Genomic DNA, 230,686 nt, shown 5'->3' on the forward strand with positions numbered 1-230,686 from the left:
TCGACGCCTTCACCGCGGGCAAACGCCTGTATGCCTTCGCGGATCCCCGCACGTGCAGGTCGGGAGGCGTTGCCAAAGGCGGGCACCAGACCGATGGCGTCGATCACCAGCACCGCCCAGAGCCAGATGTTCTGGTAGTTCGGCGTGCCGTCTGCGTCGTTGCCATCGAGGTCAACCACGTCGCGGGCGACGTCGCCGATGGCCATGACGTTACCGACCACCGGCAGCATGTAGGCGGCCTGGACGACCACGTCGAGTACCGTGACGGATCCCTCCTCCACGTCCATCATGATCACGGCTTCCGGGGTCTCGCCTTCGCTGTAGGGCTCGGCGGTGATCACCCGGCGATGGTTGAGCTGTTCCTTCAGGGGGATAAGGCCGCCTCCGTGCTCATCGGCGGTGAATTCGGTCGGCACGGCCGGGCGCTGGCCGGTGTCCGCGATGGCCTCGGTGGGGAAGGGCCGATGGCCGGGGATCATGCCGTCATCCATCCTCAGTGCCCTCCGGTCACGTTTGGCTGGTCGCCAGATGCCGATGGCAGCTCATGAGATGGTGATGAAGGAACGAGGGTAGATGGCACGGTGGATCCTCCCTGAACGACGCTGTGGTCCGACTCTGGAGGATCCTACTGGCGAGGCGAGGCCGGGACAGCAGGCGGAAGGTGCTTTCAGAGGGGGCTTACATCAGAAACATCCATGTCGTCCAAGATGTGCCGCAAAATGTCGAGTTCAGGCGTTATCGACGAGGGGCGGGTAAGGCGCGTTCTGGAGCAAACGCGAAACGACCCAGGAGACACTTGTGCAAAGAGTCTTGCTGGTGAATGGGGAGGACCGGCGACGTCGGTGTACCCGGCTCAGCTCCGATCCTCGTTCGTCAGGGCGTATCGTCAAAAGCGAGGGGCGCCTGGGCGGCGTCGGCCACGTCGATACCGGTGGTCAGGCGGTGCTCCATGGGCACCTTGGCCATGCAGGTGAGGAAGAACTCGATGAAGGTTGTCTCCGCCACGCTGGCGCGGCCTTCGCGGTGCCACATCAGGTGCAGGTCGATGTCGGCCACGCCGTCGTAGGGCGGCAGCGGCCACAGTTCGCCGTCCGCCACCTGCCGGGCCACCAGGTGCTCCGGCAGGCAGCCGATGCCCCAGCCCGCCATGACCATGCGCTGGATCTCCTGCAGACGACTGGACTGCCCCACCACCGGGCCCTTGAGGCCGTGCTGGGCGCGGAACACCGCCAGCGGCGACAGCACCCCGTCGAGCTGCTCGCTGCCAAAGGACACGTAGGCCTCCTGCTTGAGTTCTTCCATGGGCAGGCTGTCGCGGCCGAACAGGCGGTGGCTGCGCCCGCAGTACAGCCGATAGCGCTGGCGCGCCAGCACCTGGCTGTCGAGGTTGTCCGGGCAGCTCTGTGCCAGGCAGATACCCAGCGCGCTCTGGCGCTGTGACAGGGCGTGCTGCACCTCCTGGCTCGACATGTCCTCGATCTCGAAGGTGATCTGCGAATAGCGACGATGGAAGGCCGCCAGCACGCTGTCGAGAAAGCGACACTGGATACCGGTGATAAAGGCCAGCGAGACGTGGCCGGCCACCTCCGGGTCCGATTCCCCCACCGAGGCCGCCAGGCGTGCCACATTGGCGTAGATATCCACCGCCTCGCGGTACACCAGCTGACCCGCCTGGGTCACCCGAAAGCGATGGCTGTCGCGCTCGATCAGCTTCTGGCCCAGCCGTTCTTCCAGCCGTTTCAGCGACAGGCTCACCGCCGGCTGAGACAGGTACAGGCGCACCGCCGCCTTGCTCACGCTCTCTTCCTGCACGATGACGATAAAGGTTCGCAGCAGGTTCCAGTCCAGGGTGTCGTGAATCGGCCGCATCACCGGCTCCTTTCATTTCTGTCAGCAAGAGGCGCTCGTGGGGACGATCTGTCCTCGCCGAAGGCGCCCTGATGTTGGCCTGTGTATGGTTGGCCAAGCTGTTGTCAGAGAATACACCGTCGGCCGTTGCCGGGCATGGGTTACCTCCTGCCAGCTCCGGCCTGGTCGAGGGTAACCGGCCAGGCGAGTCGATCCCTTCTTGCTGGAAAGAGTTGTTCTTCTGCTGGAAGGTGGCCGATAGGGTGTCGAAATTGTCGCCTGTGGCAATAACGACGATGGAGCTGGGCGGGCGTCTATACGAAAGAGAGTGTTTTGTATAGGTCGTTGTATTATATAGTTTATCAGGCGTTATTGGGGTTTTGTCTCATCATGCTTGGCGTAAAATACTTCGAGATAATAGCCCTTTAATACGAGATTTTTCACAAGATAGTGCTCTTTATTTTTATGGTTTTTATATTTTCATTTTGTTGTATAAATTCTGTAAATTCTACATATTAAAAATCGAAAAACTCGATCGGTGCCTTTCCATTGACCCCGGTGTGTCGGCCTGACTAGATTGAAGTGGTATCGAAGATCCTTCTGCCGGACGCATCCCGCCTCGGCCACGGATGATAACAACCATAAACGCGAGGAAGACCATGAATCGCTCCCTGTCCCGACTCTCCCGCTCCATCCTGACCGTGTCCGCGCTGTCGCTGTCTGCCCTGTCACTGTCGGCGCTGTCACCCGATGCCCAGGCCACCGATCTGCGCATGCTGTCGAGCTACGACCTGACCTCGGCCTACACCCGCGAAGTCGCCCAGCGCTACATCGACAAGGTCCAGGGCGCCAGCGACGGCGAGGTCTCCATCAGCCTCAATGGCCCCGACGTGGTGCCGCCGTTCGAACAGCTGCAGCCGGTCTCGGTGGGGGTGTTCGATCTGCTCTACACCCACGGCGCCTACCACACCAACACCACCGGTGTCGGCGCGGCCATGGACGGGGTCTTCGTCGATCCTGCCAAGACCCGCGAGTCCGGCCTGTGGGACTTCATCGACAGCCACTACAACGAGCTCGGCCTGAAGCTGCTGGCGATTCCGCCGCTCGGCTCCAGCGGTTTCCAGTACGTGCTCAAGGAGCCCATCGAAGGCTCGCCGGGCCTCGAGGGACGTCGTCTGCGCGGCAGCCCCACCTACACCAACGTGACCCAGGGCCTGGGTGGCACGCCGGTGCTGATGTCCAGCGGCGACGTCTACTCCTCACTGGATCGTAACGTCATCGACGGCGCTGCCTGGGGCCTCAACGGCGTCGAGGATCTTGGCTGGCACGAGGTGGCGGGCTACTTCTCCAAGCCCACCTTCGGCCAGACCTATACCTACCTGCTGATGAACCTCGACACCTTCAATGGCCTCGACGAGCAGCAGCAGTCGGTGCTGCTGGCCCAGGGCGAGGCGCTGGAAAGCGAGATCGCCGGGGTGCTCGACGAACTGGCGGTCGAGGAATGGGCGCGCCTGCGGGAGCTCGGCATGCACGAAACCGAGTTCGCCCCGGAAGACGCCGAGCGTCTCGACGAACTGGTGACCGAAGGCATCTGGCAGCTCGGCCTCGACAAGTCGCCGGAGGCGGTGGCCAAGATGCGCGAGATCGCCGAAAGCAACGACATGACCCCCTGATCGGATCGCTCCCATGCTGGCTACCATTGCCCGTTGGCACGATGGCCTCACGCGATTCGGCTTCTACCTCGGCGGTGCCACCCTGTGTGGCATCGTCGTGTGTTTCTGGATCGAAGTGGTGGCCCGCTACTTCTTCAACGCCCCGACCCTGTGGTCGAGCTCCATCGTCGCCTACTGTCTGTGCCTGTCGGCCAGCCTGGCCATGCCGGAACTCGCCCGGACCCGTGGGCACATCGCCATCAGCGTGCTGCAGGACAGCCTGCCCGCCGCCCGTCGACAGGGCTTCGAGCGCTTCACCTCGCTGCTGACCGCGGCGGTGTGTGCGCTGGCAGCCTGGATGCTGATCAGCGAGAGCCTTCGCCAGTTGGCCAGCGGCACCACCACCGCTATGGGGCTCGATATCCCCAAGGTGTGGGTGTCGAGCTTTATTGGCTACGGCTTTTCCAATACCGCGCTGCACTTTCTGCGGCGCGCGCTGCTGCCCGCCACCGTCGAGTGGCCCAGCGACAGTCCACGGCAGGAGGCGTAGACGATGGAGTGGTATGTCACCCTGGGCCTGGCCGTCGCCCTGCTGATGGGGCTGTTCGCCCTAGGCGTGCCGGTGTTTGTGGCCTTTCTGGCGATCAACGTGGCCGGCACCTTCTGGCTGATGGGCAGCGCCGGCTTCGGCCTGTTTGCCAACAGCGTCTATGACACCGTCACCTCGGAGACGCTGACCACCATCGCGCTGTTCGTGCTGATGGGCGAGCTGCTGTTCCGATCGGGCTCCATCGACGTCATCTTCGATTCCCTCGACACCTTGATGGGGCGCATCAAGGGCCGCCTGTACTTCTTCGTGGTGGCCCTGTCGACGCTGTTCGGCGCGCTGTCCGGCTCGGCCCTGGCGGTGACCGCCATGCTCAGCCGCTCGGCGCTACCGACGATGCAGCAGCGTGGCTACGACGACCGTCTGTCGATCGGCCTGATCCTCGGCGGCGCCGGCCTTGCACCGATCATCCCGCCGAGCCTTCTGGTGATCATCATCGGCTCCATGGTCGACGTTTCCATCGCTCGCCTTTTGATCGCCGGCATCATTCCGGGCATGCTGCTGGCCGGGTTGTTCGTGACCTACGTGGTGGTGCGCATGATGCTGGACCCGTCGCGGGCACCGGCGGTGGACGACTCGGGCGGCGGCAACTGGCGCCAGCGCGGTCGAGCGCTGGCCAACATGGCGCCGTTCTCGATCATCATCTTCTCGGTGCTGGGGCTGATGATGCTGGGGGTGGCGACGCCGTCTGAGTCCGCCGCCACCGGTGTGCTCGGGGCCATTCTGGTGGCCTTCTACTACCGCAAGTTCAGCCTCAAGATGGCCGGACAGGCGCTGCTGTCGTCGCTGTCGATCAGCGCCATGATCATCACCATCCTGGCCTGCTCCAAGCTGTTCAGTCAGCTTCTGTCCTTTACCGGGGCCACCTCCGGGCTGGTGGCCGCCGCCACCGCCATGGACCTGGACACCGGCCTGATGCTGCTGCTGTTGATGCTGATCCCGCTTATCGCCTGCATGTTCATCGACCAGATCGCCTTCATGATGGTGGTCATCCCGATCTACGCCCCGCTGGTCAAGGCCTACGGGTTCGACCCGGTGTGGTTCTGGACGCTGTTTCTGATCAACCTGGCGGTGGGCAGTCTGACCCCGCCGTTCGGCTACAACCTGTTCGCGGTCAAGGGCGGGGCACCCTCGGTGTCGATGCCGACCATCTACGCCGCCGCCTGGCCGATCGTGCTGTGCTTCCTGTTCGGCATGCTGATGCTGTACTGGGTGCCGGGACTGATCACCTGGCTGCCGAGCCTGATATAAGGAAAAACGCTGTGTACACCATCGCCGACCTGCCCGCCCCGCTGGACCCCGCCCGCCATCAGCGCCTGCTCGAGTGCGAGACCGCCACCATCGGCCACTTCCGCGAAGAGGGCTTTATCGACCCCGAGATCCGCTGCCAGCTCGACGCGGTGCGGGTAGCCGGGGTCGCCGTGACCCTGTCGCTGCCGCCGGGAGACGGCACCCTGCTCAACCACGCCATGCGCCTTCTGCGTCCCGGCGATGTGCTGGTGATCGATCGCCAGGGCGATCGTCGTCACGCCTGCTGGGGCGGGGTGCTGACCGAGGTCGGCTCGCACCTGGGACTGGCCGGGGTGATCATCGACGGCACCGCCACCGACCTTGCGACCCTGCGCGCAAAGCGCTTCCCGGTGTGGAGCCGCGGCGTCTCGTCGCTGACCACCAAGCTCGACGACCAGGGCGGCGCCATGAACCTGCCGGTCAGCGTCGGTGGGGTGGTGGTGTCCGCCGGCGACGTGGTGCTGGCCGACGAGAACGGCGTGGTGGTGCTGCCACCGTCGGAGGTCGACGCGGTGATCGACCACACCCTGGAACTGCAGCGCCAGGAAGAACGCATCCTCGAGCGACTGGCCCAGGGGGAGTGCCTTCCGGACATCAGCGGAGCAAGTTCAATGGTGGAACGTCGACTGACGCCGTCGAACTGACATTGGTCTCTCCTGCACGACCAACAGGCCAAAAAAAACTGCCCCGAAGGGGGCGGCATGTGTCCTGTGTCGGGGATGCGCTGAAGTGATGTCGACCGTCGTCAAGCAGGGTGCCGTGACACACCATCGTGATGCTACGGCGTACTGGTGGACGGCGATCAATAACCAAAAAAAACCGCCCCGAAGGGCGGCAGGCTAGTCACGACCTTCCTGGTCGTGGACACCGCGGCCAGGGAAGCCAGACGGTGTCTTCAGGGAACACGGCTTTGTCGTGGTCGGGGGCTCGACCTTACTGACGAATCAAGTAGTCGAAGGCGCCGAGGGCGGCGGTGGCACCTGCCCCCACGGCGATGACGATCTGCTTGTAGGGCACGGTGGTGACGTCGCCGGCGGCGAAGATACCGGGGACCGAGGTCATGCCGTGGGCGTCGGTGATGATCTCGCCGCGTTCGGACAGCTCGATCGGCGAGTCCTTGAGCCATTCGGTGTTGGGCACCAGGCCGATCTGCACGAACACACCTTCCAGCTCGACCTGCTTGAGCTCGCCGCTGGCGCGCTCTTCATAGCTCAGGCCGGTGACGCGGTTGCCGTCGCCGTTGATCTCGGTGGTGCGGGCGCCGGAGATGATCTCGACGTTGGGCAGACTGCGCAGCTTCTTCTGCAGCACGGCGTCGGCACGCAGCTCGTCCATGAACTCGAACAGGGTCACGTGGGCGACGATGCCGGCCAGGTCGATGGCCGCCTCGACGCCGGAGTTGCCGCCGCCGATGACCGCGACGCGCTTGCCCTTGAACAGCGGGCCGTCGCAGTGCGGGCAGTAGGCCACGCCGCGGTTGCGGTATTCGGCCTCGCCGGGCACGTTCATCTCGCGCCAGCGGGCTCCGGTGGCCAGGATCAGCGTCTTGGCGCGCAGGCTGGCGCCGGAGGCGAAGCGCACCTCGTGCTCGCCGCCCGGCTCGCTTGACGGCACCAGAGCTTCTGCACGCTGCAGGTTCATGATGTCGACGTCGTACTGCTTGACGTGCTCTTCAAGCGCGGTGGCAAGCTTGGGCCCTTCGGTCTCCTGCACCGAGATGAAGTTCTCGATGGCCATGGTGTCGAGCACCTGGCCGCCGAAGCGCTCGGCGGCGACGCCGGTGCGGATACCCTTGCGCGCGGCATAGATGGAAGCGGCTGCGCCGGCGGGGCCGCCGCCGATGGTCAGCACCTCGAAGGACTCCTTGGCGCTGATCTTCTCGGCTTCACGCTTTTCGGCGCCGGTGTCGACCTTGGCCAGGATCTGCTCGAGGGTCATGCGGCCCTGGTCGAAGGGTTCGCCGTTGAGGTAGACACTCGGCACCGACATGATCTCGCGGGCCTCGACCTCGTCCTGGAACAGGGCGCCGTCGATGGCGTCGTGGGAGATCCGCGGATTGAGGATGGCCATCAGGTTCAGCGCCTGGACCACGTCCGGGCAGTTCTGGCAGGACAGCGAGAAGTAGGTCTCGAAGTGCATGTCCGCGTCCAGCGCCTGGATCTGTTCGATCACCTCGTCGCTGGCCTTGGGCGGATGCCCGCCGACCTGCAGAAGTGCCAGCACCAGCGAGGTGAACTCGTGGCCCATGGGGATGCCGGCGAACACCACCCCGGTGGGGGCGCCATCACGATAAAGGGCGAACGACGGTGTGCGTGCGTCCGTGCCTTCGGTGGACAGGCTGATGTGGTCGCTGAGCGCGGCGATGTCGCTGAGCAGACCGTGGAGTTCCCTGGACTTGTCGCCGTCATCGAGGGTGGCGACAAGCTCGAAGGGGCGAGTGACACGTTCGAGATAGGCTTTCAGCTGTTGCTTGAGAGAGTCGTCCAACATGACAGCGGCAATCCTGATAAAAATCGGAAAATGGTGGTCTGCGGCTGGGGGCGTAGTGCCGGTATCGGCGACTGGCCGATCATTGGGCCGCAGAATCCCCACCGGGCCCCTCAATCACTGAAGAGGGCCCGATCTCGCATAAGCGACTGGTAGGACGACCGAGACGAACGACCCGGTGGGGAAAAGGGTGTCACCTCAGGGGTGACGGGCGCCTCTGGCGAGGCGCCGTGACTGCGACAAGGGAAATTTAGGCTGAGTCAGCCAGCCTTGGCGCAGTCACATCTTGCTCAAGACACTTTCGGTCAAGTGTCAGATCTGGCGGACAAGTGTCAGATCTTGCGGACAAGGCTTAGATCTTGCCGACGAGGTCCAGTGACGGCGCCAGGGTCTCTTCGCCTTCCTTCCACTTGGCCGGGCACACCTCGTTGGGGTGGGCGGCGACGTACTGGGCAGCCTTGACCTTGCGCAGCAGCTCTTCGGCGTTGCGGCCGATGTTGCCGGCGTTGATCTCGACGATCTGGATCTTGCCCTCGGGGTCGATGACGAAGGTGCCACGCTCGGCCAGGCCGTCTTCCTCGATCAGCACCTCGAAGTTACGCGAGATGGTCAGGGTCGGGTCGGCGATCATCGGGAACTGCAGCTTGCCGATGGTCTCGGAGCTGTCGTGCCAGGCCTTGTGGGTGAAGTGGGTGTCGGTGGAGACGCTGTAGATCTCGACGCCCAGCTTCTTGAACTCTTCGTAGTTGTCCGCCAGGTCACCAAGCTCGGTCGGGCAGACGAAGGTGAAGTCGGCCGGGTAGAAGAAGACGATGCTCCACTGGCCTTTCATGTCGTCGCTAGAGACGTCGACGAACTCGCCGTTGTGGTAAGCGGTGGCCTTGAACGGCTTGACTTCGGTGTTGATCAGGGACATTCCCGTCTCCTTTGAGCGATGGGTGTGTTGTCTGAAGACAGGGCTCACCTTACGCAGAAACGAGCAATTGGATAAATTGAATGGTCCGATAATCCTGATAAGAGATGGCTATGGGGTGGCTGTTCCCTCTAGTCGGCCGCTCTTTCTAACCTGCCGTTTTGCCGGTGGTTTTCTTCTTTCGCTTTCTTCTTTCGCTTTCTTCGCTGAGTTGTCGGAGCGGCTCAGTGCTCGCTTAATCGCGCGCGCAGTCGGCTCACCGCCTGGCTATGGATCTGGCACACCCGGGACTCGCTGACTCCCAGCACGGCGCCGATCTCCTTGAGGTTGAGCTCCTCCTGGTAGTAGAGCGCCATCAGCAGTTTTTCCCGCTCGGGCAGCTCGGCGATGGCGGCGACCAGCGCCTCGCGGCGTTCGCCGTCGAGCAGTTCGGCCAGCGGCGCCATGCCGATCTGGTCGCTGAAGCGATGCTCGTTGCCTTCGGCGAGCAATTCCTCGAAGGGCATCAGCTGGCCATTGTTGACGTCGCTCAACAGGCGTCGGTAGCTGACCAGGTCCATGTCCAGCGCCTCGGCGATCTCGTGTTCCTCCGGGGGGCGGCCGAGGCGCTGCTGCAGCTCGCGGGTGGCCTCGTCCAGTGCCCGGGCCTGGCGGCGTACGCTGCGCGGTAGCCAGTCGCGGCTGCGCAGTTCGTCGAGCATGGCGCCGCGCACCCGCTGGCTGGCGAAGGTCGTGAACTGGGCGCCCTGGCTTGCATCGAAGCGCCCCAGCGCCTCCAGCAGGCCGACGATGCCGGCCTGGATCAGGTCGTCCAGGTCGACCCCGGCGGGCAGCTTGACCTGCAGCGCCAGGGCCTGGCGACGCACCATGGGGAGGTAGGCTTCGAGCTGGGACTGATGCTCCATTCTGCCTTGTGCGGTGTACATGGCACTTTCCTCTGGGACAGCCTCAACGGTGGTTGACGATCACGCTCATGCCGTCGACAACGAGCGGCGACTCACCATCCAGGAGACGAAAACGAAAGACGAAGTGGCCGGCGGCGTCGAGGCCGGCGAAGTGTTCGGTGCTGCCGTGGGCGGCCTTCAGGCGCAGGCAGCGCTGTCCATGGCACAGGCGACCCTGCAGGCGGGCGCCAGGCGCTGTGCGATAGCGCCACACCACCCGCTCGATCACGCCCTCGACGCTGGCGGAGGGCGGCGTCAGCGGTCGCGACGACTGGTCGAGCTGGCTCGAGGCGACGGTCATGCGCGGGGCGTTGGCGGTCCAGGCACCGGGGAAGCCCTGGGCGCCGCTGGCGATCAGCCACAGCGCCAGCAGGGAGAGTGCCGCCAGGCGTCTCGGCGCACACTGGGTTCTCCGGGCAAGGATCAAGGCTGGGAGCATGGTCACATCCCCCCGACCTGATGGGTGACGCGCAGCATGCGGTCGTCGGGGATCTCGGCCTGGGACATCACCACCAGGTGGCGCAGACGGCGGCGCAGGAAGCGTGCCAGTACCGGGCGCAGGCTCGGGGTGACCACCAGCACCGGCGGCTCGCCGGTGGCCTCGTGGCGGCCCAGCGCCGCCTCGGTCTGGTCCATCAGGGTCTGGGCCAGGCCCGGCTCCAGGGCGCCGTTGCCGTTCATGGCCTGGTGCAGCACCTGTTCGAGCTGGGGCTCGAGGCCGATGACGTTGAGCGATTCCTGGCCGGCGAACCACTGCTGGGTGATGGCGCGGCCGAGCGCGATGCGCACCAGCGCGGTCAGCTCGCTGGGGTCCTGCTGATGGGGCGCGTGCTCGGCCAGGGTATCGAGGATGGTGCGCAGATCGCGGATCGACACGTCCTCGTCCAGCAACTGCTGCAGCACCCGGGTGAAGGCGGTCAGCGACAGCGCCTTGGGCACCACCTCCTCGACCAGCGACTTCTGCTCTGCGCTGAGCTTGTCGAGCAGCTTCTGGACCTCCTGGCGCCCCAGCATCTCGGAGGCGTGGCGGTGCAGCAGGTGGTTCAGGTGGGTGGCGACCACGGTGCTGGCGTCGACCACGGTGTAGCCGTAGACCTGGGCGCGTTCGCGCTGGCTGGCGTCGATCCATACCGCCGGCAGGCCGAAGGCCGGGTCCTGGGTCGGGGTGCCGTCCAGCTCGCCGGACACCTGGCCGGGATCGATGGCCAGCCAGCGCCCGGGCCAGGCCTCGGCGCGGCCGATCTCGGCGCCCTTCAGGGTGACCCGGTAGGTGGAGGCGTCCAGCTCCAGGTTGTCGCGGATATGCACCACCGGTGGCAGGAAGCCGACCTCCTGGGCGAACTTCTTGCGCACGCTCTTGATCCGACCAAGCAGCTCGCCCTGCTGGCGTGCGTCGACCAGCGGAATCAGCCGGTGGCCGACCTCCAGGCCCAGGGTATCGACCAGCTGGACGTCGTCCCAGCTCGCCTCCGGGGCTTCCGGGGGTGGCGCCGGGGCGGCGCTTTCCTGCTCTTCGACCAGGCGCTTCTCGGACTGGCGGGTCAGCCACCAGGCCAGGGTCCCCAGCAGCACGGTAAACAGCAGGAACACCAGATTGGGCATGCCCGGCACCAGGCCCAGCAGGCCCATCACCCCGGCCGCCAGGATCAGCACCTTGGGATTGACGAACAGCTGGCTGATCATCTGCTGGCCGACGTCCTGATCGGTGTTGACCCGGGACACCGTGACGCCGGCGGCGGTGGAGATCACCAGCGCCGGGATCTGGGCCACCAGTCCGTCGCCGATGGTCAGCAGGATGTAGGTGCGGGCGGCGTCGGAGAAGGCCATGTCGTACTGCATCAGGCCGATCATCAGCCCGCCCAGCACGTTGACCACCATGATGATCAGGCCGGCCATGGCGTCGCCACGAACGAACTTGCTGGCGCCGTCCATGGAACCGTAGAAGTCGGCCTCCTGGGCCACCTCGGCGCGCCGTCGCTTGGCGTCTTCCTCGCCGATAAGACCGGCGTTGAGGTCGGCGTCGATGGCCATCTGCTTGCCCGGCATGGCGTCGAGCATGAAGCGTGCGCCCACTTCGGCGATACGCCCGGCGCCCTTGGTGATGACCATGAAGTTGATGATCACCAGGATCAAGAACACCACCAGACCCACCGCGAAGTTGCCGCCGACCAGAAACTGGCCGAAGGCCTCGATGACCTTGCCGGCGGCGTCGCCGCCTTCGTGGCCATTCATCAGCACCACCCGGGTGGAGGCCACGTTGAGCGATAGCCGCAGAAGGGTGGTGAACAGCAGCACCGCAGGGAAGGCGGCGAAGTCCAGCGGCTTTTCGGTGAACATGCTGACCAGCAGCACCATCACCGCCAGGGCGATGTTGAAGGTAAACAGCACATCCAGGGCGAAGGGCGGCAGCGGCAGGATCATCATCGCCAGGATCATGATGATCAACAGCGGGCCGGCCAGCACCTTCATCGGGATCTCGGCCATCCAGTCGCGGCGGGTCAGGTACTGGGACAACGGCTTCATCCGTGGTCTCCCCCTGAGCCAGGATAGCGGCAAGCGCCGAGGCCTGAGTTGGCGATGGCGCTGTGGTCAGGCGCTGGGGTCATGGTTGTCTCTCGTCTGCTGTCACATTGCGCTCTGGCGTGGAGGCGGCCACGGCCAGTTCGGCGGGCACCTGGATGGATTCTGGGGCGGGCGGCGGTGTCTCGCCTTCGCTGGCGGCGCGTTTGATGCCGAAGGCCCAGGCCAGCACCTCGGCCACCGCGGTGTAGAGCTCCATGGGAATCTCGCGATCCAGGTCCACGTGGCGGTACAGGGTGCGCGCCAGGGGCGGCGCCTCGAGCAGTGGCACGCCGGCCTCACCGGCCAGCTCGCGGATGCGCGCGGCCACCGCGTCGGCGCCCTTGGCGACGACCCGTGGTGCGCCCATGCTGCCTTCGCGGTAGCTCAGCGCCACCGCGTAGTGGGTGGGGTTGGTGACCACCACGTCGGCGTCGGGCACCTGGCTCATCATGCGGCCTCGGGCCATGGCCTGCTGCTGCTGGCGGATGCGGCCCTTGACCTGGGGGTCGCCCTCGGACTCCTTGTGCTCCTGCTTGATCTCTTCCTTGCTCATGCGCAGCTTCTTGGCGTGGCTCCATAGCTGGTAGGGCACGTCGATCAGGATCACCACCACCAGGGTCAGCACCATCAGCGCGCTGGCCTCGGCGGCCAGCTTCATCGATGCCGCCAGCGCCGCGGCGATGGGCAATTCCATCAGGCTCAGCGCCTCGCCCCGATGCAGGTAGACGAAGCCCAGGCCGACCCCGCCCACCAGCACCGACTTGGCGATGGCCTTGCCCAGCTCCGCCAGGGCGTGGGTGGAGAACATGCGCTTGAGGCCCTTGATCGGGTTCAGCTTCGACGCCTGGGGCTTGAGTGCCTTGGCCGATACCAGCCAGCCGCCGAGCAGCGCCGGCGCCACCAGCGCGATCAGGGTCAGCAGCAGAAACAGCGGAATCAGGCTAAGCAGGGTGCGACTGCCCAGGTCCAGCGCCTGGGACAGCATCGGCATGGTCTCCATGGCCTCGCGGCGCTCGAACAGGAAGGCCTGCTCCATCACGCTGCCCAGCTGGCCGTAGAGCATGGCACCCATTGACCACAGCCCGACCACGCCGCCGAGCAGCAGCATGAAGGTGGCGAGTTCCCGCGAACGCGCTACCTGGCCTTCCTCGCGCGCCTTCTCAAGGCGTCGCGGGGTGGCCTCTTCGGTCTTTTCCTGATCGCTGGAGCTGTCGGCCATGGGGGATCAACGGGCACAAGTTCTGGTATGGCCCATTGTCCCTTGGGCAGGCCAGTTCAAAGGCCCGAAAAGGTGACGAGAAAGAGGGCTTACCCCCTGATGGGGGAAGCCCTGTCTGATCCCGGGAAGGGATGGTAGGCGCGCGGCCCTCTGCGAGGCGGCTAGAAACCCAGTTCGTCGAGCAGGTCGTCGACCTGATCCTGGCTCGCCACCACGTCGCTGCTCTCAGGCTTGACCTGGGGGCCGTTGAGCAACGAATCCTCGTTGCGCCGGCGCAGGCTGTCACGGGCTTCGCTCTCGGGCACGCTGTCGATCAGCACCTGCACCAGCTGGTCCTCGATCTCGCGGATGACGTCCATCATGCGCTTGATCACCTGGCCGGTCAGGTCCTGGAAGTCCTGGGCCATCAGGATCTCCAGCAACTCCTTCTGGGTGGCCTGGGTGTTCTCCGGCACCATCGTCAGGTAGGCACGGGTGTCGCTGACCAGGTCGCGGGCCTCGTCGAGCTCCTTGGGGGCGTCGAACCACTGCTGCCAGCGATCGTCCAGCGCCTTGGCGTGTTCGCTCAGACTATCCTGCAGCGGCTGGGCGCGGTCGATGGCGTTGAGCGAGCGTTCTGCCGCCTGTTCGGTCATGGTGGCAACGTAGCTAAGGCGGTCACGGGCGTCGGGGATGGCCTCTGCGGCCTTTTCGATCTCCTTGTCCAGGCCCAGCTCGCGCATGCTTTCACGCAGCATGCGGGTCAGTTGGCCGATGCGCTGGACCAGGTCGTCGCCCTGGACGTTGGGCCCGGGGGCGGCGCTGGCGATCTGCTGTTGTGTCATCGTTGTCTCCTCGTGGCGCCAGGGCGTCACATACCGAGCTTTTCGAAGATCTTGTTGAGTTTTTCTTCGAGGGTGGCGGCGGTGAACGGCTTGACCACGTAACCGTTGGCGCCGGCTTGCGCCGCGGCGATGATGTTTTCCTTCTTGGCCTCGGCGGTCACCATCAGGACCGGCAGTGACTTCAGGGCATCGTCGCCACGGATGGCCTTGAGCATCTCCAGGCCGTCCAGGTTGGGCATGTTCCAGTCGGAGACCACGAAGTCGAAACCGCCTTCACGCAGTTTTGCCAGGCCGTCCTGGCCGTCCTCGGCCTCTTCCACATTGGTGAAGCCCAGCTCCTTGAGCAGGCTGCGCACGATGCGGCGCATGGTGGGAAAGTCGTCCACCACCAGGATGCGCATGTTCTTGTCGGCCATTGATACGGGTCCTCGTCGTCGTTATCGCTTGGGGTGGAGGCCTAGAAGGCCTCCCATTCGGTTTCGTCGTGTCGCTGGCTCGCGCGGGCCTCGGGCTCGCGGCGACCATCGCTGCTGTCTGTGCTGCGGCCATCGTCATCGAGGTCGTCAGGGACGCTGCCGGTGCTCGCGGTCAGCGACTGCCCCGGCGCGCTTGCCAGCGCCACGGGGCTATCTGTCTCGAGCCCTGCTGGCAGGCGGAACACCTCCACCTCGGCGGCCAGCTGGCGCGCCTGCAGTGCCAGGTCTTCGGCGGCGCGTGACACCTGCTGCACCAGCGAGGCGTTCTGCTGGGTGGTCTGGTCCATCTGTACTACCGCCTGGCCGATCTGTCCGATGCCGTCGCTCTGCTCGCGGGAGGCCACGGCGATCTCGTCGACGATGTCGAGCACCCGGCGCACCGAGCTGACCACCTCTGCCATGGTCTCGCCGGCCTGGCGGGCGAGTCGGGTACCACCGTCGACGCGGCTGGTGGAGGTCTCGATCAACGACTTGATGCGACCGGCGGCCTCGGCGCTGCGACTGGCCAGGCTGCGGACCTCGCCGGCGACCACCGCGAAGCCGCGGCCCTGTTCGCCGGCCCGTGCCGCCTCCACCGAGGCGTTGAGCGCCAGGATGTTGGTCTGAAAGGCGATGGCGTCGATCATCCCGGTGATCTCGCTGATCTGGCGCGAGTCCTGGCTGATGGTTTCCATGGTCTCCACCACCTGGCTGACCACCTGGCCGCCCTGCTCGGCGGTGGTTGAAGCCTGGCTTGCCAAATGGCGTGCCTGGCCGGCGTTGTCGGCGTTCTGGGACACCGTGGTGGTGAGCTGCTCCATGCTGGCGGCGGTCTGTTCGATGGAGGCCGCCTGCTGTTCGGTGCGGGTCGCCAGATCGACATTGCCCGAGGCGATCTCGTGGCTGCCGCTGGCCATGCGGGTGCCGCCCCGGCGAACCTCGCTGACGGTCTGGCCAAGCTTGTGCTGCATTTCCTGCATGGCGCGAAATAGCTGGCTGATCTCGTTGTCGCCCCGCACCTGGATCGGTCGCGACAGGTCGGCGTGGGCGATGGCGTCCAGGCTCTCCACCGCCCGTGCCAGCGGCTTGATCACCAGGCTTTTCAACAGCAGGTAGGCGCCGGCGATGGCCAGCAGGATCATCGCCAGGGCCGCCAGCTCCAGCCCGCGGTCAAGGCGTGACTGACGTTCGAAGTCGCTGACGATGGTGTTGCCGCGGGCGTCGGCGTAGCTGCTGAACGCATCGAGTGCCTGGTTGAGCTCGGCAAGTTCGGGGGCAAGCGCCAGGCTACCGGCCTCGAAGCCTTCGCTGTCGCCATCGCGCAGTGCCTCGATCAGCTTGACGGCGCCGTCCATGACCACCGGGTAGCGGTCCTCGATGCGCCCGCCGACGGCCTCGCCCTGGGGGGTGCGGGGGACGGCGGCGAAACGGTCGAAGTGGGACTCGGCACTGACGATCAGCTCCTGGGCCTTGTCCAGTCGATCCAGTTGCTGGCTGGTGGCGGCGACCTCGATCTCCAGCAGTGCCTCGTTGAGCAGGGCGTCACCGCGATTGACCGCGTTGAGCTGCTCGACGTTGATGCGGTTGAGCAGCGACAGGGTGTCGGCAGCCTTGTGACTGCTCAGCATGCCGATCCCCAGGCCGATGACCGAGGCGACCAGCAGGCTGGCCAGCATCACGATCATCAGGGTGTGCAGGCGAATATTGCGTAGTAGTGACACGGTGAACTCCTTGAGCGAATACGCCCTTCCCTGGGCGACCATCAGACGCGCTGGGCACGGCCAGCGGCGGCGACCAGCGCGAGAATCCTCGGCGCCACTTCAGGCAAGGCGACGGTTTCGTCCGCCCCTCCCAGGGCGATGGCTTCCCGCGGCATGCCGAACACCACGCAGCTGGCTTCGTCCTGGGCCAGGGTGGAAGCGCCGGCCTGGCGCATCTTCACAAGGCCGGCGGCGCCGTCCTTGCCCATGCCGGTGAGCAGTACGCCCACCGCGTTGGCGCCCGCCAGGCGTGCCACCGAGTCGAACATCACGTCCACCGAGGGGCGGTGGCGATTGACCGGCGGCCCGTCGTGCAGTCGGGCGATGTAGTTGGCGCCACTGCGGGCCAGCTCCAGGTGCATGTCACCCGGGGCGATGTAGGCGTGGCCGGGCAGCAGGCGCTCACCGTCGCTGGCCTCCTTGACCGAGATCTGGCACAGCCGGTCCAGGCGCTCGGCGAAGGAGCGGGTAAAGCCGCCGGGCATATGCTGGGTGATGATGATGGCGGGGCTCGCCGCCGGCAGCGGCTCGAGCACCTGGCGGATGGCCTCGGTACCGCCGGTGGAGGCGCCGATGGCGACCAGCTTCTCGCTGCCGATGATGGGTGCCGACAGGCGCCTGGGCGGCTCCTGGTTCGGGCGCGTCTGGCGGGGGCGCGAGCGTGCCGCGGCGCGGATCTTGGCGGCGATGTCATTGGCGTAGTCGAGCATGCCGTCGCGGATGCCCAGGGTCGGCTTGGCGACAAAGTCCACCGCACCCAGCTCCAGTGCGCGCAGGGTGATGTCGGAGCCGGCCTGGGTCAGCGACGACACCATCAGTACCGGCATCGGGCGCAGCCGCATCAACCGCTCGAGAAAGTCGAGGCCATCCATGCGCGGCATTTCCACGTCCAGGGTCAGCACGTCCGGGTTGTGGCGCTTGATCAGATCCCGCGCCACCAGCGGATCGGGCGCCACCGCCACGACCTCCATGTCCGCCTGGGACTGGATGATTTCCTTCAACAGGTTGCGAATCAGGGCCGAGTCATCGACGCACAACACCTTGATCTTGGGGGCGCTCAAGCAGCTCTCCTAGGGGGATGGGCCAGTATCTGTGTTATCGGCTGCCGGGGAGGGATCTTTAGGCGTCGTTCAGCGTCCGGCCAGTCGATAGACGGTCTGGCCACGCAGACGGAAGGCGTCGCTGATCTGGGAGAAGTTCTCCGAATGGCCGGCGAACAGCAGGCCGTCGGGCTTGAGCAGCGGTGCGAAGCGTTCGAGGATCCGCGTCTGGGTCGGCTTGTCGAAGTAGATCATCACGTTTCGACAGAAGATCGCGTCAAACTTGCCTTCCATGCCCCAGCTCGGGGCGAGCAGGTTGAGCGACTGGAACGCAACACGTTGGCTGACGTCGGGATGAATCCGCGCCATGCCCTCGTGGCGGCCCTTGCCACGCAGGAAGTGGCGCCGCTTGAGGCCCTCATCCAGCCGCGAGAGCTGCTCGATGCTGTAGACCCCGGCGCGGGCCCGGGCCAGGGCGTCGGTATCGATATCGGTGGCGATGATCTCGAACTTGCTGGTATTGCCGCTGAAGACATCGCTCAACGTCATGGCGATGGAGTAGGGCTCCTCGCCGGTGGAGGCGGCGGCACACCACACTCGGTAACCGCCGGTACGACCACTGGCGTGCTCGGCCAGCAGCGGAAAATGGTGGGCCTCACGGAAGAAGGCCGTCAGATTGGTGGTCAAGGCATTGGTGAACGCCTCCCATTCCCTGGCATCCGGACGTCGTTCGAGTCTTTCCAGATAGTCGCTGAAGCGGGTCAGACCATGATGGCGCAGGCGCTTGGCCAGACGGCTGTAGACCATCTCGCGCTTGTGCTCGGCCAGCACGATGCCGGCCCGCTCATGGATCAGCTGACGAATGCGGCTGAAGTCGCGCTCGGTCAGCAGCAGGTCACGCTCGAGCGAGGGGATCCCCTCGCTCGTGCTCCAGCTGCCTGGTGGTGCCAGGGGCTCGTTCAAAAGGCTTCCCACTCCTCATGGTGTGTCTGGGCGGCGGGCGCCGGCTCGCGTCGCGGCGCACTGTCGTCGGTGCGTGGTTCCTGACGCTCGCGCTTCTCGCTCACCGTTTCCTGGGCCGAGCCCTTCAGGCGGAAGGCGCGAATGGCGAAGGCCAGTGCCTCGCTGTGGGCACGCAGCTGGTAGGCGGCGGCGGCGGAGGTCTGGACACGGGCGGCATTCTGCTGTGTCACCTGGTCCATCTCGGTCACCGCCTGGTTGATCTGGACGATGCCGTTGCTCTGCTCGTTGGAGGCGGCGGTAATTTCCGCCATGATGTCATTGACCCGGGTGGTGGCTTCCATGACCTCGGTCATGGATGCCTCGGCCTGGCGCACCAGTTCGGCCCCGCCGTCGACCCGCTGGTTGGCGTCGTCGATCAGCCCACGGATCTCGCTGGCGGCGTCGGCGCTGCGGCCGGCCAGCTTGCGTACCTCGCCGGCCACCACCGCAAAGCCACGACCCTGCTCGCCGGCCCGGGCGGCTTCCACCGAGGCATTCAGCGCCAGGATATTGGTCTGGAAGGCGATGGCATCGATGGTGGAGATGATCTCCGCCATCTTGCGCGAGCCCTCAGTGATCTCGCCCATATTGCCCACCAGGCGCTGCATCAGCTCGCTGGTGGCCTGGGTGCGCTCGGCGTTGTCCGAGGCCAAGCCGCTGGCCTGACGCGCGTTGTCGCTGTTGTGGGCGACGGTGGTGGTCATCTCTTCCATGCTGGCGGCGGTCTGCTGCAGCGACGACGCCTGCTGCTCGGTACGCGCCGACAGGTCCTCGTTGCCCCTGGCGATGTCGGCCACCGCCGGGGTGACCTGGCCGATGGCCCTGTTGACGTCGCCGATGATGCTGCCGAGGCTCTTGCGCATTACGTCGAGGCCGGCGATCACGCGGCCCATCTCGTCGCGCCGGGCGCTGGGCACTTCGGCGCCCAGGTTGCCCGAGGCGATCTGCAGGCTGAAACGCTCCACTTCGCGCAGCGGCTTGAGCATGGCACGCAGGGTCAGGCCACCGATCAGCACCAGCAGCAAAAGGCCTGCACCGAGCACCCCGGCCAGTACCATCAGCATGGTCTGCTGCATCCGGCTGGCTTTTGCCGCCAGAGCGTTGGCGGCGGCCTGCTTGTCCTGGATCAAGGTGGTGACCCGATCGGACAGCGCCTTGCCCTCGGCCTCTACCACGCCGATGTGGTTGGGCAGGGCGACGAACACCTCATAGCTGTCTTCACCCGTGAGGATCTCGATCGACTTGCCCAGGGAGTTCTCCAGGTACTCATTGAGCTGGCGCTCGAAGATGTCGGCCAGGGCGGTCTGGTTGACCTCGCGCTCGCGATAGCGCTCCCACAGTCCGCCGAGGCTCTGCTGGATCACCGAAAGCTCGGCGGCGTGCTCATCACGCTTGTCCATCAGCGCCATGCGCTCCTTGCCCACCAGCGACGAATACCCCTGGGTGATCAGCTGGTCCATGCGCTGCAGGCTGGCCACGTCCTGCAGGCCGTCCTGGTGGATGGACGCCAGATAGCCCTCCGACTGACGCTCGGCGTAGAGCCCGATCGCACCGCTGGCCGCCAGCAGCACCGCCGCCACCCCGATCAGCCCGATCAGACGCGCCTTCATGCTCTTGAGGTTCAGCCGTCCCAGGGCGCCGAAAAGCCCGCGCCGGCGCAGCTGGCCCTGGCGCAGGGCGTAGCGGGGGCGGCGCTTGCCGGCGCGGTACTCGGCGTAGGCGCGCTCGGCCAGGGCGATCTCGTCACTCGATGCCTTGACCCGCACAGAGGCATAGCCGACCACCTCGCCGCCCTCTTCCAGCGGCGAGACGCTGGCCCTGACCCAGTAGTAGTCGCCGTTCTTGCGGCGGTTCTTGACCAGTCCCTGCCAGGTTCTGCCGGCCTGAAGGCACTTCCACAGGTCGGCGAAGGCGGCCGGCGGCATCTCGGGGTGGCGCACCACGTTATGGTGTTCGCCGATCAGTTCGTCGCGGGCAAAGCCGCTGACCTCGACGAAGGCCGGGTTGGCGTAGGTGATCCGGCCCTGGAGGTCGGTGCGGGAGATCAGGAAATGATCGTCGTCGAGCACGAATTCCCGCTGGGTGGTCGGTTGATTGTTTCGCATCTTGCCCCCTGCATGGTCGTTTTCTTGTGTGGTTGTCGCGGGCGCTGCCCGGGGTCGTTAGGGGCGACCCCGGGCAGCCCGGAGTGAGGTCGTCAGAACGACTCCCACTCGTCGTCGCTGCTGCTGTCGTGCTGGCTGGTGCTGGTGCTGGTGTTGCTGTTGCTGTTGGTCTGGCCGGCTCCGGGTCTTTGCCCGGCGTGGCGGCTGGCCTCGGCGTCGCGCTGGTTCGATCGCAGTGCCGGCATCCAGCGGGCCAGTTCGTCCTGGCTGTTGTCGGCATCGGCCCCGCTGTCGGCCAGCTGGAAGCGGCTCATGGTGGCGGTCAGACGGCTGGCCTCGGCCTCGAGCTGGTTGGAGGCCGAGGCGGCCTGCTGCACCATCTGGGCGTTCTGCTGGGTCACCTGTTCCATCTGGTTGATGGCGTCGTTGACCTGGCCGATGCCGTGGCTCTGCTCGCTGGTGGCCGAGGCGATCTCGTCCATGATGTCGCTGACGCGAGTGACCGAGGTGACCAGTTCCTGCATCACCTGGCCGGCCTCATCCACCAGCTCCGTGCCCGAGCCGACCTGATTCAGCGAGGCGTCGATCAGCTCGCGAATCTCGCGGGCCGCCTCCGACGAGCGGCTGGCCAGCTTGCGCACCTCCTCGGCGACCACTGCAAAGCCGCGGCCGTGCTCGCCGGCACGCGCCGCCTCCACCGAGGCGTTCAGCGCCAGGATGTTGGTCTGGAAGGCGATGGCGTCGATGGTGCCGACGATGTCGGCGACGCGATGAGAGCCCGAGCGGATGTCGTGCATGGTGGTGACCACGCTTTGCATCACCTCACCGCCGCGGCCTGCGGCGCTGCTCGCTTCGTTGGCCAGTTGGCTGGCCTGGCGGGCGTTGTCGGCGTTCTGGCTGACGGTGGAGGACAGCTCCTCCATGCTCGAGGCGGTCTCCTCCAGCGAGGCGGCCTGCTGTTCGGTGCGGGCGGACAGGTCGTTGTTGCCGCCGGCGATATGCTGGGCACCCTGGTAGATCAGGTTGCCGCTGTCGCGTACCGCGCCCACGGTGCCGGCCAGCCCCGCCTGCATCTTGGCCAGCGAGGCGTAGAGACGGCCGATCTCGTTGTTGCCGCGCTCGGGAATCTGCAGGTCCAGGCGGCCGGATTCCACCTCTTCGAAGTAGCCGACCAGCCGCCCCAGCGGACGAATCACGTTGACCGTGACACCCCACAGCACGCCGCCGATGGTCAGGGCGGCGACGATCAGCACGGCGACGATGGCCCACTGCAGCAGACCCATGTGCTCGAGGAAGGTGTCGTAGAGCGCGGCGCCGTTGCTCTCGGCGGCGACGAAGAAGTCCACGGCTGCCTGGTAGAAGGCGTCGCTGAGCGCGATCAGGCCTTCACGATTCTGGGTGAAGGCGTCGGTGTTGCCCTCTGCCAGCGCCGCCCGCTGCGGGACAAGCCCCTGGTCGACCAGGGCGCGGAAGGCCGCTTCCACCCCGGCGATGCGCTCGGCCTGCTCGGGGCGGCTCGGCAGCGCCATGAACTCGGCGAAGGTGGCCTCCAGGGTGGCCAGGTCGTCGTCGAGGGCATCCGCCGCCTCGATCAGCGGTTCACGCTCTTCGGGCCACACCGCGTCGAGCAGTCCGGCCTGGATGTCGCGTAGCTCGAGCTGCAGGAAGAGTTGCTGGGAGTTGGCCCGGTTGAGGGCGGATTGCTGGTCGACGTTGACCTCGTTCAGGCGCTGGATCGAGTCTTCGCTGAGCGAGGTGATATAGAGGCCGAGGGCGCTGAGTAGCGCCACCAGCAGGGCGAAGGTGCCCAGTACCAGCGTCCAGCTCAGCCTTACCGTCATGTCATTGAGTCGCTTCACGTGCCTTTCCTGTACGGGCGTCGTTTCAAGGGTCCAGGGACCGGATAGATCGGGAGCAGAGGTCGTCAGGCGCCGTCACCGGCGTGTTCGACCAGGGCCATTTCGTCGCTGGTCAACAGCTTGTCGATGTCCACCAGCACCAGCATGCGGTCCTCGAGGCTGCCCAGGCCGCTCAGGTAGTCCGACGACAGGGTCACGCCGAACTCCGGGGCCGGTTTGATCTGTTCCGGGGCCAGGGTCATCACGTCGGATACCGCATCGACCACGATGCCCACCACGCGGGTGCCCACGTTGACCACGATCACCACGGTCTGGCCGCCGTACTCGACCCGCTCCAGGCGGAACTTGATGCGCAGATCGACGATGGGAACGATGACCCCGCGCAGGTTGGTCACGCCCTTGATGAAGGCCGGGGCATTGGCGATGCGGGTGACGTTCTCGTAGCCGCGGATCTCCTGGACCTTGAGGATGTCGATGGCGTATTCCTCGTCGCCCAGGGAGAACACGAGGAATTCACGATGGCTCAGGTCGGTGGCCGCCTGTGCTGCCAGATCGGTGTGCTGGTTCATGCTGAAAGGTCCTCCGTCAGGGGCTGGGATTCAGGCAAAAGGTGGGCGCCGCGAGTATCGTGGTGGCGTCGCTGTTTCTTCTCGCGGTCGAGGCGGTGCAGATCGGCGATGTCCAGGATCAGCGCCACGCTGCCGTCACCCAGGATGGTGGCGGCGGACACACCCGGCACCCGCCGGTAGTTGGTTTCCAGGTTCTTGACCACCACCTGCTGCTGGCCGATCAGGTCGTCCACCAGCAGGGCGTAGCGGCGCCCTTCGCCCTGGACGATGACGGCGATGGTCTCGGTGATCTCGGTGCGGGCGTTGGCCACGTCCAGCGCCGAATGGACCGCCACCACCGGCAGGTACTCGTCACGCACCTGCAGCACCTGGTCGTCGCCGGCCATGGCGTAGAGGTTGTCGCGGGAGGGCTGCAGCGACTCCAGCACCGCCGACAGCGGCAGAATGAAGGTCTCCTCGCCGACCCGAATCGACATACCGTCGAGGATCGCCAGGGTCAGTGGCAGCACGATGCGGGTGGTGGTGCCCTGGCCCTGGCGCGACAGGATCTCGACGTGACCGCCCATGGCCTGGATGTTGCGCTTGACCACGTCCATGCCGACCCCGCGGCCGGACACGTCGCTGACCTGGGCGGCGGTGGAGAAGCCGGGGGCGAAGATCAGTTGCCACACCTCGTCATCGCTCATCGCGTCGGAGACGTTCAGGCCGCTTTCGCGGGCCTTGGCCAGGATGCGCTCGCGGTCCAGGCCGGCGCCGTCGTCGATCACCTCTATCAGGATGTTGCCGCCCTGGTGCTGGGCCGACAGGGTCAGCCGCCCGGTCGCCGGCTTGCCGGCGGCAAGGCGCGCCTCGGGCGACTCGATGCCGTGGTCCAGGCTGTTGCGCACCAGGTGGGTCAGGGGGTCGATGATGCGTTCGGTCAGGCTCTTGTCGAGCTCGGTGGACTCGCCCTCGGTGGTCAGCTCCACGTCCTTGTCGAGCTTGGAGGCCAGGTCGCGGACCAGCCTTGGGTAACGGCTGAAGACGTAGTCCATCGGCACCATGCGGACCGACATCACCGCCTCCTGCAGATCCCGCGCATTGCGCTGCAACAGACTCATGCCGTTGAGCAGGCGCGGATCGGCGGCGGCGTCGAGCTCGCTGACGGTCTGGTCGAGCATCGACTGGGTGATGATCAGCTCACCGACCAGGTTGATGATCTGGTCGACCTTGTCCACCGAGACGCGGATGGAGCTGGCCTCCTTGACCGGCTTGGTGCTGGTCTTGCGCTGTTGGCGCGGCGGGGGCGAGCCGGCATCCGCGGTCGTGGCAGCCGTGGCGGCGGGGCCGGCATCAGTGGCGGGCGTCGCTGGGGCTGGCTCGGCCGCAGGCGCTGGGGCGGCGGGGGCTTTTTCTGCGGTATCGCCGGCGCTTTCCGGGGCGCTGTCAGTGTCGGTAGCAGGGGCTGTGCCAGCGACACTCCGGCAGGGACCTATCTCGACCTGGTCGGCCTCGGCGATAAAGCACATCACCGCCTCGATATCCTCGGCGCTGACGCTGGTGGACAGCACCACCTCATGGCGCTGGGCGTCGCCGCGTCGCTCCAGCACCTCGCCGAGCTGGGCCAGCTCTTCCACCAGAAGCTCGCGGTCCTTGTCGGCCACGCCGATCAGCGCCACCACCAGGGCCGTGCCGTCGTCCTGTGCCGGCGCTTCACTGGTGGCGGCCTGATCCGCGGGCGAGTCGGCGGGCGGAGCCGTCGCCGCCGGGGCGGGGGCCGGATCAGCCGCTGCCGCCGCCGCAGGTGCCGCAGGCTCGGCGCCACCGTCCAACGCCTGGCCAATCTCCTCCAGTGCCAGGGTCTTCAGGGTCTGACAGATGCGCTCGTAGGCCTCCTGGTCCGGCGCCTGTTCGTTGCGGTAGGCGTCGAGCTGGTCGTTGAGCATGTCCTTGGTTTCCAGAAAGGTGTCGACGATGTCGGGGCGAAGGCGCAGCTCGCCGCGCCGGGTATGGTCGAGCAGGTTCTCGAACAGGTGGGTGGTGCGCTGCAGGATCTCGAAGCCGAACGTACCGGCGCCGCCCTTGATCGAGTGGGCGGCGCGGAAGATGGCGTTGAGCTGCTCGGTGTCCGGCGCTGCTGGATCCAGCTCCAGCAGATGGCGTTCCATGTCCGCCAGCAGTTCTTCGGCTTCCTCGAAGAAGGTGTCGTAGAAGTCGGTGATATCCATGCCTGTGTCACCCTTGTTCTGGTTCAGTGCGGCTCGTCTGGCGGCGACGCTGGGGAATTGGCCAGGGCGGTGTGAAAGCGTGCCTCGATGTCCTCGAGGGGACCGGCGAGCTGGGCCTCACCGCCGCCCCTGGCGGGCCTGGGGGCTCGCGGATCGAGGGTGCCGGGGTGGCGAATCAGCTCGGCGACGCTGGGAAACAGCACCACCAGTTCGATACGTCGATTGATCGGATCGGCGGCGTCGGTGCCTGGCATCACCACCTGGTCGGCGAGGCCTGCCACCCGCAGCAGCTTGTCGCCCTCGAGGCCGCCATCGAGCAGCTCCCGGCGCGAGGCGTTGGCGCGGTCCGAGGAAAGCTCCCAGTTGCTGTAGCCGCCCCGGCCGTTCAGGTAGGCCAGGCTGTCGGTATGGCCACTGATGCTCAGGTCGTTGGGCAGGTCGTTGAGCAGCGGCGCCATGGTGCGCAGCAGATTGCGCAGGTAGGGCGCCACGCGGTCGCTGCCGAGGGCAAACATCGGCCGCTGCTCGTCGTCCAGCAACTGGATGCGCAGCCCCTCCTGGGTCATGTCGAAGCGCAGCTGGTCACGCAGTCCGCGCAGGCTGGGGTCCTGCTGGATGGCCAGCTCGATGCGCTGCTGCAGGTCACGGAAGGCGCGCCGTTGCTGCTCGCTGGGGCGGGTCTGGCGCTTGAGGTCGATGCGCATGCGCTCGCCCTGCTGGCTGGTCACGTCGGGCCCACCGCCGGGGATGACCTGGGGGCTCATGGCCACGCTGTCGCCATTGGTCATGGCGGCCAGCAGCGGCATGCTGAAGTAGTCGGCCACTCCCTCGCGGGTCTCGCGGCTTGCTGAAGACAGGATCCACATCACCAGAAACAGCGCCATCAGCGCCGTCATGAAGTCAGCCAGGGCGATCTTCCAGCTACCGCCATGGTGGCGATGCACCACCTTCTTGCGGCGGATGATGATCGGTCGGCGCTGGTTGGAGCTGCTCATGCGGCCCCCGCGCTGGCCTTGGCGTCACGCACATGGTCCTCGAGCTCCTTGAAGCTCGGGCGTTCGCTGGTGTGCAGCGCCTTGCGGCCGAACTCCACCGCCAGCTGCGGCGGATAGCCGTGCAGGCTGGCCAGCAGGGTGACCCTCAGGCACTGCAGCATCTTGATCGACTCGCCGGTCTGGCGTTCGATGCGGTAGGCCAGCGGGCTGATGAAGCCATAGCCGAGCAGGATGCCGAGGAAGGTGCCGACCAGCGCGTGGGCGATCATCACCCCCATCTCGGCGGGATCGGCGGCGGTGACGCTCAGCGCCTTCACCACCCCCATCACCGCGGCGACGATGCCGAAGGCCGGCATGGAATCGCCGACCTTGGCGATGGCGTCGGCAGGAATATGCGCCTCCTGCTCGAACATCTCGATCTCGTGGAGCATCAGCTCGTCGATTTCCATCGGGTCCATGCTGCCGGCCACCATCAGGCGCAGGTAGTCGGTCAGGAAGTTCATGATCATCGGGTCGGCAACGACCTTGGGGTACTCGCTGAACAGCGCACTTTCGGCGGGGTTGTCGATGTCGCGCTCGATGCCCAGCATGCCGTCGCGGCGCACCTTGGCCAGCAGCCGGTAAAGCAGCGCCATCAGCTCCATGTACATGGCCTTGTCGTAGCGCTTGGAGCGCCTCAGACGAGGAAAGATGCGGAAGGTGGCCTTGAGCGCCTTGCCGTGGTTGGAGGCGATGAAGGCGCCAACGCCGGCGCCACCGATCATCAGCAGTTCGGTCGGCTGGAACAGCGGGCCGAGGCTGCCGCCGGAGAGCACGAAGCCCCCGAATACCGACAGCAGCACGACCGCGAATCCAATAGGTATCAGCACGACGACTATCCTTTGCAGAGACGTGGAAGACGTTCTGCTTCAGTTATCGGCGTGCCGGCGACAGACTTGAGCCGTGAAATCACCGTTCAACGAAAAAATATGCAGGATCGGTGGGCCCAAGGAAGAAGGGGAGAGAGTGAAGACAGAGTGAAGGTAGAGAGGTAGAGAGGTAGAGAGGGTAAGAGAGTGAGAGGGCGAGGGGGTGGGGCCTAGCGAGAAGGGAGTAGGGAGAGTGAAACAGGGCGGATAATCGCGGACTGTATTGCCGCAGGGCGCTCCGACAAGGAGTCACCCTGCAGCCTGCGATGCTAAAGAGGGGTCAAGCCAGATGCTTGACCGGCCCTGCAATCGCTGGCTTCTCTGCCGCCTTGGCGGCTTCATCCTTCTGCGCCTGGCGACGGCGGGTCTTGCCGGCGCGGGACGGCGGCTGGCAGATACCGCAGACGTAGTCGTGGCTCGGCGAGTGAGCGTGGGCCACGAAGTTGCCATGACAGCGGGTGCAGGGGGTCAACTGCAGCAGGTCGCTTTCAAAAAAGCGGATCAGCGTCCAGGCCCGGGTCAGCCCCAGCACTGGCTCGGCGGCGTCGATGTCGATCTGCTCGGTGTACAGCCGGTAGGCCTTGACGAAGGCCTCCATGCGCTCGCATCCCTGGTCCTGCAGGCGCTGATAGAAGGCGTAGAACAGCGACGAGTGGATGTTCGGCAGCCAGGTGATGAACCAGTCGGTGGAAAACGGCAGCATGCCCTTGGGCGGTGACATGCCGCGGACCTCCTTGAACAGCCGGATCAGGCGGGCCCGACTGAGGTCGGTCTCGGTTTCCAGGACCTGCAGACGCGCACCGAGTTCGATCAGGTCGATGGCGAGCTGCACCTGATGCATCTCCTGGACCAGGCTCTTGGTGCTCATGTCAGCGCGCCTCCGGTAGAGGCCGCGCTGCAGGCCATCAACAGCGAGGAGTGGAGGTGAGCCAGGCCCTGTTCCCGCGGGTTGTCCACCACCTGACGCAGTTGCTCGGTGGAGCCGAGCCCCAGTTGGCAGAGCAGCTGGTTGGTGCGTGACAGCCGGGTCAGTTGGCGTGCATTGAAGCTTTCCAGCAGCTCGGCCTGTTCTTCGCTGATGTTCAGACGTAGACGGGCAGTGGTGCGGTCTTCGGCCAACAGACGTTGGGCCAGTAGAAGATAGGCAAGATTCAACTCCTGAATCTCGTCGATCAGTGACTGATTGCTCATGGGTTCCCTGCCTTGATCGTTTTTTTTTGCTGATCATCGCCAGCTTTAGGTATTGCCGATATACCTGTTGAGGTGCGGACGGACACTATCGGAACTTTTTGACGTTTAAGTGTCAGGTCCAAGTCCACCATTCGAGGTATTGTCGATTGCTATCAGTGTGGCGCAAGCCAGGAGGGAGGAAAAAGCTTCAACGGTGTCCGTGTGATGTGTATCAAGAAAAGTGAATATTCAAAGAAAACCGACATTTACGACGCCATAAAAACCCAAGTTTACTTAAGTATGTACATTTTGTTACGCGCTGTTTCGCGAGTCGCTCGCATTTAGCTCGCCTACCCACACCAGCAGTTCGGCGATCACCTGGTAGAGACGAGGCGGAATCTGCTCGTCCAGATCGAGCTGCATCAACAGGCCCACCAGCGCCGGTTCGTCGTGGACGTGGATGCCCTGGCGGCGGGCTTCGTCGATGATGCGCTCGGCAATATCGCCGTAGCCCTTGGCGATCACCCTCGGTGCCTGATCATTTTCACCATAGCTCAGCGCCACCGCATGGCGGCGCGAGGGGGTGGGTTGGTCATCGCTCACTTCGGAAGCTCCTCAGCAGACTTGCTGTCGCCCTCGGCGATGGTCAGCTCCACCCGGGCGAAGCCATGACCCTCGAGGCGCTGTATCAGCGTTTCGCGCCCCTGCTCGAGTCGATCCCTCAGCGCCTCGGCGGACGTCGCCAGGCGCAGGCTCAGGTGCTCTTCACCGAGCATCGCGGACACCCTGAGCGAGCCATGTTCGGCCAGCTCGAGTTCCAGCTCGGTGCGCCAGGCGTGTTCCTCGTCCTTGTTGTCGTCGCGGCCCTTGCCGCCGCCCTGATGATCCGGCTCCCGTTGCGGGGGATGAATGGCGAGCGCCATGAACAGTCCGCTCCAGACGTCGCCTTCCCAGCGCAGCACCGGGGTGGCCAGCATCTCGAGCTGGTGGCGTACCAAGGGGGCGAGGCTCTCGTGGACGCCGCTTGGGGATGCGCCCTCGCGACGGGCGGCGGCGGCATCGTCCGGCGTGCTCGAGACGCCCTGGGCGGCCTGGGCATCGGCGGCGATCGTCGTCGCCAGGCTGGGCAGATAGCCGGCCGGCTGGGAGCTGCGCCAGGGCGCCAGCGGGAAGGCGGGCGCCATGTTTGATTGAGAGCTCGGTTGAGTGTTCTGTTGAGAGCCCGGTTGAGAGCTCGGTTGAGAGCTCGGTTGCCCGGCCATTGCGCCTGCTTTGGCAGAAATCTGACCAGAGCCTGAAGCGGGGGAGTGCCCAGAGGTCTGAGCATTCGCCTCGCTGGCTATTGGCCGAAACACCAGGGCGCGCCACATCTGGGGCTCCCGTGCCAGCTGGGCGCGGTCCAGGTTGCCGTGAAACCAGCGATTGAGGTGGGACTCGTAGAACAGGCCGCTGTCGCGCACTCGCTCGCCCAGGCGCTCGGCGAGCATCGTGACGGCGGGCCCCGACGGGCCAGTGGCCAGCCCGGCCGTTGCGCTGGTCGCCGTGGTTGTCGTGGTTGCCGGGGCGCCGTGTGTGGCGCCTGGCGTCGACGGCACCCCGCTCGGGGCCGCTTGTTGGGCGGGGCTCGCCGGCAGCAGGGGGCCCGTCGATGTCAGCGCCGACGGCGGCGCCGGAAAACGCGCCAGCAGCTCGGCGATGCGAGCGCCCGGTGCGCTCAAGCGGGTGATGGTGGAGGCGGGACGATCGCTGTCGGTGGGGACCTCGGCGTTCGGCGTTGCCGGGCGCTGGCTGTTGGTGGCGGTGGCTTGCTGGGGCCGCCGCGCGTCCAGGCGCGAATCGCTATGGACCGCGCCTGGCCCCCGCCCCGGGTCCACCGGCTGGACCGGGGCGTTGGGGTCCTTGGTCGGGGGCACGTCGACACGCTTGCCCAGCACCTGGTGGAGCAGGGTATCGATCAGCGGTGTGATGCCGCTCACGGCGTCTCGCGTCGAAAGCGGGTGCCGGCGTTGACCACCCGGCCACCGGCGTAGGCGCGGTGCAGGTCCTGCTGGTTGCGCGACACCTTGAGCAGTTCGCCGAGTTCGTCACGGCGGTGAACCAGCCTTTCTCGCAGCGCCAGATCATTGACCAGAATGGCCTCCAGCAGGCTGCCCAGGCGCTGGCGCTCGTCGGCGTCGAGGCTTGCCATCGGTGCCGCGCCATCGAGTGTCGCTCCATCACGTGCAGCGCTGTCGAGAGCGGCAACCTGGCTGACATAGTCGCCCTCAATAGCAATCAGCTCGTCCCAGGCGTGGTCGGCGGCCAGCGACAGCATCTGCTCGGTCAGCGCCAGCAGCGCCTCGTAGCGAGACAGCATGGGGTCTTGGGTATCTGGGCCTTGGGTATCTGGGCCGTGGTACTCGGCAAGCGGTGGCATCTAGGACCTCAAGCGCTCAGGAGTGGGTGGTGGTGCCGATCTCGCGCCAGGCCGAGGCGATATCCTCGATCAGGCGTTCGGCTTCGTCGAGGCCACTGGCGTCGTTGCGCAGGTTGGCGTCGAGCAGGCGGCGCGCAATGTAGTCATAGAGGCTGTCGAGCTGCAGTGCCACCTCGCCGCCCTGTTCGCCGTCCAGCACCGCGCGCAGACCGCTGTTGACGATATCCAGCGCCTTGGAGATAGCGGCGCCCTTGGCCGGAATATTGCCGTCTTCCAGGTGCAGGCGGGCGGCGCGGATCGACGCCTGGGCGCCGTCGAACAGCATCACGATCAACTGGTGGGGGCTGGCCGACATCACGCCGCTCTCCACCCCCATGCGGGCGTAGGCGCCGGCGCCGCGGCCATAGGTGGCCTGTGCTTGTGTCATTGGTTGTCTCCTCGGCTGGGTCTGGCGGGCTCAGGGCTACTGGTTCAGCTGGGCGTTCAGCGCATCGAACTGCTGGGTCAGGTAGCTGCTGGTCTGGTTCATGCTGGCGATCATGCTGTCGAGCTGTCCGAATTGGCTGCGGTAGCGCTCCACGGTGGCGTCGATGCTCTGCTCGGTACGCTCGTACTGGCGGTCGAGACTTTCCATGCGGGTCTCGAGCCCGCTGGTGGCGTTGTCGAGCAGGCCGCCGTCATCGAGGATGGCGCCCAGGGTGTCGTCGAGGCTGTCGGCAAGACCTACCCCGTCCTCGCCACCGGTAAAGAAGTCGGCCAGGTCGCCGCGCTCGCTGGAGATGACCTCGTCCAGGCGCTCGTCATCGAGTTCAAGGGTGCCGTCGAGCTGCAGGGTGATGCCGATATCGCTGAGGGTGCGGAAGTCGCCCTGGGCCACGCCGCCGGACAGGGTGCCGCGCAGCCGCGATTCGATGCTGCGCAGGGTGGCATCGCCGAGCAGCTCGCCCGAGGCACCGCTCTCGGCGTCGAAGCTGGTCAGCGTGCCCATGGTGTCCTTGAGCTCGTTGTAGCTGTCGACGAAGCCGCTGACCGCCTCACGCAGGGCCAGGTTGTTGTACTCCACCTTGACCGTGGTCTCGCCGACGTCGGTCAGGGTCAGGTCGACGCCCTCGATGGCCCCCTCGACGCTGTTGGAGGCACTGGTGATGGTGATGCCGTTGACCGTAAGCTCCGCGTCTTCACCGGCCACCGACTGGTGCATACCGGGGGCGCTGTCGTCCGCGCCGAGGCTATCCTTGTCGAAGGCCAGCTTGGTCTGCAGCTCGGTGTCGGCAGCGTCATCCGGCGCGAAGCTCACGGCGCTGATCGACGCCTCGGAGCCGGTCTTGTCGCTCGACAGCACCAGACGGTAGGGGTTGTCGGCGTCGCCGGTATTGATGATCGAAGCGCTGACGCCGGCCTCGGCGTCATTGATGGCGTCGCGCAGTCCCTCCAGGGTGCTGTCTTCCTGGCTCAGGCTGATCTCGACGGGCTCGCTGTCACCCACCGTCAGACTCAGGGTGCCGGCGCCCAGCTCGCTGTCCCTGGCGTCGAAGCCGTCGCTGGCCAGGCTCTGGGCTCGGGCCAGCCGGGTCACCTCGACGTCGTAGCGGCCGGGGGTCGCCAGTTCGCTGGCGCTGGCACTGATACCCTCGCCCTCGACGCTGCTGGACAGGCTCTGGTAAAGCGCCGGGTCGCCGAGCTTGTCGACCGCCTCCTGGAAGCTATTCAGCGCGCCTTCCAGGGTGCCGTAGGCGGAGATCTTGGCCTCATAGCTCGCCTGCTGGGCCACGATGGGCTCCAGCTGCTTTTGCTCCGCCGCCTCGAGCTGATCGAGCAGCCCGTTGAGGTCGAGACCGGAACCGATGCCGAGCGATGAGATCGAGGCCATGTCGTCCTTCCTGTGTGATGGGGGCAGTGTGACAGAACGCCGGCAGGCCAGTGGCTCGAACAGGCGTCCTTGTGCTTGGTATATCGGGTTATCGGCGGTTGTTCATCGGACTTGAGGGTCAGGCGCCGATGATCACCTCGGCCTGGATCTCGCCTAGCGCGGCCAGCGTCTCGCCTTCCACCACGGGGCCGATCAGTGGCTCCCGCGGGACCTGGCTGGGCGGCTTGCCGGCCATGCGCTGTACTCGCGAGGGCCGGCCCTGGTCGTCCAGCGCCAGTACCCAGCCGAGCGAGGCGTCGTCAAAGCGCACCAGCGAGCCGATCGGGTACAGACCGAAGCGCCGGATAAAGCGCTTGACCCAGCTGGTGTCGAACTTGTCGGGGTGGTCGAGCAGGTAGCGGTAGATCGCCGCGAGACGCCAGGGCGGACGGTCGGGGCGCTGGGCACGCATGGCATCGATGGCGTCGACCACGGCGCTGGCCCGGGCCAGCTCACGTAGCTCGTCGTCGCGGATGCCGGCGGGATAGCCGCTGCCGTCGAGGCGCTCGTTGATCTGGCAGGCGGTGGCCTCGAACACCGAGGCGTTGATCCAGGCGCAGTGGCTGAGGCGCTCGCGCAGCCAGCCCACGTGCTGGATCAGACGATTGCGTTCGGCGTCGCCGAAGGTCGGCGTCAGGCGCAGGGGCTCGGGCAGCAGCACCTTTCCCAGGTCATGAATCATGGCGCTGGCGACGATGGACTTGCGCAACTCGCCGGGCAGGCTGTCTTCCAGCAGATCGATCAACAGGATCGCCACCGACAGGCCGTGGCGTACCGGCCAGGACTCGCGGGTCAGGAACCTCAGCGCGAACAGCACGCCGTCGCGGTCCTCGTCGTACAGGGCCAGCAGGTGGTCGGCCTGGCGCGACAGGCGCGGGCCGTGGATGCAGCCGCCCTGAATCAGCTCCATCGCCTGGGCGTGCAGGTAGCCGGCTACGCGGGACAGCCGCTGGGTCATGACGGTGGGGTAGGCTTCCGCCTCGCGACGGCCAAGGCGCGGGCCGCGGCGCCCTGCCGGTGGCTGAAACAGCGGCGATGGCGGACGCCTGGAATCCACCCCTTCGGCGATGCGCGCGGCCTCGCGTTCGACCTCGCGTACCAGCTTCCACAGGGTGCGATCCTGGTGGGCACCGACGCCGATGAAGCGAAAGCCGGCCTCGACCAGCCGCCGTTCGGGGTCGAAGCGATGATGTTGCACGACGGCCTGGAGCGCCAGACGGGTACCATCGGGAAAGCCCAGCTCCAGCGGCACCGGCAGCTCCCTGTTGGTCAGCACCGGAGCCGCGGTGCGCGGGAGGTCGAGGCGACAGCCGTCTACCGACAGATCGATCAGGTCCCCGTGCAAGTCCTGGCTATCGCCGTCTCTGAGCACCGCCTCGGCGGACATGCCCAGGCGCAGGCGCGCGCGAAAGCTCTGACGGCGCTGCAGCCGCTCCAGCTGGTCCGGGTAGGGGCAGCGCCATAGCCGGCGCAGCGGCACGCCCTGCCCAGGTGCGCGGCTGACTTCCCGCGACAGCTCCGCCTCACTCGGCGCCGTGGTCACCTCTCCGTCCGCGGCCGTGATCGCCGGAGTGCGGGTGATCATTCCCTCGCAGTAGCCGACCAGACGAAAGGGCTTGCCCTGCTTAAGCTGGCAGTGAAGCCCTTCCACCGCGGTGATGTCCAGGGTGATGGACTCCCCCGGGTCAATCTCCATCAGCAGCACCGGTGTCGGCGTTCCACTGCCTTCTTCCCACGCCAGTGCGGCCCCCTGGGGGCCGCTCAAGCAGTCCAGCAGCCTGGCGATTTCCTGAGGGGCGCGTACTTCTTCGAATTCTTGTTGGTCCGGCACCAGCGGGACTCCTCGACGACATCTGGCATACGTTGTCTCGGAGTATCGGCCGAAGGTGCCGGATCTTTAGGCGGGCAACCTTGCTCGGACTAAACAGTCGGCGGGGATGCTGACACAGGTCAAGCGTTGTCAGGCCTGAGAGTGACGCTTGCGCCGCGAGCGGTCGATGGCGTCGCGCTGGCTGGCCAGGCGATGCTCGCCGAGAAAGCGGGTCAAGCGCTCGAAGGGCATGGGGTGGGCCAGGTGGAAGCCCTGGAAGGCGTCGCAGTGATGCCGCAGCAGGAACTCGTGCTGGGCCTCGTGCTCGATGCCTTCGGCCACCACCATCAACTCCAGGTGGTGGGCCATGGCGATGATCCCCTGGAGGATGGCGCCATCCTCCTGGTTGTCCGGCAGTCCCTGGACGAAGGTGCGATCGATCTTCACCGTGCTGACCGGCAGGTGCTTGAGGTAGCCCAGGCTCGAGAAGCCGGTGCCGAAGTCGTCGATGGCCACCTCGACACCCATGTCGCGCAGCGACTGCAGCGTCTCGATGGCGTTCGGGGTGTCGTGCATCAGGATGCCCTCGGTCAGCTCGAGGGTAAGCTGGTGGGCCTCGATGCCGGTCTGGTTCAGGGTGTCGCGCACGGTCTCGAGGAAGTTGGCCCGGCGGAACTGCAGCGGCGACAGGTTGACCGCCACCGCCAGGCCCTCGAGGCCGGCCTCGTTGAGGAGCTGCAGGTCGCTGCAGGCGCGGGTCAGCACCCAGTGGTTGATGGCGATGACCTGGCCGGTTTCCTCGGCCAGGGCGATAAAGTCCTGGGGCGGCACCTGGCCGCGTACCGGATGTTCCCAGCGCAACAGCGCCTCGACCCCGATGATCGCCCGGTGGTTGTCGAACACCGGCTGGTAGTGCAGGCGTAGCTGCTCACCGTCGATGGCGGCCTGCAGATCATGGCGCATCGCGACCCGCTCGTTTACCCCCCAGGTGATGTCCTGGCTAAAGTGCTGCAGCGCATTGCGTCCCTGGTGCTTGGCCTGGTACATGGCCATGTCGGACTGCTGCAGCAACTGCATCGGTTCGATGGTGACGTCGCTGGACACTGCCACCCCGATGCTGGCGGTGACGTGCAGCTCATGCTCGTCGACCCGGTAGGCCTGGGCCACCCTCGGCAGCAGGCGTTCGGCCAGGGTCACCGCCTGTTCGGGCTCGTCGAGGTCCGGCAGCAGCACCACGAACTCGTCGCCTCCGAAGCGGGCCACGGTATCCCCGGGCCTGAGCGCCTCGGTGAGCCGCTGGGCGACCTGGATCAACACCTTGTCGCCGACGTCGTGGCCGAGGCTGTCATTGATCGGCTTGAACTCGTCCAGGTCGATGAACAGCACGCCAAGGTGGTGGGACTGGCGCTTGGCCAGGGCGAAATCGTGGCGCAGGCGATCCTCGAACAGGGCGCGATTGGCCAGGCCTGTCAGGGCATCGTGGCTGGCATGGTAGGCCAGGCTCTCCTCGTAGGCCTTGTGCTCGGAGATGTCGTGCTGGACGCCGACGAAGTGAGAGACCTCGCCTTCGCTGTCCATCACCGGCGAGATGTAGAGGTCGTTCCAAAAGGCCTCGCCGTTCTTGCGATAGTTGAGCAGGGTGGCGCGGACTTCGCTGTGGTTTGCCAGCTGGCGGCGAATGCGTCCGACCACCTGGGGGTCGCTTTCCTCGCCCTGCAGGAAGCGACAGTTGCGCCCCAGCACTTCTTCCTCGGGATAGCCGGTCATGCGCATGAAGGCCGGGTTGGCGTAGATGATCGGCAGCTCCGGCGAGCGCGCATCGGCGATCACGATGCCATTGATGCTGGCCTCGACGCTGCGCTGCAGGATGCGCAGCTGGGTCTCCTGGGCGTGGCGTTCGGTCACATCCTTGGCGATGCCGAAGGTGCCGCTGATGTCGCCGTCGATGATGATCGGCAGGTTGGTGATGTCCATCACCCGCCTGCCCAGGGGGGTGATGATGGGCAGGGTGTAGCGGGTGACCTCGCCCTTGAGCGTCTTGCGCACCGCGTCGCGCACCCAGGAGCGATCCGTTTCCTTGACGAAGAGTTCGTAGTGGCGCCCCAGGATGTCGCCCAGTGGTACCCCGGTAAGGGTCGAGCAGGTGGTGTTGGCAGCGACGAAGATGCCTTCGTGGTCGAGGGAATAGATGGCGTCGGGGTTGTAGGTGAACAGTGAACGGTAGCGCTGTTCGCTCTGGAACAGCGCCTGGCGGTCCTGGTCGCGTTCCACCGCCAGGGCAACCAGCTCCAGGCAGCGCTCGATACGCCGGCTGGGCTCGGCCTGCCGGGTCGGCTCGTGACGAAAGAACAGGCTGACCACCCCCAGCAGACGTTCATCGCTGGCGATGACCGGGTAGGCCCAGCAGGCCTTCAGCTCGCCGTCGCGCAGGCGCGGGTGCACGCCGGCGCAGGCCGGGTCCTCGGTGATGTCGTCGCTGGCCCGTGGGGCCCTCGCCTCGGCGGCGCTGGCCCAGGTGCCGAAGGTGCCGCCCACCGGGGTCCTGGCGAGCAGCGGTGCCATCTCAGACGGCAGGCTGCGACCCGCCGCCAGGCTCAGGGTCTCGCCGCCGGGGTCCAGCGTCAGGACCGTGGCGATGGCGTCGGGCAGGTGACCCTCGAACAGCCTGCAGCAGGCCTCCAGGGTCTCGGTCAGTGGCGCCTCCCGGGCGATCATCGACTGGATCCCCTGGTAGCTCTCGAGCTGGTCCTGGGCGGCCACCAGGCTCTGGGTCTGCCACAGCAGGGTGCGCATCAGCGACAGGCTGATGGCCAGGCTGTAGGACATGATCAACCCGATCAGGGTGATCAGCGCCGGCAGGCTGCCGGCCAGCCACCATGCGCTGTCCGGGCCTGGCAGTGCGCGCAGGGACAGGGTGCGGCCGTCCAGCTCCAGAGTGTTCTCGGCCAGCCGGGGAAGGGTCGGGTCCTTGACCTCCCAGGTGTCGTCGCCGAAACCGCACCACCAGACGCCCTGGCTGTCGGTGATGGCCAGCAGGGTGCGGTCGGCAACGCTGCGGTGACTGGGGGCCAGGGTGCCGGGCAGGTCGATGCAGGCGACCAGGCGGAGGTCGTCATCGGCCAGGGTCCTGACCATGCGTGCCGACGTCGCCAGCGGGTTGTCGGGCAACTCCAGCCGTAGTTCGCCACGGGCCGGCCTGGGCAGTGCCTCGCTCAAGTGGCAGACGCTGTCCTGAGCACGCCGTGAGCGCAGCCATAGCCGCTCGTCGCCGCGATACAGCGCCAGGCTCTCGAGGCTCTGCACGTCGCGCAGGTAAAAGGTGATGACGTCGGCCAGGGCATTGGCGTCGGTCGTCTGCTCGCCGGTGCGGTTGGCCAGGCGGTCGAGCCAGCGTTGGTGCAGCGCCATCTGGCCGCGTGCGCGCTCTTCGATGTTGGTCAGGGTGTTGGCGGCGTCCTGCTGGACGTGGCTCTGGCGCACATGATTGAGCGACAGCCAGGCCAGACTGCTGAGCAGCACCCCGGCACAGGCTACGGCGATGCTGGCGCGCTGCAGGCGCAGCGGGCGGTGGGGTGGGCGTGAGGCCGCCACCAGCGAGGCCGGGCCAGCGATCAGGTAGAGCAGGCACACCGCCATGGGCGAGGTGCTGCGGGTCACCTCCCAGACTCTGGGTGCCTGGCCAGGAATCACCAGCCAGACGGTAAAGATCGCGCCGATCAGCAGCAGCAGCCCCCCCGACAACCGCCACCAGAAGGGGCCCTGGCGATGCTCCACCCCGATCATCAGGGCCACGCAGCCCGGCAGCATTGCTAGCCCCGCCCAACTGGTCATGCGCGGGCCGCCGGTCAGCAGCGACTGCACGTCGGCAGGGCCGCTGGCGACCAGGTCATGGACGATGGCGTACAGCGCCAGCAGCATCATCATCAGACCGCAGACGCTGCGGCCACGCGGTCTGCGCAGCACCTGCAGCAGAACGCCGCCGCCGCCAGCGAGGCTTGCCAGCGCCACATCGGGCACCAGCAGCGGCTGTTCCACCGGGTGGATCAACCAGGCGGCGAGACCCGCAGCGCCGACCATCAGCATTCCGCTGGAGGCCATCAGCAGCCAGGCATCTTCCGCCACATCGCGCAGTCTAAACGGCATCCTACCCACGACCCCCTTGGCGACCCTACTTCCGGGCGCTCATTTCCTTGTCCTTCCGACGCTATGACGAAGACTCGCCATCCTCACAGCATGGCAGGCGACAGCGTTGATAGCGGCCACCGTGGTGCGTCTACCGCCCGAGGCAAAGGCGCCTTTGGACGGGCGGTCCGGTATCCCTGGACGCGTTTGCTCGAAATGGCACCAAAACAGTCTTCAACATACCTCAATCAACCGCGAGTGCTAGCCCCTGATGTCAGCGTCCACCACCAGAGTCAGCGTCCAGCAAGGGCGAGAGGGGGACAACCGTAGAGAAGATGCGTCAGCGAATAGGCACAGGATTGTGTGGAGGGGGACACGAAACAGGACGATACCGCGGATCGATATCGTCCTGAGGGTTGAGATGATCGTAAGTGGGCAGCGGGTTCTATGCAGGGACGTGCTTGAAATTCTCCCACTCCTGCTGAAGATGCTCGGTGGAAAGGCCTTCCTTAATTATGAAAATCCCAGCAGTATCAACCCTTTCTACGATTTCGAGATACTTGAGCACGCTGTGATAATGAGGGCGATCCCAGAAGTCATGGATAAAGATCCGCGTGTTATTCAAATTTTCAGCGTGCTCCATGGTGTGAAGTATGGTGGTGAGCGTACAAGCGACGCGAAAGCGCCCATCGATAAGAACCAGGTCGAAAGCGCGTGGCATGTCGTAGATGGCCTTGCTGTAGGCTTCAAACCGGTTGTCGGGCTGAGTATTTACCGGAAAGCCCCATTCCTTGGTGGGGCCAATATCGACGCTGCGCAGTTGGCATTTTTCTCCGCAGGTGTCCGCCAAGGCCGTTACCCACGTCGCATCGCTTTCCACCCCTTGCACCACTAGCCCTTCGCGTACGGCCCAGATGGTAGAGCCCCCCGCCCCGAATTCGAAATAGTGCTTGGCTTTGCGCAGGGCTTTTAGAAAGAGCTGCCGCTCCGGTGGCGTCATGAAGGGAGCGTCAGGCAGGTTGATAGCTTGTTCGACCTCCTTGTCGTTGGGTGCTCCCTGAGGCAACCCAAGTTTAGCGTTGCATTCTTCCTCCAAGTAACGTTCTGCCAAGCCAGCCCGTTTCAGCAATTTCCATGCGAGGTCCTTAGCTTGGAATACCGTATGCATGACGAAAGCCAAACGAGAGAGACGATTTGGTTCGAGAGCCGCTTGTCGAGCGGGGCTGGGAACAAACAGCGCGTCCGCGTACAACCATTCGCTGGCGCCCAGAGAGCTGGCCTCTTCCTCTACCGGGACTGGCGTTACCGCATTGAAGCGATAGAACTGGAAGCCGTGGCGATGGGCCCAGTGGCTGACCTGGGCAAAGTCGGCCTGCCTCTGGTAGAGCGGCTGGAAGGGCACTTGGATCTGCAGCAGTAAGGCATTTTCTAGCACCTTTTCGCCATTCTCGAGAATGGCCATGGTGTCGCCGGAAAGATCCAGTGACAGCCAGTCGATGGTAGGTAGCCCCTCGATGCTGTCCAGGGCAATGGTACTGATCGGCAGGCGGGTCAGGCTGCGCATCGGCTGGGCCAGGGTGTAGGGCAGACACTCGGCGGCTTCAGGTTCGAGCAGCGAGCTGTACTGGCCGTTCAGGGTGGCGTGCAGTTCGCCTGGGTTGCCGTCACCGAGGCAGGCGTGGGCGAACAGGTCGACGTCGTCACGGGTCTTCAGAAACTCGGGTTTCTTCACCTGGCTGGCGGGGTCGAAGGCGACCACGCCGAAGGCGTCGAGGTCTAGCAGGGCTCGAGGGTTGCCGGTCTTGAGCAGGCGTGCGCCACTGTCAACGACGATTACGCGGCCCTCGAAGTTCCAGCGAAAACCGTCGTCTGCTGCTGTCTCGGCATGCGGCTCGACGGGGAGGATCGCAACAGGAGCGCTGTCGCCCTCGAAGGTGGCCTGGCCTTCCTTGTCGAAGGTCAGCGCTGCCGGTGGCTTGCCCTCGCAGTGGCGCTGCCAGATGGCCCTGACGGCGGTGGTGAAGTGGCGGGCAAATCGCTTGGCGTCGCACACGGGGGAGCCCAGCAGCACCTCGCGCAGATGTCGGCGAATGGTGGCCAGGCTGTCTAGATCGGCGGCTAGCTCGAGGACGCGCTCGCGGTACTCATCCCAGCTTGAGACGACCAGTTCCGGCATGCCGGCGTTGATCAGGTGGGTGGCGCTGTGGCGACCGGCGAAGGTCGGCCCGGGCAGGCTAACCACCGGCACCCCCATGGTGAAGGCCTCGCAGGTGGTCAGGCCGCCGGAGTAAGGCCAGGGGTCGAGTGCGATATCCACCCGGTGATAGGTCCGGAGTAGCTCTCCATGGGGGGAGGGTCCCTCGATCATGATGCGCTCGGCGGTGATACCCCGAGCCTCCATGAAGGCGGTGATACTGGCCGCCCGTTCGCTGCCCTTGAACTGCTGGCTCTTGAGCAGCAGGCGCGAATCGGGCAACTGGTGCATCAGAGTCGCCCACTCGCCCAGCACCACCTCGTTGAGCTTGGTGCCGTTATTGAAACAGCCCAGGGTGATGTAGCCGTTGGTCTTCGCAGGCAGGGCGTTGACCTCAGGCGTGTAGGGCGGTGCCTCGTAGCAGATGTAGTCGTCCGGCAGGCGGATCAGCTTCTCGACGTAGTCGTCGTCACAGCCCGGTGGCGTCTCGATGGCGTCGCTCAGCAGATAGTCGATGGCCTCGACGCCGGTCGTATTGATCAGCCCCCCCACCCACTTGACGATCAGTGGGGCCGGTTGTAGCGCCATCGCGCTCATTCGGGTCCCTGCCATATGACCACACAGGTCGAACAGAATATCGATACCATCGTCGCGAACCTGGGTCACGAGAGCCTTGTCATCGAGGTGGTCTACATGTGTCCAACGATACGCCAGCTTCTTCAAACGTCGGGTTAACTGGTCGACTTTGCGACTTGTGGAATAGAAGTAAAGGCTGAACGGTTGATTCGAGACCCTTTCGAGGGCGCTAGTGATCATCTTTGCTACCGGGTGGCTGTGAAAGCCATCGGACAGAAAACCAAGACGCAGAGGCTTGTTCCCAAGTCGAGCGGTCGACGCCCGTTTAGCGGCTGTGCCACCGCAGTAGATGACGTTGGCTTGCTGACATAGCGCTCGAATCCTGGCTGGATCGGCGCCGGGTTGATAGTGGAGGGTGGTGATCAGATTGGCTAGCGGAGTCGGGTGACTCGGCGCCACCTCCCTGGCGCGTTGGTAGCAGGTGAGGGCCTGGTCCAGATTCCCCAGTTGGCGCTCGACTCCGCCCAGGTTGTTCCATGGGATATAGGCGTCAGGATCCAGTTTGCTGGCGCGGCGATAGAGCTCCCGTGCCTGTTCCAGGTCGTAGAGGGCGCTGGCAACCTCAGCCAGGGTACATAGTATTGCCGGATCGTCAGGACTAAGGCTGAGGCCCTGCTCAGCATGGTGCAGGGCTCCATCGAGTTGGCCGGCACTGAGCATGATATGACATAGCGTCATGTGCACCTTGGGTTGGTCTGGGGCTAGCGACAACGTGTGCTCAAGCTCCTGTCTGGCCTCCAGATAGTGTCCTTGGCGAAATAGTAACTGGCCTAGCTGCGCAAAGGCAGGAGCATCATCTTTGGACAGCTCGATGACTCTCCGCACAGCGTCGATAGCCTTTTCCAATTCGCCTCGGCTAATCGATACGGCAGCGAGTTGCCGCCAGCTCTCGGCATCATCCGGTGCTTGTTGCGTACGCCTTCTTGCCTGTTGAAGCGCATCCTGGGCGGATTTCTGGCGGGCAGGGCGAGGCCGGTGTAAACGCATGGCAGAGGCTTCCATCGAGGGGGTGGCTTCCGATGCTAGTCGAGCAGTGCCCGCAGCAAAGCCAGGAAAAGGCACAAGATGGAGGGCTTCTCCGAGCGAATGAAGGAGGCTGGCGTTGGCGTCGCGGGGCCGACAACTTTTTTCGGGCTAACCCTAAAGCTTTTGGGCTGGATTCCGATATAGAGGGTAACGGCCAACGGCGCCGTTGCGGCAGACCCCCGATGGTCCGCCAATGGAGCCCAACCCTTTAAGGAAGGATGACACCATGTCCGTGATCAATACCAATATCACTTCCATGATTGGTCAGCAGAACCTCAACGCGTCCCAGAGTGCCCTGACCACCTCCATGGAGCGTCTATCCTCCGGCCTGCGTATCAACAGCGCCAAGGACGACGCCGCCGGTCAGGCCATCGCCAACCGCATGTCCTCACAGATCACCGGTCTGTCCCAGGCCCAGCGTAACGCCAACGACGGTATCTCCGTCGCCCAGACCGCCGAAGGCGCGTTGAACCAGGTCAACGACAACCTGCAGCGTGTGCGTGAGTTGACCGTTCAGGCGCAGAACGATACCAACTCGGCTGATGACCTGACTTCCATCCAGAAAGAAATCGACCAGCGGCTACAAGAGATCAATCGTATCTCGGACGAGACCAGCTTCAACGGGGTTAAGGTACTCAAGGAAGAACAGACTCTGTCGATCCAGGTCGGTGCCAACGACGATGAAACTATCGAGATAGACCTTCAGTCGATTAATGCTGATACCTTGGAAATGAAAGGCTTTAGCGTCGAGAAAGGCATTGACGAAAGCAAGGTGGCCAGTGCGGCAACGAGTGCGACAGTTGCAACAGCTATCGACCATAGTGGTACAGATGTATCGAGCATCGCATCCGATGCTGTCATTGGCTCAATCTCCGCGGGGGATAATGGCAAGTATTATGCCAATGTGACCAGCTCTACCAGTTCAGGCAAGGACGGCAAGTATGAGGTCGATGTCGCCGAGGACGGCTCTGTGAGTCTGGTGGATGCAACTGCCGACTCTACTACTGGTGTAACGCTGTCAGCTGCGACGGATCTTGGTGATGGTGGCGTCGCTTTTACTGGCGAGGATAAGGATAAGGTACATGCCTATACCGGTAGTGAAACAGGCGCACCGGCGTATGTGATCAAGGATCAGGACGACGACGGCAATGACGTCTACTATGAGGCCAAGGTGGCAGACGACGGCGCGGTGACCCGCGGCAACAAGCTTGCTACCTCTCTACCCACTGAGGATCCCCTGGCCACCATCGACAATGCCTTGAATCAGGTCGATACCCTGCGCTCGGACCTTGGTGCCATCCAGAACCGCTTCGAGTCGGCGATCACCAACCTGTCTACCACTACCACCAACCTGTCCGCTGCTCGTTCGCGTATCGAAGACGCCGACTACGCGGTGGAAGTGGCCAACATGACCCGTGCTCAGATCCTGCAGCAGGCCGGTACCTCGGTGCTGGCTCAGGCCAACCAGGTGCCGCAGGGCGTGCTGTCCCTGCTGGGCTAAGACGACCTTCCAGCCAAAGGCGACTCTGAGCCTGGAGGAGGGTGGTTGCTCCTCTCTGGCTCAGTCAAGATGCCCCCTTACAGAACCGGCCCCTTTGAGGGCCGGTTTTTTTCTGCCATTTATGCATCTAAAAGTTAGCATACAAAATTTTACGCAAATAACTTAAAGCCTTCTTCGATGGTGGCCGATACCTAGGGTAATACGCCCACGTCAAGGAAGATGCTGGCATGACCGTCATCAATACCAACCTGTTGTCGCTCAAGGCTCAGCAGCAGAGCACTCGCTCTCATTCTCAGTTGAGTACGACGCTGGATCGGCTGTCGTCGGGACTAAGGGTGAACAGCGCAAAGGATGACGCAGCGGCTCAGGCGATCGCCAATCGGTTCGAAGCGCAAAAGGTGGGTATTGGCCAAGGCGCCAGGAACGCCAACGATGGCATCTCCATGTCGCAGACCGCCCAAGGGGTACTGAGCAGCATCAATGACAAGCTCCAGCGCATTCGTGACCTGACCGTGCAGGGCTTGAATGGAACGAATCAGAACACGGATAGCGATGCGATCCAGGCGGAGATCAATCAGAACCTCATGGAGATCGATCGACTGGCTGCGTCTGCCGAGTACAATGGCATTCCCTTGCTCGACGGCAGCGCTGGTGACGTCCAGTTGCAGGTGGGCGCCAACGACGGGGAGGTGCTGAACCTCGATTTGAATCCGCCAGGCTTCAGCGTCGCGGCCCTTGGCCTGGAAGATTTCAATGTGGCGGGCGATCCTGGCAGTGTCACCCCTCGCGACACCCTGGTGGGTCAGGCGAAGGACATCCTGGTCGACCACCCCTCGACCAGCGTGACCTATCCCGACGGCGCCGAGGCAGGGTTCTACCAGCTTCCCGACAGCTCCGAAAAAAATGGCTACTACGTCAGTATGGGAGGTGGAGACTTTGCCTTTGTCGACTGGCAAGCCACCCATGAGACGGCGACCGATCATAGCGACCTGACCATCTCCAACCCCCGGGAGATGTATCAGCCAGGTGCATTCGCGGCTCAGCCGATATCGGGATTGGCCGATAACCAGAGGCTGGTGAGCATTGAGCCCGATGGTGAATCCAGGACGTACTACATCGAAGACAATATTGATGGAGCGCTTTTTTACCGGAAAGCGGGTTTTAGCGTCGACTTTGACCAGGCTGGAGGCGTTGTCACCACGGTAGTGCCGGAAGGTGACTATCTCGATGGCGGTGACTATTATACGTCGAGTGACAAGGTACTGGACTATACCCTGGCGGATTACGATTCGCTGAGTTTTCCGGATGCTCCCGGCGGCGGATCGTCTCAGGTGGTCAAGGGTATTGATGACGCAGGCAACACCCATTATTACGTCAAGAGCAATGTGTCCGGCGATGTATCCTATTTTGCCGTGGACGATGCCAATACCCGTCTATCGTTGTCGGTGGACGAACTCGTTGGTCCGCCGGGCGGTACCGGGCATAGCGTGACCGAAGCTATTGAAGTTGATGGCGAGACGTATGCCGTCAGTGACTTCGATAGCCTGACGTTTTCAGGTATGGGACCGGGTGAGCGTGACTCCGCCGAAATATTCAGCTTCGCGGATGAAGACGGGGCAGACGGCTACTATGTGAGGACGGGAGAAGCAGGGTCGTACAAGTACTATGACATCACCCGTGCCTCTTCCGAATTGTCTATCAGTAGCGATAGCCAGGCCTACGCCGGAGTCGACCTCTTCCAGCAGGCCGGTAGCGGCGCTGTCATTGACACGGATATCGATAGGGCACCAGGGCTAGGCAGTATTGCTTCGGGGGCCGGTGACTTCCCCAGTGGGTTGGGCGTAGACGACGCGGAACTGGTGCAGAGAACCGACGATGGTTCCTGGGTCATTCGTGGCAAGATGGACAGCGGCGAGGGTTTTGGCTTCTACGACGCCGGTGTCGAATTCAAGCTGGATTCGAGCGGTGCCCTGACAGGTTATCGCGCGACCACCACGCAGAATGATCCCACCGTCCTGGGTGCTGCGGATCAAGTGGTGGAGAAGGTCTATGGCACCTCGACCGTCACCATCGATCCGCGCAATGTTTCTGTCGAATATACCGATGCCGAAGGGCGCGTCTACGAGGAGGTCCTTCGGGAAGGCGAAGACGGCAACTATTATTTCGAGTTGCCGGGAGAAAGCTCACTGCTTGGCGGATACAAGACCGCGACCCTGGTCGACTTCGATCAAAATGGCGAGATCATTCTCCGTACCGAGAACGGCAACAGTGAGGTGGTGGTCTACTATCCGACCGACCTTGAAGGTGGGGTCAACCGGTCATTCTTCGTCGAGACAGATGGGGACGGCGAAAGCGACGATGGCGTGCCCCATACGACCTTGAGAATCCAGGAGGCGGGCGAAGATTTCCGTATCCAGATGCCTCGCAATCCCCTGGCCGCCGTCGACCGGGCGATCGGCATGGTCGATGCCAAGCGCAGCCACCTGGGCGCGGTGGACAATCGGCTATCTTCCGTCATCGAAGGCAATGACATGATGGAGACCAACCTGGCTAGCGCTCAGTCCCGATTGATTGACGCGGACTACGCACAAGAGACGGCCAAGATGGTAAAGCTGCAGATCATTCAGCAGGCGGGGCAAAGCATTCTGGCCCAGGCCAACGTTGTGCCCGAGGTCGCGCTGGCGCTGCTTGGTGATGGGTGATCTGTCCATATGGATAACGACAACTGGCTGCTCAAGCTGATGGCTATAGGGGTGTTGCATGAAAGAGGGCGAGCAAAAGGTCGTCATCGACGAGCTGCAGCGTCTGATCGACGAGGTCAAGTGCACCATCGCACGCTTCGAAGCCAGCGGCATGGACACCAGGATGCCTGATGACTATGACAGGCTGTTGTCTATTCTGGGGGATGCCGTGAAACAACAGCGCCAGCATGTGTTGGCGATGCTTGCCTAGTGCAGGAGCCGAGGCGGTGAGGTTGTCGCCATCTCTGCGACTCGACCGGTTCCCTGACACCCTGCGTTATTCCCCTGCATTTCTGGTAATTTGCCTCTTCCGCCTCTCGCGTCTTCCCCACCTCCGTCATAACTCCCCTCCGCCATAACTCCCCAGCTCTCCAGCGCCCCTCTCTTGCCGACCTGTCTACTCCACCCCTGCTCTGTACGCCTGCTGGCATGCGCGCGTGATGTCTTCTTTGTGGATCGGCGAGCTATTCATCGTATCTATCTCTCGCGAAGGTCAGTAGGCGAACCTAAGCCATTCGCCTGGCGCCCCTGATGCTGCTTCTGTCTTGAGTTTTTTCTGCTCCACGTCGCAGCGACAAAAATCAACTAAAACAGTTTATTGCAATAATTTCTTCCGCGCCTCCTAAGACGTTTGTCTTGCTTCTCATTCCTTGTATTCACGTGGCACCTCGACTAGCTTCTCCCTCACTAGCAAAATTCATCTGATCAATTGTCTCGATAACCGCATACAAATACATTCAAGGAGTCACTTGTGGATGCATCCTCTACCGCGGCGGCTGAGCAACAGTCGGCGCCGGAAAAGTTCTCTTTTCTGCACAGGGGCATGACCTTGCCCTTTGTGCTTATCGTCACCTGCTTTGCCGCCTGGGGGCTCGCCGGCAATCTGACCGACCCCCTGGTGTCGGTGTTCGGCTCGGTGTTCTCGATGAGCGCGCTGCAGGCGTCGCTGGTGCAGTTCGCCTACTACGGCGCCTATTTTGCCCTGGCGATCCCGGCGGCCTGGATCAATTCGCGCCTGGGCTACAAGGGTGGCGTGCTGATCGGCCTCCTGCTGGCGGCCACCGGCGGGCTTCTGTTCATGCCGGCCTCCCAGATGATGACCTACTCGATGTTCCTGGTGGCGCTGTTCACTCTGGCGGCGGGGCTGTCGATCCTCGAAACGTCTGCCAATCCCTACGTGATGGCGATGGGCCCGCGTGAGAACGCCACACGGCGGCTGAATTTCGCCCAGTCCTTCAACCCGGTGGGGTCGAACCTGGGGGTGCTGCTGGCCGCGGTGTTTATCCTGCCCCACGTCAATCCGGCCACCGCCGAGCAGCGCGCCTCGCTGACTCAGGAGGCGCTGACCGAGATGCAGTCGGCGGAATTGCAGGCGGTGATGGGCCCCTATATCACTCTGGCGCTGGTCTATGTGGTGATCGCGATTGCCATCGCCATGGTGCGGGTGCCGCGCCACGAGGCGCTGATGGCGGACCGCAAGAGCGAGACGGTGGCGTTGTCGGGGAGTCGTCTCGGGCGGCTGGTGCGCAACCGTCGCTACGCCTTCGGGGTGGTGGCGCAGTTCTTCAACGTGGCCGCCCAGACCTGCACCTGGACCTTCACCATCCACTACGTGACCGAGGCGCTGGGCGTCGGCAGTGAAGAGGCCGGCTACTGGCTGCAGGCCTCCTTGCTGGTCTTCCTGGTGTCGCGCTTCGTCATGGTCGGGGTCATGGGTCGGGTGGACCCGCGCAAGCTGATGACCGGGATGTGCGTGCTCGGCGTCGCGCTATCGCTGGTGGCGGTGTTCAGCGGCAACCTGCTCGGCGCGGTGGCCCTGGTGCTGCTGAGCGCCTGTATCTCGCTGCTGTTCCCCACCATCTACGGCATCTCGCTGGAAGGGCTGGGGCAGGACACCAAGTACGGCGCCGCCGGCCTGGTGATGGCGATCGTCGGTGGTGCCCTGGTGCCGCTGGCCCAGGGCTGGCTGATCGATATCACCTCGGCCCAGACCAGCTACCTGGTGGTGGCGGTGTGCTTCGCGGTGATCGTGGCCTTCGGTCTCTATGTGCAGCGTCATCCGCGGCCCGAGACCAGCAACGAGGGTGATCTGGCCTGAGCTGGCGTCTCTTGAACTGGCAGCGCCTTAACGCGAATCGGGGGTGTCCCGCAGCACCACGGCGACCTGAGCGAGGTGAGTCTGCATGGCGGCATGGGCGCCCCTGGGGTCGCCGGCGACGACGGCATTGAGGATGGCCAGGTGTTCCTGGTGGGTGATGGCGATACGACCGCCGAGGTGGATCGATTGCCACAACCGCATCCGCAGGGTCGGCCGCGACAGTGCCTCGAGCAGGGCGACCAGCACGGGGTTGCGGGAAATCCTCGCCAGGCTGAGGTGGAACTCCAGGTCGGCGGCCATGGCACCTTCGTGGTCCAGCGCCTGGATGGCGGGCTCGGCCTCGGCCAGTACGGCCTTCAGGCGCTCGATGTCCTCGTCGGTTCGGCGCAGCGCCGCCACCGCCGCGGCCTCCACCTCCAGCGCCTGGCGCACATTGTGCAGGTCGCGGGACGAGGTCCCGGCCTGGATGCCCGCCCAGAACTCCAGGGGCTTCAGCAGCAGCCCCGGGTCCAGCGAGGTAACTGTGGTGCCGGAGCCCTGGCGGGTCTCGAGGATGCCCATGGCGACCAGCGCCCTGACCCCTTCACGCAGCGAGCTGCGCGAGACAGCGAAGCGGGTGGCGAGGATCGACTCGACGGGCAGGCGATCGCCGGAGGCGATTTCACCGGAGACGATCATCTCCTGGATGCCTTGCACCACCACCTCGTACTGGGAGGGGCGGCGTTGGTCGCTGTCGGACGGGGGCGGCGGCGTCATGGCAGGGGCTCCGGCTCGGAAGGGGTGATCGAATCCCGCCATTCTATCGAAAACTTCGGCAGCACTTTAATACATCTGATGAATCTGGAGGACGATACGTGTCCGTCATCACCTCAATCGAACTGGTGGATCTGCGTTTTCCCACCTCGGACAGCAGCGACGGCTCCGACGCGGTCAACAAGGACGCCGACTACTCGGCGGCCTATCTCAGGCTGGTCACCGATGACAGCGCGCTCTATGGGTGCGGCTTCACCTTCACCATCGGTCGCGGCAACGAGATCTGCCTGCAGGCCATGGAGGCCCTCGCCCAGCCGCTGGTCGGGCGGGACGTGGCCGAGGTCTGCCGGTCTCCGGGGGCGGTCTATCGTGAACTCGCGGCGGATTCGCAGCTTCGCTGGCTGGGCCCGGACAAGGGGGTGGTGCACCTGGCGCGGGCGGCGGTGATGAACGCCGTCTGGGACCTGGCGGCCCGGCATGCGGGAGTGCCGCTGTGGCGTCTGGTCTGCGAGATGGAGCCGGAGGTGCTCGTCGAGCAGTTGGATCTCAGCTACCTGGGTGACGTGCTGAGCGCCGAGGAGGCGGTGGCGATGCTCAAGGAACAGCGGCCCTTCCAGCAGGAGCGCATCGCCGAGCTGAGTGTGCAGGGCTTTCCCTGCTACACCACCTCGGCGGGGTGGCTCGGCTATTCGGACGAGAAGCTGGCCCGCCTGTGCCGGGAAGCGATGGACGAGGGCTACCGCCATATCAAGCTCAAGGTCGGCGCCAATCCCGAGGACGACGAGCGTCGCCTGGGGATCGCCCGCTCGGTGATCGGCCCCGACGTGGCGCTGATGATCGACGCCAACCAGATCTGGGAGGTGCCCGAGGCCATCGAGCGGGTCGAGGCGCTTTCCCATCACGACCTTCTGTGGATCGAGGAACCCACCAGCCCGGATGACGTACTGGGGCATCGCAGCATCGGCGATGGCGTGCGTCCGCTCGGCATCGGCGTCGCCACCGGCGAGCACGGCATGAACCGGGTGCTGTTCAAGCAGTTGCTGCAGGCCAACGCGGTCGACTACGTGCAGATCGACTCCTGCCGTCTTGCCAGCGTCAACGAGATCATCCCGGTGCTGCTGATGGCCAGGAAGTTCGGCAAGCCCGTCTGCCCCCACGCCGGCGGGGTGGGGCTGTGCGAGCTGGTCAATCATCTGGTGATGATCGACCATATCGCGGTGTCGGGGCCTGTGGACGGGCGGGTGGCCGAGTTCGTCGATCACCTGCACGAACACTTCGTCGACCCCTGCGTCGTGCGAGATGGCGCCTATACATTGCCGCGTGAGCCGGGGTATTCCGCCGAGATCAAGGCCGAGACGCTGGCGGCCTGGGCCTGGCCGAACGGCACCGAGTGGACCCGTCGGCGCCAGGCGGTGCCGGCATGATCCGCGGCCCGCTGCTCAATCCGCCATTGCTCGAGGGCCTGGCCGCCGCCGGACACGGCGCCAGGGTGCTGGTGGCCGACGCGCTCTATCCGCATGCGACCGGTGCGCCGCCAGCGGCGAGCCGGGTCTACCTCAACCTGTGCGAGGGCATGGTGCCGGTGTTGTCGGTGATGGAGACGCTGGCCCAGGCGGTGTTCGTGGAAGAGGTCACCTTCATGGCCGACGCCGAGGGCGGCGCCTCGGAATCGGTGGTCGAGTGCCGCCAGCGGCTGGCCGACCACCGCCATGGGGGAGGCCAGCAGATCGCCTGGTCGAGCCTGGATCGCTGGGCCTTCTATGACGCCTGCCGCGGACCTGAGGTGTGCCTGGTGGTGGCCACCGGCGAGTGCCGCCCCTACTCCAACTTTCTGCTGACCATAGGCGTTCCGTGATGATCGATACCCACCTTCACGTCTGGGACACCGGTGCGGTGCGGATTCCCTGGCTTGCCGATGCGGGCCTGCCCGCCAGGGCGCCGATTCCCGATGGCCAGGACCGCCGCTACGTGCTGGTCGAGGCAGACGCCCCGGACCCCGCCGAGGAAGCCGCCTGGCTGATCTCGCTGGCCGAGCGGGACCTGCGGGTCCACGGCGTGGTGGCGAGTGTCGCGCTGGAGCTTCCCCAGGCCGAGCGGGCGCTGGCGAGTCTGGCCGAGGTGCCCCAGGTGGTCGGCGTCAGACGCCTGCTGCAGGACCGCGAGCTGTTTGACTCGACCGCCCTGGTCGAGGGCCTGAAGCGTCTGGCCGACTGGGGCCTGCCCTTCGATGCCTGCGTCAGGGACCGGGAGCTGCCGCGCCTGCTGGCGTTGCTTGAACAAGTGCCGGAGCTGACGGTGGTGCTCGACCATATGGGCAAGCCGAACCCGCGTGATGGCGTCGCGTTAGAGGCCTGGCAGCGCAATCTGGCGCGCCTGGCCGAACTCGACAGGGTCCACTGCAAGCTGTCCGGGCTGCCGGCGGAGTGCCGCGACGCCGATGAGCTCGAGCGCCACGCCCCAGACATCGTCGACGTGGCGCTTGAGGCCTTCGGTGCCGAGCGCTGCCTGCTCGGCAGCGACAGCCCGATCAGCCAGGACCCGAAGGACTGGTGCGAGCGGGTGCTGGCGCGGGTGCCCGCAGAAAAGCGCCAGGCCGTTGCCGAGGACAACGCCTTGAACATCTATCACAGGAGGGATGCCCGATGACGACATCGCCGATCGCCAGCCGTCTGCCACCCAAGCTGCGCCGTGCCTTCGAAGGCCTCGGCGTCGGCGCGGCGCAGTTCGGCAACATGGGCAAGGTCACCCCCGAACAGGACGGCCTGGCCGCCGTGGATACCGCCTGGGAGCTGGGGCTGCGGTTTTACGACACGGCCCCGCACTACGGGCTCGGGCTGTCCGAGCAGCGCCTGGGCAAGGCGCTCAAGGGACGCTCGCCGGACGACTACGTCATCTCCACCAAGGTGGGGCGCCTGCTGGAGCCCAATCCTGCTCCGCAGGGCAGCGACGAGGCCAACGGCTTCCACGTGGCCGATGACCTGACCCGACGGCGTGACTACACCGCCGAGGGCGTCAGGCAGAGCCTGGAGGCCTCGCTTGCGCGCCTCGACATGGCGTCGGTGGACATCCTCTGGATCCATGACCCGGAAGAGCCCACGGACCGCTTCGAGGAAGCCCTGGCGGGGGCGGTCCCCGAGCTCGAACGCCTGCGCGAGCAGGGCCGGATCGCGGCCTGGGGCGTGGGCTCCAAGGACGCCGGCATGCTCAAGCGCTTCGTCGATCAGGCCAGGCCTGACCTGATCATGCTGGCCGGTCGCTACACCCTGCTGGAGCAGGAGCAGACAGGACTGATGAGCGCCTGCCTGGAACGCAAGGTCGGTGTGGTCGCCGTCGGCGCCTTCAATTCGGGCCTGCTGGCGCGTGACGAGCCTCCCGCCGATGCCTGTTACGAGTACGGCCAGGCACCGCAGGCGGTGCTCGAACGTGCCCGCGAACTCGCCGCAGTGGCGCGAGCCCACGGCGTCAGCCTGCCGGCGGCGGCGCTGGCCTTCCCGTGGCGCCACCCCGCCGTGGTCAACGTCATGGCCGGAATGCGCTCGCCTGAGCAGGTGAAGCGAAATCATGCACTGGCCTCGTGCGATATCCCCGAGGCCTTCTGGAACGAACTGCAGGCGCGAGGCCTGCTGAAGGAGAACACATGAAGCTGTTGCGCCGTGGAACGATGGGTAACGAGATGCCGCTGGTCGAGGTCGAAGGCGTGCTCTACGACGCCTCGCCGGTGGGCGACTTCGGGCCAGGCTTCTGGAAGGACAACGGCGTGGCGCGTCTTCGCCGGCTGCTGGACGCCGGACGGCTGACCGCCGTCGAGCTTGCCGACGAGGTGCGCCACGGCTCGCCGGTGGCGGCGGTGGGCTCGGTGATCTGTATCGGTCAGAACTACGCCGCCCACGCCGCCGAGTCCGGCGCCGAGCCGCCGAAGCAACCCATCGTCTTCTTCAAGACGCCCAACACCGTCGCCGGCCCCGACGATACCGTCACCATCGCGCGCGGTTCGGAAAAGACCGATTGGGAGGTCGAGCTCGCCATCGTGATCTGCAGCACCGCCAGCTACTGCGACTCGCTGGAGGAAGCGGCCAGTCATATCGGTGGCTATGTGCTCGCCAACGACCTGTCGGAGCGCAAGTTCCAGCTCGAGGTCTCCGGCGGCCAGTGGAGCAAGGGCAAGTGCAGCCCGGGCTATATGCCGCTGGGCCCCTGGATCGTGACCGCCGACGCCTTCGATCCCGCCAATGTGGGCCTGCGCTCCTGGGTCAACGGCGAGCCGCGCCAGGACTCCCGCACCTCGGACATGATCTTCGGCTGCGCCGAGATCGTACGTGATCTGTCGCAGTACATGCAGCTCGAGCCCGGCGACGTCATCTCTACCGGAACCCCCGAAGGGGTAGCGGTCTCGGGGCGCTTCGACTACCTCAAGCCGGGCGACGTGGTCGAGGTGGAGATCGACGGCCTGGGCCGCCAGCGTCAGACCTTTCGTGCCTGGGAGGGCTAATCCATGACAGCTCGATTCGAAGGACGGGTGGCCATCGTCACCGGCGGCGCCTCTGGCATCGGCGCGGCGATCGCCGACTGCCTGGCCGCTGAAGGCGCCCGCGTCGCCGTGCTGGATCGCGAAGATCCCGCCAATCAACACCACTGGGAAGCGTGCGATGTCGCCAGCAGCGAGCAGGTAGAGCGTGCGGTGGCGGCGGTCGCCAGTGCGTTGGGGCGTATCGATATCTTGGTCAACAACGCAGGCATCGGCGCCCAGGGCGATGTCGCGGGCAACCCGGATGAGGAGTGGGCGCGTGCCTGGGAGGTCAACGTCGCCGGCATGGCGCGGGTGTCTCGGGCGGCGCTGCCTCATCTGCGCGAGTCGGACGCCGCCGCCATCGTCAATATGGCGTCCATCGCCGCCACCGTGGGGATTCAGCAAAGGGCCCTGTACTCGGCGACCAAGGGCGCCGTGCTGGCCTTGACCAGAGCCATGGCGGCCGATCACCTGCAACAGGGCATTCGGGTCAACTGTGTCTCGCCCGGCACCGCGGATACCCCCTGGATCGGCCGCTTGCTTGCGCAGGCGCCTGACCCCGAGGCCGAGCGTGCGGCGCTGGAGGCCCGCCAGCCCCACGGACGGCTGGTCGCCGCCGCCGAGGTGGCCCAGGCGGTGGCCTATCTGGCCGATCCCGCCAATCGCTCGACGGTGGGGGTCTGCCTGCCGGTGGACGGTGGCATGGACGCCCTGCGCCTGCGTCCGCGCTAGCCCTGTTCATGTAAAAACCGCTCATCTCGGCCCTCAAGAGTACGCCGGCCTAGCCGATAGTGGTTATATTAGGTAATGCGCACCGCTTACCTCTATCTGGGCAGGGCTCATGGCTAAGGATCGATCAGCGGGCTTGGGCCCGACGACGCTGTTGCAGGCGGCCTCCGCCGGCAAGGTCGCCCATCACCCCTCGGTGGTGGCGGGGCTGGTGCTTGACCGCGCCCCGGTGGGGCTGGCGCTGATCGATGCCAACGACCGCCTGGTATGGGCCAACGCCGCGCTGACGGAGCTGGCCTGTCCCACCGGCGGCGAGCTGCAGGGCCGCAACCTCAACGAGCTGTTTCGCCCCTTCGTCAATCTGCTGGGGGAGCGGGGCAGCTACCATACCCTGTCACCCGGCGAGGACTGGCAGCAGGCCTGGCTTGCGGTGGATGACAGCGCCAGCGCCCGGCTGGGGCTGATGTCCTGCGTGGCCTTCGACCGAGGCGCCGATGCGGCTCTGGACAGCAGCACCGATCCGCTGATGTGGCTGGTCACCTTCGTCGATCTCGACGCCGACGCCGACGCGGTACTGGATCGCCGCCATGCCGATATCGGCAACGTGGCCAGTACCTGGATCTTCGAGGACCGCCTGTCCCACGCCTTCGATCGCGCCGACCGTCTGGGCCAGCGCCTGGGCGTGATGCTGATCGAACTGCATGGCCTGTCGCGCATCCTGGTGGACCATGGCGGCGAAATGGCGTCGCGGGTGTCGCGCCGGGCCGGACGCCGACTGGTCAACGTGCTGCGCCGGGAAGACAGCGTGGTGCAAGTCGATCGCGAACGCTGGGGGGTGCTACTCGAGCATCCCGTCACGCCGGAGACCCTGCAACTGGTGGCCGACCGCTGCCTCGAGGCGCTGGAACCGCCCTTTACCCTGTCCGGCTATCGGCCCGCCCTGATCGAGCCGCGTATCGGCATCGTCCTGTGCCCGGAAGACGGTGAGGAAGCCGGTGAGTTGCTGGCCCACGCCGAAAAGGCGCTGGAAGAGGCCGTGCCTGGTGGTTTCGCCTTTTACGACGGCAGCCTGCAGCGTCTGATGGAGCGCCAGCAGCGCTTCCGTCACGAGCTGCAGGAAGCGCTGATGTTCCCCGATCAGCAGTTTTACCTGGTGTATCAGCCCCAGTTCGATCTGATCACTCGGCGCTGCTGCGGGCTCGAGGCGCTGGTGCGCTGGCGCCATCCCCAGCGTGGCGAGGTGGCGCCGGCAGAATTTGTCGGGCTCGCCGCCGAGATGCAGCTGGTCGACCGGCTAGATCGCTGGGTGCTCAAGGAGGTAGTGGCCCAGCGCAGGCGCTGGCGCGAGTCCGGCTCCGAGCTGGGCGACTGGGATATCTCGGTGAACATTCACCACCACCTGCTGGATCAGGCCGGCTACGATGGCCGCGCCCTGGATCTCTACCTGCGTCAGCTATGCGAGTCTGGCGCGAAGGGGGAGGCGGCAGCACAGCACTCCCTCCACGAGTGCCTCGACTGGCTGTGCCTGGAGGTGGATGGGGCGGGGTTGTTCGAGGTGGGCCACCGCCAGTCCCACCTGTTAAGGCGAATCGTCGCCCTGGGCGTGCGACTCGGTATCGATGGGCTGGGCCGCTCCCCGGTGGATCTGTTCGGCATGGCCTCGCTGCCGGTGACCCAGGGCAAGCTGGGGCCGGAGACCCTCAAGACCCTGGCCGATCCCTCCACCAGCATGCGCCAGAGCGTGGCGGCTCTGATGCGCTGCCTCGAGACGCTGGAGTTCGTCGTGGTGGCGGTGGGGGTCGAGACCGCCGAACAGCTCGATACCATCAAGGCGCTGGGACTGGTCCGGATTCAGGGGCGTCTTGTCGGTGCGCCGCTGGAAAGCGAGGCCCTGGTGGACTGGGCGGCCTCCGGCGCGCATCCCGCGATAGCGATCTGAGCCAGGCATTGATGCCGGCAAGGTGGCGGTGCCGGCAAGGTGGCAGAGCCGGGCAGACGTTTCCGAGAGGAGGCGTCAGGCCGAGATATTAAGAGCCCAAGCTGCGAGCCAAGACCTCGAACCAGGAAATCAGGCCGAGACGTTGAGCCGAGAAGGTTGCAGCCGGGTGCGGCCGTCGGGCTGGTAGACGCTGGCGTTGGCGATGCGGTGGATCTGGTCGAGCATGCGCTGGTTGTGCTCCATGCGCAGGGCCAGCAGTTCGCCACAGCGCAGATTGGCGCGGGAGACTTCCCTGGCGAGTGCCATGGTGGCCTGCCAGGCGGCTTCGCAGCCGGCGTCACGGGCGGCTTGCAGGGTGCCCTCGCGGTCATCGGGGTAGCCCAGTCGGCACTGCACCTGATGGCGGCGCGCTTCCGTCTCGGCAAGCCTTTGCTGGATCTCGGACTTCTGGCCGGCGAGCGCCACCAGCGCCTCGCTGTCGACCTGGCCCTGAACCAGGCACTCCTGTTCCTCGCCCAGCAGGGTCAGCAGCTCGGCGAGTCGCTCACGCTGCTGGTTGAGCAGTCGGGCCAGACTCACGACCGCGAGTCCTCTGAAGTATCGCCGAGCATGTCGCGGACGCTGTCGATCAGGCCGTCGGCGATACGCTCCGGATGGATTTCCAGGCGTCCCTCGCGGATGGCGTCACGAATCTGTTCGACCCGGGCGCTGTCGATGTCCTGGCTGGTGTCCGCCGCCGGGCGGCTCAGGTGGGCCTGGGCACCGGCTTCGACACCGGCGCCAGCGGCTTTTTGCGTCTCGCTTTGCTGGAGCTTGTCGCTCTGCTGCGGCCCCTCGCTGTGGGCGGGGCGGGTCAGAGGATGTTGCGAATCGATCTTCACGGGCAAGGCCTCACGAGAATGGCGATGGGACCAGGCGCTGGCTGTCGCCGTTGATCCGAATGTCTGCGTCTATGTACATCATCGGCCGCAAGAACAAGAACTTTAGGTCTGGCCGGCAACAAGAACTTTAGGTCTGGCCGGCAGACGCGGATGATTTTCGTGCCCGTCTAGCTGTGGAAACCCACCTGGCCGCCACCCGAAAAGTCGCCGAGCGCAGGCACTTTTCATCAACGTCCTAGTAGGTTACCGCCAGCCGGCCGTGTTCCACCACCCGGGCGTCGAGGATCTGGCGCCGATCCACCCTTACCCGCACGATATCGCCGAGGCCGCCGGCCTCCAGCGCCTCGCCCTGGCGGCTGATGCGAAAGCCCCGCCCACTGGCTTCCACCGCGACCTGCTCGCCGCGTCTCACCAGCTTGGGTGACGTCAGCTGATGAGCCGACAGCGCCTGGCCCTGGCGAATCCCGCGTCGGGCGATCTGACCGATGGCCGCCTGTGGGTCAGTCAGCGCCTGGGACGGCAGTCGGCTTACGTCGAAGCGCTCGCTGGTCAGCATGTCCGCGCTCAGGCGCTCGCCGGGGGCGATGTCCCGCGCCGCCACCAGGCGCTCGCCCAGCCGGGTGATTTCGGCCTGCAGATAGCGGCTGCGATGGCGCTCACCCTCGCAGCGAAGACCCACCGAGACGCGTCCGGCCAGCCGACTCCCCGCTCGGGGCAGGAAGGGCTCCGGCTGTCGGCAGTCGGCCAGGCTCGCCGCCGGCGGGAATACCTGGATATCCAGATCGCCCGGCCGGGCGCCGTCGGCCAGGGCCTGCTCGAACAGAAAGCTCTCCACCCGTGTCAGCGCTTCTCCGGTGCCCGCATCGACACCGCCGTCATCGACCGCCTGGCCGCTGGCCTGGGCGGCGGCGTAACCGGTACTGGCGGCAAAGCCTGTGCTGACACACAGCACCAGCGCCGCCCGGGCGATGACCCAGGACAGGGAAGCAGTGGCTTGTACAACAGATGAGGATCGAGACATCGGGTTACCGGTGGTCGGTGCGATCTTTAGCGCCCGGGGCCGTTTGAAGGGCGTTTTCCTGGCCTTTCAAGGGCGCTTGCCTGGCCATTCAAGGGCCATGGCACACCAGTGTAGAGAAGCCGGCATCGACGCATGGTCTGAAATGGGCGTGGTAATGGGGGCTGTTCACGGCTTTGTGCAGACAGGGGCCTGGGTATTCTTCATCGTCGAACCCCTTGTCTCTTTGTTCCCTTGCTTACGGAGCGCACCGGGATGATCGATCAGCTCGAGGCCTCGCTCGCTTTTCACCAGCAGGCCCTGTCGCTTAGACAGGAACGCCAGAAGGTCCTGGCCAGCAATATCGCCAATGCCGATACCCCCGGCTACAAGGCACGCGACATGGACTTTTCCCAGGCCCTGGAAGCCGCGACCAAGGGGGCGAATCAGCCTGGTCTGGCCCTGGCGCGGACGTCCAGTCACCACCTGTCGGGTCATGGCCAGGCGATGTCGCTTGGCGGCAGCGAGCTCAAGTACCGCGTACCGGAGCAGGCCAGCCTCGACGGCAACACCGTGGACATGGACCGCGAGCGGGCCGCCTTCACCGACAACTCGGTGCGATACCAGGCCGCGCTGACGATCCTCAACAGTCGCATTCAGGGCCTCAAGCAGGCCATGCAGCCCGAGCAGTAAGCCCGGTCCATCTCAGTTTCCAAGCAGGGAGAGCGCCCCATGTCGATGTTTTCGATCTTCGATATCTCCGCCTCGGCGATGTCAGCCCAGGCCCAGCGCATGAACGTCACCGCCAGCAACATGGCCAACGCCGACAGCGTGGCCGGCCCCGACGGCGAGGCCTACCGCGCCCGCCAGGCGGTGTTCGAGTCCCGTGCCGCCAGCGACGGCATCGGCGGTGTCGGTGTGCGCGAGGTGGTCGAGGACCCCTCGCCGCTGCGCCAGGAGTATCGTCCCGAGCACCCGCTGGCCGATGACGCCGGCTACGTGGCGATGCCCAACGTCGACCCGGTGGGCGAGATGGTCAACATGATCTCCGCCTCCCGCTCCTATCAAGCCAACGTCGAGGTCATGAACACCAGCAAGCAGCTGATGCTCAAGACCCTGACCCTGGGCGAGGGCTAAACCCATGGCCAACACCATCGATGCAAGCGTTTACCAATCGGTCAACGCCGCCACCGCTCAGGCCAGCTCCAAGCAGGCGTCCGACGAGCTCGGCGACAACTTCATGACCATGCTGGTGACCCAGCTTCAGAACCAGGATCCGCTCAACCCCATGGACAACAGCGAGATGACCTCGCAGTTGGCCCAGATCAACACCGTGTCCGGCATCGAGTCTCTCAACGAGACCATGTCGTCGATCACCGGCCAGATCAACGCCGGCCAGGCGTTGCAGGCCACCGGGCTGATCGGCAAGGGCGTGCTGGTGCCGGGGGATCGCATCGTCATGGCCCACAACGACGAAGGCGCGCCAGTCTCCACGCCCTTCGGCGTCGAGCTGGAAAGCCCCGCCGCTGAGGTCAAGGTGACCATCACCAACGAGTCCGGCGAGGTCATCAACAGCTACAACCTGGGCCCGGCCTCCGCCGGGACCGAGTCGTTCCAGTGGGACGGCATGACCGGTGAAGGCGTGGCGGCCCCCGAAGGTGCCTATCACGTCAGCATCGAGGCCACCGGCGTCGAGGGCGAGGAGCTTGCGGTGACCGCGCTCAACTACGCCCAGGTCGGCGGGGTGTCCCCGGCGGATGACAGCGGCCAGGTGCAACTCGATCTGGGTGCCGTCTACGGGCAGGTGGCGCTGAGCGATATCCGCCAGATTCTGTAGCGAACGCAGGATGACCGTCGCGTCATCGACGCAGGGAAACGTATAAGGAGATTGACATGGGTTTTTCACAAGCGCTGAGTGGTCTGAACGCCGCCGCCGACAGCCTGGACGTGCTGGGCAACAATATCGCCAACTCCCAGACCGTGGGCTACAAGAGCGGTAGTGCGCAGTTCGCCGACGTCTTCGCCAACTCCCAGATCGGCCTGGGTACCAAGGTCTCCACCGTGCTGCAGGACTTCAGCGGCGGCAACCTGGAGTCCACCAACCGACCGCTGGATCTGGGCATCAGCGGCGACGGCTTCTTCCGCATGGAGCAGAACGGCCAGGTGGTGTATAGCCGCAACGGCCAGCTGACCATGACCCCGGACGGCTACCTGCAGAACGCCCAGGGCGCGCGCATCATGGGTTACGGCGTCAACGCCGCCGGTGCGGTCCAGGTGGGCGGCCAGCCTGAGGTGCTGCAGATCGAGGCCGACGAGATGCCGGCCAGCGCCACCACCGAGGTGTCCACCACCTTCAACCTCGACTCGCGCAAGGTTGCCGGCGAAGACCTCAACAGCGTCACCCTGGCGGGCTCGGTCGGCACCGACAAAGTGGAATTGAACTACCACTATTCCAACAACTTCACCGCCTACGACTCGCTGGGTAACCCGCGCAATGTCACCGTCTACTACCAAAAGACGGGAGACAACAAGTGGACCGCCACCACCGCGATGGACGGCATGGTGCTGATGGACGGTGCGGCTCCCAAGGAAATGCCGATGGAGTTTGACGCCAATGGCCAGCTGAAGCTGCCGGAAAGCGGTCAGTTCGACCTGACCTTCGCCGCCAATCCATTTCTGGGAGGTGCCAACAACATGGCGCTGACCTTCGATATCTCCGGTTCCACCCAGTTCGGCAACAATGCCAGCACCACCTCGCTCAACCAGAACGGTTATACCTCCGGCGCCCTGGTCGGCATCAGCATCGACAGTGACGGCACCGTAGTGCGCAGCTACTCCAACGAGCAGACCCGCCCGGCCGGCCAGATCGCCCTGGCCAGCTTCCGCAACCCCGAGGGCCTGTCACCCGCCGGTGACAACACCTGGGCCGCCACCGACGCCTCCGGCCAGGAGCTGGTCGGTGCCCCGGGTACCGGCCTGCTGGGCGGCATCCAGTCCGGCGCCATCGAGACCTCCAACGTCGACATGGCCAAGGAGCTGGTGAGCATGATCGTCACCCAGCGCGCCTACCAGGCCAATTCGCAGACCATCAAGACCCAGGACGAAGTGCTGCAGACCGCCATCAACCTGCGCTGATGACCACGCCGGCCGCTGCCTCGGGCGGCGGCCTCTCATACCTTCCAGGGGAGTCGTAGATGGATCGCATGCTCTACACCGCCATGAGCGGCGCACGCCAGACCATGGAGCAGCAGTCGGTGGTCAGCCACAACCTGGCCAACGCCTCGACCACGGGCTTCCGGGCCCAGCTTCACGCCATGCGTGCGGTGCCGGTCGAGGGCGAGGCGCGTCTCGACACCCGGGTGTCCACCGCCGCCTCGACCCCGGGGGCGGACTTTTCCCCCGGAGCCATCACCCGTACCGGCCGCACCCTGGACGTGGCCATCGACGGTGACGGCTTCTTCGCGGTGGAAAGCGACGACGGCAGCGAGGCCTATACCCGTCGCGGCGACCTGCAGGTGGACGGCAACGGCCTGCTGACCTCGGTGGGGCGCCCGGTGATCGGCGAGGGTGGGCCGATCCAGGTGCCGCTGGAGGCCGAGCTGTTCCTCGGTGCCGACGGCACCATCAGTGCGATCGGCATGGGCCAGGACCCCGACGCCCTGGCCGAGATCGGCCGGCTCAAGCTGGTCGAGCCGCAGCCCGGCGAGCTGACCCGGGGCGGCGACGGCCTGTTTCGCTCCATCGGAGAGAATGGCGAGCCTGCCGCCCTGGCGGCCTCCGACCAGGTACGGGTGGTCAGCGGGGCGCTGGAGGGCAGCAACGTCAATCCGGTGGAGTCCATGGTGGCGATGATCGATGTGGCGCGGCGCTACGAGCTGCAGACCAAGATGATCAGCACCGCCGACGAGAACGCCCAGAAGGCCAACAGCCTGCTGTCGTTGAACGGCTGAGCCCTTCAACCGACGGCCAGGGCCGAATTATTGAGCGGTCAGGGGAGCCTCCTGACCGAGGGAGAGAAGAACCATGATCAAGTCGCTGTGGACGGCCAAGACCGGACTCGAATCCCAGCAGGTCCAGCTGGACGTGATTTCCAACAATCTGGCCAACGTCTCGACCAACGGCTTCAAACAGTCCCGGGCGGTGTTCGAGGACCTTCTGTACCAGAACATGCGCCAGCCCGGCGCCCAGAACAACGTCCAGGACCGCCTGCCCTCGGGCATGCAGATCGGTTCCGGTGTGCGTCCGGTGGCCACCGAGCGCCTGCACACCCAGGGCGGGCTCGAGGCCACCGAGAACTCGCGTGATCTGGCGATCAACGGCAAAGGCTTCTTCCAGGTGCTGATGCCCGACGGCACCACCGCCTTCACCCGTGACGGCAGCTTCCAGCTCGACGAGAACGGCCAGATGGTCACCGCCAACGGCTACCCGCTGGAGCCTGCCATCATCATCCCCGACAACGCCCTGTCGGTGGACATCGGCGAGGACGGCGTGGTCTCGGTGACCCAGCCCGGCACCAGCGAGTCCGACGAGGTGGGCCAGATCACCATCTCCACCTTCGTCAACGCCACCGGCCTTCAGTCCATCGGCGGCAACCTGTACCTCGAGACCAGCTCATCAGGACCGCGCAATGAACTGATGCCGGGCATGAACGGTGCCGGCCGACTGTTGCAGGGCTATGTGGAGACCTCCAACGTCAACGTGGTGGAAGAGATGGTCAGCATGATCCAGACCCAGCGCGCCTACGAGATCAACTCCAAGGCGGTGCAGACCAGTGATGAGATGCTGGCACGCCTGGCACAACTCTAGGGCTTGTCTGAAAAGTGCCTTCGCTCGTCGACACTTTTCGAGTAGCGCCTAGTCACGACGCTGACAATAAATTCCGCGGTGGCACTGGAGATGGCCATGCACCCTGACACGACCTCATCATCTGGCGCGCCACACGGTGGGGCTCATGCTGTTCTGCGCCTGGCGACGCTGGCGCTGGCCCTGGTGCTGCTGACGCTTGCCGGCTGCGCCCAGATTCCCCACGCCTCGGTGGTGGGCGAGCAGGAGCAGATCGAGATCCCCGATCGGCCGCTGCCGGTGGCCAACGGCTCGATCTTCCAGAAGGCCCGGGGCTACCAGCCGCTGTTCGAGGATCGTCGTCCGCGCAGCGTCGGTGACATCCTGACCATCGTGCTGGACGAAGAGGTGAGCGCCAGCAAGAACTCCCGCTCCAACGCCGATCGTGACGGCAGCTCCAGCCTGACCTTCACCCAGGTGCCGGATGGCCTGGAAGACCTGCTGGACTACGGCTTCGAGATCGACGGCGACTCGGACTTCGAGGGCGGCGGCGGCTCCCAGGCCAACAACTCCTTTACCGGCACCATCACCGTCTCGGTGATCGAGGTGATGAACAACGGCAACCTCAGGGTGCGCGGCGAGAAGCAGATCGCGATCAATCAGGGCACCGAGTTCATCCGCTTCGGCGGGGTGGTCAATCCGCGCTTCATCACCACCCAGAACACCGTGCCGTCCACGGCGGTGGCCGATGCGCGCATCGAGTACGTGGGCAACGGCTACATCAACGAGGCGCAGCACATGGGCTGGATGCAGCGGTTCTTCCTGAACGTTTCCCCCTTCTAGGCCGAGCATGATGAAAAACCCTGTCTCCCGCCGCCCCACCCTGACCCTCGGCAGCCTGATGCTGGTGCTGCTGATCGCGCTCTCGGCCTTCTCCCACCTGGCCCGCGCCGAGAAGGTTCGCGACCTGGCCAGCTTCGCCGGGGTGCGCGACAACCAGCTGGTGGGCTACGGCCTGGTGGTGGGCCTGGATGGCTCCGGTGACCAGACCATGCAGGCGCCGTTCACCGGCCAGAGCCTCAACAACATGCTGTCCCAGCTCGGCATCACCGTGCCGCCGGGCACCAACATGCAGTTGCGCAACGTGGCGGCGGTGATGGTCACCGCGGACCTGCCGCCCTTCGCCCAGCCCGGCCAGCGCCTCGACGTGGTGGTGTCTTCCATCGGTAATGCCCGCAGCCTGCGTGGCGGCACCCTGTTGATGACGCCATTGAAGGGCGCCGACGGCGACGTCTACGCCCTGGCCCAGGGCAACCTGTTGATCAACGGTGCCGGCGCCGAGTCCGCCGGCTCCAGCGTGCAGATCAGCCACCAGGCCGCCGGGCGTATCGCCGGCGGCGCCATGGTCGAGCAGACGGTGCCGCTGGCGCTGGGCAGCCGTGACGGCGTGCTGGAACTGCAGCTCAACCAGGCCGACTTCGGTACCGCCGAGCGCGTGGTTCGTGCGATCAACGACACCTTCGACTACCCGGTGGCCTCGGCCAGAAACGGCGGCGTCATCGCCCTGAACGGGCCGACCAACGCCAACTCCCGGGTCAACTTCATGGCCCGTGTCGAGAACGTCGACGTCACCCCGATGCCGGCCCGGGCCAAGGTGGTGCTGAATTCTCGCACCGGCTCCATCGTGCTCAACGGCAGCGTGACGCTCAAGCGCGCCGCCGTGGCTCACGGCAACCTGTCCATCGTCATCGACACCGCCTTCGGCGTCAGCCAGCCGGCGCCCTTCAGCCGTGGCGGCGAGACCACGGTGGTACCGGACTCCGATATCACCATCGACGAGGGTCAGGGCACCCTGCAGGTGGTCGAAGGCGCCAATCTGCTCGACGTGGTGGACGCCCTCAACGCCCTCGGCGCGACCCCCAACGACCTGATGTCGATCCTCGAGGCGCTCAAGGCCGCGGGATCGCTCAGAGCCGAGCTGGAGATCATCTGATGGCTATCTCTGATCTTTCATCTGGGCCCATGACAGGGCTGGCTTCGGGGCCCACAACAGGGCTGGCTTCGGGGCCCATGACCGGACTCTCGGGTTCTGCCCTGTCTGGCGCCAGCCGGGCCACCGGCAGCGTCGGCCAGGCCGGCTTCGCCTTGGACATGCAGGGGCTGGCGCGACTCAAGACCAGCGCCCGCCAGCAGGATCCGGCGGCGGCGGCGGAGGCGGCGCGCCAGTTCGAGGCGATGTTCATCAACATGATGATGAAGAGCATGCGCGACGCCGTGCCGTCTTCTGGCCTGACCGACTCGAAGCAGACCCAGTTCTACCAGACGCTGCTCGACCAGCAGTGGTCCCAGACCATGGCCAGCCGAGGCATCGGCCTGGCCGACCAGCTCATGGCCCAGCTACGTGGCCCAGAGGCCAGCCAGGCCAAGGATGTCGAGGCACTGATCGCGGGGATTCCCCGTGGTACGCCGCGTCCGCTGTCCAACGCCCTGAGAGCGGACGCCCCGGCAGACAGCGAGGTCGAGGCGCCGACCAACTTCCTCGACGAGCTGGGCGCCGTCAGCCAGGGCATGACCACCGCCCAGGCCGAGGAGCGCATCAGCGGGCGCGAGGCCCGCGATACCCCGGCCCACGTCCAGGCCTTCCTCGACAAGCTGGCCGCCCCGGCCCAGGCCGCCAGCCGCGCCTCCGGCGTGCCGGCGGAATTGATCCTAGCCCAGGCGGCGCTGGAGACCGGCTGGGGCCGCCACGAGATCGCCACCGCCGACGGCAACAACAGCCACAACCTGTTCGGCATCAAGGCCGGCAGTAGCTGGGACGGCCCCACCACCCGTATTACCACCCACGAGGTGGAAGACGGCCAGCGCCAGCGTATTCGCGATGACTTCCGGGTCTACGGCTCCTTCGAGGAAGCCTTCACCGACTACGCCAGGCTGATCAGCAACAACGCCCGCTACGCCGAGGTCACCACCGCGCCGGACGCCGAGGCCGCCGCCCACGCGCTGCAGCGCGGCGGCTACGCCACCGACCCGGCCTACGCCGCCAAGCTGATCGCGGTGATGCACACCTTCGGCCCGATCGATGACGGCGCAGGCGCCACCCGCGTGGTGGCCGGCGAGGCTCGACCCGCTAGTGTCAGCGCATCGCCAGCAGGCACCGCCGAGCAGGTCGATGCCGCTTCCACCGCGGACAAGCGTGGCAGCGACTGGCTGGCCAGGGCGCAGATCGATAGCAACCCTACCCGAGTGTTTTAGCAACAGACGCGCTGCTCGGGACATCGACCAATCGCTCGGAAAATTAATGGTTTTTGCGGCACCGAGGCTCTCAAGCCAGCGGCCATTCGGCCGATAAACAGGCTATCGGCGAAAGGAATTCCACCATGAGCATGTTCTCCATCGGCTTGAGCGGCCTGAATGCCGCCCAGAACGCCCTGACCACCACCAGCAACAACATCAGCAACGTCTATACACCGGGCTACAACCGCGAGATCACGGTGCTGGGCGAGGGCAGCGGCGGGACCCAGGGCGTCCAGGTCAACGACATCGAGCGTCAGTTCAACCAGTACGTGGCCGACCAGCTCAATGGTGCGGTGAGCTCAAGCTCGGCGCTGGACGCTTACCAGACCCAGGTCAACCAGATCGACAGCCTGCTGGCCGATCAGGACGCGGGCCTGGCGCCGCTGATGCAGAACTTCTTCTCGTCGCTGGAAGACCTGGCCTCGGCTCCCTCGGACCCTGCCGCCCGCCAGGGCGTGCTGGGCGCGGCGGACACCCTGAGCGCCCAGTTCCGCGCCTTCGACAGCTACCTGCAGGACATGCAGGACGGCATCAACAGCCAGATCCGCGACGAGATCACCCAGATCAACAACCAGAGCGAAGAGCTGGCCTCGCTCAACCGCGAGATTTCCCTGGCCAAGGCCAAGACCGGCGAGGCCCCCAACGCGCTGCTCAACCAGCGTGACCAGCTGGTCACCGAGATGAGCGAGCGCATCGGGGTGGAACTGACGGTGCAGGACGGTTCCTCCTATCGGGTCAGCCTGCCCGGCGGACAGCCGCTGGTGGCCGGCACCGAGTCCTACCAGTTGAAGGCGGTGGCCTCGGCCAATGATCCCCAGCGGGTGGTGGTGGGCTACCAGGACCCCGGCGGCGGCCTGCAGCGACTCGACGAGGACAGCCTGCAGGGCGGCTCGCTCGGTGGGCTGATCCAGTTCCGTTCCGAGACCCTGGATCGCACCCAGAACCAGATCGGCCAGCTGGCGGTGTCCATGGCGGTCGCCTTCAATACCCAGCACGCCGAGGGCTACGATCTGGATGGCAAGAGCGGTGGCGACATGTTCGACATCGGCAAACCGCGGGTCTTTGCCAACGACGCCAACAGCGGCGGCGCCACGGTCACCGCGAGCTTCAACATCGACAAGATCGAAAACCTCGAGGCGGCCGACTACGAGGTCAAGGTCAGCGACGCTTCGGCATCGCCGCCGACCTTCGAGGTCACCCGCAAGGACACCGGCGAGGCGGTGGACGCGAGCTTCGACGCCACCGAGAACACCCTGACCTTCGGCGGCGTGACGCTCGCCATCGATGACCCCAGCGCCCTGGCCGACGGCGATCGCTTCGAGGTGCAGCCGGTACGCCGCGCCGCGGGCGGCTTCGAAACCGCCATCAGCGATCCCGACAAGATCGCCGCCGCCGGGGAAACCGGCGCCAGCGGCGACAACGAGAACGCCCTGGACCTGCTGAAGCTGCAGGACGAGATGAGCGTGGGCGGCAGTGCCACCCTGAGCCAGGCCTACGCCTCGATGGTCAGCGACGTGGGTAACCGTACCAACGTGGTGCAGGTCAACCTGGCAGCCCAGCAGGGGCTGACCGAGCAGTTGAGCGCGGTGAAGCTGTCCGAGTCCGGGGTCAACCTGGATGAAGAGGCGGCCAACCTGATCCGCTATCAGCAGTACTACCAGGCCAACGCCAAGGTCATCGACACCGCCACCTCGGTGGTCGACACCATCCTCGGACTGCGCGGCTAAGGAGAGCAGAGCATGCGTATCAGCACCGTCACCATGTACGACCAGAGCGTCAGCTCGCTCAACCGTCAGCAGTCCGAGTTTCTTCACCTGAGCCAGCAGCTCGCCAGCGGCAAGCGGGTGGTCAATCCCTCCGACGACCCCCAGGCGGCGTCCCGGGCGGTGGCGGTCAGCCAGGCCCAGGCGGTGACCCAGCAGTACACCGATGCCCGGGTCAGCGCGCGCAACGCCCTGTCCCAGGAAGAAAGCGTGCTCAACAGCGCAAGCGACGCCCTGGCCAGCGCCACGGCGCTGGTGATCCAGGCCTCCAACGACACCCTGAGCGACGCCGACCGTCAGTCCATCGCCAGTGAGCTGCGCGGCGTCTACGAGACGCTGATCGGTCAGGCCAACGCCACCGACGGCAACGGTCGCTACTTGTTTGGTGGCTACGCCGATGGCGCCGAGCCTTTCTTCGACAGCGGCAGCGGTATCGAGTACGTCGGCAGCGACAAGGTGCGCGAGCAGCAGGTGGACGCCTCGCGACTGATGGCGGTGGGGGATACCGGCGCCGACATCTTCACCAGCGTGCCCAGCGGTGCGGGCTACGTGGCCGAGCAGGGGGACAACAGCGGCAGCGTGACCTTTGCCGGCCCCGATGTGGTCGACAACAGCGACACCGGCTACGGCAAGCGCTACCTGGTGGAGTTCGGCGGCACCGACGACGCTCCGACCTACAGCGTCAAGGTCGAGGTCGAGAACAATAGCGGCAATTGGGTCAGCGCCGGTGCAGCCCTGGAAGATCAGCCCTACGACCCCGAAGGCACCAGCGTCGAGGTCGGGGGCCTGCGCCTGGAGCTTGAAGGCGCGCCTGCGACCGATGACAGCGTGACCTTCGGCCCCGCCGACACCATGAACACCAACGTCTTCACCACCTTCGAGAAGGTGCTGGCGGTGCTGGAAGCCCCCGCCGACACCCCCGCCAAGCAGGCGACGCTGCATAACACCCTGAACGGCGCCATGCGCGAACTGGACGCCAGCCTCGACAACGTGTTGACCAAGCGGGCCTCGGTCGGCGCGCGGCTCAACGAGCTGGACGTGATCGACTCGGTCAGCGGCAACCGCGAACTCAACTACGCCCAGACCATGTCGGACCTGGTCGATCTGGACTACAACCAGGCGATCTCCGAGTACAGCATGCGTCAGGTGGGCATGCAGGCCGCCCAGCAGGCCTTTATCGGCATTCGCGACCTGTCGCTGTTCAACTATATGTAGGGTCGATGTAGCGCTGGTATAGCGCGCAGGTAGCACGACTCTATCGTCGTCGTGTGACAGCCCCCTCAACCAAAAAGCGGCGCGTCTTGCTGGACGTCGCCGCTTTGTCGTTCTTGGCCAGGGTGACGGCAAGCGAGATGCCCTGGATCAAGAAGTACTTGACCCGCACATCAATATGTCCATAATTCCGGACATATGGACAAAGACGATCTGCAACCGACCCTCGACACCTTCGCTGCGCTGTCTCAGCCCACCCGGCTCGCTGCCTTTCGCCTGCTGGTGCGCCATGAGCCCGAAGGCCTGCCTGCCGGCGAGCTGGCCCGCCGCCTGGAGGTGCCCCACAACACCCTGTCGGCCCACCTTGGTGTGCTCAGCCGGGCGGGGCTGGTCAGCCAGCGCCGGGAAAGCCGCTCCATCGTCTATCGGGCGGACCTGGCGCACATGGTGGCCACCCTCGACTTTCTGGTGCGCGACTGCTGCGCCAGCCGGCCGGAGGTGTGCAACCCCCTGGCCGACCTGCTGGGCCCCGGCACCGGTGACGACACCAGGACCTGCTGAGCCACGACAGCCTCGATAGCCAAGATCGCCTCCCGGAGCCCCCATGACGCTGATCTACCACAACCCGGCCTGCTGCGGCACCTCGCGCAACGTGCTGGCCATGCTCGAGGCCTCCGGCGAATCGCCCGAGGTCATCGAATACCTGAAGACACCGCCCAGCCGTGAGCGCCTGGTCGAGCTGATCGAGGCCATGGGCATCACGCCCAGGGAACTGCTGCGCCAGAAGGGCACGCCCTACGACGAGCTGGGCCTCGGTGATGACCGCCTCGACGACGAGGCCTTGATCGACGCCATGATGGCCCACCCGATTCTGATCAACCGACCCATCGTGGTGACCGCCAGGGGCGCGGCGCTGTGCCGTCCCTCCGAACGGGTACTGGCGCTGGTCGAGGCGCCGCTGTCGGCCATCGAGGGCGACAGCTTCACCAAAGAAGACGGCGAAACCGTCACGCTGGAGGCAAACCGCACATGACCCCCGATACCCTGCTCAAGGACCTGCCCAACATCGACCCGGAGCTGTGGCGGCCCATCGCCGTGGACGAGCTGGCCCCGCCCAGCGCGCCACGCCATGCGCCTCGCATCCTGGTGCTGTACGGCTCGCTGCGCGAGCGCTCCTACTCGCGGCTCTTGGCCGAGGAGGCCGGGCGTTTGCTCGCGGCCTTCGGTGCCGAGGTGCGTACCTTCTCCCCCCAGGGGCTGCCGCTGCCCGATGGCGCCGAGGCCGACCACCCCAAGGTCGCCGAGCTGCGCGATCTGGCGAGCTGGGCCGAGGGCATGCTGTGGGTCAGCCCCGAGCGCCACGGTGCGATGACGGCGGTGATGAAGGCCCAGATCGACTGGATTCCGCTGTCACTCGGCGGGGTTCGCCCGACCCAGGGCAAGACCCTGGCGCTGATGCAGGTGTGTGGCGGCAGCCAGAGCTTCAACACGGTGAACCAGATGCGCCAGCTGGGGCGCTGGATGCGCATGCTGACCATCCCCAATCAATCGTCGGTACCCAAGGCCTTCAACGAGTTCAACGAGGCGGGGCGGATGCGCTTGTCGCCGCTGTACCTGCGCGTGGTCGACGTGTGCGAGGAGCTGATGAAGTTCACCTGGCTCAACCGTGGCCGTGACGGCTACCTGACCCAGCGTTATTCCGAGCGGGTCGAAAGCGCCGAGCAGGTGTCTTCGCGGGTCAATCAGGACAGTCTCTGACAGGGAGTTTTCCATGCTGGCATTCGCCATCTTCGTCGTGACCCTGGTGCTGGTGATCTGGCAGCCAAAGGGCCTCGGTATCGGTACCAGCGCCCTCGGGGGCGCCGCGGTGGCCCTGGCCGTCGGGGTGGTGCAATTGCCCGATGTGCTGGTGGTGTGGGACATCGTGTGGGATGCGACCTTCACCTTCGTCGCCCTGATCCTGATCTCCTTGATCCTCGACGAGGCCGGATTCTTCTCCTGGGCGGCGCTGCACGTGGCGCGCTGGGGCGGTGGCAACGGACGCCGCCTGTTTCCGCTGATCGTGCTGCTGGGGGCGGTGATCGCGGCCTTTTTCGCCAATGACGGTGCCGCGCTGCTGCTGACCCCCATCGTCATGGCGATTCTGCTGCGCCTGAAGTTCTCGCCTCAGTCGTCGCTGGCCTTCATCATCGCCACCGGCTTCGTCGCCGACTCCACCAGCCTGCCGCTGATCATCTCCAACCTGGTCAATATCGTCAGCGCGAACTTCTTCGATATCTCGTTCAACCACTACGCCATGGTGATGGTGCCGGTGGACCTGGTCTCGCTGGCAGCGACCCTGCTGGTGCTGACCTGGATGTTCCGCAGCGATATACCGGAGCAGTACGACGTCGAACGCCTCGAGGCGCCGAGCCATGCCATCCGCGACCCGCTGGTGTTCCGCGCCGCCTTCCCGGTGCTGGCGACGCTGCTGGTGGCGTTCTTCGTCACCGCGCCGCTGGGCGTGCCGGTGGCGCTGGTGACCGGCAGCGCGGCGCTGGTGCTGGTCGCCCTGGCCGGTCGCTGGCACCAGGCAGGGGGCAGCACGGTGATCTCGCTGTCGCGGGTGTTCAAGGGCGCGCCCTGGCAGATCGTGCTGTTCTCGGTAGGCATGTACCTGGTGGTCTACGGGCTCGGCAACGCCTGGCTGACCGAGGATGCCAGCGCTCTGCTGACCTGGCTCGGCCAGCAGGGCACCCTGGTGGCGACGCTGGGTACCGGTGTGGCCTCGGCGCTGCTGGCCTCGATCATGAACAACATGCCCTCCACCCTGGTGGGGGCACTCGCCATCGACCAGGCCCAGGTCGGCGACCTGACCCGGGAGCTGATGATCTATGCCAACGTCATCGGCAACGACCTGGGGCCCAAGTTCACCCCCATCGGTAGCCTGGCCACCCTGCTGTGGTTGCACGTGCTGGCGGAAAAGGGCACCCACATCAGCTGGAGCCAGTACATGAAGGTCGGGCTCAAGTTGACCCCGCCGGTACTGCTGGCCGCGCTGCTGGCGCTATGGTTGTGGCTGCCGCTGATCTCGTCTTGAGGGAGTCGTCACTCTGAAGGCACTGGCGCCACTGAGCGCCGGTGTCCCTTGAGTCCAATCCGATCTTCAGCGTGTTTTACTGACGCCTCTGATGCCGTTAGATCCGGCCGGCAGGCGTCGTCGTCGTGGCTTTTCAGACAGAGCGATCTCCCTGACAACCGAGACTCCTCACCATTAAAGCCTTTGTGCAGAGGGTGTTTTTTGGTGAAGCACAAGTAAGACGGTGAATAGTGAAGTTGTAATCAATACATCTTTTGTCGAAGAGCGAGGGAAGTCCATAAAGCCGTATGTTTCACAGTTTTGATTGTTTATAACCAGGCGGACACCGTGCCGACTTTCTTTTTGTGACATTTTTAATCAATTTAGATACATAATGAGAGCAAAATAAAAACTTTAAATTTCCTTTCATATCAACAAGATAATTTTTATTTTTGTTGGCGCGCGAACATTCTTATTTCCACAATGATCTGTTTTGTCTGTCGTTTTTTCTTTAATCGTTTTTTTAACGATATTTCTCGCCATTAATATCGATGTTTTCCCCCTTGCCTATCTAAATGCCTTTGTCTTACATGGTTAAGCACAAGTCCTCTCTAAGAAGACGTTGGGCTTGCTGTAGCGTTGGAGCGAGAAGCGCAGGAAGCCAGAAGAACCGACAAGGGGTGTCGCATGGGAATGACTGTCAAGGTTAGCCGTCTGGAAGAGGAACTTTCCAAGGCTGTCGCGTGGGAGGTCGAGGGTGATCTCGTTCTCGAAACATCAAGCAAGGTATTGCTGGACATTAGTCCAGAGGATATTGCCTCCCTTGTCAGAGACGGTGACGACCTGATCGTCGAGATGGCCAACGGCCAGACCCTGAAGATCGTCGGGTTCTATACCGACGCTGGCGCAGGACCGAGCGAGCTTTACCTGGTTAATGATGAAGGTGGCGTCGTCTGGGCTGACCTGGCGCCGGCCGCTGACAACGGCGTCGTTGCCGCGCAGTACGTTCCCCAGCCCGACATGGCAGGCTTCGAGATGGTGGCCGCGGCTGAAGAGGGTGGCAGCGGCTGGACCGGCGCTGCGATTCTTGGTGGCGCCGCCGCTGCGGGTCTGGCTGCTGCGGCCGCCGGTGGCGGCAGCGACGACGACGGTGACGCCCCTGCCGGTGACGGCAGCGATAGTGACGACGATAGCGGTGACGACAGCGACGGCGGCGACGATCAAGATAGCGACGACAGCACCGATGACACCGCTCCGTCGGCCCCACAGATCGGCGCCATCCGCGATGATCAGGGCGATGTCACCGGGCCACTTTCCAGCGGCGACAGCACCGACGATACCACCCCGACGCTGTCCGGCAGCGCAGAGGCGGGCAGCACCATTACCATTCGTGACGGCGACGCGGTGCTGGGGACCGTCATCGCGGACGACAGCGGCAACTGGAGCTTTACCCCCAGCGAGCCGCTGGCCGAAGGCAGCCATAGCCTGACGGTCACCGCCACCGATGCCGCCGGCAACACCTCGGATGCGAGCGATGCCGTTGAGCTGACGGTCGATACCGCCGCGCCCGACGTGCCGACCCTGAACCCGAGTGATGGCACCGTCATCAGCGGCAGTGCCGAACCCGGAAGCACGATCGAAGTCGACCTTGATGGTGATGGTACGGCGGATCTGACGGTCACCGCGGATGAGACAACCGGCGAGTGGTCAGTGGAACCCTCTTCGCCACTGGCTGACGCTTCTGTCGTCACGGTGACGGCGACCGACTCGGCGGGAAACGCGAGCCCGGAAGCGTCGTTGACGGTGGACGCTGCTGCCCCGGCGACTCCGATCATCGCACAGGTCGTGGATGACGAAGGCGATGACACCGGGCCACTTTCCAGTGGTGACAGCACAGACGACGCCACCCCGACGCTTTCCGGTGTCGCCGAGGCGGGTAGCACGGTGACCATCAAGGATGGCGACACGGTGCTCGACGCCATCACCGTCGATGACAGCGGAAGCTGGAGCTTTACCCCCTCGGAGCTTCTCGCCGACGGTAGCCATAGCCTTACCGTCACCTCGACCGACGCTGCCGGCAACACCTCGGAGTCGAGCGGCGCCTTCGAGTTGAACGTGGATACCAGCGCGCCAACCGCGCCGCTCATCAATCCGACCGATGGCACCGTGATCAGCGGGAAAGCCGAGCCGGGCTGCATGGTTGAGGTCGACGTTGGCGGCGATGGCACCACGATGATGCAAGTCGAGGCGGACCCGACGACCGGTGACTGGTCGGTGGCGCCGCCTACTCCGCTGGCCGACGACACCATGGTGGTAGCGTTGGCGATCGACGAGGCGGGTAACGTCAGTCCGGAAGTCACGGTAGAGGTGGATACCGCCCTGGTGGACACCCAGGCGCCGGCCGCACCGACCATCTCCGCGGTGGTGGACGATGAAGGCGACATCACCGGGCAGTTGGCCAGCGGCGACAGCACCGACGACGCCACCCCGACGCTTTCCGGTAGTGCAGAGGCGGGCAGCACGGTCACCATCAAGGATGGCGACGATCTTCTGGATACGGTGACCGCAGACGAGAGCGGTCACTGGAGTTTCACGCCTGAACAACCGCTGGCCGAAGGCAGCCATAGCCTGACGGTCACCGCGACCGATGCCTCCAACAACACGTCCGAACCGAGCGCTGCCTTCGAACTGAGCGTGGATACCGCCGCGCCGGTAGTGCCGACCATCGGTGAGGTGCAGGACGATGCGGGTGACGTTGCCGCGCCTCTGACCAGCGGAGACAGCACCGACGACACCACCCCGACGCTGTCCGGTAGCGCAGAGGCGGGCAGCACCGTGACCATCCTCGACGGTGACACCGTACTGGGCAGTGTCGAAGCCGACGGCAGCGGCAACTGGAGCTATACGCCGACGGACCCGCTGGCCGAAGGCAGCCATAGCCTGACGGTCACCGCCACCGATGCCGCCGGCAATACTTCCGGTCCGAGCGATGCCTTTGAACTGAGCGTAGATACCGAAGCGCCGGGAGTGCCGGACATCGGTGCGGTAGAGGACGATGCCGGTGACGTCACCGGGCCGCTTGCCAGCGGTGAGAGCACCGACGACACCACCCCGACGCTGTCCGGTAGCGCAGAGGCGGGCAGCACGGTCACTGTCCTGGATGGCGACACCGTGCTGGGCAGTGTCGAAGCCGACGGCAGTGGCAACTGGAGCTTTACCCCCGAGCAACCGCTGGCCGAAGGCAGTCATAGTCTGACGGTCACCGCCACCGACCCCGCCGGCAATACCTCGGCGCCGAGTGATGCCTTTGAGCTGGGCGTCGACACCACCAGCCCTGGTGGTGACGCCGGCACAGACGCCCCGACCCTGGCGATTGCCGAGGCCGCGGACGACACCGTCAACGCCGATGAGCTGTCCGATGGCGTTGAGGCCAGCGTCGGCCTGACGGACGGTACCCAGGCCGGTGACACCATCACGCTGAGCGTCACAGATGCCGATGACGTGACCTCCGAGGTTTCCTATACGGTCACCGCGGACGACGTCACCAATGGCAGCGCCACGGTGGTGATTCCGAGCGGTGCTCTGGCAGATGGCAGCTACAGCGTCGCGGCGGTGATTTCTGATGCCGCCGGCAACAGCTCTGCGGCGTCCCCCAGTGTCGACTTCGGCGTGGACGCCGCCGCCCCTGAGGTGCCGAGCATTGGTCAGGTTCAGGACGATGCGGGTGCCCTCACCGGCGCACTGACCAGCGGTGACAGCACCGACGACACCACCCCGACGCTGTCCGGCACCGCCGAGGCGGGTAGCACGGTCACCATCCTGGATGGTGACACCGTGCTGGGCAGTGTCGAAGCCGACGATAGCGGCAACTGGAGCTTTACACCGACGGACCCGCTGGGCGAAGGCAGTCACAGCCTGACGGTCACCGCGACCGATCCCGCCGGCAACACCTCGGAGCCGAGCGACGCCTTCGAGTTGAACGTGGATATCAGCGCGCCAGACGCGCCTGTCATCAATCCTACCGACGGCTCCGTGATCAGCGGGACCGCCGAGCCCGGGAGCACGATTGAGCTCGACGTCGATGGTGATGGCACCTCTGACCTGACGACCACTGCTGACGAGACGACCGGTGACTGGTCGGTGGCGCCGGATGCTCCGCTGGCAGACGATACCGTGGTCACGGTGACCGCGACGGATCCGGCGGGCAATACCAGCCCGCAGGCAACCACCACGGTCGACACCTCCCTTGACGACACCCAGCCGCCGGTCGCACCGACCATTGCAGAGGTCGCGGACGATGAAGGTGACGTCACCGGGTTGCTTGCCAGCGGCGACAGCACCGATGACGCCACCCCGACGCTATCCGGTACCGCCGAGGCGCACAGCACGGTGACCATCCTCGATGGTGACAGCGAACTGGGTACCGCCGTTGCGGATGACAGCGGCCATTGGAGCTACACCCCGGCCTCGGAGCTCGGCGAGGGTAGCCACAGCCTCACCGCTACCGCCACCGATGACGCTGGCCAAACCTCGGAGCCGAGCGACGCCTTTGAACTGGTCGTCGACACCACCAGCCCCGGTGGCGACGCCGGCACCGACGCCCCGACCCTGGCAATCGCAGAAGCCGAGGACGACAGCATCGACGCCGATGAGCTGGCCGATGGTGTTCAGGCCAGTGTCGACCTGACCACCGGTACCCAGGCCGGTGACACCATTACGCTGAGCGTCACCGATGCCGATGATGTGACCTCCGAGGTTGCCTATACGGTCACGGCGGACGATGTCACCAATGGCAATGCCACGGTGGTGATTCCGAGCGATGCCCTGGCAGACGGCAACTACAGCGTGACGGCGGTGATTGCTGATGCCGCTGGCAATAGCTCAGCGGCCTCTTCCCCCGCTGTCGAATTCCGCGTGGACACGGCCGCGCCTGAGGTGCCGAGCATCACGACGGCATCTGACAACGTGGGCGATGTGACCGATCCGCTTGCCAGCGGTGACAGCACCGACGACACCACCCCGACGCTGACCGGTACCGCCGAAGCGGACAGCACGGTGACCATCCTCGACGGCGACACCGTACTGGGTACCACCGAAGCCGACGGCAGCGGCAACTGGACGTTCACCCCGACGGGGCCGCTGGCCGAAGGCAGCCATAGCCTGACGGTCACCGCCACCGATGCCGCCGGTAATACTTCCGATCCGAGCGACGCCTTCGAGCTGAGCGTCGACACCACCAGCCCTGGTGGTGTCGACGGCACCGACGCCCCGACGCTGGCGATTGCCGAGGCCGCGGATGGCGCCATCAATTCCAGTGAACTGGCCGATGGCGTTGAGGCCAGTGTCGGCCTGACCGCCGGCACCCAGGCCGGTGACACCATTACGCTGAGCGTCACCGATGCCGATGACGTGACCTCCGAGGTTACCTACACGGTCACGGCGGACGATGTCACAGACGGTAGCGCCACGGTGGAGATCCCGAGCGATGCCCTGGCAGACGGCGACTACAGCGTCGAGGCGGTGATATCTGATATCGCGGGCAACAATTCTGCACCGTCCAACAGCGTCGGCTTCAATGTCGATGCGACCAGCCCTGGCGGCGACGCCGGCACGGACGCCCCGACCCTGGCGATTGCCGAGGCCGCGGATGGCATCAATGCCAGTGAACTGGCCGATGGCGTTCAGGCAAGCGTCGGCCTGACCGCCGGCACCCAGGCCGGTGACACCATCACGCTGAGCGTCACCGATGCCGATGATGTGACCTCCGAGGTTCCCTATACGGTCACGGCGGACGATGTTACCAATGGCAGCGCCACGGTGGTGATTCCGAGCGATGCCCTGGCAGACGGCAACTACAGCGTTACGGCGGTGATTGCTGATGCCGCGGGCAATAGCTCAGCGGCCTCTTCCCCCGCTGTCGAATTCCGCGTGGACACTGCCGCGCCTGCGGTACCGAGCATCACGACGGCATCTGACAACGTGGGCGATGTGACCGATCCGCTTGCCAGCGGCGACAGCACCGACGACACCACCCCGACGCTGTCCGGTACCGCAGTGGCGGGCAGCACGGTGACCATCCTCGATGGTGACACGGTGCTGGGCACCGCCGTTGCGGATGACAGCGGTCATTGGAGCTATACCCCGGCCTCAGACCTCGGCGAAGGTAGCCACAGCTTCACCGCTACCGCCACCGATGCTGCCGGTAATACTTCCGATCCGAGCGACGCCTTTGAACTGAGCGTCGACACCACCAGCCCCGGCGGCGACGCCGGCACCGACGCCCCCACCCTGGCAATCGCAGAGGCCGCAGACGACACCATCGACGCCGATGAGCTGGCCGATGGCGTTCAAGCGATCGTCGATCTGACGGACGGCACCCAGGCCGGTGACACCATCACGCTGAGCGTCACCGATGCCGACGACGTGACCTCTGAGGTTTCCTATACGGTCACGGCGGACGATGTCACCAATGGCAGCGCCACGGTGGAGATCCCGAGCGATGCCCTGGCAGACGGCAACTACAGCGTCGAGGCGGTGATTTCTGATGCCGCGGGCAACAATTCTGCACCGTCCAACAGCGTCGGCTTCACTGTGGATGCGACCAGCCCTGGTGGTGACGACGGTACAGACGCCCCGACCCTGGCAATCGCAGAGGCCGCAGACGACACCATCAACGCCGCAGAGCTGTCTGATGGTGTTCAGGCAAGCGTCGGTCTGACCGCCGGCACCCAGGCCGGTGACACCATCACGCTGAGCGTCACCGATGCCGATGACGTGACCTCCGAGGTTCCCTATACGGTCACGGCGGACGATGTCACCAATGGCAGCGCCACGGTGGTGATTCCGAGCGATGCCCTGGCAGACGGCGACTACAGCGTCGAGGCGGTCATTTCTGATGCCGCCGGCAATAGCTCAGCGGCCTCTTCCCCCGCTGTCGAATTCCGCGTGGACACGGCCGCGCCTGCGGTACCGAGCATCACGACGGCATCTGACAACGTGGGCGATGTGACCGATCCGCTTGCCAGCGGCGACAGCACCGACGATGCCACCCCGACGCTGTCCGGTACCGCAGTGGCGGGCAGCACGGTGACCATCCTCGATGGTGACACGGTGCTGGGTACCGCCGTTGCGGATGACAGCGGCGATTGGAGCTATACCCCGGCCACAGACCTCGGCGAAGGTAGCCACAGCTTCACCGCTACCGCCACCGATGCTGCCGGTAATACTTCCGATCCGAGCACGGCCTTCGACCTGAGCGTCGACACCAGCGCCCCGGTGGTGCCGGCCATCACCACGGCCTCGGACAACGTGGGTAATGTATCCGGGCCGCTTTCCAGCGGTGACAGCACCGATGACGCTACCCCGACGCTGACCGGCACCGCCGAGGCGGACAGCACGGTGACCATCTACGACGGTGACACCGTACTGGGTACCGCCGAAGCCGACGGCAGCGGCAACTGGACGTTCACCCCGACGGACCCGCTGGCCGAAGGTGATTACAGCCTGACGGTGACTGCCACCGATGCCGCTGGCAATACCTCGGAGCCGAGCGACGCCTTCGAGCTGAACGTCGACACCACCAGCCCCGGTGGTTCTGGTGGAACAGACGCCCCGAGCCTGGCGATCGCCGAGGCTGCGGATGGCATCAATGCCGACGAGCTGGCCGATGGCGTGCAGGTTGCTGTCAGTCTGACCATCGGTACCCAGACCGGTGACACCGTTACGCTTAGTGTCACCGATGCCGATGATGTGACCTCCGAGGTTGTCTACACGGTCACCGCGGATGACGTTGCGACGGGCAGTGCGACGGTGGTGATTCCGAGCGATGCCCTGGAAGACGGCAGCTACAGCGTCGATGCGGTGATTGCCGACGCCGCCGGCAATAGCTCCGAGCCGTCTGCTGCTCTCGACTTCAACGTGGATACGACCGCGCCTGGCGGTCCGAACAACGCGATTGCCTTCGATGATGAGCTGATCGGCGATGCGGAAGCGACGGATATTTCCCTTAGCGGGCAGATCGATGCCGACAGCACCCTGTCCAGCATCGTGATCAGTGACGGAGATAGTGATACCGCCGATATCACCGTCGACCCCAGCGCTATTACCGTGGCTGGCGATGGCACGGTGAGCGTCACGGGTCTCGACCTCAGCGCGCTTGCCGATGGCGAATTGACGGTCACCATGACGCTTGAGGATGCCGCCGGTAATAGCGGGACCGTGACAGATACCACGACCCTGGACACCACTGGTGCCTTGATCGCCGACAGCAGCGAGGCGCTGAACGAAGCGGTGGATGCCACGGTTTCGGGCAACCTGGCCGGTAATGACTGGGGAGACCTGGCGCAGATTGAGGTCACCCCACCGGAGGGGCTTACCGCCGGTGGCAGCGATGTCACCTGGGCGGGCAGTTACGATGCCCAGCAACAGAGCTACACCATGACGGCGACGGCGGCAGGCAGTGACGTCGCGACGCTGGTCATCAACGGGGCAACGGGTGCTTACACCTTTACCCAGTTGGCGGCGCTGGATCACCCGGCCCTTGGTGCGGACATTCAGGAGCTCGGCTTCCAGGTCTCGACCGTGGACGCCGCCGGCAACAGCGCCGAGGGCAGCCTGGAGATCCAGCTCACCGACGCCGTGCCCGACGCCGCGGCGCCTGTGCTTATCGATACCAGCGGGATGACGCAGCCGGTGGAGGGCACGCTGGTCGATGACTTTGGTGCCGATGGTGGTGTGGTCAGTTCCATCGTGATCGATGGGGTGACCTTCTACTACAACCAGGACAGCGGTAGCGTGGAGCAGCAGGGACAGTCCGACCTGATCGCCGGCTACCAATACGACGATACGTCCAGCCAGTTGACGGTCACCACCGTGAAAGGTGAGACGTTTGACGTCAATCTTGCCGACGGGACCTACCGCTTTACGCAAGGTGCTGCTGATGGTCGCGACTTTTCTGCCAATGAGGCTCCACAGGCTTGGCTGGGAGATGACGGGAGTCTACTCGGGCTTGTCGGGGTCGAGGCGCTTACCTTATTAAGCTTTGGTGGAGACCAGAGTTACGGTGTCCTGGATGCTGATAATGACATAAACAAAGTCACGATATCCTTTAATTCTTCCTTAAATCTAGGGGTTTCCGGGTTCCAATATTCGGAGGAAATGGCCCGTGCGTTTGGGTTGAAGGTGAATAATGACAATAAGACAGGGCAAGATCCGCTGGGACTTTTTGATGGAGAGGCTGTCATCACCATAGAAGCCATTGATGGTGAGTTTAGTCTTAGTACTCAGCAGTGGAACGAGTTCCTCGGTTCGATCTATTTTGATAAGTCTCTAATAGATCTCTCTGTGACACCAACGGTCGGAGTCCAGGTTGAGGATGCAGCTGGAAACACCACTGGACCGGTGTCTTTGACGAATCTCTTAGATGTCAGTCTGCTCAATGGCGGCGACGCGCCCGGCTACCTTGTAGAAGATGGACCGGCCGATCCCGGTGCGGGCAATACCCTCACCGGCACCGCCAACAGCGATCGCCTCTATGGCTACGGCGGCAACGATACCCTGAACGCCGGCGCCGGCAATGACATCCTGCGGGGTGGGGCCGGCGACGACAGTTTGTCCGGTGGAGACGGCGATGACCTGCTGATCGGCGGCACCGGTGCCGATACCCTGACGGGTGGGACCGGCCGCGATGTATTCCGCTTTGAAGCCGGAAATGCAGGGGTCGCCGGTAGCCCTGTCGTCGACACCATCACCGACTTCTCCCTCGGCGATGGCGATATTCTGGACCTTCAGGGTCTTCTGCAAAACGAGGTCAGGATCGGTACCGACCCCGGCAACCTGACCAGCTTCCTGCACTTCGTGCGCACCACGGATGGCGATACCCGCCTCGAGATCAGTTCCAGCGGTGGCTACCTGGGTGGCTACGACGCTGGCGAAACGGACCAGGTCATCCTGCTCGAAGGTGTCGATCTGGTCGGCCAGGGGGCAGATGCGGCGTCCGACTGGCAGATCATTCAGCAACTTCTCGAGGGTGGCCATCTCTCCGTGGACACCACCGTTCAGGCGGGAGAGACGGCGGTCGGCGGCTTCAAGTCGTCCACCGAGATCGACGCGACCCTGACCGACGGGGATGGCGACAGCACGTCCACCAGTGTGGCGGTCGATGAGACCGGAACACTGGACGAACCGACGGTTCCCAGCGCCCCGGATCCAGACAATACCGCGCCGATCGTGCAGGCCGACAGCGGCCTGCTGGGGCTGCTGGATGTCTCGGCGCTGGGCATCCTCGATCTCAACAGCCAGGCGTTGGTGGCTGCCGATGCCGAGAACAATCTTGCGTCGGTCACGATCGACTTCCGTCCCTTGCTCGATATCAATCTGACCGACTCGGTCGAACTGACGGCATCTCAGGCCATGGCTCAGGAGCTCGGTCTGAGCATCTCGACCGAGAGTTCCAGCGGCGTCCTTGGGCTCGTGGCGCCGCGGGCCTCGCTGACCATCACCGCGCTGGATGGCGGTCCCATCGACAATCTGGCGGTCAATGAGTTGCTTGGCAGCGTGAAGTTTACCGATGGCGACGGCGGTCTGCTCGGTCTTGGCACTGACCTGCAGCTCAGTGTGTTGAACGCGCTTCGCATCAGCGCCACGGACACCGAAGGACTCGAGGACAGCGAGCTGGTCGTCAACCTGGCGCAGACCGAAGTCCTGGACCAGCTCTTCGGTGGCAGCACCTACATCGAAGAAGGCGATGGAGGCAATAACGACCTGGATGGTGGTCTCAGCAACGAACGCTTTTACGGCTACGCCGGCAACGACACCATCGACGCCGGGGGCGGCAATGATCTGCTGAGAGGCGGATCAGGCGACGACGTCCTCGACGGTGGCGGTGGCGACGACCTGCTGATCGATGGTCAGGGCAGCGATACCTTCAATGGTGGCGCCGGCAACGATGAGATTCGTCTTTCCGGGACGGGCTTCGATGCCATCGACGGCGGTACCGGCGAGGATGTGCTGCTGCTCGATGGCGGCATCGATCTCGATCTGACCGATGCTGACGTCGGCACGGTCGGCAATATTGAGCGTATCGACCTGGGAGACGACGACGGCGCAACCCGCCTGTCCCTCGACGAGGACGAGGCCATCGCCCTGACCGATGATGACAACATCCTGAAGGTGGAGGGTGATGACGGCGATACGCTCAGTGCTAGCGGCGCCGTGGCCACGGGCAACGAGCAGACCAGCGGCGACACCACCTATGTCGAGTACAGCCTGGGCAGCACCACGCTGCTGGTGGAAGACACCGTCAACGTGGAGGTCAATTGAGGGTGGGGGTAGCGCCTGGCGCAGTGCAAGCAAGGTCAGGTCGACCACGCAGGCCAAGGCGCCGTTCGTGGCTTGCTGGCGGGGCGCTGATGGTCTGCGCCCTTCAGGCCCAGGCGCTGAGCCTGTCGGAAGCGGTGGTCCAGGGGCTGGCCGTCAATCCCGAGGTACGGGCGGCGGAATCCGACGTCCGGGTGGCCGCCACCGAGGTGGATATCGCGCGCGATAGCTACTGGCCCTCGGTGGAGGTGTCGGCGGGTCCCGAGAACTCGCTGATGGGAGAGCTCGGCTACGACGTCACGGCGACCCAGGTGCTGTATGACTGGGGTCGCATCGCATCACAGGTGGCGTCCGCATCGGCTGAGTACCGGCATCGGCTGGCCTCGCTCAAGGTAACCAGCGACGAAGTGGCACTGGATATCATCGAGCTTTACCTCGACGTGGTGGCGGCTCAACGCCGTGTCGTCGAGGTGGAGGGCTACCTGGACCGGCTCGAGACGCTGGCGGCGATGACCGACCAGCGTGATCTTGGTGGCTACAGCGATCGCAGCGAAAGCGAGCGCAGCCGTCTGGACATCGCCCGTGCCCGTGAGCAACTGGCGATGGAGCGGGGTGGCCTACGTGAGGCCCAGCAGGAACTGCGGGTGTTGCTGCAACGGGACATCCTGGCCACCCAGATGCCCGACCCCGAGGACTATCTGGCAAGCCTGGCCGCACCGGCGCAGGTGGACCTTGCGATCGAGGACGCCCCGGTGCTCGAACAGAGCGAGGCCGACGTGTCTGTGGCGAAGGCTGAGCTGGAGGAGTCCGAGGCGGCCTTGATGCCGCAGCTCAACCTCGAGGGCTCGCTGCTCAGGCGTGAGGTCGGCGGGGTGATGGAAGAGGATCAGGTGATCGCCCTGCGTGTGCGCATGGAGCCCATTCAGGGGCTGTCCAACTGGCGCAGGACCGACGCTGCCGCCCAGCGGGTGGAGTCCTCGCAATTCTCGCGGCGGGCCGCACGGCGTGACCTTCAGCGCACCATCGCCGGCTTGAAGGAGCAGTACCAGGTGACCCAGTGGCGTCTGGAAGGGCTCGAGGAACAGATCAATCGGGCCGGCGAGGTCCTGACGACCTACGAAGACCAGTTCAGCGTCGGTCTCAGGGATATCGCCGATCTGCTCAGTATCGAGAGCGAGCGGTTCGAGGCGGCCAGACAGCGTATCGACGTGGAGATCCAGCAACTGCGCCTGCAGTACCGGGCCGCTTCGCAGTTGGGAACGCTGGCCGCCGTCGTGCCGAGGCTCGAGGAACAGGATATCGCGCAGGGAGGCTGAGCGATGGAGTCGTCACAAGGCGTGACTGGAGACGCATTGCGAGAGGGGCTGGTCGTGCTGTGCGAGCAGTGGGACCGGCATTGCACCACCGCCGAACTCGGCGATGGCCTGCCGCTGGAGCAGGGGCGGCTACCCGTGTCCGAGGTGCCACGCGCGCTGAGGCGGGTACAGATGAAGGCACGCTGCCTCGACGTTCCGCTGGACAAGCTGGCCGATGACCTGCTGCCGGTGCTGATCGAGCTGGACGACGAGCGCTGGGTGACGGTGGTGGCCCGTGAAGAGGGCGCGATCAAGGTACTGCTGAGTGAAAGCGGTGGTGGCACCCAAACCTGGAGCCCCCGAGAGCTTTGCGCCAGGCACACCGGCGTGACGATCGTCGCCAGGCCGGATCTTCAGCCGGATGATCGGGCCGGAGGCTTCGCCGAGGAGCCGCAGGAGCACTGGCTGAAAGGCCCTCTGAGTCGCTGCTGGGGAACCTGGGTGGAGGTCGGCGTGGCGGCCTTGATGGCCAACCTGCTGGCCATCGGTACGGCGCTGTTTGCCATGCAGGTGTATGACCGGGTGGTGCCCAATGAGGCGTTCTCCACCCTGTGGATCCTGGCCAGCGGTGTCGGTCTGGCGATCCTGCTCGAATTTGGCCTGCGGGTACTGCGGGCGAGCCTGCTCGACAATACCGGCAAGCAGCTCGATCAACAGCTGTCGTCGCGGCTCTTTTCGCAGGTGATGAACCTGCGCCTGGTGGCCAAGCCCGGGTCGGTGGGGGCCTTTTCCAGCCAGGTTCGAGAGTTCGAGAGCGTTCGCGAGTTCCTGACGTCTTCCACCATCGGTGCGATCAGCGACCTGCCCTTCGTCGTGCTGTTTCTCGGTGTCATCTACTTTATCGGTGGCGACATGGTGTGGGTGCCGGTGGCAGGCATCGTGATGATGGTGCTGCCCGGCCTGCTGGCCCAGCGCAAGCTGGCGCGGCTGTCGCGCCAGAACCTGCGTGAAGGGGCGGTGCGCCAGGGGGTACTGCTAGAGACCATCGACCATCTGGAATCGGTCAAGGCCAGTCGTGCCGAGGGCCGCCACCTGCGGCTGTGGGACAGCCTGTCAGAAGAGCTCGCCGATGCCTCCACCCGCCATCGGCGGCTGTCATCCAAGCTGACCTACGGCGCTTCCATGGTTCAGCAGCTGGTGTATGTCGGTGTGGTCATCGCCGGTGTCTATGTCATCTCCGCCGGCGAGCTGACCGTGGGTGGCCTGATCGCCTGTACCATCCTGACCTCACGGGTGGTGGCGCCGATGGCCCAGGTGGCCGGTATTCTGGCGCGCTGGCAGCACGTCAAGGTCGCCATGGAGGGGCTGGATGGCCTGATGGACGCCCCGACAGAACGCCCGGCTGGACGCCAGTTTGTGCGCAAGGAACGGGTCCAGGGGCGTTACGAACTGCGCGAGGTCGGGCTCGCCTATCAACAGGATGCGCCGCCGGCCCTGGCGCTCGACTCGCTGTCTATTGCCGCGGGCGAGCGCATCGCCCTGCTGGGAGGCAATGGCGCGGGCAAGTCGACCCTGCTGCGGCTGCTGGCGGGATTGATCGATCCGGCGAGCGGGACGGTCCAGCTCGACGAGGTGAACCTGAGCCAGATCGAGCCAGGGGATCGTCGCCGGGCCATCGGCTATGTGCCCCAGGACATCGCGCTGTTTCACGGCACCCTGCGTGACAACCTGATGCTGGACGGCGGCGCCTATCACGACGAGGAGCTGATGGAGGCGCTCGACCATGTCGGCCTCGGTCGCTTCGTCCGCCGACACGCCCTGGGGCTGGATATGCCCCTTCAGGGCAATGCCAGCCTTTCCGGTGGTCAGCGCCAGGCGGTCGGCCTGGCCCGACTGATCCTGCAGGACCCGCGTATCGTGCTGATGGATGAGCCTACGGCTGCCTACGACCAGTCCAACGAACAGCAGGTCATCGCCTTCCTTTCACGCTGGCTGGAGGGACGGACGGTGGTGATTTCGACCCACAAGAAGTCGCTGTTGTCGTTGGTGCGCCGGGCGGTGGTGCTCAAGGATGGCCGGCGGGTCATGGATGGCCCCGTCGACAAGGTGGTCTCGGGCAATCAGGTCAGGACCACCGCCGCCCGCGCCGCAGGAGGACAATGACATGGCCAGCGCGACATCACGCCAGCGACGGGTGCTGGAACAGCTGCAGGGAGGAAGCTCGCTGCCCCAGGGAACCCACGCCATCCTGTGGGCCTGCGTCGCCACCATCGCGATCTTTATCGCCTGGGCGTCCTGGGCCACCATCGACGAGGTCACGCGCGGCGACGGCAAAGTGGTGCCCTTGTCACGCATGCAGACGATACAGAGCCTGGAGGGCGGCATCCTCGAGCGCCTGCTGGTGCAGCGGGGCGAGCGGGTCGCCGCAGGGCAGCCCCTGCTGCGGCTGGACGATACGCGTTTTCGCAGCGCCTACCTGGAAACGATGAGTCAGGTCGAGGTCCTCAGAGCGTCTATCGCGCGCCTGGAAGCGGAGGTGCTGGAGCAGGAGAGCATCCGTTTTCCCGACGATATCGATGAACGGGGCGAGCTGGCGCGCTCCGAACGCGCGCTGTTCGAGGCCCGGCGCAATCGCCTGCTGCAGGCGGAGGCCTCCATCGAGGACGAGATGGCCATCGCCAGGCGCCAGTTGAGGCTGCTGGAACCGCTGGTCGAGCGACGCTCCGTCAGCGAGATGGAGGTCCTGAAGCTGCAGCAGACGGTGGCCTCGCTGGCCGGCAAGCTGGCCGAGATGCGCAACACCTATGTCCAGGACGCCTATGCCGAGCTTTCCACCAAGCAGGCGGAGCTGTCGACGCTGGAGCAGACCCTGCTGCAGCGTCGCGACCAGCTCGAGCGCACCGAGATCGTGTCGCCGGTGCACGGGCGGGTGAACGACATCATGGTCACCACCACCGGTGGGGTCATCCAGCCTGGCGAGCCGATCCTGGAAATCACGCCGCTGGAAGACCAGCTATTGATCGAAGCGCGGATTCGGCCGGAGGACGTTGCCTTTGTGGCGCCGGGCATGCCGGCCAGCGTCAAGATCACGGCCTACGACTACACCATCTACGGCGACCTGGAAGGCACGGTGGAGCAGATCAGCGAGGACACGATCGAAGAGGAAACGCCGCGCGGCAAGGTGTCCTACTACGAGGTGCTGGTGCGCACCGATGAAGCCCACCTGGAGCGCCACGGCGAGCGTCTCGCCATTCGGCCCGGCATGGTGGCCGAGGTCGACATCCAGACCGGTGAGCGATCGCTGCTGAGCTATCTGCTCAAGCCGATCATCAAGGCAAGGCTCTATTGAGAAGCCATCGCCGCCGAGGGCGTCGTTCCTCACCGGTCATCGGGTTGGCTGGAGCGTTGTAGAAGGGGGGGAAGTGGCTGCCGCTGATCTCGTCCTGAGCGCGCGGCGTCGGACCCGTGCCGATCCGCTTGCAGCGCTGCGCTCGATACGCCACTCACGCTAAGCTTGGCACCATCGATTTCCGGGAAGGCCTGGCCTTCCCGGTACTGTGTATCGGCCCGTCGTGTCGACTCCGATCGGGCCTTTTATCAAGGAGTCTGGCGTGCCCGTTTCTCTGAGCAGTGAACACAAGGATGCCCTGGTCGCCGGCGTGGAAGAGGCCGGTCGACTGGTGCTCGAGATCTATCAGCGCGACTTCGAGGTCGAGCACAAGGACGACAATAGCCCATTGACCGAGGCCGATCTGGCCGCCCACCACGCCCTGGTGGCGCTGCTTGGACGACTGACGCCGGAGGTACCGGTGCTGTCCGAGGAATCCGGGGAGATCGCCACCGAGACACGTCTCGGCTGGTCGTGCTATTGGCTGGTGGACCCGCTGGATGGCACCAAGGAGTTCGTCAATCGCAACGGTGAATTCACCCTCAATGTGGCGCTGATCGAGCATGGCGTCCCGGTGCTCGGGGTGGTCCACGCGCCGGTGCTGGGGGTGACCTGGTTCGGTGAACAGGACAATGGCGCCTGGCGATCCGAGGGCGAGTCGCGCCAGCCGATCCATGCGCGTGAACTGCCGGACCCCGCCGAGGCCCCTTGGGTGGTGGTGGGTAGCCGCCGCCACGGTGCCGAGGCCTTCGAGGCTTTCTGTTCACGCTTGCCGGCCACCGAGTGCACCTCGATGGGTAGCTCGCTGAAGCTGTGCCTGGTGGCGGAGGGAAAGGCCGATCTCTACCCGCGCCTGGCACCGACCTGCGAGTGGGACACCGCCGCTGCCCAGGCGGTGGTCACCGCCGCCGGTGGACAGGTGCTGGACGCAGGGACCCTGGAGCCGCTGCGCTGCAATCGCGGTGAGTCGCTGCTCAATCCGTTCTTTGTCGTGTGTGGCCAGCGCGACGCGCGCTGGGAGCAGGCATTGGCTGCCGCCCTGGCACAGTAGCGCTTGAATTCTAGAAATTTATGCCGATTCGGGCGTTGGCTCGGATTGGCTTTTTCTTTGCGACATCGAGTGTTTTCTTTCTGCGGTTTCAGGTGTCCCGAGGGCTGCGGCCCTTGGCGGACCCTTATCCTGGCTGTCCTGATCCCGAAGGTTTCTCACTCATTTTCCTGAGTTTTTGTTTGCTTGCTGCGCGGCCGCTGGTCCGTCTGCAGGCAGGCTGTGGTGTGGCTGGACTTGGGAAGTGTCGAGGAATCAGGCAATTGTCGCAGGCTGCGTTGTGAGATCGCTTGCTGCTGGCGCGCCTCGCCCAGTGCGAGTCCGCCCCTGGACCGGACTAGGGCTTGTCTGAAAAGTGCCTGCGCTCGTCGACTTTTCAGACAGCGCCTAGTCTTCGTTGCGGGACCAATGCTCGAGCACAAGCCTGTTTCCTCAGGCGGTCCTGGAAGGCCTAGAAGTCGTAGGACAGCGAGGCGCTGATCACGTCGTATTCGGTAGCGCTGCTGCCCAGTGTCGTCTGGCCCGCGAGGGTAACGTCCACGCCGCGGCCGAGCCGCTGGGTGGCACCGAGCTCCAGCACGGTACGATCGTCATCGCTCCCTTCGAGAAAGTCGGCGTCGTCGTCCACGTCGCTGGACACGTCGTAGTGGTAGAGCAGGCCACCGAACAGGCGGCCGGTGAAGACGTCGGCACCCAGTCGAACGCCGGCAAAGACTTCGCCGGTTTCTTCGCCGTAGTCGGTTTCCCCCTGCAGGTAGTCGCCATCCACATCGTCATCCAGATAGGTCCCGCCCAGGGTCAGGCTTGAGTCGATCCGGTGCTGGCTCGTCAGCTGATAGCTCGGCAGGTGGTAGGTGGCGGCGCCGCGCGCTCCCCAGCGATCGCCGTCGAGATCGATGCCCTCGACCAGATAGTCGCGTCGTGCGCTGCCGTCCAGGTCCTGAAACAGCAAGGTAGCGTCCAGCACCAGGCGGTCGTTCAGCAGGGCGATGGCGGCGTAGGGCGCGACCATCTCGCCGCCCAGGTCAGTGTGGCCACCACTTTTTCCATCCAGGTACATCTCGCTCTTGCCGGCGGCCACGCCGACCAGCAGGTTGCGGTAGCGGTAGTCGATGCCCAGCAGGGCGACCTTGCCATCGCCGGAGTAGTCCGAACTTCGGGTATCGCCGTCGAGATCACCGATCTCGGCGGTGCTCCAGACACTTATCCCCGGCGGACGCTGATAGGGACCGTCGCCGAGTGGGGCCATGGTGGCGTCGATGCGCTGGGTGACCGGCCGAAAGTTCTGGGCCATAGCCTGTTTCTGGGCGCCGTACAGGGTCTGGTCGAGTTCCAGCAGGCCCAGTGCATCGGCCAGGGCGAGGGTGCGATCGCGGCCGAGCGCATCGAGGCGCCCGGCGAGCAGCACCTTGCCTTCGCCGTCGGTGAGCACCACCGGGGTCTGACCATCGATCTCTGCCAGGGTGATGCCCGCAGGTAGCCTCAGGGTGACGGGTCTGTCATTGATGCGCACGAACACACGGCTTCCTCCTGTCACCGCCTGCTGGCCGAGCAACTCCAGGGTCAGGGGGCGATCTCCCAGGGTGCCGACGAAGGTGGTGGCGCTCTGGTCGAGTGGCGCGAGGTCGACGTCAAGTGCAAGGGCACTCGACGAGGCGCTGCCAAGGATCAGGGCGAGGGGAAGGTATCTCCAGGCACACAAGGGGGAGGAGCAGTGGCGTGAGGCACGGGGCATCGGGAAGAACTCTGGCTCGTTCATGGGACCTGCCTTGATGGGTGAAGTCGGCTTCCTGCCAGGATGTCTGGCGTAGCGCCTGACACCGGCGGGGCGATCGTGATGATCAGTGGTCGATGAGGCCGGCTTCAGGAGTTGGCATGAGTGACGGCCATTGTTAAGCATCAAGGGGCGTGGGGTGCGAAATCCTGTGCAGATAATGCCTGTGCGAGGGAGAGTTGGCGTTTTATCGGCAAAGATGGTGTCAAAACCGACGTGATTGATGAAATTCGGGCGTCATCAGCAGGGGCTTATGTGGCCACTGCTTCCCTGGTGTCTTGCGCCGACGACATCAGGGCACGCCGTAGCCGAACCATCGCATCAAGGCCTGTGCCAGCCTCGGCGGCAACAGGGTCAGTCCCTGGGTGGCGAGGCACAGTGGCAGTGGGAAGCTGACCTTGGGACGATTGGCATCGATGGCCCTGGCAATGCGCCGGGCCGCCCTTTCGGGGGAACACATGAATGGCTTGGGGCCTGGCATCGCCCGGGCCATGGCCGAATCCACGTAGCCTGGCATCACCAGGGTGACGCCGACGCCATCGCTGGCGAGTCCTCCGCGCAGAGCCTCGGCGTAGGCCTTGATGCCAGCCTTGCTGGCGCTGTAGCTGGGGGTGACCGGCAGCCCATGCCAGGCGGCCAGTGAGCTGATGAAGACAAGCTGGCCACGGCCTCGACGCTGCATGGCAGGGGCAAGCTGGCGCGCCATTTCCATCGGCACGCGTAGATTGATTTCCATCAGCTGACGTCCTGCCTGAAGCGATTCGCCGTCGCGGCGATCGACCACGCCGGTGTTGATGCCGGCGCACATGATCACGATATCCGGCGTCCGTGACAGCCCCGCAAGCCAGGCCTGTCGGGCGTCGTTGTCTTCCAGGGGGCCGCTCGCCAGGCTGACCTCGGCGCCTTGGTCGCGACAGCGCTGCCCTATCTCTGCCAGCGTGTCCTGGCGACGCCCATGAAGCACCAGATGATGCCCTGGCCTGGCGTAGTGGCGCGCCAAGGCGCCGCCGATGGCGCCGGTGGCACCGGTAATCAGGATCAGGCGCTGGGGGGCCGTCATCTGTCGAGTCCTCCTGTGGTGGAAAAGGGGCAAGGGGCAAGGACTGGCGCGCCGTCTCAATAGCGCCCGTACAGATAGCGCCGGACGTGTCGGTAGAGGCGTTGCCACAGCCTCAGCCTTGGCCCTTGCTGGCGTTGGCGTTCGAGCAAGGTGATCGCGGTCTCGACGTTGATTGGCTGGCGGGTAACGGGGTCCACGTAGCCGGGGTAGTGGATCAGTGCCGCTGCGACCAGTTCTTCCAGGGTGGCGCGCCGACATCGCCGAGGGGGCGTCGCTGCCTCATCCCGGGTCAGTCCCCAGCCGGCGTAGAACGGCAGGCCATAGGTAATCACCGGGCGATTGCGGAGTAGCGCCTCGAAGCCCGCCAGGGAGGTCAGGGTGTGAACCTCGTCGACCTGATCGATCAGGGCAGTGATGTTGCCCTCTGCTGCCAGCACATCGTAGGCCTCGGCGGGAACCTGCTCGCCCTGGCGTACGCCGGCGACCACGTCCGGATGGGGACGATAGAGCAGGAAGGCGTTGGGGTGGCGGCGGCGCACCTCTGCAAGCAGGGCGCGATTGGTGCGGGTCTCGCAGGCACCGTGACGTACCGAAGCGTCACTTTCCACCTGGCCGATCACCAGCAGCCGGGGACGATCGCTGGGCAGCGCTGGCAAACCGGGCTTGGGCGAGGCGTCGTGGCCGTCGTTGTACTTGGACAGACCCCGTTGTACCAGCCGCGAGATCAGCCTGCGTGCGCGCAGATGGTCCCGCGGGCTGAACTCGCCATTCTCGATCAGTCGCTCGAGCTCGCTGGGACGGGTGGGGTCGTAGTGGATGCCGGCCCCGTCGATGACCAGCGACAGCGGCCGAGTGAGATCGATGCCGAGCCCCACCGAGCGCAGGAAACCGTCTTCCATGCGATGGACATCGTCTCTTCGGGGATATTGGCTGCCCCACACCAGATGATTCACTGGCGTGGGTGCTGGGTCGGATGACGTTTCAGACGATGAATCGGTCGATTTCAGCGAGCTCAGTGGCAGCTGATCGACTCGCGACAGGGGGCCGAGGAAGTCCGTCACGAAGCCGCGCTTCCATCGCGACAGACCGTAGCATCGCCAGTGCCCGGCGCCGCGCTGTATCTGACGGCGCTGATCCTCCAGCAGGTCCAGGGTGTCGTCCAGCATCGCTGGCTCGCCGGTATAGGGGTTGGCGTAGCGTGTGTAGCGCACGTAGGCGGCGGCGAATACCCGGGCCAGGGAGGCTCGTCGCTGGCGCCGCGCGCAGCCTTGTCGGTCCTGGGTGAGGCCCCAGCCGGCATAGAACGGCAGGCCGTGACAGGTGACCGGCAGGCCCGCCAGCAGCGCCTCGAAGCCGAGTTGACTGGTGACCACATGGACCGCCTCGACCACGTCGAACAGGGCCCAGGGATTGATGTCGTCGGTGATCAGGCGGCAGCGGGGACGGCCGGCGGCCCCCAGCAGGTGGCCCTGGCGTCGCCCGGCGATCACCTCCGGATGGATCTTGATCAGGATTTCGGCCTCGGGATGGCTTTCCAGGGCCTGTTCAAGCATACGAACAAAGGTGGCCTCCGAGGCCCCGCCGCCGACAATGGAGGCGTCGTCTCGGGTCTGGTCCACCACCAGCACCCTGGGCCGGGATGATTCGGCCAGGCGGATGTCAGGGGCGTGGTTGTACTTGGACAGTCGGGCGAGCCGCAGGCGCGCCATCAAGGCGTTGGCCCGTGCTTCCTCGGTGGCGTCGATGTCGGCGTGGTTGATCAGGGTCTCGAGATCGGAGGGCCGGGAGGCGTCGTAGTGGATGCCGCTATGATCCACCACCAGGGAGAGGCTGGCGAAGCCTTCGTCGGCGGGCCCCCAGGAGCGCACGAAACCGTCTTCCAGGGCGACGAAGGGCAGGCCCTTGTCCGTCGCCAGGCGCCTGGCGCGACGGGTGGTCCCCCGGTTGCCCCAGCCGAGCACGGCGGCGGGGCGGCAACGGTGGCGCTGGCGCCAGGGCCGAATGCGGGAAAATTCCGGCAGGCAGGGGGCGAGTATCGGTAGCCGGGCCAGGGCATCGGTCGCCGTCAGGGCCTGGTTGTCTGTCGGGGCCTGGTTGTCTGTCGAGGCCTGGTTGTCTGTCGGAGCATTCGCCGTCAGGGCGGGGGGCTGCCTGTCCTGCTCGTCCGTGTGTGGTGAAGCGCCCATGCGTGCCTGCATCTCGCCGATGATCGGGTATCTATCGTATCAGCGTGGCGCTAGCCGCCCTGGTCTCGGGTGTGCCGCTGCCTGCAGCCCGGTGAGTCTCGGCTTGATCGGGGTCGTTCGCGAGTCTGATATCGCGCCTGGCTTCCAGTCGCTTCCAGTCGCTTCCAGTCGCTTCCAGTCGCTTCCAGTCGCTTCCAATCGCTTCCGGCACCGTCAGCTTGCCAGGGGCGCCAGGGTGTCGAGCAGCGACTGCAGGAAATCCAGACCCTGGTGGAAGTGGCGCTGCAGAAAGCGACCGAGGTCGGTCATCAGGACCATCAGCAGTGCCAGGCCGACGCTGAGAGAGGTGGGGAAGCCGATATTGAATACGGTCAGCTGGGGTGCTGCGCGATTGAGGATGCCGAGTGCCAGGTTGATGGTCAGCAGCGGGGCGACCAGTGGCAGCGCCAGCAGCAGGCCGGTGGCAAAGATGGTGCCGCCGTAGCGGGCCAGCAGGATGAAGGCTTCAGGGTTGAAGCGCTGGATGCCGATGGGCAGGGTCTCGAAGCTGGTGATCAACAGTTCCAGCACGATCAGGTGGCCATTCACCGCCAGGAACATCAGTAGCGTGATCATGTACAGAAAACGCGAGATCACGACCATGTTGGTGCCGCTGGAAGGGTCGAAGAAGGTGGCGAAGGCCAGGCCCATCTGCAGCCCGATAAATTCACCGGTTGCCTGTACCACCACCAGGATGATCCGCACGCACAGGCCCATGGCCACGCCGATGATCAGCTGTTCGACCACCAGCCCCAGGCCAGCCCAGGAGGCCACCGGGACATCGGGCAGCGGTGGCAGCATCGGCGAGATGACCACGCTGATGGCACCGGCCAACCCGATCTTGGCCTGGGTAGGCACCGCGCTGTGGCCCCACAGGGGGGCGCTCAACATCAGCGCGGTGATGCGCATGAACGGCCACAGGAACAGGCTGAGCCAGGCATGCAGCTGGGTGAAGGTGATCTCGACCATCAGGACGCGGGCGCCTCGGGGATAGGGCCGGTGGCTTCAGCGCAGGTGGCCCGGCTCAGGACACCAGCGCCGGGATACTGGTAAACAGCTCCCGGGTGAAGGTGATGATCAGCTGCAGCAGCCAGGGACCGGCCAGCACCAGCACGGCAAACACGGCCAGGATCTTGGGAATGAACGACAGCGTCATCTCGTTGATCTGGGTAGCGGCCTGGAACAGGCTGACCAGCAGGCCGGTGAACAGCGCGGTAAGCAGCAGCGGCGCCCCCAGCAGCAGGGTCACGCGCATGCCCTGGTAGGCCAAACTCATGACGGTTTCGGGATGCATGACGAGTCTCCTTGCTGGCGCCGCCTTGTCTGGGCCCGTAGGCCTGTGCCGGGGCCCTGTCGTCGGGGGCCTATAAATAGAAGCTTTCCGCCATCGAGCCGATGATCAGCTGCCAGCCGTCCACCAGCACGAACAGCATCAGCTTGAACGGCATCGAAATGGTCACCGGCGGGACCATCATCATGCCCAGTGACATCAGCACGCTGGCGACCACCAGGTCGATGATCAGAAAGGGGATGAAGATGGTGAAGCCGATCTGGAAGGCGGTCTTCAGTTCGCTGGTGACGAAGGCCGGTACCAGCACCTGCAACGGCACGTCCTCGGGACCGGCCAGGGGGCCGACCTCGGACAGGCGGGCAAACATGGCGAGGTCCGGCTCTCGGGTCTGGCCCAGCATGAACTCGCGAAAGGGCTGCTGGGCGAGCTCGATGAACTGGCCAAAATCGATGGCGTCGGTGGACAGTGGCAGCCAGGCGTCCTGGTAAACGTCGCTGAGCACCGGCGACATGATGAAGGCGGTCAGAAACAGCGCCAGGCCCAGCAGCACCTGGTTGGGTGGCGTCGAGGCGGTGCCCATGGCGGTACGCAGCAGGCTCAGCACGATGATGATGCGGGTAAAGCTGGTCATCATCAGCAGCGCCGTGGGCAGAAAGGCCATGGCGCTGAGCAGCAGCAGGGTCTGCAGCGACAGCGACCATTTCTGCCCGCCGTCGGCCATGGGTTCACTGATCAGGCCCGGGATCTGCTGGGCCTGGGCCGGGCCGGCAGCCAGCAGACAGACAACCAGGACCAGTCCGAGGCTGGCCACAAGTGGCGTCCAGGGACGGGAGGAGAGACAGCGCTGAAGAAGCATCAACTGTTGCATCACCGCTCTCGCCGACCAAGGTTGGCCTTGAGAGCCTGGCCCAGGCGCTCGCCAAAGCTGTCACCCTGTGGCGCGTCCGGCTGGGCGGGCGTCGCCTCGTCGGTCGGAGCGGGCAGGCTGTCCAGCCGATTGACCTGACCGCCGCCGACGCCGAGCACCAGCCAGCGATCCTGGACCTGGACCACCACCACGCGCTCGCGCTGACCGACGGCGGTGGAGCCGACCACCTTGAGCCGGGACTGCTGGCCGTGAAAGCCGCCGCCCCGCCGCTTCAGCCAGGCGGAAAGGCCCAGCAAGATGGCGATGATCAGTGCCAGGGCGGCGGCGGTCTTGCCCAGCATGGCCAGTCCCAGCAGGCTGTCGCCTCCCTGGGCCAGTCCGTCGACGGCGGCGCTGGAGGTGGTTTCGTTCATCGGTTGAGCTTCTGCACCCGCTCGGAGGGGGTGATGATCTCGGTGATACGGATGCCGTAGCGGTCTTCGACCACCACGACTTCGCCCTGGGCGATCAGGTAGCCGTTGATCAGGATGTCCATCGGCTCGCCGGCCAGCCCCTCCAGTTCCACCACCGAGCCCTGGGCCAGTTCCAGCAACTGCTTGATGGTCAGGCGGGTGCGACCAAGCTCCACGGTCAGCTTGACCGGGATATCCATGATCATGTCGAGCTCGCGGGCAGCGCTGGAGGAGGTGCTTTCACCGAGCGGGCGGAACACGCTGTCTCCTGCGGCGCGCGCTGCGGCAGGGGTATCTTCTGGGGCCTGCTCGCCCGGGTTTTCCTCGGCGGCCTGCTGTTCGGCCATGGCATCGGCCCAGGGGTCGTCCTCGCCAGCGCCATCGCTGGTGGCATCGTCCTTTTGTTCGGACATGGCGGCGGCCCAGTCGTCGTCGCCGACAGGGGAGTCGGGTTTATTGGGGTCAGTCATGGTGCGATTCCTTGGAAGGAGGCCGAGAGCCTTTGACGAAGGCGTTGCTGGGCTGGTGACCGGCGGCGTGGTCGAACATCCGCAGGACTCGGAGGGCGCGCTGGTCGCGCTGGCTGCCGTATTCGCATTCCATCACCGGCACTTCGTCGACCTGGGCGGTGACGGTATCGGGCAGTTCGAGCGGCAGGATGTCACCGACCTTCAGCGCCATCACCTCGGCGATGCGCGAGTCGATGGTGGCGAAGTTGGCCACCAGCTCTACCTCTGGATGACGCAGCTCGCCGGCCATACGCCGGTGGAAGGCGCCGTCCTTGTCGCGACTGTTCTCGCTCAACGGGTTGGTCAGCAGGTCCTTGAGCGGTTCGATCATGCTGTAGGGCATGCAGATCTGGAAGCTGGACGAGAGGTTGCCGACCTCCAGATGGAAGCTGGTACTGACCACGATCTCGTTGGGCGAGTTGGTGATGTTGGCGAACTTGGACTGCATCTCCGAGCGCAGGTAACTGATGTCCAGCGGGTAGACGGACTTCCAGGCCTCGCTGTAGCCATCGATGGCCATGTTCAGCACGCGCTGGATGATGCGCTGTTCGGTATTGGTGAACTCGCGCCCTTCGGACTTGGTGACGAAGCGGCCGTCACCGCCGAACAGGTTGTCCACCACCATGAACACCAGGCTCGGGGGAAACACGATCAGGGCCGAGCCCTTGAGCGGTTTCATGGCGATGATGTTGATGTTGGTGGGCACCGGCACGTTGCGCGAGAACTCGCTGTAGCTGAGGTAGCGCACGGCGTCGACGCTGATGTCGGCGCTGCGCCGCAGCAGGTTGAACATGCCGGTGCGGAAGTGGCGGGCGAAGCGCTCGTTGATGATGTCCAGAGCCTGCAGACGCTCGCGGATGATGCGCTGCTGATTGGCCGGATCGAAGGGGCGCAAGCGCCCTCGAGCTGCGTTGTCTTCGCCCTCGGCATCGTCGTCGCCGCTGACGCCCTTGAGCAGTGCGTCGATTTCTTCCTGGGACAGGAGATCGTCTTGAGACATGGGGGCGACCTATTGGACGATGAACTCGGTGAACAGCACATCATCGATATGGATGCGCGGACGCTCGGGGCCGAGCACGTCTTCCAGGGTGGCGACGATATCCTCGGCCAGGGCCTTCTTGCCCGATGCGCTGACCAGTGTCTCGGCCTCGCGGTCCGACAGCAGCAACAACAGCTGGTTACGCACCTGGGGACGGTGCTGTTCCAGCGTCTCGAGGCTAGCGTCATCGCTGAGCTTGAGGGTCAGGCCGGCGTACAACAGGCGCGGTCCGGCGTTGTCTTCGGCCAGGTTGACGGTGAAGGGCTCCAGCTTCAGGTAGATGGGCGCCGTATCTTCGACCGCGCCGGTGCTGGCCTGGGCCATATGCTCGCCGAAGGTGTCTGCTGATTCTGCGTGCGCCTTTTCCTGGTACAGCAGGTAGAACCCGGCCGCGGCACCGAAGGATGCGAGGATGACCAGGATCACCAGACACCAGATGAGCCGTCGAGATTTCGCCATGTCCTGAAGTCCTGAGCCTGTGGCCCCTCGAGGGGCGGTAATGTACTAGCGTGCGGGCGTGCCACATCTTTAGTATGCCGTCAGGCATCGGCGATCGATGGCGAGAACAGGCACCGAGTTCGTGCCTATCTTGGGTATTTGTGAGGGAGAGCCCCGCCGCTCACGCTGTGTAGCGGCAGGGGGTGCCTGGAAGGGCGTGGGTCAGGCGCAGGCCAGGCGCGTACCCAGCCCTATGCGTCAGGCGTAGATGTCCACGCGGCCATCGTCTGAGTCGTGGCGCTGGTCAGGGGCAGAGCTTGCCGTGGTGGCCGGCTCCATCGACTCGCCCTTGCCCTGGCCGGAGGCTGCCAGCGATGTCTGGCCGCGAGAGTCCGAGGGTTGCTGGCCGCCAAACTGTGCGCCCTGGTCGCTCACCGAGGCGTCACCGAGCTGGATGCCCTGTTCGGCCAGGGCTTCGCGAAGCTGGGGAATGGCCTGCTCAAGGGCCTGGCGCACCTGGGCGTGGGCCGAGAAGAACTGGGCCTGGGCACCGTGCTCGCCCAGCTTGAGGGTCACCCCCAGCGAGCCGAGTTCGGCAGGGTGCAGGCGTAACTCGACCTGCTGTTCGCCCGCACCGCCCTGGCTGGACAGTCTTGCCAGGGTCTGGCCGAGCTGCTGCGGCCAGGCGGCCTGGTTGAATGACAGTGAGGCATTGGTACCCGGGGGCATGGCGGCGGCCAGGGAGGAGCCAAAGGGCGACGCGCCCCGTGCCTGTGAGGCGGTGGGCGAGAGCACGGCATCCAGCGAGGCATCGGCCTCGCCCCGGGCAGCGCCAGCAAGGATCTCGCCGGGACGCAGTTCCGCAGCGCCTGACCCTGTGCCCTGGGCCATCCAGCCGGCCGTGTCTGGAGCCAGGGCGCCGGGTGCGAGGCCCGCCGGGGCAACGGGTGCCTGTCCTTGTAAATTACCCTGCGCATTGCTGCCGGCGGCCATGGCTGCCTGCTGCGCCGCCGAGGGAGCGCGATCCACCGGATGCTCGGCCCTGGGGAGTCGATGCAGCGCCGGGAGCGCGTCCTGTGCCAGGCGTGACTGGGCGGGCGCATTTTCCGTGGCGGCGGTGGCGTCGAGGGCGGCGCTCTGCAGTGCTGGGGCCTGATTCTGGACCTGGACCTGGGCCCGAACCTGGGGCGAAAGCTGAGACTGCGCCGACGGCCCTGATAGCGGAGACGTCGAGAGCGCCGGTGTGGCCTGGGCTGCGACGTCCAGCGGCAGTGCCTGCTGACTTGCGGCGCCGCCTTGTGTCAGCAGTGCATGCGCCCCGCCGGGCAGCTGCCCGGCAAGCGCTGCGCCTGTAGCGTCCCGCGGTGCGCCGTTCAAGCCTGGTGCGCCGAGTCCTGATGACGCCAGCTGGTCTGCGCCAGCAGCGGGCTGCCCGTGGGGGCCCGGGGCCGATGAGGCAACGGCCAGCAGTGCCAGTGTCCAGTCCTGGGGCTCGCTATGGTCCTGATCACTGAACGCCTTGTCGCTGGCCTGGCCATTGGCGGGACGCCCGGTATTGTCGAGGGGGGCCGCCTGGCCGCCGAGTGCGGCCAGGCGCTGGGCGAAGTCGCCACCGACCGGTGCGGCGGCGCCCTTGCTGCCACTGGCCTGGGAAGAAACGGGGCCTGCCAGGCCCAACAGGGTGAGGTCCATGGTGAGTTCCTTTAAGGTCAGTAGCCGCCGGGCATGGCGCTGCCGCGCTGCAGTCGGCTGTTGATCAGGTCGTCGCTGGAGCGCTGTTCCTGGCGGGCCTGCAGGCGCAGGCCTTCCTGGGCACGGCGTTCGGCCAGGGTGTCGTAGGCGCTGAGGCGCTGCTGTTCGTGTTGCCACTCGCGCTGGCTGTCGCTGACCTTCTGGCGCTGTTGCTGGAGCGCTCGTCGTGCGGTGGCCAGGGCATCGTCAAGCGACAGCAGGAAGCGCTGAGTATTGTGCAGGGTGGCCGGATCGATGCCACTGCGCATGTTCTGGTGCAGACGCTCGGCGTATTCCTGTCGGTAGTGTTCCAGCGACGACAGCTGATCGGCGACCTGACGCTCGTCTCGGCGGGCGCTGGCAAGGTGCTGCATCGCCTGGTCGCGGGCGTCCCGGGCCAGCTCTGTCAAGGTGTCCAGAGGGGTTCTCATGGGGTTCCTCCCAGGGTGGACGAGAGCGCCTGACGCGAGGCCTCGAGGGTGGCGCATTCGTCGATTCGCTGTTGCAGAAAGGCTTCCAGATCCGGATAGCGGCGCACGGCTTCGTCCAGGCGAGGGTCGTGGCCGGGCTGGTAGGCGCCCACGCTGATCAGGTCACGGTTGCGCTGGTAGCGCGAGAACATGGCCTTGAATCCCTGGGCCTGGCGGCGCTGGCCGTCGTCGACGATGGCGTTCATGGCCCGGCTGATCGAGGCTTCGATGTCGATGGCGGGGTAGTGGCCGGATTCCGCCAGGCTGCGCGACAGCACCACGTGGCCATCGAGGATGGCGCGGGCGGAGTCAGCGATGGGGTCCTGCTGGTCGTCGCCTTCGGTCAGCACGGTATAGAAGGCGGTAATCGATCCCCCACCGGGCTCGGCGTTGCCGGCGCGCTCCACCAGCCCCGGCAGTTTGGCGAACACCGAGGGCGGATAGCCCTTGGTCGCCGGAGGTTCGCCGATGGCCAGGGCGATCTCGCGCTGGGCCATGGCGTAGCGGGTCAGCGAGTCCATGATCAGCAGCACGTTCTTGCCGTCGTCGCGAAAGCCTTCGGCCAGGCGGGTGGCATAGGCGGCGCCCTTGAGTCGTTGCAGTGGCGAGGTGTCGGCGGGGGCCGCCACTACCACGGCACGTCGCCGGCCCTCGGGCCCGAGGATGTTGTCGATGAAGTCCTGGACCTCGCGGCCACGTTCGCCGATCAGTCCGACCACGATGACGTCGGCTCGGGTGTAGCGCGCCATCATGCCGAGCAGCACCGACTTGCCGACGCCGGAGCCGGCGAACAGGCCCATGCGCTGGCCGCGGCCGACGCTGAGCAGGGCGTTGATGGCGCGGATGCCGACGTCGATCTGTTCCTCGATGGGAGCACGAGACAGGGGGTTGAGCGGCGGTGTGGCCAATGGCGCCCGGGGGGCGTCATCCAGCTCACCGAGACCGTCCAGCGGAGCCCCGGTGCCGTCAACGACCCTGCCCAGCAGGCTCTCGCCCAGCGGAAAGCGCCGCGAGGCATTGACGCTACCGTCGCCCAGGGGCAGCACCCGGGCGCCGGGCATCAGTCCACTGATCTCGCCAAGCGGCATCAGGAACAGGCGATCGCCGGCGAAGCCGACGACCTCGGCCTCGGCGTAGTCGTGCGCTGAGCCGGCAGCGGTATGATCTGCCGTGCCGGGGAGCTCGATGCGACAGCTGTCACCCAGCGCCACCTGCAGGCCGACGGCTTCGATGACCATGCCGGTGGCGCGCACGACGCGGCCTGTGGCCCTGGTCATGGGCAGGGGCTCGACGCGATGGGCGACGGCCTTGAGGGCGTGCTGCCAGCGCTGCTGGTGGATCTGGGGGCCGTTCATGGCGCATCGTCCTCGTGGGCGACGCCATGATCCTCTGGTTCGGGGGTGTGGCGCGGGGCCCTTCTGCGCACCTGGCGATTCACCGCCTGCCAGCGACGCTCCCAGGTGGCGTCGATATCGCCCTGTTCGCCGCTGACCCGGCAGCCTCCACGGTGCAGACGCTCGTCGGCGCGCAGGGTCCAGCCGGCGGCCTCGAGCTGCTCGCCCAGGTGGCGCTCCACCAGGCGCAGATCGAGCGGGTGCAGCCACAGGCGCTGGCGTCCCACCAGTGGCGGATCGGTGTGCAAAAGCCGTTGGACCAGCTCCACCACCTGGCGTGGCCGGGCCTTGAGGGCGTCATCCGCCAGCTGCCGGCCGGTGGCCAGGGCCAGATCGGTCAGATCCTCGGCCACCGCATCGTCCAGCTCGGACAGTGCCGTGCGGAACTCGTCGACGAGTCGGCCAAGCGGTGCCAGGGCCTCTTCACAGCGTCTGTTCAGGGCGTCGGCGATCTCCTGCTCGGCGCGGGCGCGGCCCTCGGCCAGGCCCTGCTCGAGGCCCTGGGCCAGTCCTTTCTGGTAGCCCTCGTCGTAGCCCTTCTGGTGGCCCTGGGCATGGCCCTCGCGGTGGCCCGTCTCGCGGGCCCGGCGGCGCTCGTCGTCGAGTTCCTGGCGAGTGGGCGGGCGCGGGGTCGCTGCGGCCTCGGTGGTGCCGTCGTCGCCTTCCTCGGGCAGCTCGCCCATGTTCCAGCGGCGCCATTGGCTCATGCCGAGACCCTCCTCGCCGGCGTGCCAGGTTCACTGAATCGAGGTGTCCTAGACATAGGCTTCGTCGCCTCCGCTGAGCACGATTTCGCCGTTGTCGGCCAGGCGACGCACCACCTGCAGGATGGCCTTCTGCTCGGTCTCCACCTGGGAGATACGAATGGGCCCTCTGGCGTCCATGTCTTCCTGCAGCAGGTCGGCGGCGCGCTGGGACATGTTGACCAGGAACTTGGCCTTGAGCGTTTCCGGGGCTCCCTTGAGCGCAATGACCAGGCTGTTGGTCTCGATCTCCTTGAGCAACAGCTGGATGCTGCGGTCGTCCAGGTCGCCGATGTTCTCGAACAGGAACATCTCGTCGATGATCTTCTGAGCCAGGTCCTCGCTGTGGGCGCGCACGGTGTCGATGGCGGCCTCTTCCTGGGTGGTGTTCATCAGGTTGAGGATCTCCGCCGCGGTACGTACACCGCCCATCTTGCTGCGCTTGAGGTTTTGGCCGTCGAGCATGCTGGTGAGCACTTCGGTGAGTTCCTGCAGTGCCGCCGGCTGGACGCCGCTGAAGGTGGCGATGCGCAGTACCACGTCGTTGCGCTGCTTGTCGTCGAACAACTCGAGCACGTCGGCCGCCTGGTGGCGCTCGAGGTGCACAAGCACGGTGGCGATGATCTGTGGATGCTCGTCACGGATCAGCTCCGCCACCATGGACGGCTCCATCAGGTTGAGGGCATCGATGCCGCTGCTGGTGCCGGCGGTTTCGAGGACGTCCTCGATCAGGCTGGAGGCACGTTCGGTGCCGAGCGCCTTGGTCAACACCGAGCGGATGTGCTCGCTGGAGTTCATGTTGAGACCGATGAATTCCTCGGTCTCGGTGTGGAAGTCTTGCAGCACGCGGCGCATCTCTTCGTGGGAGATCTGCCCGAGCTGGGTCATCTCCCTCGATAGCTGCTGGATTTCCTTGGCGTTGAGAAACTTGAACACTTCCGCCGCGCTGTCCTCGTCCAGGGCCAGCAGCAGTACGGCGCTGCGGCGGATGCCGCTCGAGGCTTCGATGTTAGTCATTGGCGTTCATCCAGCTGCGTACGATCATGGCGACCATGCGGGGATCTTCCTGGGCCAGCTCGCGCAGGTCGTTGAGGTTCTGTTCGTAGGCGCTGGCCTTGCGCCGGCGGCGGTTGTCGCGGCCGTAGGTGGCGTCCTCACCGTCGGTCGTCTCGCTGTCACCCTCGGACGCCTCTTCGTCGTCGCTCTCGTCGTCGCCGACCCGTGCCGAGAAGGCGCTGGGCATGGGGGCCGGGGCCACCGGAGCCTCGGTATAACGACGGATCAGCGGACGCAGCACGAGCAGGTAGAGCAGAGCGACGGCCAGGATGATCAGCAGATAGCGACCGAGTTCCTTGGCCAGTTGATGGACCATCGGGTCCTGCCACCAGGTGGGGGCTGCGACCTCGGGTGCCTGGGCGAATGCACTGTTGACCACCGACAGGGCGTCGCCGCGGCTTTCCGAGAAGCCCATGGCCTGACGCACCAGTGCCTCGATCTCGGCGAGTTGTTCCGCTGACAGGGGGGTGAGAGTGGCTTCGCCTTCCTCATCGACGCCGTCCTGGTAGTTCACCACCACCGCGGCGGACAGGCGTTCGATGCCTCCCTTCTGGTACTGCACATGCGATACCTGTCGATCCAGCTCGTAGTTGGTGACGTCATCGCGCCGCAGGCGTTGCGGTGACGCCTCTTCCTGTTCGGCGGTATCGGCGGCGGCCTCGTCGTTCTCCTGCTGCGCGTCATCACCGTTGTCGATGGGTGACGCGGAGGTACCTGGCGCGGTGTTACTCAGGGCGCCGGGAATGCCGCTGGCCAGGTCACCCTGGCCATTGATGTCCAGGCTGGTCTGGCGACTGCGGACCGCCGCCTGTGCGGGCGGCTGGTTCGGGGTGTAGCGCTCCTGGGTCTCTTCACGCTGGGAGAAGTCGATCTGGGCGGTGACCTGGGCACGCACGTTGGCATGGCCGACCAGCGGCGCCAGGATGTCCTCGATGCGCCGCTGGTAGGAACGCTCGATTTCGGCGACGTAGTCCAGCTGCGAGCCGTCCAGCCCCAGGCCGCCAGCGTCGGCAGATGACAGCAGGCGCCCGTTCTGGTCGATCACGGTGACGTCTTCACCGGCCAGGTCGGGCACGCTGGAAGAGACCAGGTGGACCATGGCGGCCACCTGACCCTCGCCGACACGTCGGCCAGGCTCGAGTGTCAGCACCACCGAAGCCTTGGCCGGCTGACGCTCGCGTACAAACACCGAGTCCTTGGCCAGGGCCAGATGGACACGGGCGTTGGCCACCGGGCCCAACGAGGCGATGGATCTGGCCAGCTCGCCTTCCAGGCCGCGCTGGTAGTTGATCTGCTCGGCGAACTGACTGATACCGAAGGCCTGATCCTGCATCAGTTCAAGGCCGACGTTGCCACCGTGGGGCAGGCCCTGTTCGGCAAGCTGCAGGCGCAGGGTGTGCAGCTGGTCGTCCGGCACCATCAAGGCGTGGCCGCCGGCGGAAAAGCGATAAGGCACCCCGCGGCTATCGAGTTCGGTGATGATGGCGCCACCGTCGGCTTCACTGAGATTGCTGAACAGGACTCGGTACTGTGGGCGCGAGGCCCACATCACCAGGGCGATGATCAGAGCAATCGCGGCGGCGCCCCCGATCATCAAGGGAATCAGGGGTTTGCCGCGTAAGCGGGACGTCAGCCCGGACAGGGGGCCGGAGCTTGAGGCGGAGGCCGCTGAGCTCATGGACGACTCCCGTCGGGGGACGGCAAATGGGGGCTGTTCATTGGCATGACCGGTGGTCCGTGGGTCGGGTGGCCGCGGGCGGTGCCCGGTTCTGTGTTGATGCCCATTATCCCGGGGCTGTGGCCAGCCAATGATCGAAATAGCCCATGTTTTGACGGCCATTTGCTTCGATGACGGTGCGCTCGCTCTTGTTAGGCTTGCTGTCGTGGAGGCGATGCGCCTCCGTCACTGGCCAACGAGACACAGGACCCGTCATGTCGACTCCCGCGATGCAATCGGCCCTTGCCCAGATGACCACCATGGCCCGCGAGGCCAGCCAGGTGTCGTCCCCGACACTGGGGGGCAACACCGAGGCGGCCCAGGCCGACGCCGGCTTCGCCGACGCCTTGAAGTCGTCGATCCAGCGCATCAACGAGCTCAAGGCCACCGCCGATTCGCAGGCCAAGGCCTTCCAGGCCGGGGTGCCGGGGGTCGAGCTCAACGACGTCATGGTCGACATGCAGAAGGCCAGCGTGGCCTTTCAGATGGGCCAGCAGGTGCGCAATCGCCTGGTATCGGCCTACAGGGATGTGATGAACATGCAGGTGTAGGTGCCGCGCTCGGCTACCCCCTCGGCGATCCCTTCATCGTCTGCCGACATCTTTATGTAATGTTTTGCTGATATTCCTTCGGCACCCGCTCGCCCGAGAAGCGGGGCAACCAGGGATATTTGCTCCATGACGTCTTTTCGAACGCTCTCCATACGTGCCAGCGGGCTGCTGGCGTTGTCTCTCTTTCTGATATTGATGGTCGGACTGGGTGGACTGGGCCTTTATGCCAACCAGCAGGGACGAGAGGCTTTCGATGTAATGCGCGACGAGCACGTCGGTCAGTTCCGTCTGCTCAATCTTGCCCAGACCAGGGTCTTTCGTTCACGCGTCGAGATGGATCGAGCGGCCAGGCTGACGCGGGTGCCGTCCTTCGATCGACCGGGTCCGGTGATCGCCTCTGCCGAGACGCTGCTGAGCGAGGCCAGGGAGGCCTTCGAGGCCTTCATGGCAATCGATGTCGGCGAGGCCCAGGCAGACAACAAGGCGACGCTCGAGCGCCACTTCCGCTCGCTGGTATCCACCGGCCTGGAACTGCAGCTGATGTTGCTCAAGGAGGGAGATCTTGGCGCCTATGATTCGGGCCAGGCTCGACTGACCAGCATGAGCCAGGCCTTTGTCGATAGCGTGGAGGCCTTTTCCACCCTGGCGCTGGAGCAGGAAGAGGGGCTGGCTGCCGGCTTCAGGCACCTGGCAGACAGCATGAACCTCGCCCTGGCGGCGGCGCTCACCCTGGCTCTGGTGCTGGCCATGGCAATGGCTCTGACGGTTCGACGCTACCTGCTGGTCCCGTTGAAGCAGCTGCTGGAACACTTCGAGGCGATGGCCCAGGGCCGACTCGAGCGTCGCCTGCCCGATATGGGCAGCAGCGAAGTGGGCCAGCTGTATCGGGGCGTGGAGTCACTGCGACGGGCGTTGGTGAAGAACATTCGCGGGATTCGCGAGACCAGCGATGACCTGCGTCACAATGCCGAACGCATGCTCGATGATGGTCGCGAACTGGCCACCCGTACCCAGCGCCAGGCATCGGCCCTGGAGCAGACGGTCGCCAGCCTCGAGCAATTGACGGCGACGGTGGCCCAGACGGTGCAGCATCTGGGGGACGCCAACCGCCTGGCGGGCGATGTGGGCAAGCGTGCCAGCAAGGGCAGCGAGGGCGTCGCAGCGGTGGCGGCGGCCATGGACGAGATCCAGCGCCACGCCGACCAGGTGCAGGCGATGGTCAAGCTGATCGACGATATTGCCTTTCAGACCAACCTGCTGGCCCTCAATGCCTCGGTGGAGGCTGCCCGTGCCGGCGAGCACGGCAGAGGCTTCGCGGTGGTGGCGGCGGAGGTGCGCGGCCTGGCGGCGCGCAGCGCCGAAGCGGCCGGCGAGATTCGCAGCCTGACCGGTGCTTCCAGCAAGAGCGTGGCCGATGGCGCGAGGCAGTCCCGCGCCGCCGATCTGTCGATCCAGGGGATAGCGGCGGCAGTCGGGCAGTTGGGGGGCCGAATCGCAGAACTGGAACAGGCCGCCGGAGAGCAGCATCAGGGCCTCGATCAGATTCATCGGGCGATGGCCGAGATCGATGGTGTTACCCAGCGCAACGCCCAGATGGTCGAGCGCTCACGGGAGGAAGCCGAACGTCTGACCGGCACCGCCCTGGCGCTGGGGCAATCCAGCGCGCACATGCAGCTGTCCGACGAAGACGACGACACCTGCATCGGCGAGATGACGCCAACAACGCAGCGCTCGTGGTGGCGGGGGCTGCAGGCCTGGCGCGAGCGCCGGCAGGCCAGACGATTCGCGCAGGGTGTCAGCGCCTGACGGGCGCGGCCCGTTTCCCTATCGTCGATGAGCCGTTCGGGAGCCATTCGGGAGGCGAAAGGGGGTAATCGTCAAACTTGGGCTAAAGAGGCATTCTCGATGGCCGATAGTCGCTTGTGTCGACCTTGCAGCCGCAAGGCGTAACCCTTGACAGAGAGCGACATGATTCATTCCTTGAGATTTCGGCTCCTGCTGACCACCGTGGCCGTCATAGTGGTGGCCCTGGCCATCAATGGAGCGGTCAACCTCAGCATTCTGCATCACCATCAGGAGCGCCAGGATGCGCAGCAGCTGGCCTCGGTCGCCGAAGGCAATCGGGTGGCCATCGATGAGTGGGTGTCGAGCCACGCACGCCAGCTCGAGGCACTGGCGCCGGCAGTGTCCGATGCCGAACCCCTGGCGGCGCTGCTGCAGTTGCAGGCCGGGGGCGGCTTTCTCACCACCTATCTGGCCGAGGCCGCGAGTGGAGATGTGATCTTCTCCGACGGCTGGGATGCCCCCGCAGAGTATGATCCGCGTCAGCGCCCCTGGTATCAGCAGGCCGTTGAGGCTGAAGCGACCGTGGTGACCCCTCCCTACAAGGATGCCAACACGGGGGGGCTGGTGGTGACCTTCGCCACTCCCTTCTTTGATGAGGGCAGGCTCAAGGCGGTGGTGGGTGGCGATATCACCATCGACGGTGTGATCGATGTGGTGGCCGACATCGCGCCGACGCCGAGCAGTTTTGCCTTCCTCGTCGATGGTGAGGGAGCCCTGGTGGCGCATCCTGATGCCACGCTGAGCCTGGCGCCGGCGACCGAGCTGTCGGCGCGTCTGACGCCGGATTTCCTGACGCAGCTGGGTGACCAGGCACGCCCTGTCACCGTAGACATCGGCGGACGGCAGCGCGAGCTTCTCGCCACGCCCATCAGCGGTACCGACTGGCGACTGGTGATTGCCCTGGACAGTCGGGAGGCCGGTGCCAGCCTTCAGCAGGTGACACAGGCAGCGCTCTGGACTCTGGTGATCGTCGGCCTGGTGGCACTGCTGCTGCTGAGCGTGCTGTTGACCCTCGCGCTCAAGCGACTGTCGATTGCGCGGGATGCCATGGCCGACGTCGCCAGTGGCAACGGAGACCTGACCCGCCGCCTGCCGGAGGACGGCAAGGATGAGGTGGCCCAGATCGCGAGTGCGTTCAATCGCTTCGTGTCGCGCATGGAGGCGGTGATGATCACCATCCGGGACAGCAGCGAGTCGGTGCGGGTTGCCGCCGGCGAGATCGCACTGGGAGGGCAGGACCTGTCGCGACGCAGCGAAACGACCGCATCGAGCCTGCAGCAGACCTCGGCATCGATCGAGGAGATCACCAGCACCGTGGCGCATACGGCGGCGGCCTCGCGCGATGCCAGGCGGCAGTCGGGGGAGGCCACCGACGTCGCCGAGCGAGGCGGTGAGGTGGTGGACCAGGTGGTGGACACCATGGAGTCGATCACCGAGTCCTCTGTGCAGATCGGCGCCATCGTCAAGGTGATGGATGGTATCGCCTTTCAGACCAACCTGCTGGCGCTCAATGCTTCGGTGGAGGCGGCCCGGGCCGGGGAGCATGGCCGTGGCTTCGCCGTGGTGGCCAGTGAGGTACGCCAACTGGCCACCCGGTCCGCCGAGGCTTCCCGTGAAATTCGTAGCTTGATCGAGACCTCCGGCGAGCGCGTGGCCAGCGGTACCGAGCTGGTGCGCCGGGCGGGCGAGACCATGGGCGAGATCGTTCAACAGGTCGGGCGCGTCACGTTGAGCCTGGACGAGATCAGCGTGGCGGCGGAAGAGCAGAGCGAAGGTATCGCACAGGTCAATATCGCGGTGGCGGAGCTGGACCGCATGTCGCAGCAGAACGCGAGTCTGGTCGAAGAGTCCTCTGCTGCCACCGAGCACCTGCTGGAACAGGCCGACCGACTGGGGCGGATGGTGGCAGGATTTACCCTGAGTGAGGCTGCCAGCTCTGCCTCAGCGCCGGCCAATCACCCCGAGCGGGTTGCCGCGCCAACCCCCGCTTGATGTCCTGATAGTGAGCCGGGGGCCGGGTCTTTCAGGCCCCCGCTTCAACCTTCCACTTCAACCTTCCCGTTCAAGCTCAGGCTCAGGCTCTGCCCCCTGGCGGCGCAGAGCCTGAGCTGTTCCCTGCTCTGCTTGTCACCCCACGCCAGCACGCCTCTTCATCTTGGGACTTCTCGACGTGGGATGCCTGGGCGCGCGGTGTGCCGTGGTGCTCCCTCTCCCATGACCGGCCCCACGCTATCTACTTTCTACCTCTCTCTGCCTCTACCTTTCTCTGTCCCTCTGTCCCTCTGTCCCTCTGTCCCTCTGTCCCTCTGTCCCTCTGTCCCTCTGTCCCTCTGCCCCTCTGTCCCTCTCTGCCTCTCTGCCTCTCTGCCTCCTGATTCTTGTGTTCCTCCGCGCCCTGCAGGGCGCCTGTCATCACGTGCCCGGTGACGGCGGACCGTCGACCGACATGGTGGCCCTGGGGGACCAGGAGGACCTCCTTGAGACGGATCAGACTGGAGGAAGCACGCGCCTGGAGCGGCCTGGGAGCTAAAGTTCGGCACAGTTAGTTGCCCTGCTCAATGGCGATTTCCTCACGAAAGCGGCTCTCTGGGCGCCCCCTCATGGCCTTGGCTACGAGGGGAGACGCTAGAAGCTTACATTTATCGGATGTTGGCACTTCTGACGATCCAGAAATGTTTTTCGCCAAGATGGTGAACTTTAATTGAAAAACAATACCGTCGAAGTTGATTGATAAAATTCTGTGCAGTTATCTGCCTATATCTAACCTAAATTCGCCAAGGCATATTCCTTTTATTGTACCTAAGGATTAGGCGCGAAGATTGTTTTTGTGCTGTAACGAAAAATACGCAGTTAGAATGCCTTTTTTTATCCACTATAATTACATATGTTGTTGCTTTTTGTAGAGTTTTTGGATTTTTATGTGAAGCGGCGTGCTTGTTGCTTTTTATATGTTTTTTGTATTGCAGCATAGTTAAAGGGAGGCGGATTACTCTCTATGCAGTAACCGTTTATTGCCCGCCAATAACCTCGCCCGTGTCTGGATGGAGAAGTACAAAAACATTAGTATCGATGATTGTGATCAAGTGTTAATGAACCGTTATCAATGTTACTCGTCTGTTTGCTACCACGGTCGAGGGCAAAATTCGTTGAAGCAGGGCAGGGGAAGGCGTCCGTGACATCCCGGGGCGGTAGCGTGCTTCATCGCCACCAGTCCCAGTGACCCTCTTCTGCACCAACTCGCGGATCACATGCCGCGCCCACTCACCGGCGCTTGAAGCCTTGGTGCTGCTGTGGGCTATTCGGGCCAACGGCTGCGGCTACGTCACGCGGGTCGAGTCGGCCGAGCTCCACACATCCCGCCGGCGAGTGTTTCCCTTTCCGAGGACTTCGATCCGTCATGGAACTACTACCCGATCGCCAGACACACCTCCGACAGCTGGAGGCCGAATCGATCCATATCATCAGAGAAGTCGCAGCCGAGTTCCGTTCTCCGGTCATGATGTACTCGATCGGCAAAGATTCATCGGTAATGCTGCATCTGGCGCGCAAGGCATTCTTTCCCGGCACGCCCCCCTTTCCGTTGATGCACGTGAACACCACCTGGAAGTTCCGCGAGATGATCGCCTTTCGCGATCTCATGGCGAAGCAGTCCGGCATGGAGCTGATCGAGCATATCAATCAGGAGGGTGTCGCGGCCGATATCAATCCCTTTGATCACGGTAGCGCCAAGTATACCGACGTGATGAAGACCGCCGCTCTCAAGCAGGCACTTGACCACCACGGATTCGACGCAGCCTTTGGGGGTGCCCGCAGGGATGAGGAGGCGAGTCGTGCCAAGGAGCGCATCTTCTCCTTCCGTGACAGGCATCATCGGTGGGAGCCGAAGAGCCAGCGCCCCGAGTTGTGGAGCCTGTATAACGCCAAGGTGAACAAGGGGGAGTCGATTCGCGTCTTTCCTCTCTCCAACTGGACGGAACTGGATATCTGGCAATACATCTATCTCGAGGGAATCCCCATTGTGCCGTTGTACTACGCCGCACCACGGCCCGTGGTGGAGCGAGATGGCATGACGATCATGGTCGACGACGACCGGCTACCGCTGCGGGAGGGCGAGACGCCCCAGGAGCGTTGGGTAAGATTCCGTACCCTCGGCTGCTATCCCCTGACCGGTGCGGTGGAATCTCGAGCCGCGACCCTCCCCGAAATCATCCAGGAAATGCTGCTGACGCGGACCAGCGAGCGCAGCGGTCGAGCCATCGATCACGATCAGGCGGGGTCGATGGAAAAGAAGAAGCGCGAGGGTTATTTCTAGACTAGCCGGAACAGCTGTTCTCCTGCCGTCTTGTACTGAACTCGCGAATTGACGGTGGGGGTGCTCCCCTGAAGGTGGCGACACCCATCATTCCACCAGACGGCAAAGACCGCGACTACGTGCTCGCCGCATTTCTCCACGCTCCGCTCTTCCAATCTCCAGATTGCACTTCGGTTCAGCCCTAGTCTCCTCGGCATCCTTGTCCGGGTGCTGTGGCTTGCGCCTCTACCAGGAATTCGTCATGTCCCATCAATCCGAGCTGATCGCCAGCGACATCGAACGCTACCTGAAGGAACACGAGAACAAGGACCTGCTGCGCTTCATTACCTGCGGCAGTGTCGATGATGGCAAGTCCACTCTGATCGGGCGCCTGCTGCATGATTCCAAGATGATCTACGAGGATCAGCTGGCCGCCATCACCCAGGCGTCTCGCACTAGCGGCACCACCGGTGACGAGGTGGATCTCGCGCTGCTGGTGGATGGCCTGCAATCAGAGCGTGAGCAGGGAATCACCATCGATGTGGCCTATCGATTCTTCTCCACCGAGAGACGCAAGTTCATCATTGCCGACACGCCGGGGCATGAGCAGTACACCCGCAACATGGCGACCGGCGCTTCCACGGCCAGTCTTGCGATCATCCTGATTGATGCTCGACACGGTGTGCAGACCCAGACGCGTCGTCATAGCTTCATCTGCGACCTGCTGGGCATAGAGCACCTTGTGGTAGCGGTCAACAAGATGGATCTCGTGGCGTATGACGAAGATCGTTATCTGCAGATCGTCGACGAGTATCGGCACGTCATGGATCGACTCGAGGCCCGGGATATACATTTTGTCCCGCTGTCTGCGCTGAAAGGCGACAACGTGGTCGAGCCCAGCAGCGAGATGCCTTGGTACGACGGTCCCAGCCTGCTCACGCTGCTGGAAGAGGTCGAGATCAGGCACGACCAGAATTTGCGAGATGTGCGCTTGCCGGTTCAGTTCGTCAACCGGCCCAATCTGGATTTCCGGGGATACGCGGGCACCCTCAGCTCCGGTGTCTTGACTCCCGGACTGGCGGTCAAGGTGTTGCCGAGCGGTACCACCAGTCAGGTGAAGCGCATCGTTACCATGGATGGCGATCTCGATGCGGCGTTTCCCGGACAAGCGGTGACCATCACCTTGAGCGACGAGATCGATGCATCGCGCGGAGACTGGATCGTCGGGGTCGATGATCAGGTGCCGCTTCGGTCGGAATTCGAGGCCGATATTGTGTGGATGCACGAGTCCCCGTTGGAACCCGGAAAATTGTATGACATCAAGCTGGCCACTCGGGACCTTGCGGGAAAGGTTGTCGCCATCGACTACCTGGTGGACGTCAACACCCTGGAGCAACGGCACGGGGAGCAGCTGGATCTCAATGCTATCGCGCGTTGCCGTGTCGAGCTCACCACCGCGATACCTGTCGACGACTATCGTACCCACCCTGGCACGGGCTGCTTCATTCTGATCGATCGATTGACCAATCTTACCGTCGGTGCCGGGATGATCCACAGTCCGTCGGATGCGGAGCTGCCCTACGAATTCCGCAAACACGACAGCAAGGCCAGCGTGGTGTGGAACCGCACCACAGTAACCCAGACCATGCGAGAGAGGATCAATGGCCACCGTGGCTGCTGCGTCTGGTTTACCGGGTTATCGGGCTCCGGCAAGTCGACCCTGGCCAATGCTCTGGAGGTGGAGCTCAATCGACGCGGGTATCACACCATGCTGCTGGATGGCGACAATGTCCGGCATGGGCTCTGCAAGGACCTTGGCATGGGGGAGCAGGACAGGGCGGAAAATATTCGACGAGTCGGTGAGGTTGCTCGGCTGTTCGCAGAGGCTGGGGTGATCGTTATTACCGCATTTATTTCGCCGTTCCGAGCAGATAGAGAGGCGGCCAGGGCGCTGTTTCTTAGCGATGATTTTATCGAGGTGTTTGTCGATACGCCCCTGGATGTCTGTGAAGAGAGAGACCCTAAGGGGCTGTATCAGAAGGCAAGAGAAGGCAAGATCCTTGATTTTACTGGCATCAATAGCCCTTATGAGGCGCCTGTGAACCCAGAGGTTTCTGTCAATACCGAGATAATGAGCGAGCAAGATATTATTGCGAAATTGCTAAAAAATCTGTAACAGTTATTCGTCGTTTTTCGCATGACGACGTTGGGAATTTCGCTATGATTATGCTTCGATATTGCACGTTTTCAGAGCCGGTTGTCGTCGAGAGGCGGACGTCTGTAAGGGCCTCGGGTGTTCCGAGGAAAAGCGTCTTTCTCCGGGGTGCCACGGTTACGCTTCTCCTTGCTACGGTGCTGATCACTGGCTGTGTTCAGCGTCCGCTTACCCAGCCGAACAGCGCCCAGGGGATCATGAGCGAGCCTGCCGGCATCCCTGCCTCCGGTGACTTGTCGCAGTTTCTTGCCCAAACCCCCGCCGGGAGTGCCACCACACTATCGAGTAGCCCCTGGGGAGCGAATGTGGAGGTGGTGGCTGACTCCCCCTACTTCTCCGCCAGCAGGCGCATATGCCGTCACTTGACAGTGACTCGCCGGAGCAACGGGGATCGACTGGCGGCCGTCGCCTGCAAGTCGGGAGAAGGCGCCTGGTTTACCAGTCGCCTGGTAACGGCGCTGTACAACGGAGCGGAGACCTGGTGATGACAATCATGGACGAACGGCTCGGCAGGGCGGTGCTGCGTCTGGCAAGAAGGCTGTCGTTGCCGGTGTTGTTGCTGATGCTGAGCTGGTCGATGGCGAACTCGGTCGCTGCGCAGGGTATTGCCCTGCCGGACGATATCTTGCCTCAGGCTCGGGAGCAGACGGATGAGGGGACGATCAATGACTCGCCTCGCGCCAACTGGAACAACGATCGCTATGGGCCGCCCTCGATACCGTCACCGATCGATGTGGAACTGCTTCCTCCCTTTGGCGCAAACCTCTTTACCGGTGGGTTTCGAGGCACCATGGCAGACGGGCTCAACCGTGACTATCGCATCAAACCTGGCGATCAGGTCACCCTGAGAGCATGGGGGGCGGTGGAGTTCGATCGAGTGGTGCCCGTGGATGCCCAGGGCAATATCTTTCTTCCGTCGATCGGCCCCCTCGCCGTGCAGGGAATGAGCCATGGCCAGTTGGACGCTCGTGTTCGAGAAGCGATCCAGAGCATCTATCCCGAGAACGTGCAGGTGTACACGAACCTGCAGGGCGTACAGCCCGTCGGTATCTATGTCACCGGCTATGTCCACAGCCCTGGTCGTTACGCGGGCACCCCCTCGGATTCGATTCTGTACTTTCTCGATCAGGCCGGGGGGATCGACAACGCCCTTGGCAGCTATCGCAGCATCAGCTTGATGCGTCAGGGGCAACGCCTGGCCAGCTTCGATCTCTACGACTTTTTGCTGGACGGCAGTATCGCTCGGCCTCAGTTGCGTGATGGCGATACTATCGTGGTGGGAGAACGAGGCCCCTCCATTGCGGTGACCGGTGATGTGGAACGCGCCTACCGATACGAACTGCAGTCTGGCCAGTTGAGTGGCAGCGATCTGGTGAGCCTGGCCCGCCTGAAGAGTGGCGTGTCTCACGTATTGCTGCGTGGAGAGCGGGCAACCGGCCCGGTTGCCACCTACCTGACGCTCGACGAATTTCTCGCGCGACAGGTCCAGCCTGGTGATGAGGTGATCTTCAATGCAGATCATCAGGAAGGCACCATCGTGGTTGCCCTGGAGGGGAGTTTTCTGGGGCCGTCGAGGTTTGCCCTGCCGCGGGATGCCCGGCTCGGAGAGTTGCTGGACGCCGTCGCCATCTTGTCCGACATGTCGGCCAGCCACAATGTGTCGATTCGCCGAGAAAGCGTAGCACGGCAGCAGAAAGAGGCGCTCGAGGATAGTCTCCGCCGTCTGGAGACGACCTATCTGGGAACATCGTCATCCACCGATGAGGAGGCGAGAATCAGGATTCGCGAGGCCGAGCTGATTCAGATGTTTGTGGCGCGGGCGCGACAGCTCGAACCCAGCGGTCGGCTGGTGGTCGCCAGTGATCAAGGGGTTGCCGACATTCGGTTGCAGGACGGTGACGTCATCACATTGCCGGAGGCCATGGATTCGGTGCTCATCAGCGGAGAGGTGGTCGTGCCACAGGCGGTGGTTTATCAGCCGGGTTCAGGTCTCGACCACTATCTTGATGCCGCTGGTGGTCTTACCCAGCGTGGCGATGAGGACAACATCCTGGTGGTTCGCCAGAACGGCGCGGTGCGTAGTGCCGACGATGTCGACCTGCGTGCTGGAGACGAGATCCTGGTAATGCCGGCTGTTCCCACCAAGAATCTTCAGTTGGCAACCAGCCTGACCCAGATCCTTTATCAGATTGCGGTGGCCACCAAGGTGGCGATCGATCTCTAGAGGGGGCCAGCATGTCGATGATTGGCAACTCCGTGCAACGCCACCCCTGGGCGGTGACGCGTAGCGTCTGGTACGCCATGTTTCTGCGTGAGGCTGTGGCACGCACCATGTCGGATCGCCTGGGCTGGTTCTGGATGGTCGCCGAACCTGTGTTCTTCACACTGATCATGGTGGCCATCCGCAGCTTCATCCGAGGAGACGCCCTTATCGTCGGGGCACCTTTCATCCCATGGATGGTGGTCGGACTGATGGGCTTTTTCCTGGTTCGCGAAGGGATGATGAGAGGGCTGGGAGCCGTCAAGGCCAACCAGGCGTTGTTCGCCTATCGGCAGGTCAGGCCCGTGGATCCGGTGTTGGTGCGCAACGCCCTGGAGGGGCTTCTGCGATCACTGGTGTTTCTCTTGTTCATCTTCGGCGGCTTGCTGCTCAAGGTCGAGGCGCTGGCACCTGACGACGCCCTGTTGGCACTGGCGTGGTGGCTCTCGCTCTGGCTGCTGGGCCTGGCGCTCGGGCTGATCGTCTCCGTGCTCGCCACGCTCATCGCCGAGGTGGCGATCGTGCTGCGGATGATGATCATGCCATTGTTGATCCTTTCTGGTGTCATCTTCCCGATTCATCACATGCCCCACTGGATGCGTGAGTACCTGTTGCTCAACCCGGTTGTTCATGGTCTGGAGCGGCTACGTGGCGGCTTCTTCGAAGGGTATTGGCAGGTCCCTGGTACTAGTGCCGCCTATTACTGGATGGTGACGCTGGCGCTGCTGTCACTAGGATTGATGCTGCACCTTCGGTTTCGACATCGGCTGATGGCGCAATGATCCAGATAGAACACCTCTACAAGCGCTATCACCATCACAAGGTCAGGGACTGGGTGCTGAAGGATATCAACCTGACTATCCCTCACGGCGTGAGCGTTGGAGTGTTGGGGAGAAATGGCGCGGGAAAGTCGACTCTGCTGCGATTGATTGCCGGCATGGACACGGCGGAAAGGGGCTCTATCCGGCGCGATGCTCGGGTCTCCTGGCCGATGGGACTGGCCGGAGGTTTTCAGGGGGCCTTGAGTGGCCGTCAGAACGTCAAGTTTGTTGCCCGTGTCCATGGTGGTGGTCGTGACGTCGGAGCCATCATCGACAAGGTTCAGGAATTTGCAGAGCTTGGTCCGGCCTTCGACGACCCGATTCGTACTTACTCCTCCGGAATGCGTGCGCGACTCAATTTTGGTCTGTCGCTGGCGTTTGATTTTGATGTCTATCTGTCTGACGAGGCGACCTCGGTGGGTGACCGGGTATTCAAGGCCAAGGCGACCCGTGCGTTCAAGGAGAGGGTCAACCGCGCAAGCCTGGTCATGGTCTCCCACAGCGAAGGGATTTTGCGCGAACTATGCCAGGCAGGTATCTACCTGAAGCACGGTGAGGCGTACTGGTTTGACGATATCAAGGACGCCATTCGCGCTTACCATCAGGACAGTGACAGCAAGGCCAAGGCCACCATCGGTCCCGGCACTGGGTCGCGTCACGATAGCGAGCCGCAACCCCCCCGGTATCAATCACCTGCGCCGACACCGGGCATCGATACGATGACGCTGGATACGCTCAAGGCATTGCTGGGCAAGCGAAGACAGCAGTTGGAGCGTATCCAGAAGCGCCTCGATGCTCTGGAGATGGGGCGTGAGAACGCCGACGAACTGGTCGACCCAAGGGGCCGCCAGGAGCTCATCGCTCGCCTTCATCTGGCGAAGCAGCGTTTGCATGAGGTTCGTCGCGCGGTACAGACGAAAAAGCGGGCCACACCCGCCAGTGGCAAGGACGATTCTGGGAAGGATTCGGAGAAGGGTTCCGAGAAGAAAGACCGGTAGCCACCAGGTGATGGCTAGGCGTCGCTCCCTGAGCACTAGGCGCTGTCCGAAAAGTCGACGAGCGAAGGTTAGACAAGGCAAAAATCGGTGAGAAAGCGCAGTTTACGGGGTGTAAATGAGCATTTTGATCCGATTTTTAACGCCGTATTACCGAGCGCAGGCACTTTTCAGACAAGCCCTAGATCCTGCCGTCGGTGCTCGCATTCAGAGGCGTCCGGATGCCCCGCGACGTCGCTCCAGCAAGGAAGCCAAGATAATGTTGCGATGGATTGCTCGGCAGCCCCATTGGGCATTGGCCTGCCTGTCGATATTGGCCATGTCCTTCTACTGGCTAGTCTGGGCTGAGGATCGATACGTATCCGAGGCCGTCGTGGTGCTGGAAAGCCCACAGATCGCTGCCCCAACCTTCGACTTCTCGAGCCTGCTGTCCGGTGCCAGCGTCGACAGCGATATGTTGCTTCTGCGGGAGTATCTGCTTTCTGTGGATATGCTCAAGAAGGCTGATGAACGGCTCGACCTGAGGTCTCACTACAGTGAGAACGGTGACTTTCCTGCTCGTCTGTGGGACGCCGAGGCTCCCATCGAGGACCTTCACGAGTATTACCTTAGCCGTGTACAGGTGACGCTTGATGACTATGCAGGGGTGCTGAAGCTGGAGGTCCAGGGCTTCTCTCCCGAGTTTGCTCAGCAATTGACCTCGCTGTTGCTGGCGGAAGGTGAAGCTCACATGAATGCCATGGGACAGCGTCTGGCTCAGGATCAGGTACGATTCCTCGAGGTTCAGGTAGAGCGCCTGTCCGATCGGTTGGATCAGACACGCACGGATCTGCTGGACTATCAGAACGAGCATGGCCTGGTGTCTCCTACCTCGACGGTGGACAGCCTCAACCAGGTTGTGGCGAGTCTTGAAGGTGAACTGGCAAGACTGGAAGCCCGGCGTAGTGCCTTGGCCAGCTTTTCCAGCCAGCGTTCATCGGACATGGTGAGAGTCGAGAGTGAGATCGCTGCGTTGCGCCGTCAGATCGATCAGGAACGTGAGCGACTGGCAAAGGCCACAGGGGACTCTCTCAACCGCCTGTCCTCCGAGTATCAGCGCCTTGAGCTGCGGGCTCGCTTTGCCCAGGAGACCTATGCCAGCGCTCTCGGGGCGTTGGAGGGCACGCGCATCGAGGCGGCTCGCAAGCTTAAGCAGATCAGTATCTTGCAGAGCCCTTTACTACCCGAGTATGCCACGCGCCCAGAGCGTCTCTATAACCTGACCATCTTTGTGATCGTCACTCTGTTCCTTGCCTTCATTGCCAGCATGCTGTGGCTGATCGTCCAGGACCACCGAGACTAGAGTTTGTCCGAAAAGTGCTTGCGCTCGTCGATCTTCGGACAAGGCCTGACGCTCTTCCTGATAGCACTACCGGCAGCTGTCGTCGAGACGGCGGCCTCAATAAAGCCCTTCATGTTGAAGAGCTCAAGGCTCTCGCTTCCTGTCATCTTTTCCTCCTTCCCGTCCGTATGCCATTTCTAGCGTCCCCCCTGGCGGGGCGGGCAGAATTTCCAGTCCTCTCGGGGTTCTTTCATGATCAAGACGTTTCTCGTGACCGGTGGCGCCGGTTTTATCGGTTCGGCCGTGGTGAGGGAGTTGATTACCCACACCCCTCATCGCGTCGTCAATGTGGACAAGCTGACCTATGCAGGCAATCTGGCATCGGTAGCGTCTGTCGCCTCCGACCCTCGTTATGTCTTCGAGAGAGCGGACATCTGTGACGGCGCGGCAATGACCAGAATCCTGGAAAAGTACCGTCCCGATGTAGTGATGCATCTGGCCGCAGAAAGCCACGTTGATCGCTCCATCGACGGGCCTCGCGCCTTTATCCAGACCAATGTGGTGGGCACTCTGGTATTGCTCGAGGCGGTACGCGGGTACTGGGAAGGAATAAGGCAACAGGACAGCGACAAGGCCGATGGCTTTCGGTTCCACCACATCTCCACCGACGAAGTCTACGGAGACCTCGAGAACGATGGCAGCCTGTTCACCGAACAGACACCCTACGCGCCTAGTTCGCCCTACTCTGCCAGCAAGGCAGGGTCGGATCACCTGGTACGGGCGTGGACGCGCACCTATGGCTTGCCTTGCCTGGTGACCAATTGTTCAAACAACTATGGTCCGTTTCACTTTCCTGAAAAACTGATTCCTCTGATGATCCTCAATGCGCTGCATGGAGAGGCTCTTCCTGTCTACGGTGATGGTGGGCAGGTACGAGACTGGCTCTATGTCGAGGACCATGCGCGCGCCCTTGTGCTGGTTGCCAGCGAGGGAAAGGTTGGAGATACCTACAACATTGGTGGCCATAACGAGAAAACCAACCTCGAAGTGGTACACACCATCTGTGACCTGTTGACGGAAATGGCTCCGGACAAGAGTGAATATCGTGATTTGATCACCTACGTCACCGACAGGCCAGGCCACGACCGTCGCTATGCCATCGATGCATCCTACATTCAGCACACGTTGGCCTGGGAACCACGAGAGACCTTCGAGTCAGGCCTTCGCAAGACAGTGGCCTGGTATCTGGCCAACGAGTCATGGTGGAAAGCGGTGCAGGACGGTAGCTACCGGGCCGAGCGCCTGGGGGTATTGTCATGAGTGGTCTCTTGTTGGGAGCCTCGGGCCAGGTGGGCCATGAGCTTCGCAAGGCGCTAGCCATTCATCTGGATCTTCATGCACCAGACCGCGGGATCTTGGATCTGACTGACCTTGATGCAGTGAAACGCTGTCTGGACCACTATCGTCCCCAATGGGTGATCAATGCCGCTGCCTACACCGCGGTGGACCAGGCAGAGACCGATACGGCGACAGCATTTCGACTCAATGCGGAGCTGCCCGGCTGCCTCGCACGCTATTGTGCCGATCACGGTGCACTGTTGACCCACTACTCCAGCGACTACGTCTATCCGGGTGATGGCATTCGGCCCTGGACGGAAGATAGCCCAACCGATCCCCTGTCTTGCTACGGCCAGTCCAAGCTTGCAGGCGACGAGGCGGTGCTTGAGAGCAGATGCGCGGCACAAATCTTCCGGACCAGTTGGGTCTATAGCGCCAGAGGCGGCAACTTCATGAAGACCATGCTGCGTCTGGGACGGGAGCGGTCGTCCCTGGCAATCGTCGACGACCAGGTGGGGGCACCGACACCCGCACGCCTGATTGCTGACGTCACCTTGCATGCGTGGCAAGTCTACCGCTCTCGTCCCGAACTGACCGGGCTCTACCATCTGGCGCCCCGGGGCTTCGTCTCCTGGTATGACTTTGCTCGAGAGATTTTTCGCCTCGCTCGTCTGCACGGACTTCCTCTCATGCTCTGCGACGACCAGCTGTCTCGCCTGGCGACGAAGGACTATCCCACACCAGCAAAGCGTCCATCCAACTCCCGGCTGTCGGTCTCTCGTCTTGAGAACGCCTTCGACATCTCGCTCCCTGACTGGAGGGGACAGTTGTCTCTCACCATGAAGGACTACCTAAGGTAGGCCTGCCGCCGCAAGGCGTTGTCCGAAAACTAGAGGTTACCGCCATGAATCGGAAAGGAATCATCCTTGCCGGAGGCTCCGGTACGAGACTTCACCCCATAACCCATGGGGTCTCAAAACAGCTTCTCCCTGTCTATGACAAGCCAATGATCTACTATCCGCTCTCGGTACTGATGTTGGCGGGAATAAGAGAAATATTGGTGATATCTACACCGGATGATCTACCTGTCTACCGCCAGTTGCTAGGTACCGGTGACCAATTTGGTGTTTCCTTGTCCTACGCGGTACAGCCCAGGCCCGAAGGTCTGGCACAGGCCTTTATTATCGGGGAGAAGTTTATTGGTGATTCTCCTGTCTGTCTCGTTCTTGGCGACAATATCTTCCACGGCCAACACTTTTCCGAGCAACTTCTGAGAGCGTCCGACCAGGCTCGAGGTGCCACGGTATTCGGCTACTTTGTCAAAGACCCGGAACGCTTTGGTGTTGTCGAGTTTGATGAGAAAGGACGTGCAGTATCTATCGAGGAAAAGCCCAAGAAACCAAAGTCATCCTATGCGGTGACGGGGTTGTATTTTTATGATAACTCGGTGGTAGACGTCGCCAAGAACGTCAAGCCATCGGATCGGGGGGAGTTGGAAATCACCTCGATCAACAATGAATATCTACGCCGCGGTGATCTCCATGTGGAGCGGCTTGGACGAGGATTCGCCTGGCTGGACACAGGCACCCATGACAGCTTGCTTGAGGCAGCGCAGTACGTGCAGACAGTCGAGCACCGCCAGGGCTTGAAAATTGCCTGTCTGGAAGAGATTGCCTGGACTCAAGGCTGGATCAGCGACGAGTTTCTGCTTTCCCAGGCAAATGGCCTTTCCAAGACGGGGTACGGGGCATACCTGCTACAGCTTCTGGCCGCGAAGGCTGTCGGTCAGTAACAAGGCTACCTGATGGTGGAGGGGACGTACATGAAAGTTGAAAGGCTGGCTATTCCTGATGTCGTGCTGTTTACGCCGAAAGTATTCGGTGACGAAAGAGGTTTCTTTATGGAAACGTTTCGTCAGGAAACATTTGATGAGGTTTGTGGCGAACACAAGTTTGTTCAGGATAACCACAGTAGGTCAAGTCGATCGATACTCAGGGGGCTGCATTATCAGCTGAAGAATCCCCAGGGAAAGCTGGTGAGAGTGGTCAGAGGAGAGGTGTTCGACGTGGCCGTCGATATGCGTACTTCCAGCGCTACCTATGGCAAGTGGGTAGGCGTCTTCCTCAACGAGGACAACCGGCAGATGCTCTGGGTTCCACCCGGTTTTGCACATGGTTTCTATGTCACCAGTGATGACGCTGAGTTTGTATACAAGTGTACTGACTATTACGCACCTTCAGACGAAATGTCGGTGCATTGGGCAGATACTATCCTGTCGATCGACTGGCCATTGGACAATATGGAGCCCCGAGTTTCCGATAAGGATGCTCGGGGGATGTCGTTTGTGGAGGCTCCTGGCTACTAGTAATTGCCTGAGGAAGTAGACGTGGTAGAACATGAACCAAGAAGCGGCCCTCCCTCTTCGCAATCTCCACAGTTGGCTACGCTGGCGTTGTCGGCACGCCTGAGGCGAATGCAGACTTCCTTCAGTTGGCGAGCGACCAAACCACTGCGTGATCTGGGTGGGTTATATCACAAGTACATAAAGAAGTGCTCGCGCCTCGACTTGCTGCCGATCCATGAACTGGAACTGATGACCCGCAACAACAAGGTGGTCTGGGTGTCTCGCGGTGGTGATCCACAATTTCTGCTCACCCCGATCAACCCCGCCGTGCTTCGCCAAGGTGGATGGTTCAGTCTCGAATACGACTTTTCGGCGAATCAGCCAGTAGATCAGTGTCTCTATATTGATTATGGCGACGGTTTCCAGGCAGATGTCGTGTGGACACGACATGTGGAAAAGAGCGGCCACCAGAGCCTGGTCATCTACTTGCCGATGGGAACACAGGCGTTGCGACTAGATCCGATGACTCGACCTGGAGAGTTCCGGTTGGAGGATCCGGTGCTGAAGAAGATCGAGACGCCACAGATTCCTCACCCTTGGTCGGGGCTGGACGGGTATCTGAAGTGCTGTGAAGGCTGTGAATTTACGCTTTCCGCTGCCCAGCAGCTCGAGCGCCGTCTGGAAGGAGAGTTCCATTGGCGATCCCATGGTACCGATCCTGCCTTCGTCGTTCGCCATCGCCGTGGTCGCGTCATCGAGCCTGGCTGGTGTCGTATCGAGTTTGTTCTGAGTGGCGAGTATCAGCATCAGGTTGCCAAGCTCTACATCGATCACGGTGAAGGATTCAGTGAAACTCACGCCTACCCCATACCCTTCCAATCAGGGAAATTGGCGACAAGGGTGATTCAGCTCGATCGAAGTATTGTCAACATACGTTTTGACCCATGGGAGCGGGAAGGAAGCTTCCGTCTGGAGCGACTATGCATCGACAATGTCGATGCCGAAGAGGCCTGGAATACGATCGCCGGCCGTCTTGTTGAGGCTACTCCTGAGTACACGGACTTGAAAAAGGCCGAGGTTCTTGCAGGTGTGGGTCGGTCTGCTCCAGAAAAAGATGACGGCGACGGGGCAACAAAGGGTACCGAATACGAAAATGTGGAGGACGAATCCGCACGCGAAACCCGTCTCCTCGAAGAGTACGCTGAAACCTTCATCGTCAACGAGGCCGAACTCTCTTACCAGAAATGGATAGATGAAGTTGAGGTCAATGGCCTGCCGAGCTCTGAAACCATTCGAAGCTACCTTGAGGGTCTTGAGAATCCAGTAGTAATATCGGTGTTGGTGCCGGTTTACAATACCGATGAAACGCTTTTGAAAGCTTGTATCGACTCGGTTATCGCACAGTCTTACCCCCACTGGGAGCTTTGCCTTGTGGATGATGCCTCTCCATCACCACATGTCGAAAAAGTCCTCAGGCACTATGCCAGCAAGGATAAACGCGTAAAGATACATTTTCGGCCGGATAATGGGCATATCTCCAAGACAACTAATGACGCCCTGTCGATGGCCACTGGTGACTATCTGGCATTGCTCGATCACGATGATGAATTGGCCAGAGATGCGTTGTACTTTATTGCGAAAGAGCTGGAAAAGAATCCCGATGCCCAGTTGATCTACAGTGATGAAGACAAGATCGATGTTCAGGGAATGCGCTGCGAGCCTCACTTCAAGCCGGACTGGAACATTGATCTCCTCTATTCGCAAAATTATGTTTCTCATCTGGGCGTATATCGACGCTCGTTGATCGAGAAAATTGGTGGTTTTCGTGTCGGGGTAGAGGGATCGCAAGACTATGATCTGGTGCTGCGTTGCATACCACATTTGACCGCTGGTTCAATTTCCCACGTTCCCAGAATTCTCTATCACTGGCGCGCTATCGAGGGTTCGACAGCACTGGCTGAAGAGGGCAAGGATTACACGACCTCTGCTGGTGTAAAGGCGCTGAAAGACCATATTGAAGGAATAGCAGATGGGCGTGCGATTGTAGAGCAGGGTATTGTGGGAAATACCTATCGTGTGCGTTGGCCTATTCCCGAGCCAGCACCGTTGGTGAGCATGTTGATTCCTACGAGAGACAAGAAGGATGTCACGGAGTTGGCGGTGCGCAGCATCCTGGAGAAGTCAAGTTATACCAATTACGAAATCATTCTCCTTGATAATGGCAGTGTCGAGCCTGAGACACATGAATTTTTTGAGCAGATTCAGGCTGAAGATTCCAGGGTCAGCGTTCTTCGATACGACCACCCTTTCAACTACTCAGCTATCAATAATTTTGGCGCCGAGCACGCGAAGGGAAGCATTATTGGTCTGGTTAATAATGACGTTGAAGTGATCAATGAAGACTGGCTTGTGGAGATGGTGTCCCATGTTTGTCGTGAAGACGTTGGCTGTGTGGGCGCCAAATTATACTATGGGAATGACACCATCCAGCACGCTGGCGTCATCGTGGGCCTTGGCGGAGTTGCAGGTCATTCTCACAAGCACTTTCCTCGAGAGTCCGGTGGTTATTTCAACCGTTTGAAGGTGGTCCAGTCTGTATCTGCTGTGACGGCTGCTTGTCTGCTCGTGAGGAAGTCCGTCTATGACGAAGTCCAGGGACTAAACGAGCAGGACCTCAAGGTCGCTTTCAACGACGTCGACTTCTGCCTCAAGGTGCTCAATGCCGGTTATCGTAATATCTGGACGCCCTACGCTGAATTGTATCACCACGAATCCATCAGTCGTGGAGCAGAAGATAATCCAGAGAAAGTGTCCAGATTCAATGCCGAGATAGATTACATGCAGAAGGCATGGGGCAAAATTATCGAACACGACCCAAGCTATAGCCCTTGCCTCACAAGAAGTCGAGAGGACTTCTCCATCGGAGGCCGTTGATGGCTTTCTTGATGCGTTGTCGTATTCGGAGTAACTACGTATCCCAGGAGGGGACATGCCCAAGAATGATGCCTTGATCAACAAGGGAGTCGTGGTCATAGGAGACCAGAATGACAAGACTCCATCTCCTATCATCGTCATTGGAACCGCTCGGGGCGGAACCTCCATGGTCGCAGGAGTGCTGGCCAAGCTTGGTGTCTTCATGGGAGACCGTGCCTCACATCCTGTATATGAAGACGTCCGACTTTCCGAGGCCTTCGAACAGCAGGACATGGCTCAGGCAGCCGTGATTGTGAAGGAGTACCAGGCCAGGTACGACCGTTGGGGTTGGAAGCGACCTTCCATCATTGACCATCTGGATGAAGTCGACGCTCTATTGCCGAATGCCAGGTATGTGTTTATCTACAAGGATATTCTTTCAATAGCGCAGCGGAATTCGATTTCCATGTTGGCCGAAATTACCGAGGGCATGGACAGAGCGCTGTCTCAATATCGAAAGACACTCCGTTTCGTGAGACAGAAGTCTCCTCGTGCCATGCTTGTTTCCTATGAGAAGGCCAGTGCTTACCCCGAGGCCTTTCTTTCCACTCTCGAGTCCTTTTGCGGTATTTCTCCCTCGCAAGAGGAGCACCAGATGGCACTAGCCTTTATTGATCCTGAACCAGAAGACTATATAGAGGCAACCCGGATCACCAAGTCACAGGGAAAGCTTCTTTCATTTGATGGACGACGTGTCAGCGGTTGGGCGCGCTACGTACACAAGAAACAGCATGCTGACGTAGAAATATTTGTTGATGACAGGTCGGTGGGCGTGGTGGTGGCGAACGAACCAAACCCCGGCGGCGGCGCTCCCGCTAACGAGCCATGTGGCTTCACCTTCACCCTTCCTGCCGGTGAAAACTTGAGGGAGGACGCCAGTGTCAGGGCCAGGGTGGTGAACGACGTGGTCGATCTTGGCAACTCTCCGGTCAGGGTGGGCTAGAGATGGCGAAGTTCTGTGTTGCCGGTATCGTCCGCAATGAGGTGGATTACCTTGTCGAGTGGGTAGCTTGGCATCGGCTTGCCGGATTTGGGCACGTCATTCTGGCCGACAATGGTTCCGACGATGGCACCCGCTCTCTACTTGAAGCGCTGGCGGATCTGGGAGTGGTCAGCCTGCTGTACCAGCCGGTGCTTGAGCGCAGGTCGCAGCAGCAGGCCTATCGACGAATTCTTGGGCAGGCGCTGGGAAAGCATGAGTATGTCATGTTTCTCGATGCCGATGAGTTCCTGGTGCACGAAAGCCAGCGCCACGGTGAGGAATGTCGCGAGTTGTCGCGGTTGGTGGCGTCGGGAGATGTAGGCAGCGTCAGCGTGAACTGGAAATGCTTCGGCTCCGCAGGGCTTGAGGAAGCGGGGTCTGAGCCGGTACTGCAACGTTTCACCCGTTGTGGCGCTGCACCAGGCGCCAGCGCAGATTGTCATATCAAGAGCCTGGTACGCGTCGACCATGTCAAGGCGCCCTATTGTCATTCCTCAACCTTGGTATCGGCCTGGAAATACGTCGATGCCGCAGGAGACGTGATCGAGGACTTCGTGGGCTCGCCGGACAGCAGCGGTGAGTCGGACCCACGTGGTGGGCGCACGCGGTCGATCCACCAGGGACCGCTTCGTGTTCATCATTATGCGGTGAAGTCGCGAGAGGAGTTCTCGCGCAAGCGATTGAGGGGGAGTGCTACGCGTGGCGCCAACTTCGACAAGGGCGAGGCCTATTTCGGACGCTATGACATCAACGACGTCTCTCATGAGTTCCAGGCCGGCAAGCTTGCCCGTCTGGCTCGGGAGATGTCGGCGCTGAAACAGCGGCTGACAAAGCACACTGCGCTTGATCGCTCCTTGGTGGGAGCCATCGATCATTTTGACGCCAACGCAGTCTGTGGTTGGGTGACGGATCGTAGCGGCAAGGCCGATGATCTGGCGGTGAATATCTTCATCAATGGTGTGCACGCAGGGCGTACAGAGGTGGGCTTTTATCGACCCGATCTACGACGTTCCGGCAAATCCGTGGATGGCTATTGCGGGTTTCGCTGGCTGCATCCTGCGCCCTTGAAAGAAGGCGATCAGGTGACCGTTTCTCTCCATGCCAATGATTCGGCGCTGGTGGGGGGGAATGATCGTGTTGTCGGCACATCGTGACGCCTCTGGAGTGTGGAGTTGGCTTCGCCACCGGATCCCGTGTCGTCTTCCCCTATTCCTTTTGTCACGCCGCGCCGCAGGAGTCAGTCCTGCGGCGCTTTTGTCAGGAGACTCCACCATGAAACCCTTGTTTTTTGTTCATATACCCAAGACTGCGGGTACCAGTTTTCGTCACGGTGCTGAGCGTGCCTTCGGCTTCGACAAGATCGTCTATGACTACGGCCAGGATGCATCACAGACCAGCGCCCTGACACGTGAGTGCATGTATGGCGAGTCCCCCGACCCTTGGCGTCTGTATCGCAGGAGCCTGGACAACCAGGCGATGATGCTGGCAGGACACGTCACCGCGGCCAAGTATGTCCCGCTGTGCGGCGTCGGTCGTGCGGTGACCTTTGTTCGTGAGCCGTTGCAGCGGGCGGCTTCCGAGTATTCGCACTTTCAGCGGATTCATCAGTACAAGGGCAGCTTCCGCGACTTCATGAAGATTCCCCTAATGCTTGATCGCCAGTCGAGCATCTTCAAGGGGGTCGATGTCGAGGCGATCGGGATGGTCGGCTTGACCGAACGTTACTCTGAGAGTCTGGAGTTGATCAATGCTCGCTTTGGCATCGATATCGCCCAGCGCGAGGACAATCGGGGGAAGCCGCAGGTAGGCGAATTGCATGATATCGCGCCAGAAGATGAAGAGGAGTTCCGCAAACTCAACCCGCTTGATCAGGCGCTCTACGAGCGTTGTCGCAAGTTATTCGAATCGCGCATCCAGCTCTATCGCGACAATCTCCCCTTTGCACACGCTCGACTAACGCAGTTCGATACCGAGCGGGTAGGGGGGTGGGCCTGGTGGGAAGTCGGCGCTGATACTCCGGTGGACGTCGAAGTCTGGATCAACGATGAACATCGCGACACGGTGCCGGCCACCCAGCTCCGTCCGTCCATGGCTCGATTGAAGCTTCCCCGTGGCGGCTATGTCGGCTTCCAGCTGAAGATGAATCTGTCTGCGGGAGACAGGGTCCAGTGCCGTGTTGCCGAGACCGGGCAATGGTTCCCGCCTGGGCCGCGTCGAGTCGCTGCGGCCAGCAACTGAGCGGCGGATATGGAAGGCGTCAACCGAGGTGGCGGAACACGATCGTGGATGAAAGGTCTTCTCGATGTGTGCCATCTGGTCGTCCAGCCTCATCGATACTGGCAGCCTCATCATGGTCTGAGACAGCAGGCGAGTGGAGGGGATTGGGAGTGGGAGTCGCTTGATGAAGACCCCCAGTTCCTGCTGTGTCGGCACCTACCGTTGCCTGGCTGGCATATGGTGGAGCTGGATCTGGAGCACGATCAGCACAGTGTTGCTGTCAGGCTTTACTTCGATACCGGAGATGGTTTCAGCGAGGACCAGTCACTGGCTCTGGAGCACAGGAGCGGTGGTGTCACCAGACGTTTGATTCATGTGGATGGCCGGCTCAAGCGACTTCGGTTTGACCCCATGGAGTCGCCAGGACACTTTGCGATTCGCCACTTTCGCATTGTCTGGCTGACCCCCTGGTTTGCCCGTGACCTCCTGAGCCAACAGCTGGTCAGATGGCATCCTCGGTGGCGCGAAGTGGACCCGCATCACGTGGTCAAGTTGCTCAAACGTCGAGGGCGACGCGATGGGTGCCATTGGCGTGTGCTCGCTGTTGCCGAGTACGCTGAGATCATCCGTCAGGAAGACGAGCAGGTACCGCGCCTGGTGGTGTCTTCCTCCAGCGGCGACAGACCCGGGAGTATCCCGCCGGTAGGGAATCCGCGGGTAGAAGGCTCGGTGGTCGAAGAGGGAGCATGGGCGCAGCGACTACTCGAGAGTGTCCGCCTCGTCGTGCAGCCCCAGCGCCATTGGAGTCCTTTGCGTGGTGTTGCCAAACTGTATGACGAGGTCGATTGGGAGTGGGAGTCGCTGGATGAAGACCCCCAGTTCCTGCTGTGTCGGCACCTACCGTTGCCTGGCTGGCATATGGTGGAGCTGGACCTGGACCACGACCAGCATAGCGTTGCTGTCAGGCTTTACTTCGATACGGGGGAAGGATTCAGTGAAAGCGAGTCTCTGACCCTGCCGCTCAAGGGTGGCCGTATCACCAAGCGGTTGATCTACGTGAAGCGGCGACTGCGCCGGTTGAGATTCGACCCGATGGAGTCGCCGGGATACTTTGCGATTCGCCACTTTCGCGTCGTGTGGCTCTCCCCCTGGTTCGCGCATGATCGCCTGAGCCAGCGTCTGGTCAATATGCATCATCGCTGGCGTGATGTGTCGAAGCAGGAAGTGCTGGGAGTGCTTCGCCACCGCGCCCTCCAGGATGGCACCTGTTGGCGCAACCTTGCCCTGTCGGACTACGAGGAAACGTTCGAACGATTCTGCTCGGGACGTAGCTATGTGCAATGGCTACGTGAGCGTGGGTGGGATGATAGTTCGAATGGTGGTGATAAGAACTCACGGGTCTCGACGCTCGAAGGTGGGTGGCGTTCGAGGGATAGAAGAGCTGAGCTGGACGAGATTCGTGGTGGGCTGGATGGATGGCGAGGCAAGGATGAACGTCGTCGACGCCTGGCGCTTCAACGACGAAGTGCTGCTGTCAATGACGGCATCGAGTCAGCCGAGGCAGGAGTTATCGCCGAGGTTGGCGCTCCCAGGATGGACTTTAAACCTGTCGTATCGATCCTGTTGCCGGTCCATGACCCCGCACCGGAACACCTTCAGGAATGTCTCGAGTCGGTACTGTGCCAGGAATATGATCGTTGGCAGCTGTGCATCGTCGATGATGCCTCCCGAGACCCCGAGATCATCGATATGCTGGAGCGATTCGAGGCGTGTGACCCTAGGGTTCAGCGACGTCGCCACGAACGCAACGGGCACATCTGTGAGGCCAGCAACACTGCCCTTGGAATGGCTTCTGGCGCCTATATTGCCTTGCTCGACCATGATGACCTCTTGTCACCCTGCGCCCTGAGCTATGTGGTTGAAGCCTTGAACCGGTCACCACGACCGGTTCTGGTGTACAGCGATGAAGACAAGGTGGATCAGCGTGGTGTGCGCTGCGAACCTCACTTCAAGCCCTGCTTCAATCCTGATCTGCTGCTCGCCCAGAACTACATGGCGCACTTGAGTGTCTTCGACACCGCGCTGGTAAGGCAACTGGGAGGCTTCCGCAAGGGGCTGGAGGGGAGCCAGGACCACGATCTGGCCCTGAGAGTCTGTGCCCACACAGAGCCTGATCGCATCGTCCATATTCCCAGGATTCTCTATCATTGGCGTGTCAGTCCCGGCTCCACGGCGATGACCAGCAACGCCAAGGATTATACGTCCCGTGCAGGACTGCGAGCGGTCGCCGACCATCTGGCACGAAGCAGCCCCGGCGCCACCGTCGAGCTTGGGCGCCTGCCCAATACCTATCGTGTCCGCTGGCCACTGCCGGATCCGCTCCCGCTGGTCAGTCTGATGATCCCTACGCGTGATCGTGTCGATCTGTTGGCACCATGCGTCGATGCAATCCTGTCCCGTACCCGCTATTCCAGGCTTGAGGTGCTGATCCTGGACAACGGTACGCGATGCGAGGAGACATTGGCTTATCTGGCCGAGATCGGCAAGGGAGACTCCCGAGTCAGGATTCTGGCCTGGAACCATCGCTTCAACTATTCCGGCATCAATAATTTTGGAGCGTATCACGCACGTGGGGATGTGCTCGGGCTTGTCAATAACGATATTGAACCCATCAACGAAGAGTGGCTCGAGGAAATGGTGCGGCACGTCGTACGGCCGGATATCGGTTGTGTCGGCGCCAAGCTCTATTATCCCAACGATACCATCCAGCACGCCGGTGTCGTGTTGGGTATCGGGGGCGTTGCGGGCCACGCTCACAAGTACTTCAGCCGCCATGCCAACGGGTATTTTTCTCGCCTGGCGCTAGCGCAGAATTACTCTGCGGTGACCGGTGCATGCCTGTTGATACGCAAGGCGCTCTATCGGCAGGTGGGCGGCCTCAACGCGCGAGATTTGCCGATCGCTTTCAATGATGTGGACCTGTGCCTGAAGGTTCGGGAGGCGGGTTATCGAAATGTATGGACGCCCGACGCCGAACTCTATCACCACGAATCCGAGTCGCGTGGTGCCGATGACAATGCCAGCAAGCGAGCCAGGGCCATCGGAGAGGTACTCTACATGCGCCACACCTGGGGTGAGCAGCTTGATCGGGACCCGGCCTACAACCCCAATCTGACGCTGGTTCACGAGGATTTTTCTCTGCGTTGAGAGGCGATCATCATGGCCAGGGGTTCTGGCATTTGCGGTTCTCGCTGGCTGTTGCTGAGTGATGGGGCTCTGCCCACCGAGGACATCTACTTCATGGCGACGGCTGCGCCCTGGCTTCGCTATGCAGGTGCGACAGTGACTCGCCTTGATACCCGTCGGTGGGCGTCTCCTCTGCTGTGCTGGCCCTGGCTGGATCGCACCTTGGCCGGGGCACAGATCATCGTTTGTCGAAGCCTGTCCGAAGCCTGGATCGATCTGCTCGAGACGCGACGAGCTCAGGTCGCCAGCGTGCATTACCTGCTGGATGATGATCTTGATGCTGCCGCCAGGGATCCTGGCTTACCGATGGACTATCGTGAGCGTATGGGGTGGGTGTCGCGCCGGATTATGCCCAGGCTGCTGGCCCTGGCCGACGAAGTCGTCGTACCAAACGAGGAGCTGGCGGCACGAATCAGGCCGCGCCACTCCCGGGTGGTGACGCTGGCACCTGCGCTGCTTTTTTCCCCGGAGATGGCCACCCCCGAGGCAACATCGACGGGATGGCGATTGGGTTACCACGGTACGCGGGCCCACCGGCGGGATCTGGAGCAAATCAGCTCGGCACTGATCAGCGTTCTCGAGGCCCACTCTGGACTGATGCTGGAAGTGGCAATGGGGCGCTACACTCCGCAATCCTTGCGTCAGCATGATCGTGTGGGCGCGCTCGCCCCCATGGCCTGGCATACCTATCTGAGGCACTTGAAAGGATCGCGGTTGCATCTGGGGCTGGCTCCCTTGTGGCCGACAACGTTCAACACTGCCAAGTCCCATATCAAGTTTCTGGAGATTGCCGCCATGGGTGGTGTGGGTCTCTTCAGCAGGCGTGCCCCCTACAGCAATATCGTGTGCGACGGGGAGGATGGACTGCTGGTCGATGATGATCCCGCGGATTGGCAGCGCTGCCTCGTCCGGTTGCTGGAGTCTCCACAGGAAACCCATCGCATGGCCCAACGGGCGCTGGAAAAGGCCCGGGATATCGGCAGTGCGGCCCACCACCATGCCTTCTGGAGTGAGCGTCAGTGCTGAAACAGACAACAGTTTCCAAGGGAGCAGATGCTGTATAGACAACAGTGATTGGTGCTTTCTTCTCTCCATCTCTCCTTCCTCCCCCCTTCCTTTCTAACCTCCTTCCTTCCTTACTTCCTCTCTCTTCCTCTCTCTTCCTCTCTCTTCCTCTCTCTTCCTTATCTTGCCCTGCTTCCTGTTCTTTCATTGAAGTATCCCTATCCCTATCCCTATCCCTATCCCTATCCCTATCCCTATCCCTATTCCCTCTCCGCATCCTTGGCCGCCGCTCGCTATCCGCCTTGGAGGTTGGACTGCCTGCAAGGGAGTCTAGGCTCTGTCCGAAAAGTCGACGAGCGAAGGTTAGACAAGGCAAAAATCGGTGAGAAAGCACAGTTTACGGGGTGTAAATGAGCATTTTGATCCGATTTTTAACGCCGTATTACCGAGCGCAGGCACTTTTCAGACGAGCCGTAGCGTTAATCTGAGTTGATCAGCCTTTCCAGGGCCGACAGGGTCTGATCGATCTGGTCCGGCTGGTGCTCGCAGCTGACAAAGAAGCGCAGCCGAGCGCTACGTTCTGGCACTGCAGGGTGCAGGATGGGTTGCACATTGATACCCGCCGCCAGCAACGTATGGGACAGCTTGGCTGCCCTGGCGGAGCTGCCGAGAATAAGTGGCACGATGGCATGTCCCTCGCTGCTGCCGGTATTCAGCCCCAGGGACTGGATACCGTCCAGCAGACGTCGAGCGTTCTGCGTCAGTCTGGCGGTTCGCCAGGGCTCTTCCTGCAGCACTTGCAGAGCGCGGCGTGCTGGTGCGGCCAGTTGCGGTGCCAGCCCGACGCTGTAGAGAAACCCTGGCGCAAGGTAGCGCAGCGTATCCACCAGTGCTTGGCACCCGGCGATATAGCCTCCGCAGGAGGCAAGGGATTTGCTCAGGGTGCCCATCCAGATGTCTACATCTCCCGGAGCCACTCGGCAATGCTGGTGAAGACCTAACCCGGTTGCCCCCAACACGCCAAGCGAGTGGGCTTCATCCACCATCAGCCAGCAGTGGTGCCTGCGCTTCACCTCAACGAAACGTGCCAGGTCCGGGGTGTCACCGTCCATGCTGTAGTGGCCTTCGATTACCACCAGTACGCGCTCGAAGCGATCGCGATGGTCGAACAGCAGACGATCCAGGGCTTGGGCATCGTTGTGGGGGAAACTCATGCGAGTGGCGCCGGATACGCTGGCGCCCACCACCACACTGTTGTGGATCAGGCTGTCGTGGATGATCAGGTCCCTGGTGCCCACCAGCATGGCGATGGTGGAGACATTGGTAGCGTGGCCGCTGACGAAGGCGAGCGCATCATCACTTTGGTAGCAGTGCGCCAGCTCACGCTCCAGGGCCCCGTGGAAGGGGCGTTCGCCGGCGACAATGCGACTGGCCGATACCGAGGTGCCGTAGTACTCGATCGCCTGATGGGTGGCGTCCAGGACACGTCGATCGCCGGCCAGGCCGAGATAGTCGTAGTTTGCAAAGTTGATGACGTCCTGATCGCCGAGTCGGCTGGTAGCCCCCGCCCTACGCTGATGACAGCGAAAGAAGGGGCTGGTGATACCCAGGGAGTCCCCTAGCGTCCTCATCATGGCGATGCGGCGATAGCCTTCGAGGCTGCGGAAGTCGGTGGTTGTGACGAGTGTTTCGGTCAGCGGGTAGTGCTCTGAGGTTGAAATAGCGCAGTCGATGGGCGTTGCCTGGGCATGACGAGCGCTGTCGATCGCCCTGGCCTGATTGAGCAGGCGGTCTTTCAATGCCTTCCGGTCGTCGGGATTCATGTCACCTCCCGTGCAGGAGCAGGAGGGGAGACTGCGTGGCGGTAGGCCAGCGCAGCATGGTCGTCGGTTGCATCGAGCTCGGGGCTTTCCAGCAGGTCGCAGATCAACTGGGTAGTGCGATGCAGGGTCGCGGCGTCGGCGAGGGCCAATGCGGACACCTTCACGCCAAGCCGGGTCTCGATGGCCGATACCAGCTCGACGGCCATCAGCGAATCGAAGCCGAACTCGGAGAGCCTGCGCCCACTGTCGATGCGTTCCGGGTCCAGCATCAGGATGCTCGCCAACTGTCGACGCAGGATGGCTTCGACGGCCTTGCGGCGGGACGATTCATCGAGCGCCGATAGATCGAGGTCGTCGTTGCTACTTGCCTGGCGGTCCGCTTCATTGGAGTTCTGGCGCAACTCGATAAAGCGCCGCTGGATGAAGCCATGGTCGATGGCACCGATGACGGCGGCGTTGCTGATGCCTGCCGCGAGTGCTCGTTCCAGCGCGTCCAGCACCTGCTCTGCGCTCAGCTGCCCGCCTCCCATACGCTGGGACAGGGCCTGACGCTTGGTCTGGTGACGAGCCAGAAAGCCGGTGTCCTCGATGATGCCCAGGCTCAGGCAGGTGGCGGGTTTCCCCGCCTGACGGCGCCGCACGGCCAGCGCTTCCAAGCCCAGGTTGGCCGCCACATAGGCGGACTGCCCGGGGCTTCCGAACAGGGTGGTGGCCGAGGAGTAGAGCACAAAGTGCTGCAGGTCGTGATGGCGGGTCAGGCGGTCCAGCAGGATGGCGCCCAACAGCTTGGGGCCCAGTACCGCGTCCAGCTGCTCGCGAGTCAGCTGTCGCGCGAGGCCGTCTTCGATGACGGCGGCGGCGTGAATGACGCCACGCAGCGGTGGGCGCCGGGAACCGCATTCCTCGATCAGTCCAGCCAGCGCCTGCTCATCGGTGACGTCCAGCGCTGGCGCTTCTACCGTGACGCCCTGTCTTTGCATGGCGGCGATAGCGGCACTGGCCTCCGGGCTGCTGACGCCCGAGCGACTCAGCAGCAGCAGATGGCGAGCGCCGCGCCTCACCAGTCGCTCTGCGCTGGCCAGGCCCAGGCCGGACAACCCACCGCTCACCAGGTAACAGCCTTCGGTATCCAGTGCCATGCAAGTCGGATTGGTAGAGCTATTGATGGTGTTTCTCGGACCGCCATGCGGGTGCATAGTGGTCTTGGAGGCTGAGCCTGTGCGGGGTGTGTCAGGAGAAGGACTGGCAGCGGCTGAAGGGTGCGTCACGATGATCTTGCCGATATGCCGCGCCTGCTGCATATGGCGGAAGGCCTCGACCACTCTGGTGGTCGTGAAGGTGGTATAGGGCAGGGCGCTGAAGGCGCCCTCGGCAAAACGGTCCATGACCTGTCGGAACAGTTGGCGGGCGAGCGCGGGACGATGTGACAGCAGTTGATCGGAGTCGATGCCGAAGTAGCTCAGGTTGTGACGGAAGGGGCGCAGCCCCATCGGGGTATCCTGGTAGAAGTCTCGCTTGCCAAGCTCGAGAAAGCGCCCGAAAGGCGCCAGCACACGCAGGTTCTGGTGGATGGCGTCGCCGGACAGGGAGTTGAGCACCACATCGACACCCTGGCCATCGGTGTCTGCGAGGATCTGTTCGGCGAAGGCCAGGCTGCGTGAGTCGTAGCAGCGCTCGGCACCCAGCAGTGTCAGCAGATCACGCTTGTGCGGGCTGCCGGCGGTGGCCAGCACTTCAGCCCCTCGCCACCGGGCCAACTGTGCGGCAGCCAGACCGACACCGCCGGCAGCGCCGTGTATCAGCACCCGTTCCCCGGGCGATAGCCGAGCCAGATGCTCGAGGCTGTACCAGGCGGTGAGAAACGCCGTGGGCAACCCGGCAGCGGCCACCGGGTCGAGACCTGACGGCACCCTGGCCAGCGAGTCGGCCTCGACCACCAGGTGGTTAGAGAAACAGGCCGACCCCAGCCCGACCACCGGGTCACCAAGATCGAACTGGGTGACCCCTTCGCCCAGCGCCTCGACGATACCGGAGAACTCGAGCCCCAGGGTGGCGCCGGAAAAGCCCTGCTCGAGCGCCTCATCGGTGAGCACGCCGAGAGCATACATGACGTCACGGAAGTTCAGACCCGTGCCCAGGACCCTTACTCGGACCTGGTCCTTGGCGAGCGTCGACCGTGCCGGGTGGGCTCGCCACTGCAGGCGCGAGAGCTGACCGGGATGAGCGATTTCCAGGGTCACCCTGGACGCTACTCGGTCTGGCGTGGGGGGGGGTGTGAGCGCTGGCGGTGTGTCGGCGACAGGACGCACGCGCAGTGCCCGGCGATGTCCGTGGTGGTCGATGACCACCTCATCCTCGCCATCGTCGTGATGCAGATCCTGCGCCAAGGCCACCAACGCCGCTTCTCCCGAGGCCAGGTCGACCAGCCGCACACGGGTATTCGGCAGTTCGTTGTCGAGGGAGCGACAGCCCCCCCACAAGCCAGCCTGGTACAGGTCGATATCGGGGGTATCAGCGCCGAACAGCGCGGCGACATCGCGAGTCACCACGACCAGCGTCCCGTGGCGATCCGCCAATGTCCTTGCCCAGTCACCCAGTCGCTCAAGGGCATCCAGGCCCGCCTGGTGGGTCTCGAGGTCACCGCCTGTCTGCCGAGAGGGTACGGCGGCTCGCAGGTCGACAACTTGCGGGGCGACGACTTTCCGGGCACTCGGCGCTTGCTGCGCGTTCGAGGCGCGCGCTGAGGTGACCTCCGCAAACGAGGACGGGGCGGCAAGCGTCAACTCGAGATCATCGTATGTTACGCAGCGGGCAGCACCCGAGGACATGTGTTGCACAAGCCGCTCACCCAGAGCACGACTGGCAGCATCCACCACCAGCAAGGTGGCTGCGTCGCGCTGTGCAAGAGGCTCGGCCGAACCGGTCTCGGTGGTGGGGCGAGCGCTTGCCGAGGGCACGGCACTCAGCAGAGACGGAAGATGGGAGGCCTCTGTCGGGGGGCGCGCCTCGACGCTGAACCCGGCCTGGCTCAGGTGGCGGGAGATCGCCTCGACAGTGGCCGGTCTGGCGTCAGGACGCAGGGAGCCCAGCGCTCGCCACCAGCCTGTAGGGGGCAGGACCAGTATCAGCAGTTGCCCGTGCGGAGCCAGGCGCGCCGTGGCCTTGTCGATTGCCTCGATGCTGACTTCGAGATCCGTCGGTGTGCTCACCACCCAGGCCAGCTGGGCGCCGGGGGCGGTATGGAAGGGGGGCAGCGATGCGGCACCGTTGGACGCTTCGATCAGCGGTTGGGTGCGTTGGCGGGAGCCATCATCTGGGGGCAGGATGTCCACCATGAGGCGATCGGGGTCCAGTGTCTGGCTCAACGCCTCGCCCAACCGAGGCGCCGCGCATCCTGCCTCGACCAGGTGCAGCCGTTGTGCCGAGGGTAGCGTCGACAGGATCCGGGAAACGCTGGCGAGAACCTCGTCGTGCAGGGCCTGCCACAACGCTTCCGGGATCAGCGAAGCGGCGTCGAGGGTTAGTCCTTCGATGTGCTCGACCGAGCCCTCCAGCAGGCCGGGAAGATGCAGGCCAAAACGCCCGAGTGAGCCAAGTAGAGGGAACTGCCGAGGGTACTCCGCCAGCAGCAGGCGCCAGATATCGACCGCCGCAGGAGACGCTAGCACCTCCGAGGAGGTCTCTGTCGCGCCTGTCGGGTACTGAGCCAGAAGTCGACGGTAGAGTTCATTGTTGCCCCGGCCTTCGCCTTCGATATCGGGCCGAGCGGCGACGAAGGCCTCCTCGAGCCAGGCAACGTTGAGACGCTCGAACAGCAGGCTGAACTCCTCGAGGTCGCGCCCCACTGGGCCTGACATGATGCCGGCAAGGGCATTGGCCAGTCGCCTGCCTTCTTCGGCCAAGGGGGTAGGTACCAGTGGCGCCGGGGTCAGGCGGGTGGTCAGCCACTCGGTGGACGAGGAGGTTGGCAGGGCCAGTGGCGTTGTCGCGAAGCGGACTTCCTCGAGGGCAGCAACGCAACGATGGTTGCGGTACAGCCAAAGGTCCGCGGTGAAGGAGTGTGGCGAGCGTCGCGTAATGACGGCGCGGGCGTGGGTCGGTCGACCGGCGTCCTTGTCGAACTGCATGCGCGACAGGCGCACGGGCAGGTAGCCCTGCGTCGGCGGCGTCTGATCGTTGTTCATCAGTGGCAGGCACAGTTGCAGGGCGCCATCCAGCAGACCGGGTGGCAACCACCAGCAAGGAGTGTCTTCACTGACGGTGAACTCGCCGATGGCTTCATCGTCCTGGCACCAGATCCGGCCCAGGCTACGGTACTCGCCGCGGTAGTCGAGCCCCATCGACCTGGCGAGCGCCAGGTGGGCGTCGCTGTTTATGCAGGCCTTGTTATCCAGCCAGGTCTCGCCATCCAGGTGCTCCTCACTGGCCGGCACAAGCGGAGGGGCCGAACGCAGCAGACTGCCCTGGCAGGCAGGGGCCAGGCGGGCGCTGAGGTGTAACTGCCAGGCGGCTGCCGGGTCGAGGTCGCGTACCGTCAACTGGACACGCCCTTGGTCGGCCAGGGTGAGCCGCGCCAGCTTGCCCACAGAGGCGTCCAGCACCAACGGCGCCAGGATCTCCAGGTCGTTGATTTCGAAGATGGTGTCTGGCGACGAAGTGATGGCGGCGGCCAGTACCATCTCGACCTGCGCCGCTGCAGCCAGCACCGGGGTCTCCCCGACCCGGTGGTCCGCGAGAGCGGGCTGCGTGGCAACACTCAGGCGCTGGACCCACGTCGACTCGCCCGGGGCCTGGCGAGCCCCCAGCAGGGGATGTTCGTCACGCTGCTCAAGCGGGTTGTGACCCAGGCCACTTGGGCGGGTCCAGTGGTGGCGACGTTGCCAGGGGTAGGCGGGGAGTTCGATGGGGGCAAGGGGCCGCTCGAACCAGGGGGAAAAGCCATCCAGGGCTCCACTGAGCCACAGGCGTGCCCGAGCTTCGGAGAGTTCGTCCTGGCCCTGGCCCTGGCGTGTCAGGGTAGCGATATGCAGGACCTGATGCCCCCGCAGGCGACACTGCTCCTCGATGTATCGCTTCAACAGCGGATGGGCGCCGATTTCCACCAGCACCGAGTCGCCGCGATCGATCAGCGACTCGATGGCCTGGCGAAAGCGCACCGGCGCCCGCAGGTTTTGCCACCAGTAGTCAGCGCCGAGGGGGCGGTGGGTCTCGCCACCCTCGACGGTGGAGATCATCGGCAAGCGCGGAGATGATCCGTCCAGATCGGCAAGCGCCTCGAGTAGCGGGGTCTTCAAGCCATCCAGCAGTGGGCTGTGGAATGGGTAGTCCAACGCCAGGCGAAGGTATCGATGGCCCGTGGCCCGCAAGGCGTCTTCCAGTTCGGCCAGCGCCGGCAGCGGTCCCGCCAGCGTGACATTCCCGTCGCTGTTGTCCCCGGCCAGGGAAATCTCGGCGAAGCGTGGCTGTGCGAGCCAGGTAGCGATGGTGTCAGCGGAGCAGGACACCGCGGTCATGCCTCCCTGATGACGGATCTTGCCCTGCAGACGGCTGCGGTGGGCAATCACGGTCACCGCCTCAGCCAGTGATAGTGCGCCGCAGGCCCAGCCCGCCGCGACCTCACCGACGCTGTGACCGACCACCGCGGTGGGGGTGACCCCTGCCTCGTCAAGCCAGGCGGTGATCCCTACCTGAATCGCAAACAGTGCCGGTTGGGCCACCACGGTGTCTTCGAGCAGGGCCGGATCATCGCTGCGGGCCAGTACGTCGAGCAACGAGAAGCCGGCGATGGGCAGGAAGTGCTCATCCACCCGCGCGACGGTATCGGCGAAGGTGGGACTGGTCGAGAGCAGGTCACGCCCCATGCCAAACCATTGGCATCCATTGCCGGTGTAGACGAATACCGGCCCCCGGGGCGCATCCAGGCGTCGCTGGCGCCACACCCAGGGGGCGCTGCTGTGGGGAGCGGTCGTCGCGTCCTTCAGCGAGTCCAGGGCCGCCTTGGCCTCGTCATGGTCCCGCACCAGGGTCAGCGCCTGTTCGTTTAGGCGCTCGCGGTGGTGAACCAGGGTCCAGGTCAGGGCATCGAGGGCTGGCTGGTGCGTCTCGAGGTGGTCGCTTAGCCGACTTGCCAGTGCTGCCAGCGCTTCCTCGTCGTGGGCCGAGACAAGCAGCGGTAGCGGCTGCTCGAAAGAGACTCGTGGCGTCGGTCGCGATCGCACCAGTGACGGTGGCGGCGGCGTGGTCAGCACTACGTGGGCGTTGGCCCCCCCGAAACCGAAGCTGTTGATACCGACGGTCAAGGGGCCGCTTTCGGGGAGCGTCCGCGGTGTCAGCACCACGTCCACATTGGCCTCGTCGAGGTGCAGCTCAGGGTTGAGGCGGTCGACACCTATGGTGGCGGGGACGAAGCGCTGGGTCAGGCAACCCAGCGCCTTGTAGAGTCCGGCGATGCCGGCCGCTGTCTCCAGGTGGCCGATGTTGCTCTTGACCGAGCCGATCGGCAATGGGTGGTGACGATGTCGCCCAAGGGCCTGGCCGATGGCGGTGACTTCGATGGGATCTCCGACGGCGGTGCCGGTCCCATGGGCTTCCAGGTAGTCCAGTCCGTCGGGATCGATCCCCGCCCGGGCGTAGACCTCGGTCAACAGTTGGGCCTGAACCTGAGCGCTGGGTACCGTGAGTCCTGACTTGTGCCCGTCGGTATTGGTGCCGCTGGCGGCGACTTCGGCGAGGATGGGATCGCCGTCCGCGAGCGCCTGGTCGAGCGCCTTGAGCACGAAAATGCCGGCCCCTTCCGAGCGCACGTAGCCGTCCGCGTCTTCGCTGAACACGCGACAACGGCCTCGCGGCGACAGCATGCCGGCCTTGGAGAAGGCGACGAAGCCGAAGGGATGCAGGTGCAGGCTGACGCCGCCGGTCAGGGCGGTGTCGCATTCACCGGCGCGAATGGCCTGACAGGCCTGATGAAAGGCTACCAGGGAAGACGAGCAGGCCGTGTCGATGGCCATGCTGGGTCCCTTGAGATCGAACACGTAAGACAACCGATTGGCGGCGATGCTGAAGGTGTTGCCGGTGGCGAACAGATTGCCCAGAGAGGCCAGGTCGGCGGTATGCCGATAGGCGAAGTCAGGACTGGAGATGCCGATATAGACCCCGCAGCGGCTGCCGCGCAGGCGCGAGGGGGGGACGCCCGCGTGCTCGAGCGCTTCCCAGGTCAGCTCCAGCAGCAGGCGCTGCTGGGGATCCATGGTCGCCGCTTCCCTGGGAGAAATTCCGAAGAAGTCGGCGTCGAAGCCGCCGATGTCGCCGAGTGACCCGGCGGCGAAGGTCACGCTGGTACCGGGCGAACGACGGTCTGGATGATAGAACCGGCGCCAGTCCCAGCGCGATGCATGCACCTCTGTGACCAGATCCCGCCCCGCCAGCAGGCTCTGCCACAGGGTTTCTCCGGGGACTCCAGGAAAGCGGGTAGCGTTTCCGATGATGGCGACGCGCCTGGTCATAGCGGTTCCTTGCAATGGCGGTGGAGGGAGCGCCCGAGGGAGCCTGTGGCGACGGTCGTGGTCTGGCACCCGATGGTGTGGAGCAGTGCTTCGGCCAGTTGCGACAGGTCGGACGGTGGCTCCGGCCGTCGTGTGGTCTGGGGGCGGTTGCTCCAGATCATGAAAGGCGTTGTTCCATCGGGCTCTCCGTGCCAGCGATAGCTGGGAGACAGGATAGGGACGTGGTCGCCATAGGCGCACAACAGGCCCGGGCGCGATTGCCTGGTGAGGGTCGCCGCCAGGGCGCCGAGCATGGCGTCGGTATTGGCCAGGTGATGGAGATAGATATCGAGTTCGTGGGTCACGGCCATGGGGCGCGAGGCGTCGGCAGCGAGCCAGCGCAGTGGATCGGGCGCTGGCTCCAGCAGAAAGGGGCCATGGCTTTCCATGGTGATCACGAACACCATCAGTGGGCGCGGGTCTGGATCATCCAGGGCTTGTGTGACGCGCCTGGCGAGCTCGACGTCGGCGATGAAGGGGCCATCTCGACGGCAATGCCTGAAGCTTTCGATGTCCTCGAATGCCTGAAATCCCAGCCGAGGCATGACCTGGTCGCGCTGGTAGAAGTCAGCGGGGTAGGGGTGCAGCACCAGTGTGCGGTAACCCATGTGGGCGCAGGCACTGGCCAGACTGGGAACCGGCTGGCGGGACAGCTGACGATAGGGATTGAAGCGATGCATGCCCAGAGCATCCTCGTCCAGCCCGCACAGAAAGGCCGTTTCGCTGCGTATGGTGTTGGCGCCCCAGGCCGGCACCTTGAGGTAGCCGTGGGTGATGGACTGTTCGTTCAGGCGATCCCAGTGGGCGAGCACATCCCGGGGTATCTGGTCGTACCAGGGGCGTGGATCGAAGAACGACTCGCCCTGGACAATCACCAGGTGTGGCAGCGACTCCTGGGCGACCGGTAATAGCGGTTGGCGCAGGAGCGCTGGAGCCTGTGCGGTATCGATGGGGGTATCGGGGAAGCGAGCGTAGGCCCAGAAGCAGCTCCACAGTCCCAGGTGGTGGTGGTCTCGGCACGGAACTAGGGAGGCCGCCGGGAGGCGCCGCAGGCCAAGCCCCAGAGCAATGGCTGGCCCCAGTGCCAGGCCGCCCAGCAGCAGCGCCATGGAGGATAGGGAGAGCTGATCCAGCAGCCAGGGTTCGAGGAAGACGAAGGCCGACACCGCCATCAGGGCGGCGAGGCTGGCACCCAGGGCCAGGCCGATACCGAAGAACGGCAGGTAGAGCCTTGGATGTCGGATGGCATCGAGGAAGTACTCGAAGTCCTGCACCAGGAAGGGCTCCTTCAGGCTCTGCCACTTCGCTTGATGGCTGCGCTGCACCACCCATTGCAGGGTAAGCACCGTGGCCAGGGCCAGCGCACCTCGTTGCAGCACCGCTACGGCTAGTAAGTAGCACAGCCCCCAGGTGCCCGCATGGACCAGCCAGGGGGCCAGAGGGCGGTCGCGCCAGTTGCCCAGGCCTCGACAGCCTACAGCGTCCATGGCGAAGCTGAGTCCCGTGCCGAGGGGGAGTCCCAGTACGCACAGGATGAACGCCAGGTCTCGGGACGCGATCCACGTCAGCATCGGCGGTCAGAAAGAAGCGGGCCAGCGAGCCGAGCAGCTACGACGTGCCGCGAGTCGGCCCCTGAATCCGCCAAAGCCGTATCTGGCACGGGAAAAACAAGGGTCAGGCGGCGGCGGGCAGGCATGACAGTAACTCCTCCAGGGGCGAGCGTTCGGCGACGAGTCGCCTGGCGCTGTGGTGCACACCGAGGCGAATACCGAGGCGGCAGTAGAAGCTGCCGTTGAGCTGAACGGTTCGCAGCAGGGTGGTCCTGAGCGCCTGATACAGGGCGGCGTTCGGTGCCGGTGGATCGTGCCAGAAGCCCGCGGGGACCCGTTGCCGGCCTGTCGCCAGTCCGGGCATGGTGTAAATGGCTTCGCCCAGGGTCAGCAACGGACAGCCGTGCTCCAGGGCCACGAAACCGGAAGTACTGTTGACGGTGATGGCGCCAGTGGCGCTCGGCAGGAGGTGATTGAGGTCACCGCCCTCGATGAACAGTACCCGCCGGTCGATACCCAATTCCCGAGCCAGTCGGCGAGCGCGACGATGGTGTGCGCTGAGGCCGGGGTCGAGAGGGTGGTTCTTGATCAACAGACGTGTCCGGGCCGGTGCGTCACGAGCAAAGGACGCCATGGTCTCTTCGAGTACCCGGGCCATGTCGGGAAAGGGCGAGTGGCAGCGGATCTGGGCGTCGCTGTCCAGTTGCAGCAACAACACGAAGTAGGGCGCTGGCGCCGAAAGAAATTCCTTGATGCGGTTAGCTTCAAGGCCAGCCAGCAGGCGTTTTCGCGTCAGTTGCTGCGCATAGGCGGCGTACTCCCGGGGAGCGCTGACCGGGGCGTGGCCGCGATAGCCCGGGAACAGCAGAGGGTTGAGGACGCCTGCCAAATGGTAGATCACGTCGTGGGTGGCACGGGTCAAGAAGGGACTGATGCAAGGAACGGGAGGCTCTGCCGGCCCAAGACAATGGGCGGCCTCGAAGACCCAGGCCGGGTCCCTGGGAAAACGGGAACATCCGTTGACACCCTGGGGCTCCAGGGTGATCCAGTGGGGACGCAGGTAGCCTTCCTCGAATACATGGACCCGCAGCCGTTGACGCTCTGCGGCCTGAACAGCGAGCCGATGCAGAGGGCGCTGGTCGCCGAAGACCACCAGGTCGGAAATACCCCGTTGACCGAGAAAGTCATCGATCAGCTCGCCAAAGCCTGCGGCGTCGCCACGGTAGCGTTGACTCCCGAGGCGCCAACGATAGAGCAGGTCTCCACCACACAGGTCGAGCACATGAACACCGTGTCCCTGGTCAGCAAGGGTGCGAGCCAGTTGCGTGAAGAAGGGAGAGCATGGCCCCTGAAGCAGCAGAAACTGACGCGCCTTGAGCGGGGCCATGTTCAGACCTCGCGCCCATGCACAAGAGACGCCGGGCGTCGACTCAGGAAAAGAAATGAAGAAGCCATCATGCGGACGGGTGGGTTCCTGTGGCAATGAAGAGCATGGGAAATGATCGTTCTCAAGCACCGCTCAAGATCATTTTCCAGGCATTAGTTGAATGGGTCTTTCAGGGGTTACGAGGAACATAGCACGTGCCCCGCCGAGTCCGGCTGACGAACTTCGCAGCGTCGAGCCGGGAAAATGGAAAACTTGCCCACAGTCATTACCGGTGGCATGTAGCGGCACAGCGCCACGGTTCATGGGGGGAGCGGCGGCTTGTCAAGAGCCTATCCACAGCGGGTGGAGAACTTTTCCACCGAGTTGTTCACAGTGCAGCCAGGGGCGGCTGCAAGAGAGGGGCTGCGAGCGGTGATCAGCGAGCGAAGATCAGCGGCCGGACATCTGCCGGTGCCAGCGGTGGTTGGCTTCGATGCTCGCTCAAGGGTTCACCGCAGGCTGCGGTCAGCAGGATCTGCAGGGGGTCACCATGGCCGACCAGCAGGATGGTGGCGTCGTCGAAGCGCTGTTCCAGCGAGATGATCAGGTCGATGAGTCGGCGGGAGACGTCGCCGACGCTTTCGACGCCGTGGGTGCGGTGTTCGGCATTCTCGCTATCCATTGCCCAGACGTCCGCGTAGGCCGGGTCCGGCCCCTGGTCGTAGTCACCGAAATAGCGTTCTCGCAGGCGCGGTTCAGGGTGTGGGGTGACGTTGAAGTGTTGCCCGACCAGTGCTGCGGTTTCGGTGGTGCGCAGAAAGTCCGAATGGAAGACCTGGTCAGGCGCGGCCAGGTGCCAGCCGGCCAGCCGTTCGTGCAGCTGTTCCTGCCCCTTGGGCGAAAGACCGTAGCCCTCGAGTCCCTGCTCGGGGGAGGAAACGATCAGGCCCATGGCGTTGGCCTGGCTATGGCCGTGGCGCATCAGCAGGTAGTGATTGCGGCAGCGTGGAAAGTCGTTGGCCTCAACGTTTGACATAAAAGTGTCACCTCCTAGATTGAACTCAACGATGTTTGTTTTCGAACATCGCTGCGTCGCTGGCGCTCGTCTTCGCACTTGGCAGAGCCTTCAGCCCTTGTGGCAGAGCCTTCAGCGTAACGAGTGAAGCCTTCTGCCCATCTGACAGAGCCATCCCCGGGTCGCCAGTAGTCGACCGCCAGGCTGTCCGCTGCCGCCGGAACCCGCGATGTCGGCGCGAGAGGCCGGGGTCGATTCCCACCCTATAACAAGACTCAGCATAGGTGAGCCACGCCATGACACAACGCTCAAGCCGGGGACGCCAGGTCCTCAACGCAGGTCTCCTGCTCACTTTCGGCGCTGTTGCATCCGTCGCTGTCGCGGAGGATTGCCCCCGAGGTGATCTGGATGCGCTCTACTGCGACCGCAATGGCGATCTGGTGGCCGACCCGCCCGCCAATCAGGACGAACTGGTCGACCCCGACACCCTCATCTTCGCCTACACCCCGGTGGAAGACCCCGCCATCTATGCCGATATCTGGGAGCCCTTCATCGATCACCTCCGGGAGGTGACCGGCAAGGACGTTCGTTTCTTCGCGGTCCAGTCGAACTCGGCCCAGGTCGAGGCCATGCGCAGCGGGCGTTTGCATATTGCAGGTTTTTCCACCGGACCCACGCCCTTCGCCGTCAACCTGGCCGGCGCCGTTCCCTTTGCCTTGATGGGCTCCGACGATGGACGCTTCGGCTATACCCTGCAGGTCTACACCCAGGCCGATTCGGATATCCAGTCGCTGTCCGACCTGGCCGGCAAGCGGGTCGCCCACACCTCACCCACCTCGAACTCGGGCAATCAGGCGCCGCGTGCGCTGTTCCCCGAGGAAGGCGTGGTGCCGGACGAGGACTACGAGGTGGTGTATTCCGGCAGTCACGACCAGTCGATGCTGGGCGTGGTAGCGGGTGACTACGACGCTGCACCGGTGGCGTCCGAGGTAGTGGAGCGCATGGCCGCACGGGGGCTGTATGACGAAGACAGCGTGCGCATGATCTTCGAGTCCCAGCCCTTCCCCACCACCTCCTACACCTACGCCCATGACCTGGCGCCGGATCTGGTCGAGCGCATCGAGGAAGCCTTCTTCAGCTTCGATTTCGCCGGTACCGCGCTGGGTGAGGAATTCGAAGGCGTCGAGAAGTTCATCCCGATCACCTACCAGGACCAGTGGGAGGTCATTCGCACCATCCAGGCCTCGAACGGCGTCAGCTACACCGCCGACAATCTGGAGTGACGACAGGGTATCCCAGGGACAGGAGGGCCGGCGCACGGCGCTCGGCCTTCCCGGGGAACGAGGACGTGCAATGCTCGAGATTAGCCAGCTGGTCAAGCGATATGGCCACGATGACCCCGTGCTCAAGGGGCTGGATCTGCGCGTGGAAGGCAACTCCGTGGTGTCCATCGTGGGGGCGTCCGGGGCGGGCAAGAGCACCTTGCTTCGCTGCATCAATCGGCTGATCGAACCCACCTCGGGGTCGATCAGGCTCAACGGCCAGGAGCTGTCCAGCCTCAAGGGCGCACCACTGCGCCAGGCCAGGCGGCGCATCGGCATGGTCTTCCAGGGCTTCAACCTGATCGACCGCTTGACGGTGATGGAGAACGTGCTGGCCGGTCGGCTTGGCTACGTCGGCTTCTTTCAGGCATGGCGGCGCCGCTTCCCGCCGGAGGATATCGAACGCGCCTTCCACCTGATGGAGCGAGTGGGTATCGCCCAGTACGCCAACAAGCGCGCGGACGAACTGTCCGGCGGCGAACGCCAGCGCGTCGGGGTCGTCCGAGCCTTGATGCAGGAGCCGGACATTCTGCTGGCCGACGAGCCGACCGCCTCGCTGGACCCCGTCACCAGCGAGCAGATCATGAAGCTGATGAGAGCCCTCGCCAGCGAGCTGTCATTGCCGGTGCTGATCAACATTCACAATGTGGCCCAGGCCAGGGCCTACACCGAGCGTATCGTCGGCTTGCGCCACGGTCGCATGATCTTCGATGGCACGCCGGAGCGCTTTGATGCCGCAGCGCTGGAGGAGATCTACGGTGGCATCGAGTCCCCGGACGAGACCTCCGTATCGACTGTCGCGGAAGGGGAGCGCTGATGGTCAACGACAAGGCTCGGACCTGGCGCAAGCCGCCCTTTATCGCCAGTCCTGTGGTGCGCCTGCTGCTGGCGCTGGGCGTGCTGGGTTACCTGGGCTGGGCGCTGGCCACCCTGCCGTTCGACTGGGAGCGGATCAGCGATGGGCTGCCGCGGGCCGCGCGCATCTTCGGCGGCGGCTTTCCGCCCAGCTTCGAGCGCTTCGAACTGCTGCTGACCGGCTTCAAGGAAAGCTTCCAGATTGCCCTGCTGGCGACCCTGCTGGGGGTGGCACTGTCGATCCCCTTTGCGGTGATGGCGGCGCGCAATATCGCCCCGCGTCCGGTCTATCTGGTGGGGCGAGCGGTGATCATCGTGTCGCGCAGTTTTCACCCGGTCATCGTGGCGATCCTGTTCGTCAAGGCGGTGGGGTTCGGACCCCTGGCCGGGATCCTGACCCTGACGCTTTATTCCATCGGCTTTGTCGGAAAACTGCTGGCCGAAGAGATCGAGGAGATCGACTGGGGACAGGTGGAGGCCATGCGGTCGGTCGGTGCAGGGTTCATGTCCACGTTGCTGTACGCCGTCTTCCCCCAGATCCTGCCACGCCAGCTGGGGCTTTCCATGTACCAGCTGGACAGCAATCTGCGCGCCTCGGCGGTGGTCGGTATCGTCGGCGCCGGTGGTATCGGTGGCACCCTGATGAACGCCTTCGGGCGCTACGACTATGACTTTGCCTTCGCGATCCTGCTGGTGATCATCGCGGTGATTCTGGTCAGTGAGGGCATCAGTGGCTGGGTCAGGAGACGACTATGGTAGCGACGCCGACAGAACAACGGGTATGGCAGCGCTACAGCCGACGGGAGCGCTGGACGCGCTTCGTGCTGCTGTTGCTGGTCGTGGCGGTGTTGAGCTGGGCGGCCAGGGATGTCGATATCTTCTGGCCCTGGGTGTGGGATGCGCCTGCGCAGATCTACAGCCTGGCCGACCGCATGTGGCCACCTGACCCGCGGCGCCTCGGCGAGATCGTCGAGGCATTGGTCGAGACCGTCCATATCGCCACCCTGGCCACGTTCTCGACGATCTTTGTGGCCCTGCCCGTCGCCTACCTGGCGGCCCAGAACACCACGCCCAATCGTGCCTGCCTGTGGTTTGCCCGTTTCGTGCTGGTGGCCAGTCGTTCGGTCAATACCATCATCTGGGCGCTGCTGTTCGTGGCGATCTTCGGCCCCGGCGTGCTGGCGGGCATCCTCGCGATCATGTGTCGCTCCATCGGTTTCGTCGGCAAGCTGATGGGCGAGGCCATCGAGGAAATCGACCGACGGCCGGTCGAAGCGATGGAAGCGGTGGGCGCCAGCCGGCCCAAGGTCATCCTCTACGCGGTGGTGCCTCAGGTCGTTCCGGCTTTCTTTGCCGTGATCATCCTGCGCTGGGACATCAATATTCGCGAGTCCACCGTGCTGGGGCTGGTCGGGGCCGGCGGTATCGGCGTCATCCTCCAGGGGGCCATCGATACCTTTGCCTGGCCGACGGTGGCCACCATTCTCTGTGGCATCGTCATTCTGGTGTTGCTGGGAGAGGTGTTGACCGGATGGTTGAGAAGCCGGGTGCTTTAGGGCTTGTCTGAAAAGTGCCTGCGCTCGGTAATACGGCGTTAAAAATCGGATCAAAATGCTCATTTACACCCCGTAAACTGCGCTTTCTCACCGATTTTTGCCTTGTCTAACCTTCGCTCGTCGACTTTTCGGACAGCGCCTAGGCTCGTACGACGGAAGGATGTACGAATCTGTGCGATTACCGGCATGAACCGTTGATGCTTGCGACTTAGTACTAACGTTCTGTTTTCTGGGACAGTTGTCTCGGAGATGTCGCCGTTTGCTGGTGCAAGATGATGTCTGGCTCTGGGAGAAACGGCACAGAATGCCAGGACGAGGCGGCGGGGTGCCCCGAAGTTAAGCTATCCTCGATACCATTGATTACCTTATTCAGTGGATCGTCGCCCGGCCTATGAAGATGGATGCCCGCAGAGCCTTTCAAAGCCTAGCCGACAGCCTGTCGCGGGATATCGGTGATGACTTCTTCATGCACCTGGTCGATCGGCTGGCGGTAATCCTCAACGCTGACGCCATGATGATAGCGACCCCTGTCACGGACGGCTCACGCCTGCGGTCCATGGTGCTGATGGCAGATGGCAAGCATCAGCCAGACATCGAGTACGAGACTGCCGGCACCCCCTGTCGCGATGCCCTGGACGGCGGAGCCTGCATCTATCCGGAGAACGTCTGCAGTGCCTTTCCGGACGATGTCCTGCTGCGAGATTTTGGTGCAGAAGCCTATGCCGGAGTGGCGATGCGAGGGCCCGAAGGTGAGTTGCATGGTGTTCTGGTTGCCTTGCACCGCCATCGACTGCACCAGCGTCGCCTGGTCGAGGAGGTGCTGAGAATTGCCGCGGCGCGCTGCGGGGCCGAACTGTCCAATCGGCGCACCGAGCAGGCGCTGGAGAAGACCGCCACTCAGCTGGACACGACCAACCGACAGCTCAAGCGCGCCCACCGCGCCTTGACTCTGCTACGACTGGTCAACCGTGCGGTGATTCGGCTCTCCGACGAGATGGCAATCTTCCAGGAGGCCTGTCGGCTCGCGGTGGAGCAGGGCGGCTACCGCTACGCCTGGGCGGGGCTGGCCCAGGACGACCCCGAGCGCAGCATCCTGCCGCTGGTCAGCGCCGGTGGCGCCGATGAATTGTTGCGTCACGCGCGTTTCAGTTGGGATGTGACCACGCCTGAGGGCCAGGGCCCCAGCGGGCAAGCGGTGCATGAAGGCAAGGAGCAACGGGTAGCCGACTACACGACAGGTACGGTAGCGCCTCCGCCCTGGGCCGAGCGATTCGGGGTCGTGGCGGAGGTGGCCTTGCCGCTGAGTCTAGGAAGCGAGCGACGGGGCGTGCTGGTGCTGTTGATGGATCAGCCCTACCACGCTGGCGCCGACGAACTGGCGCTGCTGAGGGAGCTTGCGGACAACCTGTCGTTTGGCTTGCAGGCCATGCGCGCCCACCAGCATCAGCAGAACACCCAGCAGGCGGTGCTGGACATGGCCGAACTGGTGACGGCGCGCAGCGACGACGCTTTCTTTACCCTGCTGGTGCGACGTCTGACCGACGCCCTAGGCGCGGACGCCGTGTTCGTGTCACGCGTCGAGGAAAGCGTCCCGTTGCAGGCGACGCTGATCGCCGGCCTGGTATCGGGCCAGCCGGTGGAGCCCTTTCACTACAGTTTCGAAGGGCTACCCTGCGAGAGGTCCTTTCGCGACAGCGAGCATGTGATTGCTCGAGGCATGAGCCAACGCTATCCCCGCGCCGAGGAGATGGTCGGCTTCGCCGTGGAAGCCTACGTCGGCCGACGCCTGGAAGACGCCAACGGCGACGCCGTCGGTATCCTGTTTGCGCTGTATCGCCAGCCGCTGCATGATCCTGAACCCATCTGTCATCTGTTGCGGATCTTTGCCGCAGGCGCCTCGGCGGAGCTCGAACGGCGCCGCAGCGACGCCCATATACGGCATCTGGCCTTCTTCGATCCCGGGACCGGTCTACCCAACCGGGTCCACTTCATGGAGCGTCTGCAGGCGGCCATTGTCCGGGCTCGCACCGAGCAATATCGGGTGGCACTGATGTTCCTCGACCTCAACCGCTTCAAGGAGATTAACGACGGTCAGGGCCACGACGTCGGTGATCAAGTGCTCAAGGAGGTGGCCGCTCGCTTCAGCGGTTGCCTTGGCAGGCTCGAAAGCCTGGCGCGGATGGGGGGCGATGAGTTCGTCGTCATGGTGGAGCAGACCGACGAGATCGGAGCCGCCCAGGTCGTGGGGCGTCTGCTCAGCGCCTTGAATGACCCGGTGGTGCATGAGGGGCATCGATTCAACGTCGACGTCAGCATCGGCGTCGCCTTCTTCCCCGACGATGGCGATAGTTCCCGGGAACTGCTCAAGCACACCGACATCGCCATGTACCATGCCAAGGAAAGCCGCAGCGGCTATCGCTTCTACGCACCTGAGATGGGACGTGATCTGCGGCGCCGACTGGTGCTTGCCTCTCGTCTGGGTGAGGCGCTGGACACGAAATGTCTCGAGCTCCGCTTTCAACCTTGCGTCGACCTCAAGAGCGGGGACCTGATTGGCGCCGAGGTTCTGTGTCGTTGGCACGACACAGAACTGGGATGGATAAGCCCGATGGAATTTGTCGCCGTGGCCGAGGAACAGGGGATGATAGAGGCCCTCGGCAGTTGGGTCATGGAGCAGACCTGTCGCCAGCTGAAGCAGTGGCAGCAGGCATCGCTGGACCGGCTCCCCGAGCGACTCTACGTCAATCTGGCGGCGGCCCAGTTCGAGGATCCCGAGCTGGCAATCAAGCTTTGCGAGATCGCCGCCCGGGCTGGCGTTTCCCCCTCGCTGCTGGGGCTGGAAATCACCGAAAGCGGCTTCATGAAAGACCCAGAGCAGGCGATACGCATCACCGACACCCTGCGCCAGCAGGGATTCGCCCTGGCCATCGACGATTTCGGGACCGGCTATTCCTCGCTGGCCTACCTCAAGCGCTTTTCCGTACAGGCGGTCAAGATCGATATGTCCTTCGTCAGCGACATGCTGACCGACAGCAACGATCACGCCATCGTCGCCACCATCATCGCCATGGCCGATCGTCTGGGACTGACGGTGGTGGCGGAGGGCATCGAGACACCGGCGCAGTTCGAGGCACTACGTGCCCTGGGTTGCGATCTTGGCCAGGGGTATCTGCTGTCACGGCCCTTGAGCGGTGATGACTTCGCGCGGCGCTGGTTGAGTCGCGATGGGCAGCGGCAAGATGGTCTGGGAGATACCTTGCAGGCGATGGAGCGGCCCGCCTGAGCGGCTTCAGGGGACCTATTCGGGGAAGGTCCCCGAATAGGTCCCCGAAGCAGGCGCGCCGCTAGCCCTCGCAGGGATCATGACGCCCGCACCTCTATATGGCCTCTGGAATTGCTGCCGGATCAGGAAGCCCTGCACAGGGTCTGCATCCGCTGCCATGCCGTAAAGGCGCCATTCAGTGAAAAGCTCATGAACCAGTAGTCGCTGGTATCGGGCGTCATGCGCAGGCGCAGATGCAGCTGCTCACCGGTGGCGAGACGCGAGGCCAGCAGGTCCATATCGATGCCATTCACGCGCACGTAGAGGCCGTCGTCACCGCGTTGGGTGGACAGCACCGCCGTGCCGGTCTGGGCACGTTGCTCGTCTACCAGCAGGTCGATGGGAACGCGATTGACCACTTCGCTCACGGCCTGGCGCTGGCCAAGGTCACTTCTGACCTCGATCCAGGGCGTGCGGCAATGCCCTGGCGTGGCGTTGACGCTGAGCATGGCGTCGCTGTAGCTGGTCCTTTGGACCGCTCGCACATGGGACTCGTCGCCGAGGGTCGCGATCAAGGTCTGCCAGTCCTGGTGGGTCTGGTGGGCCGAGGTGTCGAAATCCACCGCCATGGCTTGGCTGCTGACGCCTGTCAGGCCGAGTACGGAGACCAGTGCGGCGGCGACACTCAGGCGAAGAAGGCGGGCGCGGCGAGGTGAAAACAATGGCGCAATCGGCATGCTGGCTCCTGACGACCGAGAGAACTCAGAGGTCAGGAGGCTAGCATTCTCGGAGTACGCTGTCGTGGCGTTACCCTGTCTTGCCTCGTCGCGTCAGGCGGGCTCGGCTTCAGGCTCCGGCTCGAGCTCGATCAGCTTGAGGGTGTGCAGGCGCTGGCGGCACTGAGGGGTCATCAGGTCATCCAGGGTGTAGCGATCCAGGACCTCCAGAAATGCGGTCAACCCTTCGTTGGCGATCTGCTTGAAGCGGCAGATGGGCGCGATGTAGCAGGCGCTGTCGTCCCCTTCGCACTCCACCAGGGCGAGGCTATGTTCGGTATCCCTGACCAGGGCGCCGAGGTGGATGCTGCCCGGCGCCTGCTTGAGCGACAGTCCCCCGTGCTTGCCACGGACGGCGGAGACATAGCCAAGGCGACTGAGCTCCTGAACCACCTTCATCAGATGGTTGCGTGAGACCTCGAAGCGTGAGGCGATCTCGGCGATCGTGGTGCGTTCGTTGCCGGATTCGGCAAGGTACATCAGAACGCGCAATGAGTAGTCGGTAAATCGTGTCAGATGCATTGGTCGTGCCCCGGCGCCCCTTGGGCGACTTGGTAAAGAGAAGGGAGGCTTTCGCTCATGCTTTCGACTCTAGCAAGGGACGAGAAATCTCACGCAGGCTTGGCGCATTAAAGCGTAGTGATGTGCGATTATTCCTACGCCAGATGACCTATATCAATGAGATAACATGCGCGGTTTAACTCCTTGTCATGGATGTTCCATCCATCTTATTGTCTCTTGAATGTAGCATGGTAAATCCATAAATTTAGCAATTTTTTTGGTCGGCTTTTGTCGCTGCATATTTGCGGGATTTTCTATACCTATTCAAGGGTGGTTTGCTCGGCTCATATGGGTTAACTGGTCGATTTCAAGCTCATCAAAGCGCTCGATGATGCCGCCATGTTCGCGCTGAAAAGCCTCCGCATCGCTTCTTGTGGCAAAGGTCGCCAGCGGATGTCCCATGCCGCCGGGCCGCGAATGACCAGATACGTACCAGGCCTCCTGTGCACTGATAAAGGCATCGTTTCCGGGGTGGTCCCAGTCGGTGCGAGCCATGTCATGAACCCAGGCATGGGCAAGCCGTTCGACGTTTTCGGGTTGAAGAAGAAAGACCAGCATTTCCGCCGCCGAGCAGAACTTGGTGACCTCGCTGTCACCATCGAGCACCAGCTCTCCCTTGGGACCTGGCATGGCCTCGATCAACATCCCGCATACATGGCAGATGTCGTCATCACCGATGGGGGCGGGTCCGATAGTCGTGTCAGAGGTGCCGTCGTTGCAGCCGATCAACAACAGCATCAGGCCACCGATGGCAAAGCGTTGCAGCATAGAAGGAAGGGACATGGGAGTTCTCCAGGCGAGCGTCCTGGCGGACGGAGTGGGGGGGCCGCTGGCAGCAAAAGCCAGCAGCAATAACCCGCAGTAATGGTTGGCAGGCAGCGCCGGCTTTCCGATGAGCTAGGCGCGCGGGTTACAGCGCTCGATGCTCGAATCGCTTGATCGCCAGACACAGAGGTAGCAGCACCCAGACGACCTGCAGCAGCGCCAGCAGCAAGGGCGACCTGGGGGTGGCGCTGGCCAGGGCGGTGATCGCGGAGGCCTGATGAGGCTCGACCGCCGAGAGCACCAGCAGTCGGAAGCACTCGGCCGGGTTGGCCAGCATCAGCCAGGGCAGCCAGGCCCCTCCCTGGCGCACGCCTACCAGCAGGGCGAGCAGCGCCAGGTCCAGTACCAGCACGAACACGAACCAGGTGATCAGGGCCTGGCTGGCAGCAGCCTGCTTGCTGCCTGCACGGGCGCTGATCCAGTACGCCAGGGCCAGAAACGACCAGCCCAGCAGCACACTGGAGACGATCAGGGTAGTGAGCCCTGCGGCGACCTCGGCCAGCGCGGCTTCAGGTGTGGCGAAAGCGATGACCACGCCAGCGACCGCAAAGCCGCACAGGGTGGCCAGGCCCAGCACCCAGGCGTGGCCCATGAACTTGCCGAGCAGCCAGGTACGTCGCGACATGGGGTAGGTGGCCAGCAGCAGCAGGGTGCCGCCCTCGTCTTCGCCGACGATGGCGTCGTAGGCCAGCATCAGGGCGATCAGCGGGATCAGCAGCATGGACAGCGTCGACAGGCTGATCAGGGTGGTGGACAGGCCGGTAAAGCCGGTACCACCACTGGCGGCAGCACCGAAGGCGGCGATACCCAGCGCCAGTACCCCCAGCAGCACGGCGATCCCGAGCACCCAGCGGTGGCGCAGGCCGTCACGGAATTCCTTGTGGGCGATGGTCAGCAAAAGGCGCATCAGGGCGTGTCCTCGGCGGATGGTGAGACGGTGGTGTGGTCGGACTCGTCGATCACCTGGTAGCGGTCGCTAGCGTCGCTCTCGCTGCTCCCTTGACTGCCATTGCCTGGATCGCGGCCGCTGGGGTCCTGGACACGTCGGTACAGTGCCTCGAGGCTGGGGGGGCGAATTTCCAGGTCCTTGAGCCCCTGAAAGGCAGTGCACAGCCTCAAGGCATTCATGCGGTGCTCCGGGGCCACTTCCAGTCGCAGTCGACCACCGTCCGCCAACGAAGAGCGGGCGGGGATGCCCTCGCGAATCAGCCTTAGTGCCAGATCCTGGGGAGCACCCCGCATCTCGATCACGTAGGGCAGCGCAAAGCGTTCGCGCAGGCTGGCCAGGTCGCCCAGCGCCAGGCACTTGCCCTCGCCGAGGATCAGCGCACGATCGATCACCGGCTCGACCCCCGGCAACAGGTGGGAAGACAGCACCACCGTCACGCCACGCGCCTTCAGCATTCCGATGGTGGCGTAGACCGCCTCGGTGGCGGCGGGGTCGAGCCCGCTGGTGGGCTCGTCGAGCAGCAGCAGCCGAGGCTCGCCAAGCAACGCCTGGGCCAGCCCCAGGCGCTGGCGCATGCCCTTGGACCAGGTCGCCAGGCGTCGGTCGGCGGCCTCACCCAGCCCCACCTGCACCAGCAGCTCGTCCACCTCTGCCGTGGGCCGCCCCTTGAGTCGGGCCAGGTAGTTGAGGGTCTCTCGCCCGCTCAGGTTGGGGTAGAAGCGGACATTTTCGGGCAGGTAGCCCAGGTGCTGGCGAAAGGCACGGTCGCCGGCTCGGTCCGGCCGTTGCCCAAGCACGCTGAGACTTCCCTGGGTGGGCGACAGCAGTCCCAGCATCAGTTTCATGCTGGTGGTCTTGCCGGCGCCGTTGTGGCCGAGCAGGCCGAGCACCTCGCCCCTGTTCACCTCGAGGCTGAGGTGCGACAGGCGGGTCACGCCGCCGTGTTCCAGGCTGACGTCGTCAAAGGCGATAGCGCAGGTCGTGGCGCAGGTCGTGGCGCGGGTCATGGATAGGATGTCCGTGTGGCGGAACGAGGTCTCGAAGGCGTCATCAGGGGTGCGCTGTCGCTGACGCCGGCGGGACGAAATACCGGAAAGGCGCGCTGTACCCAACGCAGCGCCAGCACCGCCGGGCTGGCCATCAGCACCTTGGCCTCCGGGTGTCGCCACAGCAGCTGGTCCATGGCGTCATTGGGCTGGTAGCGAGTGTCGCCGATGCCGTCCTCGTCCAGGTCCCAGCCCAGGTAGTCGCTCCAGTAGTTGCCGCGACCGTGCTCGGACCACTCCTGCTGTCGAGTGGCCACGTACTTCACCTGGCGGCGATTGTGGATCAGGGCGTTGCCGCTGATGCGGTTGTCCTCGGAGCCTGCGGTCAGGTGAAGCCCGATGTCGCTGTCCTCGAGGCGGTTGCCACGAATCACGTTGAACTGGGCGTTGTAGACGAAGATGGCCTTGCCATCGCCACCGCTGACCAGGCCCTGGTCATGGGCGTCGCGTGCCTGACGCACGCCGATGATGTCGTTGTCGATGATCCGGCTATCGGTGATGTTGTTCATCAGGATGCCGTAGTTGCGATCCTCGATGGAGCGATTGGCCCTCACCGTCAGCCCACGGGACTGCATCAGGGCGTAGCCGGTGCGGGTGTGACGGGTCAGGTTGTTGGTCACGCTGTTGTCGTGGGCGTACATGTAGTGGACGCCGTAGCGAAGGTCTTCGAGCAGGTTGCCGTCGATCACGCTGTCGCTGCTGGTGTCGATATAGACGCCGTCGCGCACCTGGCGGATATCGTTGCCGGAGACCAGCGCCCGACGCGCGTTGAACAGCTGCACGCCGTTACCGCGATCCTGGGAGCGTACCCGGGTATCGCCGCGAATCTGATTGTCGAGGACCCGGGCGTCGTCGACGCCATCGAGCCAGATACCGAAGCCAGGGCCGGACAGCCGGCAGCGCTCGATGCTGGCGCCATGGGCGGTCCTTTCCACGTGAACGCCCGCATCCATGGCGGTCAGGTCGCCCCCCCAGTGCTGAAGGGTCAGCCCGGACAGGGAAATACCCGGTGAGCGCAAGGTCAGCAGGGTCCCGCTGCCGCCGCCATCGATCACCACACCGGCACCGTCGGCGACCAGGCTAAGCGGTTTGTCGATGATCACCGGGCCTGTCGTGTAGTGGCCCGGTGCGAGCCGCAGGATATCGTTGGGCTCGGCCTGCTCGACCCAGCGCTTGAGCGGTGTGCCCGCGGTCACCTTCAGCTCAGCGCCCAGCACCTCGCTGGGACTCAGTATCGCCAGTAGCGCCAACCCTGCGGTCAGGGCCAGCGCCATCGGTGTTGCTCGGCCGGATGCCGAGCAACCTGCAGGAAAGGAGAGAGCTCGAAACATGGTGATGTCGCCTGGGCCGGGCCGAGCGCCATCGGCGCCCGGCCCGGCCGCTCCTCAGGCTTTCTCCACCAGCATGCGACCGAACATTTCCATGTGCATCGCGTGGCAGAACCAGTTGCAGTAGTACCAGTGCACCCCGGCGCGGTCGGCGGTGAAGGTGACGCTGGACGTCTGCTGCGGGCCGATCTCCATGGAAACGCCGTGGTTGACCATGCAGAAGCCGTGGGTCAGGTCTTCGACGGTGTCCAGGTTGGTGATCACCACCGTGACCTCGTCGCCCTGCTTCACCTTGAATTCGGTGATGCCGTACTGGGGCGCGACAGAGGTCATGTAGACGCGCACCTTGTTGCCGTCGCGGATGACCTTGTTGTCGCTCTCCAGGGTGATGCCGTCGGCCTCGGCCATAGCGCGGGTGGGCGCGAAGAACGGATCCTGGCGGTCCCACACCTGGATCGGGTTGAGCTGGTCGGCGCGCATCATGATGGCGTCATGGGGCTCGGCGTAGGTCGGGCCGTCATGCACCAGCTTCATGGTGTCGCCGGAGATGTCGATCAGCTGATCGTTTTCCGGGTGCAGCGGTCCCACCGGCAGGAAGCGGTCCTTGGAGAACTTGCACAGCACCACCAGCCACTTGCCGTCGGCATCGCGTGTCTCGCACAGGCTGGCGTGGTTGTGGCCCGGCTGATAGTGCACGTCGAGCTTCTGGTGGATGTAGTTGACGTCCTCGCCGTTGTAGGCGCGGATCGCCTCCACGATGTTCCACTTGGCCACCTGGCTGTCGATGAACAGGGTGGTGTAGGCGAAGCCGCGACCGTCGAAGGTGGTGTGCAGCGGCCCCAGGCCCAGCTCCGGCTCGGCGACCACGCTGTCGCGGGGCTCGATCTCGTCGGCGAACAGCGCCGGCAGCTTGTCGATGGCGATGATCGACACCGTCGGCGACAGCTTGCCGTTGGCGATGAAGTACTTGCCGTCGGGTGAGGTATTCAGGCCGTGGGGATTCTTGGGCACCGGAATGTAGCGCGTCAGCGGTGAGCCCTTGCGTCCGTCCAGCACCGGCACCGGGGAGTCGCCCAGGGTCTCGAACTGGCCTTTCTCGACGGCGGCCTCGATGGCTTCGACGTCGTACACCACCACCCAGTCACGCTCGGCACGCATGCTGTCGGCCAGGGTCATGCCCTTCTCGGAGTTGTAGCAGGTCGAGGCAACGAAGCGGCCGGTGTAGTCGGCGTCGGTGTTGTCCAGGTTGCCATCGACGATCACCTGCCAGGCCACCTCCATGGTCTCGGCGTCGATGGCGTTGAACATGGTGTAGTAATTCTCGGGATGCTCCAGGTCGCGACCGTCGTTGACCTGGGGGATCGGGAACTCGGCGTTGGCGAAGACGTACTTGGTATAGGGCACCTTCTGCAGACGCAGGCCGTGGATGGCCTGGACGTTGGGAATAGTGGTGACCTTGTCGGTCTTCATGATGTCGAGGCGGATCCGCGCCACCCGGGTATTGGCCTTGTCGTTGATGAACAGGTACTTGCCGTCATAACGACCGTCGGTGAGCGAGGCGTGGGGGTGGTGGGCGTCGCCGTTGTGGAAACGCGCGGACTCGCCGAGGATGTGCTTGGACTCGTTGGTGATGCCCCAGCCGGTGGCGCTCTCGGTGTTGAACACCGGAATGCGCATCAACTCGCGCATGGAGGGGATGCCCAGCACCCTCACTTCGCCGGAGTGGCCGCCGCTCCAGAAGCCGTAGTATTCGTCGAGTTCACCGGGGGCCACCATGGCATCGCCTTCACTGGCGCGGGCGCTGCGGCTGCCGAGCAGGGCGCTGGTGCCAACACCGCCGACCACTCCGCTGGCAAGGCCGGCGCCGGCGACGCCGGTCACCGCACTGTTGCGTAGAAAGTGGCGTCGGGCCAGATTCTGGATACTGCGGGAATCGTCACTCACTTCAGTTCTCCTCAAGGCAGGGTATACGCCGCGGGTCGCCGTCCTGGCTTGATCCGCGGGGTTCTGCGTCACCCACGTCGCCGTGCGTCCTCGCCGCATTCCGTTCCAGGCGCTTTCTGCGCTTGACCCGGGGCGGACAGCGACGGTCGTCGTCGTAGGTGATCTGGCAGTCCAGGCAGTAGTGGCACTCCGAGGCCTCGATACGGCCGTCGGGATGGATGGCCACCAGCTCGCAGTCGTTGGCGCAGATCTGGCAGGGCGTGCCGCACTGGCCACGGTGCCGCCTGAGCCAGTCGAAAAGGCGCAGGCGACCGGCGATGGCCAGGCTCGCACCCAGCGGGCAGACGTAGCGGCAGTAGGCCTTGTGCATGAAGGCCGAGCTTGCGATCAGTGCCACGGCGTAGAGCACATAGCCCCAGTCGCGCAGGAAGTGCAGGGTGATGGCGGTCTTGAACGGCTCGACCTCGGCCAGCCGCTCCGCCTGACCCAGGTCGTAAAAGGACACCCCGACTAGGCCAAACAGGATCAGATACTTCACCACCCACAGCCGCCGGTGCACGGCGAAGGGCAGCGTCAGTTGCGGAACCTTCAGGTGACGGGCGAGCTGGTTGACCAGGTCCTGCAGCGCGCCGAAGGGACATAGCCAGCCGCAGAAGATGCTGCGGCCCCACAGCACCAGGGTGACCGCCACGAAGACCCACAGCACGAACATCAGCGGGTCGATCAGGAAGGCCGACCAGCTGAAGCCATGGCTGGCGGAATTGGCGACGGCAGGGATGACGGCATGGATCAGCGCCAGCACATTGACCACCGAGAACTGGGCCAGCGACACCCAGCCGATATAGACCAGGGTGTAGAGCAGGAAGGCCTTGCGCAGCGGGCGCAGCAGGCGCGGGCGACGCGCCAGGGCGTCCTGGAACGCCAGGATCAGTGACAGCGTTACCAGCCCGGCGCCAAGCCCGATCAGCTCTAGCCGACTCTGCTGCCACATCTCGAGCCACAGCGGGGCGGGCTCCACCGGCTCGGGACGCTCGATAAAGGCCTCGGGCAGCGTCTGATCGAGATGAAAGCGGGTGAACTCCTGGGTCAGCGGCCCCGAGGCCCGACGCACCAGCAGGTTCAGCCGCCAGGGCGTGCCCGGGTCGAAGTGGGCGTCCTCGTGGATCACGAAGATGTCGCGTTCGCTGAGTGCGGGGGCTCCGTCGATGGCCAGACGCGGCAGGCGGCGCTGGTCGCTGTCATGGAAGCTGATCGAGGCGTTGCCCTGGACCAGCTCGATACGATCGAAGATGCCGCCGCGCACGTAGCCCGACCCCTTGTAGGAAAAGCTGCCATCGGCGAGCAGGGCAACGGCGTGTTCTCCGGGGGCGAGGCTCGCCATCAACTGGTCGTAGCCTCGCTCGCCGAGCAGATTGCGGCCCACGCTCGGGGCATTGAGGTAGCCCAGGTAAAGATCGATGAAGGTGGCGTCGCGGGGCGGACGCTGGCCGCTCAGGTAGTGCTCCGCCGGGGTGCCGACGAAGGCGTCGTCGACCTCTCCCTGGCTCAGAGTCAGGTGACCCAGTGCCCCCTGGTCGAGCAGGCCCTGCCAGTCGGCGGGCGCGAACACCTCGTCGCGCACACGGGCGATTGGCGCTGCCGCGGGGTCTTCGATCAGCCCAAGGGCGGCGGCGACCAGGCGTCCTGCCCGCATGATGGTGTCGTTGACCACGATGACGGTCACGGTGGCGCCGGAGATGGCATCGACGTCCTCTCCCACCTCCAGGCGCGACGTCACCGAGGTACCCAGGTGCTGGCCGGCGAAGTCGTCCAGGCGCTCTGACGGGATGCCGACCAGCATGATCGGCTCGGAATGATTGAGCACCTTGGCCAGGCGCAGGCTGGCGGAAGGATCGATGGCGATCAGCAGGTTGACCGGCTTGCCCGAGTAGGCGGGGATTGGCGCGACCTCGGCGCTCTCGAAGGCGTAGCCGACCAGTTCGTCGCCTCGGTAGAGCGCATTGACCGGCCACGGCAGGTCAGCCACCGGCTCTATTCTGTCGGTACCGGGAAAGGCCTGCTGAAACAGCGCGATGTCACCCTTGGCGCTGCCAAGGTCTCCGGGATACTGATCGAATTCCAGCGCCAGGGCGGGCAGGCTCAACCACATCGCCAACAGCACGACAAGCAGGCGCAGGAGAGAAGACCAGTGGCGGGGAAATTGGCGGGGGGCTTGGGTCATGGCATGACCTCGAGGCGCAAAGCGCCCCGAGGACGCTTCGCGCACCAGGGTGGGATCAGGGCGTCAGCGACGAGAAGTAGGCGGCGATGTCGGCGATATCCTGATCCGACAGGGCCGCCGCCTGGGGCGCCATGATGGCGGACATGCCACCACCGCGCTGACCCTCGCGATAGGCCTTGAGCGCGCTTTCCAGGTACGGAGCGTTCTGACCCGCCAGGTTGGGATAGATCGGTCCGGTGGCCTTGCCGTCGGTGCCATGGCAGGCGGCGCAGGCGCCGATCTTGGTTTCACCGGCGGCGGCGTCGCCGGCGGCCTGGGCGTTGAGACTGAACAGACAGGCGGCGCCAAGCGCGGCCAGGGGGATCCATTTCATGATGAGCGCTCCTCGGTCTTGGGGCGTGATGCCTGACGCAAGCGGCGTGCTGCTTGGGTCAGGCATCACGGTCTGTGCGGGATGTCCCTTGGGACTCTCGAGTATTGGAGCGCTCAGCGACAATACCCTATGACGTTGGTCAACTTTAGGCGGGGAGAGGTACGTCTTCCGTACTATGCTTGATCGGGATCACTGGAATGGTAGGGGCATCATTGTGGTCGGCTCGCGTTTGCACTACCTCGGGCGAGAACACGCCACAGGGGCAAGCGCCGTGATGCCGCTGCCGTGATTTGATGCAGGTCATGTCTGGCTTCGTCTTGCCGGGACGTGCTGATTCGACGTGCGACAATGCCGACAGATGCCGCCGTCGGGCGGTCGTGTCACGAGGGGCCTTGTCGATGTCATCCGATGTTTTGCCGTTTCAGCGTGCGCTGGTCGAGAAGTACGACCGTCCAGGGCCGCGCTACACCTCCTATCCCACCGCGCCGCACTTCCACGACGGCTTCGGTGTCGCCGACTATCGCCAGGCGGTCGAGCGCAGCCAGCAGGGGGAGCCGAAGCCGCTGTCGGTCTACGTCCATGTGCCCTTCTGCGAAAGCCTCTGCTACTACTGTGCCTGCTCCAAGATCATTACCCACAATCGCGAGCGTGCCGCCGACTACCTGGCGCTGCTCAAGCGCGAGATCGCCCTGCAGGCGGCGCTGTTCGACGAGTCCCGGGAGCTCAACCAGCTGCACCTGGGGGGGGGCACCCCGACCTTTCTGTCCAACGACCAGCTAAAGGGGCTGATCGACGCCCTGGCGCGCCACTTCCGCTTCGCCCCTGAGCAGCGCCGGGAATTCTCGCTGGAGGTGGATCCGCGTACGGTGACGCCTGCCCAGATCCATGAACTGCGTGAGATGGGCTTCAACCGTCTGAGCTTCGGCGTCCAGGACTTCGATCCGCTGGTGCAGAAGGCGGTCAACCGCGTGCAGAGCGAGGCCCAGGTGGCGGCCCTGGTGGACGCCGCCCGGGACGCCGGCTTCGCCTCGGTGTCGGTGGACCTGATCTATGGGCTGCCGCTGCAGACCCGCGACAGCTTCGACGCCACCCTGGCCAAGGTGGTGGCGCTGAGACCCGACCGCATCGCCGCCTACAGCTACGCCCACCTGCCGTCGCTGTTCAAGGCCCAGCGTCTGATCCGCGACGAGGACATGCCGCCGCCCGGGCGCAAGCTCGAGTTGCTCGAGCTGACCATCGAGCGGCTGACCCAGGCGGGCTACGTCTATATCGGCATGGACCACTTCGCCCTGCCCGAGGACGAGCTCAGCCGAGCCCGTCACGACGGTACCCTGCAGCGCAATTTCCAGGGCTACTCGACCCACGCCCAGTGCGACATGATCGGGCTCGGGGTCACCTCCATCGGCAAGGTCGGCGACGCCTACAGCCAGAACGTCAAGACCACCGCCGAGTACGCCGAGCACCTCGAGGCCGGGCGGCTGCCGGTGTTGCGGGGCTATCGGTTGAGCGACGAGGACCAGCTGCGTGCCGAGCTGATCACCTCGCTGATGTGTCACGGCGAGGTGCGCTTCGCCGAGTTCGAGGCCCGTCACGCTATCGACTTCCGCACGCATTTCGCCAGCGCCCTCGACCAGCTCGACGAGATGCAGGTCGACGGCTTGATCGAGATCAAGCAGCAAGCGCTCAGGGTACTGCCGGCAGGACGCCTGATGATGCGCAACGTGGCCATGGCCTTCGATGCCTACCTGGTCCCCGGCAGCGGGCGCTTCTCGCGCACCGTCTAGCCGGCTCTATCGCGGCTGCCCCGGGGCGAGACGCCCGGGGTAGCCCGCGCTACCTTTCATGCGCCAAAGCCGAATTAACGATCGGGTCTTCCATGGCCCGATTTTTCGTTTATATTGTGCCGCCGGTCGAAAGTTTTACTATATCTGGTAGGGTGCCCGAGCTTATCCGGAGCGCGCATCCGCCCCTTTACGACCCCGTTTATTTGCCGGTAACTTCATCGGAGACAAGCTTTCATGACCACATCCGCCAAGGCCGCCGCCCTGTCGCAGGAGGTTCCCATGCAGGGCCCCTCGTATGACATCTGGGACGCCAAGTATCGCTTGAAGGACCGCCACGGCCAGCCCGTCGACGCCGACCTTCAGGCCACCTGGGACCGCGTGGCCAAGGCGCTGGCCGCCGTCGAGGGCGACGCCGCCGACAAGTGGCTGCCGAAGTTTCGCTGGGCGCTGGAAAACGGCGCCGTGCCGGCAGGCCGGATCACCTCCAACGCCGGAGCCGAGGGCTACAAGCCCGCGGTCAGCCTGATCAACTGCACGGTATCGCGGACCATTCGCGACTCCATGCACGACATCCTCGACAGCGTGGTGGATGCGGGCATGACCCTCAAGGCCGGCTGCGGCATCGGCTACGAGTTCTCGACCCTGCGCCACAAGGGCGCCTTCGTGTTCGGCGCCGGTGCCGGCACCAACGGCCCCCTGGCGTTCATGGATATCTACGACAAGATGTGCTTTACGGTGGCCTCCGCCGGCGGCCGTCGTGGCGCCCAGATGGGCACCTTCGACGTCGGCCATCCCGACGTGCGCGACTTTATCGAGGCCAAGCGCGAGGCCGGTCGCCTGCGCCAGTTCAACCTGAGCCTGCTGATCACCGACGAGTTCATGGAAGCGGTGAAGCAGGACGCCGACTGGCCGCTGGCCTTCCCGCTGCACGAGGGCGAGAAGGGCGACGTCGATGACAGCGAGCTGATCTACCGCGACTGGCCGGTGATCGAGGACGGCTACACCCAGGACGCTGAAGGTCGCGTGGCCTGCCGCGTGGTCGAGGTGATCAAGGCCCGCGAGCTGTGGGACACCATCATGCGCTCCACCTATGACTACGCCGAGCCCGGGTTCATCCTGATCGACCAGGTCAATCGCATGAACAACAACTGGTTCTGCGAAGAGATCCGTGCCACCAACCCCTGCGGCGAGCAGCCGCTGCCGCCGGAGGGCGCCTGCCTGCTGGGGTCGGTCAACCTGACCCGCTTCGTGATCGATCCGTTCGGCGACAAGCCGCGCTTCGACTGGGACAAGTACCGCGAAGTAGTGGCGATCTTCACCCGCATGCTCGACAACGTGGTCGAGATCAGCGGCCTGCCGCTGTCCGGCCAGCGCCGCGAGATCGAGGCCAAGCGCCGCCACGGCATGGGTTTCCTGGGCCTCGGCTCGACCATGACCATGCTCAAGATGCCCTATGGCTCGGCCGAGTCGCTGGGCTTCACCGAGGAAGTCAGCCGAGTGCTGGCCGTGGAGGGCTGGAAGCAGGCGCTGGAGCTGTCCCGCGAGAAGGGCATGGCCCCGATCCTCGAGCAGGAGTTCGAGCTGACGCCGAAGATGCTGCGCGAGCGTCCCGAGCTCGGCCGCGACGGCTACGAGGTCGGCGACAAGGTGCCTGGGCGTATCCTGCACGCGCGCTACAGCCGCTATATGCAGAAGATCGCCGAGGTCGAGCCGCAACTGGTGGCGGAGCTGGCCGAGCACGGCGCGCGCTTCACCCACCACTCGTCGATCGCCCCCACCGGCACGATCAGCCTGTCGCTGGGCAACAACGCCTCCAACGGGATCGAGCCGTCGTTCTCCCATCGCTACTTCCGCAACGTGATCCAGGCCGGCAAGAAGACCAAGGAGCAGGTCGAGGTGGTGTCCTTCGAGCTTGCCGCTTACCGTCACTTCATGCACGCCGACGCGGTGGAAAGCGACCTGCCCGAGTACTTCATCACCGCCGACGCCGTGACCCCCAAGCAGCATGTGGCGGTGCAGGCCGCGGCCCAGGCCTGGGTCGATTCGGCGATCTCCAAGACCGTCAACGTGCCCACCGACTTTGCCTTCGAGGCGTTCAAGGACCTGTACCTGGACGCCTACCAGAGCCGTCTAAAGGGCTGCACCACCTTCCGCTTCAACCCGGAGGCCTTCCAGGGCGTGCTGGTGCGCGAGGATGACCTCAAGAACACCACCTATATCTTCGAGCTGGAGAACGGCGAGACCCTCGAACTCAAGGGCGACGAGACGGTGATCTACGACGGCGAGGAACACAACGCCGCCAACCTCTACGACGGCTTGAAGGAGGGGACCTATGGCAAGTGGTAATCGGACCAGCGGCGAGCCAGCCGGCCAGCCAGTCGGCGAGCCGCAACATCATGCCTGGGTCGTGAGCGTGTCACGCCCGCATCATCTTTCTGGAGGAGCCCGCTGATGGCTGTCGAAATCAATTCCAAGATCGTGGGCTACCGCGTCAAGAGCGAAGAGGCCGCCCCCGCGCCGGCCCCGCTGCCCGAGGAAAACCCGCTGACCATGCGCATCCCCTCGCGCCCCGAGGGAACGCTGGAGGCGGTGTCCGAGAAGATCTCCTACGTCGGCGCCGAAGGCCGCAAGAAGGTCTACCTGCTGGTGTCCTTCATGCCGGTGGAAGGCGTGCTCAACGGCCAGCGGGTGATCATCGAGCGCCCGGTGGAGTTCTTCTTCCCCTCCGGTCAGCTGTCCAGTGAGCACCAGTGGATCACCGCCACCATGCGCAGCCTGTCGCTGGCCGCCCGCGGCGGCTACGTCACCCAGGCGGTGGCGGATCTGCGCAAGGTGGCCTGGGACAAGGGCCTGGTGCGCTGCGGCATGAACCGCTGGAACAAGCCGATGTTCCACGACTCCGAGGTCGCCGCCATCGCCTGGTCGATCCAGCAGATCCTCTACCGTCGCGGCTTCCTCGACATCGACGGTAACCAGGTGCCGGTGGAGGACCTGGTCAGCCGTTACGCCCGACGCCAGGCCTCCGGCCACGGCTGGTACCCCGCCGAGGTCGAGGACGAGACCCCGAGCGGCGCGGTCGAGCCGCTGGACGGCAAGCCCGCCGAGTCCGCCGCCGAAGGCGCCGGCCCCGCCGTGGTCGGCAACTGCCCCGAGTGTCGCGGCGAGCTGATCATGATGGACGGCTGCCCCACCTGCTACGCCGGCTGCGGCTGGTCGAAGTGTGGCTAGTCGACGTTTGGTTGGAAAGCACGACTAGAATGCGTGGCTAGAAAGCACGGCTGGCGCGCGAATAAGCCAGCGTCACAACGATGGGCCCTTCGGGGCCCATCGTTGTGTCTGGAGAGGGCTCGCTCCGGGTGTCTGGGTTGGCGTAAGGAGAAGCGGAGGGGGCAGAGAAAGCGTGCAGGAGGTGAAGCACAGCGAAGACCGGGAGGGCGGCCCCAAAGCCGGCGATGGCGCTGCGCAAGGTCAGCTGTTGTCCGTTGGCACGAATGACGTAGCGTCGCCAGGAAGGGATCGAATGGCATAGCAGAAAGCCGGCCACCAGCAGGACGAAAGGTGGCAGCAGCTTGATGCCGCTCATTCCGGCTTGCTGTCCCTGCGATCGAGGCTGCGGCGAAGGGCTCTGACGTTGCTCTTGACCTTGCGCGACCGCACCAGCTCGGCGCTGTCCACGGAGATGGCGCCGCGATGCGATATCTTCATGCTACGCAGGTGGCCACCCTCTTTGGCCTTGAGGTAGCCTTCGAAGCTGGTTTCGATGGACATCGTTGCTCCTTTTCCGCTTGTGAACTCGATGCTCTGCGGAACCTGGGTGAAGCCAAGGGGCCGAACCCCATGATGTCCGCAGTGTAGCAGAGTTCCCGTTTCGACCCCGGCGACCGGCTGTGTCAGAGCGTTCAACGAGCGCTTTACCAGAGGGTTTGATGGGCGTCATGAACCGAGGGCGACGGGATCGCTAGCATGACCCGGCGGCGTCGTGCCGCTTGACCAGGAACCCGTCATGTCGCTGTCGCCGCTCGGCTCGCTGTCGTTGCCTTCTCTTGCCCTTCCTGCCTTGCCCACCCTTCCTTCGCTGTCGTCGTCTTTGACGTCTGGCGCCTTGACCCGGGTGCCCCATCGTCTGCATCTGTCACTGATGCGCCGTCTCGGCCCGCTGCCCCTGCCGCTGTTGCGCACGAGTCTCGAGCCCTGGCTCAACCGCACCCTGGCCGAGCCACTGGCCGACGGCGAGTTCGACGTGCTCGAAGGGCGCCGGGTGTGTCTGTTCATTGACGATCTGGCGCTGGCGGTCACCCTGACGCTTACCCACGGGCGCCTGCAGGTCACCGACGCGCCCTGGGAGGTGAAGGTGGCGGGGGGCTGGCGCGAGTTCGCCTGCCTGGCCAGCCGCGAGGAAGACCCGGACAGCCTGTTCTTCCAGCGCCGACTGTGCCTGGAAGGCGATACCGAACTGGGGCTGACGGTGAAGAACCTGCTGGATGGCCAGGAAATGGAACTGCTGCATCCCTACCTGCTCGAGGCGCTGGGCCAGCTGCAGCGCTGGCTGCCTCGCGAGGCCTAGCCTCCTTGCTGACAAGTTGAACCATCTAGCGCAGGAGGCCGGCGAACCGGCCTCCTGAGTGAGGTGGCGGGGGCTCCTAGTCTTCCAGCACCGGTGCCAGATCCATCCCTGCCTGGCCGTGCCAGTAGCCGTTGCACAGCTCGGCGTCGACCAGCGCCAGCGGCGAGGGTGCCGGGTAGCGTCCCTGGCGGGCCAGGTCGAAGTCCGCCACCACTTTATCCATCCCCTCTGAACGCGGACTCAGCCGGGCCGTGGTGACGCCCATTGTGGCCATCTCGGCAAGCTCGTGGCGCAGGTCCTGACAGGCCCCGGACAGGGTCTGGATACCGTTCAGGGTGAACAGTCGACGGCTGTCGTCCTGGGTGGTCAGCGTCAGCCCTTCCGGATAGTCCTGGCAGACGAACTGGCAGCGATCCTTGGGGTGCTGGTGGTGGCGCGCGGTAAAGCAGCGTGACGACCAGGCCAGCGGCAGGTGGCCGTAGGCCAGTACCTCGCAGTCCAGCGCCAGCCCCGCCTCGCGGGCGTCAGACAGCAGCCGGGCCAGGTCGGCGCCGGGCAACTCCACCGGGGCGACGAAGCGGAACATGCCGGCGCGCTTGAGGATCTCCAGGGTCGGCACATTGTAGAGGTTGAGCGCCGGGCCGCCGACGAAGGGCAGGCCCGCCTCGGACAGCCGGTGCACCGCGCTCATGTCGTTGGCCTCGACCAGGAAGTCGCCGTTGTCGCACAGCCTGGTCAGGTCGCGCAGGTCGGCGTTGGACTCGATCAGGGTCTGCGAACCGAGGATCACCTGCTTGCCGGCGGCGGCCAGCTGGTGGCCGATCTCCAGCCAGTCGGCGAGCTTCATGTCGCGCCGCCGCGAGCACACGGTCTCGCCCAGGGTGACGCTGGTCAACGGCCAGTGGCAGGCCTGTTCATAGAAGGCGAAGTAGCGCTCGCGGGTCCAGTAGAAGGATACCGGGCCAAGGCTCAATTCCAGTGAAGCAGCGGTCATCTCGCCTCCTGTCATTTCCAGTCGCGCTCGTAGGCGCCGAGGGTGTGGGTGGAGCCTTCGGCCAGCGGCGCCAGGGCGGCGCTCCAGTCGGCCTGGGGGCGATAGTCGTCGCCGGCCCGGTCCAGATGGTCCAGTGCCTGGCGCCACACTCGGGTGACGCTGGCCACATAGGCCGGACTGCGCTGGCGACCCTCGATCTTGATCGCCTTGATGCCCAGTGACGCCAGCTGGGGCAGCAGATCCAGGGTGTTGAGGCTGGTCGGCGCCTCGATGGCGTGGCCGATATCGCCCTCGACGTTGAAGCGTCCCTTGCACAGGGTCGGGTAGCCGGCCTGTTCGTCGGCGCGGTAGCGATCGATCAACACGCCGTTCAGGCGCGATTCGCGTCCGCTGGCGGTCTCCTCCCAGCGCACGTGGGCCGCCGGCGAGCACACGCCGTGGGTGTTGGGCGACTCGCCGGTCAGGTAGGACGACAGATAGCAGCGGCCCTCGGCCATGATGCACAGGCTGCCGAAGGCGAACACCTCGAGCTCCACCGGGCTGTGGCGGGCCAGGTCGCGCACCTGGTGGATCGACAGCACCCTGGGCAGCACCGCACGGCGGATGCCGAACTCGCGGTGGTAGAAGGCCAGCGCCTCGTGGCTGGTGGCGGAGCCTTGCACCGACAGGTGGCGGGGGATGTCCGGGTGGCGTTCGGCGGCGTAGGCCAGGAGGCCCGGGTCGGCCAGGATCAGGGCGTCGACCTGAAGCGAAGCCGCCTGGTCCACCGCCGCGCGCCACTGAGCCAGGCTCGACTGCTGCGGGTAGGTATTGATCGCGCAGAACACCCGGCAGCCCCGGGCGTGGGCGTAGTCGATACCCTCGCGGGCGCGCTTGTCGGTGAAGTTCAGCCCGGCGAACTGGCGGGCGTTGGTGGCATTCTGAAAGCCGAAGTAGACCGCGTTGGCGCCCTCGTCCACGGCGCGCTTCAAAGCGGGCAGGCTACCCGCGGGACAGACCAGTTCCATGTCGATCTCCGAGCGAAGAGAGGCGCCATGCTAGCCCCGCCCGGACACCGCCGGCTTGATGCGTATCAGTGTCCGCCAATGAAGTGGGGGATGGAGCGAAGGGATGACGCGCCGCACCGGGGCCGGGTGTGGACAACCTGGCGATGGTGGGAATCCGACTTGCGGGTCAGGCGTGCAGATAAAGGTGGCGATGAGCTTGTGAGTCGTTCTGTGGATAACCCTGTGTGGCACCTTGTGAAAAGTGGTGGGCAGGCGGTGCAGGGGCTGTGGACTGCGGTGTAAAAGTCGCCTGTCAGTGGTGGATCAGCGGCTCGCTCGCTGTCGTAAACGAAAACGGGCCCCGCAGGGCCCGTGGTCTTCTTGCCTGTGCCTATTGACCGCCGGAGGGAAAGTGGAACTCCGCCTGGGTGGTCTCGAAGGGCGAGGGCCAGCGCTGTGACACCGCCTTGCGGCGGGTGTAGAAGCGCACCGCGTCAGGGCCGTAGGCGTGCAGGTCGCCGAACAGCGAACGCTTCCAGCCGCCGAAGCTGTGGCTGGCCACCGGCACTGGCAGCGGCACGTTGATTCCCACCATGCCGACCTCGATGGCGTCGGTGAAGCGACGCGCCGCCTCGCCGTCGCGGGTGAACAGGCAGGTGCCGTTGCCGTACTCGTGGGCGTTGGTCAGGGCGATGGCCTCATCGAGGCTGTCGACACGCACCACGCACAGCACCGGACCGAAGATCTCCTCGCGGTAGATGGTCATCTCCGGGGTGACCCGGTCGAACAGGCAGCCGCCGACGAAGAAGCCGTTCTCGTGGCCCGGGACCACCAGGTCGCGGCCGTCGGCCACCAGGGTGGCCCCTTCCTGCACGCCCTTCTCGATATAGCCGAGCACCTTGTCGCGATGCTGGGCGGTGACCAGGGCGCCCATGTCCAGGCCCTTGTCGGTGCCGGGGCCGATCTTCAACGCGGCGATCTTGGGGTCCATGGCCTCGATCAGGCGGTCGGCGGTGTCATCGCCGACGCACACCGCCACCGAGATCGCCATGCAGCGCTCGCCGGCGCTGCCGTAGGCGGCCCCCATCAGGGTGTTGGCGGCGTTGTCGATATCGGCGTCGGCCAGCACCACGGCGTGGTTCTTGGCGCCACCGAGGGCCTGCACCCGCTTGCCGCTCTCGGCGCCACGTCGGTAGATGGTCTCGGCGATGGGGGTCGAGCCGACGAAGGACACGGCCTTGACCTCGGGGGCATCGAGCAGCGCCTCGACGGTCTCGCGGCCGCCCTGGACCACGTTCATGATGCCCTGGGGCAGGCCGGCTTCCTCGAGCAGGCGGGCGACCGCCAGGGCGGCGGACGGGTCCTTCTCGGAGGGCTTGAGCACGAAGGCGTTGCCGCAGGCGATGGCCATCGGGTACATCCACAGCGGCACCATCGCCGGGAAGTTGAACGGGGTGATGCCGGCCACCACGCCCAGCGGCTGGAAGTTGGAGAAGGCGTCGATGGACGGCCCCACATTGTGGGAGTACTCGCCCTTGAGCAGCTCCGGCACGCCACAGGCGTACTCGACGTTCTCGATGCCGCGCTTGAGCTCGCCCATGGCGTCCTCGAGAGTCTTGCCGTGCTCCTCGCTGATCAGCTGCACCAGGCGATCGGCGTCACGCTCCAGCAGCGCCTTGAAGCGGTACATCACCTGGGCGCGTTTGGCCGGCGGGGTGTCGCGCCAGGCCGGGAAGGCCGCCTGGGCGGCGTCGATGGCGGCCTTGACGGTGTCGGCATTGCCGTCGGCGACCTGGCGAATGGTCTCGCCGGTGGCCGGGTTGGTGACCGGCAGATGGCGGCTGGCCTCGAGATCCTGACCATTGATCCAGTGATTGACGTTGTCCATCGAGGGTCCTCAAATGTCGAAAGGGCGGACGGGCATGGCCCGTCCGCGCTGTGGATAATGCTGTGAATAGCGGGTGCAAAGGTTGTCCACAGGCTGTCGGTTTCAGGTGGATAAGCCGGGCGTCGGCACCGGCGAGCGGCCTCAGTCGAGCCGGTCGAGGGTCTCGGCGACGGCGTCGAACAGTCGCTCAAGTTCAGCTTCGGTGGTGGCGAAGGGAGGGCCGAACTGCAGGGTATCGCCGCCGAAGCGCACATAGAAGCCGGCCTCCCACAGCGCCAGGTGGGCGTCGCGTGGGCGGATGGCCGGGTCGCCGTCGCGCGGGGCCAGCTGGATCGCCCCGGCCAGGCCGAAGTTGCGGATATCGACCACATGGGGGCGGCCTTTCAAGGCGTGCAGGCGATCCTCGAAGGCTGGGGCGATGGCCCTGACCTGGGCCGGGAAGTCCTCGCGCTCGAGCAGGTCCAGCGCGGCCAGGGCGGCGGCGCAGGCCACCGGATGGCCGCTGTAGGTGTAGCCGTGGGGGAATTCGATGGCGTGCCCCGGGCCACCGGCGTGCATGAAGGTGTCATGGATCTCGCCAGAGGCGATCACCGCCCCCATCGGCACGCAGCCGTTGGTGATCTGCTTGGCCACCGTCATCAGGTCCGGGGTGACGCCGAAGGCCTCGGCGCCGGTGCGCGCGCCGCTGCGGCCGAAGGCGGTGATCACCTCATCGAAGATCAACAGGATGTCGTGGGCCGAGCAGATCTCGCGCAGCCGCTCAAGGTAGCCTTTGGGCGGCACGATGACCCCGGCGGAGCCGGACATCGGCTCGACGATCACCGCGGCGATGTTGGAGGCGTCGTGCAGCGCGATCTGTTCGAGCAGCGCATCGGCAAGCTCGGCCCCGGTCTCGGCCTGGCCCCGGGTGAAGGCCTGGTTCGGCTGCAGGGTGTGGGGCAGGTGGCTCGAGTCCAGCAACTGGCCGAAGTGCTTGCGGTTGCCGCCGATGCCGCCAAGGCTGGTGCCGCCGATGTTGACCCCGTGGTAGCCCTTGGCGCGGCCGATCATGCGGGTCTTTTCCGGACGGCCCTTGAGCCGCCAGTAGGCCTTGGCCATCTTCAGCGCGGTATCGGCGGACTCCGAACCTGAGTCGGTAAAGAACACATGGTCGAGCCCCGCCGGGGTCAGGCTTGCGACCTTCTCGGCCAGCTTGAAGGCCAGCGGATGGGACACCTGAAAGCTCGGCGCGAAGTCGAGGCTGCCGAGCTGGCGGGCCACCGCCTCGCGGATCTCTTCACGGTTGTGGCCGGCGCCGCTGGTCCACAGACCCGACAGCGAATCGAATACCCGGCGGCCGCGGTCGTCGATGAAGTAGCGGCCCTCGGCGCCCTGAATCATCCGCGGATGCTGGTGGAAGTCCTGGTGGGCGGTGAACGGCATCCAGTAGTGATGGTTGAGCCCGGCCCCCGCAGCGCGCTCGGCGTGGGCGTCGGGACGGGTATCGAGGGTGTCGAAGGTCAGCATGGCGAGTCTCCAGTCAGGGGCCGCAGGGCGGGCATGGACTCAGCATGGACAGGGCTTCAGGTTTGTAAAATCACTCTTTGTTGTCGTTCACGTGAGTAAAGATAAACGTTTAGTGACGGTGATTTCTTTTCTTGACCAATTCACGCAACGGGTCTAATCCTTATATTTATTCGAATAAATGACCGAGGCGATCCGTGCCGACTTCCTTTCCCCAGCGCCGACAGAAGCTCGCGGACCTGATCTGCGAGGACATCAAGCAGAAGATCGTGATGGAGAACCTGTCGCCGGGTGACCGCCTGCCCAACGAGAAGGCCCTGATGGAGCGCTATGAATGCGCCAAGGGCACCATTCGCGAGGCGCTGCGGGTGCTCGAGGTGGAAGGCCTGGTCGCGCTCAAGACCGGCCCCGGTGGCGGCGCCATCATCCGCGAGGTGACCGTCGATCCGGCCTGCCGCGCGCTGCGCAATTTTCTGCACTTCCAGCACGTGGACGGTAGCCAGGTCTATCAGCTGCGGCGGATGGTGGAGGTCGAGGTGGCGGTCTCGGCCATGGACCGGCTCGATGCGGCGGGGCTGACCCGGCTGCGGGACAACATCGATCAGTGCCAGCGGCCCCATGAGGACGAACTCAGCCAGCGCCAGCACCGCATGCTGGAACTCGAGTTTCACAACATCCTGGCCGAGTACTGCCCCAATCCGCTGCTGCGCTTCATGAGCACCTTCCTCAACGACCTGCTGCGCGACCTGGTCGTCATCAAGAAGGCCTACAAGCCAGAGCGCCACGCCTTCGACGAATCGAACATCCGCTATCACATCGCCCTGCTGGAGGCCTTCGAGGCCAGCGACCGCGAGGCGGTGCGCCGCCTGATGTACGAGCACATGTGTGACGCCGAGCACCATATGTCGGCACTGGAGGGCGAGATGGCCAAGCAGTTCCTGGTCTCACCTGACGCCCTCGGCGAGGCGGGCGGCTAGCCTCCTGGCCCCCGACCTGCGGCAAACCAACCAACAATGACAACAACTGCCACCCCACGCCAGCGACCCCTCATCCACTCCGATGATGTCGAAAAAAGAGGAACAACAATGACTGTGCGCAAGACCTCCCTGATGCTTTCCGCCCTGGCCCTTGGCCTGGCGACCCAGCCGCTGCTGGCCCAGGATCAACAGCCGCTCACCTTCTATGGGGTGAAGTCCCTCTCCGGTGCCTTCGCCAGCTACGGCAAGTACGCCGAGATGGGCTCCCGGCTGGCGGTGGAAGAGGCCCGAGAAACCCTCGGCCGCGATATCGAGTACGTCAGCCTGGACACCGAGGGCAACGCCGGCCGCGCTATCCGCAAGGTGCAGGAAGCGATCAACCAGGACGGCGGGCGACTGTTCAACGGTGCCACCCTGTCATCCACGGCGCTGGCGGTGGGCAAGGAAGTCGCCGGCGTCGAGGGCGTGTTCATGACCCCCGCCGGCGCCGACGAGCTGACCGGCAGCGAGTGCAACGCCTCCACCTTCCGCTGGTCGGTGCCGACCTACGGGGCCATCCGCGAGACCCTGGTGCCGCTGATCGAGGCGCTACCCGAGGCCAAGCGCTTCTACACCATCACCCCCGAGTACGTGTTCGGCGAGGCGCTGCTGGACAACGCCAAGGCGGTGTTCGAGGAGTACGGCGTCGAGCACGTCGGCAACAGCTATCACTCGCTGCAGGAGCAGGAGTTTTCCGGCTACCTGACCAACGCCATGTCGGCGGCGCCGGACGTGCTGGTGCTGTTGAACTTCGGCTCCCAGTCCTCCAACGCCCTGCGCCAGGCGCGCAACTTCGGCCTCAACGAGCAGATGGACATCCTGATGGTGTGGTCGGCGGGCCTCGACCAGTTCGAGGAACTCGGCGCTGCCAACGTCGACGGCATCTACTTCGGCGCCCAGTACTGGCACGAGGTTGACACCCCCTTCAACCAGCAGCTGGTGGCCTCGGTACGCGAGGCCTACGACATCACTCCGACCTATCCCCTGGCTGCCGACTACACCATGACCCGCGTGATGCTTGAAGTGGCCGACGCCAGCGGGGCCAGCGAAGGTCCGACGCTGATCGAGGCGCTGGAAGGCTACACCTACCAGGGCCCCACCGGTGAGGAGACCATCCGCGCCTCCGACCATCAGGTGATCAAGGACTACTACCTGCTCAAGGGCAAGGCCGAGGGCGAAATGGAAGACCCCGACGACTACGCCGACGTTATCAGCGCCGGGCGCTCCTTCGTCACCCCTGAGGACTCGCCCTGCCAGCTGTAAGGCTGTCAGCTTGCCAATCTGCCGGGGACGGCGTCCCCGGCACGACAGGAGTCGGGACCATGCTTAACGTCTATCTGTTCCAGATCCTCAACGGTCTGGGGCTCGGGATGATCTATTTCCTGATTTCGGTGGGATTGACGCTGATCTTCGGACTGTTGAACTTCGTCAACTTCGCCCACGGGGCCTTCTTTCTGGTGGGCTCCTACCTCTGCTACACCCTGGTCAGCCTTACCGGCAACTTCTGGCTGGCGCTGATCGCAGGCCCCTTGCTGGTGGCGCTGCTGGCCTGGGCGCTGGAGCGCAGCCTGATCCAGCGCATCTACCACCTGCCGCATACCTTCCAGATTCTGGTCACCCTGGGCATCGCGCTGATCATCCAGGAGCTGTCGATCATGATCTGGGGCCCGGTGGGCAAGAGCATCCCCACCCCGGAGGCACTGCAGGGCGTGGTACGCATCGGCAACTTCGCCTACCCCTACTACCGGCTGTTTCTGATCGGCTTCAGCGCCCTGGTGGCGGTGGTGCTGTGGCTGCTGCTCGAACGCACCCGCTTCGGCGCGCTGGTGCGCGCCGGCAGCGAGTCCACCGAGATGGTATCGCTGCTGGGTTCCAACATCTTTCGCCTGTTCTCCATCACCTTTGCCCTCGGGGTGGGCCTGGCGGGGCTTGCCGGGGTGCTGTCGGCGCCGCTGCGCGGGGCGCACCCCTTCATCGGGCCGGAGGTCCTGGGCCTGGCCTTCGTGGTGGTGGTGATCGGTGGCATGGGGTCCTTCACCGGCGCCCTGGTGGCGGGGCTGATCGTCGGCGTAGTGCAGAGCCTGATGACCTCGCTGTGGCCCCAGGGCGCCAGCCTGATGATCTACGCCGCCATGGCGGTGGTGATCCTGCTGCGTCCCCACGGACTGTTCGGGAGAGCATGAGATGATGACCAAGACACTCGATACCGCCGCTGCCAACCCAGGCCGGCGCCGCTTCAAGGGGCGTCTCGGCGCCGGCACCACCCTGGCGATGCTGGCGGTGATGGTGCTGCTGCCGCTGGTGCTGCCCTCCGCTACCCTGGCCACCGAGATCCTGATCTTCGCCATGGCCGCACTGGCCTGCAATCTGCTGCTGGGCTTCACCGGACTCTTGTCCTTCGGCCAGGCGATCTTCTTCGGCGCCGGTGCCTACATCAGCGCCCTGGCGATGATCCATCTCGACGCGGGACTGATCGGTGCGCTGCTGATCGCCGTGGTGTCAGGCTGTGTGCTGGCACTCGGCGTGGGCATGCTGTGCATCCGGCGCAAGGGCATCTACTTCGTGATGCTGACCCTGGCGCTGACCCAGATGGCCTACTTCCTGGCCTACACCCTGAGCGACTGGACCGGTGGCGACAATGGCCTGCTCGACGTGCCGCGCCCGCCGCTGGCGGTGGGCGAGACGACCTTGATCAGCTTCGCCTCGCCGCTGGCCTTCTATGCCCTGGTGGCCACCCTGTTCGCACTGATCTACGTGGTGGCCCGGCGCATCACCGACTCGCCGTTCGGCAGCACCCTGCTGGCGATCCGCGAAAACGAGCAGCGCGCCTCGGCGCTGGGCTACGACACCCGCCTGTTCAAGATCATGGTGTTCGTGCTGTCCGGCGGCATCACCGCCCTGGCCGGGGCGCTCTACGGCATGCTGCTGAACTTTGTGCCGCTGTCGAATATCGAGCTGTTGATGTCCGAGCAGATCCTGATCATGACCATCATCGGCGGGACCGGCTCGCTGTTCGGTTCGCTGCTGGGCGCCGGCGCCATCGTGCTGCTGGGCGACCTGCTGTCGTCGATCTGGCCGCGCTGGATGCTGCTGCTGGGCGTGGCGCTGATCGCGGTGGTGATCTTCATGCGCGGCGGTCTGTGGGGCGGGCTGTCGAGCCTGCTGGAGCGACGCCGTGGCAACCACGCCGAACCGCACAAGGAGGCCAGCCATGACTGACGTACTGCTGGAAACCCGCGACCTGGCCCTGGCCTACGGTGCCTTTCGGGCGGTGGACGGAGTCAGCCTGCGCATCGCCCGCGGCAGCATTCATACCGTGATCGGACCCAACGGCGCCGGCAAGACCAGCTTGTTCCATTGCCTCACCGGTGAGCGTCGGCCCACCGCCGGGCGCATCCTGCTCGATGGCCGCGAGATCACCAGGGAGCCGCCCCACGGCCGGGTCGGCCTGGGCATGTCTCGCTCCTTCCAGGTCACCAGCCTGTTCCAGGAGCTCAGCGTCCACGAAAATCTGCGCCTGGCCGCCCAGGGCATCGACGGCTGGCGTGCGCTCAACTTCTGGCAACGCCTGAACAAGCGCCGCGAGCACCTGGCTCGGGCCGACGAGATCCTCGAGCGCATCGGTCTTGCCGAGCGCGCCGGGGTGGCGGCAGGGGAGCTGTCCCACGGCCAGCAGCGCATCCTCGAGGTGGGCATGGCGATCTGCCCGCGGCCCAAGCTGCTGCTGCTGGACGAGCCCACCTCGGGCATGGGCATCGACGATATCCCCAGCATGACCTCGCTGATTGGCGAGCTGGGCAAGGACCACAGCATCCTGCTGATCGAGCACAACATGAGCATCGTGATGTCGATCAGCGACACCATCACCGTGATGAACCGCGGGCAGGTGCTGGTCGAGGGCGACCCCGAGACCGTGCGCAGTGATGCCCGCGTGCGTGACGCCTATCTGGGGGAGGCCGCCTGATGCTCGAGATCAAGGATATCCACAGCTACTACGGCAAGAGCCATGTGCTCGAAGGCGTCTCTTTGACGGTGGGCGAGGGCGAGCTGGTGACCCTGCTGGGGCGTAACGGTGCCGGCAAGACCACCACCCTGAAGAGCATCATGGGGCTGGTCGACACCCCCGCCGGCAGCATCGAACTCAACGGTCAGTCACTGCTTGGCCAGCCGCCATTTCGCATCGCCCGCCAGGGCGTGGCGCTGGTGCCGGAGCACCGCGGCATCTTCAGCATCCTCAGCGTGGAGGAAAACCTGCAGATCGCGGTACGCGCCGGCAGTCGCTGGCAGATGGCCGACATCTATCGCTGGTTTCCGCGCCTCGAGGAGCGCCGCCGCAACCGCGGCAACGCCCTGTCCGGGGGCGAGCAGCAGATGCTGGCGATCGCCCGGGCGCTGCTCAACGACCCGCGGATCCTGCTGCTCGACGAGCCCACCGAGGGCCTGGCCCCGGTCATCGTCGACGAGATCGTCAAGATCCTGAAGGCGATCCGCGAGGAGGGCCTGTCGGTGCTGCTGGTCGAGCAGAACCTGCGGGTCTGCGAGGCGGTGGCCGACCGCCACTACATCCTCGAGCAGGGCCAGATCGTCTACACCGGCAGCGCCGACGACTTCCGCGACGATCCCGGCGTGCGTGATCGCTACCTGGCCCTGAGCGCCTGAGACCACTCTTTTGCAAGGACGATACCCATGACCGTTTCCGTGACCCCATCCGAGGCTGCCGACGCCGTGCTCAAGAGCGACGGCGAGCGCCTGTGGCAATCCTTGATGACCCTGGCCGAGCTGGGCGCGACCCCCAAGGGTGGCGTCAATCGCCAGGCGCTGACCGAACTCGACCGTCAGGCCCGTGACCTGTTCATCGACTGGTGCCGGGCCGAGGGTTGCCAGATCCGCATCGACGCCATCGGCAACATCTTCGCCCGACGGGCGGGCAGCGAGCCCGGCATGCCGGCGGTGATGACCGGCAGTCATATCGACACTCAGCCCACCGGCGGCAAGTACGACGGTTGCTTCGGCGTGCTGGCCGGGCTCGAGGTCATCCGCACCCTCAACCAGCACGCCATCACCACCCGGGCTCCGGTCGAAGTGGTGGCCTGGACCAACGAGGAAGGCTGCCGTTTTCCGCCCTGCATGATGGGCTCCGGGGTGTTCACCGGCGAGCTTGGCCTCGATGAGATGCTGGCCCGCTGCGACGACGAAGGGGTCAGTGTCGGTGAGGCGCTGGACGCCATCGGCTATCGCGGCAGCGACCGTGTGGACCTCGACGAGGTGAAGGCCTACTTCGAGGCCCATATCGAGCAGGGGCCGCTGCTCGAGGATACCGCCACCACCCTGGGCGTGGTGATCGGCGCGCTGGGGCAGAAGTGGTTCGATGTCACCCTGACCGGCGTCGAGGCCCACGCAGGCCCCACTCCCATGCACCTGCGCAAGGACGCCCTGGTCGGCGCCGCCGAGATCACCCTGGCGGTCAACCGCATGGCCAACGAGGCGGCGCCCCACGGGCGCGGCACCGTCGGCGTGCTGACGCCCCACCCGGGCTCGCGCAATGTGATTCCCGGCCAGGTGCGGATGACCGTCGACCTGCGGCATCTGGAATCGGACGCCCTCGAGGACATGGCCGCCCGGCTCGCCGAGGTGGTGGCCGAGGTCAGCCAGCGTCACGGTCTGCGGGCGGAACTCACGCCCACCGCGGACTTCCCGCCGGAGGCCTTCGACGAGACCTGCGTCAAGGCGGTGCGTGCCGGCGCCGAGGCCCATGGCCTGTCGCACATGGACATCGTCAGTGGTGCCGGTCACGACGCCATCTTCCTTGGCCGGGTGGCGCCCACCGCCATGATCTTCGTGCCCTGTGAAGGCGGCATCAGTCACAACGAGATCGAGTACGCCACGCCGGAGGACCTGCACGCCGGCTGCAACGTGCTGCTCCACGCGGTGCTGGACAGCGCCGGCGTCGCCGCTCGGGCAGAGGGAGGGCAGCGATGAGTCAGGCAACGCTCTCCCCTGGGCGCCAGGCCAGCGACGAGCCGGCCCTGGCCGAGCTGGGCGCCTGCCAGGCGCTCGAGGCCTTTCGCAAGCGACGATTGACCCCGAGCCAGGTGATCGAGGACTGCCTTGCGCGGATCGCGCGGGACAACCCAAGGGTCAACGCCTTCGCCCATGTCGCCGGCGACGAGGCGCTGCGTGCCGCCGAGGCCTCCACCCGGCGCTGGCGCGAGGGCACGCCATGCGGCCCGCTGGATGGCATCCCGGTCACCATCAAGGATTTGACGCTGACCCGTGGCATGCCGACCCGCATGGGCTCGCGCACCAGCGACCCGGACGCCGCGATGGAGGTGGACGCCCCGGTCAGCGGCTTTCTGCGCCAGGCCGGAGCGATCATCGTCGGCAAGACCCTGTCGCCGGAGTTTGGCTGGAAGGGGGTGACCGACAATCCGCTCCACGGCATCGCCCGCAATCCCTGGAATCCTGCGCTGACCCCGGGGGGCTCCTCCGGGGGCGCCGGGGCGGCGGCGGCGCTCAACCTCGGCATGCTGCACCAGGGCAGCGACGCCGGCGGTTCCATCCGCATCCCCTGCAGCTTCACCGGCACCTTCGGCATCAAGCCGACCTTCGGCTGGGTGCCCCAGTGGCCGGCCAGCGCCATGAGCACCCTGTCGCATCTGGGACCGATGACCCGCAGTGTCGAGGACAGCGCCCTGATGATGAGCCTGCTGGCGCAGCCGGACGCTCGCGATGGCTACCTTGCCGGCCCCTGTCCCATCGACTGGCGCGCGCCGCCGCCGCAGGACCTGCGTGGCTGGCGCGTCGCGCTGAGCCTGGATCTGGGCTACGTCCAGGTGGCGCCGGATATCCGCGCCCGGGTGGAGCAGGCCGCCAGTGAACTCGAGGCGCTGGGAGCAGAGGTCGAGCGCCTCGACCCGGGCTTCACGGATCCCATCGACACCTTCAATACGCTGTGGTTCTCCGGCGCCTCCCAGGCCCTTTCGAGGCTGTCGCCACAGCAGCAGGCGCTGCTGGATCCCGGCTTTCTCGAGATCGCCCGTCGCGGCGCCGATATTCCCCTGGCCGAGTATCTTGACGCCCGCCGCCGGCGCGCCGAGCTGACCGCTTGCATGGCCGACTTTCATCGGCGCTTCGATCTGCTGGTGACCCCGACGATGCCGATCTCGCCCTTCAAGGCCGGGCATAATGTACCGCCGGGCGGCCCCTACCGGGAATGGATGGACTGGACCCCCTTCACCTATCCGTTCAACCTGACCCAGCAGCCGGCGGCGTCGCTGCCCTGTGGGCTGGACGACCAGGGGCTGCCGGTGGGGCTGCATCTGGTGGGGCCAAAATTCCGCGATGACAGGGTCATGCAGGCGGCCGCGCTGCTGCAGTCGCGCCTGCCTCGGCTGAGCCCGCCGGGGCTGGGCTAAGGCGCTGAGTCCTTCGGGGAGGATAGAGCAGACGATGCGGCGAGGGTGATAGAGAGTCGACCGCAAACGACAGCGGGGCCGATCGGCCCCGCTGTCGTTTTTCATGGCGCCCGATCAATGCCGCCTTCTTATGGCGCCCAGTTGATGAAGCGCCTTCTTGTGGCGCCCAGTTGATGAAGCGCCTTCTTGTGGCGCCCAGTTGATGAAGCGCCTTCTTGTGGCGCCCAGTTGATGAAGCGCCTTCTTATGGCGCCCGGGGCTGCGCCTTCTTATGGCGCCCGGTGCCGCGCCTGCTTATGGCGCCCGATTCCGCGCCGACAGACGGATATCCCTCACTAAAGTCGCATTTCGCAGTCGTCATGCTCTGGCTATCTTGGGTACACGAATACTTTGTATGATGTAATACCTTAAGTGCAAAAGCCGAAGTAGTCGTCATAAGAGCAGCAACCACAAGAGCAGCAACCACAAGAGCAGCAGTCCCCACAGGAACGGCCACACCGCCTTGCGTCGGCCGTCCCCGCAAGCCAACAACAAGCACTGCCCTGACGGTGGCAAGGAGTGGAAGAGATGCGCAAGTCGATGAGCATGACCCTGGGTGGCCTGGCGCTGGTCGTCAGTGCCTCGGTCGCGGCGGACTATCCGGAGCGCGACGTTCGCATGATCGTGCCCTGGGGCGCCGGCGGCGGTACCGACGGTATCGTGCGCAAGATCTCCAACCTGGCCGAGGAGCCGCTGGGGGGTACCGTCTACGTCGAGAACATCGAAGGCGGCATGAGCGCCAACGGCCTGGTGCAGGCGCTGGGCGCGCGCCCCGATGGCTACACCCTGATCGCGCTGACCTACGACAGCGTCGTCACTATCCCGTGGCAGGGGATGCTGGCCGGCTACGATATCGACAAGCTGGATCTGATCGCGCGGATCACCAGCGAGCCGGACGCCGTCGTGGTGCCGGAGGATTCGCGCTTCGATAGCCTCGAGGCATTGATCGAGGCGGCCAAGGCCGCGCCCGGGGAGATCCGCGCCGGTATCCAGAACATGGGCTCGCGGACCCACCTGACGCTGCTGCAGTTGCAGGATCAGGCCGAGGTGGAGTTCAAGATCGTCTCCTATCCCGGTGGCGCGGCGCCCCAGAAGGAGGCCCTGCTCAACGGCGAGGTGGACCTGGCGCTGACCAGCCTCGGTGATTTCGAATCGTTGATCTCGGCGGGTGACGCCCGGGGCCTGGTGGAGTTCACCGACGTCCAGAGCGAGAGCTTCCCCGATGTGCCCCCGGCAACCGAGCTGGGCTACGACATCCAGGCGGGCAGTTTCGTGATCCTGGCGGCGCCTGCCAATACGCCGGACGACGCCGTGACGGCCCTCGAGGCGGCCTATCAGCAGGCCTACGACAGCGAGGAATTCCAGAACTGGCTGGTCGACGTCGGTGTCACCCCCAACTGGCTGGGCACCGATGAGGTCGGGGATTGGGCCGAACAGACCCAGGGTGAGCTGTTCGCGCGCATGGACGAGCTGAAGGAAGCCGGCCTGATCGGCCAGTAAGCCCGCGCCGCCACCGCGGTGGCGGCTCTTTTCCGGAGGACTCCCGATGAAATCGCTCTCCCGCCTGGGGACCTGGCTGACGGGGCCGACAGGTGTCGTCGTCTGCCTGTTGGCCCTGACCCTGATCTATCTGCTCGAGGCGTTCAAGATCGCGCCGCCCATCAAGAACGGGGCCCTGACCGCCTCCTTCTTCCCGGTAGCGCTCGCCGTGGTCATGCTGCTGGCGCTGGGTGGCGTGATCCTCGCCGATCGACGCGAGGCGGCCAGTGGCGAGGCAGGTGATGAGGCCGGCGCCGGGGAAAGCGACGAGGGCGGCGACAACCGTGGCGATGCAAAGGTGGCGGCGTGGCGGGGGCCGGTGGCGGTCACCCTGCTCACCGCCGTCTATATCGCCCTGTTTGCCCACCTTGGCTACTTCATCGCCACCTTCCTCTACGCCTTCAGCATGACGCTGGCCTTCGCCACCGGGCGGCCCTCGCCGCAGGCGCTGGCGTTCAAGGCGCTGGTGGCCGGCGTGATCACCCTGCTGGGATACGGGCTCTTCGAGCTGGTGTTCCAGGTTCGCCTGCCGACGCCCTGGATCTGACCCATGGACTATCTGATCGAACTCTCCAAGGGCCTTGCCGTGCTGATGCAGCCCGACATCCTGCCCTACCTGATCGGCGGCTACCTGATCGGCACCTTCTTTGGCGCCGTGCCGGGGCTTACCTCGATGCTGGCCATCGCCCTGCTGTTGCCGTTGACCTACAGCCTCGACATCACCGCGGCGCTGGTCGCCTGCGCCGCCATCTTCATGGCCGGCATGTGCAGTGGCAGCATCACCGCCACCACCATCAATATTCCCGGTGCCCCGGCCTCGATGATGACCGCCATCGAGGGCTACCCCATGCAGCAGCGGGGCGAGGGCGCCAAGGCGCTTGGCCACGCAGCCCTGGCGTCGATGATCGGCGGTGCCCTGGGCGCCATCATGCTGATGGTGATGGCGCCGCTGGCCACCGAGGCGGCGCTGCTGATTCGCACGCCGGGCAAGTTCTCGCTGATCGCCTTCGCCCTGATCGTGATCGTCATCTCCCAGCGTGGGGCCATCTCCAAGGGCCTGGTCGCCACCACCCTGGGGGTGATGGTGGCCACCGTCGGTATCGACGTGATGCAGCCGGTCACCCGCTTCACCTTCGGCACCGGCGTGCTGATGCAGGGCATCGACATCATGCCGCTGGTCATCGGCGCCTTCGCCGTCAGTGAGCTGCTGGTGCAGTCACAGAACCGCGCCTCGCGCACCGTCGAGGTCGACGCCATCAAGGCCAGCGTCATTCGCCGTCGGGACTTTATTCCGCCCTGGCACGAGGTGCGTGAAATCGGCGTCTATCGCTACGTCAAGACCGCCATCATCGGCTACAGCGTCGGCGTGCTGCCGGGCGCCGGAGGCTCCATGGCGGCCTTTGTCGCCTACGCCGAGTCCATGCGCAGCTCACGCCACCCGGAGAAGTACGGCAAGGGGTCGGTGGAGGGCATCGCGGCGGCGGAGGGCGCCAACAACGCCATGTGCAGCGGCGCCTTCGTGCCGATGCTGTCCTTCGGCATTCCCGGCGATCCCACCACCGCCATCGTGCTGGGCGTGCTGGTGATCAACGGCCTGCAGCCCGGGCCGCAGTTCCTCGACAGCCAGCTTGCGCTGGTGGCACCGATGTTCATGGCACTGCTGGTGGCGGCCCTGGTGATGGTGCCGCTGACGCTCTACGTGCTGGGGCCCTGGTTCGTGCGCATCGTCTCGATCCGCCGCGATGTGCTCTACGCCAGCATCGCGGTGATCGCGCTGGTCGGCTGCTACGTGGCTACCTACTCGATCTTCCAGATGGGACTGGCGCTGGTGTTCGGGGTGCTCGCCTTCCTGCTGCGGCGTCAGGGCTATCCGGTGGCCTGCCTGCTGCTCGGCTTCGTGCTCGGCCCGAGCCTGGAGGAATACTGCCGACGCTCGCTGTCGCTGTCCGACGGCAACCCGCTGATCTTCCTCACCAGTCCCGACAGCCTGTTCTTCCTGGCGCTGACCGGGGTGTTCTACTACTTCATGGTGGTGAGAAAGCCCGAGGCGCGACAGCACGCCTGATGTCCTGGCCAGTGAGCGACCGCCGCAAGACACGACAAGGCCGCGCCCTCGGGCGCGGCCTTGTCGTGGTGGGTTGAGTGGAACGCGACGGTCAGACGCGCTTGTCAGGCGACGCTCTTGCTATGGTCGAGCGGACGCGAGGGGCCGAAGTGCTCGTAGTGACGGCGCTGCTCGGGGATACCCAGTTCTGCCAGATGGCTGTCGATGGCGCTCATGAAGGGCGGCGGGCCGACGAAGTAGCACTGGGCGTCGCCGCCGGGCAGCAGGCGGGCCAGCAGCTCACGCTCGAGGCGGCCCTTGATGTCGCCGCCGTCGCCTTCCTCGTAGGCGCAGACCCGGGTCAGCAGTTGCGGATAGTCTCGGGCAAGGGCCTCGACCTCGCCACGGAAGGCGTGGTGGTCGATGTTCCGGGCAGCGTGGACGTAGCAGACCCGGCGTCCCTGGGCCAGGGCCTGGCGCGCCAGCGGCAGCATCGGTGTCTGGCCGACACCGCCGCTGATCAGCATCACCGGCGCGTTGCCATCGTCCAGGGTCAGCTCACCGGCGGGGGGCAGCAGTTCCAGGGTGTCGCCGACGCGCATCTGCTGGTGCAGGAAGTTGCTGACCAGACCGCCCGGCTCCTGTTTCACCGAGATGCGATAGCTACGGCCGTTGGGGCTGCCGGACAGGCTGTAGTGGCGATGCACGATTGCCTCGTCCACCGCCAGACGCAGGCCGATGTACTGGCCGGGCTCGGCGTCGGCCACCGGCTGGCCGTCGACCGGCTCCAGGGTGAAGGAGCGAATCACCTCGCACTCGCGCTGGATCTGGGCGACACGGAACTCGCGCAGTCCACGCCAGCCGCCGGGGCGATCGGCGAAGGCCTGGTAGCGCTCGGCTTCGGCAGCGATCAACAGCGCGGCCAGGTCGTTGTACAGGGCCGCCCAGGCGTCGGCGATCTCCGGCGTCACCACCTCGCCCAGCACCTCGCCGATGGCGGCCATCAGGCATTCGCCGACGATGGGGTACTGCTCGGGCTGGATGCCCAGCGAGACGTGCTTGCTGATCACCGTCTGCATCGAGTCGATGACCTCCTGGGGCTGGCGGCGCAGGCCGACATAGGCCAGCACCCCTCGCGCCAGCGCCTTCGGCTGGCCACCGTCGGCCTGGTGGGCCTGGTTGAACACCGCCTTGACCTCCGGGTAGCGCTCGAACATCAGCGGATAGAAACGGGCGGTGATGGCGTCCAGATGTTCGGCGACCAGAGGGGCGGTGGCATCGATGATGGCGTCTTGGGCAGCGGTGGTCATGGCGTCTCCTGTCAGGGATATGGCGCAGCGCGCTCCCACTGTGGCAAAAAACCTTCACCGCGTCGGAGGCCTGGCTCGTTTGGGCCTACTTTTTCTCTACAGCTTGTGAACAGAGCATCGGTTGATATGCCTCGACACCTTCGGTGCTTCCACGGGGTCGGGGCGTATCGCTCGTCGACTTTCTTTACCCTGTATGGAGCAAGCGATATGCCGCTTCGCTTGAGGTGCGCCAACTTGCCACAGTGCGGGTGACCCAGAGTGGGTAATGAGCGGGCAGTGTGGATCCACAGGGCGCGTGTCGAGAGCGCTGGTCACGCTACCCGGCTCCCTTTTTCTGGCCCGGTTCCCGGCCACGTTTCCGACCCGATTCTGTCCCGGTATTCGCCCAGGACAGCGGTACCTCTTGTGAACGAGATCGAGGTTGCATGTCGATCTGACACTACAAGTGCTATCGTTTTGACACTATTGATAGTCAAAAGGACATTCGAGGTGGTCAGCTTTCTACGACGCCTGCGTGCCCTGCTGCAGCGCCTGGGCGATGAGCAGGGCCCCGAGCTCGCCGAGGCCTGGCAGGGCGTGCTCGAATCACTGGTGGCCCCCACCGCGGCGGATGCCAGCGCGCTGCTGGTGGCGCAGGGCTCCGGTCTCAGGCCGGTGGCCACCATCGGCCTGCCCGAGGGCTTGGCCGGCAGGACCTTCGCCTTGAGCGAGCATCCTCGCCTCGCCGCCATCGCCGAGGCGCCGGGGGTCTGCCGCTTTGCCGCGGACTCGCCCCTTCCAGATCCCTACGACGGGCTGCTGGATGACGGTCTTAGCCCTGTCCATGACTGTCTGGGGGTGGCGTTGCGCGACGGCGATGAGCTGATCGGCATGGTCACCCTTGACGCCCTGACCCCGGGGGCGCTGGCCGAGCTGGACGATCAGGGCCTGCTGGCGGCGGCCGAGTTGCTGGGCACCTGCCTGCGGCTGTCCCGGCGTCTGGACGGCGCCCGCCTGCAGCTCGCCCTGCAGCGCGATGACCACGGCCAGTTGCCGCGTCGGCTGACCGGCTGGCGCAGTGGCGCCATGCGCAAGCTGATGGCCTCGGTGGAACTGGTCGCCGCCACCGACATGAGCGTGCTGGTGCTGGGCGAGACCGGCGTCGGCAAGGAGCGCATCGCCCATGCCCTCCATCACGGCTCGCGACGTGCCGATGGGCCACTGGTGGTGGTGAACTGCGCCGCGCTGCCAGCCTCGTTGATCGAGAGCGCCCTGTTCGGCCATCGGCGCGGGGCGTTTTCCGGGGCAACCAGCGACCATCGCGGGCACTTCCAGATGGCCGACGGCGGCACCCTGGTGCTGGACGAGGTGGGGGAGCTGCCGCTGGAGCTGCAGCCGAAGCTGCTGCGGGTGCTGCAGGAAGGCGAGGTCCAGCCGCTGGGCAGCGATCGGCTTCAGCATGTCGACGTTCGGGTGGTCGCGGTGACCAACCGGGATCTTGCCCTGGAGGTCGCCCAGGGGCGCTTTCGCGAGGATCTCTATCATCGGCTCAGCGCCTTTCCGCTGGAGGTACCCCCGCTGCGCCAGCGTCCCGAGGACCTGGCGCTGCTGGTCGGACACTTCCTGGAGCAGAACCGGGTGCGTCTCGGCGTCGGCAACCTGCGCCTGAGCGAGGCCGCGCGGGTGTCGCTGGCGGCCTGGCACTGGCCCGGCAACGTACGTGAGCTGGAGTCACTGCTGGCACGTGCCTCGCTGTTGGCATTGGCCTCGGTGGACGTGCTCGGGACGCCCGATGCTCGCCGCCGTAGCGTACGCATCGAGGTCGACCACCTGGGGCTGGCGCCGGCGACAGCCCGGGTAACTGGCGCGCCCGCTGCGCAAGGCGACACGTCTCGAAGCGCCGTGTCGCCGGCCGATCGGCCAGCGGGCGAGGCGCTGGATCGAGAGCCCTCGCTGCGGGAGGCCACCGAGGCCTTTCAGCGCGAGCGCATCCGGCAGGCCCTGGACACTGAAGGCAACTGGGCTGGGGCGGCTCGCCGGCTGGGGCTGGACCCCGGCAATCTGCATCGCCTGGCGCGGCGGCTAGGACTAAAGGCCTGATTCTGGCCTGGTCATCGCCAAGGGCGTGCGAGGCTGTCGCGGGGTTGGGGCTGGGGTGGGAGATGGAGGGCTTGCCAGCGTGAGTCAGGTTTGCGGCATCGGCAGTGCCTTTGATGTGCATCATGGTGATGTTGTCCAAAGCGGGCCAGACTTCACAAGACCAAGTGAATTACTCAGGTACTCGCCATGTCATCCGTCGCCGCTCGTCTGCCTCTTGCGCGCCTCGCCTTTCGTCCCTTCTTCCTGCTGGCGGCGGCCTTCAGCGTGGTGGCCCTGCTGGTGTGGCTCGCTTTCTGGCACGGCATCTTCGTGCTGTCGCCCCGGGCGGGCATGTTGTGGTGGCACCAGCACGAGATGCTGTTCGGCGTGGTGGGCGCGGTGGTGTCAGGGTTTCTGCTGACCGCAGTGCAGACCTGGACCGGCCTCAGGGGGCTGCATGGCGCCCCGCTGCTGGGGCTCGTCGCACTGTGGCTGGGGGCTCGGCTGGGGCTGGCCTTTCCCGTCTTGCCACAGGCGCTGGTGATGGCCCTGGACGTCGGCTTTCTGCTGATCGTCTGCGCCGTGATGGCGGTGATGGTGATCCGGGCGAAGCGCTGGCGCAACCTGATCTTCGTGCCGGTGCTGGCGATCCTCGCCGGTGCCAACCTGGGCAGCCATCTGGGCGTGCTCCAGGGTGACCCTGAGCTGGTGCGCCAGTCGTCCTACCTGGCGGTGCTGCTGGTAACGCTGATCATGGGGGTGCTGGGCGGTCGGGTGATCCCGATGTTCACCGCCAACCGGCTGGGCCTGAAGCGCCGCCCGGCGCTGCCCTGGCTCGAGGGGCTGGCGCTCGGCAGCCTGGCGCTGGCGGTGGTGCTGCAGCTTGCACGCACCCTGGGTGGCGGTCTGCCCGACAGCGTACTGGCGCTGGCGCTGCTGGTGGCGGCGCTGGCCCACCCGCTGCGCCTGATACGCTGGCAAGGCCGCGCCACCGGACGTGAACCCCTGCTGTGGAGCCTTCACCTGAGCTACGCCTTCGTGCCGCTGGGGCTTTTGCTGTGGGCCCTGGGGCTGTGGGGCGTCGGCCGGGCAGAGCTGGGTGTCCACGCCATCACCGTGGGTGCCATGGGCACCATGATGCTGTCGATGATGTCGCGGGTGTCGCTGGGCCATACCGGCCGCCCCATGTGCTGCCTGCCGGGCATCGGCGTGGCTCTGGGCCTGCTGGTGGCGGCGGGACTGTCGCGCTCGCTGGTGCTGGCGCTGTGGCCCTCGGTCACCCACTGGGTCTACAGCCTGAGCATCCTCCTGTGGTGTCTCGGCTACGCCATCTTTCTGGCCCACTACGTGCCGATTCTCGGCAGTCCGCGTGTCGACGGTCAGGACGGCTAGGCTCAGATGTTACCGCTCTACCTCACCCTCAAGTCCCTGCATGTGTCGCTGGCGCTGGTCAGCGGTGCCCTCTTCGCCCTGCGCGCCCTGTGGTCGGTGACTGAGTCGCCCTGGCTCGAACGCTCCTGGGTGCGTGTCCTTCCCCATCTGCTCGACACCCTGCTGCTGGCGGCGGGGCTGTCGCTGATGGTGCTCACCGCCCAGTGGCCTCACCAGACGCCATGGCTTGCCGCCAAGCTGACCGCCCTGCTGGCCTACATCGGCTTCGGCAGTCTGGCGCTTCGACGAGGTGCCAGCGTCCGAACGCGGGCGCTGTCGGCCTGCCTGGCGCTGCTGATCTTCGTCTATATGCTTGGCGCCGCACACCGACACAGCGTCCTGTCCTGGCTGGGATAGCCTCTTTATTGCAATGCATTGATTTACCTCAATGGCGTTGATTTTTTCTCCTGACAGCGGCGACATTGTCGTCATCTTGTCTCGTCAATTTCATCGTTTATCGCCGACAGTCCCGGCGAATGTTTAAGTGGTTGATGGGGCGAATCAATCAAGAATTTTGGTGATGCATGTCATATTCCGAGTGTTTAACTCAGGTATAGAAGAGCGCTCCTCAATACAATGGTCAATGGGGCCAGGGAGGTCTGACTCTCCGGCACCATGGGCCAAACAATGAGGAGACGTGGTCATGGCCGAGGGTCTGACAAAATCCGCAGCACGCAACATCTTCTACGGGGGCTCACTGTTCTTTTTCCTGATCTTTGTAGCGCTGACTGCTCACAGTCACTGGTACATCGTGACGGAGTCCACCAGCGCACTTCCGCTGACCGATTCGGTACGCGAAGGCAAGCATGTGTGGGAAAAGAACATGTGTATCAACTGTCACAGCATCATGGGTGAGGGGGCCTATTTTGCGCCTGAACTGTCCAATGTCTGGACCCGCTATCACGGGCGCGAAAATCCCGAGGCGGCAAGGGCGGGACTGGCGGCCTGGATGCGCGCTCAGCCGCTGGCCGTACCAGGGCGGCGCAAGATGCCGCAGTTCGATCTGAGCGACGAGGAAATGACCTCGCTGATCGATTTCCTCGAGTGGACCGACGCTATCGATGATCAGAACTGGCCGCCCCACGTATCGGGATAGGTCGGTGGGTTCGCGTGACATATCGACAAGATCGCAATGGCGTACCCGTCGCGTGAGGGGAAACCGTGGAGGAACATGAAAAATGAAATATGAAACACAGAAGGTGGCCTACGCCTTCTTCCTGGTGGCGATGGGGCTTTTTGCCCTTCAGCTGGTGTTTGGCATCATGGCTGCGCTGGTCTACGTCTTTCCAGACTTCCTGGCCCAGTTGATGCCTTTCAACATTATCCGCGTCAGCCATACCAATCTGCTGATCGTGTGGCTATTGATCGGCTTCATGGGCTGCACCTACTACCTGATGCCGGAAGAGGCCGAACGGGAGATTCATAGCCCGATGCTGGCCTACCTGCAGCTGGGCATCTTTGTGGTGGCCGGGGTCGCCGCCTTGGTGTGCTATCAGCTTGGCATCCACGAGGGACGTGAATTCCTCGAGCAGCCCTTCTTCGTCAAGGTGCTGATCACGGTGTCCTTCCTGATCTTCCTCTACAACACCAGCATGACCCTGCTCAAGGGCCGCAAGACCACCATCAACCTGGTGCTGATGCTGGGCCTGTGGCTGGCGGCGGTATTCTGGCTGTTCGCCTTCTACAACCCCGGCAACCTGGCGGTAGACAAGGTCTACTGGTGGTGGGTCGTTCACCTCTGGGTGGAAGGCGTGTGGGAGCTGATCATGGCGTCGCTGCTCGGCTATCTGCTGATCAAGATGTCCGGCGTCGACCGCGAAGTGATCGAGAAGTGGCTCTACGTCATCGTCGGCCTGTCGCTGTTCTCCGGGCTGCTGGGCACCGGCCACCACTACTACTGGATCGGTACGCCGGGCTACTGGCAGGCCATCGGCAGCATCTTCTCTACCCTTGAGGTGATTCCGTTCTTCGCCATGGTGGTGTTCGCCTTCGTGATGTTCTGGAAGGGGTCGCGCAACCACCCCAACAAGGCCGCGATGCTGTGGACCATGGGCTGCCCGACGGTCGCCTTCTTCGGCGCCGGCGTGTGGGGCTTCATGCACACCCTGTCGTTCATCAACTACTACTCCCACGGCACCCAGGTCACCGCCGCCCATGGCCACCTGGCGTTCTACGGCGCCTACGTGATGCTGATCCTCGGCGTGATCACCTACGCCATGCCGCAGCTGCGTCGGAGCCAGCCGTTCAACCAGGTGCTCAACATGTGGGGCTTCTGGATCCTGACCTCGGCCATGTGCTTCATGACCTTCACCCTGACCTTCGCCGGTGCGGTGCAGACCCATCTGCAGCGGGTGCTGGGGATGAACTACATGGAGGTGCAGGACCAGCTCGGCCTGTTCTACACCATGCGTCTGGGCACCGGCATCGCGGTGACGGTGGGCGCGGTGCTGCTGCTCTACGCGCTGTTCGGTCCGGCCCGTCGGTCGGCCTCTGGCCAGCCGGCGATGTCCGCCAGCTGAACCCGATCGAGGCCGCCGTCAGGCGGCCTCGATGGTCTCGAGGACCCTGTTCATGACCCAAGCAACCCTGTCTCGGTGCGCCTTGCACCAGGACCCTGTGCGTGACGACATCCCCTTCTACCAGCCGACCGGCCAGGAGGTCGCGCTGTTCGAGCACGCCTACCGCCAGCGTCTGCCGCTGCTGCTGAAGGGGCCGACGGGCTGCGGCAAGACCCGTTTCGTGCGCCATATGGCGGCACGTCTCGGGCTGCCGTTGCACACCGTGGCCTGCCACGACGACCTGACCGCCTCCGATCTGACCGGACGCTATCTGTTGAAGGGCGGTGATACCGCCTGGTCCGACGGCCCCCTGACCCGGGCCGTGCGCGAAGGCGGCATCTGCTACCTCGACGAAGTGGTGGAGGCGCGCAAGGACGTGACCGTGGTGCTGCACCCGCTGACCGACGATCGCCGTCTGCTGCCGCTGGAACGTACCGGCGAGCGACTCGAAGCGCCGGACGACTTCATGCTGGTGGTGTCCTACAACCCTGGCTATCAGCACATTCTCAAGACCTTGAAACCGAGCACCCGCCAGCGCTTCGTGGCGATCTCGCTGGACTTCCCCGATGCCGACACAGAGGTCGACATCGTCGCCCATGAAAGCGGCCTTTCGCGTGGGCGCTGCGAGGCCCTGGTCAACCTGGCGGCACGCCTGCGGGCGATGAAGGGCCAGGACCTGGAAGAGGGGGTGTCCACTCGCCTGCTGATCTACTGCGCCAGCCTGATCCAGGCCGGCATGCCGGTGCTCGACGCCGCCCGGGCGGCCCTGCTCGAGCCTCTCAGTGACGATCCCGACGTGCTCAAGGGCATCGAGGACGTCGTTACCGCCACCTTCGGATAGCCACCACCATGCTGGAGTTTCTCGAGGTCGAGGAGTTCGTCGGGCGTCACTGGCACCGCTGGGCGTCACGTGCCGCCAGTTATCCTGAATATCCCGAGGCGGCGGTGACCCTCGAGGAGGTGTCGCGCTCGCTGGGGGTGCTGTTTCGCGCCAGCGGCGGAGACCCCGGCGTCACCCTGGATGCGATCGGCAAGCGCGCCTCGCGCCATCGCCTGTCACTGCGTCAGCGCCTGGGCTTCGACGAGGAGGCGCTGGAGGTCTCGCGGCGTGACGACGAGCACCTGCTGCTGCCGCAGCGACTGGCGCTGCTGCCTGAGGTTGAGCTCAATCGCGATCTATATCGCTGGCTGGCCATGTCGCTGGCTGAGCGCCGTCCCGTGGCGCGCTGCGACGATCCGCTCGAACAGGATCTGGTGCGCCTGGCCGAGGCCCGGCGCTCAACCGAGGTGACGCTTGCGCGCTATCCCGGCTTCGTTCGGCGCCATGCCCGGCTGTGCCAGGCGCTGCTCGCCGTGCGTCCTCGGCGCCGCGGCCTGCCTCCGCAAGAAGCTGCGGTCGAGACACTGGTCCGGCGCCTGCTGGGCGACGACCGATCCTTCGATAGCGAGGCCCAGACGCAAGACAGTCCCGAAGGCGACGCGCGCCAGTGGTGGTCCTGGCTGCAGGCGGCGGATGGCCAAGGGCGCCCGACGGTGCGCGCGCCACGGGGGTATCGGCCCTTTCTGCCGGTGCCGCTATGGGGCGAGGCGTCGACGCTCGAGTGCGTCTCGAGGTCGACCGACGAGGAAGACGAGGACGAAGAGAAGGCTCCGCCCCAGGCCGCCGAGGTGGAAGGTGCCCGGCGCAAGGCCGAGCGCCGCTATCAGGATCAGGCCGAGCGAGACGACCCGCTGATGCTCAATGCCTCGGAAAAGATGCTGTCCTGGGCGGAGATGGTCAACGTCAACCGCCATCTGGATGACGAGGAGGAAGACGCCGCGCGTGAGGCGGCCGACCAGATCGACGAGATCACCTTGAGCCGTAACCGGCGACGGGCCGCCTCACGCCTGAAGATGTCGCTGGACCTGGCGCCCGACGCCGCCTGTGGCGAGTCGCTGGCCGCTGGTTCCAGCGTCGAGCACCTCTATCCTGAGTGGAACTACCGCAAGGGCCGGCTGTCGCCGGCCCACTGCCGGGTGATCGCCGAACCTGCCATCGAGGAGGGCGAGCCCTGGCAGGGCGACGAGGCGGCCACACGGCGGGTACGCCGGGTACGCCGCCAGTTCGAGGCCCTGCGGCCTCGGCGAGAGTGGTTGCGGGGCCAGGCGGACGGTGACGAGCTGGACCTGGATGCCCTGGTCCGCAGTCGCTGCGACCTGGCCGCCGGCGGTCAGGCCAGCGACCGCCTGTTCGTCGACGCCAGGCCCCAGGGGCGTGATCTGGCGGTGTCCATCCTGATCGACGTGTCGCTGTCCACCGATGCCTGGCTGGAAAGTCGCCGCGTGCTCGACGTGGCCCAGGAAGCGTTGATGGTACTGGGCCACGGCATCGCCGGCTGCGGTGACGACGTCAGCATCCACAGCTTTACCTCCCAGCGTCGGCATCGGGTCTGGGTCAGGCAGTTGAAGGCCTTTGACGAGGCCATGGGCGAGCGGGTGGAACGACGCATTTCGGCGCTGACGCCGGGGCATTACACCCGCATGGGACCGGCCATTCGCCACCTGGCCAGGGAGCTGGTCCAACACCCCAGAAGACATCGGCTGCTACTGGTGCTGACCGACGGCAAACCCAACGACACCGACTACTACGAGGGGCGCTACGCCATCGAGGACACCCGCCACGCGGTGCGCGAGGCGGCGCGAGAAGACGTGCGGGTATTCGGGGTGACCATCGATCGCGAGGCCAGTCGCTATCTTGGCCGCATCTTCGGTCGAGGGGGCTACGCTATCGTGCCGCGCCCGGAGCATCTCGCCCTGGCGCTGCCGGGCATCTACCGACAGCTGGTGGCCCAATGAAGGTCATGTCTTCGTCACAGACTCGCTGGCGCCAGCGGCTGGCGCTGGCCACCGCCGGTCTGGCGGCGCTGATACTGTTCACGCCGCTGGCCTGGCTGATCCATCACCGTGACTGGGGCATCGTGCTGATGGCGCTGGTGCCCCTTGCGGTCTGGCTTACCCTGCGGCTCTGGCGCCGGCTCGAACGCTGGGCGCTGCGGGGCTGAGTGGTCGGTTGCTCGCCGTTGGCCGTCAGTCGCTAGTAGCTCAGCGCACCAGGTCGTTGATGCCGGTGATCTCGTAGCAGAAACGGGCGCTGCCGGTGCGGTAGGTGTCAGTGCGATACACGCGCTGGCCAAGCGCCACGGCGGGGGATGAGAAGTTCAGCGCACTCTCGGTGCAGTCACCGTAGCCCCAGCGAATCTGGTAGTGGTCGCCGCTCGCTCGATCCAGCACGAAGGGGTAGGTCACCAGTTCCTCTTCCGCGCGGTCGCGGGCGAAGCCGTAGACCTGAGTCGAGGTCAGGTCGCCTCGGTCGTTGACCACCGCCACCAGGCGAATGGTCTCGCCGGGGTCTTCCTCGAAGGTCATGTCGATTTCCACGGCCTTGTTCATCTGGGCTCCTGTGCCTGTCGTTCGTTGTGTCGTTCGTTGTGTCGTTCGAAGTGTCGTTCAGTGTGTCTATCGCTGCGTCGATCAGTGGTGTTATTCGTTGTCGTGCTGTGGATCGAGACCGGGATGGCGGTCGCATCGGAGGTCGCACCAGGAGCCTCGATCCAGCGAGGCAGCAGTCCAGCAGCCGCCAGCCCAAGCCCCATCGCCCCGACCAGTACCAAGAGTCCCCCTCGCCAGGAGGCAGGGGCAATACGCAGGTTGAGGTAGATGGAGAGAATCTGTTGCGCCTTGACCAGGCTGGCAACGAGCACCAGCGCCAGGGCCCAGAGCGCCAGCGGGCCGCGATGCAGTGCGCCGCTGGCCATGGCGATGAGGGTCATGCCCATCAACAGGGCCCAGGTGCGCCACAGGCGTCTGCGCTGAGTATCCGTGTCATGCATTGTCGTCACCGCACCAGATAGAGCAGGGGATACAGCAGTACCCAGATCAGATCGACCATGTGCCAGAAAGCGCAGACGGTCTCCACGGTGTCCGCTCGCGGGCGCCATATCGCGACGCCCAGCAGGCACAGGCCAAAGATGACGTGGGCGGCGTGAAAGCCGGTCAGGCCGATGTAGAAAGTGAAGAAGTTGCCGCTGTCCGGCAGTGGGCCGGTGAAGAACTCGAGGTGATACTCGACGGCCTTGATCAGACAGAAGGCCATGCCCAGCACCGCGGCCAGCGCCAGCCACTGGCGTATCCGGCGCTCGCGCAGGGCGTGGGGTGGACACTGGGACTGCGTGACCGCCATCGCCGCGGCAAGGCCACTGGTCAGCAGCACCAGGGTATTGAGGCCGCCAATCAGCGGCTCGAGATGGCGCTGCCCGGCGAGAAAACCCTCGGGGTCGAGTACCCGCTGCCAGGCAAAGACGCCAAAGAAGGCGGCAAACACCAGCAGTTCACTGATGATCAGCACCCAGATCAGCGGGTTGCCCGGCAGGCCCGACAGCGGCCCCCAGCCAGGATTGGGCAAGCCAGAGCCCGGAACGCCAGAACCCTGAAAACCAGAGCCCTGAGAACCAGAGCCCGGCAGCTCGCAAGCGCCGCGATCGAGGTTCACCGGTCGCTGTCCGTAAAGCGCACACGGCAGCCACCCAGCAGCGGGGACAGGGGGCGCGGGACGGGCAAGTGGTGCAACAGCCGGCGGATACCCAGGGCGCAGCGTCCCACCATCCAGATGAGCGCCAGGGTGAAGCCCAGATAGCCGTAGGCCCAGCCGGTAAGGCCCGGCAGGTTGATGTGGCCGATCAGCCCCCACAGGCCAAGGCCGATCGCCCCGGCCAGCACGCCGTACCAGAAGGTCGCAAGTTGAAAGCGCAGGTGGCTTACCAGCACCGCATCGGAGGGTCTTCTGATGGCCAGCCAAAGGTGAGCGACGAGTGCGCTGACGGGGGCGGTCACCACCGCCATGACGCTGCCCAGCATCAGGGCGTAGAGCAGCAGCACCTTGCGCTGCCCGGAAGGCGTCGTGACGACGGTGGTCTGTTGTGATTGCGACTGGCGAGTTTCCAGCGAAGCAGGGTGCATGGCGTTCTCCCGCGGCCTACAGGCCGATGCGATGGGCTCGATCGGTGAAGAAGATGCCACTGGGCGACTCGGCCTCCAGGGTCGCCAGGCGCTCGAAGGTGGCGGTGTCATAGACCACCACCTGGTCGGAGTCCCGCGCCGAGATCCAGACCTCCTCGCCGCGCGGGCTGAACTCCATGTGCAGTACCGCCTGGCCTGGGGTCAGGGTGCGGATGATCTCGCCGCTTTCACTGTCGATGACCTGGACCACATCGTTGTCGGGGTGGGCGAAGTTGACCCACAGCTGGCGCTGGTCCGGCCGGCTCATCACGAACACCGGCTGCCCGTGCATCGCAATCCGTCGCCCCAGGCGCCAGTCGTCGAGGTTCGCCATCAGCACCTCGTGGCGACCCACCGCCGGCCACCAGGCGTGGTCGTTGGCGATGGTCCAGCCCTCCAGGTGGGGCATCTTGTACACCGGCAGCTTGTCGTCGCCCTGGCGATAGCCGGACAGGACCGGCTCGACGCCTTTCTCCGGGTGCCACAGATCCAGGCGCGCCAGGTGGTCCTCGCCGAACAGGCCGGCCACGTAGAAGCGCCCGATGGGATCGATCAGGGCGTCATAGGGCTTCTCGCCGATATCGGAGAAGCGGGTGATGGCGGGAAGCTTGCTGGCACCTTGTTCGTCCGCGATGAGCGTCGAGGCGTCGAGCACCTGGATCTCATCGGCGTCCCACAGGCTGTAGACGAAGCGGTTGCCCGGGGCGTCGACCAGGCCGACCACCTTGGACAGCGCCTGACTGCCGTCATCCCGGGTGTAGCGCGCCGGTACCTCGGCCAACAGCTCAAGGCTATCGGCGTCGAACAGCTTCACGCCGCCCGGCTCGTAGTTGGCCACCGCGATGATGCGGCCGTCCTGGGAGATGGCCCCGCCGATGCTGTTGCCGGACTGCAGCACCCTGGCGTCGATGGTGGCGCAGACCAGATCCACCTTGGTCAGACCGCCGTCGCGGCCGAACACATAGGCGAAGCGCTCGTCGCTGGAGAACTTCACCGAAGCGTGGGACAGATCACCCAGCCCCTCGACACGAGTGATCACGCGATGCTGGCGGCGGTCGACCAGAGCCAGGCGGCCATCGGCGCGTTCGACCACGACCCCGAGTCCGCCGGTGGCGAGGTTGGCGCAGCTGGCCTCCGGCGTGCCGGCGTCGGTGCTGTGGGCAACGGCGGCTGAGCCGTGCGGGCTCTGGCCCCAGGCGATCAGGCCGCAGGCCAGTGCCAGGCCAAGCACGAAGCCAGGGGCGTGAAAGCGCCGAAGACCCTTGGCGGCGGGGGGATGGGGCAATGCAGGACGGTGCCTCATGGGAGCTCCTGAGCGTCGGTGTGCTTGAGCGTCTCGGCGATCCAGCGGGCCTCTTCGGCGCTCAGCAGATCGCGCCAGGGCGGCATGGCGGTGCCGGGCAGGCCTTCGAGGATGATGGTGGTCAGGGTGTCGACGTCGTAGACCGCCAGTTGCTCCTGGGTGAGTGCCGGTCCCAGGCCACCCTTGAGGGTCATGCCGTGACAGGAACCGCAGTCCTGAAGGAGCAGGTTGCCGAGCGCCTCCGGGTCCACTGCTGCGCCGTTCGAACCTGTCGCTGAAGCGCTGGTCGTTTGCGTCGCCGAGGCGCTGGTCTTGTGTGTCGCCGAGGCGCTGGTCTTGTGTGTCGCCGAGGCGCTGGGCGCGGGCGCCGCCGATGTATCGACAGCCCATGCTCCCATCAGCAGAAGGCAGGCGAGGGCGGCACGCCATCGTGGCGCAAGCACTGAGCACGCATGGCACCTGAAAGGGTGCTGGGAAATAGGTGTTGCCATCGACAAGTGTCCCCCGGCGAAGGTCCCTGTAGGACCCGACAGTGTCCTTGATTCATCGGAAATATTTATTGATATGGGTCGTCGTTTTATCCCGAAGGTATTGGTGTTTCTTGAAGTGGCAAGCAGTAGTCGAGTTTCGCCTCGCTGTCGATAGCGGCTGGAGCCATTGGATGATGCGCGTCAACGTCTTGATCAAAAAGTACTGAAATGCTTCTTTCGAGGTAGCTCCGAAAGTCTTATTTGGTCATTAAGATTAAGAAATTAAAGGGGAAAAATTTCTGCTGGTGTGCGGAGGAGTGATTGTTGATAGGGGTCAAGAGTCGGCAAGAGACCCAGTGAAATCGTCGGGAATGCGCGCTTCCATGGTAGGCAGGGCAAACGCGAAGAGAGCGGGCGTCTTCGCGGCCTTCATCTGGAAGGAAGATGTGTCGCTTATCCAGGGAAGGGATTGCCGTACCAAGGGAAATAACTCGCTCAAGAGAAAGCGGAAAACCTGGCGACATTTTCATCTTGTAGCACGACATTGGCGACAGGATGAAAGACACGTGGATCATGACTCGAGGTGAAAAGATGACCAGAAGCGTCACGACTCTCAAGCCCCTTGCCGCAGCGATAGCCATCGTGATTGCAGGCCTGGGAAGCGCCCATGGCGCCGAGAAGAACCTGTCTCCGGAAGAGGCGGCCTACCAGAGCAATCCGTCCGGCGTCGACCCGGCGGCGGTGATGATGCCCGATGAAGAGGGCGCCCCTGCGATGACGCGGGAAGAGTTCGATCACGCCAAGGAGATCTACTTCGAACGCTGTGCCGGCTGTCATGGCGTGCTGCGCAAGGGGGCCACCGGCAAGCCGCTGACCACCGACATCACCCGTGAACGCGGCGTGGACTATCTCAAGACCTTCATCACCTACGGCTCACCGGCGGGCATGCCCAACTGGGGTACCTCCGGCCAGCTGACCGATGACGAGATCGAGATGATGGCGAACTACGTCATGCATGAGCCACCGGTACCCCCGGAGTTCGGCCTTGCCGACATGAAGGACAGCTGGACCGTGTTCGTGGCGCCGGAAGATCGCCCCACCGAGCAGATGAACGACCTGAACCTGGAGAACCTGTTCTCGGTGACCCTGCGTGACGCCGGCCAGATCGCTCTGATCGACGGCGACAGCAAGGAGATCGTCAAGGTCATCGATACCGGTTACGCGGTGCACATCTCGCGGATGTCCGCTTCCGGACGTTATCTGTTCGTCATCGGTCGCGACGCCAAGGTCGACATGATCGACCTGTGGATGGAAGAGCCGACCACCGTGGCCGAGATCAAGGTGGGTCTCGAGGCGCGTTCGGTGGAGACCTCCAAGTTCGAGGGCTACGAGGACACCTACGCGGTCGCCGGCACCTACTGGCCGCCGCAGTTCGTGATCATGGACGGCGAGACCCTGGAGCCGAAGAAGATCGTCAGCACCCGCGGCATGACGGTGGGCACCCAGGAGTACCATCCGGAGCCCCGCGTGGCGGCTATCGTGGCGTCCCATCAGCACCCGGAGTTCATCGTCAACGTCAAGGAAACCGGCAAGGTCCGTCTGGTCAACTACGAGAACCTGGACGCCCTGTCCAGCGTCGAGATCGACACCTCCCGCTTCCTGCACGACGGTGGCTGGGACAGCAGCGGTCGCTACTTCATGACCGCCGCCAACCAGTCCAACCAGATCGTCGTCATCGATGCCAAGGAGCGTGAGCTCGAGGCGATCATCGACGTGGGCAAGACCCCGCACCCGGGACGTGGCGCCAACTTCGTCGACCCCGAGTTCGGGCCGGTGTGGGCCACCAGCCATCTGGGCGACAACACCATCTCGCTGATCGGTACCGACCCGGAAGGTCATCCGGACCAGGCCTGGACGGTGGTACGCACCCTGGAAGGTCAGGGCGGCGGCTCGCTGTTCATCAAGACCCACCCCGAGTCCGAGCACCTCTACGTGGACACCGCGCTGAACCCCGACGAGGCCATCAGCCAGAGCGTTGCCGTGTATGACGTCAACGACCTGGAAGAGGGCTTCCAGGTGCTGCCGATCGCCGACTGGGCGGATCTCGGCGAAGGACCCAAGCGGGTGGTGCAGCCGGAGTACAACCGTGCCGGCGACGAGGTCTGGTTCTCGGTGTGGAACACCGCCGATCAGTCTTCCGCGCTGGTGGTGGTCGACGACGAGACGCTGCAGCTGGAAGCGGTGATCAAGGACGAGCGACTGGTCACGCCGACCGGCAAGTTCAACGTCTACAACACCCAGCACGACGTCTACTGACGTCCTCGCGGGCCGCTCGCACGGGCGGCCCGCCCCAATTTTTCGCTTTTCGGGAGATGGCCATGGCAACCGACAAGGTGGTCGACGACCTGGACCGCATCGACCGGCGTCTGATCGATCGCTATCAGCGATCGCTGCCGTTGGTGGAGCGTCCCTTTGCGGCCATGGCCGAAGAGCTCGGACTGGATGAACAGGCGTTGATCGAGCGCCTGCAGCGTCTGTGTGACCTGGGCGTGGTGGGCCGTGTCGGCGCGGTGTTCGATCACCGCCAGGCCGGCGCCAGCGAGCTGGTGGCGGTGGCCGTGCCGGACCATCGCCGGGAGGCGGTGGCACAGATCATCAACGCCTGTCCCGGGGTCAACCACAACTACTGGCGCGAGCACCGCTACAACCTGTGGTTCGTGGTGACGGCGCCGGACAGCACCAGCCTGGAACTGCGCCTGACGCGGCTGGAGGCCGAACTGGCCACCCCGTTGCTGCGTCTGCCCATGGTCCAGAGCTATCACATCGACCTGGCCTTCGCCCTGCCCTGGGCGGAGCTGGAGGAAGCATGATCGAGGCCGTCACGTCCACCGCTGAGCGCCGTCCGGCGAGCCCGCTGCAGGCTCAGGATCGCCGTCTGATCAGACTCAGGGCCTGTCTGGAAGAAGGGCTGCCGCTGGTGCCTGAGCCGTTCAAGGTGCTGGCCGAGCAGACCGGCCTGAGCGTCGAGGAGGTCCGTACCTGGATCGGGCACTGGCAGCACAGCGGTTTCATCAAACGCTTCGGCCTGGTGGTCCGCCATCGCCGCCTGGGCCTCGCCGCCAACGCCATGGTGGTGTGGAACCTGCCCGATGATCGCGTCGACGAGGTAGGCCGGCGTCTGGCCGCTGAGCCCGAGGTCACCCTGTGCTACCAGCGGGTGCGTCGCCTCGGCTGGCCCTACAACCTGTTCTGCATGATCCACGGCGTCCGGCGAGTGCGTGTCGAGGCCCAGATCCGTGCGCTGATCCAGCGCCATGGCCTCGAAGACGTCGACCACCAGGTGCTGTTCAGCCGCCAGGCCTATCGCCAGCGCGGCGGACGCTATACGCCCGAGGAACCATGACACCCCCGGAGGAGCCATGAGCTCAGAAACACCGTCCCGGGGTTTTCCCGGCGACCCCGACCGCCACCCACACGACGCTGCCACCGCTCGCCATGACGCGGTGGCTGCGCTGTCTGAGGTAGAGCGTCGGATCATCAACCGCCTGCAGTTGGGTGTGCCCTTGACCCCGGACCCCTACGGCGACCTGGCCTTGGAGCTGGGGCTCGGGGTGCGCGAGTTGCTCGACGCCCTGTCGTCGCTGCTCGAGCGAGGAATCCTCAGTCGCTTTGGCCCGATGTTCCAGGCCGAGCGTCTCGGCGGTGCCCTGACGCTGGCTGCCCTGGCGGTGCCGGAAGCCGACTTCGAGCGCGTCGCCGAGGTCGTCAACGCCTTCCCCGAGGTGGCCCACAACTATCGCCGCGAGCACCACTACAACATGTGGTTCGTCATCGCCTGTGATCGCCCCGGCCGTGTCGCCTCGGTGATCGAGGCCATCACCGAGGCCACCGGGCTCGAGGTGATCAACCTGCCCAAGGAGGAGGAGTTCCATGTCCATCTCCACCTGCCCGTCTAGGGGCCGCGACGACGTCTCTGTGCTGGACGACGGCGACCGCGCCCTGATCCAAGCCACCCAGGCGGGCCTGCCGCTGGTGGCCGACCCCTGGGCCGCAGTGGGCGCGGCCATCGGCATGAGCGGTGAGGAGGTGCTGGCGCGCTTTCAGCGCCTGCGCCTGAGCGGCGTCGTGCGCCGTATCGCCGCGGTACCCAACCACTATCGCCTGGGCTACCTGGCCAATGGCATGACGGTGTGGGACGTCGATGATGAGCGCATCGATGAACTCGGCCGGCAGCTGGCCGACTGGCCGGGTGTCAGTCACTGCTACCGGCGGCCCCGTCGCTTGCCGGACTGGCCCTATAACCTGTTCGTGATGTTGCACGGCCACCAGCGTGACGAGGTCGAGGCGCAGGCCGCACGGCTGCGTGAATGGCTGGGCGACGCCTGTCGCGATCACCGTATTCTCTACAGCAGCCGCATCCTCAAGAAGACCGGGCTGCGGCTCGCCAGCGTGAAGGGAGCCTCGCCATGTTCCGAGTGACCCGCTACATCGACAGCCTGCTCGAACCGACGCCACTGACGCCTGCCCGCACCCCGCCGGGCCCGGTGGTGATCTGGAACCTGATTCGCCGCTGCAACCTGACCTGTCGGCACTGCTACACGGTGTCGGCCAACGTCGATTTCGCCGGTGAGCTGTCCACCGAGGAGGCGCTGAGGGTGCTCGAGGACCTCAAGGCCTTCCGGGTGCCGGCGCTGATCCTGTCCGGTGGCGAGCCGCTGATGCGCCCCGACATCTTCGAACTGTCGCACCGGGCCAAGGAGCTCGGGCTGTACACCGGGCTTTCCACCAACGGCACCCTGATCACCGAGGACAACATCGACGCCATCGCCGATGCCGGTTACGACTACGTCGGCATCAGCATCGACGGCCTGGAGGAGACCCATGACCAGATCCGCCAGCGTCGTGGCGCCTTTCGCGAGTCCATGGCTGCAGTCCGGCTGTGCAAGGAACGGGGCATCAAGGTAGGGCTGCGCTTCACCCTGACCCGGGACAACTACGCCCAGTTCGACGACATCCTGGCGCTGACCGCCGAGCACGACGTCGACAAGTTCTACCTGTCGCACCTCAACTACGGCGGACGCGGCCATCGCCACCGCAAGCACGACGCCTGGCACGCGATGACCCGCGACGCCATGACCCGACTGTTCGATCGCTGTCGCGCCGATCTCGAGGCGGGAATCCGGCGCGAGTACGTCACCGGCAACAATGACGCCGACGGGCCCTTCCTGCTGCACTGGGCCAGGCGTCACTTCCCCGATCGGGTCGAGGAGCTGAAGGCGCGTCTGGTCGCCTGGGGTGGCAATGCCAGCGGAGAGTACATCGCCAATATCGACAACCTGGGCAATGTCCACCCGGACTCCTTCTGGTGGGACCACCACCTTGGCAATGTGCGAGAGCGGCCGTTCTCGGAGATCTGGTGCGAGGCCGACGACGCGCTGATGCAGGGCTTTCGCAGTCGGCCACGGCCGCTCAAGGGACGCTGCGGCGCCTGTCGCTACCTGCCGATCTGCAACGGCAATACCCGGGTGCGCGCCTTCAAGACCCAGGGTGATCCCTGGGCCGAGGACCCGGGCTGCTACCTCGACGATGACGAGATCGGCCTGACCGACGCCGTCTCGCCCAAGATGATTCTGACGACCGGTTGAACGGGAGATCACCATGTCCTTGCAAGCCCTCTACGACCAGCTCGGCGAAGCGCCGCTCGCCTCCGGCGAGGTGGCCATCGTCGGCGCCGGCCCCGGTGACCCAGGCCTTTTGACCCTGCGCGCGCTCTACCTGCTCAGCCAGGCGGACTGCCTGGTCTATGATCGTCTGGTGTCGCCGGAGGTGCTCGCGCTGGCGCCCAAGGCGGCCCAGCGTTTCTACGTGGGCAAGGCGGCGCGTTGCCACGCCCTGACCCAGGAGGAAACCAACCAGTTGCTGGTGCGCCTGGCGGTCACCGGCAAACGGGTGGTGCGCCTCAAGGGAGGCGACCCCTTCATCTTCGGGCGCGGCGGCGAAGAGGCCGAGATGCTGGTGGACAACCAGATCCCTTTTCGCGTGGTGCCGGGAATCACCTCGGCCCAGGGTTGCAGCGCCTACGCCGGCTTCCCGCTGACCCATCGTGACCACGCCCAGGGGGTGACCTTTGTCACCGGCCACGCCCGCGCCGATGGCAGTCTCGATCTCGACTGGCGCTCGCTGGCCAGTCGCCACCACACCCTGGTGTTCTACATGGGGCTGACCAACGCCGAGCTGATCCAAGGCGAATTGCTCGCCAACGGTCTGCCCGCCGACCACCCGGTGGCGCTGATCGAACGCGGCACCACCCGGGAACAGCGCCGGGTGATCACTCGCCTGGACCAGTTACCGGAGACCATTCAGGCCGAGGGGCTAAGGCCGCCGACCCTGATCGTGGTGGGCGAGGTGGTGTCCCTGGCCGGGCGGCTCGATATGGACGCGGTGGCGGAGGCGGTGGCATGAACACGGCAAGACTGCTGGGCGCGGCCCTGATTGGGCTGATGCCGGGGCTGGTGCCGGGTTTTATGCTGGGTTTGATGCCAGTATCGGCCGAGGCGCAGGCGACAGATTCGGCTCCGCCGCAGCTCTATCAGGATCACTGCGCCAGCTGCCACGGCGCCGATCGTCTGGGCGCCATGGGGCCGGCGCTGCTGCCCCAGAACCTGGGGCGCATCAAGCCCGAAGAGGTTCGTCGGGTGATCGCCGATGGCCGCCCCGCGACCCAGATGCCCGGCTTTACCGACACGCTTGCCGAGGCCCAGGTCGATGCGCTGAGCGACTGGGTGCTGAGTGACCCGCCGGTGACCCCCGACTGGACGCTAGACGATATCCGCGCAAGCCAGGTGGTGTCGCATCCTCCTGGCAGCCTGGATGACACGCCTGAGTTCGACGCCGATCCGCAGAATCTGTTCGTGGTGGTAGAGACCGGCGATCACCACGCCAGCGTGCTCGACGGCGACACCTTCGAGCGCCTGGCGCGCTTCCCCACCCGCTTTGCCCTGCATGGCGGGCCCAAGTACAGCCCGGACGGCCGCTACGTCTATTTCGGCTCCCGCGATGGCTGGATCACCAAGTTTGATCTTTACCACTTCACCGTGGTGGCCGAAGTTCGCGCCGGCATCAATATGCGCAATATCGCGGTGTCCGCCGATGGCCGCTACGTGATGGCCGCCAACACCCTGCCGGGCAACCTGGTGCTGTTCGACGCCCACCAGCTCGATCCCATGCGGGTCTATCCTGCTGCCGACGCCGAAGGCAACGGTTCCCGGGTCAGCGCCGTCTACGCCGCGCCACCGCGCTCGAGCTTTATCGCCGCGCTCAAGGACGTCAAGGAGCTGTGGGAGATCCCCTGGCCGGTGGCGCCTGAAGCGGTGGTGGCCACGGGGCATATGGACGAGCCGCTGGATCCCGCGCGCAAGGCTCTGGAGGCCAGGGGCGAGAGCTTCGAGGTCCGGCGTCTGCCGGTGCCGGACTACCTCGACGACTTCTTCTTTGACCCCGAGTACCGCCGCGTCATCGGCGCCTCCCGCGGTGGCGATGGGGCCATGGTCATCGACCTGGACAGCGGCGACAAGCTGGCCGACCTGCCGTTGTCGGGCATGCCCCATCTGGGTTCCGGCATCACCTGGGAGACCGGCGGACGTCGGGTGATGGCGATTCCCCACCTGGCCAAGCCGGAAGTCTCGATCATCGACATGGACGACTATTCGCTGATCAAGACGCTGCATACCGACGGACCGGGCTTCTTCATGCGCAGCCACGAAAACTCCCGCTACGCCTGGACCGACGTGTTCTTCGGGCCCAACCGTGATCGTGTCCACGTGATCGACAAGGACAGCCTCGAGATCGTGCGCACCCTGATCCCGGAGCCGGGCAAGACGTCTGCCCACGTGGAGTTCGACCGCGACGGCGAGACCCTGCTGCTGAGCCTGTGGGAGCGCGACGGCGCGGTGATCGCCTACGACGCCGATAGCCTCGAGGAGATCACCCGGGTGCCGATGGACAAGCCGTCAGGCAAGTACAACGTGTGGAACAAGACCCACTATGAAGAAGGCACCTCGCACTAGGGCTTGTCTGAAAAGTGCCTGCGCTCGGTAATACGGCGTTAAAAATCGGATCAAATTGCTCATTTACACCCCGTAAACTGCGCTTTCTCACCGATTTTTGCCTTGTCTAACCTTCGCTCGTCGACTTTTCGGACAGCGCCTAGAGGCCTATGTGAAAAGTGCCTGCGATCGGCGGCTTTTCGGACAACGCCCAAGGACGTGGCGCTGTCCTGATACAAGGCGTGCTCGTGGTGGAGGTCAGTGCGTCTTGCCCGGAGGGGGCGTGCCAGCGGGCACGCTCCTCCTGGGCCTCTTTTCGATGGGACCCTGGTATCAACCTTCAATCCATCGTTTAAAACAAACGTCGACACCAGCATTGACCACGCCGGCCGAGGCTCGGATAGTGAATGGGCGTACAACGCTCATCCATTACTGGAGTTGAATCCATGCGACACAATAACAAGACGTTGCTGACCCTCTCCCTCGCCGCGCTATCCACAGCGGCGCTGGGCGTGACGAGCAGTGCTTCGGCCGCCACCCTGGACGAAGTCACCTCCCGCGGCGAACTCCAATGCGGTGTCAACGTCGGCCTGTCCGGTTTCTCCTCGCCGGACGAGAACGGCAACTGGCAGGGACTCGATGTGGAAACCTGTCGCGCCATCTCGGCGGCGATCTTCGGCGACGCCGACAAGGTGGTGTTCACCCCGCTGACCGCCAAGGAGCGCTTCACCGCGCTGCAGTCCGGCGAGATCGACGTGCTCTCGCGCAACACCACCTGGACCGCCACCCGGGACAACTCCCTGGGCCTCAATTTCACGACGACCACCTTCTACGATGGTCAGGGCTTCATGGTGGCCAAGGATCTCGGCATCGAAAGCCTCGAGGATCTGAACGGCGCCTCCATCTGTATCCAGTCCGGCACCACCCACGAGCTCAACCTGGCGGACTACTTCCCGGCCAAGGGCATCGACATCAACACCGTGACCTTCGATACCCCGGACCAGACCGCCTCGGGCTTCGCCAGCGGGCGCTGTGACGTGCTCACCTCGGACACCTCCCAGCTCAGCGCCCTGCGCCTGCAGCTGCCGGAACCGGACAGCGTCGAGATCCTCACCGAGCTGATTTCCAAGGAGCCGCTGGGCCCGGTGGTCGCCCAGGGTGACGACCAGTGGTTCGACATCGTCAAGTGGACGGTCTTCGCCATGGTCAATGCCGAGGAACTGGGCATCACCAGCGACAACGCCGAGCAGATGAAGAATGATCCGCCCAATCCCCAGGTGGCGCGCCTTTTGGGTGTCGACGGCACCTACGGAGAGCAGCTCGGTCTGACCAACGACTGGGCCTACAACATCGTCTCCCAAGTGGGCAACTACGGTGAGGTGTTCGCCGATACCGTGGGCGAGAACTCACCGCTGGGCATCAGCCGTGGCATGAACGCCCTGTGGAACGAAGGCGGCATCCTCTACGCCCCGCCGATCCGCTGATACTGTCCGCTGCGACCCCGGCCATGGCCGGGGTCGTCCGACCCATGACGGATAGAGCGACGACGTCGCGCGCCGGCCCACTTGCCGTTCGCGGGTGAATGCCCACGGCCGCGAGACGGGCCGGAGGCAAGCGTCGTCCAGCAAGAGGCTCGCCCATGTCCACGCCCCCTATCGAACGGACGCCGCTATGGCGGCGTCCTGCCTTTCGTGCGCTGATCATCCAGGCGCTGCTGCTGGCAGGCCTCGCCGCGCTGATCGCGATGATGATCGGCAATGCCCTGACCAATCTTGAGGCCAGGGGCATCACCACCGGTTTCGACTTCCTCGGTGAGCGCGCCGGGTTCTCGATCCCCCAGACCCTGATCGACTACTCTGGCGACAGCAGCTACGCCCGCACCTTCGTGGTGGGGCTGCTCAATACCCTGCTGGTGTCCGGGCTCGGCATTCTGGCCGCCACCCTGATCGGCTTCGCCGTGGGTATCGCGCGGCTGTCGCCCAACTGGCTGCTGGCTCGCCTGGCGGCGGCCTTCGTCGAGACCTTCCGTAATATCCCGCTGCTGGTGCAGATCCTGTTCTGGTACTTCGCCGTGCTCCAGGCCCTGCCCAGTCCGCGCCAGAGCATGTCGCTGCTCGAGGCGTTCTTTCTCAACGTGCGCGGGCTGATGGTGCCGGCGCCGGTGCCCGAGCCAGGCTTCGGCCTGACCCAGCTGGCGCTGGTAGTAGCGATCCTGGCGGTGGTGGCCCTTGGTATCTACGCCAGACGGCTGCAGCAGCGTACCGGCAAGGCGCTGCCGGTGTACTGGCTCGGCAGCGCCCTGATCATTGGCTTGCCGCTGCTGGTGTTCGTGGCCAGCGGCAGCCCGCTTGCCTGGGACGTGCCGTCGCTCAAGGGCTTCAACTTCTCCGGCGGTATCACCGTGATCCCGGAGCTGATGGCACTGTGGCTGGCGCTGTCGATCTACACCGCCTCCTTTATCGCCGAGATCGTGCGTTCAGGGATCCAGTCGGTGCCCAAGGGGCAGATCGAGGCGTCCCGGGCGATCGGCCTGCCGGGCAACATCACTTTGCGCAAGGTGGTCATCCCCCAGGCGATGCGAGTGATCGTGCCGCAGCTCACCAGTCAGTACCTGAACCTGATCAAGAACTCGTCGCTGGCGACCGCCATCGGCTATCCCGACCTGGTGGCGGTGTTCGCCGGTACCAGCCTCAACCAGACCGGCCAGGCGATAGAGATCATCGCCATGACCATGGCGGTCTATCTGACCATCAGTCTGGTGGTGTCGGCGTTGATGAACGTCTACAACGCCCGGACCCTGCTCAAGGAGCGCTGAGATGAATACGCCAACCATGCGCTCTGCCATGAGCCGCTTGTCTGTCTTCGTTGGAGGACTGCTGCCATGACCGAGCGTCCCACACCTCCTTCCCAGTCCCCGGTGCACCCCCCGAGTGAGCCCGAGGTGGCGCCGGCGGCCGCGTCCACCGAGCATTCGATGATCGCCGCCCGCCCGGCGCCGGTGGCACGCCATGGCGTCACCGGCTGGCTGCGCAGTCGGCTGTTCTCGACCCCGCTCAATTCGGTGGTCTCGCTGATCACCCTGGCGGTGCTGGTATGGGCGCTGTCCCCGCTGGTGCAGTGGGCGCTGATCGACGCCGACTGGATCGGCACCACCCGCGAAGCCTGTACCGGCGAGGGCGCCTGCTGGGTGTTCATCAGCGCCCGCTTCGAGACCATCGTCTACGGCTTCTACCCCGAGACCGAGCGCTACCGCGTCGATATCACCCTGGCGCTGCTGGTGGCCACCATCGCCTGGCTGATGATTCCCCGACTGCCGGCCAAGCGCTGGGTGGTGATCTTCGCCCTGGTCGGCTTTCCGGTGATCGCCTGGCTGTTGCTGCTGGGAGGCCACTTCGGCCTGCCGGCGGTGCCCACCCGTGAGTGGGGCGGGCTGATGCTGACCCTGACCGTGGCCATCGTCGGCATCGTCGGCTCACTGCCGCTGGGGGTGATCCTGGCGCTGGGCCGGCGCTCGCAGATGCCGCTGGTGCGCAGCCTGTCGGTGGTGTTCATCGAGTTCTGGCGCGGCGTGCCCTTGATCACGGTGCTGTTCATGGCCTCGGTGATGCTGCCGCTGTTCGTGCCCAGCGAGGTCGAGTTCGACAAGCTGTTGCGCGCACTGATCGGCATCATGTTCTTCTGGAGCGCCTATATGGCCGAGGTGGTGCGTGGCGGCCTGCAGGCGATCCCCAGAGGCCAGGAAGAGGCCGCCAAGGCGCTGGGCCTGGGCTACTGGCGGCGGATGGGCCTGATCATCCTGCCCCAGGCGCTCAAGCTGGTGATCCCGGGCATCGTCAACACCTTCATCGCGCTGTTCAAGGACACCTCACTGGTGCTGATCATCGGCCTGTTTGACCTGCTGGCGATCATCCGTGCCGGGCTCACCGACACCAACTGGCTGGGCTTCGCCACCGAGGGCTACGTGTTCGCCGCGCTGATGTTCTGGATCTTCTGCTTCGGCATGTCACGTTACAGCCAATATATCGAACGGCGTCTACATACCGGCCATTGACGGCCCACAACAACAAATTTGATCGGGAGGCAGCCATGTCTGCTCAAGCGGCGACCACGGCGGATTCGAACACGCCGATGATCGAGATCGACGGCCTCAACAAGTGGTACGGGGACTTCCACGTGCTGCGCGACATCGACCTGACCGTGCAGCCAGGGGAACGCATCGTGGTGTGCGGGCCCTCGGGGTCCGGCAAATCCACCCTGATCCGCTGCATCAATCACCTGGAGGAACACCAGCAGGGCCGCATCACCGTGGGCGGGGTGCACATGACCCAGGACGTCAAGCGCATCGAACAGATCCGTCGGCACGTCGGCATGGTGTTCCAGCACTTCAATCTGTTCCCTCACCTGTCGGTGCTCGACAACTGCTGCATCGCCCAGACCTGGGTGCAGAAGAAGCCCCGGCGCGAGGCCGAGGCCACCGCCATGGAGTTTCTCGAGCGGGTGCAGATCGCCGACCAGGCCCACAAGTACCCGGGCCAGCTGTCCGGCGGCCAGCAGCAGCGCGTGGCCATCGCGCGCGCGCTGTGTCTGCGCCCAGAGGTGATGCTATTCGACGAGCCCACCTCGGCGCTGGACCCGGAGATGATCAAGGAGGTGCTGGACGTGATGATCGAGCTGGCCCGGGAAGGCATGACCATGCTCTGCGTGACCCACGAGATGGGCTTCGCCAAGACCGTGGCCGACCGGGTGATCTTCATGGATCAGGGCCAGATCATCGAGCAGGCGCCGCCCCAGGAGTTCTTCAACAACCCGCGCTCGGAGCGTACCCAGCTGTTCCTGAGTCAGATCCTGGGGCACTGAGGCGCCCTGGCCGCGCGCTTGCTCGCGCAGAGCGCGGCAAGGCGGACGGGGGCGACAGCAGCGGGGCACATAAGCTGGAGGACTGGTAGCGCGGGGTGGCTCCCATGGCGTCGCTGCGAGAAAGACTGCGCCGATAAAGGCGCGGAGTGTCGAGAGCGATGGCGGCGACCACCGCCGTGGCATTCCTTGAAGGAATACAACCAGCGATAATTTTCGTTTGTCGCCGCCTCCCCGCTCTGGTCTTATCGGTGGCATCACCGCCTGCCAACCGATAGGAGCCCGGATGTCTTCCGACTTTGTGACCGCCGACGAGATTCGTGACCGCTTTGCCTCTGCCATGTCGGCCATGTACCAGGCCGAGGTGCCCCAGTACGGCACCCTGCTGTCACTGGTCGAGCAGGTGAATCGGCAGACCCTCGAGGCTGATCCGGCGCTGGCCGAGCGGCTCGAGGCCAGCGGCGAGCACGCTCGCCTGGGCGTCGAGCGTCACGGTGCGATCCGGGTGGGCACGGCCGAGGAACTCGCCACCCTGAGGCGCCTGTTTGCGGTGATGGGGATGTTCCCTGTGGGCTACTACGACCTGTCCGAGGCCGGGGTGCCGGTGCACTCCACCGCCTTTCGCCCGGTCACCGACGAGGCCCTGGCGCGCAATCCCTTCCGCCTGTTTACCTCGCTGCTGCGCCTCGAGCTGATCGAGGACGTCGAGCTGCGCACCCTGGCCAGCGAGATCCTGGCCAAGCGCGACATCTTCACCCCGGGGGTGCGTGAACAGATCGCTACCTTCGAGCAGCAGGGTGGCCTCACCGAGGAACAGGCCAAGCGCTTCGTCGCCGAAGCCCTGGAGACCTTCCGCTGGCACCAGGACGCCACCGTGGACCGCGCCACCTACGAGCGGCTGCACTCGGCCCACCGTCTGATCGCCGACGTGGTGTGCTTCCGTGGCCCGCACATCAATCACCTGACGCCGCGGACCCTGGATATCGACGAAGCCCAGCGCCGGATGCCCGAGCATGGCATGACGCCCAAGGCGGTGATCGAGGGCCCGCCCCGGCGCGCCTGTCCGATCCTTCTGCGTCAGACCAGCTTCAAGGCGCTGGAAGAGACCACCCGCTTTGTCGGTGACGCCGAGGGCAGCCACACCGCCCGCTTTGGCGAGATCGAGCAGCGTGGCGTGGCGCTGACACCCAAGGGCCGCGCCCTGTATGACCGCTTGCTGGGCGAGGCCCGCAAGGCGACCCAGGGGCTGGACAACGCCGCCCATCAGGCTCGCCTGGCCGAGGTCTTCGCCGACTTCCCCGATGACGAGACCACCCTGCGCCGCGAGGGTCTGGCCTACTTCGTCTACCGTGCGGTAGACGAGTTCGACGGTGACGCCTCTGTGGAGGCACAGATCGCCGCCGGCAAGGTGGTGGCCGAGCCGCTGACCTACGAGGACTTCCTGCCGGTGTCGGCGGCGGGCATCTTCCAGTCCAACCTGGGCGGTGAGGAGAGTGCGGTGGGGCAGGGCAACGCCAACCGCGACGCCTTCGAGGCGGCGCTGGGGGCCTCGGTGCGCGATGAACTCGAGCTCTACGCCCGCCGCGAGCGCGAATCCCTGGTGGCGCTTGGCCTGAAACGCTGATCCTGATGATTGGCCTGAGCCTCTCTGTATCAGCCGCTGAATGTGCCCATCGCTGATCCTGTCGTCACGGCTCTTGCCTTTACGGAAAGTACCCGCGCCGATCGATCTTCCGCCCGGAAGATCGATCGGCGTTGGCGTTGGCGTTGGCATTGCGGGTAGCGAGGCGATGTTGGCGGGCGGGTCCTCAGCGAGTGCGAGCCGTGGCACACAAAGGTAAGCTTCTGGCTTTTCTTGTCTCAGGAGTTTGTCGCCATGGAGTGGCTCGCCGCCATCTCGCCGCTGTCCCCCCTCGTCAGTCTCGGCCTGATCCTGCTGTCCGGTGTCACCTCGATGATCAGCGCGTCGCTGGGCGTGGGCGGCGGCACCCTGTTGATCATGACCATGGCCCAAGTGATGCCTGCGGCGGCACTGATCCCGGTGCATGGCATGGTCCAGCTTGGCTCCAATGGCGGACGCCTGGCCATGAGCTGGCGATACGTTCACTGGCCGCTGCTGGCGACCTTTGTCCCCGGAGCCCTGGTCGGCGCCCTGGTGGCCGGCTGGCTGCTGATTCGCCTGCCCAGCGGGGTGCTGGAGCTGTCGATCGCCGCCTTTGTGCTCTATACCCTGTGGGGGCCGGGGCTGCCCAAGCGCGCCCTGGGTCGCCTGGGCACCCTGATCGCCGGCGCCGTCACTACCCTGTTGTCCAGCTTTGTCGGCGCCAGTGGGCCCATGGTGGCGGCCTTCGTCAAGCAGACCGGAAACTCCCGCCAGGGTACGGTGGCCACCTTCGCCGCCTGCATGACCTTCCAGCACCTGACCAAGGCCTTCGTCTTCGGCGTCGCCGGTTTCCTGTTCGCCGACTGGCTGTGGTTGATCCTGCTGATGATCGGCGTCGGGGTGCTGGGCACCTGGCTTGGACTGCGCCTGTTGCATCACGTGTCGGAGCGGCGTTTCGACACCGGATTCCGGGTGGTGTTGACCGCGCTGTCGCTGCGTCTGGTGTGGCTGGGCATGACGCGGCTGCTGACCTGAACGTCTGGGCAGGCACGGCCGCCATGGGCGAGGGTCAAGACGAAAGATGTGGGCGAAGTAGTGCATATGGGGTAGTTGCCCCCCGCTCCAGAGCGGCTGAATTGGCATAGAGTGATAGGTAGTCGTCACTGCTGGTCGACTGCCACCCTCGAGTCCTTCAATGCCTCTATTTGCCCGCCGTGAACTCCCGATCCAATGGCTTATCGCTGCCTCCATCGTCGGCATGACGCTGATGATGGCCGGTCTGCTGCTGTGGCAGTCGTGGGATCAGGCTCGGGACTCGCTGGTCGAGGCGCTGCAGCGATCCAGCCAGCAGCTGTCGGCGACGGTGGAGGTCAAGACCCGCTCGCTGATCGAACCTTCCAGGGCGATGCTCGGTGTGCTGAGCAGAGAAACGAGCATCGAGAACTTCGACAGTGCCCGAAGCGATCATCTACTGCCCATGCTGGCGGCGGTGGTCGACGCCCAGGAGGTGCTGGGAGGCGCCTACATCGGCTCCGACAACGGCGACTTTCTGATGGTTCGCGCCATCGAGCGACTGTCGCCCGGGGCAGTATCCGACTCATTGAATCTGGCCGGTGGCACTTACCTGGCGCTGATCCTGCACGGCGACAGGCGGCAAGGCATGGCTGGCTACTGGCAGGTACTCGACGATGAGGCGAGGGAGCTACGTCGCATCGCCATCGAGAGCCACGGCCTGGACCCGCGCGATCGACCCTGGTTTCGTCAGGCGCTGGACGAGTACGGCCCGCAGCTATCGGCTCCCTATACCTTCTTCACCAACGGTGAGCAGGGCGTCACCCTGTCCCAGCGATCCCGTGACGGACGCGCCGTGCTTGGCATCGACATGACCTCCGCGGATCTCGGCAAGGAAATCCATGCGTTTGCCACCACCCAGGGGTCACTGCTGGCCATCACTACCCCCGAGGGCGATGTGCTCGCCCACAACGCGGACAAGGATGCGGCGCTGTTGCCGGGGACCTCGCTGGAGGATCTGGGCGAGGCGCCGTTGATCGAGCTCAAGGATCAGGGGGTGCTGGCGACGCCGGTCCGCTACTTCTGTGGTGAGCAGTACTGGTGGGGGCTGGCGCTGCCCTTCGACATGCTCGGCAGTCGACTGGCCTGGCTGCTGGTGGCCATGCCGGAGCGGGAGCTGATGGCGAGCCTGCGTGAATCCCTGTGGCACCGTCTGTTGCTGTCGCTGGGGCTGGTGACGCTGATGGTGCCACTCGGCATCCTGCTGGGTCGCCGACTCGGGCGCCCACTGCGCGAACTGGGCGAGCAGGTACGGACCATCTCCGAGTTCGACCTCGATGCCTATCGCGGGGTCGACTCCCGGGTGCGCGAGGTGGCTCACCTGTCCGGTGCGCTGGACACTCTGGTGCATCGCGTCGGCGAGTTTCGGCGCATCAATCGCATGCTGGGACGCGAGCGCCGGCTCGACGTGATGCTCGACGGCATCCTCGATGAGCTGTTGAACGTCACCGGCAGCCACCACGGGGTCATCTATCTGGCCAACGAGGACAGTTCTGGCCGCCTGTCGCCGGTCGCCGAGGCGGGTCAGGGGTGGGGCGATGCCTCCTTGCCGGCGACGCTCGAGGTCGACCAGGACTCGGGCCCTCTGCTGGAGGTGCGGCGAGCGCTGGAGGCGCAAGGGTATCTGGTGCAGTCGCTGCGCGACCGCGCCGGCAAGCGTCTCGGGATACTGCTGCTGGCGCACCGGGACGGTGGTCAGGATGATGACCAGTGGCGCACCTTCGTCGCCGAGGTGTCATCGGTGGCGGCGGTGGCCATCGACATGCGCCGCCTGCTCGAGGGCGAGGCGCGTCTGCTGGACGCCATGATTCAGCTTGTCGCCAGGGCCACCGATGCCAAGTCACCCCACACCGGGGGACACTGTACCCGGGTACCGCAACTGGCGGAGATGCTGATCGACGAAGTGGACCGGGCGCGCCAGGGCCCTTTTGCTGCGGTTCACCTCAGCGAGGAAGAGCGCGCCACCTTCCACCTGGCGGCCTGGCTGCACGACTGCGGCAAGCTGACCACCCCAGACCACATCATGGAGAAGGCCACCAAGCTCGAGACCCGTTACAACCGGATCCACGAGATCCGCACCCGCTTCGAGGTGCTGTGGCGAGACGCCGAACTCGATTACTGGCGCGCCATCGCCCAGGGGGGCGAAGCAACAAAGCTTGACCAGGTACTGCAGCGTCGGCGCCAGGAGCTGCAGGAGGCCTACGCCTGCGTCGCCGAGGCCAACCATGGCCGCGAGGCGATGAGCGAGGCCGACTGCCAGCGCTTGGAGACCATCGGCGAGTGGCGCTGGCTGCGTTACTTCGATGACCGCCTGGGGCTGTCACGGGCCGAACTGGACAACATGGCCGAAGAACCCCGTCGCGCCTTGCCTGCAGAAGAACGTCTGCTTGCCGATCTGCCCCGTCATCGCATTGCCTGGCAGCGTCCCTGTCCCCCGGTGCATCCCGAGGACCCCGACAATCACTGGGGCTTTTCGATGGAGCCGCCGTCCCTGGCGGAGCATCAGGGGGAGCTTTACAACCTGTGCATCGCCCGAGGCACCCTCAACGACGTCGAACGCTTCCGCATGCAGGAGCACGTGATCCAGACCATCATCATGCTCGAGTCTCTGCCCTGGCCCGCTCACCTGAAGCGAGTGCCGGAGATCGCCGGCAATCACCATGAGCGCATGGACGGACAGGGGTATCCGCGGCGGCTGCGACTCGGCGAGGCCAGCCTGGAAGAGCGAATCATGGCGCTGGCGGATGTGTTCGAGGCGCTGACCGCCTCCGATCGTCCCTACAAGAATGGCCTGCCGCTGTCCCGCGCGCTGGAGATCCTGGCCGACATGGTCAAGGACGGCCACCTGGACCCGGCGGTCTTCGAGTTGCTGCTGGATAGCGGCGTGTGGCGGCGCTACGCCGATACCTTTGTGGCCGACCGACAGATCGACCAGGTCGATATCGATGCCATCCGGGCCCGAGCTCGGCGTTGACCTAACGTGGAGCCTGCTGCTGTGTTCGGGATACGCGTCTGCAGATCTGCACATATAGTGGAGAGAGCGCTACCCCTTTCGGCTTAGGGCGTTTCGTCACGCTTGAAAGTCCCGTTTGCCTCGTCACGAGAGGTCCGACCATGTACCGCCATCGTCTCGTCATTCCGGTGCAGTGGCTGATCGGTATCGTTATCGTCGGGGTGATGGTGGTGATGGCGGTGGCGCTGCTGGGGTTCTCCTGGCACCAGTCCCAGCGCACGCTGGGGGCGACCCTGGAAGAGACCTCGGCTCAGCTGGTCGACACCCTGGAGGCGCGCACCCAGGCGCTGGTGAGGCCGGCACGGGTGGCCATCGACATGCTGGCCAACGGGGCCCCGGGCGAGGCCGACGACTGGGACGGCCGGCTGGCAGCGTTGCCGCTGATGAGGGCGGCGCTGGAAGCCCATCGACTGGTCGACGCCGTCTACATCGGCTATGGCAGCGGCGACTTCCTGATGTTTCGCGCGGTGGATCGCATGCTCGAGAGCAAGCGTCCCGACCTGGTCGATAGCGGCGGCCAGGACGCGGCCTACCTGGCGCTGGTGGTGGATGCACGCCCTGGCCAGCCACCGCAGAGTGAATGGCATCTGTTCGATCCATCGCTTGCTCCGCTCGGGCGCGAGCGACTCGACCAGTACTTCTTCGATCCGCGCAGCCGTCCCTGGTTTCAGCAGGCACCCGAGGGTGACGCTCCTTTCCTGACCGCTCCCTATGTGTTTTTCAACACTGGCGAAATCGGCATCAGCATGGCGCGCCGCCGCGGTGACGCCGTGGTCGGCCTGGATGTCGCCTCGCGGGACCTCGGCGTCGGCCTGGATGACCTGCGGTTGACGCCGCAGACACGCATGGCGGTGGTCACCGCCTCCGGCCAGGCGCTGGCGACCACCCTGGACGCCACACTGGATCCTGGGCCCGGCAACGCCCGCCAATTGTCCTCTTTCGAGGATCTGGCCATGCCGGTGCTGGCGCAATTGTTGACCACGAACGTCGACCAGCCACCGCGGCGGTTGTCCCATGACGGTCGCCAGTGGTGGGGGCTGGTGCTGCCCTTTGTCACCCTGGGGGGCGAGGCCACGCGGCTGATTGCAGCCGTCCCGGAAGACGAGCTGACCTCCGATGTGCGCCAGATGATGCTGGAGAGTTCGTTGTTGGCGGGGATCGTGACGCTGGCCTTGTTGCCGCTGGGGGTGCTGCTGGGACGACGACTGGGGCGTCCGCTGCGGGAGTTGTCCGGACAGGTCGAGGCGCTCGGGCGCTACGATTTTTCCGCCTGCGACGGTGTCGGCTCTCGGGTGACCGAGGTGCGCGGGCTCAGCGTGGCACTGCGCCGGCTGGCGCGTGGTATCGAGGGCTTTGGACGCATCACCCGGGTGCTCAACAGCGAGCCACGCCTGGATCGCATGCTGACCAGCATCCTCGAGGATCTGCTGCGCGGCACCGGCAGTCGCGCCGGCGCCATCTATCTGGCCGATGAACAGGACGAGGGACGCTTCGCTCGGATCGCCAGGGAGGGGGAGGCGAGGGATCCCGATGCGGACCCCCGGAGTCGGGAGCTGCGACTGCAGGAAGGCTCCGAGGCCGAGCTCGAAGCGCTGATCGAGCGCTTTGAGGCGGCCGGCTATCTGTTGCAGCCGCTGCGTAACCGGGAGGGAGCGACGCTGGGTCTACTGGCGTTGGCGCGGCGCTCGCTGGACGATGATGACGCTCACTGGCGTGCCTTCGTCGCCGAAGTGTCGGCGGCGGCTGCGGTGGCCATCGACCTGAGGCGACTGCTGCGTGGTGAGGCGCGTCTACTGGAGGGCATCGTCCAGCTGGTGGCCCATGCCATCGACGCCAAGTCGCCGCATACCGGAAGCCACTGCTCACGAGTGCCGGTACTGGCGGAGATGATCGTCGAGGGCATCGATCGCAGCGAGCACGGGGTATACGCCGAGACTCACTTCGACGCGACCCGCCGCAGCGCCTTCCATCTGGCGGCCTGGCTGCATGACTGCGGCAAGCTGGCGATCCCCGACGAGGTAATGGAAAAGGCCACCAAGCTCGAGGCCCGCTACGACCGTATCCATGAGATTCGCACCCGCTTCGAGGTGCTGTGGCGCGATGCCGACGTGGCCTACTGGCAGGGGCGCGCCCACGGTGGCGATCCGGTGACGCTGGAGCGACGGCGCCATGCGCGACAGCAGGAGCTGATCGCAGCCTTTGAATGCGTGGCCGAGGCCAATCGGGGGGGCGAGGCCATCAGCGATGAGCTGCTGGAGCGCCTGACCGTCATCGCCGAGTGGCGCTGGTGGCGGCACTTCGATGATCGGCTCGGGGTATCGCGAGATGAGCTCAAGCGCATGTCCCGCGAACCTCTGCGCAGGCTGCCCGCGGAGGAGCGTCTGCTGGCCGACCTGCCACGTCACGAGATTCCCTGGCACCGCTCTCGCCCGGCGGTGGCGCCGGACGACCCCGACAATGTCTGGCGTTTCGACATGCGGCCCAGTGAATTGGCCGGCCATCAGGGCGAGCTTTTCAATCTCAGGGTGTCCCGCGGCACCCTCAACGAGGTCGAGCGATTCCGCATCCAGGAGCACGTGGTCCAGACCATCATGATGCTCGAGGCGCTGCCCTGGCCCGCGCACCTGCGTCGGGTCCCGGCCATCGCCGGCAATCATCACGAGCGCATGGACGGTACCGGTTATCCACGCCGACTGGCGATGAAGGACGCCAGCCTCGAGGAGCGGGTCATGGTGATGGCGGACGTGTTCGAGGCCTTGACCGCCGCGGACCGCCCCTACAAGTCGGCCATGACCCTTTCCCGGGCACTGGCGACGCTGGCCGACATGGTGCGGGAGGGCCATCTGGACCCCGAGATCTTCCGGCTGATGCTGGAGCAGCGGATCTACAGCGACTACGCCGAACGCTTCTTGACGCCGGCCCAGCGTGATAGCGTTGATACCGAGGCGCTGCTGGCCCGTGCGGGAGTTTGACCTGACGCAAGCGCGCAGGAGTAGGCCCGCCCCGGCTTTTGCCCAAGTGGACGACGACAAAGGCGCCTGCATGAACGGCTAGTTCGCCCGAAATGGTCTATATAATGCCGAGAATGATGGTGAACGCTCGCCAATTTGGCCTGTACAGGCCGGTCAAGTGGGTCATAATGCCGTCAGTGCAGTCTGGAAATCGCAGGGGTTTGGATAAATGGTGACCACAAGGAATTCCGGGTGGCGTTCGCTGACGATGCTGGTCGCGCTGGTGGTGACCTGTCTGATGGTGGTGCAGTCCGCCCAGGCAGGCAATCCGCGCTACGCAGGCATCGTGGTGGATGCCGAGAGTCATGAGATCCTGTACGCGGAAAACGCCGATGAGCGCCGCTATCCGGCCTCACTGACCAAGATGATGACCCTTTATATGCTGTTCGAGGCTCTGGACGGTCGTACCATGAGTCTGGGCCAGCCGCTGCCGGTCTCTTCCCATGCGGCCTCGATGCCGGCGACCAAGCTGTGGCTCAAGCCCGGTGACAGCATCCCGGTGGAGAAGGCCATCCAGGCGTTGGTCGTGCGCTCCGCCAATGACGTGGCGGTGGTGGTGGCCGAGTCCCTGGGCGGTTCCGAGTCGCACTTCGCCGATATGATGACCCGCAAGGCGCGCAGCCTGGGCATGAACAACACCACCTTCCGCAACGCCTCTGGCCTGCCCAACTCCGGCCAGGTCACCACGGCGCGGGACATGGTCATCCTGGCGCGTCGTCTGATGCTGGACTTCCCCCAGTATTACCCCTACTTCTCTCTTACCGAGTTCACCTGGCGTGGCACTCGTCACACCGGTCACAACCGTCTGCTGACCAAGTACCCGGGTACCGATGGTCTCAAGACCGGCTTCATTCGTGCCTCCGGCTTCAATGTGGCGACCTCGGCCACGCGCAATGGACGGCGCATGGTGGCGGTGGTCATGGGCGGCTACACCGCCGCTTCCCGTGATGAGCAGATGATGAGCCTGCTCGACCGTGGCTTCCTGCGGGCTTCGCTGGTCGACGGTCGTGGTTTCCTTGCCAATACCGACGTCTCCGGTGGCGAACTGATGGCGCCTCGCCAGCGTGGGTTGATCTCTGCGCCGACGCCGAGCCGTGTCGCTCAGGTGCCATCGACCGCGGTGCGGCCGTCACGGGTCGAGACCGTGGTTCGTCCGGCCACGCCGACGCTGGCCAGCCGCCAGTCGGCGACAGCGCCGGTGCGCTTCGAGTCCGCCGCCCCGATCATTTCTGATTCGCGTCGTTCTTCGTCCGGTCCCGACCCGCTGCGCAACCTGATCGACCAGCCGAGTGCCTCGGCACCCGCATTGGCATCGATTCCGGTGGCGGCCTCGGTGCCCGACGCGGCAGCGGCGAGGCCTGAGCCCAGCCCTGTGTCGAGTGCCGTGTCGAGCGCGCCGTCCAGCGCGGCGAGCACGAACACCACCAGCGCGAATGCGAACAGCACCATCGCGCAGACCGGCGACTGGGGGGTCCAGGTGGGGGCGTTCAGCGACATGGACAGCGCGCGCAGCCAGGCCAGCCAGGCGGCCGATCGTCTGGCGGGCGAGATGGCCCACGCCCGGGTAGCGGTGGCGCGAGCCGACAATGCCAACATCTACCGTGCCCGCGTGGTGGACCTGCAGGAAGGCCAGGCCCGTTCGGCCTGTCGGCGACTGCTGCAGCAGGGCATGGACTGCATGGTCGTTCAGGCCAGCCTCTAAGCGTCACGTTCGCGCCGCCTTCACGTCGTTCTCCGACAAGGCCCGCCTCCGGCGGGCCTTTTGCTGCATGGCATAGACCAGTGCACAGTTCTGGTGCGTCTGTTCTTGCCAGCGAAGCGTTCGCCCCCTAACGTTGTGTCTGTTACCCCCGTCGGCCCCGTGCCGGCGGGGTTCGTTTTTGGGTCAGGTAGATGGTGGTCGTGAGCCACTTGCCATCAGCGCTGCGGACAGGGAGGAGAGCATGGGGTCATCGTTCAAGGGTATCGGGTTCATGTGTCTTGGCGTGCTGTGCCTGGCGCTCGGTGACGCCATTTCCAAGTGGCTCGGCGAGGTGCATTCGCCGTTGCAGATCATCTTCTTTCGCACCCTGGTGTCGTTGCCGTTGATCATGCTGCTGGCGCACCAGGGGGGCGGCCTGCGCACCCTGTCGACCCGACGTCCTGGGGTGCATCTGATCCGTGGTCTGATCTATACCGGCACCATGGGTTGCTTCGTGCTGGGGTTGACGATGATGCCGCTGGCCGAGGGCACCGCCATCGCCTTTGCCGCGCCGCTGTTTGTCAGCCTGCTGTCGGTCCCGCTGCTGGGCGAGCGGGTGAGCGTGCCGGTGGTGCTGGCGTCGCTGGTGGGCTTTGCCGGTGTATTGGTGATCGTGCGTCCAGGCAGTGAAGGCATCTCGCTGGGTGCCCTGTCGATGCTCGGGGCGGCGGTGTTCTATGCCTTGATGATGATCACCGCTCGGCGCTACGGCGCCCGCGAGCACCTGTGGGCGATGGTGTTCTACATGACTCTGGTGCCCTTTGTAGTGACCGGCGTCGCTCTGCCGCTGGTATGGCAGGCGCCGGCGCTGGAGCATTGGCCGGCCTTTCTCATGTCCGGGGTGCTCGGGGTCGGCGCCACCGCCTTTATTACCCTGGCCTTTCGTCACGCGCCGGCCGCTATCGCCGCCCCCTTCGACTATACCGCCATGCTGTGGGCGGTCCTGCTCGGCTGGATGATCTGGGACGAGGTGCCGGATCTCGGGGTGCTGATCGGCGGCACCCTGATCATCGCCAGCGGCCTGGCGATCGCCTACCAGGAGGGGCGCACCAGCCTCAAGCGGCGCCCTTCGGCCTGAGCTGGGCGCTTGATCGGATGGAAGGACCAGGAGGTTGACCGACATCACGTCGCCTTGGGGGGAGGCGCTTGCCGTCCTAAGCTTGCCTTAAGTTGCTGCCGTCAGGCTGCCTGTTACGCGACAAGGCGTATCACCTTCAGGGAGCAGGACGATGGCATCGATTCCGTCACATTCAAAAAGCCGGCAGATCAAGGTGTGGGACCCGTTGGTCCGCGTCTTTCACTGGGCGCTGGTGCTGGGGTTTGCCCTCAATTACGCCGAAATTGGCCCTCATCGTTATATCGGCTACACCCTGATGGGGCTGATAGGGCTGCGTGTCGTCTGGGGGCTGGTGGGGCCCTGGTCGGTGCGCTGGTCGAGCTTCTGGCCGACACCCTCGCGCCTTGGAGCGGCGCTCAAGAGACAGGCCGCAGCACAGGAAGCAAAGGAAAACAGTTCCCCTCAGCGCATCACCCATACCCCGCTGGGGGCGGTGATGATGTTGCTGATGCTGGCCTTGCTGGTGGGGCTCGGTACCACCGGCATCTTGATGGTGCACACCGAGCGTTTCCACGATGTGCACTGGATGGAGGAGCTGCACGAGGGCCTCGCCACGGCGGTACTGTGTCTGGTGCCGTTGCACGTGGGCGGCGCCATCCTGGAGGGGCGACGACTGGGCGACAACCTGATCGCCGCAATGGTCCATGGGCGTCGAAGGGTCAGGCCTCGCGTCTAAGGGTCGCGTTCGGCGGTGGGCTGCCTGGCCGGGCTCCCAGGCCGGTTCAGCCTTCCCAGGCCGTCAGCAGGTCCCTCGCGGCGCACGCCGGGTCCTCCTGGCCGCAGATGGCGGAGACCACGGCCATGCCGTCGGCGCCGCTTTGACGCACCGCCGAGGCGTGCTCGCGCTTGAGCCCGCCAATGGCCACGCTGGGCAGCGGGCTCGCCGCCGCCAGCGAAGCAAGACCATCGAAGCCCAGCGGCGTGGCGTGGTCGCTCTTGGTCGGCGTGGCGAATACCGGCCCGAGTCCGAGATAATCCAGTGCCTGGACATCCAGGCGCGACAGCTGGTCGGGGTGCTGCACCGACAGGCCGATGATCGCTGTCTCGCCCAGCAGGCGGCGGGCTTCGCCCACATCGCCGTCGTCCTGCCCCAGATGCACGCCGTCGACCTGTGCCTTTAGCGCGACCTGGACGCGGTCATTGATGACCAGCGGGACGCCGTGTTCGGCCAGCGCCGGTTTCAGACGGCGCGCCAGTTGCACCAGTTCGTCATCGCTGGCGGTCTTGTCACGTAGCTGCACCAGGCTGACTCCGCCGCGTACCGCCGCCTCCACCGTCGCTTCAATCCCCATGGATGCGCACAGCCCGGGGTCGGTGACCAGATAGAGGCGAAGGCTGCGGGGGTCGAACAGGCGCGCATCAAGGCGTCGAGGAGAGTGGGTCACGAGGGGCTCCTGGTACATGAATCGGGTAGGGCGGTCGGGTCAGTCGAGAGACTCGATGGCGAGAGGTTCCCGCCGTAACAGCGTCTCGGGATTGAGCTGATGCAAGGCGTCGATAAAGGCGACGGCGAAGCTGCCAGGACCCTGGGCGGTGCGGCCGGCGCGACTGCCGGCTTCGCCATAGCAGGCCAGGGCCGCGCAGGTGGCGACCAGCGGATCCTGATCGGCGGCGAGAAAGGCCGCGACCACACCGGACAGTGCGCAGCCCAGCGCCGTCACGCGGGGCATCAGCGGGTGTCCACCGGGCACGCGCACCAGCCGCCGGCCGTCGGTGACCAGATCGACCTCACCGGTTACCGCTACCACCCCCTCCTGGCGCCGGGCCAAGGCGACGGCCGCCTGCACGGCGTCGTCGCTGGCGGCAGTGGAGTCGACGCCACGCCCGCCAAGACCGTCCTCGGCCAGGGCGATGATCTCCGAGGCGTTGCCGCGAATGACGCTGGGCCTCAAGTCCAGCAGCCTGGCGGCAGACTCTCGCCGATAGGCGGTGGCGCCAACGGCGACGGGGTCGAGCACCCAGGGGGTCTGGTGCTCGCCGGCACTGGTGGCAGCCTCGACCATGGCCTCGACCCAGTGAGGCGAGAGCGTACCGATATTGATCAGCACAGCGTCGGCCAATGCCGCGAACTCGGCCGCTTCCTCACGCGCATGGACCATGGCCGGTGAAGCGCCCACGGCAAGCAGCACATTGGCGGCGCTGTTCATGGCCACGTAGTTGGTCAGGCTATGGACCAGCGGCGCCGCCTGGCGCAGCCGGGTCAGCCGTGCGCCGATGTCGGCGCCGGTGAGTGTCGTCATCATGACAGGCCTCCCTGGCGTTGGACGAAGGCGGCGAGGGTCGCCTTGCAGGGAGTCATGATCCGGCCACTGCGCGCCGCTGTAAAGCGGCGATGGCCTGAGATATCCCCCTGAGCCGGGAGACGGTGAGCCGCGACAGCTCGCCGGGCGTCAGCCCAGCAGTTGCAGCGCGATCAATACCCCCAGGGCGGCGAGGGCGAGCTCGCGAACCGGTACGCCGTTGCCGCTGTCTGTGGCGTCGTCTCGACGCTCCGAGCTTGCGGTTCGGGGCCACAGGGCGAGGCCACCGAGAATCAGGCTGAGGCTGCCGAGGGGCAGGCTGATGGACGACCAGAAGGCCATCAGGGAGAGGCCGCCGACCAGGGCCAGAGAGATACGAAGAAGCCCCTTGGTGGCGAAGCGGGGGCGAGTACGGGAGACCTGCTGTAGGAAGGGCATGTTCGGAATTCCTTGTCGGTGCAGGGGGCGGGCCAGAAGACATCTACTGACACCATCGCTAGGGCTGCAGCGTAACGGCTTTGCCTTAACGCGCGCTTAAGCTTTATTGAAAGATTTGTGACAAGGTCTGATGCGCGAATCTGCAAAATGTTCAGTCGGCGAACTGCGACATTGGTCGAACGCCATTGGCAGAGCATGGGTATCGTGGGGGGCAGAGGGCGCGTCGCGCCTGGCTCCGTCCTCGCCTTCAAGGGCGACCTGCAAGGGTGATCTGCAAGGGTGACCTGCAAGGGTGATCTGCA

General features: G+C 64.6%; 181 protein-coding genes. 101 read left to right on the top strand and 80 right to left on the bottom strand.

Annotated elements, in window-relative coordinates; translation table 11 throughout:
- Both C9F12_RS08245 and C9F12_RS08250 read right to left on the bottom strand, forming a co-directional pair.
- Positions 1-491, bottom strand: a 491-nt coding sequence (locus C9F12_RS08245) for a hypothetical protein (protein ID WP_162816415.1), incomplete at its 3' end; no start/stop codon positions are given.
- A gap of 382 nt (positions 492-873) precedes the next feature.
- Entirely contained in the window at positions 874-1,869 is a 996-nt protein-coding gene (locus C9F12_RS08250) for a LysR family transcriptional regulator (RefSeq protein WP_108448553.1), read from the bottom strand.
- Positions 1,870-2,507: 638 nt separating this feature from the next.
- Here C9F12_RS08250 and dctP point away from each other — a divergent pair.
- The 4 genes from dctP to C9F12_RS08270 are packed head-to-tail and all read left to right on the top strand — an operon-like array spanning position 2,508 to position 6,041.
- Positions 2,508-3,521 (top strand): TRAP transporter substrate-binding protein DctP, encoded by a 1,014-nt coding sequence (gene dctP / locus C9F12_RS08255; protein ID WP_162816416.1) that lies wholly within the window; start codon positions 2,508-2,510, stop codon positions 3,519-3,521.
- Positions 3,522-3,534: 13 nt separating this feature from the next.
- A complete protein-coding gene (locus C9F12_RS08260) occupies positions 3,535-4,050 on the top strand; it encodes a TRAP transporter small permease (RefSeq protein ID WP_108132011.1) in 516 nt (171 codons plus the stop codon).
- A gap of 3 nt (positions 4,051-4,053) precedes the next feature.
- Complete coding sequence (locus C9F12_RS08265; protein ID WP_108132012.1) at positions 4,054-5,358, top strand: TRAP transporter large permease subunit; 1,305 nt, start codon at positions 4,054-4,056, stop codon at positions 5,356-5,358.
- 11 nt (positions 5,359-5,369) lie between these two features.
- The gene (locus C9F12_RS08270; protein WP_240184207.1) at positions 5,370-6,041 is read left to right on the top strand and encodes an RraA family protein; all 672 of its coding nucleotides are present in this window, start codon (positions 5,370-5,372) and stop codon (positions 6,039-6,041) included.
- 289 nt (positions 6,042-6,330) lie between these two features.
- Here C9F12_RS08270 and ahpF read toward each other — a convergent pair whose 3' ends face one another.
- The 27 genes from ahpF to C9F12_RS08405 all read right to left on the bottom strand — a co-directional run bounded on the left by ahpF (position 6,331) and on the right by C9F12_RS08405 (position 42,490).
- Positions 6,331-7,887 carry an alkyl hydroperoxide reductase subunit F gene (gene ahpF / locus C9F12_RS08275; RefSeq protein WP_108448554.1) on the bottom strand — a complete coding sequence of 519 codons (1,557 nt, stop codon included), beginning with the start codon at positions 7,885-7,887 and terminating at the stop codon, positions 6,331-6,333.
- Between the two features lie 349 nt (positions 7,888-8,236).
- Positions 8,237-8,800 (bottom strand): alkyl hydroperoxide reductase subunit C, encoded by a 564-nt coding sequence (gene ahpC / locus C9F12_RS08280; protein ID WP_045992348.1) that lies wholly within the window; start codon positions 8,798-8,800, stop codon positions 8,237-8,239.
- A gap of 221 nt (positions 8,801-9,021) precedes the next feature.
- The gene (locus C9F12_RS08285; protein ID WP_108132021.1) at positions 9,022-9,723 is read right to left on the bottom strand and encodes an RNA polymerase sigma factor FliA; all 702 of its coding nucleotides are present in this window, start codon (positions 9,721-9,723) and stop codon (positions 9,022-9,024) included.
- Between the two features lie 22 nt (positions 9,724-9,745).
- Complete coding sequence (locus C9F12_RS08290) at positions 9,746-10,180, bottom strand: flagellar protein FlhE (RefSeq protein ID WP_108448555.1); 435 nt, start codon at positions 10,178-10,180, stop codon at positions 9,746-9,748.
- 2 nt (positions 10,181-10,182) lie between these two features.
- Positions 10,183-12,264: a flagellar biosynthesis protein FlhA gene (flhA, locus tag C9F12_RS08295; RefSeq protein WP_108448556.1), complete on the bottom strand. Its 2,082-nt coding sequence runs from the start codon at positions 12,262-12,264 to the stop codon at positions 10,183-10,185.
- A 79-nt stretch (positions 12,265-12,343) separates the two neighbouring features.
- The gene (gene flhB, locus C9F12_RS08300; protein WP_108448557.1) at positions 12,344-13,522 is read right to left on the bottom strand and encodes a flagellar biosynthesis protein FlhB; all 1,179 of its coding nucleotides are present in this window, start codon (positions 13,520-13,522) and stop codon (positions 12,344-12,346) included.
- A gap of 161 nt (positions 13,523-13,683) precedes the next feature.
- Positions 13,684-14,346, bottom strand: coding sequence for a protein phosphatase CheZ (gene cheZ / locus C9F12_RS08305; protein WP_108448558.1), 663 nt, complete (start codon positions 14,344-14,346; stop codon positions 13,684-13,686).
- A 26-nt stretch (positions 14,347-14,372) separates the two neighbouring features.
- Positions 14,373-14,762 carry a chemotaxis response regulator CheY gene (gene cheY, locus C9F12_RS08310; RefSeq protein WP_045992353.1) on the bottom strand — a complete coding sequence of 130 codons (390 nt, stop codon included), beginning with the start codon at positions 14,760-14,762 and terminating at the stop codon, positions 14,373-14,375.
- A gap of 41 nt (positions 14,763-14,803) precedes the next feature.
- Entirely contained in the window at positions 14,804-16,522 is a 1,719-nt protein-coding gene (locus tag C9F12_RS08315) for a methyl-accepting chemotaxis protein (protein WP_240184208.1), read from the bottom strand.
- 41 nt (positions 16,523-16,563) lie between these two features.
- Positions 16,564-17,622: a chemotaxis response regulator protein-glutamate methylesterase gene (locus C9F12_RS08320; protein ID WP_045992355.1), complete on the bottom strand. Its 1,059-nt coding sequence runs from the start codon at positions 17,620-17,622 to the stop codon at positions 16,564-16,566.
- A gap of 69 nt (positions 17,623-17,691) precedes the next feature.
- Positions 17,692-18,564: a CheR family methyltransferase gene (locus tag C9F12_RS08325; protein WP_108448560.1), complete on the bottom strand. Its 873-nt coding sequence runs from the start codon at positions 18,562-18,564 to the stop codon at positions 17,692-17,694.
- Positions 18,561-20,708: a methyl-accepting chemotaxis protein gene (locus C9F12_RS08330; RefSeq protein WP_108448561.1), complete on the bottom strand. Its 2,148-nt coding sequence runs from the start codon at positions 20,706-20,708 to the stop codon at positions 18,561-18,563. The genes C9F12_RS08325 and C9F12_RS08330 overlap by 4 nt, the downstream gene beginning before the upstream one ends.
- Before the next feature lie 92 nt (positions 20,709-20,800).
- Positions 20,801-22,567 (bottom strand): methyl-accepting chemotaxis protein, encoded by a 1,767-nt coding sequence (locus C9F12_RS08335; RefSeq protein WP_240184209.1) that lies wholly within the window; start codon positions 22,565-22,567, stop codon positions 20,801-20,803.
- A gap of 65 nt (positions 22,568-22,632) precedes the next feature.
- Entirely contained in the window at positions 22,633-23,136 is a 504-nt protein-coding gene (locus C9F12_RS08340) for a chemotaxis protein CheW (RefSeq protein ID WP_045992359.1), read from the bottom strand.
- Positions 23,133-25,343: a chemotaxis protein CheA gene (gene cheA, locus C9F12_RS08345; RefSeq protein ID WP_108448562.1), complete on the bottom strand. Its 2,211-nt coding sequence runs from the start codon at positions 25,341-25,343 to the stop codon at positions 23,133-23,135. The genes C9F12_RS08340 and cheA overlap by 4 nt, the downstream gene beginning before the upstream one ends.
- A gap of 23 nt (positions 25,344-25,366) precedes the next feature.
- Positions 25,367-26,338, bottom strand: coding sequence for a flagellar motor protein MotB (gene motB / locus C9F12_RS08350; RefSeq protein ID WP_108448563.1), 972 nt, complete (start codon positions 26,336-26,338; stop codon positions 25,367-25,369).
- A complete protein-coding gene (gene motA / locus C9F12_RS08355; RefSeq protein WP_045994770.1) occupies positions 26,335-27,207 on the bottom strand; it encodes a flagellar motor stator protein MotA in 873 nt (290 codons plus the stop codon). Before motA ends, motB begins: the two co-directional genes overlap by 4 nt.
- A 319-nt stretch (positions 27,208-27,526) precedes the next feature.
- A complete protein-coding gene (gene flhC, locus C9F12_RS08360; RefSeq protein ID WP_108448564.1) occupies positions 27,527-28,114 on the bottom strand; it encodes a flagellar transcriptional regulator FlhC in 588 nt (195 codons plus the stop codon).
- Positions 28,111-28,437 (bottom strand): flagellar transcriptional regulator FlhD, encoded by a 327-nt coding sequence (locus C9F12_RS08365; RefSeq protein WP_045994768.1) that lies wholly within the window; start codon positions 28,435-28,437, stop codon positions 28,111-28,113. Before C9F12_RS08365 ends, flhC begins: the two co-directional genes overlap by 4 nt.
- A 291-nt stretch (positions 28,438-28,728) precedes the next feature.
- Positions 28,729-29,019 carry an EscU/YscU/HrcU family type III secretion system export apparatus switch protein gene (locus C9F12_RS08370; RefSeq protein ID WP_108448565.1) on the bottom strand — a complete coding sequence of 97 codons (291 nt, stop codon included), beginning with the start codon at positions 29,017-29,019 and terminating at the stop codon, positions 28,729-28,731.
- Positions 29,016-30,392, bottom strand: a complete 1,377-nt coding sequence (locus tag C9F12_RS08375; RefSeq protein WP_108448566.1) for a flagellar hook-length control protein FliK — start codon at positions 30,390-30,392, stop codon at positions 29,016-29,018. The genes C9F12_RS08370 and C9F12_RS08375 overlap by 4 nt, the downstream gene beginning before the upstream one ends.
- Positions 30,389-30,772 carry a flagellar protein FliT gene (fliT, locus tag C9F12_RS08380; RefSeq protein ID WP_108448707.1) on the bottom strand — a complete coding sequence of 128 codons (384 nt, stop codon included), beginning with the start codon at positions 30,770-30,772 and terminating at the stop codon, positions 30,389-30,391. Before fliT ends, C9F12_RS08375 begins: the two co-directional genes overlap by 4 nt.
- Before the next feature lie 76 nt (positions 30,773-30,848).
- Positions 30,849-31,259, bottom strand: coding sequence for a flagellar export chaperone FliS (fliS, locus tag C9F12_RS08385; protein ID WP_045994764.1), 411 nt, complete (start codon positions 31,257-31,259; stop codon positions 30,849-30,851).
- 36 nt (positions 31,260-31,295) lie between these two features.
- On the bottom strand, positions 31,296-32,702 hold the full coding sequence (fliD, locus tag C9F12_RS08390) for a flagellar filament capping protein FliD (RefSeq protein WP_108448567.1): 1,407 nt from the start codon (positions 32,700-32,702) through the stop codon (positions 31,296-31,298).
- Positions 32,703-32,820: 118 nt separating this feature from the next.
- Positions 32,821-34,572 (bottom strand): PilZ domain-containing protein, encoded by a 1,752-nt coding sequence (locus C9F12_RS08395; protein ID WP_108448568.1) that lies wholly within the window; start codon positions 34,570-34,572, stop codon positions 32,821-32,823.
- A gap of 129 nt (positions 34,573-34,701) precedes the next feature.
- Positions 34,702-38,694, bottom strand: coding sequence for an EAL domain-containing protein (locus C9F12_RS23030; RefSeq protein WP_108448569.1), 3,993 nt, complete (start codon positions 38,692-38,694; stop codon positions 34,702-34,704).
- 424 nt (positions 38,695-39,118) lie between these two features.
- Positions 39,119-42,490, bottom strand: a complete 3,372-nt coding sequence (locus C9F12_RS08405; protein WP_162816417.1) for a tetratricopeptide repeat protein — start codon at positions 42,488-42,490, stop codon at positions 39,119-39,121.
- Positions 42,491-42,755: 265 nt separating this feature from the next.
- Between C9F12_RS08405 and C9F12_RS08410 the strand changes: the two genes are divergently transcribed.
- The 4 genes from C9F12_RS08410 (at position 42,756) to fucP (ending at position 48,869) form a co-directional block, all read left to right on the top strand.
- Positions 42,756-44,030: a FliC/FljB family flagellin gene (locus C9F12_RS08410; RefSeq protein WP_108448571.1), complete on the top strand. Its 1,275-nt coding sequence runs from the start codon at positions 42,756-42,758 to the stop codon at positions 44,028-44,030.
- Positions 44,031-44,257: 227 nt separating this feature from the next.
- The gene (locus C9F12_RS08415) at positions 44,258-46,732 is read left to right on the top strand and encodes a flagellin (protein ID WP_108448572.1); all 2,475 of its coding nucleotides are present in this window, start codon (positions 44,258-44,260) and stop codon (positions 46,730-46,732) included.
- Between the two features lie 58 nt (positions 46,733-46,790).
- On the top strand, positions 46,791-46,982 hold the full coding sequence (locus tag C9F12_RS08420; RefSeq protein WP_108448573.1) for a hypothetical protein: 192 nt from the start codon (positions 46,791-46,793) through the stop codon (positions 46,980-46,982).
- A 540-nt stretch (positions 46,983-47,522) separates the two neighbouring features.
- Positions 47,523-48,869 (top strand): L-fucose:H+ symporter permease, encoded by a 1,347-nt coding sequence (fucP, locus tag C9F12_RS08425; protein WP_205254649.1) that lies wholly within the window; start codon positions 47,523-47,525, stop codon positions 48,867-48,869.
- Positions 48,870-48,896: 27 nt separating this feature from the next.
- Here fucP and C9F12_RS08430 read toward each other — a convergent pair whose 3' ends face one another.
- Positions 48,897-49,625, bottom strand: a complete 729-nt coding sequence (locus C9F12_RS08430) for a FadR/GntR family transcriptional regulator (RefSeq protein WP_162816418.1) — start codon at positions 49,623-49,625, stop codon at positions 48,897-48,899.
- Positions 49,626-49,723: 98 nt separating this feature from the next.
- On the opposite strand from C9F12_RS08430, the gene C9F12_RS08435 reads away from it, so the two are divergent.
- The 7 genes from C9F12_RS08435 to C9F12_RS08465 all read left to right on the top strand — a co-directional run bounded on the left by C9F12_RS08435 (position 49,724) and on the right by C9F12_RS08465 (position 56,797).
- On the top strand, positions 49,724-51,046 hold the full coding sequence (locus tag C9F12_RS08435; RefSeq protein ID WP_108448574.1) for an L-fuconate dehydratase: 1,323 nt from the start codon (positions 49,724-49,726) through the stop codon (positions 51,044-51,046).
- Positions 51,043-51,477 carry an RbsD/FucU family protein gene (locus tag C9F12_RS08440; RefSeq protein WP_108448575.1) on the top strand — a complete coding sequence of 145 codons (435 nt, stop codon included), beginning with the start codon at positions 51,043-51,045 and terminating at the stop codon, positions 51,475-51,477. Before C9F12_RS08435 ends, C9F12_RS08440 begins: the two co-directional genes overlap by 4 nt.
- Positions 51,477-52,268, top strand: a complete 792-nt coding sequence (locus C9F12_RS08445; RefSeq protein ID WP_108448576.1) for an amidohydrolase family protein — start codon at positions 51,477-51,479, stop codon at positions 52,266-52,268. Before C9F12_RS08440 ends, C9F12_RS08445 begins: the two co-directional genes overlap by 1 nt.
- Positions 52,265-53,263, top strand: coding sequence for an aldo/keto reductase (locus C9F12_RS08450; protein WP_108448577.1), 999 nt, complete (start codon positions 52,265-52,267; stop codon positions 53,261-53,263). Before C9F12_RS08445 ends, C9F12_RS08450 begins: the two co-directional genes overlap by 4 nt.
- Positions 53,260-54,111 carry a fumarylacetoacetate hydrolase family protein gene (locus C9F12_RS08455; RefSeq protein ID WP_108448578.1) on the top strand — a complete coding sequence of 284 codons (852 nt, stop codon included), beginning with the start codon at positions 53,260-53,262 and terminating at the stop codon, positions 54,109-54,111. Before C9F12_RS08450 ends, C9F12_RS08455 begins: the two co-directional genes overlap by 4 nt.
- Positions 54,112-54,114: 3 nt before the next feature.
- Positions 54,115-54,861: an SDR family oxidoreductase gene (locus tag C9F12_RS08460; protein WP_108448579.1), complete on the top strand. Its 747-nt coding sequence runs from the start codon at positions 54,115-54,117 to the stop codon at positions 54,859-54,861.
- A gap of 133 nt (positions 54,862-54,994) precedes the next feature.
- Complete coding sequence (locus C9F12_RS08465; protein ID WP_162816419.1) at positions 54,995-56,797, top strand: EAL domain-containing protein; 1,803 nt, start codon at positions 54,995-54,997, stop codon at positions 56,795-56,797.
- Between the two features lie 129 nt (positions 56,798-56,926).
- On the opposite strand, the gene C9F12_RS08470 is transcribed toward C9F12_RS08465, so the two are convergent.
- The 3 genes from C9F12_RS08470 to flgA form a co-directional block, all read right to left on the bottom strand.
- Entirely contained in the window at positions 56,927-57,376 is a 450-nt protein-coding gene (locus C9F12_RS08470) for a flagellar protein FlgN (protein WP_108448581.1), read from the bottom strand.
- The gene (gene flgM, locus C9F12_RS08475) at positions 57,373-57,678 is read right to left on the bottom strand and encodes a flagellar biosynthesis anti-sigma factor FlgM (RefSeq protein ID WP_240184210.1); all 306 of its coding nucleotides are present in this window, start codon (positions 57,676-57,678) and stop codon (positions 57,373-57,375) included. Before flgM ends, C9F12_RS08470 begins: the two co-directional genes overlap by 4 nt.
- A 235-nt stretch (positions 57,679-57,913) precedes the next feature.
- Positions 57,914-58,699 (bottom strand): flagellar basal body P-ring formation chaperone FlgA, encoded by a 786-nt coding sequence (gene flgA / locus C9F12_RS08480; protein WP_108448582.1) that lies wholly within the window; start codon positions 58,697-58,699, stop codon positions 57,914-57,916.
- A gap of 252 nt (positions 58,700-58,951) precedes the next feature.
- On the opposite strand from flgA, the gene flgB reads away from it, so the two are divergent.
- The 20 genes from flgB (at position 58,952) to cysQ (ending at position 89,834) form a co-directional block, all read left to right on the top strand.
- On the top strand, positions 58,952-59,368 hold the full coding sequence (gene flgB / locus C9F12_RS08485) for a flagellar basal body rod protein FlgB (RefSeq protein ID WP_108132049.1): 417 nt from the start codon (positions 58,952-58,954) through the stop codon (positions 59,366-59,368).
- Between the two features lie 39 nt (positions 59,369-59,407).
- Entirely contained in the window at positions 59,408-59,812 is a 405-nt protein-coding gene (flgC, locus tag C9F12_RS08490; RefSeq protein ID WP_045992584.1) for a flagellar basal body rod protein FlgC, read from the top strand.
- 4 nt (positions 59,813-59,816) lie between these two features.
- Positions 59,817-60,512: a flagellar hook assembly protein FlgD gene (gene flgD / locus C9F12_RS08495; protein ID WP_045992585.1), complete on the top strand. Its 696-nt coding sequence runs from the start codon at positions 59,817-59,819 to the stop codon at positions 60,510-60,512.
- Positions 60,513-60,568: 56 nt separating this feature from the next.
- Positions 60,569-61,810, top strand: a complete 1,242-nt coding sequence (gene flgE, locus C9F12_RS08500) for a flagellar hook protein FlgE (protein WP_108448583.1) — start codon at positions 60,569-60,571, stop codon at positions 61,808-61,810.
- A 59-nt stretch (positions 61,811-61,869) separates the two neighbouring features.
- Complete coding sequence (gene flgF / locus C9F12_RS08505) at positions 61,870-62,625, top strand: flagellar basal-body rod protein FlgF (RefSeq protein ID WP_045992587.1); 756 nt, start codon at positions 61,870-61,872, stop codon at positions 62,623-62,625.
- Between the two features lie 73 nt (positions 62,626-62,698).
- Complete coding sequence (gene flgG, locus C9F12_RS08510) at positions 62,699-63,481, top strand: flagellar basal-body rod protein FlgG (protein ID WP_045992588.1); 783 nt, start codon at positions 62,699-62,701, stop codon at positions 63,479-63,481.
- 96 nt (positions 63,482-63,577) lie between these two features.
- Positions 63,578-64,300 (top strand): flagellar basal body L-ring protein FlgH, encoded by a 723-nt coding sequence (locus tag C9F12_RS08515; RefSeq protein ID WP_108448584.1) that lies wholly within the window; start codon positions 63,578-63,580, stop codon positions 64,298-64,300.
- Between the two features lie 58 nt (positions 64,301-64,358).
- Positions 64,359-65,450, top strand: a complete 1,092-nt coding sequence (locus tag C9F12_RS08520; protein WP_274601887.1) for a flagellar basal body P-ring protein FlgI — start codon at positions 64,359-64,361, stop codon at positions 65,448-65,450.
- Positions 65,451-65,527: 77 nt separating this feature from the next.
- Positions 65,528-66,709, top strand: a complete 1,182-nt coding sequence (flgJ, locus tag C9F12_RS08525) for a flagellar assembly peptidoglycan hydrolase FlgJ (protein WP_108448586.1) — start codon at positions 65,528-65,530, stop codon at positions 66,707-66,709.
- 125 nt (positions 66,710-66,834) lie between these two features.
- Complete coding sequence (flgK, locus tag C9F12_RS08530) at positions 66,835-68,478, top strand: flagellar hook-associated protein FlgK (RefSeq protein WP_108448587.1); 1,644 nt, start codon at positions 66,835-66,837, stop codon at positions 68,476-68,478.
- A gap of 12 nt (positions 68,479-68,490) precedes the next feature.
- Entirely contained in the window at positions 68,491-69,729 is a 1,239-nt protein-coding gene (gene flgL / locus C9F12_RS08535) for a flagellar hook-associated protein FlgL (protein WP_108448588.1), read from the top strand.
- A gap of 195 nt (positions 69,730-69,924) precedes the next feature.
- Positions 69,925-70,287, top strand: a complete 363-nt coding sequence (locus tag C9F12_RS08540; RefSeq protein WP_108132057.1) for a metalloregulator ArsR/SmtB family transcription factor — start codon at positions 69,925-69,927, stop codon at positions 70,285-70,287.
- A 43-nt stretch (positions 70,288-70,330) separates the two neighbouring features.
- The gene (gene arsC, locus C9F12_RS08545) at positions 70,331-70,759 is read left to right on the top strand and encodes an arsenate reductase (glutaredoxin) (RefSeq protein WP_108448589.1); all 429 of its coding nucleotides are present in this window, start codon (positions 70,331-70,333) and stop codon (positions 70,757-70,759) included.
- Positions 70,756-71,484 (top strand): arsenical resistance protein ArsH, encoded by a 729-nt coding sequence (gene arsH / locus C9F12_RS08550; protein ID WP_045994294.1) that lies wholly within the window; start codon positions 70,756-70,758, stop codon positions 71,482-71,484. Before arsC ends, arsH begins: the two co-directional genes overlap by 4 nt.
- 13 nt (positions 71,485-71,497) lie before the next feature.
- Positions 71,498-72,805 (top strand): arsenic transporter, encoded by a 1,308-nt coding sequence (locus tag C9F12_RS08555; RefSeq protein ID WP_108448590.1) that lies wholly within the window; start codon positions 71,498-71,500, stop codon positions 72,803-72,805.
- Positions 72,806-73,471: 666 nt separating this feature from the next.
- Entirely contained in the window at positions 73,472-84,103 is a 10,632-nt protein-coding gene (locus tag C9F12_RS22915; protein ID WP_162816420.1) for an Ig-like domain-containing protein, read from the top strand.
- Positions 84,104-84,192: 89 nt separating this feature from the next.
- Complete coding sequence (locus C9F12_RS08565) at positions 84,193-85,416, top strand: TolC family protein (protein ID WP_108448592.1); 1,224 nt, start codon at positions 84,193-84,195, stop codon at positions 85,414-85,416.
- Positions 85,417-85,419: 3 nt separating this feature from the next.
- Positions 85,420-87,558: a type I secretion system permease/ATPase gene (locus tag C9F12_RS08570; RefSeq protein ID WP_108448593.1), complete on the top strand. Its 2,139-nt coding sequence runs from the start codon at positions 85,420-85,422 to the stop codon at positions 87,556-87,558.
- 1 nt (position 87,559) lies between these two features.
- Positions 87,560-88,744 carry an HlyD family type I secretion periplasmic adaptor subunit gene (locus tag C9F12_RS08575; protein WP_108448594.1) on the top strand — a complete coding sequence of 395 codons (1,185 nt, stop codon included), beginning with the start codon at positions 87,560-87,562 and terminating at the stop codon, positions 88,742-88,744.
- Between the two features lie 262 nt (positions 88,745-89,006).
- Positions 89,007-89,834 carry a 3'(2'),5'-bisphosphate nucleotidase CysQ gene (cysQ, locus tag C9F12_RS08580; protein WP_240184211.1) on the top strand — a complete coding sequence of 276 codons (828 nt, stop codon included), beginning with the start codon at positions 89,007-89,009 and terminating at the stop codon, positions 89,832-89,834.
- A 448-nt stretch (positions 89,835-90,282) separates the two neighbouring features.
- Here the strand turns inward: cysQ and C9F12_RS08585 are convergent, their stop codons facing one another.
- The 16 genes from C9F12_RS08585 to fliF form a co-directional block, all read right to left on the bottom strand.
- A complete protein-coding gene (locus C9F12_RS08585) occupies positions 90,283-91,590 on the bottom strand; it encodes an autotransporter outer membrane beta-barrel domain-containing protein (RefSeq protein WP_108448595.1) in 1,308 nt (435 codons plus the stop codon).
- Between the two features lie 307 nt (positions 91,591-91,897).
- Entirely contained in the window at positions 91,898-92,665 is a 768-nt protein-coding gene (locus tag C9F12_RS08590) for an SDR family NAD(P)-dependent oxidoreductase (protein WP_108448596.1), read from the bottom strand.
- A 56-nt stretch (positions 92,666-92,721) separates the two neighbouring features.
- The gene (locus C9F12_RS08595) at positions 92,722-94,851 is read right to left on the bottom strand and encodes a capsular polysaccharide biosynthesis protein (protein ID WP_108448711.1); all 2,130 of its coding nucleotides are present in this window, start codon (positions 94,849-94,851) and stop codon (positions 92,722-92,724) included.
- A gap of 213 nt (positions 94,852-95,064) precedes the next feature.
- On the bottom strand, positions 95,065-95,859 hold the full coding sequence (gene fliR / locus C9F12_RS08600) for a flagellar biosynthetic protein FliR (protein WP_108448597.1): 795 nt from the start codon (positions 95,857-95,859) through the stop codon (positions 95,065-95,067).
- Positions 95,860-95,914: 55 nt separating this feature from the next.
- The gene (gene fliQ / locus C9F12_RS08605) at positions 95,915-96,184 is read right to left on the bottom strand and encodes a flagellar biosynthesis protein FliQ (protein WP_045992443.1); all 270 of its coding nucleotides are present in this window, start codon (positions 96,182-96,184) and stop codon (positions 95,915-95,917) included.
- Positions 96,185-96,254: 70 nt separating this feature from the next.
- Positions 96,255-97,049: a flagellar type III secretion system pore protein FliP gene (fliP, locus tag C9F12_RS08610; protein WP_240184212.1), complete on the bottom strand. Its 795-nt coding sequence runs from the start codon at positions 97,047-97,049 to the stop codon at positions 96,255-96,257.
- Positions 97,049-97,462 carry a flagellar biosynthetic protein FliO gene (fliO, locus tag C9F12_RS08615; RefSeq protein WP_045992441.1) on the bottom strand — a complete coding sequence of 138 codons (414 nt, stop codon included), beginning with the start codon at positions 97,460-97,462 and terminating at the stop codon, positions 97,049-97,051. The genes fliP and fliO overlap by 1 nt, the downstream gene beginning before the upstream one ends.
- Positions 97,459-97,971 (bottom strand): flagellar motor switch protein FliN, encoded by a 513-nt coding sequence (fliN, locus tag C9F12_RS08620; RefSeq protein WP_045992440.1) that lies wholly within the window; start codon positions 97,969-97,971, stop codon positions 97,459-97,461. Before fliN ends, fliO begins: the two co-directional genes overlap by 4 nt.
- Positions 97,964-99,010 carry a flagellar motor switch protein FliM gene (gene fliM, locus C9F12_RS08625; RefSeq protein ID WP_045992439.1) on the bottom strand — a complete coding sequence of 349 codons (1,047 nt, stop codon included), beginning with the start codon at positions 99,008-99,010 and terminating at the stop codon, positions 97,964-97,966. Before fliM ends, fliN begins: the two co-directional genes overlap by 8 nt.
- Positions 99,011-99,019: 9 nt before the next feature.
- The gene (gene fliL, locus C9F12_RS08630) at positions 99,020-99,508 is read right to left on the bottom strand and encodes a flagellar basal body-associated protein FliL (RefSeq protein WP_045992438.1); all 489 of its coding nucleotides are present in this window, start codon (positions 99,506-99,508) and stop codon (positions 99,020-99,022) included.
- 237 nt (positions 99,509-99,745) lie between these two features.
- Positions 99,746-101,179, bottom strand: coding sequence for a flagellar hook-length control protein FliK (locus C9F12_RS08635; RefSeq protein ID WP_108448598.1), 1,434 nt, complete (start codon positions 101,177-101,179; stop codon positions 99,746-99,748).
- A gap of 17 nt (positions 101,180-101,196) precedes the next feature.
- Positions 101,197-101,649, bottom strand: a complete 453-nt coding sequence (gene fliJ, locus C9F12_RS08640; protein WP_108132071.1) for a flagellar export protein FliJ — start codon at positions 101,647-101,649, stop codon at positions 101,197-101,199.
- Positions 101,646-103,043: a flagellar protein export ATPase FliI gene (fliI, locus tag C9F12_RS08645; RefSeq protein WP_045992436.1), complete on the bottom strand. Its 1,398-nt coding sequence runs from the start codon at positions 103,041-103,043 to the stop codon at positions 101,646-101,648. Before fliI ends, fliJ begins: the two co-directional genes overlap by 4 nt.
- Complete coding sequence (gene fliH / locus C9F12_RS08650) at positions 103,040-103,789, bottom strand: flagellar assembly protein FliH (protein WP_045992435.1); 750 nt, start codon at positions 103,787-103,789, stop codon at positions 103,040-103,042. Before fliH ends, fliI begins: the two co-directional genes overlap by 4 nt.
- Before the next feature lie 48 nt (positions 103,790-103,837).
- Positions 103,838-104,842: a flagellar motor switch protein FliG gene (gene fliG, locus C9F12_RS08655; RefSeq protein WP_108132073.1), complete on the bottom strand. Its 1,005-nt coding sequence runs from the start codon at positions 104,840-104,842 to the stop codon at positions 103,838-103,840.
- On the bottom strand, positions 104,835-106,559 hold the full coding sequence (fliF, locus tag C9F12_RS08660) for a flagellar basal-body MS-ring/collar protein FliF (protein ID WP_108448599.1): 1,725 nt from the start codon (positions 106,557-106,559) through the stop codon (positions 104,835-104,837). Before fliF ends, fliG begins: the two co-directional genes overlap by 8 nt.
- A gap of 254 nt (positions 106,560-106,813) precedes the next feature.
- Between fliF and fliE the strand changes: the two genes are divergently transcribed.
- The 9 genes from fliE to C9F12_RS08720 all read left to right on the top strand — a co-directional run bounded on the left by fliE (position 106,814) and on the right by C9F12_RS08720 (position 120,918).
- Positions 106,814-107,149, top strand: coding sequence for a flagellar hook-basal body complex protein FliE (gene fliE, locus C9F12_RS08665; protein WP_045992432.1), 336 nt, complete (start codon positions 106,814-106,816; stop codon positions 107,147-107,149).
- A 126-nt stretch (positions 107,150-107,275) separates the two neighbouring features.
- Positions 107,276-108,955 carry a methyl-accepting chemotaxis protein gene (locus tag C9F12_RS08670; RefSeq protein ID WP_108448600.1) on the top strand — a complete coding sequence of 560 codons (1,680 nt, stop codon included), beginning with the start codon at positions 107,276-107,278 and terminating at the stop codon, positions 108,953-108,955.
- Between the two features lie 162 nt (positions 108,956-109,117).
- Positions 109,118-110,986 carry a methyl-accepting chemotaxis protein gene (locus C9F12_RS08675; RefSeq protein WP_108448601.1) on the top strand — a complete coding sequence of 623 codons (1,869 nt, stop codon included), beginning with the start codon at positions 109,118-109,120 and terminating at the stop codon, positions 110,984-110,986.
- A gap of 1,405 nt (positions 110,987-112,391) precedes the next feature.
- Positions 112,392-113,306 carry a sulfate adenylyltransferase subunit CysD gene (cysD, locus tag C9F12_RS08685; protein WP_108448603.1) on the top strand — a complete coding sequence of 305 codons (915 nt, stop codon included), beginning with the start codon at positions 112,392-112,394 and terminating at the stop codon, positions 113,304-113,306.
- A 241-nt stretch (positions 113,307-113,547) separates the two neighbouring features.
- Positions 113,548-115,461, top strand: a complete 1,914-nt coding sequence (cysN, locus tag C9F12_RS08690) for a sulfate adenylyltransferase subunit CysN (RefSeq protein WP_108448604.1) — start codon at positions 113,548-113,550, stop codon at positions 115,459-115,461.
- Positions 115,462-115,984: 523 nt separating this feature from the next.
- A complete protein-coding gene (locus tag C9F12_RS08700; protein ID WP_108448606.1) occupies positions 115,985-117,724 on the top strand; it encodes a polysaccharide biosynthesis/export family protein in 1,740 nt (579 codons plus the stop codon).
- Positions 117,725-117,801: 77 nt separating this feature from the next.
- A complete protein-coding gene (locus C9F12_RS08705; protein WP_345840304.1) occupies positions 117,802-118,542 on the top strand; it encodes an ABC transporter permease in 741 nt (246 codons plus the stop codon).
- Positions 118,539-119,579: an ABC transporter ATP-binding protein gene (locus C9F12_RS08710; RefSeq protein WP_108448608.1), complete on the top strand. Its 1,041-nt coding sequence runs from the start codon at positions 118,539-118,541 to the stop codon at positions 119,577-119,579. Before C9F12_RS08705 ends, C9F12_RS08710 begins: the two co-directional genes overlap by 4 nt.
- Positions 119,580-119,835: 256 nt before the next feature.
- Positions 119,836-120,918 carry a chain-length determining protein gene (locus C9F12_RS08720; protein ID WP_108448610.1) on the top strand — a complete coding sequence of 361 codons (1,083 nt, stop codon included), beginning with the start codon at positions 119,836-119,838 and terminating at the stop codon, positions 120,916-120,918.
- On the opposite strand, the gene C9F12_RS22500 is transcribed toward C9F12_RS08720, so the two are convergent.
- On the bottom strand, positions 120,915-121,064 hold the full coding sequence (locus C9F12_RS22500) for a hypothetical protein (protein ID WP_162816421.1): 150 nt from the start codon (positions 121,062-121,064) through the stop codon (positions 120,915-120,917). The genes C9F12_RS08720 and C9F12_RS22500 overlap by 4 nt on opposite strands.
- Before the next feature lie 85 nt (positions 121,065-121,149).
- Between C9F12_RS22500 and rfbB the strand changes: the two genes are divergently transcribed.
- The 10 genes from rfbB (at position 121,150) to C9F12_RS08770 (ending at position 135,023) form a co-directional block, all read left to right on the top strand.
- On the top strand, positions 121,150-122,217 hold the full coding sequence (gene rfbB / locus C9F12_RS08725; RefSeq protein WP_108448611.1) for a dTDP-glucose 4,6-dehydratase: 1,068 nt from the start codon (positions 121,150-121,152) through the stop codon (positions 122,215-122,217).
- On the top strand, positions 122,214-123,095 hold the full coding sequence (gene rfbD, locus C9F12_RS08730) for a dTDP-4-dehydrorhamnose reductase (protein WP_108448612.1): 882 nt from the start codon (positions 122,214-122,216) through the stop codon (positions 123,093-123,095). The genes rfbB and rfbD overlap by 4 nt, the downstream gene beginning before the upstream one ends.
- A 44-nt stretch (positions 123,096-123,139) precedes the next feature.
- The gene (gene rfbA, locus C9F12_RS08735; RefSeq protein WP_108448613.1) at positions 123,140-124,027 is read left to right on the top strand and encodes a glucose-1-phosphate thymidylyltransferase RfbA; all 888 of its coding nucleotides are present in this window, start codon (positions 123,140-123,142) and stop codon (positions 124,025-124,027) included.
- Positions 124,028-124,057: 30 nt separating this feature from the next.
- Complete coding sequence (gene rfbC / locus C9F12_RS08740; RefSeq protein WP_108448713.1) at positions 124,058-124,600, top strand: dTDP-4-dehydrorhamnose 3,5-epimerase; 543 nt, start codon at positions 124,058-124,060, stop codon at positions 124,598-124,600.
- A gap of 21 nt (positions 124,601-124,621) precedes the next feature.
- Positions 124,622-127,513, top strand: a complete 2,892-nt coding sequence (locus C9F12_RS08745; RefSeq protein WP_205254651.1) for a glycosyltransferase family 2 protein — start codon at positions 124,622-124,624, stop codon at positions 127,511-127,513.
- A 55-nt stretch (positions 127,514-127,568) separates the two neighbouring features.
- A complete protein-coding gene (locus tag C9F12_RS08750; protein ID WP_108448614.1) occupies positions 127,569-128,495 on the top strand; it encodes a sulfotransferase in 927 nt (308 codons plus the stop codon).
- Positions 128,496-128,497: 2 nt separating this feature from the next.
- Positions 128,498-129,688 (top strand): glycosyltransferase family 2 protein, encoded by a 1,191-nt coding sequence (locus C9F12_RS08755; protein WP_108448615.1) that lies wholly within the window; start codon positions 128,498-128,500, stop codon positions 129,686-129,688.
- 118 nt (positions 129,689-129,806) lie between these two features.
- Entirely contained in the window at positions 129,807-130,772 is a 966-nt protein-coding gene (locus C9F12_RS08760; RefSeq protein WP_162816422.1) for a sulfotransferase family 2 domain-containing protein, read from the top strand.
- 9 nt (positions 130,773-130,781) lie between these two features.
- Entirely contained in the window at positions 130,782-133,958 is a 3,177-nt protein-coding gene (locus C9F12_RS08765; RefSeq protein ID WP_205254652.1) for a glycosyltransferase, read from the top strand.
- Positions 133,959-133,970: 12 nt separating this feature from the next.
- Complete coding sequence (locus C9F12_RS08770) at positions 133,971-135,023, top strand: glycosyltransferase (protein WP_108448617.1); 1,053 nt, start codon at positions 133,971-133,973, stop codon at positions 135,021-135,023.
- 458 nt (positions 135,024-135,481) lie between these two features.
- Here C9F12_RS08770 and C9F12_RS08775 read toward each other — a convergent pair whose 3' ends face one another.
- The 5 genes from C9F12_RS08775 to C9F12_RS08795 all read right to left on the bottom strand — a co-directional run bounded on the left by C9F12_RS08775 (position 135,482) and on the right by C9F12_RS08795 (position 148,318).
- Positions 135,482-136,825 carry an aminotransferase class I/II-fold pyridoxal phosphate-dependent enzyme gene (locus C9F12_RS08775; RefSeq protein WP_108448618.1) on the bottom strand — a complete coding sequence of 448 codons (1,344 nt, stop codon included), beginning with the start codon at positions 136,823-136,825 and terminating at the stop codon, positions 135,482-135,484.
- Positions 136,822-144,327, bottom strand: coding sequence for a type I polyketide synthase (locus C9F12_RS08780; RefSeq protein WP_108448619.1), 7,506 nt, complete (start codon positions 144,325-144,327; stop codon positions 136,822-136,824). Before C9F12_RS08780 ends, C9F12_RS08775 begins: the two co-directional genes overlap by 4 nt.
- A complete protein-coding gene (locus C9F12_RS08785) occupies positions 144,324-145,937 on the bottom strand; it encodes an LTA synthase family protein (protein WP_108448620.1) in 1,614 nt (537 codons plus the stop codon). Before C9F12_RS08785 ends, C9F12_RS08780 begins: the two co-directional genes overlap by 4 nt.
- A gap of 103 nt (positions 145,938-146,040) precedes the next feature.
- Positions 146,041-147,303 carry a capsular biosynthesis protein gene (locus C9F12_RS08790; protein ID WP_108448621.1) on the bottom strand — a complete coding sequence of 421 codons (1,263 nt, stop codon included), beginning with the start codon at positions 147,301-147,303 and terminating at the stop codon, positions 146,041-146,043.
- 415 nt (positions 147,304-147,718) lie between these two features.
- Positions 147,719-148,318, bottom strand: coding sequence for a histidine phosphatase family protein (locus C9F12_RS08795; protein ID WP_240184213.1), 600 nt, complete (start codon positions 148,316-148,318; stop codon positions 147,719-147,721).
- A gap of 275 nt (positions 148,319-148,593) precedes the next feature.
- Here C9F12_RS08795 and phnD point away from each other — a divergent pair, with 275 nt between their 5' ends.
- The 5 genes from phnD to C9F12_RS08820 all read left to right on the top strand — a co-directional run bounded on the left by phnD (position 148,594) and on the right by C9F12_RS08820 (position 155,313).
- A complete protein-coding gene (gene phnD, locus C9F12_RS08800; RefSeq protein WP_083970649.1) occupies positions 148,594-149,580 on the top strand; it encodes a phosphate/phosphite/phosphonate ABC transporter substrate-binding protein in 987 nt (328 codons plus the stop codon).
- Between the two features lie 70 nt (positions 149,581-149,650).
- A complete protein-coding gene (phnC, locus tag C9F12_RS08805) occupies positions 149,651-150,436 on the top strand; it encodes a phosphonate ABC transporter ATP-binding protein (protein ID WP_108448622.1) in 786 nt (261 codons plus the stop codon).
- Positions 150,436-151,233, top strand: coding sequence for a phosphonate ABC transporter, permease protein PhnE (gene phnE, locus C9F12_RS08810; RefSeq protein WP_045994839.1), 798 nt, complete (start codon positions 150,436-150,438; stop codon positions 151,231-151,233). The genes phnC and phnE (C9F12_RS08810) overlap by 1 nt, the downstream gene beginning before the upstream one ends.
- The gene (gene phnE / locus C9F12_RS08815) at positions 151,227-152,030 is read left to right on the top strand and encodes a phosphonate ABC transporter, permease protein PhnE (protein ID WP_045994838.1); all 804 of its coding nucleotides are present in this window, start codon (positions 151,227-151,229) and stop codon (positions 152,028-152,030) included. The genes phnE (C9F12_RS08810) and phnE (C9F12_RS08815) overlap by 7 nt, the downstream gene beginning before the upstream one ends.
- 397 nt (positions 152,031-152,427) lie before the next feature.
- Positions 152,428-155,313 (top strand): EAL domain-containing protein, encoded by a 2,886-nt coding sequence (locus C9F12_RS08820; RefSeq protein WP_162816423.1) that lies wholly within the window; start codon positions 152,428-152,430, stop codon positions 155,311-155,313.
- A 122-nt stretch (positions 155,314-155,435) separates the two neighbouring features.
- Here the strand turns inward: C9F12_RS08820 and C9F12_RS08825 are convergent, their stop codons facing one another.
- From C9F12_RS08825 to C9F12_RS08865, 9 genes are all read right to left on the bottom strand, one after another.
- Positions 155,436-156,029 (bottom strand): hypothetical protein, encoded by a 594-nt coding sequence (locus C9F12_RS08825; RefSeq protein WP_108132095.1) that lies wholly within the window; start codon positions 156,027-156,029, stop codon positions 155,436-155,438.
- A gap of 93 nt (positions 156,030-156,122) precedes the next feature.
- Positions 156,123-156,590: an Rrf2 family transcriptional regulator gene (locus tag C9F12_RS08830; RefSeq protein WP_108132096.1), complete on the bottom strand. Its 468-nt coding sequence runs from the start codon at positions 156,588-156,590 to the stop codon at positions 156,123-156,125.
- Positions 156,591-156,893: 303 nt separating this feature from the next.
- On the bottom strand, positions 156,894-157,412 hold the full coding sequence (locus C9F12_RS08835; RefSeq protein WP_108448624.1) for a nitrous oxide reductase accessory protein NosL: 519 nt from the start codon (positions 157,410-157,412) through the stop codon (positions 156,894-156,896).
- A 127-nt stretch (positions 157,413-157,539) separates the two neighbouring features.
- On the bottom strand, positions 157,540-158,361 hold the full coding sequence (locus C9F12_RS08840; protein ID WP_108448625.1) for an ABC transporter permease subunit: 822 nt from the start codon (positions 158,359-158,361) through the stop codon (positions 157,540-157,542).
- Entirely contained in the window at positions 158,361-159,410 is a 1,050-nt protein-coding gene (locus tag C9F12_RS08845; protein ID WP_108448626.1) for an ABC transporter ATP-binding protein, read from the bottom strand. Before C9F12_RS08845 ends, C9F12_RS08840 begins: the two co-directional genes overlap by 1 nt.
- Positions 159,407-160,723: a nitrous oxide reductase family maturation protein NosD gene (locus tag C9F12_RS08850; RefSeq protein ID WP_108448627.1), complete on the bottom strand. Its 1,317-nt coding sequence runs from the start codon at positions 160,721-160,723 to the stop codon at positions 159,407-159,409. The genes C9F12_RS08845 and C9F12_RS08850 overlap by 4 nt, the downstream gene beginning before the upstream one ends.
- A 111-nt stretch (positions 160,724-160,834) precedes the next feature.
- Entirely contained in the window at positions 160,835-162,721 is a 1,887-nt protein-coding gene (gene nosZ / locus C9F12_RS08855) for a TAT-dependent nitrous-oxide reductase (protein ID WP_240184214.1), read from the bottom strand.
- A gap of 1 nt (position 162,722) precedes the next feature.
- Entirely contained in the window at positions 162,723-164,942 is a 2,220-nt protein-coding gene (locus C9F12_RS08860) for a NosR/NirI family protein (RefSeq protein WP_108448629.1), read from the bottom strand.
- Between the two features lie 55 nt (positions 164,943-164,997).
- Positions 164,998-165,315: a cytochrome c gene (locus C9F12_RS08865; protein WP_045993538.1), complete on the bottom strand. Its 318-nt coding sequence runs from the start codon at positions 165,313-165,315 to the stop codon at positions 164,998-165,000.
- Positions 165,316-165,713: 398 nt separating this feature from the next.
- On the opposite strand from C9F12_RS08865, the gene hemN reads away from it, so the two are divergent.
- The 3 genes from hemN to C9F12_RS08880 all read left to right on the top strand — a co-directional run bounded on the left by hemN (position 165,714) and on the right by C9F12_RS08880 (position 170,327).
- Positions 165,714-167,099, top strand: a complete 1,386-nt coding sequence (gene hemN, locus C9F12_RS08870; protein ID WP_108448630.1) for an oxygen-independent coproporphyrinogen III oxidase — start codon at positions 165,714-165,716, stop codon at positions 167,097-167,099.
- 234 nt (positions 167,100-167,333) lie between these two features.
- On the top strand, positions 167,334-169,445 hold the full coding sequence (locus C9F12_RS08875; protein ID WP_045993536.1) for an adenosylcobalamin-dependent ribonucleoside-diphosphate reductase: 2,112 nt from the start codon (positions 167,334-167,336) through the stop codon (positions 169,443-169,445).
- Between the two features lie 105 nt (positions 169,446-169,550).
- A complete protein-coding gene (locus C9F12_RS08880) occupies positions 169,551-170,327 on the top strand; it encodes a ribonucleoside-diphosphate reductase (RefSeq protein WP_108448631.1) in 777 nt (258 codons plus the stop codon).
- A 37-nt stretch (positions 170,328-170,364) separates the two neighbouring features.
- Here the strand turns inward: C9F12_RS08880 and C9F12_RS08885 are convergent, their stop codons facing one another.
- A complete protein-coding gene (locus tag C9F12_RS08885) occupies positions 170,365-170,682 on the bottom strand; it encodes a hypothetical protein (protein ID WP_108448632.1) in 318 nt (105 codons plus the stop codon).
- Complete coding sequence (locus C9F12_RS08890; RefSeq protein ID WP_108448633.1) at positions 170,679-170,867, bottom strand: hypothetical protein; 189 nt, start codon at positions 170,865-170,867, stop codon at positions 170,679-170,681. Before C9F12_RS08890 ends, C9F12_RS08885 begins: the two co-directional genes overlap by 4 nt.
- Positions 170,868-171,102: 235 nt before the next feature.
- Here C9F12_RS08890 and C9F12_RS08895 point away from each other — a divergent pair, with 235 nt between their 5' ends.
- Positions 171,103-171,663, top strand: coding sequence for an SCP2 sterol-binding domain-containing protein (locus C9F12_RS08895; RefSeq protein WP_240184215.1), 561 nt, complete (start codon positions 171,103-171,105; stop codon positions 171,661-171,663).
- Between the two features lie 76 nt (positions 171,664-171,739).
- Here the strand turns inward: C9F12_RS08895 and C9F12_RS08900 are convergent, their stop codons facing one another.
- The 4 genes from C9F12_RS08900 to C9F12_RS08915 all read right to left on the bottom strand — a co-directional run bounded on the left by C9F12_RS08900 (position 171,740) and on the right by C9F12_RS08915 (position 176,953).
- Complete coding sequence (locus C9F12_RS08900; RefSeq protein WP_108448634.1) at positions 171,740-172,657, bottom strand: U32 family peptidase; 918 nt, start codon at positions 172,655-172,657, stop codon at positions 171,740-171,742.
- 11 nt (positions 172,658-172,668) lie between these two features.
- Entirely contained in the window at positions 172,669-173,664 is a 996-nt protein-coding gene (locus C9F12_RS08905) for a peptidase U32 family protein (RefSeq protein ID WP_108448635.1), read from the bottom strand.
- 370 nt (positions 173,665-174,034) lie between these two features.
- On the bottom strand, positions 174,035-175,531 hold the full coding sequence (locus tag C9F12_RS08910; RefSeq protein WP_108448636.1) for a CoA-acylating methylmalonate-semialdehyde dehydrogenase: 1,497 nt from the start codon (positions 175,529-175,531) through the stop codon (positions 174,035-174,037).
- Positions 175,532-175,672: 141 nt separating this feature from the next.
- Entirely contained in the window at positions 175,673-176,953 is a 1,281-nt protein-coding gene (locus tag C9F12_RS08915; protein WP_240184220.1) for an aminotransferase class III-fold pyridoxal phosphate-dependent enzyme, read from the bottom strand.
- 278 nt (positions 176,954-177,231) lie between these two features.
- Between C9F12_RS08915 and C9F12_RS08920 the strand changes: the two genes are divergently transcribed.
- The 11 genes from C9F12_RS08920 (at position 177,232) to C9F12_RS08970 (ending at position 189,108) form a co-directional block, all read left to right on the top strand.
- The gene (locus C9F12_RS08920) at positions 177,232-178,011 is read left to right on the top strand and encodes an FCD domain-containing protein (RefSeq protein ID WP_231498582.1); all 780 of its coding nucleotides are present in this window, start codon (positions 177,232-177,234) and stop codon (positions 178,009-178,011) included.
- Between the two features lie 108 nt (positions 178,012-178,119).
- Complete coding sequence (locus tag C9F12_RS08925) at positions 178,120-179,313, top strand: ABC transporter substrate-binding protein (protein ID WP_108132111.1); 1,194 nt, start codon at positions 178,120-178,122, stop codon at positions 179,311-179,313.
- A gap of 59 nt (positions 179,314-179,372) precedes the next feature.
- Positions 179,373-180,233: a branched-chain amino acid ABC transporter permease gene (locus C9F12_RS08930; protein ID WP_108132112.1), complete on the top strand. Its 861-nt coding sequence runs from the start codon at positions 179,373-179,375 to the stop codon at positions 180,231-180,233.
- A 1-nt stretch (position 180,234) separates the two neighbouring features.
- Complete coding sequence (locus C9F12_RS08935) at positions 180,235-181,269, top strand: branched-chain amino acid ABC transporter permease (protein ID WP_240184216.1); 1,035 nt, start codon at positions 180,235-180,237, stop codon at positions 181,267-181,269.
- Positions 181,262-182,014 carry an ABC transporter ATP-binding protein gene (locus C9F12_RS08940; RefSeq protein ID WP_108132113.1) on the top strand — a complete coding sequence of 251 codons (753 nt, stop codon included), beginning with the start codon at positions 181,262-181,264 and terminating at the stop codon, positions 182,012-182,014. Before C9F12_RS08935 ends, C9F12_RS08940 begins: the two co-directional genes overlap by 8 nt.
- Positions 182,014-182,709 carry an ABC transporter ATP-binding protein gene (locus C9F12_RS08945; protein ID WP_108132114.1) on the top strand — a complete coding sequence of 232 codons (696 nt, stop codon included), beginning with the start codon at positions 182,014-182,016 and terminating at the stop codon, positions 182,707-182,709. Before C9F12_RS08940 ends, C9F12_RS08945 begins: the two co-directional genes overlap by 1 nt.
- A gap of 27 nt (positions 182,710-182,736) precedes the next feature.
- Positions 182,737-184,029 (top strand): Zn-dependent hydrolase, encoded by a 1,293-nt coding sequence (locus C9F12_RS08950; protein ID WP_108448638.1) that lies wholly within the window; start codon positions 182,737-182,739, stop codon positions 184,027-184,029.
- Positions 184,026-185,465 carry an amidase gene (locus C9F12_RS08955; RefSeq protein WP_108448639.1) on the top strand — a complete coding sequence of 480 codons (1,440 nt, stop codon included), beginning with the start codon at positions 184,026-184,028 and terminating at the stop codon, positions 185,463-185,465. Before C9F12_RS08950 ends, C9F12_RS08955 begins: the two co-directional genes overlap by 4 nt.
- Positions 185,466-186,032: 567 nt before the next feature.
- Positions 186,033-187,004, top strand: coding sequence for a tripartite tricarboxylate transporter substrate binding protein (locus C9F12_RS08960; RefSeq protein WP_205254653.1), 972 nt, complete (start codon positions 186,033-186,035; stop codon positions 187,002-187,004).
- 46 nt (positions 187,005-187,050) lie between these two features.
- Complete coding sequence (locus C9F12_RS08965; protein WP_108448640.1) at positions 187,051-187,590, top strand: tripartite tricarboxylate transporter TctB family protein; 540 nt, start codon at positions 187,051-187,053, stop codon at positions 187,588-187,590.
- A gap of 3 nt (positions 187,591-187,593) precedes the next feature.
- Positions 187,594-189,108 (top strand): tripartite tricarboxylate transporter permease, encoded by a 1,515-nt coding sequence (locus tag C9F12_RS08970; RefSeq protein WP_045993526.1) that lies wholly within the window; start codon positions 187,594-187,596, stop codon positions 189,106-189,108.
- A gap of 104 nt (positions 189,109-189,212) precedes the next feature.
- Here C9F12_RS08970 and hmpA read toward each other — a convergent pair whose 3' ends face one another.
- Positions 189,213-190,397: an NO-inducible flavohemoprotein gene (gene hmpA / locus C9F12_RS08975; protein WP_108448641.1), complete on the bottom strand. Its 1,185-nt coding sequence runs from the start codon at positions 190,395-190,397 to the stop codon at positions 189,213-189,215.
- Positions 190,398-190,886: 489 nt separating this feature from the next.
- Here hmpA and norR point away from each other — a divergent pair, with 489 nt between their 5' ends.
- From norR to C9F12_RS09015, 8 genes are all read left to right on the top strand, one after another.
- Positions 190,887-192,476: a nitric oxide reductase transcriptional regulator NorR gene (norR, locus tag C9F12_RS08980; protein WP_108448642.1), complete on the top strand. Its 1,590-nt coding sequence runs from the start codon at positions 190,887-190,889 to the stop codon at positions 192,474-192,476.
- 186 nt (positions 192,477-192,662) lie between these two features.
- Positions 192,663-193,847, top strand: coding sequence for an NnrS family protein (locus C9F12_RS08985; protein ID WP_108448643.1), 1,185 nt, complete (start codon positions 192,663-192,665; stop codon positions 193,845-193,847).
- 6 nt (positions 193,848-193,853) lie between these two features.
- Positions 193,854-194,243 (top strand): SirB2 family protein, encoded by a 390-nt coding sequence (locus C9F12_RS08990; RefSeq protein ID WP_108448644.1) that lies wholly within the window; start codon positions 193,854-193,856, stop codon positions 194,241-194,243.
- 286 nt (positions 194,244-194,529) lie between these two features.
- Positions 194,530-194,982: a cytochrome c gene (locus tag C9F12_RS08995; RefSeq protein ID WP_045993522.1), complete on the top strand. Its 453-nt coding sequence runs from the start codon at positions 194,530-194,532 to the stop codon at positions 194,980-194,982.
- A gap of 82 nt (positions 194,983-195,064) precedes the next feature.
- On the top strand, positions 195,065-196,405 hold the full coding sequence (locus tag C9F12_RS09000) for a cbb3-type cytochrome c oxidase subunit I (RefSeq protein ID WP_108132122.1): 1,341 nt from the start codon (positions 195,065-195,067) through the stop codon (positions 196,403-196,405).
- A 52-nt stretch (positions 196,406-196,457) separates the two neighbouring features.
- Complete coding sequence (locus C9F12_RS09005; RefSeq protein WP_108448720.1) at positions 196,458-197,285, top strand: CbbQ/NirQ/NorQ/GpvN family protein; 828 nt, start codon at positions 196,458-196,460, stop codon at positions 197,283-197,285.
- An 8-nt stretch (positions 197,286-197,293) separates the two neighbouring features.
- A complete protein-coding gene (locus C9F12_RS09010; protein WP_108448645.1) occupies positions 197,294-199,279 on the top strand; it encodes a VWA domain-containing protein in 1,986 nt (661 codons plus the stop codon).
- A gap of 5 nt (positions 199,280-199,284) precedes the next feature.
- A complete protein-coding gene (locus C9F12_RS09015) occupies positions 199,285-199,485 on the top strand; it encodes a hypothetical protein (RefSeq protein WP_108132212.1) in 201 nt (66 codons plus the stop codon).
- Positions 199,486-199,525: 40 nt separating this feature from the next.
- On the opposite strand, the gene C9F12_RS09020 is transcribed toward C9F12_RS09015, so the two are convergent.
- From C9F12_RS09020 to C9F12_RS22795, 6 genes are all read right to left on the bottom strand, one after another.
- Positions 199,526-199,873, bottom strand: coding sequence for a hypothetical protein (locus tag C9F12_RS09020; RefSeq protein WP_108448646.1), 348 nt, complete (start codon positions 199,871-199,873; stop codon positions 199,526-199,528).
- Positions 199,870-200,313 carry a hypothetical protein gene (locus C9F12_RS09025; RefSeq protein WP_108448647.1) on the bottom strand — a complete coding sequence of 148 codons (444 nt, stop codon included), beginning with the start codon at positions 200,311-200,313 and terminating at the stop codon, positions 199,870-199,872. Before C9F12_RS09025 ends, C9F12_RS09020 begins: the two co-directional genes overlap by 4 nt.
- A 5-nt stretch (positions 200,314-200,318) precedes the next feature.
- Positions 200,319-200,885 carry a cytochrome c oxidase subunit 3 gene (locus tag C9F12_RS09030; RefSeq protein WP_108448721.1) on the bottom strand — a complete coding sequence of 189 codons (567 nt, stop codon included), beginning with the start codon at positions 200,883-200,885 and terminating at the stop codon, positions 200,319-200,321.
- A gap of 83 nt (positions 200,886-200,968) precedes the next feature.
- Positions 200,969-201,439: a hypothetical protein gene (locus tag C9F12_RS09035; RefSeq protein ID WP_108448648.1), complete on the bottom strand. Its 471-nt coding sequence runs from the start codon at positions 201,437-201,439 to the stop codon at positions 200,969-200,971.
- A gap of 16 nt (positions 201,440-201,455) precedes the next feature.
- Entirely contained in the window at positions 201,456-202,781 is a 1,326-nt protein-coding gene (locus tag C9F12_RS09040) for a cytochrome D1 domain-containing protein (RefSeq protein WP_108448649.1), read from the bottom strand.
- Positions 202,778-203,032, bottom strand: a complete 255-nt coding sequence (locus C9F12_RS22795) for a cytochrome c (RefSeq protein ID WP_205254654.1) — start codon at positions 203,030-203,032, stop codon at positions 202,778-202,780. Before C9F12_RS22795 ends, C9F12_RS09040 begins: the two co-directional genes overlap by 4 nt.
- 810 nt (positions 203,033-203,842) lie before the next feature.
- Between C9F12_RS22795 and C9F12_RS09050 the strand changes: the two genes are divergently transcribed.
- The 19 genes from C9F12_RS09050 (at position 203,843) to C9F12_RS09140 (ending at position 228,382) form a co-directional block, all read left to right on the top strand.
- Positions 203,843-205,567: a nitrite reductase gene (locus C9F12_RS09050; RefSeq protein WP_108448651.1), complete on the top strand. Its 1,725-nt coding sequence runs from the start codon at positions 203,843-203,845 to the stop codon at positions 205,565-205,567.
- A 62-nt stretch (positions 205,568-205,629) separates the two neighbouring features.
- Positions 205,630-206,121 carry an Lrp/AsnC family transcriptional regulator gene (locus tag C9F12_RS09055; protein WP_045993516.1) on the top strand — a complete coding sequence of 164 codons (492 nt, stop codon included), beginning with the start codon at positions 205,630-205,632 and terminating at the stop codon, positions 206,119-206,121.
- Entirely contained in the window at positions 206,118-206,654 is a 537-nt protein-coding gene (locus C9F12_RS09060; RefSeq protein WP_162816424.1) for an Lrp/AsnC family transcriptional regulator, read from the top strand. The genes C9F12_RS09055 and C9F12_RS09060 overlap by 4 nt, the downstream gene beginning before the upstream one ends.
- Before the next feature lie 16 nt (positions 206,655-206,670).
- Positions 206,671-207,207 (top strand): Lrp/AsnC family transcriptional regulator, encoded by a 537-nt coding sequence (locus C9F12_RS09065; protein WP_240184217.1) that lies wholly within the window; start codon positions 206,671-206,673, stop codon positions 207,205-207,207.
- A complete protein-coding gene (locus C9F12_RS09070; RefSeq protein ID WP_108448652.1) occupies positions 207,182-207,730 on the top strand; it encodes an AsnC family transcriptional regulator in 549 nt (182 codons plus the stop codon). The genes C9F12_RS09065 and C9F12_RS09070 overlap by 26 nt, the downstream gene beginning before the upstream one ends.
- Positions 207,718-208,896, top strand: coding sequence for a heme d1 biosynthesis radical SAM protein NirJ (nirJ, locus tag C9F12_RS09075; protein ID WP_108448653.1), 1,179 nt, complete (start codon positions 207,718-207,720; stop codon positions 208,894-208,896). The genes C9F12_RS09070 and nirJ overlap by 13 nt, the downstream gene beginning before the upstream one ends.
- A 13-nt stretch (positions 208,897-208,909) precedes the next feature.
- Positions 208,910-209,713, top strand: a complete 804-nt coding sequence (gene cobA / locus C9F12_RS09080; RefSeq protein WP_108448654.1) for a uroporphyrinogen-III C-methyltransferase — start codon at positions 208,910-208,912, stop codon at positions 209,711-209,713.
- Positions 209,710-211,317, top strand: a complete 1,608-nt coding sequence (locus tag C9F12_RS09085; RefSeq protein ID WP_108448655.1) for a nitrite reductase — start codon at positions 209,710-209,712, stop codon at positions 211,315-211,317. The genes cobA and C9F12_RS09085 overlap by 4 nt, the downstream gene beginning before the upstream one ends.
- A gap of 425 nt (positions 211,318-211,742) precedes the next feature.
- Positions 211,743-212,780, top strand: coding sequence for an amino acid ABC transporter substrate-binding protein (locus C9F12_RS09090; RefSeq protein ID WP_045993511.1), 1,038 nt, complete (start codon positions 211,743-211,745; stop codon positions 212,778-212,780).
- Positions 212,781-212,935: 155 nt separating this feature from the next.
- Complete coding sequence (locus tag C9F12_RS09095) at positions 212,936-214,111, top strand: amino acid ABC transporter permease (protein ID WP_108448656.1); 1,176 nt, start codon at positions 212,936-212,938, stop codon at positions 214,109-214,111.
- Between the two features lie 159 nt (positions 214,112-214,270).
- A complete protein-coding gene (locus C9F12_RS09100; RefSeq protein WP_045993550.1) occupies positions 214,271-215,347 on the top strand; it encodes an amino acid ABC transporter permease in 1,077 nt (358 codons plus the stop codon).
- 77 nt (positions 215,348-215,424) lie between these two features.
- Entirely contained in the window at positions 215,425-216,153 is a 729-nt protein-coding gene (locus C9F12_RS09105; RefSeq protein WP_045993549.1) for an amino acid ABC transporter ATP-binding protein, read from the top strand.
- 283 nt (positions 216,154-216,436) lie between these two features.
- Positions 216,437-217,774 carry a VOC family protein gene (locus tag C9F12_RS09110; protein WP_108448657.1) on the top strand — a complete coding sequence of 446 codons (1,338 nt, stop codon included), beginning with the start codon at positions 216,437-216,439 and terminating at the stop codon, positions 217,772-217,774.
- 252 nt (positions 217,775-218,026) lie between these two features.
- Positions 218,027-218,788 (top strand): sulfite exporter TauE/SafE family protein, encoded by a 762-nt coding sequence (locus C9F12_RS09115; protein ID WP_108448658.1) that lies wholly within the window; start codon positions 218,027-218,029, stop codon positions 218,786-218,788.
- Positions 218,789-218,948: 160 nt separating this feature from the next.
- Positions 218,949-221,798, top strand: coding sequence for an HD domain-containing phosphohydrolase (locus C9F12_RS09120; RefSeq protein WP_108448659.1), 2,850 nt, complete (start codon positions 218,949-218,951; stop codon positions 221,796-221,798).
- A gap of 140 nt (positions 221,799-221,938) precedes the next feature.
- Positions 221,939-224,809, top strand: a complete 2,871-nt coding sequence (locus C9F12_RS22920) for an HD domain-containing phosphohydrolase (RefSeq protein ID WP_108448660.1) — start codon at positions 221,939-221,941, stop codon at positions 224,807-224,809.
- 208 nt (positions 224,810-225,017) lie between these two features.
- On the top strand, positions 225,018-226,550 hold the full coding sequence (locus tag C9F12_RS09130; protein ID WP_108448661.1) for a D-alanyl-D-alanine carboxypeptidase: 1,533 nt from the start codon (positions 225,018-225,020) through the stop codon (positions 226,548-226,550).
- Positions 226,551-226,791: 241 nt separating this feature from the next.
- Positions 226,792-227,667, top strand: coding sequence for a DMT family transporter (locus C9F12_RS09135; protein ID WP_045993504.1), 876 nt, complete (start codon positions 226,792-226,794; stop codon positions 227,665-227,667).
- A gap of 151 nt (positions 227,668-227,818) precedes the next feature.
- Entirely contained in the window at positions 227,819-228,382 is a 564-nt protein-coding gene (locus tag C9F12_RS09140) for a cytochrome b/b6 domain-containing protein (protein ID WP_108448662.1), read from the top strand.
- A 46-nt stretch (positions 228,383-228,428) separates the two neighbouring features.
- Here C9F12_RS09140 and thiE read toward each other — a convergent pair whose 3' ends face one another.
- The 3 genes from thiE to C9F12_RS09155 form a co-directional block, all read right to left on the bottom strand.
- Positions 228,429-229,091 carry a thiamine phosphate synthase gene (thiE, locus tag C9F12_RS09145; RefSeq protein ID WP_275886754.1) on the bottom strand — a complete coding sequence of 221 codons (663 nt, stop codon included), beginning with the start codon at positions 229,089-229,091 and terminating at the stop codon, positions 228,429-228,431.
- Between the two features lie 39 nt (positions 229,092-229,130).
- Complete coding sequence (gene thiM / locus C9F12_RS09150; RefSeq protein ID WP_345840295.1) at positions 229,131-229,949, bottom strand: hydroxyethylthiazole kinase; 819 nt, start codon at positions 229,947-229,949, stop codon at positions 229,131-229,133.
- A gap of 147 nt (positions 229,950-230,096) precedes the next feature.
- Entirely contained in the window at positions 230,097-230,384 is a 288-nt protein-coding gene (locus C9F12_RS09155) for a hypothetical protein (RefSeq protein WP_108448664.1), read from the bottom strand.
- Positions 230,385-230,686: the final 302 nt, after the last annotated feature.

Source organism: Halomonas sp. BN3-1, from assembly GCF_003056325.1.
Lineage (GTDB): Bacteria > Pseudomonadota > Gammaproteobacteria > Pseudomonadales > Halomonadaceae > Halomonas > Halomonas litopenaei.

Excerpts from the sequence above, each read along its gene's own strand:
- cysD (WP_108448603.1), top strand. The coding sequence starts at position 112,392 with ATGGAACTACTACCCGATCGCCAGACACACCTCCGACAGCTGGAGGCC.
- flhA (WP_108448556.1), bottom strand. The coding sequence starts at position 12,264 with ATGAAGCCGTTGTCCCAGTACCTGACCCGCCGCGACTGGATGGCCGAG.
- C9F12_RS08930 (WP_108132112.1), top strand. The coding sequence starts at position 179,373 with ATGCTTAACGTCTATCTGTTCCAGATCCTCAACGGTCTGGGGCTCGGG.
- C9F12_RS09065 (WP_240184217.1), top strand. The coding sequence starts at position 206,671 with ATGAGCTCAGAAACACCGTCCCGGGGTTTTCCCGGCGACCCCGACCGC.
- C9F12_RS08440 (WP_108448575.1), top strand. The coding sequence starts at position 51,043 with ATGATCCGCGGCCCGCTGCTCAATCCGCCATTGCTCGAGGGCCTGGCC.
- C9F12_RS22500 (WP_162816421.1), bottom strand. The coding sequence starts at position 121,064 with ATGACAGGAAGCGAGAGCCTTGAGCTCTTCAACATGAAGGGCTTTATT.
- C9F12_RS08540 (WP_108132057.1), top strand. The coding sequence starts at position 69,925 with ATGGACAAAGACGATCTGCAACCGACCCTCGACACCTTCGCTGCGCTG.
- C9F12_RS08835 (WP_108448624.1), bottom strand. The coding sequence starts at position 157,412 with ATGTCCCTTCCTTCTATGCTGCAACGCTTTGCCATCGGTGGCCTGATG.
- phnC (WP_108448622.1), top strand. The coding sequence starts at position 149,651 with ATGCTCGAGATTAGCCAGCTGGTCAAGCGATATGGCCACGATGACCCC.
- C9F12_RS08555 (WP_108448590.1), top strand. The coding sequence starts at position 71,498 with ATGCTGGCATTCGCCATCTTCGTCGTGACCCTGGTGCTGGTGATCTGG.
- cheY (WP_045992353.1), bottom strand. The coding sequence starts at position 14,762 with ATGGCCGACAAGAACATGCGCATCCTGGTGGTGGACGACTTTCCCACC.
- rfbB (WP_108448611.1), top strand. The coding sequence starts at position 121,150 with ATGATCAAGACGTTTCTCGTGACCGGTGGCGCCGGTTTTATCGGTTCG.
- C9F12_RS08675 (WP_108448601.1), top strand. The coding sequence starts at position 109,118 with ATGATTCATTCCTTGAGATTTCGGCTCCTGCTGACCACCGTGGCCGTC.
- C9F12_RS08935 (WP_240184216.1), top strand. The coding sequence starts at position 180,235 with ATGATGACCAAGACACTCGATACCGCCGCTGCCAACCCAGGCCGGCGC.
- C9F12_RS09000 (WP_108132122.1), top strand. The coding sequence starts at position 195,065 with ATGAAATATGAAACACAGAAGGTGGCCTACGCCTTCTTCCTGGTGGCG.
- fliQ (WP_045992443.1), bottom strand. The coding sequence starts at position 96,184 with ATGCATCCCGAAACCGTCATGAGTTTGGCCTACCAGGGCATGCGCGTG.
- flgC (WP_045992584.1), top strand. The coding sequence starts at position 59,408 with ATGTCGATGTTTTCGATCTTCGATATCTCCGCCTCGGCGATGTCAGCC.
- C9F12_RS08330 (WP_108448561.1), bottom strand. The coding sequence starts at position 20,708 with ATGCGAAACAATCAACCGACCACCCAGCGGGAATTCGTGCTCGACGAC.
- C9F12_RS09025 (WP_108448647.1), bottom strand. The coding sequence starts at position 200,313 with ATGCATGACACGGATACTCAGCGCAGACGCCTGTGGCGCACCTGGGCC.
- C9F12_RS08850 (WP_108448627.1), bottom strand. The coding sequence starts at position 160,723 with ATGGCGCTGGCCCTGACCGCAGGGTTGGCGCTACTGGCGATACTGAGT.
- C9F12_RS08460 (WP_108448579.1), top strand. The coding sequence starts at position 54,115 with ATGACAGCTCGATTCGAAGGACGGGTGGCCATCGTCACCGGCGGCGCC.
- rfbC (WP_108448713.1), top strand. The coding sequence starts at position 124,058 with ATGAAAGTTGAAAGGCTGGCTATTCCTGATGTCGTGCTGTTTACGCCG.
- C9F12_RS08955 (WP_108448639.1), top strand. The coding sequence starts at position 184,026 with ATGAGTCAGGCAACGCTCTCCCCTGGGCGCCAGGCCAGCGACGAGCCG.
- thiM (WP_345840295.1), bottom strand. The coding sequence starts at position 229,949 with ATGATGACGACACTCACCGGCGCCGACATCGGCGCACGGCTGACCCGG.
- flhC (WP_108448564.1), bottom strand. The coding sequence starts at position 28,114 with ATGAGCACCAAGAGCCTGGTCCAGGAGATGCATCAGGTGCAGCTCGCC.
- C9F12_RS08860 (WP_108448629.1), bottom strand. The coding sequence starts at position 164,942 with ATGACCCAAGCCCCCCGCCAATTTCCCCGCCACTGGTCTTCTCTCCTG.
- C9F12_RS08750 (WP_108448614.1), top strand. The coding sequence starts at position 127,569 with ATGCCCAAGAATGATGCCTTGATCAACAAGGGAGTCGTGGTCATAGGA.
- C9F12_RS08785 (WP_108448620.1), bottom strand. The coding sequence starts at position 145,937 with ATGCTGACGTGGATCGCGTCCCGAGACCTGGCGTTCATCCTGTGCGTA.
- C9F12_RS09015 (WP_108132212.1), top strand. The coding sequence starts at position 199,285 with ATGTCTTCGTCACAGACTCGCTGGCGCCAGCGGCTGGCGCTGGCCACC.
- rfbD (WP_108448612.1), top strand. The coding sequence starts at position 122,214 with ATGAGTGGTCTCTTGTTGGGAGCCTCGGGCCAGGTGGGCCATGAGCTT.
- C9F12_RS08970 (WP_045993526.1), top strand. The coding sequence starts at position 187,594 with ATGGACTATCTGATCGAACTCTCCAAGGGCCTTGCCGTGCTGATGCAG.
- C9F12_RS08340 (WP_045992359.1), bottom strand. The coding sequence starts at position 23,136 with ATGAACCAGCACACCGATCTGGCAGCACAGGCGGCCACCGACCTGAGC.
- fliI (WP_045992436.1), bottom strand. The coding sequence starts at position 103,043 with ATGAACGGCCCCCAGATCCACCAGCAGCGCTGGCAGCACGCCCTCAAG.
- phnE (WP_045994838.1), top strand. The coding sequence starts at position 151,227 with ATGGTAGCGACGCCGACAGAACAACGGGTATGGCAGCGCTACAGCCGA.
- C9F12_RS09040 (WP_108448649.1), bottom strand. The coding sequence starts at position 202,781 with ATGAGGCACCGTCCTGCATTGCCCCATCCCCCCGCCGCCAAGGGTCTT.
- C9F12_RS09050 (WP_108448651.1), top strand. The coding sequence starts at position 203,843 with ATGACCAGAAGCGTCACGACTCTCAAGCCCCTTGCCGCAGCGATAGCC.
- C9F12_RS08285 (WP_108132021.1), bottom strand. The coding sequence starts at position 9,723 with ATGTACACCGCACAAGGCAGAATGGAGCATCAGTCCCAGCTCGAAGCC.
- fliO (WP_045992441.1), bottom strand. The coding sequence starts at position 97,462 with ATGAACGAAACCACCTCCAGCGCCGCCGTCGACGGACTGGCCCAGGGA.
- C9F12_RS09085 (WP_108448655.1), top strand. The coding sequence starts at position 209,710 with ATGAACACGGCAAGACTGCTGGGCGCGGCCCTGATTGGGCTGATGCCG.
- motB (WP_108448563.1), bottom strand. The coding sequence starts at position 26,338 with ATGAGCAGCTCCAACCAGCGCCGACCGATCATCATCCGCCGCAAGAAG.
- C9F12_RS08260 (WP_108132011.1), top strand. The coding sequence starts at position 3,535 with ATGCTGGCTACCATTGCCCGTTGGCACGATGGCCTCACGCGATTCGGC.
- fliJ (WP_108132071.1), bottom strand. The coding sequence starts at position 101,649 with ATGAGAACCCCTCTGGACACCTTGACAGAGCTGGCCCGGGACGCCCGC.
- C9F12_RS08430 (WP_162816418.1), bottom strand. The coding sequence starts at position 49,625 with ATGACGCCGCCGCCCCCGTCCGACAGCGACCAACGCCGCCCCTCCCAG.
- C9F12_RS22920 (WP_108448660.1), top strand. The coding sequence starts at position 221,939 with ATGTACCGCCATCGTCTCGTCATTCCGGTGCAGTGGCTGATCGGTATC.
- C9F12_RS08895 (WP_240184215.1), top strand. The coding sequence starts at position 171,103 with ATGTCGCTGTCGCCGCTCGGCTCGCTGTCGTTGCCTTCTCTTGCCCTT.
- C9F12_RS08940 (WP_108132113.1), top strand. The coding sequence starts at position 181,262 with ATGACTGACGTACTGCTGGAAACCCGCGACCTGGCCCTGGCCTACGGT.
- C9F12_RS08575 (WP_108448594.1), top strand. The coding sequence starts at position 87,560 with ATGGCCAGCGCGACATCACGCCAGCGACGGGTGCTGGAACAGCTGCAG.
- rfbA (WP_108448613.1), top strand. The coding sequence starts at position 123,140 with ATGAATCGGAAAGGAATCATCCTTGCCGGAGGCTCCGGTACGAGACTT.
- flgF (WP_045992587.1), top strand. The coding sequence starts at position 61,870 with ATGGATCGCATGCTCTACACCGCCATGAGCGGCGCACGCCAGACCATG.
- C9F12_RS22915 (WP_162816420.1), top strand. The coding sequence starts at position 73,472 with ATGGGAATGACTGTCAAGGTTAGCCGTCTGGAAGAGGAACTTTCCAAG.
- C9F12_RS08950 (WP_108448638.1), top strand. The coding sequence starts at position 182,737 with ATGACCGTTTCCGTGACCCCATCCGAGGCTGCCGACGCCGTGCTCAAG.
- C9F12_RS08825 (WP_108132095.1), bottom strand. The coding sequence starts at position 156,029 with ATGCCGATTGCGCCATTGTTTTCACCTCGCCGCGCCCGCCTTCTTCGC.
- C9F12_RS08420 (WP_108448573.1), top strand. The coding sequence starts at position 46,791 with ATGAAAGAGGGCGAGCAAAAGGTCGTCATCGACGAGCTGCAGCGTCTG.
- C9F12_RS08960 (WP_205254653.1), top strand. The coding sequence starts at position 186,033 with ATGCGCAAGTCGATGAGCATGACCCTGGGTGGCCTGGCGCTGGTCGTC.
- C9F12_RS08925 (WP_108132111.1), top strand. The coding sequence starts at position 178,120 with ATGACTGTGCGCAAGACCTCCCTGATGCTTTCCGCCCTGGCCCTTGGC.
- C9F12_RS08710 (WP_108448608.1), top strand. The coding sequence starts at position 118,539 with ATGATCCAGATAGAACACCTCTACAAGCGCTATCACCATCACAAGGTC.
- flhB (WP_108448557.1), bottom strand. The coding sequence starts at position 13,522 with ATGGCCGACAGCTCCAGCGATCAGGAAAAGACCGAAGAGGCCACCCCG.
- C9F12_RS09070 (WP_108448652.1), top strand. The coding sequence starts at position 207,182 with ATGTCCATCTCCACCTGCCCGTCTAGGGGCCGCGACGACGTCTCTGTG.
- C9F12_RS09110 (WP_108448657.1), top strand. The coding sequence starts at position 216,437 with ATGTCTTCCGACTTTGTGACCGCCGACGAGATTCGTGACCGCTTTGCC.
- C9F12_RS09115 (WP_108448658.1), top strand. The coding sequence starts at position 218,027 with ATGGAGTGGCTCGCCGCCATCTCGCCGCTGTCCCCCCTCGTCAGTCTC.
- ahpC (WP_045992348.1), bottom strand. The coding sequence starts at position 8,800 with ATGTCCCTGATCAACACCGAAGTCAAGCCGTTCAAGGCCACCGCTTAC.
- C9F12_RS08405 (WP_162816417.1), bottom strand. The coding sequence starts at position 42,490 with ATGCGTTTACACCGGCCTCGCCCTGCCCGCCAGAAATCCGCCCAGGAT.
- C9F12_RS08515 (WP_108448584.1), top strand. The coding sequence starts at position 63,578 with ATGCACCCTGACACGACCTCATCATCTGGCGCGCCACACGGTGGGGCT.
- C9F12_RS09105 (WP_045993549.1), top strand. The coding sequence starts at position 215,425 with ATGATCGAGATCGACGGCCTCAACAAGTGGTACGGGGACTTCCACGTG.
- C9F12_RS08865 (WP_045993538.1), bottom strand. The coding sequence starts at position 165,315 with ATGAAATGGATCCCCCTGGCCGCGCTTGGCGCCGCCTGTCTGTTCAGT.
- C9F12_RS08635 (WP_108448598.1), bottom strand. The coding sequence starts at position 101,179 with ATGGACCTCACCCTGTTGGGCCTGGCAGGCCCCGTTTCTTCCCAGGCC.
- C9F12_RS08565 (WP_108448592.1), top strand. The coding sequence starts at position 84,193 with ATGGTCTGCGCCCTTCAGGCCCAGGCGCTGAGCCTGTCGGAAGCGGTG.
- C9F12_RS08995 (WP_045993522.1), top strand. The coding sequence starts at position 194,530 with ATGGCCGAGGGTCTGACAAAATCCGCAGCACGCAACATCTTCTACGGG.
- C9F12_RS09090 (WP_045993511.1), top strand. The coding sequence starts at position 211,743 with ATGCGACACAATAACAAGACGTTGCTGACCCTCTCCCTCGCCGCGCTA.
- C9F12_RS08830 (WP_108132096.1), bottom strand. The coding sequence starts at position 156,590 with ATGCATCTGACACGATTTACCGACTACTCATTGCGCGTTCTGATGTAC.
- C9F12_RS09135 (WP_045993504.1), top strand. The coding sequence starts at position 226,792 with ATGGGGTCATCGTTCAAGGGTATCGGGTTCATGTGTCTTGGCGTGCTG.
- C9F12_RS08365 (WP_045994768.1), bottom strand. The coding sequence starts at position 28,437 with ATGAGCAATCAGTCACTGATCGACGAGATTCAGGAGTTGAATCTTGCC.
- C9F12_RS08290 (WP_108448555.1), bottom strand. The coding sequence starts at position 10,180 with ATGCTCCCAGCCTTGATCCTTGCCCGGAGAACCCAGTGTGCGCCGAGA.
- C9F12_RS08915 (WP_240184220.1), bottom strand. The coding sequence starts at position 176,953 with ATGCCGTTCACCGCCCACCAGGACTTCCACCAGCATCCGCGGATGATT.
- fliP (WP_240184212.1), bottom strand. The coding sequence starts at position 97,049 with ATGCAACAGTTGATGCTTCTTCAGCGCTGTCTCTCCTCCCGTCCCTGG.
- C9F12_RS08900 (WP_108448634.1), bottom strand. The coding sequence starts at position 172,657 with ATGACCGCTGCTTCACTGGAATTGAGCCTTGGCCCGGTATCCTTCTAC.
- C9F12_RS08790 (WP_108448621.1), bottom strand. The coding sequence starts at position 147,303 with ATGGCCCCGCTCAAGGCGCGTCAGTTTCTGCTGCTTCAGGGGCCATGC.
- fliF (WP_108448599.1), bottom strand. The coding sequence starts at position 106,559 with ATGAGCTCAGCGGCCTCCGCCTCAAGCTCCGGCCCCCTGTCCGGGCTG.
- C9F12_RS08945 (WP_108132114.1), top strand. The coding sequence starts at position 182,014 with ATGCTCGAGATCAAGGATATCCACAGCTACTACGGCAAGAGCCATGTG.
- arsC (WP_108448589.1), top strand. The coding sequence starts at position 70,331 with ATGACGCTGATCTACCACAACCCGGCCTGCTGCGGCACCTCGCGCAAC.
- C9F12_RS08755 (WP_108448615.1), top strand. The coding sequence starts at position 128,498 with ATGGCGAAGTTCTGTGTTGCCGGTATCGTCCGCAATGAGGTGGATTAC.
- C9F12_RS08910 (WP_108448636.1), bottom strand. The coding sequence starts at position 175,531 with ATGGACAACGTCAATCACTGGATCAATGGTCAGGATCTCGAGGCCAGC.
- C9F12_RS08410 (WP_108448571.1), top strand. The coding sequence starts at position 42,756 with ATGTCCGTGATCAATACCAATATCACTTCCATGATTGGTCAGCAGAAC.
- flgD (WP_045992585.1), top strand. The coding sequence starts at position 59,817 with ATGGCCAACACCATCGATGCAAGCGTTTACCAATCGGTCAACGCCGCC.
- flgL (WP_108448588.1), top strand. The coding sequence starts at position 68,491 with ATGCGTATCAGCACCGTCACCATGTACGACCAGAGCGTCAGCTCGCTC.
- C9F12_RS23030 (WP_108448569.1), bottom strand. The coding sequence starts at position 38,694 with ATGCCGTTTAGACTGCGCGATGTGGCGGAAGATGCCTGGCTGCTGATG.
- C9F12_RS08445 (WP_108448576.1), top strand. The coding sequence starts at position 51,477 with ATGATCGATACCCACCTTCACGTCTGGGACACCGGTGCGGTGCGGATT.
- C9F12_RS08595 (WP_108448711.1), bottom strand. The coding sequence starts at position 94,851 with ATGGGCGCTTCACCACACACGGACGAGCAGGACAGGCAGCCCCCCGCC.
- C9F12_RS08875 (WP_045993536.1), top strand. The coding sequence starts at position 167,334 with ATGACCACATCCGCCAAGGCCGCCGCCCTGTCGCAGGAGGTTCCCATG.
- C9F12_RS08885 (WP_108448632.1), bottom strand. The coding sequence starts at position 170,682 with ATGAGCGGCATCAAGCTGCTGCCACCTTTCGTCCTGCTGGTGGCCGGC.
- C9F12_RS08720 (WP_108448610.1), top strand. The coding sequence starts at position 119,836 with ATGTTGCGATGGATTGCTCGGCAGCCCCATTGGGCATTGGCCTGCCTG.
- fliD (WP_108448567.1), bottom strand. The coding sequence starts at position 32,702 with ATGGCCTCGATCTCATCGCTCGGCATCGGTTCCGGTCTCGACCTCAAC.
- C9F12_RS08905 (WP_108448635.1), bottom strand. The coding sequence starts at position 173,664 with ATGGAACTGGTCTGTCCCGCGGGTAGCCTGCCCGCTTTGAAGCGCGCC.
- cysN (WP_108448604.1), top strand. The coding sequence starts at position 113,548 with ATGTCCCATCAATCCGAGCTGATCGCCAGCGACATCGAACGCTACCTG.
- phnD (WP_083970649.1), top strand. The coding sequence starts at position 148,594 with ATGACACAACGCTCAAGCCGGGGACGCCAGGTCCTCAACGCAGGTCTC.
- nirJ (WP_108448653.1), top strand. The coding sequence starts at position 207,718 with ATGTTCCGAGTGACCCGCTACATCGACAGCCTGCTCGAACCGACGCCA.
- C9F12_RS09055 (WP_045993516.1), top strand. The coding sequence starts at position 205,630 with ATGGCAACCGACAAGGTGGTCGACGACCTGGACCGCATCGACCGGCGT.
- fliN (WP_045992440.1), bottom strand. The coding sequence starts at position 97,971 with ATGACTGACCCCAATAAACCCGACTCCCCTGTCGGCGACGACGACTGG.
- C9F12_RS08760 (WP_162816422.1), top strand. The coding sequence starts at position 129,807 with ATGAAACCCTTGTTTTTTGTTCATATACCCAAGACTGCGGGTACCAGT.
- flgK (WP_108448587.1), top strand. The coding sequence starts at position 66,835 with ATGAGCATGTTCTCCATCGGCTTGAGCGGCCTGAATGCCGCCCAGAAC.
- C9F12_RS08765 (WP_205254652.1), top strand. The coding sequence starts at position 130,782 with ATGGAAGGCGTCAACCGAGGTGGCGGAACACGATCGTGGATGAAAGGT.
- fliR (WP_108448597.1), bottom strand. The coding sequence starts at position 95,859 with ATGGTCGAGATCACCTTCACCCAGCTGCATGCCTGGCTCAGCCTGTTC.
- C9F12_RS09155 (WP_108448664.1), bottom strand. The coding sequence starts at position 230,384 with ATGCCCTTCCTACAGCAGGTCTCCCGTACTCGCCCCCGCTTCGCCACC.
- C9F12_RS08250 (WP_108448553.1), bottom strand. The coding sequence starts at position 1,869 with ATGCGGCCGATTCACGACACCCTGGACTGGAACCTGCTGCGAACCTTT.
- C9F12_RS08670 (WP_108448600.1), top strand. The coding sequence starts at position 107,276 with ATGACGTCTTTTCGAACGCTCTCCATACGTGCCAGCGGGCTGCTGGCG.
- C9F12_RS08780 (WP_108448619.1), bottom strand. The coding sequence starts at position 144,327 with ATGACCAGGCGCGTCGCCATCATCGGAAACGCTACCCGCTTTCCTGGA.
- C9F12_RS09060 (WP_162816424.1), top strand. The coding sequence starts at position 206,118 with ATGATCGAGGCCGTCACGTCCACCGCTGAGCGCCGTCCGGCGAGCCCG.
- C9F12_RS09005 (WP_108448720.1), top strand. The coding sequence starts at position 196,458 with ATGACCCAAGCAACCCTGTCTCGGTGCGCCTTGCACCAGGACCCTGTG.
- flgE (WP_108448583.1), top strand. The coding sequence starts at position 60,569 with ATGGGTTTTTCACAAGCGCTGAGTGGTCTGAACGCCGCCGCCGACAGC.
- flgB (WP_108132049.1), top strand. The coding sequence starts at position 58,952 with ATGATCGATCAGCTCGAGGCCTCGCTCGCTTTTCACCAGCAGGCCCTG.
- C9F12_RS09100 (WP_045993550.1), top strand. The coding sequence starts at position 214,271 with ATGATCGCCGCCCGCCCGGCGCCGGTGGCACGCCATGGCGTCACCGGC.
- C9F12_RS08570 (WP_108448593.1), top strand. The coding sequence starts at position 85,420 with ATGGAGTCGTCACAAGGCGTGACTGGAGACGCATTGCGAGAGGGGCTG.
- hmpA (WP_108448641.1), bottom strand. The coding sequence starts at position 190,397 with ATGACCACCGCTGCCCAAGACGCCATCATCGATGCCACCGCCCCTCTG.
- C9F12_RS09130 (WP_108448661.1), top strand. The coding sequence starts at position 225,018 with ATGGTGACCACAAGGAATTCCGGGTGGCGTTCGCTGACGATGCTGGTC.
- C9F12_RS08775 (WP_108448618.1), bottom strand. The coding sequence starts at position 136,825 with ATGAATCCCGACGACCGGAAGGCATTGAAAGACCGCCTGCTCAATCAG.
- C9F12_RS09140 (WP_108448662.1), top strand. The coding sequence starts at position 227,819 with ATGGCATCGATTCCGTCACATTCAAAAAGCCGGCAGATCAAGGTGTGG.
- C9F12_RS08520 (WP_274601887.1), top strand. The coding sequence starts at position 64,359 with ATGCTGGTGCTGCTGATCGCGCTCTCGGCCTTCTCCCACCTGGCCCGC.
- C9F12_RS09020 (WP_108448646.1), bottom strand. The coding sequence starts at position 199,873 with ATGAACAAGGCCGTGGAAATCGACATGACCTTCGAGGAAGACCCCGGC.
- C9F12_RS08450 (WP_108448577.1), top strand. The coding sequence starts at position 52,265 with ATGACGACATCGCCGATCGCCAGCCGTCTGCCACCCAAGCTGCGCCGT.
- cobA (WP_108448654.1), top strand. The coding sequence starts at position 208,910 with ATGTCCTTGCAAGCCCTCTACGACCAGCTCGGCGAAGCGCCGCTCGCC.
- C9F12_RS08700 (WP_108448606.1), top strand. The coding sequence starts at position 115,985 with ATGACAATCATGGACGAACGGCTCGGCAGGGCGGTGCTGCGTCTGGCA.
- C9F12_RS08590 (WP_108448596.1), bottom strand. The coding sequence starts at position 92,665 with ATGACGGCCCCCCAGCGCCTGATCCTGATTACCGGTGCCACCGGCGCC.
- cheZ (WP_108448558.1), bottom strand. The coding sequence starts at position 14,346 with ATGACACAACAGCAGATCGCCAGCGCCGCCCCCGGGCCCAACGTCCAG.
- C9F12_RS08585 (WP_108448595.1), bottom strand. The coding sequence starts at position 91,590 with ATGAACGAGCCAGAGTTCTTCCCGATGCCCCGTGCCTCACGCCACTGC.
- fliT (WP_108448707.1), bottom strand. The coding sequence starts at position 30,772 with ATGCTGTCTCGCTACGAGGCGCTGCTGGCGCTGACCGAGCAGATGCTG.
- flgJ (WP_108448586.1), top strand. The coding sequence starts at position 65,528 with ATGACCGGACTCTCGGGTTCTGCCCTGTCTGGCGCCAGCCGGGCCACC.
- C9F12_RS08455 (WP_108448578.1), top strand. The coding sequence starts at position 53,260 with ATGAAGCTGTTGCGCCGTGGAACGATGGGTAACGAGATGCCGCTGGTC.
- C9F12_RS08840 (WP_108448625.1), bottom strand. The coding sequence starts at position 158,361 with ATGCGCCTTTTGCTGACCATCGCCCACAAGGAATTCCGTGACGGCCTG.
- C9F12_RS08795 (WP_240184213.1), bottom strand. The coding sequence starts at position 148,318 with ATGTCAAACGTTGAGGCCAACGACTTTCCACGCTGCCGCAATCACTAC.
- C9F12_RS09010 (WP_108448645.1), top strand. The coding sequence starts at position 197,294 with ATGCTGGAGTTTCTCGAGGTCGAGGAGTTCGTCGGGCGTCACTGGCAC.
- fliM (WP_045992439.1), bottom strand. The coding sequence starts at position 99,010 with ATGTCTCAAGACGATCTCCTGTCCCAGGAAGAAATCGACGCACTGCTC.
- C9F12_RS08705 (WP_345840304.1), top strand. The coding sequence starts at position 117,802 with ATGTTTCTGCGTGAGGCTGTGGCACGCACCATGTCGGATCGCCTGGGC.
- C9F12_RS08985 (WP_108448643.1), top strand. The coding sequence starts at position 192,663 with ATGTCATCCGTCGCCGCTCGTCTGCCTCTTGCGCGCCTCGCCTTTCGT.
- cheA (WP_108448562.1), bottom strand. The coding sequence starts at position 25,343 with ATGGATATCACCGACTTCTACGACACCTTCTTCGAGGAAGCCGAAGAA.
- fliG (WP_108132073.1), bottom strand. The coding sequence starts at position 104,842 with ATGACTAACATCGAAGCCTCGAGCGGCATCCGCCGCAGCGCCGTACTG.
- C9F12_RS09095 (WP_108448656.1), top strand. The coding sequence starts at position 212,936 with ATGTCCACGCCCCCTATCGAACGGACGCCGCTATGGCGGCGTCCTGCC.
- fliE (WP_045992432.1), top strand. The coding sequence starts at position 106,814 with ATGTCGACTCCCGCGATGCAATCGGCCCTTGCCCAGATGACCACCATG.
- flgG (WP_045992588.1), top strand. The coding sequence starts at position 62,699 with ATGATCAAGTCGCTGTGGACGGCCAAGACCGGACTCGAATCCCAGCAG.
- fliS (WP_045994764.1), bottom strand. The coding sequence starts at position 31,259 with ATGACACAAGCACAGGCCACCTATGGCCGCGGCGCCGGCGCCTACGCC.
- arsH (WP_045994294.1), top strand. The coding sequence starts at position 70,756 with ATGACCCCCGATACCCTGCTCAAGGACCTGCCCAACATCGACCCGGAG.
- C9F12_RS08770 (WP_108448617.1), top strand. The coding sequence starts at position 133,971 with ATGGCCAGGGGTTCTGGCATTTGCGGTTCTCGCTGGCTGTTGCTGAGT.
- C9F12_RS08415 (WP_108448572.1), top strand. The coding sequence starts at position 44,258 with ATGACCGTCATCAATACCAACCTGTTGTCGCTCAAGGCTCAGCAGCAG.
- C9F12_RS08880 (WP_108448631.1), top strand. The coding sequence starts at position 169,551 with ATGGCTGTCGAAATCAATTCCAAGATCGTGGGCTACCGCGTCAAGAGC.
- C9F12_RS08265 (WP_108132012.1), top strand. The coding sequence starts at position 4,054 with ATGGAGTGGTATGTCACCCTGGGCCTGGCCGTCGCCCTGCTGATGGGG.
- ahpF (WP_108448554.1), bottom strand. The coding sequence starts at position 7,887 with ATGTTGGACGACTCTCTCAAGCAACAGCTGAAAGCCTATCTCGAACGT.
- C9F12_RS09120 (WP_108448659.1), top strand. The coding sequence starts at position 218,949 with ATGCCTCTATTTGCCCGCCGTGAACTCCCGATCCAATGGCTTATCGCT.
- C9F12_RS08820 (WP_162816423.1), top strand. The coding sequence starts at position 152,428 with ATGGATGCCCGCAGAGCCTTTCAAAGCCTAGCCGACAGCCTGTCGCGG.
- phnE (WP_045994839.1), top strand. The coding sequence starts at position 150,436 with ATGGTCAACGACAAGGCTCGGACCTGGCGCAAGCCGCCCTTTATCGCC.
- fliH (WP_045992435.1), bottom strand. The coding sequence starts at position 103,789 with ATGAGCCAATGGCGCCGCTGGAACATGGGCGAGCTGCCCGAGGAAGGC.
- C9F12_RS08890 (WP_108448633.1), bottom strand. The coding sequence starts at position 170,867 with ATGTCCATCGAAACCAGCTTCGAAGGCTACCTCAAGGCCAAAGAGGGT.
- dctP (WP_162816416.1), top strand. The coding sequence starts at position 2,508 with ATGAATCGCTCCCTGTCCCGACTCTCCCGCTCCATCCTGACCGTGTCC.
- fliL (WP_045992438.1), bottom strand. The coding sequence starts at position 99,508 with ATGGCGAAATCTCGACGGCTCATCTGGTGTCTGGTGATCCTGGTCATC.
- C9F12_RS09035 (WP_108448648.1), bottom strand. The coding sequence starts at position 201,439 with ATGCACCCTGCTTCGCTGGAAACTCGCCAGTCGCAATCACAACAGACC.
- C9F12_RS08845 (WP_108448626.1), bottom strand. The coding sequence starts at position 159,410 with ATGACCCGCGCCACGACCTGCGCCACGACCTGCGCTATCGCCTTTGAC.
- hemN (WP_108448630.1), top strand. The coding sequence starts at position 165,714 with ATGTCATCCGATGTTTTGCCGTTTCAGCGTGCGCTGGTCGAGAAGTAC.
- flgA (WP_108448582.1), bottom strand. The coding sequence starts at position 58,699 with ATGTCTCGATCCTCATCTGTTGTACAAGCCACTGCTTCCCTGTCCTGG.
- C9F12_RS08965 (WP_108448640.1), top strand. The coding sequence starts at position 187,051 with ATGAAATCGCTCTCCCGCCTGGGGACCTGGCTGACGGGGCCGACAGGT.
- C9F12_RS08990 (WP_108448644.1), top strand. The coding sequence starts at position 193,854 with ATGTTACCGCTCTACCTCACCCTCAAGTCCCTGCATGTGTCGCTGGCG.